This is a genomic window from Micromonospora sp. LOL_021 (genome assembly GCF_048060215.1).
Taxonomy (GTDB): Bacteria; Actinomycetota; Actinomycetes; order Mycobacteriales; family Micromonosporaceae; genus Micromonospora_E.
This window is the reverse complement of sequence record NZ_JBHMIN010000007.1, coordinates 1-161786: the sequence shown is the minus strand read 5'-3', so window position 1 is coordinate 161786 and position 161786 is coordinate 1. Positions and strand designations below refer to the sequence as shown.

139 protein-coding genes, 3 tRNA genes and 6 pseudogenes are annotated in these 161786 nt (G+C 70.7%); 79 read left to right on the top strand and 69 right to left on the bottom strand.

The features are described from left to right. Nucleotides 1-96 precede the first annotated feature (96 nt). From ACFHWT_RS07950 to ACFHWT_RS07925, 6 genes are all read left to right on the top strand, one after another. On the top strand, nucleotides 97-294 hold the full coding sequence (locus ACFHWT_RS07950) for a hypothetical protein (RefSeq protein WP_416593919.1): 198 nt from the start codon (nucleotides 97-99) through the stop codon (nucleotides 292-294). Nucleotides 295-334: 40 nt separating this feature from the next. Next, nucleotides 335-1180 (top strand): hypothetical protein, encoded by an 846-nt coding sequence (locus ACFHWT_RS07945; protein WP_416593918.1) that lies wholly within the window; start codon nucleotides 335-337, stop codon nucleotides 1178-1180. After that, complete coding sequence (locus tag ACFHWT_RS07940) at nucleotides 1177-1473, top strand: hypothetical protein (protein WP_416593917.1); 297 nt, start codon at nucleotides 1177-1179, stop codon at nucleotides 1471-1473. The genes ACFHWT_RS07945 and ACFHWT_RS07940 overlap by 4 nt, the downstream gene beginning before the upstream one ends. Before the next feature lie 358 nt (nucleotides 1474-1831). Next, the gene (locus ACFHWT_RS07935; RefSeq protein ID WP_416593916.1) at nucleotides 1832-2788 is read left to right on the top strand and encodes an endonuclease domain-containing protein; all 957 of its coding nucleotides are present in this window, start codon (nucleotides 1832-1834) and stop codon (nucleotides 2786-2788) included. Nucleotides 2789-2999: 211 nt separating this feature from the next. Then, on the top strand, nucleotides 3000-5552 hold the full coding sequence (locus tag ACFHWT_RS07930; RefSeq protein ID WP_416593915.1) for a GmrSD restriction endonuclease domain-containing protein: 2553 nt from the start codon (nucleotides 3000-3002) through the stop codon (nucleotides 5550-5552). A gap of 106 nt (nucleotides 5553-5658) precedes the next feature. Then, nucleotides 5659-7824, top strand: a complete 2166-nt coding sequence (locus ACFHWT_RS07925) for a UvrD-helicase domain-containing protein (protein WP_416593914.1) — start codon at nucleotides 5659-5661, stop codon at nucleotides 7822-7824. A 20-nt stretch (nucleotides 7825-7844) separates the two neighbouring features. On the opposite strand, the gene ACFHWT_RS07920 is transcribed toward ACFHWT_RS07925, so the two are convergent. After that, nucleotides 7845-8933, bottom strand: a complete 1089-nt coding sequence (locus ACFHWT_RS07920) for a Gfo/Idh/MocA family protein (protein WP_416593913.1) — start codon at nucleotides 8931-8933, stop codon at nucleotides 7845-7847. A 13-nt stretch (nucleotides 8934-8946) separates the two neighbouring features. Next, nucleotides 8947-10242, bottom strand: a complete 1296-nt coding sequence (locus tag ACFHWT_RS07915) for a Gfo/Idh/MocA family protein (protein ID WP_416593912.1) — start codon at nucleotides 10240-10242, stop codon at nucleotides 8947-8949. Between the two features lie 129 nt (nucleotides 10243-10371). Between ACFHWT_RS07915 and ACFHWT_RS07910 the strand changes: the two genes are divergently transcribed. After that, complete coding sequence (locus ACFHWT_RS07910) at nucleotides 10372-11175, top strand: DddA-like double-stranded DNA deaminase toxin (protein ID WP_416593911.1); 804 nt, start codon at nucleotides 10372-10374, stop codon at nucleotides 11173-11175. Then, on the top strand, nucleotides 11172-11606 hold the full coding sequence (locus ACFHWT_RS07905; protein ID WP_123600277.1) for an Imm1 family immunity protein: 435 nt from the start codon (nucleotides 11172-11174) through the stop codon (nucleotides 11604-11606). Before ACFHWT_RS07910 ends, ACFHWT_RS07905 begins: the two co-directional genes overlap by 4 nt. Before the next feature lie 63 nt (nucleotides 11607-11669). On the opposite strand, the gene ACFHWT_RS07900 is transcribed toward ACFHWT_RS07905, so the two are convergent. Continuing rightward, nucleotides 11670-13007 carry a PHB depolymerase family esterase gene (locus ACFHWT_RS07900; protein ID WP_416593910.1) on the bottom strand — a complete coding sequence of 446 codons (1338 nt, stop codon included), beginning with the start codon at nucleotides 13005-13007 and terminating at the stop codon, nucleotides 11670-11672. 183 nt (nucleotides 13008-13190) lie between these two features. Here ACFHWT_RS07900 and ACFHWT_RS07895 point away from each other — a divergent pair, with 183 nt between their 5' ends. From ACFHWT_RS07895 to ACFHWT_RS07865, 7 genes and pseudogenes are all read left to right on the top strand, one after another. Continuing rightward, nucleotides 13191-14309 carry a LacI family DNA-binding transcriptional regulator gene (locus tag ACFHWT_RS07895; RefSeq protein ID WP_416593909.1) on the top strand — a complete coding sequence of 373 codons (1119 nt, stop codon included), beginning with the start codon at nucleotides 13191-13193 and terminating at the stop codon, nucleotides 14307-14309. A gap of 78 nt (nucleotides 14310-14387) precedes the next feature. After that, nucleotides 14388-16258: pseudogene (locus ACFHWT_RS07890) on the top strand (prolyl oligopeptidase family serine peptidase); the annotation flags it as partial. A gap of 15 nt (nucleotides 16259-16273) precedes the next feature. Further along, nucleotides 16274-16432, top strand: a complete 159-nt coding sequence (locus ACFHWT_RS07885; RefSeq protein ID WP_199757461.1) for a hypothetical protein — start codon at nucleotides 16274-16276, stop codon at nucleotides 16430-16432. A 99-nt stretch (nucleotides 16433-16531) separates the two neighbouring features. Beyond that, nucleotides 16532-18469, top strand: a complete 1938-nt coding sequence (locus ACFHWT_RS07880) for a RiPP maturation radical SAM C-methyltransferase (protein ID WP_416593908.1) — start codon at nucleotides 16532-16534, stop codon at nucleotides 18467-18469. After that, nucleotides 18450-19181, top strand: a complete 732-nt coding sequence (locus tag ACFHWT_RS07875) for a DUF5825 family protein (RefSeq protein WP_416593907.1) — start codon at nucleotides 18450-18452, stop codon at nucleotides 19179-19181. The genes ACFHWT_RS07880 and ACFHWT_RS07875 overlap by 20 nt, the downstream gene beginning before the upstream one ends. 43 nt (nucleotides 19182-19224) lie before the next feature. Next, nucleotides 19225-20427, top strand: coding sequence for a cytochrome P450 family protein (locus tag ACFHWT_RS07870; RefSeq protein ID WP_416593906.1), 1203 nt, complete (start codon nucleotides 19225-19227; stop codon nucleotides 20425-20427). 16 nt (nucleotides 20428-20443) lie between these two features. Beyond that, complete coding sequence (locus ACFHWT_RS07865; protein ID WP_416593930.1) at nucleotides 20444-21766, top strand: MFS transporter; 1323 nt, start codon at nucleotides 20444-20446, stop codon at nucleotides 21764-21766. A 13-nt stretch (nucleotides 21767-21779) separates the two neighbouring features. Here ACFHWT_RS07865 and ACFHWT_RS07860 read toward each other — a convergent pair whose 3' ends face one another. From ACFHWT_RS07860 to ACFHWT_RS07850, 3 genes are all read right to left on the bottom strand, one after another. Then, entirely contained in the window at nucleotides 21780-23519 is a 1740-nt protein-coding gene (locus tag ACFHWT_RS07860; RefSeq protein ID WP_416593905.1) for a hypothetical protein, read from the bottom strand. Between the two features lie 308 nt (nucleotides 23520-23827). Beyond that, complete coding sequence (locus ACFHWT_RS07855; protein WP_416593904.1) at nucleotides 23828-24277, bottom strand: carboxypeptidase-like regulatory domain-containing protein; 450 nt, start codon at nucleotides 24275-24277, stop codon at nucleotides 23828-23830. A 149-nt stretch (nucleotides 24278-24426) separates the two neighbouring features. Continuing rightward, a complete protein-coding gene (locus ACFHWT_RS07850) occupies nucleotides 24427-25404 on the bottom strand; it encodes a trypsin-like serine peptidase (protein WP_416593903.1) in 978 nt (325 codons plus the stop codon). A 248-nt stretch (nucleotides 25405-25652) separates the two neighbouring features. On the opposite strand from ACFHWT_RS07850, the gene ACFHWT_RS07845 reads away from it, so the two are divergent. Next, nucleotides 25653-26030: a hypothetical protein gene (locus tag ACFHWT_RS07845; RefSeq protein ID WP_416593902.1), complete on the top strand. Its 378-nt coding sequence runs from the start codon at nucleotides 25653-25655 to the stop codon at nucleotides 26028-26030. Beyond that, nucleotides 26030-29644, top strand: coding sequence for a caspase, EACC1-associated type (locus ACFHWT_RS07840; RefSeq protein ID WP_416593901.1), 3615 nt, complete (start codon nucleotides 26030-26032; stop codon nucleotides 29642-29644). Before ACFHWT_RS07845 ends, ACFHWT_RS07840 begins: the two co-directional genes overlap by 1 nt. A gap of 131 nt (nucleotides 29645-29775) precedes the next feature. Here ACFHWT_RS07840 and ACFHWT_RS07835 read toward each other — a convergent pair whose 3' ends face one another. Further along, nucleotides 29776-30435: a replication-relaxation family protein gene (locus tag ACFHWT_RS07835; RefSeq protein WP_416593900.1), complete on the bottom strand. Its 660-nt coding sequence runs from the start codon at nucleotides 30433-30435 to the stop codon at nucleotides 29776-29778. On the opposite strand from ACFHWT_RS07835, the pseudogene ACFHWT_RS07830 reads away from it, so the two are divergent. Next, a pseudogene (locus ACFHWT_RS07830) lies at nucleotides 30335-30754 on the top strand (HAD family hydrolase); the annotation flags it as partial. The gene ACFHWT_RS07835 and the pseudogene ACFHWT_RS07830 overlap by 101 nt on opposite strands. Here ACFHWT_RS07830 and ACFHWT_RS07825 read toward each other — a convergent pair. Next, nucleotides 30755-31159 carry a hypothetical protein gene (locus tag ACFHWT_RS07825; RefSeq protein ID WP_416593899.1) on the bottom strand — a complete coding sequence of 135 codons (405 nt, stop codon included), beginning with the start codon at nucleotides 31157-31159 and terminating at the stop codon, nucleotides 30755-30757. It abuts the pseudogene before it with no gap. Between the two features lie 73 nt (nucleotides 31160-31232). On the opposite strand from ACFHWT_RS07825, the gene valS reads away from it, so the two are divergent. Next, on the top strand, nucleotides 31233-33788 hold the full coding sequence (gene valS / locus ACFHWT_RS07820) for a valine--tRNA ligase (RefSeq protein WP_416593898.1): 2556 nt from the start codon (nucleotides 31233-31235) through the stop codon (nucleotides 33786-33788). A gap of 36 nt (nucleotides 33789-33824) precedes the next feature. On the opposite strand, the gene ACFHWT_RS07815 is transcribed toward valS, so the two are convergent. From ACFHWT_RS07815 to ACFHWT_RS07800, 4 genes are all read right to left on the bottom strand, one after another. Next, a complete protein-coding gene (locus ACFHWT_RS07815; RefSeq protein WP_416593897.1) occupies nucleotides 33825-34832 on the bottom strand; it encodes a glycosyltransferase family 4 protein in 1008 nt (335 codons plus the stop codon). A gap of 11 nt (nucleotides 34833-34843) precedes the next feature. After that, nucleotides 34844-35749 carry a glycosyltransferase family 2 protein gene (locus ACFHWT_RS07810; RefSeq protein WP_416593929.1) on the bottom strand — a complete coding sequence of 302 codons (906 nt, stop codon included), beginning with the start codon at nucleotides 35747-35749 and terminating at the stop codon, nucleotides 34844-34846. Next, entirely contained in the window at nucleotides 35746-36681 is a 936-nt protein-coding gene (locus tag ACFHWT_RS07805; protein WP_416593896.1) for a phosphotransferase family protein, read from the bottom strand. The genes ACFHWT_RS07810 and ACFHWT_RS07805 overlap by 4 nt, the downstream gene beginning before the upstream one ends. 282 nt (nucleotides 36682-36963) lie before the next feature. Further along, nucleotides 36964-37851, bottom strand: a complete 888-nt coding sequence (locus ACFHWT_RS07800) for a replication-relaxation family protein (RefSeq protein WP_416593895.1) — start codon at nucleotides 37849-37851, stop codon at nucleotides 36964-36966. Nucleotides 37852-39045: 1194 nt separating this feature from the next. Between ACFHWT_RS07800 and ACFHWT_RS07795 the strand changes: the two genes are divergently transcribed. Continuing rightward, complete coding sequence (locus ACFHWT_RS07795; RefSeq protein ID WP_416593894.1) at nucleotides 39046-40422, top strand: helix-turn-helix domain-containing protein; 1377 nt, start codon at nucleotides 39046-39048, stop codon at nucleotides 40420-40422. Here the strand turns inward: ACFHWT_RS07795 and ACFHWT_RS07790 are convergent. Both ACFHWT_RS07790 and ACFHWT_RS07785 read right to left on the bottom strand, forming a co-directional pair. Continuing rightward, complete coding sequence (locus tag ACFHWT_RS07790) at nucleotides 40419-40982, bottom strand: NUDIX hydrolase (protein ID WP_416593893.1); 564 nt, start codon at nucleotides 40980-40982, stop codon at nucleotides 40419-40421. The two genes, ACFHWT_RS07795 and ACFHWT_RS07790, sit on opposite strands and share 4 nt — an antisense overlap. Before the next feature lie 382 nt (nucleotides 40983-41364). Continuing rightward, on the bottom strand, nucleotides 41365-41505 hold the full coding sequence (locus ACFHWT_RS07785; protein ID WP_416593892.1) for a hypothetical protein: 141 nt from the start codon (nucleotides 41503-41505) through the stop codon (nucleotides 41365-41367). A 288-nt stretch (nucleotides 41506-41793) separates the two neighbouring features. Between ACFHWT_RS07785 and amcA the strand changes: the two genes are divergently transcribed. The 10 genes from amcA to ACFHWT_RS07735 all read left to right on the top strand — a co-directional run bounded on the left by amcA (nucleotide 41794) and on the right by ACFHWT_RS07735 (nucleotide 52291). After that, on the top strand, nucleotides 41794-41979 hold the full coding sequence (gene amcA / locus ACFHWT_RS07780; protein WP_416593891.1) for a multiple cyclophane-containing RiPP AmcA: 186 nt from the start codon (nucleotides 41794-41796) through the stop codon (nucleotides 41977-41979). Nucleotides 41980-42899: 920 nt separating this feature from the next. After that, nucleotides 42900-43643, top strand: a complete 744-nt coding sequence (locus tag ACFHWT_RS07775) for a hypothetical protein (RefSeq protein WP_416593890.1) — start codon at nucleotides 42900-42902, stop codon at nucleotides 43641-43643. A gap of 83 nt (nucleotides 43644-43726) precedes the next feature. Continuing rightward, nucleotides 43727-44488 carry a hypothetical protein gene (locus tag ACFHWT_RS07770; protein ID WP_416593889.1) on the top strand — a complete coding sequence of 254 codons (762 nt, stop codon included), beginning with the start codon at nucleotides 43727-43729 and terminating at the stop codon, nucleotides 44486-44488. Further along, on the top strand, nucleotides 44485-45186 hold the full coding sequence (locus ACFHWT_RS07765; RefSeq protein WP_416593888.1) for an HAD family hydrolase: 702 nt from the start codon (nucleotides 44485-44487) through the stop codon (nucleotides 45184-45186). Before ACFHWT_RS07770 ends, ACFHWT_RS07765 begins: the two co-directional genes overlap by 4 nt. Further along, a complete protein-coding gene (locus ACFHWT_RS07760) occupies nucleotides 45183-46073 on the top strand; it encodes a hypothetical protein (RefSeq protein WP_416593887.1) in 891 nt (296 codons plus the stop codon). The genes ACFHWT_RS07765 and ACFHWT_RS07760 overlap by 4 nt, the downstream gene beginning before the upstream one ends. Further along, the gene (locus ACFHWT_RS07755) at nucleotides 46070-46876 is read left to right on the top strand and encodes a sugar phosphate isomerase/epimerase family protein (RefSeq protein WP_416593886.1); all 807 of its coding nucleotides are present in this window, start codon (nucleotides 46070-46072) and stop codon (nucleotides 46874-46876) included. The genes ACFHWT_RS07760 and ACFHWT_RS07755 overlap by 4 nt, the downstream gene beginning before the upstream one ends. A gap of 98 nt (nucleotides 46877-46974) precedes the next feature. Beyond that, the gene (locus tag ACFHWT_RS07750; RefSeq protein WP_416593885.1) at nucleotides 46975-48036 is read left to right on the top strand and encodes a glycosyltransferase; all 1062 of its coding nucleotides are present in this window, start codon (nucleotides 46975-46977) and stop codon (nucleotides 48034-48036) included. Beyond that, nucleotides 48033-49085, top strand: coding sequence for a phosphotransferase enzyme family protein (locus ACFHWT_RS07745; RefSeq protein ID WP_416593884.1), 1053 nt, complete (start codon nucleotides 48033-48035; stop codon nucleotides 49083-49085). The genes ACFHWT_RS07750 and ACFHWT_RS07745 overlap by 4 nt, the downstream gene beginning before the upstream one ends. A 28-nt stretch (nucleotides 49086-49113) precedes the next feature. Continuing rightward, a complete protein-coding gene (locus ACFHWT_RS07740; RefSeq protein ID WP_416593883.1) occupies nucleotides 49114-51810 on the top strand; it encodes an NAD(P)-dependent oxidoreductase in 2697 nt (898 codons plus the stop codon). A 46-nt stretch (nucleotides 51811-51856) separates the two neighbouring features. Beyond that, a complete protein-coding gene (locus ACFHWT_RS07735; RefSeq protein ID WP_416593882.1) occupies nucleotides 51857-52291 on the top strand; it encodes a hypothetical protein in 435 nt (144 codons plus the stop codon). A 167-nt stretch (nucleotides 52292-52458) separates the two neighbouring features. On the opposite strand, the gene ACFHWT_RS07730 is transcribed toward ACFHWT_RS07735, so the two are convergent. Further along, nucleotides 52459-52534: transfer RNA gene (locus ACFHWT_RS07730), tRNA-Lys, on the bottom strand. A 186-nt stretch (nucleotides 52535-52720) separates the two neighbouring features. On the opposite strand from ACFHWT_RS07730, the gene ACFHWT_RS07725 reads away from it, so the two are divergent. Both ACFHWT_RS07725 and ACFHWT_RS07720 read left to right on the top strand, forming a co-directional pair. After that, on the top strand, nucleotides 52721-54001 hold the full coding sequence (locus tag ACFHWT_RS07725) for an Ig-like domain-containing protein (RefSeq protein WP_416593881.1): 1281 nt from the start codon (nucleotides 52721-52723) through the stop codon (nucleotides 53999-54001). A 223-nt stretch (nucleotides 54002-54224) separates the two neighbouring features. Further along, on the top strand, nucleotides 54225-55541 hold the full coding sequence (locus ACFHWT_RS07720) for an Ig-like domain-containing protein (protein WP_416593880.1): 1317 nt from the start codon (nucleotides 54225-54227) through the stop codon (nucleotides 55539-55541). Nucleotides 55542-55614: 73 nt separating this feature from the next. On the opposite strand, the gene ACFHWT_RS07715 is transcribed toward ACFHWT_RS07720, so the two are convergent. Together ACFHWT_RS07715 and orn are read right to left on the bottom strand one after the other, a co-directional pair. Continuing rightward, nucleotides 55615-55690: transfer RNA gene (locus ACFHWT_RS07715), tRNA-His, on the bottom strand. Nucleotides 55691-55819: 129 nt separating this feature from the next. After that, a complete protein-coding gene (gene orn / locus ACFHWT_RS07710; RefSeq protein ID WP_416593879.1) occupies nucleotides 55820-56410 on the bottom strand; it encodes an oligoribonuclease in 591 nt (196 codons plus the stop codon). Between the two features lie 72 nt (nucleotides 56411-56482). On the opposite strand from orn, the gene ACFHWT_RS07705 reads away from it, so the two are divergent. Beyond that, nucleotides 56483-57778 carry a glycosyltransferase 87 family protein gene (locus tag ACFHWT_RS07705; RefSeq protein ID WP_416593878.1) on the top strand — a complete coding sequence of 432 codons (1296 nt, stop codon included), beginning with the start codon at nucleotides 56483-56485 and terminating at the stop codon, nucleotides 57776-57778. Here ACFHWT_RS07705 and ACFHWT_RS07700 read toward each other — a convergent pair. Both ACFHWT_RS07700 and ACFHWT_RS07695 read right to left on the bottom strand, forming a co-directional pair. Beyond that, nucleotides 57732-58556 carry a YcnI family protein gene (locus tag ACFHWT_RS07700; protein ID WP_416593877.1) on the bottom strand — a complete coding sequence of 275 codons (825 nt, stop codon included), beginning with the start codon at nucleotides 58554-58556 and terminating at the stop codon, nucleotides 57732-57734. The genes ACFHWT_RS07705 and ACFHWT_RS07700 overlap by 47 nt on opposite strands. A gap of 13 nt (nucleotides 58557-58569) precedes the next feature. Next, nucleotides 58570-60234 (bottom strand): copper resistance CopC/CopD family protein, encoded by a 1665-nt coding sequence (locus ACFHWT_RS07695; RefSeq protein ID WP_416593928.1) that lies wholly within the window; start codon nucleotides 60232-60234, stop codon nucleotides 58570-58572. A gap of 171 nt (nucleotides 60235-60405) precedes the next feature. On the opposite strand from ACFHWT_RS07695, the gene ACFHWT_RS07690 reads away from it, so the two are divergent. Genes ACFHWT_RS07690 through ACFHWT_RS07680 form a run of 3 tightly spaced genes read left to right on the top strand, consistent with a single transcriptional unit; the run spans nucleotide 60406 to nucleotide 62814 of the window. Beyond that, on the top strand, nucleotides 60406-60870 hold the full coding sequence (locus ACFHWT_RS07690) for a MauE/DoxX family redox-associated membrane protein (RefSeq protein ID WP_416593876.1): 465 nt from the start codon (nucleotides 60406-60408) through the stop codon (nucleotides 60868-60870). A gap of 32 nt (nucleotides 60871-60902) precedes the next feature. Further along, nucleotides 60903-61613: a DsbA family protein gene (locus ACFHWT_RS07685; protein ID WP_416593875.1), complete on the top strand. Its 711-nt coding sequence runs from the start codon at nucleotides 60903-60905 to the stop codon at nucleotides 61611-61613. A 28-nt stretch (nucleotides 61614-61641) separates the two neighbouring features. Continuing rightward, nucleotides 61642-62814, top strand: coding sequence for a hypothetical protein (locus tag ACFHWT_RS07680; protein ID WP_416593874.1), 1173 nt, complete (start codon nucleotides 61642-61644; stop codon nucleotides 62812-62814). On the opposite strand, the pseudogene ACFHWT_RS07675 reads toward ACFHWT_RS07680, so the two are convergent. The 4 genes and pseudogenes from ACFHWT_RS07675 to ACFHWT_RS07660 form a co-directional block, all read right to left on the bottom strand. Then, nucleotides 62794-63570, bottom strand: a pseudogene (locus ACFHWT_RS07675) (energy-coupling factor ABC transporter ATP-binding protein); the annotation flags it as partial. The gene ACFHWT_RS07680 and the pseudogene ACFHWT_RS07675 sit on opposite strands and share 21 nt — an antisense overlap. Further along, the gene (gene cbiQ, locus ACFHWT_RS07670; protein ID WP_416593873.1) at nucleotides 63567-64337 is read right to left on the bottom strand and encodes a cobalt ECF transporter T component CbiQ; all 771 of its coding nucleotides are present in this window, start codon (nucleotides 64335-64337) and stop codon (nucleotides 63567-63569) included. The pseudogene ACFHWT_RS07675 and the gene cbiQ, both read right to left, overlap by 4 nt. Before the next feature lie 14 nt (nucleotides 64338-64351). Continuing rightward, a complete protein-coding gene (locus tag ACFHWT_RS07665; RefSeq protein WP_416593872.1) occupies nucleotides 64352-64717 on the bottom strand; it encodes a PDGLE domain-containing protein in 366 nt (121 codons plus the stop codon). Further along, nucleotides 64714-65454, bottom strand: coding sequence for an energy-coupling factor ABC transporter permease (locus ACFHWT_RS07660; protein WP_416593871.1), 741 nt, complete (start codon nucleotides 65452-65454; stop codon nucleotides 64714-64716). The genes ACFHWT_RS07665 and ACFHWT_RS07660 overlap by 4 nt, the downstream gene beginning before the upstream one ends. 136 nt (nucleotides 65455-65590) lie before the next feature. Here ACFHWT_RS07660 and bcp point away from each other — a divergent pair, with 136 nt between their 5' ends. The 3 genes from bcp to ACFHWT_RS07645 all read left to right on the top strand — a co-directional run bounded on the left by bcp (nucleotide 65591) and on the right by ACFHWT_RS07645 (nucleotide 66539). Beyond that, a complete protein-coding gene (gene bcp, locus ACFHWT_RS07655) occupies nucleotides 65591-66082 on the top strand; it encodes a thioredoxin-dependent thiol peroxidase (protein ID WP_416593870.1) in 492 nt (163 codons plus the stop codon). Nucleotides 66083-66157: 75 nt separating this feature from the next. After that, nucleotides 66158-66231, top strand: a tRNA-Leu gene (locus ACFHWT_RS07650). Nucleotides 66232-66278: 47 nt separating this feature from the next. Further along, on the top strand, nucleotides 66279-66539 hold the full coding sequence (locus ACFHWT_RS07645; protein WP_416593869.1) for a hypothetical protein: 261 nt from the start codon (nucleotides 66279-66281) through the stop codon (nucleotides 66537-66539). A gap of 9 nt (nucleotides 66540-66548) precedes the next feature. Here the strand turns inward: ACFHWT_RS07645 and ACFHWT_RS07640 are convergent, their stop codons facing one another. Both ACFHWT_RS07640 and ACFHWT_RS07635 read right to left on the bottom strand, forming a co-directional pair. Next, nucleotides 66549-67607, bottom strand: coding sequence for an expansin EXLX1 family cellulose-binding protein (locus tag ACFHWT_RS07640; protein ID WP_416593868.1), 1059 nt, complete (start codon nucleotides 67605-67607; stop codon nucleotides 66549-66551). A 54-nt stretch (nucleotides 67608-67661) separates the two neighbouring features. Beyond that, a complete protein-coding gene (locus ACFHWT_RS07635) occupies nucleotides 67662-68531 on the bottom strand; it encodes an MOSC domain-containing protein (protein ID WP_416593867.1) in 870 nt (289 codons plus the stop codon). A gap of 131 nt (nucleotides 68532-68662) precedes the next feature. On the opposite strand from ACFHWT_RS07635, the gene ACFHWT_RS07630 reads away from it, so the two are divergent. From ACFHWT_RS07630 to hutH, 6 genes are read left to right on the top strand one after another with little or no spacing between them, the layout of a single operon-like run. Then, complete coding sequence (locus ACFHWT_RS07630) at nucleotides 68663-69586, top strand: MurR/RpiR family transcriptional regulator (protein WP_416593866.1); 924 nt, start codon at nucleotides 68663-68665, stop codon at nucleotides 69584-69586. A gap of 21 nt (nucleotides 69587-69607) precedes the next feature. Beyond that, on the top strand, nucleotides 69608-71320 hold the full coding sequence (locus ACFHWT_RS07625; protein ID WP_416593865.1) for a urocanate hydratase: 1713 nt from the start codon (nucleotides 69608-69610) through the stop codon (nucleotides 71318-71320). Then, nucleotides 71317-72591: an allantoate amidohydrolase gene (locus tag ACFHWT_RS07620; RefSeq protein WP_416593864.1), complete on the top strand. Its 1275-nt coding sequence runs from the start codon at nucleotides 71317-71319 to the stop codon at nucleotides 72589-72591. Before ACFHWT_RS07625 ends, ACFHWT_RS07620 begins: the two co-directional genes overlap by 4 nt. 26 nt (nucleotides 72592-72617) lie before the next feature. Beyond that, a complete protein-coding gene (locus ACFHWT_RS07615) occupies nucleotides 72618-73970 on the top strand; it encodes a formimidoylglutamate deiminase (protein ID WP_416593863.1) in 1353 nt (450 codons plus the stop codon). After that, nucleotides 73967-75148 carry an imidazolonepropionase gene (hutI, locus tag ACFHWT_RS07610; protein ID WP_416593862.1) on the top strand — a complete coding sequence of 394 codons (1182 nt, stop codon included), beginning with the start codon at nucleotides 73967-73969 and terminating at the stop codon, nucleotides 75146-75148. Before ACFHWT_RS07615 ends, hutI begins: the two co-directional genes overlap by 4 nt. Then, complete coding sequence (hutH, locus tag ACFHWT_RS07605) at nucleotides 75136-76677, top strand: histidine ammonia-lyase (protein ID WP_416593861.1); 1542 nt, start codon at nucleotides 75136-75138, stop codon at nucleotides 76675-76677. The genes hutI and hutH overlap by 13 nt, the downstream gene beginning before the upstream one ends. A 45-nt stretch (nucleotides 76678-76722) precedes the next feature. Here the strand turns inward: hutH and ACFHWT_RS07600 are convergent. The 23 genes and pseudogenes from ACFHWT_RS07600 to ACFHWT_RS07490 form a co-directional block, all read right to left on the bottom strand. Continuing rightward, nucleotides 76723-76983, bottom strand: a pseudogene (locus ACFHWT_RS07600) (arginine--tRNA ligase); the annotation flags it as partial. Nucleotides 76984-77112: 129 nt separating this feature from the next. Next, nucleotides 77113-78461: pseudogene (gene gltX, locus ACFHWT_RS07595) on the bottom strand (glutamate--tRNA ligase). Between the two features lie 165 nt (nucleotides 78462-78626). Then, nucleotides 78627-79553 (bottom strand): glycosyltransferase family 2 protein, encoded by a 927-nt coding sequence (locus ACFHWT_RS07590; protein ID WP_416593860.1) that lies wholly within the window; start codon nucleotides 79551-79553, stop codon nucleotides 78627-78629. Next, a complete protein-coding gene (locus ACFHWT_RS07585) occupies nucleotides 79547-80158 on the bottom strand; it encodes a glycosyltransferase (protein ID WP_416593927.1) in 612 nt (203 codons plus the stop codon). The genes ACFHWT_RS07590 and ACFHWT_RS07585 overlap by 7 nt, the downstream gene beginning before the upstream one ends. 88 nt (nucleotides 80159-80246) lie before the next feature. Then, nucleotides 80247-80717: a UDP-N-acetylglucosamine--LPS N-acetylglucosamine transferase gene (locus tag ACFHWT_RS07580; RefSeq protein ID WP_416593859.1), complete on the bottom strand. Its 471-nt coding sequence runs from the start codon at nucleotides 80715-80717 to the stop codon at nucleotides 80247-80249. 377 nt (nucleotides 80718-81094) lie between these two features. Then, nucleotides 81095-82429 (bottom strand): hypothetical protein, encoded by a 1335-nt coding sequence (locus ACFHWT_RS07575; protein ID WP_416593858.1) that lies wholly within the window; start codon nucleotides 82427-82429, stop codon nucleotides 81095-81097. After that, complete coding sequence (locus ACFHWT_RS07570; RefSeq protein ID WP_416593857.1) at nucleotides 82426-83328, bottom strand: sulfotransferase domain-containing protein; 903 nt, start codon at nucleotides 83326-83328, stop codon at nucleotides 82426-82428. The genes ACFHWT_RS07575 and ACFHWT_RS07570 overlap by 4 nt, the downstream gene beginning before the upstream one ends. Nucleotides 83329-83335: 7 nt before the next feature. Continuing rightward, nucleotides 83336-84835, bottom strand: a complete 1500-nt coding sequence (locus ACFHWT_RS07565; RefSeq protein ID WP_416593855.1) for a lipopolysaccharide biosynthesis protein — start codon at nucleotides 84833-84835, stop codon at nucleotides 83336-83338. Continuing rightward, a complete protein-coding gene (locus ACFHWT_RS07560) occupies nucleotides 84832-86076 on the bottom strand; it encodes an O-antigen ligase family protein (RefSeq protein ID WP_416593926.1) in 1245 nt (414 codons plus the stop codon). Before ACFHWT_RS07560 ends, ACFHWT_RS07565 begins: the two co-directional genes overlap by 4 nt. A gap of 46 nt (nucleotides 86077-86122) precedes the next feature. Then, nucleotides 86123-87874: a lipopolysaccharide biosynthesis protein gene (locus tag ACFHWT_RS07555; RefSeq protein WP_416593854.1), complete on the bottom strand. Its 1752-nt coding sequence runs from the start codon at nucleotides 87872-87874 to the stop codon at nucleotides 86123-86125. Beyond that, on the bottom strand, nucleotides 87867-88415 hold the full coding sequence (locus ACFHWT_RS07550) for an acyltransferase (protein WP_416593853.1): 549 nt from the start codon (nucleotides 88413-88415) through the stop codon (nucleotides 87867-87869). The genes ACFHWT_RS07555 and ACFHWT_RS07550 overlap by 8 nt, the downstream gene beginning before the upstream one ends. Nucleotides 88416-88529: 114 nt before the next feature. After that, nucleotides 88530-90467, bottom strand: coding sequence for a hypothetical protein (locus tag ACFHWT_RS07545; protein ID WP_416593925.1), 1938 nt, complete (start codon nucleotides 90465-90467; stop codon nucleotides 88530-88532). Nucleotides 90468-90648: 181 nt separating this feature from the next. Continuing rightward, the gene (locus ACFHWT_RS07540) at nucleotides 90649-92388 is read right to left on the bottom strand and encodes a glycoside hydrolase family 26 protein (RefSeq protein ID WP_416593852.1); all 1740 of its coding nucleotides are present in this window, start codon (nucleotides 92386-92388) and stop codon (nucleotides 90649-90651) included. A 122-nt stretch (nucleotides 92389-92510) separates the two neighbouring features. Continuing rightward, nucleotides 92511-93140, bottom strand: a complete 630-nt coding sequence (gene rdgB / locus ACFHWT_RS07535) for an RdgB/HAM1 family non-canonical purine NTP pyrophosphatase (protein WP_416593851.1) — start codon at nucleotides 93138-93140, stop codon at nucleotides 92511-92513. Next, nucleotides 93137-93865, bottom strand: coding sequence for a ribonuclease PH (gene rph, locus ACFHWT_RS07530; RefSeq protein WP_416593850.1), 729 nt, complete (start codon nucleotides 93863-93865; stop codon nucleotides 93137-93139). Before rph ends, rdgB begins: the two co-directional genes overlap by 4 nt. A gap of 109 nt (nucleotides 93866-93974) precedes the next feature. After that, entirely contained in the window at nucleotides 93975-95120 is a 1146-nt protein-coding gene (locus ACFHWT_RS07525; protein WP_416593849.1) for a glycosyltransferase family 4 protein, read from the bottom strand. A 98-nt stretch (nucleotides 95121-95218) separates the two neighbouring features. Beyond that, on the bottom strand, nucleotides 95219-95965 hold the full coding sequence (locus ACFHWT_RS07520) for an MBL fold metallo-hydrolase (protein ID WP_416593848.1): 747 nt from the start codon (nucleotides 95963-95965) through the stop codon (nucleotides 95219-95221). 262 nt (nucleotides 95966-96227) lie between these two features. Beyond that, entirely contained in the window at nucleotides 96228-97193 is a 966-nt protein-coding gene (locus ACFHWT_RS07515) for a PLP-dependent cysteine synthase family protein (protein WP_416593847.1), read from the bottom strand. Nucleotides 97194-97203: 10 nt separating this feature from the next. Next, nucleotides 97204-97521, bottom strand: coding sequence for a MoaD/ThiS family protein (locus tag ACFHWT_RS07510; protein ID WP_416593846.1), 318 nt, complete (start codon nucleotides 97519-97521; stop codon nucleotides 97204-97206). 60 nt (nucleotides 97522-97581) lie between these two features. After that, the gene (locus ACFHWT_RS07505; RefSeq protein ID WP_278167444.1) at nucleotides 97582-98073 is read right to left on the bottom strand and encodes a M67 family metallopeptidase; all 492 of its coding nucleotides are present in this window, start codon (nucleotides 98071-98073) and stop codon (nucleotides 97582-97584) included. Between the two features lie 90 nt (nucleotides 98074-98163). After that, nucleotides 98164-98673 carry a DUF2017 domain-containing protein gene (locus tag ACFHWT_RS07500; protein ID WP_416593845.1) on the bottom strand — a complete coding sequence of 170 codons (510 nt, stop codon included), beginning with the start codon at nucleotides 98671-98673 and terminating at the stop codon, nucleotides 98164-98166. Next, a complete protein-coding gene (gene clpS / locus ACFHWT_RS07495; protein ID WP_278167442.1) occupies nucleotides 98670-98960 on the bottom strand; it encodes an ATP-dependent Clp protease adapter ClpS in 291 nt (96 codons plus the stop codon). The genes ACFHWT_RS07500 and clpS overlap by 4 nt, the downstream gene beginning before the upstream one ends. A 49-nt stretch (nucleotides 98961-99009) precedes the next feature. Beyond that, entirely contained in the window at nucleotides 99010-100446 is a 1437-nt protein-coding gene (locus tag ACFHWT_RS07490) for a hypothetical protein (protein ID WP_416593844.1), read from the bottom strand. Nucleotides 100447-100718: 272 nt separating this feature from the next. Here ACFHWT_RS07490 and ACFHWT_RS07485 point away from each other — a divergent pair, with 272 nt between their 5' ends. The 4 genes from ACFHWT_RS07485 (at nucleotide 100719) to ACFHWT_RS07470 (ending at nucleotide 106660) form a co-directional block, all read left to right on the top strand. Further along, entirely contained in the window at nucleotides 100719-103394 is a 2676-nt protein-coding gene (locus tag ACFHWT_RS07485; RefSeq protein ID WP_416593843.1) for a LuxR C-terminal-related transcriptional regulator, read from the top strand. Further along, a complete protein-coding gene (locus ACFHWT_RS07480) occupies nucleotides 103391-104680 on the top strand; it encodes a nicotinate phosphoribosyltransferase (protein ID WP_416593842.1) in 1290 nt (429 codons plus the stop codon). Before ACFHWT_RS07485 ends, ACFHWT_RS07480 begins: the two co-directional genes overlap by 4 nt. A gap of 78 nt (nucleotides 104681-104758) precedes the next feature. Further along, nucleotides 104759-105343 (top strand): nicotinamidase, encoded by a 585-nt coding sequence (locus tag ACFHWT_RS07475; protein ID WP_416593841.1) that lies wholly within the window; start codon nucleotides 104759-104761, stop codon nucleotides 105341-105343. 120 nt (nucleotides 105344-105463) lie between these two features. Continuing rightward, nucleotides 105464-106660 carry an MFS transporter gene (locus ACFHWT_RS07470; protein WP_416593840.1) on the top strand — a complete coding sequence of 399 codons (1197 nt, stop codon included), beginning with the start codon at nucleotides 105464-105466 and terminating at the stop codon, nucleotides 106658-106660. Nucleotides 106661-106753: 93 nt separating this feature from the next. On the opposite strand, the gene ctaD is transcribed toward ACFHWT_RS07470, so the two are convergent. The 4 genes from ctaD to eda all read right to left on the bottom strand — a co-directional run bounded on the left by ctaD (nucleotide 106754) and on the right by eda (nucleotide 111876). Next, a complete protein-coding gene (ctaD, locus tag ACFHWT_RS07465) occupies nucleotides 106754-108514 on the bottom strand; it encodes a cytochrome c oxidase subunit I (protein ID WP_416593839.1) in 1761 nt (586 codons plus the stop codon). Between the two features lie 151 nt (nucleotides 108515-108665). Continuing rightward, nucleotides 108666-109781, bottom strand: coding sequence for an FAD-dependent monooxygenase (locus ACFHWT_RS07460; protein WP_416593838.1), 1116 nt, complete (start codon nucleotides 109779-109781; stop codon nucleotides 108666-108668). A 177-nt stretch (nucleotides 109782-109958) separates the two neighbouring features. Beyond that, complete coding sequence (locus ACFHWT_RS07455) at nucleotides 109959-111086, bottom strand: sugar kinase (RefSeq protein ID WP_416593837.1); 1128 nt, start codon at nucleotides 111084-111086, stop codon at nucleotides 109959-109961. A 91-nt stretch (nucleotides 111087-111177) separates the two neighbouring features. Then, complete coding sequence (eda, locus tag ACFHWT_RS07450; protein WP_416593836.1) at nucleotides 111178-111876, bottom strand: bifunctional 4-hydroxy-2-oxoglutarate aldolase/2-dehydro-3-deoxy-phosphogluconate aldolase; 699 nt, start codon at nucleotides 111874-111876, stop codon at nucleotides 111178-111180. 64 nt (nucleotides 111877-111940) lie between these two features. Here eda and ACFHWT_RS07445 point away from each other — a divergent pair, with 64 nt between their 5' ends. Together ACFHWT_RS07445 and ACFHWT_RS07440 are read left to right on the top strand one after the other, a co-directional pair. Continuing rightward, complete coding sequence (locus tag ACFHWT_RS07445; protein ID WP_416593835.1) at nucleotides 111941-112714, top strand: IclR family transcriptional regulator; 774 nt, start codon at nucleotides 111941-111943, stop codon at nucleotides 112712-112714. A 93-nt stretch (nucleotides 112715-112807) separates the two neighbouring features. Further along, complete coding sequence (locus tag ACFHWT_RS07440; protein WP_416593834.1) at nucleotides 112808-113932, top strand: GH12 family glycosyl hydrolase domain-containing protein; 1125 nt, start codon at nucleotides 112808-112810, stop codon at nucleotides 113930-113932. 79 nt (nucleotides 113933-114011) lie between these two features. Here ACFHWT_RS07440 and ACFHWT_RS07435 read toward each other — a convergent pair whose 3' ends face one another. After that, on the bottom strand, nucleotides 114012-114746 hold the full coding sequence (locus tag ACFHWT_RS07435; protein ID WP_416593924.1) for an aldo/keto reductase: 735 nt from the start codon (nucleotides 114744-114746) through the stop codon (nucleotides 114012-114014). A gap of 249 nt (nucleotides 114747-114995) precedes the next feature. Between ACFHWT_RS07435 and ACFHWT_RS07430 the strand changes: the two genes are divergently transcribed. The 7 genes from ACFHWT_RS07430 (at nucleotide 114996) to ACFHWT_RS07400 (ending at nucleotide 122695) form a co-directional block, all read left to right on the top strand. Continuing rightward, nucleotides 114996-116402 (top strand): MGH1-like glycoside hydrolase domain-containing protein, encoded by a 1407-nt coding sequence (locus ACFHWT_RS07430; RefSeq protein ID WP_416593833.1) that lies wholly within the window; start codon nucleotides 114996-114998, stop codon nucleotides 116400-116402. A gap of 446 nt (nucleotides 116403-116848) precedes the next feature. Further along, the gene (locus tag ACFHWT_RS07425; protein WP_416593832.1) at nucleotides 116849-118027 is read left to right on the top strand and encodes a hypothetical protein; all 1179 of its coding nucleotides are present in this window, start codon (nucleotides 116849-116851) and stop codon (nucleotides 118025-118027) included. 34 nt (nucleotides 118028-118061) lie between these two features. Then, the gene (locus ACFHWT_RS07420) at nucleotides 118062-120647 is read left to right on the top strand and encodes a nitrate- and nitrite sensing domain-containing protein (protein WP_416593831.1); all 2586 of its coding nucleotides are present in this window, start codon (nucleotides 118062-118064) and stop codon (nucleotides 120645-120647) included. Further along, a complete protein-coding gene (locus ACFHWT_RS07415) occupies nucleotides 120644-121126 on the top strand; it encodes a roadblock/LC7 domain-containing protein (protein WP_282234176.1) in 483 nt (160 codons plus the stop codon). The genes ACFHWT_RS07420 and ACFHWT_RS07415 overlap by 4 nt, the downstream gene beginning before the upstream one ends. Then, the gene (locus ACFHWT_RS07410) at nucleotides 121123-121638 is read left to right on the top strand and encodes a DUF742 domain-containing protein (protein ID WP_416593830.1); all 516 of its coding nucleotides are present in this window, start codon (nucleotides 121123-121125) and stop codon (nucleotides 121636-121638) included. The genes ACFHWT_RS07415 and ACFHWT_RS07410 overlap by 4 nt, the downstream gene beginning before the upstream one ends. Further along, a complete protein-coding gene (locus ACFHWT_RS07405; RefSeq protein WP_416593829.1) occupies nucleotides 121616-122251 on the top strand; it encodes a GTP-binding protein in 636 nt (211 codons plus the stop codon). Before ACFHWT_RS07410 ends, ACFHWT_RS07405 begins: the two co-directional genes overlap by 23 nt. A gap of 21 nt (nucleotides 122252-122272) precedes the next feature. Further along, entirely contained in the window at nucleotides 122273-122695 is a 423-nt protein-coding gene (locus ACFHWT_RS07400) for a hypothetical protein (RefSeq protein WP_416593828.1), read from the top strand. A 66-nt stretch (nucleotides 122696-122761) separates the two neighbouring features. Here the strand turns inward: ACFHWT_RS07400 and ACFHWT_RS07395 are convergent, their stop codons facing one another. Further along, nucleotides 122762-123154 carry a cupin domain-containing protein gene (locus ACFHWT_RS07395; protein ID WP_416593827.1) on the bottom strand — a complete coding sequence of 131 codons (393 nt, stop codon included), beginning with the start codon at nucleotides 123152-123154 and terminating at the stop codon, nucleotides 122762-122764. A 116-nt stretch (nucleotides 123155-123270) separates the two neighbouring features. Next, complete coding sequence (locus tag ACFHWT_RS07390) at nucleotides 123271-123861, bottom strand: TMEM165/GDT1 family protein (RefSeq protein ID WP_416593923.1); 591 nt, start codon at nucleotides 123859-123861, stop codon at nucleotides 123271-123273. 381 nt (nucleotides 123862-124242) lie between these two features. Here ACFHWT_RS07390 and ACFHWT_RS07385 point away from each other — a divergent pair, with 381 nt between their 5' ends. Both ACFHWT_RS07385 and ACFHWT_RS07380 read left to right on the top strand, forming a co-directional pair. Then, nucleotides 124243-126321, top strand: a complete 2079-nt coding sequence (locus ACFHWT_RS07385; protein WP_416593826.1) for an Hsp70 family protein — start codon at nucleotides 124243-124245, stop codon at nucleotides 126319-126321. Then, the gene (locus ACFHWT_RS07380; protein ID WP_416593825.1) at nucleotides 126314-127660 is read left to right on the top strand and encodes an Hsp70 family protein; all 1347 of its coding nucleotides are present in this window, start codon (nucleotides 126314-126316) and stop codon (nucleotides 127658-127660) included. The genes ACFHWT_RS07385 and ACFHWT_RS07380 overlap by 8 nt, the downstream gene beginning before the upstream one ends. Before the next feature lie 60 nt (nucleotides 127661-127720). Here the strand turns inward: ACFHWT_RS07380 and erm are convergent, their stop codons facing one another. From erm to ACFHWT_RS07360, 4 genes are all read right to left on the bottom strand, one after another. Next, on the bottom strand, nucleotides 127721-128590 hold the full coding sequence (erm, locus tag ACFHWT_RS07375) for an ErmE/ErmH/ErmO/ErmR family 23S rRNA (adenine(2058)-N(6))-methyltransferase (protein ID WP_416593824.1): 870 nt from the start codon (nucleotides 128588-128590) through the stop codon (nucleotides 127721-127723). 196 nt (nucleotides 128591-128786) lie between these two features. Further along, nucleotides 128787-128915 (bottom strand): hypothetical protein, encoded by a 129-nt coding sequence (locus ACFHWT_RS07370; RefSeq protein WP_416593823.1) that lies wholly within the window; start codon nucleotides 128913-128915, stop codon nucleotides 128787-128789. A 28-nt stretch (nucleotides 128916-128943) separates the two neighbouring features. Further along, nucleotides 128944-129864, bottom strand: a complete 921-nt coding sequence (locus ACFHWT_RS07365; RefSeq protein ID WP_416593822.1) for a Gfo/Idh/MocA family protein — start codon at nucleotides 129862-129864, stop codon at nucleotides 128944-128946. Nucleotides 129865-129892: 28 nt separating this feature from the next. Continuing rightward, the gene (locus tag ACFHWT_RS07360; RefSeq protein ID WP_416593821.1) at nucleotides 129893-130576 is read right to left on the bottom strand and encodes a hypothetical protein; all 684 of its coding nucleotides are present in this window, start codon (nucleotides 130574-130576) and stop codon (nucleotides 129893-129895) included. 200 nt (nucleotides 130577-130776) lie between these two features. On the opposite strand from ACFHWT_RS07360, the gene ACFHWT_RS07355 reads away from it, so the two are divergent. The 8 genes from ACFHWT_RS07355 (at nucleotide 130777) to ACFHWT_RS07320 (ending at nucleotide 142081) form a co-directional block, all read left to right on the top strand. Beyond that, on the top strand, nucleotides 130777-131145 hold the full coding sequence (locus tag ACFHWT_RS07355) for a hypothetical protein (RefSeq protein ID WP_416593820.1): 369 nt from the start codon (nucleotides 130777-130779) through the stop codon (nucleotides 131143-131145). Continuing rightward, the gene (locus tag ACFHWT_RS07350; protein ID WP_416593819.1) at nucleotides 131138-131602 is read left to right on the top strand and encodes a hypothetical protein; all 465 of its coding nucleotides are present in this window, start codon (nucleotides 131138-131140) and stop codon (nucleotides 131600-131602) included. The genes ACFHWT_RS07355 and ACFHWT_RS07350 overlap by 8 nt, the downstream gene beginning before the upstream one ends. A gap of 218 nt (nucleotides 131603-131820) precedes the next feature. Further along, nucleotides 131821-132843: a LacI family DNA-binding transcriptional regulator gene (locus ACFHWT_RS07345; protein ID WP_416593818.1), complete on the top strand. Its 1023-nt coding sequence runs from the start codon at nucleotides 131821-131823 to the stop codon at nucleotides 132841-132843. A gap of 79 nt (nucleotides 132844-132922) precedes the next feature. After that, nucleotides 132923-133591 (top strand): DedA family protein, encoded by a 669-nt coding sequence (locus ACFHWT_RS07340; RefSeq protein ID WP_416593817.1) that lies wholly within the window; start codon nucleotides 132923-132925, stop codon nucleotides 133589-133591. 591 nt (nucleotides 133592-134182) lie between these two features. Further along, the gene (locus ACFHWT_RS07335; RefSeq protein ID WP_416593816.1) at nucleotides 134183-135550 is read left to right on the top strand and encodes a lipase/acyltransferase domain-containing protein; all 1368 of its coding nucleotides are present in this window, start codon (nucleotides 134183-134185) and stop codon (nucleotides 135548-135550) included. Then, on the top strand, nucleotides 135547-137529 hold the full coding sequence (locus ACFHWT_RS07330) for an AAA family ATPase (RefSeq protein ID WP_416593815.1): 1983 nt from the start codon (nucleotides 135547-135549) through the stop codon (nucleotides 137527-137529). The genes ACFHWT_RS07335 and ACFHWT_RS07330 overlap by 4 nt, the downstream gene beginning before the upstream one ends. After that, nucleotides 137526-139859, top strand: a complete 2334-nt coding sequence (locus tag ACFHWT_RS07325) for a WD40 repeat domain-containing protein (protein WP_416593814.1) — start codon at nucleotides 137526-137528, stop codon at nucleotides 139857-139859. The genes ACFHWT_RS07330 and ACFHWT_RS07325 overlap by 4 nt, the downstream gene beginning before the upstream one ends. A gap of 248 nt (nucleotides 139860-140107) precedes the next feature. After that, nucleotides 140108-142081, top strand: coding sequence for a heavy metal translocating P-type ATPase (locus tag ACFHWT_RS07320; RefSeq protein ID WP_416593922.1), 1974 nt, complete (start codon nucleotides 140108-140110; stop codon nucleotides 142079-142081). 21 nt (nucleotides 142082-142102) lie between these two features. On the opposite strand, the gene ACFHWT_RS07315 is transcribed toward ACFHWT_RS07320, so the two are convergent. The 3 genes from ACFHWT_RS07315 to ACFHWT_RS07305 form a co-directional block, all read right to left on the bottom strand. After that, the gene (locus ACFHWT_RS07315) at nucleotides 142103-143482 is read right to left on the bottom strand and encodes a chitinase (RefSeq protein WP_416593813.1); all 1380 of its coding nucleotides are present in this window, start codon (nucleotides 143480-143482) and stop codon (nucleotides 142103-142105) included. A gap of 117 nt (nucleotides 143483-143599) precedes the next feature. Beyond that, complete coding sequence (locus ACFHWT_RS07310; protein WP_416593812.1) at nucleotides 143600-144097, bottom strand: DinB family protein; 498 nt, start codon at nucleotides 144095-144097, stop codon at nucleotides 143600-143602. A 79-nt stretch (nucleotides 144098-144176) separates the two neighbouring features. Further along, complete coding sequence (locus tag ACFHWT_RS07305; RefSeq protein WP_416593811.1) at nucleotides 144177-144788, bottom strand: TetR/AcrR family transcriptional regulator; 612 nt, start codon at nucleotides 144786-144788, stop codon at nucleotides 144177-144179. A gap of 89 nt (nucleotides 144789-144877) precedes the next feature. Between ACFHWT_RS07305 and ACFHWT_RS07300 the strand changes: the two genes are divergently transcribed. Then, nucleotides 144878-146008, top strand: a complete 1131-nt coding sequence (locus ACFHWT_RS07300; protein ID WP_416593810.1) for an aldo/keto reductase — start codon at nucleotides 144878-144880, stop codon at nucleotides 146006-146008. Here ACFHWT_RS07300 and ACFHWT_RS07295 read toward each other — a convergent pair. Then, nucleotides 145983-147401, bottom strand: a complete 1419-nt coding sequence (locus ACFHWT_RS07295) for a carbohydrate-binding protein (protein ID WP_416593809.1) — start codon at nucleotides 147399-147401, stop codon at nucleotides 145983-145985. The two genes, ACFHWT_RS07300 and ACFHWT_RS07295, sit on opposite strands and share 26 nt — an antisense overlap. Before the next feature lie 432 nt (nucleotides 147402-147833). Here ACFHWT_RS07295 and ACFHWT_RS07290 point away from each other — a divergent pair, with 432 nt between their 5' ends. The 4 genes from ACFHWT_RS07290 to ACFHWT_RS07275 all read left to right on the top strand — a co-directional run bounded on the left by ACFHWT_RS07290 (nucleotide 147834) and on the right by ACFHWT_RS07275 (nucleotide 152020). After that, entirely contained in the window at nucleotides 147834-148622 is a 789-nt protein-coding gene (locus tag ACFHWT_RS07290; RefSeq protein ID WP_416593808.1) for a hypothetical protein, read from the top strand. A gap of 69 nt (nucleotides 148623-148691) precedes the next feature. Next, nucleotides 148692-149915 carry a carboxylate-amine ligase gene (locus ACFHWT_RS07285; protein ID WP_416593807.1) on the top strand — a complete coding sequence of 408 codons (1224 nt, stop codon included), beginning with the start codon at nucleotides 148692-148694 and terminating at the stop codon, nucleotides 149913-149915. A gap of 16 nt (nucleotides 149916-149931) precedes the next feature. Then, nucleotides 149932-151311, top strand: coding sequence for an FAD-dependent oxidoreductase (locus tag ACFHWT_RS07280; protein WP_416593806.1), 1380 nt, complete (start codon nucleotides 149932-149934; stop codon nucleotides 151309-151311). A 64-nt stretch (nucleotides 151312-151375) separates the two neighbouring features. Continuing rightward, entirely contained in the window at nucleotides 151376-152020 is a 645-nt protein-coding gene (locus tag ACFHWT_RS07275) for a DUF1707 SHOCT-like domain-containing protein (protein WP_416593805.1), read from the top strand. A gap of 10 nt (nucleotides 152021-152030) precedes the next feature. Here ACFHWT_RS07275 and ACFHWT_RS07270 read toward each other — a convergent pair whose 3' ends face one another. Further along, nucleotides 152031-152900 carry an Fpg/Nei family DNA glycosylase gene (locus ACFHWT_RS07270; protein ID WP_416593804.1) on the bottom strand — a complete coding sequence of 290 codons (870 nt, stop codon included), beginning with the start codon at nucleotides 152898-152900 and terminating at the stop codon, nucleotides 152031-152033. Nucleotides 152901-153010: 110 nt separating this feature from the next. Between ACFHWT_RS07270 and ACFHWT_RS07265 the strand changes: the two genes are divergently transcribed. Continuing rightward, complete coding sequence (locus ACFHWT_RS07265; protein ID WP_416593803.1) at nucleotides 153011-153775, top strand: MBL fold metallo-hydrolase; 765 nt, start codon at nucleotides 153011-153013, stop codon at nucleotides 153773-153775. On the opposite strand, the gene ACFHWT_RS07260 is transcribed toward ACFHWT_RS07265, so the two are convergent. Continuing rightward, the gene (locus tag ACFHWT_RS07260; protein ID WP_416593802.1) at nucleotides 153737-154252 is read right to left on the bottom strand and encodes a MarR family winged helix-turn-helix transcriptional regulator; all 516 of its coding nucleotides are present in this window, start codon (nucleotides 154250-154252) and stop codon (nucleotides 153737-153739) included. The genes ACFHWT_RS07265 and ACFHWT_RS07260 overlap by 39 nt on opposite strands. A 169-nt stretch (nucleotides 154253-154421) precedes the next feature. Here ACFHWT_RS07260 and ACFHWT_RS07255 point away from each other — a divergent pair, with 169 nt between their 5' ends. The 3 genes from ACFHWT_RS07255 to rocD all read left to right on the top strand — a co-directional run bounded on the left by ACFHWT_RS07255 (nucleotide 154422) and on the right by rocD (nucleotide 157386). Continuing rightward, nucleotides 154422-155045 (top strand): hypothetical protein, encoded by a 624-nt coding sequence (locus tag ACFHWT_RS07255; protein WP_416593801.1) that lies wholly within the window; start codon nucleotides 154422-154424, stop codon nucleotides 155043-155045. Nucleotides 155046-155362: 317 nt separating this feature from the next. Beyond that, complete coding sequence (gene ddaH / locus ACFHWT_RS07250; RefSeq protein WP_416593921.1) at nucleotides 155363-156172, top strand: dimethylargininase; 810 nt, start codon at nucleotides 155363-155365, stop codon at nucleotides 156170-156172. Continuing rightward, nucleotides 156169-157386 (top strand): ornithine--oxo-acid transaminase, encoded by a 1218-nt coding sequence (gene rocD / locus ACFHWT_RS07245; protein WP_416593800.1) that lies wholly within the window; start codon nucleotides 156169-156171, stop codon nucleotides 157384-157386. Before ddaH ends, rocD begins: the two co-directional genes overlap by 4 nt. A gap of 75 nt (nucleotides 157387-157461) precedes the next feature. Here rocD and ACFHWT_RS07240 read toward each other — a convergent pair whose 3' ends face one another. Continuing rightward, nucleotides 157462-158100, bottom strand: coding sequence for a hypothetical protein (locus ACFHWT_RS07240; protein ID WP_416593799.1), 639 nt, complete (start codon nucleotides 158098-158100; stop codon nucleotides 157462-157464). Between the two features lie 40 nt (nucleotides 158101-158140). Beyond that, entirely contained in the window at nucleotides 158141-158812 is a 672-nt protein-coding gene (locus ACFHWT_RS07235; RefSeq protein ID WP_416593798.1) for an HNH endonuclease family protein, read from the bottom strand. Nucleotides 158813-159047: 235 nt separating this feature from the next. On the opposite strand from ACFHWT_RS07235, the gene ACFHWT_RS07230 reads away from it, so the two are divergent. Further along, nucleotides 159048-159875 carry a DUF72 domain-containing protein gene (locus ACFHWT_RS07230; protein WP_416593797.1) on the top strand — a complete coding sequence of 276 codons (828 nt, stop codon included), beginning with the start codon at nucleotides 159048-159050 and terminating at the stop codon, nucleotides 159873-159875. 70 nt (nucleotides 159876-159945) lie between these two features. Here ACFHWT_RS07230 and ACFHWT_RS07225 read toward each other — a convergent pair whose 3' ends face one another. Beyond that, a complete protein-coding gene (locus tag ACFHWT_RS07225) occupies nucleotides 159946-160836 on the bottom strand; it encodes an aminoglycoside phosphotransferase family protein (RefSeq protein ID WP_416593920.1) in 891 nt (296 codons plus the stop codon). A gap of 112 nt (nucleotides 160837-160948) precedes the next feature. Between ACFHWT_RS07225 and ACFHWT_RS07220 the strand changes: the two genes are divergently transcribed. Beyond that, nucleotides 160949-161437 carry an SRPBCC family protein gene (locus ACFHWT_RS07220; RefSeq protein WP_416593796.1) on the top strand — a complete coding sequence of 163 codons (489 nt, stop codon included), beginning with the start codon at nucleotides 160949-160951 and terminating at the stop codon, nucleotides 161435-161437. 110 nt (nucleotides 161438-161547) lie between these two features. Here the strand turns inward: ACFHWT_RS07220 and ACFHWT_RS07215 are convergent. Continuing rightward, nucleotides 161548-161786, bottom strand: a pseudogene (locus ACFHWT_RS07215) (hypothetical protein); the annotation flags it as partial.

The window sequence follows — 161786 nt, the reverse complement described above, 5'->3', positions numbered from 1 at the left end:
GTCGGTCTACCTCGCCACCAACATGGTCGAGGCGATGACCGACCTGCCGGCCGGGCACGGCTGCGACCTCTACTGGCGTTTTCTCGGCTGGCTGTGATGTCGATGTCGATCCTGCGCCCCGGTGACGAGCCGATGCACTACGACGACGGCTCCCACCGCTGGATCCCGCCCGACCCGGACCACGACCAGGCGGCCTGGGACGACCGGGTACGCGAACACCAGAGTGAGCACCGCAGCCGCCCGGACCCGCCCCCGCCCCGCTACCGTCTCATCCGGAGAACCGCCGCCGGGTGAGCCCGCCCGGCCGTACGCCAGCGGCAGGAAGGTGGTCGACGTGGCCCAGGCTGCGACCCTGCATCGGGTGGCCGCCGCACGCGCCCGGACCTCCACTGGAGCATGGCCGGCGGCGGCGGCCGCTGTCGGCACCCTGGCCGCGGTGCTGGTGCTGGCCCGCCAGGCCCGCCCCGTCGTCGAGGCCGCCGCCTGGTCGTGGCGCTTCGCCGAGCAGGCCCCGACCACCATCATCGGCCCGATCGGCACCGCCCGGCTGGCCGGCTGGGCGCTGCTGGTCGCGGCACTGGTCGCTGCCTGGCACGCGGCAGCGGCGCTCGGGGCAGGTGCCGCCCTGCTCGCCGAGCTGGTGGTGTTGGTCACCGGGGTACGCGACCACGCCGCGCCCGGTTGGCACCTGCTGCTCGCCGTGGTCGTCGCCGTACCGCTGTGCGGGTCGCTGCTGCCGGCGACCGGTGGTGGCCGCGAGCAACGACCGCTTCCGGGTCGGTTCTGGGCCGCTGCGGCCTCGATGGGGCTGTGTGCGGCGCTCAGCGCCGCCGGCACGCCACTGGTGGCGGAAGAGTCCGGAGGCTTCGTGTTCATCAGCAACATTCCGGTGGCGCGCATCGGGTTCGGCGCTCTGGCGTTGATCGCGTTGTTCAGCCTCGTCGCGGTGTCTGCGCTGCCGGCAGCCGTACGCGGCCGGGCGGTGGTGCTGCTCGCGACCGTGGCGGCGTTGCTGGCGACGATGCAGCTCGGCTATGACGAGGCGTTCATGTCGATGCTCGACTATCCGGTCCTGCGCAGCCAGCCGGCCACGGCGATGGCGCTGGCCGCCGTGGCAGCGACCGTCGTGCTGGGGCTCGGCGCGCTCGCGGTGCGTGCACGGGAAGGAGCGAGCAGGTGACACCGACACCCATTAGCGATGCTCGGCGGGATCTCGCGGAGATGCCGCCCTGGGCGAAATCTCTCCCGGACTCCGAGGTCGACCAGCTGATCGCGGAATTGGGCGCCCTGGCTCGGGACGGAAGAACGCTGGCAGCGCTCGATTCGGTGACTGAGCTGCTCGCGCAGTGGCGGCATACGGCGGAGATATACCGCGACCCGGCGCTGCTGGAGATCATCAGCAGGGAGCCGGAGGGCGACTTCGGCGCGGTCGAGCGTCCGCAGAGCACCCCAGATCACCAGCGTCATCGTTGATCATCATCTGTAGTTTCGTGCGACGGGGCCGCGTGGAACTACAGTTCTTCTGTAGTTCCACGCGAGGGTCACCGCTCTGCGCCTGTCCAGGGCCCCCACCCTTGACGTCGTGCTGGCCGCCGTGGCGGCAGCCGTCTCGCAGCACAGCCCACGGGGGTTCCGCAGCTCGACGTTCTCGTCACGATGTGAGGCTGAGATACCTGATCTCTGCCGGGTAAGGTATCTCGGCCTCACATCGTGTCCAGGCACAGCTCGCCGCCGGAGCAGGCGGGCAGGCAGAGCAGGCGGAGCAGTCGGATCGGTGACGTAACCCGTCGCCAGGACAGCGAAGCGCGAGCGCTGACGGCACAGTGGTCCGATGCCCCGTGTCGCACGGATTCCTCGCGAGCTGCGCCTGAGGCCGTTCTCCGGCAGCGGCGCCGTGGCCGCCGGCCTGCTCAGCAAGCGCAGTCTGACCGGTCCCGCCTGGCGCCGGCTCTTTCCGGACGTGTACGTCCAGGCGGCGGCGTTCGACGACGGGGACCACTGGATGTGGTGCGAGGCGGCGGCAGTGAAGATGCCTGCGGGCGGCGCGGTCAGCGGGCTGAGCGCGGCATGCCTGTGGGGTGTTGACCTTCTCCCCCGCCGCAGCCCGGTGCACGTCACCCTGCCCCGCTCGGCGAGGCCCAACCCCCACCCGCGGTTGGCCGTCGTCCACCGGTCGCTCGGCCCCGAGGACGTGACACGGCTGTTCGGCGGGATACCGTTGACCACCGAGGTCCGTACGGCGTTCGACCTGGCCAGATCGCTGCCGCGCGCCGACGCACTGGCCGCCGTTGACGCGCTCCTGCACGGCCGGGTGCTGCGCCGCGAAACGCTGGCCCGCTACGTCGACTCCCACGCCGGCCTGCCCGGTGTACGGCGGGTACGGGAACTCCTGCCCCTCGTCGAGGCGCTGAGCGAGTCACCGATGGAGTCGCGGCTGCGCCTGCTGCTGCACGACGCTGGCCTGCCCCGCCTCACTCCGCAGTACGAGATCCGCCACCCTGCCTCTGATGTGACGCCGGACGCCAGGTCTGGGGCAGCGCCGAGTGGTATGTCGCGGCGAGGACATCTCCTGGCCCGGGTCGACCTGGCCTATCCGCAGTGGCGGATCGCCATCGAGTACGAAGGTGATCACCACCGGGAACGGACGACGTTCCGCCGCGATGTCGGTCGCTTGAACGCGCTGCGGGCAGCCGGTTGGCTGGTGCTGCGGTTCACGGCAGACGACGTACTCCGACAAAAGGACCAACTGGTCCGAACTGTCCAACAGGCCATTGCCGAGCGGGCCTGACCGCAGCTGCTCTCTACCCACGATGTGAGGCTGGGATACCTAACCCGAGCCAGGTTAGGTATCCCAGCCTCACATGGTGACACCGACTCGACCGTCTCCGGCGGGCCGAACGAACACCCGACAACTCGTCCGGCTGGCCGTTGTCCATTGACGCGCACTCTGGTTGCATTGCCCGGGTTCGAGGAGTGTGCACACCAGACAGGAGTCGCCGATGGTCGCGGCGCAGGAGACGACGCTGCAGAAATTGCTCGAAGGCACCAAGCAGTACCAGGTGCCGTTGTACCAGCGGACGTACTCGTGGTCCGAGCAGCAGTGCAGGCGGCTCTGGGAGGACATCAAGAAGCTCGCCGACGACCGCCGCGTCGACCCGGCCGCCACCCACTTCATCGGATCGGTGGTGCTGGCACCCAGCCCGGAGATCGGCCCGGTCGGGGTGCAGGAGTTCCTGGTCGTCGACGGGCAGCAGCGCCTCACCACCCTGTCGATCCTGCTCTGCGCCATCCGCGATCACCGGGCGAAGACCGAAGATCCCAAGCACCGGGGGCGCATCGAGCAGCTGTACCTGATCAACCAGTTCGAGTCCGATCCGCACCGATTGAAGCTCGTACCCACTCAAAGCGACCGGGACGCCTACCTGGCCTGTGTGGAGTCGACTCCGCAGGTCGGGGGCAGCGACCACGTCGGCTCGGCGTACGACTTCTTCGCCAGCCGACTGCGGGAGTACGACGATGTCGAGGACCCGTTCGACATCGCACGGATCGAGAACGCCGTCATCACCGGATTGGCGCTGGTCGCGGTCACCGCGCAGCCCGGCGACAACGTCTACCGGATCTTCGAGTCGCTGAACAACACCGGTCTGCGGTTGACCCAGGCCGACCTGCTGCGCAACTACCTGTTCATGCGGCTACCCACCCGGGGCGAAACCGTCTACAAGTCGCTGTGGTTCCCGCTACAGGACGCTCTCGACCACGACGACCGTGACCGGAAGAACCTTGAACTGCTCTTCTGGCTCGATCTGGTGCAGCGCGACGGCCGTTCCAAGCAGACCGACATCTACGCCGCCCACCAGAAGCGGCTCAACGCGATGCGCGGCGAAGCGGAGATCGAAGCGGAGGTACGCCGGTTCAGTCACCTCGGCGCGCTGCTGAAGATCATCCTGCACCCGGAGAGCGAGCCCGACCCCGAGGTCCGGCGTCGGCTGACCCGGCTGCACGCCTGGGGCGCGACCACTGTCTACCCGCTGTTGCTGCACCTGCTGGACCGCCGTGCGCAGGGCACCGCCACCGCCGGGCAGGTCATCGCCGCCATGCGGTACGTGGAGAGCTTCTTCGTCCGCCGCCTGGTGATCGGTCGGGCCACCGCCAACGTCAACCGGATCCTGATGTCGATCGTCACCGAGATGGACGCGAAGCTCCCGGTCGACGAGGCGGTCCGGGCGTACTTGTCGACTGGCCGCAAGCACTACGCGACCGACGCACAGGTTCGCTCGTTGACCAGGACGATCCCCTTCTATCTCAACGGACGCGCGCATCAGCGCAACCTGGTGCTGCAGTGGTTGGAGGAGGCGCACCGCAGCAAGGAGCCGGTGGCCGCCGACTCGCTTACCATCGAGCATGTGCTGCCGCAGACGCCGACCGCGCAGTGGCGGCAGATGCTCAACGACGACCTCGGGCCCGACGAGAACTTCACCGACGTGCATGAGTCGCTGGTGCACACGATTGGCAACCTGACCCTGACCGGATACAACTCCGAGCTGGGCACCAAACCGTTCGACGCGAAGAAGGCCGCGTTGGCGAAGAGCCCGATCGTGCTCAACCGGGACATCGCCCAGCAGGACCGGTGGGGGCGGCCGGAGATCCAAGCCCGCAGCGAGGCGCTTGCCGAGCAGATCATCTCGCTCTGGCCGGGCCCGGTCGAGGCCCCCCGCGACAACGACTCCGACGTGCCGTGGGACGTGATGAACCGGGCACTGGCCGAGCTGCCCGCCGGCTCGTGGACCACATACGGCGACGTCGCCGCGCTGATCGGCAGCCACCCGGTGCCGGTCGGGGCACGGCTGGCGAACCATCCGGCACCGAACGCACACCGGGTGCTGCAGACCGGCGGCACTGTCTCGCCGGGCTTCCGTTGGCCCGATCCGGCCCGTACCGACGATCCGCTCGACCTGTTGCGGGCCGAGGGGGTCGAGTTCGACGGCAGTGGGCGTGCCGTCCCGGAGCAGCGGATCCCGCTGGACGAGCTGGCCCAGCTCGCCGGGCTCAGCACCGATGATCTGCCGCGCCCCCGGTCACCGCGATCCAGCGCGGCGCACGCCGAACGCTTCAGCACCCAGCTGGCCCAGTTGCAGGACCCGCCGGTGGCCGCCGCTGTGCAGGCCGTCCTCGACAGCTGGACGGCGCTCGGTGGCAGTCTGCTCTACGGCACCGGGGACGAAACGTCGTGCTTCCTCATCGCCCGCGGCAAGGATCACCGGCTCGGCAACATCTGGCCGGCGACGATTTACCCGAGTGGCAAGTTCGAGATCGTCTTCCAGCATTTCAAGAACCGGGTGCCGTTCGACGATGTGGCGTTGCGTGAGGAGTTCCGACAACGGCTCAACAAGGTCCCCGGGGTGAACATCGCGGCGGCCCGGATCGGGCTGCGGCCCGGTCTGCGGCTGTCGGTGCTCGCCGACCCGGCGGCCCGTGAGCTGCTGATCGAACAGCTCGACTGGTTCTACCAGCAGGCGCAACCGACGACCGAGGACGACGCCGACGAAGGGTGATCAGTTGGCCGGACCGCCAACTGGTGGGCAGTGCCGTCGAGTGGATCGGCGGTACTGTGCCACCCGCCGTCACCGACCGTACCGCTGCTGTTGAGAGGTTTTGCCCGTGCCGCAACTCGCCCTCGCCGCCAGCTTCTGGGAAAGCTACGACGTGCTGGAAAAGCCGATCAAAGCCGGAGTACGCAAGGCGATGGCAAAGTTCCAGCAGCTCAGCATCGCCGAGCTGCACGCCGACAAGGGCCTGCACCTGGAGTCGGTGCACAACTCGCGGGACGCGCGGATGCGCACCATCCGGATCACCGACTTCTGGCGCGGGGTGGTGCTGGCGCCCGACGACGGCAGCGACACGTTCCTGCTGACCAACGTGGTGCCGCACGACGCCGCGTACGACTGGGCGGCGAAGCGGCTCTACACGGTCAACACGGCGACCCGAGGTCTGGAGGTCCGCAACGTTGTCGCGATCGAGCAGCTCACGCCGGCGCTGGAGCAGGCGGCGGCAGCCGCGCCGACGCTGCTGTTCGCGGCACACTCGGACAAGACGCTGCGGCAGCTCGGCATCGACGACCAGGTACTACGGGCGGCTCGCACGATCGTCGACAAGGCACAGTTGGAGGCGTTCGGCACGCTGCTGCCGGAAGACCAGTTCGAGGTGTTGCAGTACCTCGCTGAAGGGTTCACCCCGGACGACGTCTACCGCGACATCGTCGCCGAGCGCCGCCCAGCCGACGCCGACAGCCGACCGACCGACAGCCTGGAGCTGGCGATCGCCAACACCCGCAGCCGGATCACCCTGGTCAGCGGGCCGGCGGAGCTCGCCGACATTTTGGAGAAACCGTTCGCCGCCTGGCGGATCTTCCTGCACCCGTCGCAGCGGCGAGTCGCCTACCGGCCTTCGTACAGCGGTCCGGTGCAGGTGACCGGCGGGCCCGGCACCGGCAAGACAGTGGTGGCGCTGCACCGGGTGAAGCATCTGCTGACCCGCTCCCCCGGCCGCCGGGTGCTGCTCACCACGTACACGACGGCGTTGGCGGCGGCGCTGCGGGAGCAGTTGGCGCAGTTGATCGGCGACGACGAGGCGGCGCTGTCCCGGGTGGAGGTGACCACGGTCAACGCCTACGCGGTACGGGTGATGCGGGAGCTGACCGGCCGGGTGCCGTCGCTGATCGGCGACGTGCCGGAGCGGCAAATCTGGCGGCGGGTCGTCGACCGGCTCGAGCTCCCGTGGACCGAGCAGTTCCTGGCCCAGGAGTTCCGGCACGTCATCCTCGGCCAGCAGGTCGACGACCTGGCCGGCTACCTGCGGGTGACCCGGCGCGGCCGTGGTTCGATGCTCGGACCGCGCCAGCGGGAGCAGGTCTGGCAGGCGGTGGAGGCGCTGCGCGCCGAGTTGACCGAAGCTGGTGCCACCACCCATCTGCAGTTGTGCGCCGACGCGGCGCGGCTGCTCGCCGATGGCGACACCGGCGCCGGGGCCGGCACCGCCGACAACGCGTCTCTCCGGTTCGACCATGTGGTGGTCGACGAGGCGCAGGATCTGCACCCGGCGCAGTGGCGGGTGCTGCGGGCGGCGGTGCCGCCCGGCCCGGATGACATCTTCCTCACCGGGGATCCGCATCAACGGATCTACGACGCGAAGGTGTCGCTGGCCGCGCTCGGGATCCGTACCGCCGGGCGCAGTTTCCGGTTGCGGATCAACTACCGCAGTACGGCGGAGATCCTCACCTGGTCGACCGGGCTGCTCGACGGCACCGGCGTCGAGGGTCTCGACGGGGACGGCCGGGACAACCTGACCGGCTACCGGTCGCTGCTGCGGGGTCGGCGGCCGACGGTGGCCGGGTTTCCGGACGAGCCGGCCGAGGTGGCGGCGCTGGTGCAGCGGGTCCGCGAGTGGCTGGACCGGGGTGTACGGCCGGCGGAGATCGCCGTCTGTGCCCGGTTCAAGGCCAGGCTGGATCCGGTGCAGGCGGCGTTGGCCGAGGCTGGTGTCCCGACCGTACTGGTCAAGGACCAACCGTCGGCGGACGTCGACGGGGTCCGGCTGGCCACCATGCACGCGATGAAGGGTCTGGAGTTCCGCTGTGTCGCGGTGCTCGGGGTGACCGCGTCGGCGGTGCCGTACGCCCGCAACGTGACCCCGGCGGAGGTGGACCGGATCCAGCACGACAGCGACGTCCTGCGGGAACGCTGCGTACTGTTCGTCGCCTGCACCCGCGCCCGCGAGGCCCTGCAGGTGTCCTGGACCGGCCAGCCCAGCCTGTACCTTCCGGGTTAGCCCGAGCCGGTTGGCGCCCGTCAGCGGTCCGCGACGTGGCGGATCACCCTGGCCTGCAGCTGGGCACGGATGCTGAGCTCCGCCGCCTTGAACGCGTGCTGCTGGGTCATGGCGTTCTCGGTCCGGTGCAGGCAGTCGAGGATCAGCTGGCCGAAGTACGGATAGCCGACCTGACCGGCGGCGACCAGATGGTGCTCGCCCGTGCCGTCGACGAGGAAGACGTGCCCGGGGCCGGCGTCGGTCGCCACGTTGACGTACTTGCGCAGCTCGATGTAGCCGTCGGTGCCGAGAATGAAGGTCCGCCCGTCACCCCAGGTGCTCAACCCGTCAGGAGTGAACCAGTCCACCCGGCAGTAGCCGGTCGCGGTGCTGTTCAGCACCAGGCTCAACTCACCGAAGTCGTCGAGCTCCGGGTACTGCGGGTGGTTGAAGTTGCCGACGGTGGAATGGCTGATCTCGGCGTCGGTCGAGCCGGTGAAGTACAGCATCTGTTCGACGTTGTGGCTGCCGATGTCGCAGAGGATGCCGCCGTACTTCTCTTTGATGAAGAACCAGTCCGGGCGGCCGGCGGCGGACAGGCGGTGCGGCCCCAGCCCCATGACCTGCACCACCCGACCGATGGCACCCCGCTTGACGAGCTGACCCGCCAGCACCGCCGCCTCGACGTGGATCCGCTCCGAGTAGTAGACCGCGTACTTGCGTCCGGTCCGCGCGGTCGCCTCGCGCGCCTCGGCCAGCTGTTCCAGGGTGGTGAGCGGGGCCTTGTCGGTGAAGTAGTCCTTGCCGGCCGCGATGACCCGCAGGCCGAGGGCGCACCGTTGCGAGGTGACGGCGGCACCAGCCACCAGGTGGACCGTGTCGTCGTCGAGGATCTCCGCTTCGTCACGCGCGACCCGCGCCTGCGGAAACCGCTGACGGTACGCGTCGACCTTGGCCGGGTCGGGGTCGTACACCCATTTGAGGGTGGCACCGGCACCGAGCAGGCCGGTGCTCATGCCGTAGATGTGTCCGTGGTTGAGACCGATCGCGGCGAAGACGAACTCCCCCGGTGCCACCACCGGGGCCGGTACGGGATCCGGAGCGTACGTCGCCCCGCTGACGGTCGTCACGTGTCGGTCTCCTTCAGTTGTCGTGGTCGGCCGTGCCGCCGACGGTGATGGCACCGGGCAGGTCCCGCACCGCGGCGGTCTTCTCGAAGAACCGCGGCGCACGCCTTACCAGGGTGCCGCGGTGATAGTAAGGATCGTCCGGGGACAGCGGGAGGGCCACCGGCCGGCGTTCGGTCCCCGACTCGTAGATCGCGGTGACCAGTTCGACCGCGTTACGTCCGTCGGTGCCGCTCACCGCAGGAGCCACCCCTTCGCGAACCGCGTGCAGGACGTCGCCGATCTGGCCGGTGTGCCCGACGTGGGCCAGCGGGCGTTGCGCCTGCGCGAGAGCATTGAGGTCGGCGAGCAGGTCCGGGTTGCCCCCCGGGGTGGGGAACCCGTTCGGTGCACTGGTCTCGGCCACCGCCCGCCAGGGCTGGGAAACCCGGGCGTAGGCGCCCTGGACGACGATCTCCTGCTCTTCGCCGTGGTGCACCACCGAGCTGGTGAGCTGGGCCAGCGCCCGGTCGTACTGCAGGATCGCGACGGACAGGTCCTCGACCTCGGCGTTGTCGTGCTGCGAGTTGACCAGCATCGCGGTGACCGCCGACGGACGGCCGATCAACCACATGGTCAGGTCGATGTGGTGGATGGCGTGGTTGAGGGTGCAGCCACCGCCCTCGGACGCCCAGGTCCCCCGCCACCACAGGTCGTAGTACGGCCGCCCCCGCCACCACGACGAGTTGACCTGCACGTGTGACACCGGCCCGATCAGACCGGAGTCCAGCACCGCCTTCAAGGTGGCCATGTCGTCGCGGAAGCGGTACTGCGCGACGACCGACAGCAGCTTGCCCGACTCGGTGGCGGCCGAGATCATCGCGTCGCACTCCTGCAACGACGGAGCCATCGGCTTCTCCACCAGGACGTTGACGCCCGCGCGCAGGGCCGCGATCGTGAGGTCGGCGTGCGTCGACGGCGGCGTCGCGATGCTGACCAGGTCCAACTCCTCGGCGGTGAGCAGGGCCGCAGCATCGTCGTAGACGCGGGCATCGGTGAGATCGAAGGCCGTCCTGCACTCCCGCGCCTTCGTCAGGGTCACGTCGCAGACGGCGGTGATCCGGCAGTCCTCCCCGAACTCCTGGTAACCGGCGATGTGCGTACCGGCGATGCCGCCCGCACCGATGATTCCCACCTTGAGCATGCCGTCCTCCATCTCGTACGGGTCACGCGAGCCACCGATCGGGCGTCCCGTCGGTGCCGCGTACCACCGCGGTGGCTGCTCCTGCGGGTCTCCGGAACCCATCACCCAGTCGAAAACGATCAACGGCATTGACTGACATGAAGATCATACACAATAGAAGAACCGGCCTTGACCGTCGACCGGGTCGATCCCTAGTCTCGATAGCAGACGGGGACATCACTGTGATCACCTTGAGCCGTACGGCTTGGAGAAGATCCCATGAGTCTCGCAGCGGTCCGTGCCCGGCTCCAAGACGTCCTTAAGGATCTTGCCGCCGAGACTCAGCGGTTGGCGGTCATTCGCCGCGATCTTGAATTCTCTCGATCCCAGCTGGAAACGATCACCCGCAACAGCCGACATCAAGCCGTAGCCGACACGATCATGACCATCACGACTTCGATTCGACGAATCGGCGAAGCCGAAAAGCTTTCTCATGCCAGCGCCTTGGGAGTCGTCGCCTACGGGCGAATCCTCGGATTCGATCTGGCCGCCGGGGTTGCCCGCCCGACCAGCAAGGACGGCCATCATGGTGCGTCAAACGACAGCACGTCGGAAGGACGCGGCGAGACAGCCGGAACCAAGGCTCCCCAGTGGCTCCAGGACGCGAGCCGGCAACTCCCACGTCGCGGCAGGAAGGGTCCGACTCATGGCCTACTCTACGATGCGAGTGGTAAGCAGATGATTTCACCGCCGTTGACACAGGGAGGAGGAGCCCTCCGTAGCGGCGGGGTGCCAGACGCTCGGGCAGGAATCCGGGCAGACTGGCACGCATTGGCGCAAGTCACTCGTGAACACGTCGAAGCACACGCTGCCGCCGTCCTCCGTAAACCTGGCAGCCCCACCGAGGCGACGCTGGTAGTAAACAAGCCGAGTTGCGTAACCCGGGGCGAATACGTCGGATGTGACGAGGTTCTGCCCGGACTGATACCCGAAGGGAAGCGACTGGCCGTGTACCTGTGGGACGGCGACAGCGCCACCTTGCAGCGTGTCTACACCGGCACGGGGAAAGGTATCCGGCAATGAGCTACGTGGTGTCGTGGGACGGGCCGTCCGTGGAGGAGCCCGATCGCGGGCGCGAAGTCGAGGTGTCGACCGTCGAAGAGCTCGACATGGTCCTCGACCAGGTGCACCGGCAGGCCGCCGAGGACGGCGTCGCGTACGCGGTGCAGATCCACCGTCCCACCCGGCATGGCGCGATCATGATCGGCGTCGGGCATCCTGACCGGTCCTTCGTCGACTGGCTGGACCGCAGTCAACCGCACGGCACCGGCAACCGGTACGCCGTCGACCCTGACGTCGAACCTGCGGACGCCCCGGTTGCCTTCGACGTCTACGGCGACTGGGCCGAGCTGCCGCCCATACGTACCAGGATCGCCACGGCACAGGCCCGCGAAGCAGCCCGCCACTATCTACGCACCGGGGAGCAGCCACCCTTGCACTGGCTGGGTGGCTGAACGACGCACGGTACGGGTGGTGGGGCGTCCGCCCGGTCGGACGCCCCACCACCGTGGCGCACGTCAGGCGACGGCGCAGGGGGTGCCGTTCAGGGTGAACGAGCTGGGCCTACCACTGTTGCCGGAGTGGGTGGCCTGGAAGCCGATGCTCTGCGAGCCGTCCGGCGGGATGGTGGCGTTGTAGGACATGTTGCGGGCGGTGACCGCGCTGCTGGTCGGCGAGTACGTCGCGTTCCAGCCGGAGATGATGGACTGCCCGGCCGGCAGGGTGAACGCCAGGGACCAGCCGTTGATCGCACTGCTGCCGGTGTTGGCGATGGTCACCGAGGCGACCAGCCCGTTGTTCCACGCGTTCACCCCGTAGGTGACCCGGCACGCCTCGGACGGCGGCGGCGTGGTCGGCGGAGCCGTGGTCGGTGGGGCGGTCGTCGGCGGAGCCGTGGTCGGTGGGGCGGTCGTCGGCGGAGCCGTGGTCGGCGGCGCGGTGCCGTCGAGGCCGAAGAAGCGGATCACCTGGGCGGCGTCGACCGGCAGGTTGTGCCCGACACCCTGCATGCTGATCGCCTCGACCGGGGCCATCGGGCCGGAGCTGCCGTACCGGGTGCGGGTGTAGTTGCCCTGCGGGCTGTCGGTGTAGGTCGGGGTCTGGCTCAGCCCGTGCACGTTGGTCCACTGTTTGATCTGCTCGGCGAAGTTCGGGTAGCGCAGCGTGTCGTCGTTGGTGCCGTGCCAGATCTGCATCCGGGGCCACGGTCCGGAGTAGCCCGGCAGGCTGTTGCGGACCGCGTCGCCCCACTGCTGGGGGGTACGGACGATCTGCCCGCCGGAGCACTGGCTGTTCCACTCGGAGCCGCCGGTGGTGGCGAAGCAGGTGAACGGCACCCCGGCGAAGGACGCACCGGCGGCGAAGACGTCCGGGTAGACGCCGAGCATCACGTTGGTCATCATCGCGCCGGACGAGACACCGGTGGCGAAGATCCGGTCCGGGTCGGTGTTGTAGCGCTGCTCCACGTAGCTGATCATCGACCGAATGCCGACCGGGTCGCTGCCGCCGCCCCGGGTCAACGCCTGTGGGGAGTAGACGTCGAAGCACTGGCTGCTGCGGGTGACCGACGGGTAGATGACGATGTAGCCGTACCGGTCGGCCAGGGACGCGTACTGGGTGCCGGAGTAGAACGCCGGTCCGGTGCCGGTGCAGTAGTGCATCGCGACCAGGATCGCCGGACGGGGCGCGACCCGATCCGGCACGTACAGGTACATGCGCAGGTTGCTGGGGTTGGTGCCGAAGTTGGTGACCTCGGTCAGGGTGGCCGCCGAGGCGGGTGCCGCGAAGGTCAGTGCGGCGGCTGCGGCGGTGACGGTTGCGGCGGTGGCGGCCAGCATCTTGGCCATGAGTCTCATGTGGTTCCTCCGGAACGCACGCAGAATGGGGTCTACGCGGGGCTGCCCAGGCTCCCGCTTTGCTCCGGCTCGAAACAGTTACTAGTATCGATAGAAACGGTTCGAGATTCAAGGTCGACGCCGAACCGGCATCGAGACATCTACATAGAAGCGCTTTGACACTCCGTAGCATGAGCCGGGCCGATGCCCCAGATCAAGCGAAAGGTTGGCGAATCGGTCGTGGACCACGCCCCCACCCACCCGGACCACCCACCGGCGACCGGCAGGCCGCCCGAAGGTCAGCGACGCGGACGCCGCCGTGGCGATCTCTCCGTCGCGACGATCGCCGAACTGGCCGGCGTCTCGAAACCCACCGTCTCAAAGGTACTCAACGGACGGTCCGGAGTGGCCCTGGAGACCCGCCGCCGCATCGAAGCACTGGTCCGCGAGCACGGCTACCAGCGGCCCGGCTCGGCCTCCCCGACCGCCGGCATCGAGGTCGTCTTCTATCAACTCGAGAGCCACCTGGCGATCGAGATCCTGCGCGGGGTGGAGCTGGTCGCCCGGACCAACGAGCTCGCCGTCGGGTTCACCGAGGTGCAGGGCCGCACCGAACCAGGGCGATCCTGGGCCGAGCAGCTGTTGGCCCGTCGGCCGGTCGGGGTGATCGCCGTCTACTCCGCGTTCACCCCGGAGCAGCACGCCCAACTCGCCGCCAGTGCCATCCCTCTGGTCGCCCTGGATCCGGTCGGCGAACCAGCCCACCCGACCCCGTCGGTCGGTGCCACCAACTGGAACGGTGGCATCACCGCAACCCGTCATCTGCTGGACCTCGGGCACCGCCGGATCGCCGTGATCAGCGGCCCGCTCGACATGCTCGGTGCCCGCGCGCGGCTGGAAGGATGCCGGGCGGCGATGGCGGCCATCGGCGTACGGCTCGACGACGACCTGGTCCGCAGCGGACGGTTTTTCTTCGAAGACGGCGAGGCATACGGTCGTGAGCTGCTCGACCGGCCCGACCGCCCGACGGCGGTGATCTGCGGCAACGACCTGCAGGCCCTCGGCGTCTACAGCGCCGCCTGGCGGCTCGGCCTGCGCATCCCGGACGACTTGAGCGTGGTCGGCTTCGACGACATCGACAATTCCCGCTGGTGTTGTCCGCCGCTGACCACCGTACGCCAGCCACTGACCGAGATGGCGTCGACCGCCGCCGGAATGGTGCTCGCCCTGGCCAGCGGCGGCGTGTTGCCGCAACACCGGGTGGAGATCGGCACCACTCTGATCGTCCGGGGCAGCACCGCACCCACGCCGGCGACCGGGTGATTCCGCCGACAGTCGAACATCTACTTTACCAATAGAAGCGGATCAATTACTCTCAGTGTGGCACGCGACCCGATCGGGGTGGTTGTGAACACGCCACACGTACCTGCCTTCGCCGCTCGCCAGCCGACCAGGGCCGTCGAGTTGCACGACGACGGTGGCCTGACCCAGGTCCTGGCCTGGGACACCGACACGGATCGACGTCAGGTCCGCACCGCCGCACCGAACGGGGTGTCCGCCTGCGACATCGAACCGGACGGCCGGCACTTCTGGTGGTTCGACGCGGACCGGACCGGCGTCGGTGTCTGGCGCCGCCAGCCGGTCGATCCCGGCCAGACGGCAGCCGGCCAGACGGCAACCGACCAGGGGGCGGCAGACCGGGAAACGGCTGGTCCGCCGCCGCTGGCGCTCACCGGGCTACCGCCCGGCCGGCAGCACGGCATCGCCTTCGACGCCACCGGCCGCCGCGCCGCCGTCTGCGTCGGCACCGGCCGGCAGACCCGCTGCTACGTAGGAGAACCGGGCGGACCGGGCCACCTGGCGGCAATCAGCGCCGGCTACACCACTCTGGTCGACCTGACCGCCGACGGACACACCCTCGCGCTCGCCGCCCGCGCCGACACCGCGACGGCGGTCAGCGTCGTACGGCTCACCGACGGACGGACCGACACCGTCGCCGGCAGCAGCCAGCAGCGGATCTGGGCACTGGAGTTCCGCCCCGGCGACCGACCCGAGCCTGAACTGCTGATCGTCATCGAGACACCGGACCGGTACCAGATCGGCATTTGGCGGCGCGGCCGCGGCATCGAACTGTCCCGCGGCCTGTCCTACGACTCGGAGGTCACCGCCCACTGGTACGGCGACGACGGGCGGATCCTCGTCCAGCACGACCGGGCCGGGCGCAGCCGGCTGCTGCTGGCCGACCCCGAAACCGGTGAGCAGACCACCGTCGCCACCCCACCCGGCACCGTCCTCGACCTCACCGCCGCCCCGGACGGCACCATCCACTACGTATGGACCAGCGACTCGGTGCCACCCCGCCGACTGGTCGTCCACCCCGGTACGGCCGCTCCGCCCCCGGCCCGCCGGCCCCGACCCGCCGCCAACCCCGCCGCCGACCCCGGACGCACCGAACTGTGGACCGACCAGCCGTACGGGCGGATCCACAGCTTCCTGGCCACCCCACCCGGCACCGGACCGTGGCCGACCCTGTTTCTGGTGCACGGCGGGCCGTACCTGCACGACCGGGACGCCTACGACCCCCGGGTGGAGCTGCTGGTACGCACCGGTTACGCGGTGGCGCGCACCAACTACCGGGGATCGACCGGGTACGGGCCACGGTGGCGACGGGACTTCGACCATCGGGTCGGGCTGGCGCAGCTGGAGGACCTGGCCGCCGTACGCCGGAAACTGATCGACCTCGGCGTGGCCGAACCGGACCGGATCGGGCTGTGCGGCTACTCGTGGGGGGGCTACCTCGTGCTGCTCGCGATGGGCGTCGCGCCGGTCGACTGGGCGGTCGGTCTCGCAGTCTGCCCGATCGCCGACTACCCGGCGGCTCACCGGGGCGCCACGGCGGCGCTGCGCGACGTCGACGACGAACTGTTCGGCGGCGGGCCCGACGACGTACCGCAGCGGTACCACGCCGCAGACCCCACGACCTACCTGGACCGGGTTCGCGGACCGCTGTTCATCGCCGCCGCCACCGACGACGAACGCTGCCCGCCGGGCCAGATCCGCCGCTACGTCGCCGCACTGCGGCACCGGCGCGTGCCACACCGGCTGCACTGGATGCCCGGCGGCCATCACGGCGACGCCGCCGGGCAGACCCGAACCTTCGACGAACTGCTCCGGTACGCCGACACGGTGTTCACGCCGACACCGTGCGGCGACCGGACCGAAGCCGGACGACCGAAGTGGACGGTCGCCCGTTCCTGACAGCCAGCCAGGGGAGGGAGGTGAATGGTATGAAGCGACGCAGCGTACGTCACGACCCGATCACCACCAGCGAGCGGGAGCGCGGGGCGGTCATCGTCAAGATGCTCCTCGACATGGACCGGGCAGTCCCGGCCAGGCGGCACGACGTGACCGAGGCGGCGGCCGACAAGGCACCCGCCAGCGAGTGACAGGTCCGTGCTGACCGCACGATCGACGGCGTCGTTCCGGAGCGCGAAAGCGCCTGCCGCTCCGGAACGACGCCCACCACCGTCGGAGAGGGGCCGGAAGTGAAAGTCGTCCTGCTGCACATGCCGTGGGGTTCGATCGACGTGCCGTCGCTGGCGCTGGGCATCCTACGCGCGACAGCCAGCCGGGCCGGTCACGACGTGCAGGTCCGCTACGCCAACATCGACTTCGTCGACTGGGTGACCGGGGTCACCGACTTCACCCTCGCCGACTACCGCTACTTCTCCGAGTCTTCCTACTTCCTCGGCGCCGGGGACTGGGTCTTCTCCGGGCTGCTCGACGACGAGGACCGGCCGTTCGACCCGTACGCCCGGCTGCTCACCGAAGGCGGCTCGACCGACGCCGAGATCGCACTGACCCGGGCGATGCACCGCCTAGTGCCCGGCTTCATCCGCGAACTCGCCGCCGAACTGGCCGCCGCCGCCCCGGACGTCGTCGGATTCACCACCACGTTCCAGCAGAACGCCGCCAGCCTCGCCGTCGCCCGCCTGGTCAAGCAGGCACGGCCCGGCACCCGGATCGTGTTCGGCGGGGCCAACTGCGACGGTCCGCAGGGAGCGGCGCTGCACCGCAACTTCCGCTACGTCGACTTCGTGGTACGCGGCGAAGGCGAGGTCGCCTTCCCGCGACTGCTCGCCGCCCTCAACGCCGTCACCGACACTGTGACCGGCGCCGCCGACGGGTCCGGCCGGGTCGGCTCATCGGGACTCGCCGACATCTCCGGGCTGTGCTGGCGCGACGCCGACGGCGTCGCCCGGGCCAACCCGATGTCGTCGCGACCGCTGCCGCCCGGCGACATCGTCGCGCCCGACTACACCGGCTACCTGGACCGGCTGGACGCCTCGGCGGCAGCCGACTGGGTGGCGCCCAGGCTGGTCGTCGAAGGCTCCCGCGGCTGCTGGTGGGGCGAGAAACACCACTGCACGTTCTGCGGACTCAACGGTTCGTTCATGCAGTTCCGTAGCAAGAGCCCGACCCGCTTCCTCGACGAGGTCCTCGACCTCGCCCGACGCCACCAGCTGCTCGACTTCATCGTGGTCGACAACATCCTCGACATGGCCTACTTCGACTCGGTGCTGCAGCGCCTGGCCGAATCGGAGTACGACGTCCGCCTACACTTCGAGGTCAAGGCCAACCTGCGCCGACGGCACTTCCAGCAGCTCAACGACTCCGGCGCGGTGCAGGTCCAGCCAGGCGTGGAGAACCTCAGCAGCCACGTGCTGCGGCTGATGGACAAAGGGGTGACCGGCTGCCAGAACGTGCGGGCGCTGCGCGACGCGCAGAGCGCCGGTGTGACGGCCAGCTGGAACTACCTGTACGGGTTCCCCGGCGAGACAGCGCAGGACTACACCGGCGTGATCGACCAACTGCCGGCACTGCACCACCTGGAGCCGCCGATGGGGGCCGCCCGGATCGCCATCGAACGGTTCAGCCCCTACTTCGACCGCCCCGAGCTGGGATTCACCACCCTGCGACCGGCACCGCAGTACGCCGAAATCTACCGGCTGCCCGAGGCGGAGCTTGCCGACCTCGCGTACATCTTCACGTCTGTGCCGCAGGGCATCGACCGGACCCGGGCCGACAAGCTCGACGCGGCCCTCGCCACCTGGCAGGCGCGGTACCCGGTCAGCCGACTGACCTACCAGGAACTGCCGGACCGGATCGTGCTGGTCAGCCAACGCGCGGCCTACGACTGGACGGTGCTGGAGCTGACCACGGCACCGGAGATCGCCCTGTTCCGGCTGCTCGATCAGCCGCGTACCGCCGCCACCCTCGCCGCCAAGGTGCCCGGCGGGGCGGCGGTGGTCGTACCGCTACTGGACCGCTGGTCGGCGCTGGGCATCCTGTTCCACGACGACGGCTACCAGGTGCATCTCGCGGTCGAGTCCGACAACCAGGTGCTGGCCCGGACGGACCACCGCCGGACCACCGCCGCTCGGCACAGTGAGGAGGAACCGCATGCCGTCGTCGTCGGCTGACGTCACCGCGCAGACCAGCCCGAGCAGCCCGCCCGGGTCAACCGGCCCGACCGACTGGACCGGCCCGGCCGACTGGACCGGATGTGCGATCGAGATCGACCTGTCCCGCGACTACCTGCCCGACGCCGCCCAGGTCACCGGGATGTCGTTCGGCACCCGGCGGATCACCGGCGCGTGGCGGCCGCTGGTGGCGGAGCTGCGCCGGGCCGGCGTACGGCATGCCCGGCTGCCCGTCCCGGTCGACCTGTGCCCGGACGCCGGGGCCGCGTCCGGCCGCGCCCTGGTGCTGCTCCGGGAACTCACCGCCCACGCCGTCGCGGTCGACTGGGTGGCCCGCTGCCACGACGGCTGCGCTGGTCAGGGCCTGTTCGACCATCTGTACCCGCCGGACCGGGTCGACGGCGCCGCCGACGACCCGGCGGTACGTGGTTGGCGGGACGCGTTCTTCCTCGGCAAGTGTGTGTTCCGGCGCGGGCCCGGGTTCGTCGAGGTCCGGGACCGGCGAGCCGGTGCGCTGGAGCTGTTCACCATCGACCAGCCGGAACATCTGGTCGCCATCGGGCAGCTGCTCGAAGGGGTACCGGCCGGACAGGTGCCCGCGCCGGTGCGCCGTGACCTGGCCGACGCCCGGCTGATCGCCACCCAGGCCGGGCGGTTGTGGTGGCTGCCGACCCCGGCGTACCGCTGGCCGTTCCCGGCGCTGGCCGTATGAGGACCGACGTTTCCCGTCATCGACCGTCTCCGCGAGGAGGGACATGGACACCGTGACCGGTACGGCGACGCAGCCCGAGGTGCCGTACATCGCCGACCCGTACCCGACCTTGGCCCGGATCCGGTCCAACGGTCCGGTGTCGATCCTGCACAGCGACGATGGGCTGCCGATGTGGGTGATCGCCCGGTACCGGGACGTGCGGGCGGCGCTGGCCGATCCACGGTTCGGGCAGGACGCCCGCCGCGCCCAGGCGCTCGCCGACAACCGGGTCGCCGGGGTGACCCTCGGCGGCGACGTCGTGCACATGCTCAACAGCGACCCGCCGGAGCACACCCGGCTGCGGCGACTCATCCATGCGGCGTTCACCGCCCGGCGGGTGGCCGCCATGCGGCCGATGGTGGACCGGATCACCACGTCGCTGCTCGACGACATCGCCGGACGCCGGACGGTGGACCTGGTGAAGGACTTCGCCTTCCCGCTGCCGATGCTGATCATCTGTGAGCTGCTCGGCTTCCCGGCCGAGGACCGCGCCGCGTACCGCGCCTGGTCGACGGCGATCCTCACGCACAGCGACGACCCTACGGACTTCGCCACCGCGCTCGGTGAGATGACCGACTACATCACCGGGCAGCTGCGGCACCGACGGGCCCATCCCGGCGACGACATCCTGACCGGCCTGCTGGCCGCCCGCGAGGCCGGCGAACTCACCGACGACGAGATCGTCGGAATGGTGTTCCTGCTGCTGATCGGCGGCCACGAGACAACCGTCAACCTGCTCGGCACCGCCACGCTCGCCCTGCTGCGCCACCCCGACCAGCTCCGGTGGCTGCTGGCGAACCGACCGGCGCTGCCGGCCGCGATCGACGAGTTCCTGCGCTACGAATCGCCGGTCAGCATGGCGACGCTGCGGTTCACCACCGAGCAGGTCGACATCGACGGGGTACGGATTCCCGCCGGTGAGCTCGTGCTCGTCTCGCTCGGCGGCGCCAACCGGGATCCGGACCGGTTCCCCGACCCCGACCGGCTGATCCTGGACCGGGGCGACCCCGGACACCTGGCGTTCGGCCACGGTCTGCACCGCTGCCTAGGCGCGTTCCTCGGCAAGCTCGAAGGCGAGCTGGCGCTCGGCGCCCTGCTGGACCGGCATCCCGGGCTGACACTCGCCGCCGACGAACACGAACTGCCGTGGCGGAACACGATCATGCTCCGAGGGCTGGAATCGCTGCCGGTGGCCCTCGGTGACTGACTCCGTGACTGAGTCCGTGACCGACTCGGCGCCTGATTCGACGACTGAGACTGCGGCGGCCGGGACAGCGGCCCGGCGGTTCCGACCGCGACTCAGCTTCGCGCCGCTGCGCTCGCGCGGCTACCGCCTGCTGTTCGCCGCCGAACTGGTGTCCGTGTTCGGCGACGCCTTCCACGCCGTCGCTCTGCCGTTCCTCGTCTACCAGCTCGGCGGTGGCGGGCGTGAGCTGGGCCTGCTGGTCGCCGGGTACGGGGTGTGCCGGCTGGCGACGACACCGCTGGGTGGGATTCTGTCCGACCGGATCGGACCGTGGCGGGTGATGCTGATCTCCGATCTGAGCCGGGTCGTCTTCACCGCCGGCATCGTCGCGGCCGCCGTCGCCGACGATCCGTCCGTACCGGTGATCGCGGTGCTGGTCGCCGGAACCGGCCTGGGCGCGGGCCTGTTCCAGCCGGCTGCCTACGCGATCACCCCACGGCTGCTGCCGGCCGATCAGCTGCAGGCCGGCAACGGGCTGCACAGCACCGCGAGTTTCACCGCCGGGATGATCGGCCCCGGGGTGGCCGGGCTCGTCGTGGCGGCGCTCTCCCCGGCGGTGGCGTTCGGCGTGGACGCGGCGACGTTCGCCGTCTCGGCGGTCTGCCTGGCGATGATCGGCGGCGTCGCGCGGGGCACGGCGCCACCGCCGCCGGTCGACGGCGACCCGCAACCGGGCAGCGTGGGACCGGACGGCGGCGCACCGCCGTCGGACGCACCGCCGGTCGGGTTCTGGCGGCTGCTACGCGAATCGGCGCTGCTGCGTACCGTGCTGCTGGTGACCGCCGCCGCCAACCTGACCGTCGGCGGCATGGTCCGGATCGGGCTGCCGTCGCTCAGCAACGGCGAGCTGGCGGCCGGCGCGGGCGGGCTGGGTGGTCTGCTGGCCGCGTTCACCGCCGGCTCGCTGGTCGGTGGGCTGTTCTCCGCCGGCCTGGCCGGGCTGCCCCGACGCGGCGCGACGGCGATGCTCGCCGGCATGGTGCTGGGCCTGGCGATCGCCGCCGTGCCGTTCGCCGGCTACCTCGGCGCCGTGGTGGCCCTGGTGGTGGCCGGTCTGGCCAGCACCGTCACGAACGTACTGGTGATCACCACCATGCAGCAGAGCACCGCGCCGCACCTGCTGGGCCGGGTGATGAGCGCGATCGTCTTCGCGGCACTGAGCCTGTTCCCGCTGTCCACGGTGACCGCCGGCCTGGTGGTCGACCGGTACGGCAGCACGGCGGTCTTCCTGGCCTCCGGGGCGACCCTGCTGGCCGCGTTCGTCTTCGGCCTGTCCCGCCGCGAGCTGCGGCAGCGGTGACCCGGTCACCAGTTCACCAGTTCACCCGCCGGATCAGTGCCCAGTCGTGGTCATCGTTTCCTCTACAGACAGTCACTTCGATGTGTTCGTCCAATCCACCGGTCCCGGTGCCAAGCACGTCGAGGCAGAGGTTCGAGGCGGTGTTGATCAGCCGATAGAACTGGGTGTCGCCGTACTCCACCGTGGGCTGCAGTCGCCAGTACTGGTTCTCGTCGTCGAAGCAGCCGGTCTCGTACACCCTGGTTCCCGCCGGGACCGAGCCGAGGCCGGGCAGGTCCAGGCAGTACTGGGAGGTGATGCTACGAATCCAGTACAGCTGGTTGCCGGCGGAGTCGACCCGGCGTGGGACGAAGGCATACTCCTGGTTGTCCTGGCTGTGCACGTAGCAGAGGTTCTGCAGGACCGGTCCGTCGCGTGGCCCGGCGGCGATCCCCGGAATGTCCAGGCACATCTCGGTGGCCAGGTTGTAGACGAAGAACGGGCCGTACGCACGGTCGGTCCCGTCGGCATCCGTGGCCTTGACCGGCGGCTGGTCGGAGGCGCTCGGCGCCGGGGCGCTCGGCTTGGTCGCCTGCGTCGTCGGCGCCGGCTGCGCGGGCGCTGCCGGCGGGGCGGTCGGGGCGCCGGTGGTTGCCCCGGCCTTGGGTTTGGGCGTGGTGGTCGGGCTCGCCGACGGGGAGGCGGCGGCAGGCGGGGCCAACCTTGGATCCTTTGCGTACTCGGCCTCGAAGCGGCCCACCTGCTCGGCGAGGGCCAGGATCCCGTCGCCGCCCGGCACCTCGGCCAGCGTACGGACCGTCGGGTCGCCGCGGAGGAACGCCGCCAGTGCCAGCGGATAGTCGTCCGGTCCGGTTCCGGGTATGGCCTCCAGGAGCGCGCACATGGCCTGGCCGAGAGCTGGAACAGCCGAGGCCGGGTTCCACGGCGACGCCGTTGACGACGGCCGGGCGTAGGTCACCCATGTCTGGGGGAGGAACTGCGCGATGCCCTGCTCGCCCAACGGGCCGAGCCGCTGTGGATCGAACGCGGAGGTCGCCATGATCTGCGCGGCGACCCGAGCCGGGGGCAGCTGTGGGCAGACCGCACCAGCAGCCTGGATCAGTTCGAGATACGCATCCGGCACCGGCGACGGCGCGGCGTCGGTGGCGGCCCGCACGACGGCTGGTACGAATGTCTCGGGCGCTGCGTCACCACTGCCACCGAACTCCGGCTGCAACGTGTACCAGATGGTGTACCGCTCCACGGTGTCGATGTACTCCTGGGCGCCGGCCGGGACGTCACCAGCATCGACGACCGGCTCCATGCCGACCCAGTGCGCCGCCAACGCCAGCTGCCACCGGTCGCCGTCGATCTGCAGCACCCTAAGCTGGCCGACCAGCTGACACATATGGTGGGCGAGGGCGGTGACGCTGGCTTCCCGGTCAGCCGGCAGCGCTTCCTCCCACGGTGCCCATTTCTGCCACACGGTCGGCACCAACCCGGCGACGCCCTGCCCGCCGACCGAGCGCACCGCCTCGACCGGCAACCCCGAGAACCGGGACGCGACCATCACCTGACCGGCCAGTCGCGCCGGGGTCAAGGTGGGACACGACTTGGCGGCCTCGGTCAGCAGCCGAAGATCCGCGTCGGACACCCTGGTGCCGGGCAGCGGCTCACCGGCGTCGGCCGGGCTGGGTGCCACCGAGGCGGTCAGGGCAACCATCGTGACCAGGCCCATGACCGCTCCGGTGAGGATCCGGAACTGACTCCTCATCGAGACTCTCATCGCTTCGCCTCGTTCGGCACCGATCTCACACCTTTCAGCCAGCACCGGACAGAGGCACCGTCCGAGCCCGGCGCAAGGGCACAGAGTGCTCATGGTGGATCGTTTGATGATACGTGCGGGCGAGCGCGGGCAGGGATGATCGAGGTGAATCCCTAGTGATCAGCTGGCCAGCACCGTCACGAACGTACCGGTGATCACCACCCGCGCCGGACCGGCTGACCTATGGTGTCATCGATCACAGCACCGCTCGCCGGGTGGACGGGCGGGCACCCCGGCACGGCGCCACCGCACTCCGCTCAGCCGAGGGTCATCGGCACCCGGCTGGTTTCGTCCGCCACCACCGTCACCCGCTGGGCTGCGGCGACGTCCTCGCCCGGAACCCGTACGGTGAACTCGTACTCCCCCGGTGGCAGGTCGGTCCAGGCGTACTCGCCGCGCGCGTCGGTCATCCGGGCGATGTCCTCGGACAGTTCCGCGGGCATCGGCCAGCCGACCGTACGGACCTCCACCGGGATCACTGGTAACGGTTCACCCGCCGGGTTCCGTACCTCGATGATCGCCGTACCGCGACCAGCTACCGTACCCGGCGATGCCGAGGGCCCCTCAGGCGATCGCTGGTCGGAGACGGGGGTGTCCGGGCCGGTTGGCACCGACGGTCCGGGCGAACTCGATGATTCAGTCGCGCAGCCCGCCACCAGCAAGCTGACGATCAGCACCGGCAGAAGCGCACGTCGTACTGGCTTCATGGCCAGTCCTCGTTTCATGGCCAGTCCTCGAATCACGTCATTGTTCGATCACACAGAGTATCAGAACTCTGGGTGAGGTGCGGCTCGTCGCGCCGACCCCCGCCCGGCGACCGGGTTGTGCGGTCACCGGACGGGCTGTCGACTTCGTACTACAGGTCCCGCCAGTAGATGAAGTTGTTGAACGCGGACTCGGTGATCCGCGGTCCGCTGTTGTGGTTGTTGTTCGGCGCACCGCTGCCATGTAGGCCGTGCGCGTGCACCGCCACGGCGCAGGGACCGCAGTCGGTCACGGAATACGTGTAGACGGGTCCACCACTGTTACCGCCGACCGTGTCGTGGTGGTAGAACAGCTCGGTGGACTGGGTCACCCGGATCTGGTCGGAGCTGGCCCACTGGGTGCCGAAGGACTTGTCCCCGCTGTAGCCCCGGTTGTAGGTCGACGTGCCATTCTGACTGGCGGAGGTCCACATGAACCCGAAGGTTCCGGTGCTGTTGCCGACCGTACAGTTGAGCTTCATCGCACCGTAGTCGTAGCCGTTGATGAAGCTGTTCACCCATCCCGCAACCGAGTGCAGGCTGGCTACGCTGCACGAGCCGTACGGCGTGGAGCCGCCGTCGCGTCCCGGCCAGACGGTGAACTCGTTGCGCGGGTACCACGCGGTGCCGTTACGGGGATAGACGCAGTGCCCGGCGGTGATCAGCGTGTCGGCACCGATCATCCAACCGGTGCAGTGTCCCCGGGTGACCCCACCGGAGGTACGGGTGATCTGGACCGTGGAGCTCGCCGGCCACCAGTCCGCCGGGGTCGTCTGGTAGCGGTTGTCCGTACCGATGATGCTGCTGATGCCGATCTCGCCCGGCTCGGTCTTGCCTTCGACCTCAGCGGCGGGCGCTCGGTCCGTCCCGTCAGCGCCGCGCCGCGCCGCCGGACGGGTGGCCCGGACCATCGTCTCGTCGATCCGCTCGGCGAGGACCGCCGGGTTGATGGTTTCGCCCGTGTCGGAGACCGGGGTGACCATGTCGACGGTGCTGGTGGGTGTGGCCGCGGCGGGTGTCGCCGCGGCAGCCAGCGCCAACGCCGCCGTCGCGACGAGGACACCGAGCGTCCGGCGCGCCTTGCTCTCCATGGAACCTCCCGATGATGAGGTGGGTGTCCGGTTGCCTCTACTCGGACGTATTCCCATAGGTGAATCTTCATCGTCTCCTCCTCGCTGGCGAGGCATCTGTCCTTGAACCAACAGTTATTCGACTAAGGTCGATGAGATCATCGACGGCAGGCATCGACCGGTTGTCGGTACGATCGGATAGCCGACAGACGCGCCCGGCCGCATCGGCGACTCCGTAGCCTTCTCGTCGCGAAACAGGAGGAGGCTGCGTGTCGCAGGTACGTGTCGAGGTCGCTTTCACACCGCTGACCGGCGATGACGATTTCGTTCTCGACCAGCTCACCGAGGAGCTGGCAGGCGATCTTCGTGAGGTCGGGGAGGTACGGCGCGTCCCGCTCGCCCCCGATCCGGCGAGCAAAGGCATCGCGGAGCTGGCCCTGGCAGCCGTCACCGTACTGACCAGCGTCGACCCCTCATACGTACAGTCGCTGGTCGATGTGATCGTGGCGTTCCTGCAACGCCACACCGGCCGCCGCATCCAGCTACGCGTCGGCGACGTCGAGTTGACAATCGATCAGCCCACGCGGGGAGAGACCGCCGAACTGATCGAGACGGTACGGACCGCGATCGAAGCGGGCCACCGCTGATGGGCCGGCACGCGCTGCTGCTCGGCACAGCCAGCTACCACGCCGATCGGCGACTCCGGGCGCTGCCCTCGGTACGCCAGGACGTCACCCAGCTCAAGACGCTACTCGACGGCAGCGGCGGCTTCGACACCGTCGACGCCAAACTGGACCTGCCGGTCGCACACCTACGCCAGGTCGTTGAGGAGTTCTACGGCCGGTGCGGCAGAGACGACCTGGCCCTGCTGTACTACTCCGGGCACGGCGTGCTGCACGAGGACCGGGAGTCGCTGTTTCTCACCGCCACGGATTCCCACGCCGGACAGCTGCACGCCACCGCCTTCGATGTCGACGGCACCCTGCGGCATCTGCTGAACAGCACCAAGGCCAGTCAGAAGGTCGTCCTGCTGGACTGTTGCTTCTCCGGAGCCTTCACCGCACGGCACCGGTTCCGGGGCGGCGTACGGGAGGAACCTCGCCGGGGCAAGCGCGAACGAGGCACCTTCGTCCTGACCTCCAGCACGCACATGAAGGCGTCGAAGGCGCAGGGGCCCGATCGTCCGTCGGTGTTCACCGAGGTGCTGCTCGAGGGGTTGCGCGGTGCGGCCGACGGGTCCGCCGACGGCTGGGTCACCACCAACGACCTCGCCCGTTACGCGATGACCGAGATGACCCGACGTCGGCAGCACTCGCCGGTCGAATCGAGCGAGGGGGTGACCGAACCCATCCGGCTGGTCACCGCGCCGGACTCGGCGGCCGCCCGGGCGCGACCTGACGCCGGCCCGACCAGCCCCGCCGACGACGCCCCGTTCGACGCCGACCAGTGGCGCCGCCTGATCACCTACTACGTCAACTGCATGGAGCGCTCGGCCGCCCTGCGGTCCTTCATCGACCCGCAGGCGGTCAGCACGTACGCTCCGGCACCGTCCGGTGCCGAGGCGGTGTTCACGGCGGCCTCCCCGGTCCGGCTGACCGGCCGGGCCGCCGCGCTGGCCACCCGGGCCCGCGCCGACGGCAAGGAGTTGCAGTACGGCTATCCGGTCGTCGCGGTCCGCCCCGCCAGGCAGCAGCCGGTACGGTTGACGCCGCTGCTGATCTGCGACGTCACGGTGGGCACCGACGATGTCGTGCACGCCTCCTTCCCGCCACGACCCGGCCCGGCGCTGCTCGACCTGCTGCAATTGTCCGACGTGGAGTCCGATGAACTGCTGCAACGAGTCGGGCAGGTCTTCGTACCCGGTGACCCGGCGGCCCTCACCGCCACCGTCGACCTGCTGATCAAGACGTTCGGTATGACTCCGGTGGCGGACCTCGACCCGACTGCGCTGGTCGGCCCACCGCGTCCCGGGCCACTCGACCGGGTGCAGAACGCCGCGCTGCTCTACTCCGTTGACGCCACGGCCTCGCCGCAGCAGCAACTCGTCGTCGACCTGCAAAGCATGATCAAGAATCCACGGCTCATCGACCGGACGGCGTTGGCAACCCTCGCGGCAGGCCCGGGTGAGGAGGCTCCGGCACCGATCGCGACAGTCGCGCTGGCTCCGGCCAACGAGGCGCAGGAGGAAATCATCCGGGCCGCGATGTCGCAGCCGTTGACCGTCGCGCAGGGTCCACCGGGGACGGGTAAGAGCCAACTGGTCACCGCGCTGCTCGCCACCGCCACCGCCGCCGGCCAGAGCGTGCTGATCGGCTCCACCAGCAACCAGGCGGTGGACGCGGTGTTCGGCCGGGTCGGCGAACTGGTCGGTCCCGGGCTGGTGCTGCGCACCGGGAACAAGGAGCATCGGCTGCAGGAGCCGAAGCACATCGCCGACCTGATCGCCGCGTACCCGCCGGCCGAAAGCCACCAGGCGCCCGACGATCGGACACCGCTGTACGAACTCCGCCTGATCGCCGACGAAATCAACGGCCTGCGGCAGAGCCTGGACGATCAGCGGCTGCTCGAACGCGACCTGGCCGACCTCGCGGCCGAGCGCCGACCGGGACCGCGCCACGAACACCGGGCCGGTCGCGATGCCGCAGCGGCCGGGCTGCCGGACGACGACGCGGCGCTCGCGCGGCTGTACCGGCTCACTGACCGTGCCCTGACCAGCCGGTGGCTCGGCTGGTGGTACCGCTGGCGGCTGCGTCGGCACGGCGCCGGCGACCAGGATGCCATCCGGACCCTCGGTGAACGCGCCGTCATCGAGCTGCGGTGGCGGGATTGCCGGCGACAGGCCGACGCGCTGCCCGCTGCCGAGACGTCCTGGCAGCGGTTGACCGAACTCATCGGCGTCGAGCGGCCTCGGCGCAGTATCGAACTACTGCGCGCCCAGATCGCCCAACGGGTGACGTCCGGGGCGCGGCTGTTGCAGAACCGGGCCGACGAGATGACTAAGGCCAAGCCGGACAGCTGGGCCTACTTCCCGGAGCTGCTCCGGGTGCTGCCGGGCTGGGCCGTCACGGCGCTGTCCGTGCGATGGTTGCGGCGGGAACCGGCGATGTACGACCTCGTCGTGATCGACGAGGCCGCGCAGTGCACCGTGCCGGCCATCCTGCCCATGCTGTACCGCGCCAAACGGGCACTGATCATCGGTGACCCCCGGCAGCTGGCACCCGTCGTCGAGCTTACCGACGCCGACGATCTCGCCGAGCAGGTCAAGGCCGGGCTCGGCACCGGATGGTTGAACACCCGACGGCTGCGCTACGCAAGCCATTCGGCGTACGACGCGTTCGCCGCAGCGGCTGGCACGGCCTATCTGCTCGACGAGCACTACCGCTGCCACCCGGACATCGTCGACGCCCCCAACCGGGAGGTGTACCAGGGCCGGCTCACCGTGCTGACCGATCCGGCCCGGCTGACCGCGCCCGCCGAACCGGCCATACGGTGGCGCGACGTGCCAGGTACGTACAACTACGGACCGACCGGATCCGGACGCAACGACGTCGAGATCGCGGCGGTGGTGACCGAGGTGGCCGAACTTCGCGCGGCCTTCCCGGAGGCATCCATCGGAGTGGTCACACCGCTCGCCGCGCAGCAGCGCGGCCTGAAGTCCGCGCTGCAGGCCGCCGGCCTGTCCGAGAACCTGCTCTGCGCGACCATCCACAGGTTCCAGGGCAGCGAACGCGACATCATGGTCGTCTCACCGGTCGGTGCCCACGGCATCGGTGAGCGCACCCGGGACTGGCTCGCCCACCAGACGAACCTGTGGAACGTCGCCATCACCCGGGCCCGATCCCAGCTCGTCGTCGTCGGCGACCGGTCGTGGTGGTCGGGCCAACGGGGCCTGCTCACCGCCGTGGCCCTCGGCCACAGGTCGACCACAGCGCTGCCGGACGCCGTCCCAGGGCCCGCCGATCAGCTGCACCGTGCCCTACGCGAGGCCGGAGTCGCCGTACAACGGGACGTCGCCGTGGCCGGGCAGACCGCCGATCTCGTCATCCGCCAGGCCGGTCGGGAAATCGCCGTGTACGTCGACGACCCGGCCGGCGATCCGTCCGGCCGCGCCCTGCGCAAGGTCCTTGCCCGCCTCGACGTCGCCGCCCACCACGGCACCGTCCGCCGGGTGCCCGCATGGCGTTGCCTGGCCGAACCGGAGCAGGCGGCTACCGAGCTGTCCGAGCAGCTCCGTCACCTGGATGGTCGACCGAGCAGTTGAACGCAGGTCCGCCCACTCCAGTTCGTACGTTGATCCGGCCGTCGAGGGAACCGTCGTTGTCGTCACATCGGCGCCGAGACAACCGTGTGGGTTCCCTCGGCGCCGCCGAGCCCTGGTCTCGTCTGGCCATGTCATAGCTCACCGCCCCGACGCCGTGATCGTCGCCCACCAGCCGACGACAAGGTGAGAACCACTTCGAGGGCTGCCCCGGTGGCGTCCACCGGGGCGGCTACGGTCCCGTCGAAGGGCAACCGGTCCGGCCACACCCGGCCCAGCCTGCCGAACAACTCCTCGTAGCCGGACAGCTTGCGGGTCAGCACCGACAACTGCTCACCGCCAGTGTCGAACTCCACGAAGAACGGCACACCGACACCCCGCACCGTCCACAGGCCGTACCCGTCCGGGCGGACCCGAGGCTGAAAGGCGCGCACCAGACCCGGATCCTCCGGCCGGGTGAACGCCCCCGAGCGTTGGCACGCCGCCTCCGACAACCACCGCCCCAGACGGGCCTCAGGGTGGGTGCGGGCGTAGCCGGCGAGGTCGGTGAAGAATCCGTTCACGCCGAGCCGGTGCTCCAGGGTGCGGCTCGATGTCCACCGGCGCCGCTCCACCCGGGCATGATCCCGACGCGGTGGCCGCTCATCACGGCCAGCGGCCACGACCTCCGCGCCGAGCTGGTCGATGACGTAGGAGGACCTGTACCCGGATGCCCGGCCGTGCCTGGCGGCGCTGCGCGAGTCAGGGCTGCAGGTCGGCCTGGCCGGTAACCAGACGGCGCGGGCGGAGACCATTTTGCGGGTCCTCGACCTGCCGGTGGATGTCATCGGCACCTCGGACGGCTGGGGCGTGGAAAAACCGTCTGCCGCGTTCTTCGACCGGGTGGTCGCCGAGGCAGGTTGCCAGGCTGACCAGGTGCTCTATGTCGGGGATCGGTTGGACAACGACATCCGGCCCGCGCAGCAGGCGGGGATCGCGACCGCCCTGATCCGTCGCGGCCCGTGGGGGCACATCCTCGACGACCAGACGGTCATCGACCGTTGCCTGTTCCAGCTCGACTCGCTGGCAGAGCTGCCCGACCTCGTCCGCAAGCACAACGAGTCAGCTCGCTGACTATCCCGAGAGCGCGGCCCGGCCGGCGGTGAGAGCGGCGACGCGTTCGTCGAGCAGTGCGCCGTGTCGGCTGTCGCCGAGCGTCGGACGGACGGATCGGACCCGGTCGAGGCCGGTGCCATACCAGTCGGTGTGTAGGGCGTCGACGGCCTGGTTGAGGTAGTCGGCGGCGCGGTCGCCGTCACCGCCATGCGCGGTCGCGAGGTCGGCGAGGACAACGCTGCGCTGCTTGGCGCTGGTGCCGGGGAGCGTGGCGAGCGCCTGGTTGAGCTGGACGGCGGCTTCGCTGTGGTCGCCGCTGGCGAGGGTTGTGTACCCGGCGAGGTAGCAACCCGGGTGGCGAGAGATCCTCGCTCGGCGCGCGGTGACACAGAGGGCAAAGAGGTATGAACAGCAACTATTCACCCTGCGCGGTTACGGTCGGAGCAAGGTAACTCCTTTGCCAGGCGTGCGACAGCCACCGGTAGCATGAACAGCTATGACTGACACCTCTGCGGGCTCCGCCGTGCCGTCGGCACCGTCCTTGAACGGGTTGGAAGACAAGTGGGCGCGTCGCTGGGAGGAGCAGGGCGTATACCGGTTTGACCGGTCCGCCGACCGGGACGGGGTGTATTCCATCGACACGCCGCCGCCCACGGTGAGTGGGTCGCTACACGTCGGTCACGTTTTCTCGTATACGCACACCGACGTCATCGCCCGGTATCAGAGGATGCGGGGCAAGGCCGTGTTCTACCCGATGGGTTGGGACGACAACGGCCTGCCCACCGAGCGCCGGGTCCAGAACTTCTTCGGGGTGCGCTGCGACCCGTCCCTGCCGTACGACCCGGATTTCGCTCCTCCAGAGCAGCCGGGCAAGTCGGAGATTCAGGTGTCTCGGCGCAACTTCATCGAGTTGTGCGAGCGGTTGACGGTCGCCGATGAGCAGGTGTTCGAGTTGCTGTGGCGGCGGCTGGGGCTGTCGGTCGACTGGCAGATGACCTACCAGACCATCGACGCCGACTCACGACGGGTGTCGCAGCGGGCGTTTCTGAGGAACGTCAAGCGCGGTGAGGCGTACCTATCCGAGGCGCCGACGCTTTGGGACGTCACGTACCGGACCGCGGTCGCGCAGGCGGAGCTGGAGGATCGGGAGCGGCCCGGCGCGCACCATCAGGTGGCATTCCACCGGCCGGACGGCAGCCCGGTCTACATCATGACCACCCGCCCGGAGTTGCTGCCGGCGTGCGTGGCGCTGGTGGCGCATCCGGATGACGAGCGGTACCGCGACCTGGTCGGCACGACCGTCCGTTCGCCGCTGTTCGGGGTCGAGGTTCCAGTCACCGCACACCGGCTCGCGGCTCCCGACAAGGGCACCGGCATCGCCATGATCTGCACATTCGGCGACCTGACCGACGTCCTGTGGTGGCGCGAGCTGCAGTTGGCCACCCGGCCGATCATCGGCCGGGACGGTCGCATACTGGCGGACCCGCCGCCCGGCCTGAACGACCCGCAGGGACGCGCTGCCTACGCCCAACTGGTTGGGGCCACCATGCACACTGCTCGGGAACGGGTGGTGGAGCTGCTGCGCGCGTCCGGGGACTTGACCGGCGAGCCGGAGAAGATCACGCATCCGGTGAAGTTCTACGAGCGCGGAGACAAGCCGCTGGAAATCGTCACCACCCGACAGTGGTACCTGCGCAACGGAGGCCGCGACACCGACCTGCGCGAAAAGCTGTTGGGACGGGGCCGGGAGCTGGCCTGGCAGCCGGAGTACATGCGAGCCCGCTACGAGAGCTGGGTCGGTGGTCTGACTGGGGACTGGCTGGTCAGCCGGCAGCGGTTCTTCGGGGTGCCGATTCCGCTGTGGTACCCCCTCGACGAGCAGGGTGAGCCGGTCTATGACAAGCCGATCCTGCCCGATGAGGCGGCCCTGCCGGTGGACCCGAGCGTAGACACCCCGCCGGGCTACCAAGCTGAGCAGCGGGGAACGCCTGGAGGGTTCGTCGGGGACCCGGACGTCATGGACACCTGGGCGACGTCCTCGCTGACCCCGCAGATCGCCGGCAAGTGGGGCACCGACGATGACCTGTTCCAGCGGGTGTTCCCGATGGATCTGCGTCCTCAGGCGCACGAGATCATCCGGACCTGGCTGTTCTCCAGCGTCGTGCGGTCGCATCTGGAGCATGGCAGCCTGCCGTGGTCGCACGCGGCGATCTCCGGCTGGGTCCTGGACCCGGACCGCAAGAAGATGTCGAAGTCCAAGGGCAACGTCGTCACTCCGTTGGCGCTGCTGGAGGAGTACGGATCCGACGCGGCGCGCTACTGGGCGGTCAATGGCCGGCCGGGTACGGACACCGCATTTGATACCGGGCAGATGAAGGTCGGCCGCCGGCTGGCGATGAAGATTCTCAACGCCAGCCGGTTCGTGCTCGGCCTGGGTTCTCCGGCCGAATCCGCCACGGTGACCGAGGCCTTGGACCGGGCGATGCTCGCGGAGCTGGCCAGCGTGGTGGATGAAGCCACTGCCGCGTTGGACAGCTACGACTACGCCCGAGCATTGGAGCGCACTGAGCAGTTCTTTTGGCGGTTCTGCGACGACTACCTTGAGCTGGCCAAGAGCCGGGGGTACGGCGAACGTGGCTCCGAGCCAGCCGAGTCTGCCCGCGCTGCGCTGACCATCGCCCTGGCCACGCTGCTGCGGCTGTTCGCGCCGTTCCTGCCCTTCGTCGCCGAGGAAGTGTGGTCGTGGTGGCGCACCGGCACTGTCCACCAGGCTGCCTGGCCGAAGGGCGACGAGCTGCGCGCGGCTGTCGGTGGTGCCGACTCCACCGCGCTGACTGTTGCCAGTCAGGTCATCGCCGCGATCCGAAAGGCCAAGTCGGAAGCGAAGCTGTCAATGCGGGCGGACGTGTCCAGGGTCCTGGTCCGCGCCGAGCCAGAGATGCTGGTCGCGCTCGGCAGCGTCTCAGACGATCTGTGTGCCGCAGGTCGGGTCGCCTGGCTGGACACCGAGGAAGCTGGCGAACCAGGGCTGAGCACCCTCGTGACGGTGTAGCAAGAGGGCGTTTCGACGATCAGGTGAGGGGGTCGCTCAGCTGAAAAGCTGGACGATCCCGCGCACCGTCGCTTCGATGGGATAGGTTGCCGCGTGCGCCAGGCTGCGCGATCGCGCCTGCGTAAGCAGGGCGGGGTCTCCGGCGAGTTCGGTTATGGCATCCGCGATGTCAGTTTCGGTTGGCGGCACCAGACAAGCGTGCGGGTGGACTTCCGGGTAGCACAGGGTGCTGGGGCAGACGCATGCTGCCCCAGCGGCGGCGTGCTCAAGCATGGCCACTCCGAAACTCTCCTCCGCAGAGCAGCTGTAGGAAATGTCCACCTGCGACAGCAGCTTCCAGTACGATCGTGCCGAGTCGAGGTGTTCCACGAAGCGAACTTTGTCGCCGCACTGCGCTTGCAACGAACGAGCTAGCGTCAGGACCTCTTCCCGGAACTCGCGTGGACTGTGCTGGTCATCGAGCCAGGTCCCCGCCCGGCCGATCGTGACGCGAATGCTCGGATCTCGTTTCAACACTTCCGCCGCGATCCGCAGGGCCTTGTCCGGGTTCTTCTGGCTGCGCCACATATGTGCCCACAAGACATGGACTCCTGTTTCTTCGCGGCGATTATCCCTGGCTGCTCGGATGCCATGGATATCCACGCCAAGCGGCAGGATCGACACCTCGCTGTCGACGCCGGCCTGTCGCAGGTTGCCTGCCGCGTACTCGCTGTTCACTGCGAGTATTCGACAGATCAGGAGAGTGTCGTGCAGTACTGGCGTGATCATGTGCCGGTAGGTCTGATGCTGCCAGTCCCAACCGATGAGCTGATCGGGAAACAGTACCCAAGCGACAACGTCAGCGCCCCGATCAAATGCCGTCATCGGTGTGACGGCTGACCCCATGACGGAGGGAGAAAGAAGTATCCGGCTGTCCGCAGGTGGCCTGGACATCTGGCGGGGAGAGCTGAGCCAGTTGCCGCTCACCCCACCGAATGAGTCCGCAAGCAATTCCAGCCCACGTTCCCCAAGAAGGCCGTCCCACATATTCGCAAGAAAAATCATCGAAACGCCCCCTACCGACGCGTCCGCGCAATACCGAGGATCATCCCAATACGGAACAGCGCAGCCACAATCAAGAACGCAAGACAGTACGCGATGTTCGCTGCAGTTACCTGGAGACGCCGGACGACCCCCGCGCCAGGGGTTATCTGCCGCGACAACGCGATCCACCGCCGAAGCAGGTGAGTCGCCTGGCCAAGCTCGAGCTGATCCCACGCTGCGGCACCGAGTTGGCCACGGAGCCGACCCATTCCGATTCCGTGGCGGACCTTTCTGCCAATGAAGGACCGGTAGGTGGAAGGGTAGAGTACCGCAACTGCCGTTTCGACCAACTGCGGGAATGCCCCGGACAGGCGGAGCCGGCAAGCGAGTTCGATATCGTCGACCCGATTTCCCGCCGACAGGTCGAGACTAACGCTATCAAAGACAGTCCGAGTGATTCCGAGATTTGGGAACGACACGAACTTGACCGTACCGTCGGCGGCACGCGCAGCAGTTCGGTAGTGATCAATGAGCTCGTCGCATCTCTCAAAGAACCCTTCGCTTCTGCTCTGAATCAAACCAGTCACAATTCCATGCTCCTCGACGCCGAGTGCCATCCGAGCTGCCCAATCGGGCGGGACCACAACGTCGTCGTCGGTGAAGAGAAGAGTGTCGTAGGCAGCGTTGTCGACGCCGAGGCGTCGGGCGAAGGACGACCCGCGACGGCGTCCGGTCCAGATGACCGTGACCGGATGGACTTTCGCCGCCGACATCCACTCAGCGGGTACTGTTCCAGGCGGGCTGTCTCGGACGAGCACGATTTCAGCGGGTCCCGGAAGTTGTGATAGAGAAACGCCGAGCGCCTGGATGCTGTCGGTGATGGTTTCTGGATCCCGGATTGAGGCGACGACTACCGACACTCCCTTCGGCGGGATCATGGCGCCCACTCCAAAAGTGTCCGCATCGAATTGGCCAGATCGTCGCCATCAGGTCGTACCTTTCGACCGTTCTGCACTGACGGGTTCACCGGAAGGTAGCTGAGCGTTTCGAGGCAGCGCAGAATACCTGCGGTGACGGCCGCGAGTCTCAGGTCTCGGCTGAGCTGGTCTAGGTGAAGCCGCAGCCCTTGGCGCAGATTTGGATCAATGATTCCTTCGGCGAGCAGGCCACCGTAGTTCAGGACGGGGTGGCCGCCGATCGGCAGCTCCCAGTCGATGATTGACGCGCCTCGGGGACCAATGATGATGTTGCCAGGCTTGAGATCAGGGTGCACCAGGTTCGGTCTGTCGGTGCTGACCAGGTGCATGTTCTGGACCGCAAGTTCGACGGCCGCTGCCAGCAATGAAGGATCGGCGAGCCGCTCTCGACCGATTACGGCGGCGTACTCATCAACCTGGTGATGATTTTGGCTACCAGATCCGTCCATCTCCCCATTGGCGGCGTGCAGGTGTCCGTAGGACAGCACCGGTAGCGCCGAGATATGGCGGATCGTGGTATCCATAAGGGGCGTAATGGCTGCAGCGATTGTCGATGCGTCCAGGCGCCGAGCCGCCGCACCCAGATCTTCGCCGGGTAACAGTTGGTATATGAAAAACGGGGTGCCGAAGACCGGGCAGGCGAGGCCCCAGGACTCCGGCCTTGGAGTAGGAGCACCTATCCGGGCAAGCCGAATCAGTGTCTCCAGCTCACATGAAAAGCGATCGAGGTCTCGCTGGAGATAGATCCGGAGCACCAGATCGGGGCTTCCCTTGGATGCGACACGGACAGACATGTTGGCGCTGCCGCCAGGCATTACCCTGATCAACTTTTCCTCACCCAAGTGGGCGGCGGTAGCCGCCCTAATTTTGGCACTTATGCTCTCGGCGGTCATTCAGTTACCGATCCCCGGGAGCGGAACCGCGGTGCTTGGCGAGCTGCCGGACGAGTCGATCGGTGAGATGAGGGGCCGCTACTTCAACTTCCGAGGGTCGCAAGGAACGCTGGCTCTACAAGGTGAAGGTCGGACCGCAGAAAGCGGCGGCGAGTGCGGTGCTCTCCAAGATGGAGTGAAGTAGGCCGCACTTTGCACCGCTGACAGACCGGTGACAGAACCGCCCCGCTGCGGCGCCGTACGCGGACCGTGTCGGGGCGGCGGTGGGCGATCTGTCAACGGTCACGCCGCCTCCCCGGCCAGGTCACGGTCGTCGACGACCCACGCCGCCAGGTCGGCGAGCGTCTGTCGTTGTCCGTCGTCGCCGGCCACGGCCCACACCGCCCCGGCGGGGCTCAGGCCCGCCGTGGTGGCGTGGTCACGGGCTCCGGTGGCGACCGGCACCAGCGGCGGCGTCTCGGCCAGCAGCAGGCGCAGGTTGCGTTCCCGGGCGGCGGAGTGCAGCCAGAACAGCACCGGCCACACCCGGCCCAGCCTGCCGAACAACTCCTCGTAGCCGGCCAGCTTGCGGGTCAGCACCGACAACTGCTCACCACCAGTGTCGAACTCGACGAAGAACGGCACCCTGGCATCTCGCACCGTCCACAGGCCGTACCCGTCCGGGCGGACCCGAGGCTGAAAGGCGCGCACCAGACCCGGATCCTCCGGCCGGGTGAACGCCCCCGAGCGTTGGCACGCCGCCTCCGACAACCACCGCCCCAGACGGGCCTCAGGGTGGGTGCGGGCGTAGCCGGCGAGGTCGGTGAAGAATCCGTTCACGCCGAGCCGGTGCTCCAGGGTGCGGCTCGATGTCCACCGGCGCCGCTCCACCCGGGCATGATCCCGACGCGGTGGCCGCTCATCACGGCCAGCGGCCACGACCTCCGCCCCGAGCTGGTCGATGACGTAGTGATACGGATACGAGCCGCCGTCGGCGCGCTGCGGCCGGAACCGCCCCACCAGCCGCAACCGGTACAACGTCAGCAACCGGCGCTGACAGAAATCCAGCGACGGGAACAGGGCGTACGCGATCTGGAACGAGGTCAGCACCCCGTGGTCGTAGAGCCAGCCCAGCAACACCCGATCCCGGGCAGTCAACTGCGACTGCACCCGCAGAACCGGATCATCCATCCACCATCACCTCCTCTCCGATACGCACACGAGCCCCCCCAGGGGGAGAGACCCGAGACCAGCACAGGTCTGTCGCAGGACAACCAGCCCTCGCCGGCAGACCGCCCGACCTGCGGTGTAAGACGGAACCAGGGGTCCGTCCGGGGGACCGGTCCAAGACCGACCCCAACCCGGACGGCAAACCCGACCCCCGAACGGGGGTCAAGCCGGAAACTGTCACCGCCACCAGCCACGGCAGCGGCCGAAAACATGGGGAACAACAACAGAAACTCCTTGTCGAAGACGACACCGACACCAGCGGAGCCGGCACCGGATGGATGAAAGCCGCAGCCCGCGCCCACCAGGCGGCAGGCGACGCCCGACAGGCAGCGGTAGCAGCGCAACGCCCCCAAGCCGAGGGCAAGGCAGCACAAACACCACTGTGGACATGTCAAGGAACGAGCCGTCCCCAAACAGGGACAACCATGCGGCAACGCAGACGTGCAGGAAGACATGCGCGACGAGTAGCCGAACCGACACGCCGCCGGTTTTGGCAGGGACGGGTCGAGCACAGTTCAGAGACAGGGCAACGCCGACGCGGTCAGCCACCAACGTCGCTGGCTACCCACCGGCTCACCCAGCCGGGAGAAGATCCTTCATGACGGTCCCCCTGTCACTCATGACCATCGACGGCCTACCCCACACCCGGCTCACAACGATCGACGACGCCCCGCGAAGGAGCGCCACCAGACCAGCCGATCGAACCCGGCAGGCAGACCACCGAACGGTCGCACGCATCCCAGTACGCCCCACCAGCAGCACCCTGTCAACCACCATCGCCAGCCCTAGATCACGACCCCTCTGGACTCAGCGGGACTCCCCCGGACCAGGCGACCCGAGCCGCCCTCAGCCAGGACGAAGATGCCGCCCAAGAAGGCGAAAAGATCTTGGCACGCACGACTTCTGGTCTCACGTTGTGAGACGTCGGTTCGTCAGCGACGTTCACCCGGCCCACACCGACGCCGGGCCACCTCGGTCAGCTCCTATAGCAACATCCGCACCGAGCGAGATCGCCGTGAGTCCAGATTGCCCACTGTGATAGCTGGTGGGTCTCGTGGTCCTACGATTGCGATCCAAGGAGTACTGTCAAGCCACGTGTTTGCTTCGGCAGGACCAATCGGCCAATCGTGACCTCATTTCCGAGGAGAGCGTGCCATGCCGCGACAGCTCGTTGTCGTCGATCCGGCCTTCGGGCCGCGCTTGAGGTCGCTACGCGAGGAGCGAGGCCTGTCACTCCGCCGGCTCGGGCATCTGGTCCACTGCTCGCACGGATACCTCTGGGATCTCGAGGCCGGCGGCAAGCGGCCCAGCGCGTCCGTGGTGGCGCTGCTCGACACGGCGCTCGGTGCCAACGGCGAGTTGTCCGCCCTGGTGAGCGAAGTGTCGGCTGACAGCGGCGAACTGGTCGCGGGTCCCGCTGAGCCGGGCCCCGACGCGGCGGTGGGATTAGACTTCCCGCAGGACTGGCGACACGGCGCGGAGGTCGCGGCAGAGCTGTGGCGGGGAGATATGCAACGGCGAGATCTCCTGGTGGGTGCGGGATTCAACGCGGCGGCGTTCCTGACGCCGGCGCTCCGCTGGCTGACCGCTCGACTCGAAGAGGAGCCTGTCGGCCACGGTGAGAGCCTCGTTGGTGAGCCTCACGTCGAGACGATTCGGCATATCTCCGGCGTCTACCGGTCGCTCGACAACCGCTATGGCGGCGGCCACGTCCGTGACGGGTTGGTCCGGTTCCTTGATACCGAGGTGGCTCCGCTCTTGCGTGGTCGGTACGACGCCCGTACCGGTATCGCGCTGTACTCGGCGGCGGCCGAGGCCACCCAGCTCGCGGGCTGGGCCTCGTACGATGCTGGGCTGAACGGCTTGGCGCAGCGGTACATGGTCCAGGCGCTACGGCTCGCCACAGCCGCAGGCGATCGCCCGCTGGGCGCGGAGATCCTGGCGGCGATGAGTCACCAGGCGGCCTACTTGGGGGCGTCGGCGGAGGCGGTCGACTTGGCGCGTGCCGCAGGTCGCACGGCGGCCGAGTCCGGGATGGCCGCGATCCAGGCGGAATCTGCGGTGCTGGAGGCGCAGGGCCACGCCGTGGGCGGCGACGAGGCGGCGTGTACCGCAGCGCTCGACCGCGCTGAACGCGCCTTCGACCGCGCGGAGAACACGAGCAACCCACAGTGGATCGGCTACTTCGACGAAGCGTATCTCTCGGCCAAGTTCGGCCACTGCTTCGCCGCGCTCGGCCAAGGCAAGCTCGCGGCCCGGTTCGCGGTGCGGTCGTTGGAGATGGACGGCAGCGCCTATGCCCGCGGCAAGCAGTTCAACCTGGCATTGTTGGCGCTTGCCCACGTGCAGTCCGGTGAGCCGGAGCAAGCCGGCGCGGTGGGGGTGCAGGCAGCACAAGCCGCTGAGAGTCTGAGCTCCGAACGGGCGCGCGCCTACCTCGCCACTCTCGCGGACCGCCTCACGCCGTACGCCGGGCTGCCGACGGTGCAGGAGTTCTCCGCGCGCGTACGGCCGCTACTCCAAGCTGCCTAAATTCGCCCTGTCGCTTTGGCCAGCAGCACGGCGAGCAGACCGGCGACAGACCCCGCACCGACGATCTCCCCGGCGTGGATCCGTTGCTCTACCTCGGCCAGCGGAATCCAGCCGATTCGCGCGGTCTCGTTGATGTCAGGCACGGTGCCCGTGGGGTCGGCCCCTCGGGACAGGTAGATGATGTTCTGCTGATCGATGGTGCCGACCATGGGCTGGAAGCCCAGCAGCGGCTCCATGGTCCTGGGCCGCCAGCCGGTCTCCTCCTCGACTTCCCGCGCCGCGCAAACGACTGGGTCCTCGTCGTGGTCAAGGTAGCCACCCGGCAGCTCCCAGACCCACCGGTCGATGATGAACCGGTGCCGCCACATCATCAGCACCCGGTCGGCCTCGTCCAAGACGATCACCATCGCGGCGGACGGCACCCTGAGTACGTACTGCTCGAACCGGACGCCGTCGGGTAGCTCGACATCGGCGACGCTCAGCACGGCACGCCTCGTGTCGTCGATGACCCGCTCGTCGTGGATGGTCCACTCACTTGCCCGCCGAGCACCGGTACTCATGTGCCGCACCCTATCGCCGCTTCGCTGGCCCCCGCGCGTCGTGGCTGCCCGGTGTCGGCTGACACCGGCTGACGGAGAACCACTTCAGCTGATCTATCGGCGCGACCAACCTGGTCATCGAGGGATACGAACGGCGAGCCGTTGAGTCCCGGTGACGGCGACGGCAGGCGACGTCGATGGAAGCGACGCGCACGACGTGCCCGCCACACCACCCATTGAACAAATGACCTTGGAGGAACCGTGGCGACGTATCTCGGCGGCGGGCAGTTGGAGGAGGCGCAGGCCGTCCTGACGCAGCACGTGGTGTCGTGCGCCGATGGGAAGTGCCTGGCTTGCGGAACGTTCGGACCGTGCGCGGCGAACGAACGGGCGGCGCAGGTGTTCAGCCTGTCTGCACACCTGCCTCGGCGTACGTCTGGAGCGTCTCGTCCTGAGCTGTCCGGTGCCCGCACGGCTGGCTCGACGCGCTCGTGGTGGACCAGATGAACATCCGGTGCTCACCGACCCGATTCGTCAACGGCATGAGGTTCATGGTGGACACATCGACCAGACCCGAGAACGCGTCACCTCGGCAGGACCGGATTGCCGCCACGGCGGTCGGTTTCGGTTCCGTGAGGTTGATTCCTCATCCGCGTACCGCCACTGGGGCTGCGCGGGTGGGTGACTGGCGGGGTGCTCCCAGCCGCCCCCTCGCGGTGGCGGACCCGCCGGCATCGCGGCGGGTCCGCCACTTCGGCGGCCAACGCCGGCGACCCGGCGGCGGGTTTGCCCGACTCAGGCGCGGCGCGCACAGGTCGGGGGCAGGACCGCGATGACGATCTACCTCTCCCGTAACGCCGCAAGGACGGCAGTTGTCGCCGGCACCGTCAGGTCGGGCGACGGCGGCTCGCCGATCGCGGGAGATGGCCCCGCCGCGCCCAGCCCCGATCCTCCGCTGTTCACCCACGTCTGGCAGCGGCTGTTCGAACAGACCGTGCGGAAGGAACGACGCCGATGACGTCCCGCGTTCTGGTCACCGGAGCAGCCGGCTTCATCAGCTCGCACCTGGTTGACGCGCCGCCGGTCAGCGAAGTCAGGGGCGTCCGCCTGCATCAGCGGAGGCTCGGTGCACTGTGATGCATCGACCGATCTCGACCCTGCGCGGCACTCTGACTCACTCCACGGCCGTGGAGCTGTACCAGCGCCACCACGCCACCACAGCCAGAACGTGCTCGACCTGTGGCAGAACTGCGCCATGCCCGGTACGGGCATCCGCCGCGTCTGTCATCGTGGCAGCCGGGGACGACCCTGATCGGTATCCCGGCTCGCCACCGCCTTCTGCTGGCCGCGAGCCGGACGCGGGACAGCTGCCGCCGGATCGCACGGGTTGGGCAGTCGCTGGGCGCAGCCGGGCGCTCAATCCCGAGGATCTGCTCTATGACCGCGATCATCGAGGTCGTTGAGATTTGGGCATATGGCGCAATTGTCTAGTAAGGAGGATTGTGGTGACGCTGATGTCCAGTGCGGCTGGGCTGCCCAAGCGGTCATCGGGAGCACCAAGGGACCTGGTTCTTGCAGGGCATTGCCTACGGTTCACCACCGACGCGCAGGGCCTGACGGATGAGGCACTGGCGGTGTTGGCCCCGCCATGTTCAATGGCGGAGCCGTCGGCTACGAAACCTGGTTGGTCGGTCCACATCCGCGCTTGCCTCGGTCAGCGCTGGTCGCCGCCGTGGCCATCCGGTCCTTTCATGGGCTGACATCGGCCGGCGGCTGGAGCTCGTCGATGTAGCGGGCGGCCGTCTTGTCCTCGCCGGTCAGTATCGGCAGGGCTCCGCTGAGACTCTCATTGAGGTAGACGCCCAGTCCCAACGAACACGGTTGCTGCTGCCCTCCGGGGACGAACCGAGCCGGCGGTGGCCGGACTGGGTTGGCCGGATGTTCTTCGGAACGCGCTTACTCGCGGATGGTTGGTACCTGATGCACGCTGCGGCCGTAAGCGTCGACACGGACGTCGGTCCTCAGGCGGTGGTCTTTCTTGCCGGCTCACATGGCGGCAAGTCGACGCTGGCGCACCGGGCGTCTGTCGAGTTGTCCGCCAAGTTCATGTCCGACGACCTTGTACTCCTCCGCCCCAGTTCCGGCGGCGTGATCGCGGTCGGCTGGCCAACCCGAGTCAGTATCCCGTTGGAACTTTTGAACACCATGACACACGAGAGGCCCACCACTGCGACTGCGCTCAACACCTTCGGGAGTAGCTCTCGACGGCACCGGTTGGTGCTCAGCCCACCCGAGTACGCTTCCATGTTTGACATCCAGCGGACCGGACCCACGATGGTGGGGGCGGTCGTCGTGGTCAGTCCAACCAGTGCCACCTCCCCGGGGCGGCACGGGCTGGTCGATGGGAATATCGGCGTAGACCGGCTCGGGTCAGCGCTGACGGTCGCGGCTCAGATTCCCGCTCAACGGTTGATGATGCTCGACCTTCTCGGTGTCGCTGGGCCGCCAGCGCAGCTGCTCCGGTCAACGGAAATCGGGCAGGCCGACTTGCTCGCTGCGCTCCGCAGCGCCGAGGTTGCGGTAGTCGGACTACGCGTACCGGACATGGCGCGGTTGCCGTCGCTGCCAGTATGGGGTGCTCTCGCCGCCCACCTCCCCTGGATCATGGGGAGCGCGTCGTGACCGTCCGTTGGGCTGTTCACAGCGGTAGCAACCGGTTGGTGGTAGCAGGACCACCCCACCTGGGCCGGTGGTGGCACACGCTCTTGGCGCAGATCCCCACTGCGCGCAGCGAGCCAATCGAAGTGGATAGCGAGAACACGTCGCTCACCCTTGCTGACGCGACCACCCAGGCCGACGCCCGGCGCACCATCAACGCCAGGTTCCATGCCGAGCACCTCTACGACGACACGCTGAGCGTGCACGGTGTCGCCGTGGCGAAGGCGGGCCACGCGATGCTGCTGATCGGCGACTACGGCGCCGGAAAGAGTCTCACTGGGCTGGCCATGATCACGTCGATGGGCTGGTCTCCCCTCGCGGGGGACACCTGCCTCGTGAGGCTGAATGGCCAGGGCAGCTTCGACGTGGTCGGCGGCACCCGCGCCTATGTGTTGCGACGATCTGCGATTGAGCGGTGGTTCCCCACCTTTGTTCTCGGCCAGCCGGATGACGAGCGGGTAGATCTCGCCGCGAGCCTTCCCAGTGACGCCAGCAATGCGGTCGCGGATCTTGCGGGCATCGTGATGGTGGCGGTGGATGGCAACAGCTTCGGGTCACCACCGGCTCCTTGTGGGGAACAGGTGGCCGCGAACGCGCTGTACCGGGCAAGCGGGCACCTGCTGAGCAAGATCCTGGACGACGCGGCGGCGGACCCGTTGTCGCTTCTGGAGGGCCCCGAGTTAGCCCGCCGTCGACTGCGGCTGGTGCGTCGGCTGGCATCCACCATTCGTTGTTGGTGGGTGCGGGGCAGCCCAGGCGACATCGCGGCGGTGGTTGATGCCATGCAGCGTGAGGAGGATCGGCGGTGAATACGTTAGCTGTGGCAGCGGTGGCGCTAGATTTCGGCGGCACGCTCGCAACTCCAGGGGCGTCACCGTGCGGCCGCGACGTCGTGGCCGTGTTGGAGTCGCGGTTTGGCTGGCCGAGTCCCGCTGGGCTTGACGTCGCGGTCGACGAAGTGCGTGCCGAGGCGAAGGCGGCATACCGGCAAGGTGTCCAGACACCGTGGGAGACGATTCTCGCGGATGCCTGGCAGCGCGTGAGCGCTCAGCCGCCAGACCTGGACGCGGTGGTTGACGCGCTGTGGGAGTCGGTGCCCGACGCTGTCGTCGATCCGCGTGCCGCCGCTGCGGTCCGGACGCTTCGCCGCAGCCAGCGGGAGCTGGTCCTGGCTTGCAACACTCAGCGCCCGATCGCCCACCGGCGACGGACGCTTGCGGTCGCCGGCTTGGTGGAGCATTTCGATGCCCTTGTGCTGTCCAGCGACATCGGGTTCACCAAGCCCGATCCCCGCTTCTACGCTGCGGTGGTCGACGCTGCCGGAGGTGTGCCGGGGGCAGTGCTGTTCGTCGGCGACACTCTCGACAAGGACGTCGTCGGCCCGCGTGCCGCCGGGATGCGGGCTGCCCTGGTGTGCGCCGGGGAACCGCCGCCTGGCCTGCCCGAGGACATCCCGGTCATCGCGCACGTGGCCGAGCTTCCAAACCTGCTGGAGCGATGGCCATGATCGATCCGGAAGGTATAGGTGCTCGGATCATCTTCCGGCGGGGTACCGCCATTGTCGTGCCGCGCGTGCCCGCGAGGCAGGGTTGGCTCGCGGCTCGGTACAGCGTGGTCAGCCCTGGGACTGAGCTGCGGCATCTTCTCGCCACAGCTGATGAAGACGATCATGCTGCCGGGTACATGACAGTCGCCGATTCGCTGGATGGTGGGCAGCTACTGACACCCGTGCCTCACGGTGCTGACGCCCAGCCTGACGACCACCGCGCACTGCCGATCCCGCCGGGGACCAGACCCGAGCACGTCGCAGTTGCCCGGTTCCAGCTGATAGCGGCTCTTGGCCTGCGCCGCTGGATGTCGGACGACCGCGTCTCGGAGCCGGTTGTAGTCATCGGCGGCGGACCGGTCGCCCTCGGCTGTGTGCTGGAACTCAAGCGCCGAGGTGTGGCGCAGGTGGTGGCAGTTACCCGGCATCCGCGACCGGCTGCGGCGGTCATACCGGACGTGACCATGCTGACCGAGCCGCCCGGGGTAGCGACGCAGACTTTTGTCATCGACTGCACCGGGCGTCCGACGCGAGCGCTGGCCATGGTCACCCCGGGCGGGCTCCTTGGCTTGCTGGGCACGCCGGGAGACGCGGCGGACCTGTCTTCCGCTGCCGTGCACCGGCAAGGCGTCGCTGTGGTGGGCATGCATGAACTTGCCGGTCACTCGGACCAGGCGAGGCGGTCGGCATTCGAGACCGTGCTGGGTTGGGTGGGCGACACGGTCGACATCGACGCAGTGCCGCGCTGGTTCGCCCGGGTTCCGGGCGAGCGGGCCGGTCCGTTCTACGCCGCTCTGGCCGGCAATCGGCGCTGTACTGCACCGTTCGTGATCCTGGAGTGGTCGTGACCAGTTCGACGCCGACGGCCGTCGGCCTCTACAGCATCGGAATCGGTGGCGTCGATCCGGAAGCCCTACTCGCGCTCGCGGTGGAGCACGAGGTTCCGTTCTTGCACCTGCGCGGCGGCCCGCGCGGATTCGATCTGGCCAGGCGTGACACCGCCACGCTCGATCGGTGGGCTCGCTGCTCCCAGGTCAGCGTGCCGATCACCGTTGTCACCGCAGATCTCGATCTGATCGATTTCGCTCGGCCGGGCACTCCTACTTACTGGCGGGCCAGCGCCGAACTCAACCGGCTGGGCCACGCCGCGTCCGTACTGCGAGCCCACGCGGTTCGCCTGCTCGCCAGGCATCACCTCGACCAGCGGCAGTGGGCCGACCTGACGGTGCCAGACCTCGCCGCCCGCCACGGGCTGACGACGCTCATCGAGCTACATGAGCCGGCATGGTTCACAGATCATTCAGTCGATGCGCTGGTTACGCACCTCGAACGAGCCCCATGGCTCGCGTTGCTGATGGACACGGCTCAGGTCCAACAGGCGTGGCGGCGTTCCGAGGATCCCGACAATCTCGCCGCTCAGGTGTCCGTCCTCGCACCGCGCACCCGCGTCATTCACATCAGCGACAGTGACGATCATGTGCCCGGTGCCGGCTACGAAATCGTGGCAAAGACGTTCGGGCACCTGGAGAACGACAGCCCGGTCGAGATCGCCTTCGAATGGACCGGCGCCGACCGCAGCCCGCAGGTCTGCCTGGACCGCTACCGCCGCGCCGTTGCCTGGTGGCACTCCCGCTCAGAGGCAAACCTATGACGTCCGCACCGACCGCGATGCCTCGCCGATGGGTCATTGCCACGGATTACCCACGCTGGCCGAGCCCGTACTTTGCTCACCTCCACCGTTACGCCCCGATGACGCTTCCGTTGGCCTTCCGTCCGGACCTCGCCAGCGTCAACGCGATGCAGCCGCCCGGCGTACTCAACCTGCACCGGCTCAAACGGCTCTACCAAGATCCGACCCAGGGGGCACGTACACCACAGGCTGCCGAAAGGTTGTTGGCGACCCTGGCCGGTCTGCGGCAGGCCGGCTGGCGCGTGGTCTGGACGGTCCACAACCTGAAACCGATCGACGGCGACGCGGCGACCGACACCGATGACACCGTGACCCGGGGTGTCCTCGACCTCGCCGACGTCGTCCTGTGCCACACGCACGCAGATGCCACCGCGCTGCGAGCCCGCACGGGCGCGGACGTGCGGGTGGTCGGCTGGGCCGGGCTGGACGACCCCGAGCGAGCGCCGAGCGGCGCGGTCTCCGAGCTGGTGAAGCACATGCGTGACCAGTCCCTGACGTTCCTGCTACTGGGCCACATCACCCGGTACAAGGACGTACCCGCCACCGCTGCGGCCTTCCTCGCTCACACCACCCGCGCGAGCCTGGTAATCGCCGGCGCCAGCCGCGACCCAGCGATCTCGGCCGACATCAATCGCGTCGTCGCCGACGCCGAAGGCCGAGCCATCTGGTATCCACACCGCGTGCCACCTGAGCAGGCCGGCCACCTCTACGCTGCCGCAGACGCCGCTGTCTGCCCGTACCGCAGCGATGACGGCTACGACTTCTTCTCGGAGGTTCTGCACCCCAGCTCGGTCACCACCGCCATCTGCTATCACCTGCCGGTAATCGCGCCCGATCTACCCGCCGTCGAGGAAATCACCCGAGACCGTCCCCGATGGCTGACACCCGCCGAAGGCGACCTCGGACCCGCGATGGCCGCAGCGGAAGCCGCTCTGATGACACCACGACGTGCCGTCGAGCGGAAGGCACCCAGGCCGCCGAGCAGCTCAGCCGGCCGGTGGAAACGCACCGGCCAGATCTACGAAGCGCTCGCCAAAGAACTGCTACCGGGTCAACCCTCCGCACCAGCCGCGTCCGGTTGCCCACCATACGAAGACGCGACGGGAGAGTCCCTCCGATGACCGAACTCACCAGCGAACCCGCACGCACGATCGCCGACCTTCTCCTGCGCCGCTACGGACTCGCACCGGCCCGTCTGGTCCGCCTACCCATCGGGCAGGGAACAACCAACTACCGGGCGACGTGCGTAGGCCGAGACGTCTTCGTCAAGAACTATCCACCCGGCACGGACCTGGCCGGCGAAGCCGCCGCTATCGAGCTGTCGGCACTCGCCGAGCGCCACGGCACGCCGGTCGCCGGGCTGCTCCGTAACCACGCCGGAGACCCGATCGACGCCAGTTCCCTGTACGCGGTATCCGTGTGGGAGTGGATGCCCGGGGCCGTCGTCACCACGGACCTGACAGCGGGTCAGGCGCTCGCCGCTGGCACGACCCTTGGTCGTATCCACGCCGCCTTCGCCACCCTGCCCGCCAGCGCGGGACCATCGCCGCAAGCACAGAACTGGCTTGCCGTCGACCTCGTCGGTCTGGCAGCAACCGTCGACCGTCTCATCGACATCGCCGAGGCTCGCATCGCGGCCGGTCCTGCGGACCCCTTCGATACCCAAGCCGCCCGCACGCTCGCCGAGCGACGAGATTCCATCGCCGACATTCCCCGGCTCATGAAGGACCTGCCCAAGCTCACCACCCAGATCCTGCACGGCGACTACAGCCCAGTGAACCTGATCTTCGATGGCGACCGGCTTTCCGCCGTGATCGATTTCCGGCCGCCGGACCCGTTCTTCGTCTCCTACGAGGTGGGCCGGGTGGCGTTCTACCCCAACACGGTCGCCACGACGGCAGATTGGCTCACCATCGCGCGAACGCTGATCGAAGGCTACGTGCGAACCAACCCCACGGTGACCGACGACGACATCCGGTCCTGTGCCCGGGTCGCGCTGCTGCAACTGCTCACCAGCCTGTACGGAGTCAAGCAGCACTACCTCAAGCCTGGCCTGTTCCAGGACGCCCTCGACGAATTCTGGCTCCTACGCCACCGCGCAGCGAGCGTCCTGCTCGACCACCAGGCCGACACCGACGCTCTCCTCCACGACATCATCGCGGACCGCTGACACCAACCACCTCCTCACAGTGAGGAACATGATGACCACCCAGAACCCCCCACTCGACCGGAACTGGCACGTCCTACATGGCCCGGTGACCCCGGAGGAGTTGCGCGCAGCGCTGGGACAGATCGCCTCCGTGCACGGGCTCCTCGTCACCCACCCACAGCCCGACACGGCAGTCCTCCTGCGGGAGGACCAATCAGTGAATGTCGCCGTCCGCTGGCGCGACCATCTCCCACAGGCCCCGGACAGCCAGGCCCACAACCTGGAGTCTGAAACACACCTTGAAGTCCTGCTCGACTCCAGCGCCGACGACGCAACGAGAACCGCACTGGTCAACGATCTGACGCTGCGGCTGCGCCGCCACAGCGACAGCGAACTGGGTCGCCTCCGCACCTACCTGCCGCTCATCGACCAGTACGCCACCGCCGACCTCGGCCTCGACGGCTGGGCTCTGATCTTCCGCGACCACTATGTCGAAAACACGCTCGGATTTCTGCTCGGCATCCACCGCGCCGGAATCCCAGCACACCGGATCTATGCCCTAGCTAAGGGCGACCGTACTCTCCGCCGCGACCGAGTTCACGCCACGCTGCTTGCCCACGGCATCGCCAGCGGTGTCCTCGACAACACCGCGATCAACGCGCCCGCCAGCCACGAAATCGAGCTGGCAGCCGCGCGGGCCACCGTCGACGCCTTCATCGACGAGGCCCACGGCGCAGGATGTCGGGTGCTCGTCATCGACGACGGCGGGCTCATCGCACAGGGGTACGGCGGCGGAGATGCGCCCCGTCGTGTCGACGCCGCCATCGAGCTGACGGTGTCTGGAATCAAACGCATCGACGCCGCCGGGCCACTGGCGATCCCGGTGCTCAACCTCGCCCACTCCGAGCTGAAGAAGCGCCTCGGATACCACGAGATCGCCGAATCCTGCGCCCGCCGCCTACGGTCTCTTCTGGCCGCCCACAAGCTCAGCGGACGTCGGGTGCTCGTCGTCGGCTTCGGTGAGCTTGGTTCGCGCCTCGCGGGCAACCTGCGCGCTCAGGGCGCCCAGGTCCACATCGTCGACACCGATCCGCTCTCCCTCATCACCGCCGCCGAATCCGGCTACACCACCCACCGCCGTGTCAGCGACGCGCTGACAGCCGCATCCCCATTCCTCGTCGTCGGTACCGCCGGAAACGACGCCATCACCGCCACCGACCTGACCCTCATGCCGGACGACGTGTTTCTCGCACCGTTTGCCACCAAGGATTTCAGCCTGCTCGCCACGCCCCGATACGCGGGACAGGCGACCAATGTCCCCGGCCTCGGTCGCAGATACCGCCTCGACAACGGACGCCACGCCACCGTGCTCGGCGACGGTCGCTCACTCAACCTGTACGAAGCCGACGCCATTCCCAACCAGGGCTACGACGCCTATCGGGCCGGTACCTTGATCGCCGCCGGGTGGATGTGCCGAAACGCAGACCAGCTGACGCCCGGCGTGCACGTCGAGGTCGTCAACGATGTCGTACGGGCCGCTGGGCTCTACGAGGCGTACTACGACACGTATCTCACGACGCCGCCAGCCGACACTCCGGCCGCGACCGCGCTCTCCGGCACCGCACCCAACGTCGGCGGGCTGCGGGCCTGCATCGTCGGCTACGGCGTCGCCGGGCGCCTGCACGCGGAGATCCTCGCCGATGCGGGTGCATCGCTGACCATCCTCGACCCCAAGCACCAGCACCTCCCCAAAGACTTCCGCAAATTCACCACCGGCGTCGATGATCTGCCCGATGCCGTCGTATCGGCCGTGGCCCTGTGGTCGGTGTGCTGCCCTACCGCCGATCACCTTCCGGTCCTCCGATCGATCCTGGCCCGCGATCCGCAGGCACGGGTACTGCTGGAGAAGCCCGCCTGCCAGGGCCACGAGATCGCCGAACTGACCGCGTTGCTGGCCAGCCACCGCAATTCCCGGCTGGTCCTCGTCGACCAGTACCGGCACAGCCGGGCCCTCGACGCGCTATGGAAAACCGTCGGCGAGATCGAGCCCGACGCGACGATCCACCACATCGGCGTCACGTTCAGCAAGGACCGCACCGTCGACATCTCACGCGGACGCTTCGTCGACCGTTCCTATGGAGTGCTCGGCTACGAGTGGCTGCACATGCTCACCGCGCTACGGCAGTTCCTGCCCGCCGAGGTCTGGACAACGTACCTCGCAGATGACCCACAACGCTCCGAGCTGACCGCCACCTACGACCCACGCATGTTCGTCTCCGCACTCACCGAACGAACAACCATCGCTGTCAACGACCACCACGTCACCCTCGAACTCGCCTCGACCATCACCGGCTCAACTGTCATCCTCGGCAGCACCCCTCGAACAGGCTCCGTCGGTCGGAGCCAGTGGAGCCGAGGCCGCCGGCCGTCAGACGACAGGCACCGCCACATCACGGTGCACGCCGGGCAAACCAGATTCGTGGCGCACCTCGACCCCGTCACAGCCCCAGACGGCTGGCAGCTCGATCGCAACCAGCACCGCATCACCGCACACCGAGGCGATCGCCTCCTGCACGACGTCGTCATCGACGATTCGCCCCTGCACACCGCAGTCCGCGACGCGGTGTCCCAGCTTCTCAGCGACAGCCCTCTTCCGCCGCCAGACTTGTCACCGCTACGGCGAATCGCCGCTCTCGCTCAGCTCCTCCGCACCCAGCAGCCCGACCTCGCGCTGACCGCGAGCTAGCCTGGGTGGGTTCACCGCCCACGACGCCTCGATCCAGGTCGGATCGGTGATCCGGCTGTTCAACTGGTTGACGGATCGCGTCGCCTCGACCGCAGAAGCGTGCTTTGCCAAGCGTGCGATAGTCGTCGGCGTGACGTTCCCGCTCGAGGCGCTGTCCGACGCGGTGCTGGCGCGGACCGGGGCCTGGTCGAGTCTGACCATGTCGTGGCACACGCGGCCGATCGAGCCGAACCACGGCAAGCCGATCGTGATCAGCGAGCTCGAGTCCGCCTCGTGGCTCGCCGAGATCGCAATCTGGAGCACCGGCGAAGCCGAGGTGGCGACGGTCCGCCTGGCTGACGACAGGATCGTCAACAAGCACTACGACATGCACGGCCTCGGCGATCTCGAGCAACTGCTCGACGAGGTCGTCGCCCTTTTCACCGAAGACCGCATCCCCGACGCCGCAAACGTCGCCCACCAGCCGACGACACCAGGCTGAGAGTCACCCCGAGGGCTGCGCCGGTGGCGTCCACCAGGGGCGGCCCCGGTCCCACCATCGGTCGACCGGTCCAACGGCTCCCGAGCGCCCGACGAGCACCCGGGCAGCGGTACGGCGTACGACAAAGGCCCCGGCCGGGCGGAAACCGCCGGTCGGGGCTTGGTGTCTGGTACGCCGCGTAGGACTCGAACCTACAACCCGCGGATTAAGAGTCCGCTGCTCTGCCAGTTGAGCTAGCGGCGCTCGCTGACAACGCGGGCAACCGTAGCATGTCCGGCCGTCCAGCTTCCAACCAGTTGCCGGCAACGAGCCGTCTGTCCGGCGGACCTGCCCATGTGCGCGGATCTGGCACCCTTCCGGATCAGGCACGAAGGGCATGGCGGGTGATGCACGATGTCGGCAGGGACGGAACAAGGAACGGGGACTGGCATGCACAAGGTCAGGAGGGGTTGGTCGGTCGCGGTGACACTGGCAGTCATCGCACCGGCGGCACTGGCGGGGTGTGGATCGGACAAGACACCACGATTCGTCAGCGGCCAGGAGGCCACGGCGAGTCCGACACCCCCGCCGGAGCCGTTCGAGTTCGCCATCGCGCCGAAGGCGGATGCGAAGAACCTGCCGATCAGTACGGAGATCGGCACCACGGTCAGCGGCGGGGAGGTCACCTCGGTGACCCTCGTCGAGGACGGTGGCGGCGAGGTCAGCGGCAGTATGCGGGAGGACGGCACCTCCTGGGTGCCGGACAAACCACTCAAGAATCAGAAGAAGTACACGGCGACTGTCGTCGCGACCAGCAGCACCGGGGAGGAGGAGACGAAGACCACGTCGTTCACCACGATGGGCAGATCCGGGTCGCAGACCGGCACCGGCCTCTACCTGTTCGACGGACGGACGTACGGGGTGGCGATGCCGGTGGTGGTCGAGTTCTTCCCCGGCATCCCGGAGCAGGAGCGGGCCAGCGTACAGAAGCGGATGTTCGTCAAGACCGACCCGCCACAGCCGGGCACCTGGTACTGGGTGTCCAACGGCACCCAGGCGTTCTACCGGGCGCCGGATTTCTGGCAGGCCGGCACGACGTTGACCACCCGGATCGCGCTGGACGGTCACCCGACCGGTGACGGCCGGTACGGGGACATGGACCGAGGTGCCACCGCGAAGATCGGCGAGAAGGTGACCGTGGAGGTCGACAACGCCACCAAGCAGCTGTCGATGTTCAAGAACGACAAGCTGGTCAAGCAGATGCCGGTCAGTCTCGGCAAGCCGAGTACGCCGTCGTCGAGCGGCACCATGGTGGTGATGGACAAGCAGGAACAGACCGTTTTCGACACTTTCGCCGAGTTGGGCCCGGAGGAGGGCTACCGGACGGACATCTCGTTCGCCCAGCGGATCACCTGGGGTGGCGAGTTCATCCACGCCGCCCCGTGGTCGGTCGGCGATCAGGGGGTACGCAACGTGTCACACGGTTGCGTCAACCTGTCGATGGCCAACGCCGAATGGCTGTTCAACCAGACCAAGGTCGGTGACCCGATCACGGTCAAGGGCACCGAGCGGGAGCTGGCGGACGGCAACGGCTGGACGGCCTGGAACCTCACCTGGGACGAGTTCGTCAAAGGTAGTGCGTTGCCGGTCCCGGCCGATCTGCAGCCGGCAGGGGCTGGTTCACCGGCACCGACAGCACCGACTCCGGTACCGACAGCAACGTCCGGGTGACGGCCGTTGTGATTCTGGTCGGCGTCAGACCGGCACAGTATGACATCTGAATAACTGCCAACTACGGACGAATGAGACACGGCTGACCGAACGGATTGGATGATCCGGGATATATCGGTCAGCCGTGTCGATGTTGCGTACGTTGAGGCGCGAACCCGGGAGTTGCCCCACCGCGTCTTTGCTGGACGATGGGATCCGGGGACCAAGCTTTCGTGAGGGGATCATGCGAGTCAGCCGCTTTCAGGTAAAGCCGCGCGCCGGGCGGGCGCGACCGCCCGTACCGCGGGTTGTCACGGCCGTCGCGCTCGCCGCCGCGCTCGCCCTCACCGGCGCATGCACTCGCGCCGGTGACGCTCCCACCTGGCAGGGCGGCACGGAGGCCGAGCCGAGCCCACAGGCCCAGGCGACGATCACCGAGCCGGCCGCCGACGCCACCGACGTGCCCGCGTCGACGGCGATCACGTTCACCACCACCGACGCGGCGCAGACCAAGGTGGAGTTGACCGACGCCGACGGCAACCCCGTCCCGGGCGAGGTCGACGCGGACGGCACTGTCTTCCTGCCGAACGGGCAGTTGGAGTACGACGCCGCGTACACGGCGACGGTGACGGTGACCGGCGACGACGGCGAGACCACCACGGCCAGCCACAACTTCCGGACGATGGCCCAACCGGGCAACCAGGTACGGGTGTCCAGCTTCCTGGGCGACGGCAACGTGGTCGGTGTCGCGATGCCGCTGATCCTGCGGTTCAGCCGGGACATCCCGCAGGACTACCGCGACGACGTGCAGCGACGGTTGAGCGTCGAGACCGAGCCCGCCCAGGAGGGCATCTGGTACTGGGTGAGCCCCACCGAGGTCCAGTTCCGGCCACGCGAGTTCTGGCAGGCCGGCACCCAACTGTTCTACAAGGCGCAGACCGGCGGCCTGCCGATGGGCGACGGCTGGTACGGCCGCAACGACCTGACCGTGGACGCCGAGGTCGGCGCGGCGCTGGTGATTACGGTGGACAACGCCAGCAAGACGATGGTGGTCACCAAGGACGGCGAGACGATCAAGGAGATTCCGATCAGTCTCGGTAAGCCGAAGACGCCCTCCTCCAGCGGCACCATGATCGTGATGGAGAAGCTGAAGGAGACCGTCTTCGACACGTACGAGGAGCTGGGCCCGGAGGAGGGCTACCGGACGGACATCGAGTACGCCCAGCGGCTGACCTGGGGTGGCGAGTTCATCCACGCCGCCCCGTGGTCGGTTGCCGACCAGGGGGTACGCAACGTGTCGCACGGCTGCATCAACATGTCGATGGACAACGCCAAGTGGCTGTTCAACCAGACCAGGGTCGGTGACCCGGTCACGGTCAAGGGCACCGAGGTCCAGCTCGCCAACGGCAACGGTTGGACCGTCTGGAACCTCAGCTGGGACGAGCTCGTCGACGGCAGCGCTCTGCCGTACGAGCCGGAGTCGACGGAGTCGGCAACGACGGAGTCGACGCCGGGCGGTGCAGCCGGCGGGTCCGGGACCAGCTCGGATCCGCAGGCCTGACCCGTCCCCGCCCGGCACGGGCACCGAACGAAAAGCGCCCGGCCAGGATCTGATCCTGGCCGGGCGCTTCGTATGGGGTGACTGAAGGGACTTGAACCCTCGACACCCGGGACCACAACCCGGTGCTCTACCTGCTGAGCTACAGCCACCAAGAACCACACCCGGCAGACTGCCGCGTGGGGTGCCGACCAATGATAGCCCTACCGGCGGGCATCACGTCGACCGGGTTCCGCCGGGTCCGCCCGGCCGCCGCCCAGCAGCCGGGCGTTCGACAGCGGTCAGAGGCCGGCGGCGATCGCCTTGGCCGCGTCGACGTCCGGGCCGGGCAACGGCACGAAGATCGACCGCCGGTAGTACTCCAGCTCCCGGATACTCTCCCGGATGTCCGCCAGGGCCCGGTGCGACAGCCCTTTGGCCGGCTGCCCGAAATAGACCCGGGGGTACCACCGGCGGCACAACTCCTTGATCGACGAGACGTCGATCATGCGGTAGTGCAGGTAGGAGTCGAGTCGCGGCATGTCGCGGGCGATGAACCCCCGGTCGGTGGCGATCGAGTTGCCGCACAGCGGCGCGGTCTTCGGCTCCCGCACGAAGCTGGTCACGTACTCAAGCACCCGGTCCTCCGCCTCGGCGAGGGTGACCGTCGAGCGCCGTACCTCCTCGGTCAGCCCGGACTTGGCGTGCATCTCCCGCACCACGTCCGGCATCCCGGCCAGCGTCTCCTCGTCGGCGTGGATCACCAGGTCGACACCGTCACCGAGCACGTTGAGGTCCGAGTCGGTGACCAACGCGGCCACCTCTATCAACGCGTCCCCGCCGAGGTCGAGCCCGGTCATCTCACAGTCGATCCAGACAAGAAGATCCGCCACGCGGACAGCCTACGCGGCACCGTCCAGCAGCCGGCCAGGTCACCGGCGGCGGCCCCCGCTAGGCTCGCGGGCGTGCCCGCCGACACCCTCCCGGACGGCCCCGCGCCGCGCCCCGTCGACGACAGGTCCCGCACGCCGCGCCGGGTCGCGGTCGTCGTCGCGCTCGGCGCCGCCGTGGTCGCCGCCCTGATCTGGTACGGCAACCGGCACGACTTCTACGACCTGAAGATCTACCTCAGCGCGATGCGCTGGTGGGCCGACGGCAACCCGCTGTACGACTACGTTCAACCCGACATCGTGCAGGGCCAGCTCTACTTCACCTATCCCCCGTTCACCGCGCTGCTGCTGCGCCCGTTCGCGGCGGTGGGCGCCGGGACCGCCGCCGCCGCCGTGTTCACCGTCGGCACGCTGCTGGCGGTGGTGGTCACCACGGTCTGGCTGGTCACGCCGATCGCCCGCCGGCGCGGCCTGCCGCGCTGGTGGCTGGCCGGTCTGGTGGTACCGCTGGTGGTGCTGATCGAGCCGACCCGGGAGACGATCTTCCTCGGGCAGATCAACATGCTGCTGGTCGTGCTGATCCTGGCCGACCTGCTGTTCGCCGTACCGAGGCGGTCCCGCTGGGCCGGCGTCGGCATCGGCCTGGCGACGGCGATCAAGCTGTTCCCGGGGATCTTCATCGTCTACCTGCTGGTCACCCGCCGGTGGCGGGCGGCGTTGGTGTCCTGCCTGGCGGCGGCGGCCGCCACCGGGCTCGCCGCAGCGGTCGCCCCGGCCGAGTCGTGGCGGTTCTGGTTCACCGAGCTGTGGAGCACCGAACGGGTGGGGCGTAGCGACTACACCGGCAACCAGTCGCTGCAAGGGCTGCTCGCCCGGCTGGCCGCTCCGGCCGAGCCGGACCGGCTGGTCTGGCTGGTGCTGGTGGCCGTCGCCGCCGGCTACGGGCTGTGGCGCGCGGCCCGGGCGGTACGGGCCGGTGACGAGCTGGCCGGGCTGACCCTGACCGGCCTGGTGGCCGCGCTGATCGCACCGATCACCTGGCCGCACCACGTCTACTGGTTCGTGCCGGCGCTGATCGTGCTCCTCGACGCGGCGCTACCGGACCGACCGCCGTTCGGTGTCGCACCGGACCCGGCGGCGGCCCGGAGCGGAGTCCGGGCCGCCGGGCCGGCGGCATTGGTGGCGTTGGCGGCGGTCATCTTCGCGGCGCTGGTCGTCGGCGTGGTGTCACTGATCGACTGGGGGCACGCGAAGGTGCCGACCGACGATCCGGCCACCTTCGTGCTGCGCAACCTGTACGTGCTGGCGGCCGCGCTGCTGCTGGTCAGTCTGCCGATCCGTCGCCGCCCGACGTCGACTCCGGGCGGGTAGCGGCCGCCGGGGCAGGCGTCGGGCGGCGGGTCCGGGCGAACGCCAGCCCGCCGAGTGCCAGCCCGCCGAGGCCGGCGAGCAGCCCGGCGATCCCCACCCCGAGCGCGGCGCCGTTGCCGCCGTTGTCGCTGCCGGCCGTCGACGTATCGGCCGTCGATGTGTCGGCCGTCGGCGCCTCGTTGTCGACGGGTTCCTGGCCTCCGCCGGCGACGGGGCTGTCCTCCTGCGCCGAGGTCAGCGTGAGCACGCTGGCCGGGGTGGCCGGCTCCTCCTCGCCGGGAACCGGCACCTCGATCCAGCGCACCACGGTGCCGTCGGAGTAGGTCTGCAGCGACTTGAAGACCAACTGTTCGGCGTCGGGCAGCGGGCCGAGGGAGACCGGGAACTCCACGAACTCACCCGGCTGCACCCCGGTCTGCGGGCTGTCGGCGGTCCACACGATCCGGGACACCGCCTCGGTGACCTGGGCGCCGTGCACCTCCAGCGGCGGATCCACCGGCGCCACCTGCACGTCGGCGGTCCAGCCCGGCACCCGGGCCAGCGTCACCGAGGCGACCGGTGCGTCCTCCGGCATCACCACCTCCACCTCGACGGTGCTGTGTTCGTCGCTCTCGTTCGGCACCCGGAACGCCAGCCGGGCGTAGTCGCCGACGGTGGCCTGCGACGGGTTGACCGTGATGTGCGCGGCCGCTGGGGCGGCCAGGCCGAGGACGCCGACGAGGACGGCCGCACCGGCGAGCGCCGCGGCGCGGGCCGGTGTGCGTCGGTGACGGAGCATGAAGTAGCCCTTTCTAGTTGATTTCCACCGTGGTGGAGACGGTCGCCTGATCGATGTCGGAGATCCGGACGGTAATCCGCAGCTCCCAGTCTCCCGCAGCTGGCAGGCTGATCTCTCCGGTGGCGTGGTTGTCGGTCAACGGCAGCAGCGGGATCTCGATCGGCTCGACCCCGCTGGCCGGCAACGCCGCCGTGGCCTGCCACTCGATCACCGGCTGCGGCCGGTTGTCAGCGGTGTAGGCGTACAGGTGGACCGAGTTGTTGCCCCGCCGGGCCGGGTCCACCTCGACCTGCAGGGAGTAGATGTCACTGGTCAGCGTGGTGGAGAAGTAGCCGCTGTCGGCCCGCAGGTCCTCGCCGATGGCGGTCCGGGCCGGGGTGGTCTGCACCAGCACCGCGGTGACCGCCAGCACCACGGCGGTGACGGCCAGTTCGGCGACGATCGCCTGCCGCATCCGGCCGGGACGTCCGGCGGCGCTGCGGTTGCGCACCAACTGCCGCGAGTACGCCGCCACCGCGAGGACCAGCCCGAAAAGGCCGATCTTGGCCAGCAGCAACCGGCCGTACGTGGTGCCGAACAGCGCATCGAGGGTGCCCACCTCGATCAGCGCCTGCACCGTACCGGCCAGCAGCAGGGCGCAGACCGCCAGCGCGGCCCAGCGCGACCAGATCGGCAGGATCGCGGCGAGTTCCCGCTCCTCGGCCTGCCGGAGCAGGAATACCGCGAGCATCGCCAGCCCGCCGAGCCAGACCGCCATCGAGCTGAGGTGCACGGCGTCGATGACGACAGAGACGGCCGGCACCGGCGAGGCGCTCGGGTGACCGGCCAGCGGCCAGGTGAACACCCCGATGACGGCCAGGCCGCCGAGCAGGATCTGGTCGCTGCGGCCCTCCGAGCCGGCCAGGAACGGCCGCAGCAGCACCGCCGCCGCGGCCAGCACCCCGAGCCGGACCAGCAGCGCGGCGCCGATCCCGCTGCCGAGAACGTCGCGCAGCGCCGCGCCGTCGGCGTCGCCGATCCCGCCGCCGGTGACGTACGGGGCCTGCAGCCAGATGGTCGCCAGGGTGGACGCCGCGACGAGTCCCAGCCCGGTCCAGATCACCTGGCCTGGCCCGCGGCGGGCCAGCCGGCGGGGCCAGAGCATGCTCAGCACCAGCACCGGGCCGACGATCAGCAGCAGTCCGACGTACCCGACGAACTTGGCCGCTTGGAGCAGCCCGCTGACCAACGCATCGGTGTCGGCGCCGCCGTCGTCGGTGGGCACCGCCGACGGCGCGCCGACCGAGTAGGTGAAGCCGCCGCTGACCGGGTGTCCGTCGGCGGAGATCACCCGGTAGCTGACCAGGTACGTGCCGCGCGACGTCTGCTGTTCGACGCCGACGGTGACCACCGCGCCGTCGAAGACCGGCTCGCCCTGGTCGACCCGCTGCCCGTCCGGGGCGATCACCCGTACCCGGTCGGGGACCTGCCGCACCGACTCGGAGAAGGTCAGCACCACCTCGGCTGGGGCGTTCGGCAGCACCGAGTCGGTCACCGGGCTGGTACTGACCAGGACGGCGTGCGCGCTGGCCGGCGCGGCGGCGGGTAGCAGGACCACGGGCAGCGCCGCCAGCAGCAGGCCGGCGATGGCCGCGAAGCGCGACGTCCATCTATTCGTTGCGGCAGTCATGGGCAATATGCTCGCCGGTCCACCTGGGTCCGCGCGACCCGGCTCCCCCTCATTTGTGGTTGGTCGGCTGGTCGGGGGCCGAAGTTCCCCGATGCCCGATGTGACGTACGACATCGGATTTTCCGGTTTGATGTCACGCTGCCGTGGAACTCGGCACCGGGTGCGCAGCGACTAACAGACATGAGGGTACGACCCTGGATCGGCGCCGCCGTCCGCCTCGCGCTGGCCGCCGTGTGGTTGTTCGCCGGCGGGTCCAAGGTCACCGACCTGGCCGGGTCCGGCCGGGCGGTCAACGCCTACCAGGTCTTCCCGTACGACCTGGCCATGGTGATCGGCGCCGCGCTGCCCTTCGTCGAGCTGGCGCTCGGTGTGCTGCTGCTGATCGGGCTGGCCACCCGGCTCTGCGCGGTCGTCTCGGCCGGCCTGCTGGTCGTCTTCATCGCCGGCATCACCTCCGCGTGGGTGCGTGGGCTGCGGATCGACTGCGGCTGCTTCGGCGTCGGCGGCGAACTGGCTGCCGGGCAGACCCCCGCCTACGGCCCGGAGATCGCTCGCGACCTGGCGTTCCTCGCGCTCGCCGGGTTTCTGGCGTGGTGGCCGCGCACCGCGCTGTCGACGGATTCTTGGGTAAGCAACAGCAGATAGTCGGATTTCAGGTAGATCGGCGGGTGACGGCGATGAGCCGGCGAGTGGAGCAGAAGAAGGCGGCCCGGGTGGTCCGCGAACAGCTGGCCCGGGAGCGGCGGCGCCAGCGCGCTCTCTGGACGTCGGTGGCGGCCGTGGTGGCGCTGGTCCTCGCCGGCATGATCGGCTGGGCCGTCTACCAGACCCAGCGCGGCGGCGAGTACACCGCGCCGCCCGGTGCGGTCGCCGACGACTCCGGCATCCCGATCGGCGACGGCCCGGTCACCGTCGACCTCTACGCCGACTTCCTCTGCCCCGCCTGCCGGCAGTTCGAACAGCAGGTCGGCCCGACCCTGGACCAACTCGTCGAGGATGGCAGGATCACCCTGGTGTACCACCCCGTCGCGATCCTCGACCGGCTCAGCGACGACGCGTACTCGACGCGGGCGTCGGCGGCGTCCGGCTGCGCGGCGGCCGGCGGCAGGTTCGAGGAGTACGCGGCCGCGCTCTACGAGCAGCAGCCGGCCGAGGGCGGCCCCGGACTCAGCGAGGAGCAGTTGATCGCCATCGGCGGTGAGGTCGGGCTGGACACCGGCAGCTTCGGCCAGTGCGTCCGGGACGACACCTACGCCGGCTGGCCGGCCCACGTCACCGAGCAGGCCGGCCGGGCCGGGGTCAGCGGCACCCCGACCGTGCTGGTCGACGGCGCGACCGTCGCGTCGAGCGCCCAGGCCATCACCGCCGCCGTGGACGCGGCCGGCTGACGTGTGGTTCACCCGGCGGCCGGCTGACATGCGGTTCACCCGACGGCCGGCGCAGGCGCGGGCCACCCGGCTGGCCGGCCGGCTGGCGGCGTTCGTCGGCACGGCGGCGGTGCTGCTCACCGGCGCCGCGACGCCGGCCGCCGCGCACGGCGCGGACGCCCCTGCGGCCACCGACTACCAGGTGACGGTGACCGGCACCGTGCCGGCCGTCGACGGGCTCACCGTCCGGGTCGTCGAGGCCGGTGCCCGGCTCGAGCTGACCAACCACAGCGGCCGACCGATCGAGGTGCTCGGCTACGCCGGGGAGCCGTACCTGGAAATCCGACCGGACGGGGTCTACCAGAACCGGCGCTCCCCCACCGCGTACCAGAACGAAACCCTGGCCGGCGACACCCCGGTGCCCGCCGCCGCCGACCCGGCCGCGCCGCCGGACTGGCGGCGGATCGCCGCCCGGCCGGTGGTCCGCTGGCACGACCAGCGGACCTACTGGCTGGACGCCGCACCGCCGGACGCGGTGCGGGCCGCACCCGACCAGGTGCACCGGGTACGCGACTGGGTGGTGCCGCTACGCGACGGCGTCACCCCGGTCGAGCTGCGCGGCACCCTGGACTGGATCCCGCCGCCCGACCCGCTGCGCTGGTGGGGCGGCACGCTGCTCGGCGCCGTACTGATGCTGGTCGCTCTGCTGGCCACCGCCCGGCGCGGTCCGCGGACCGCGCAGCTGGTCTCCGCCGGTGGGCTCGCCGCAGGCGGAGCGACCGCCGTCGGCTACGCGATCGCCCGCGCGGTCGAATCCGGCACCGGTGGGCCGCTCGGCCTGCTCAGCGTGCTGCTCGACGGGCCGGTCTGGGCGCTGTTGACCGGGCTGGCCGCGTTGGCTGCCGCCGGGTACGCGGCACGCCGCCGGCCCGGTGCCGAGCTGGCCCTCGCCCTGACCGGCACCTGCCTGGCGATCTTCGCCGGGGCGGCCAACGCCGCCGTGTTCACCCGGGCGATCGCCCCGGTGCCCGGACCAGCCTGGTGGCCGCGGATCGTGGTCGCCGCCGTTCTGGCCAGCGGGGCCGCCGTGGCGCTCGGCGCGGTGCTACGCCTGCGTGCGGAGCCCGTCACCGGCCCGGACGGTGTCGGTCGGGCCGGCGGAGACGGACCGGGTGGTGGTGAGCTGGCGCGCGGCGAGCAGCGGGTCGAAGCCGAACGGTAGCTCCAGCCGGTGCCGGGCCAGCAGTTCCGCGTCGGCGAGCAACTCTGTGGTCGGACCGTCCGCCACCACCCGGCCAGCGTCCAGGATCACCGACCGGTCGCACAGCTCCAACGCGTACGGCAGGTCATGGGTGACCATCAGGATCGTCACCGGCAGCCGGTGCAGGACCTCGGCCAGCTCACGACGGGCCGCCGGGTCGAGGTTCGACGACGGCTCGTCCAACACCAGGATCTCCGGACGCATCGACAGCACCGTCGCGACCGCCACCCGCCGCCGCTGACCGAAGGACAGGTGCTGCGGGGACCGGTCCCGGTGCTGCGCCATCCCGACGGCGTCGAGCGCCTCGTCGACCCGCGCCGCCAGCTCGGCACCGCGCAGCCCCAGGTTCGCCGGGCCGAACGCCACGTCCTCGGCGACGGTCGGCAGGAACAGCTGGTCGTCCGGATCCTGAAAGACGATGCCGACCCGGCGACGTACCTCGGCGAGCGTCGCCCGCCGCTGATCCACCAGCAGCCCGCCGACCTCGACCTGACCGGACCCGCCCCGCAGTACGCCGTTGAGGTGCAGCACCAGCGTGGTCTTGCCGGCACCGTTGGGCCCCAGCAACGCGATCCGGGCCCCGGCCGGCACGGTCAAGTCCACCCCGTGCAGCGCCGGATGCCCGTCCGGGTAGCTGAACCGCAGGTCGCGCACCCGCAGCGACGGCGGCACCGGACCGACAGGCTGCGTCGAACCGGCGTCGACCGGATCGCTCACCGCGACAACACCGCCACGGCGGCGATGGTAGCCGCCGTCACCGGCACCGACGCGGCCAGCATCCACTGGCCGGCTGTGGCGCCGCCGGTCGCCTGCCAGGCCGCTGGCATCCGACCGGTGTACCCGCGGGAAATCATCGCCAGGTACACCCGCTCGCCGCGCTCGAACGCCCGTAGGAACAACGCGCCGACGCCGGCTGCGAAACCGCGTACCTGCCAGAGGAAGCGCGGATCGTCGCCCCGGGAGATCCGGGCGATCCGCATCCGCCGGGCCTCATCGACCAGCACGTCGACGTAGCGCAGCATGAACGTGGCGATCTGGGTGACGATCGACGGGCAGCGCAACCGGTCCAGCCCGACCAGCAGCTCGCGGCTGGTGGTGGTGGCCGCCAGCAGCAGTGACGCGAGCACCCCGAGGGTGGCCTTGGCCAAGATGTTCCAGCCGCCGTAGAGGCCCTCCACCGACAGACCGAGCCCGCCGATGACGACCTGCTCGCCGCCGGCCAGCCACGGCAACGCGACCGCGAACGCCACGAACGGGACCTCGATCAGCGACCGGCGGGCCAGCCAGCCGGCCGGGACCCGGGCCAGTGCGGCCACCACCGCCACCAGTACGGCGTACCCGCCGAAGGCCCACAGCTGCTCGCGCGGGGTGGCCACCACCACCAGGGTGAAGGCCACCATCGCCGCGATCTTGGTCTCCGGGGCGAGCCGGTGCACCGGGCTGTCCCGTTCCAGGTGCAGCAGCTGCGAGTGCCCGGCGGCCACGATGATTCCCGCCCCTACCGCTCGCTGGCCAAGGCACCGGCGGGCGCCTCCGGCCGGCGGCTGCGGGTCAGCCAGAACAGCCCACCGGCGACGGCGAAGGTGAGCAGCACCCCGACGACACCGGCGACCGCCGTACCGAGGAAGGCGTTGTCCACGGCGGTCAGGCCGTAGTCGGCGAATGGGCTGTCGGCCAGCTCATGGTCCTGCGCGCCGGAGCCCATGCAGGCCCCACCGACGATCTCCTCGCCGTCGACCTCGCAGCCCTGGGTCGACGCCGAGTCCAGCCCGTCGGGCGAGCCGGAGGCGAAGTTGCTGACCACGCCGGCCAGCAGCAGCGAGACGAACAGGCCGGCCAGGATGAAGCCGGTGTTGCGCTTCATGCGACACCTCCGGTGGACGCGGGCTGGGTGGTGGGAGCGGCCGGCGTGCTCGGCCCGGTCGGACGGCGCAGACCGCGCAGGGCGTACACCAGGTCCGGGCGGGTCCGGGCGACGGTCAGCACGGTGACCGCGGCGATCAACCCCTCACCGACGCCGATCAGGACGTGCGTGCCGGTCATCAGGGCGAGCACCTGACCGAGGCCGAACTCCTGCAACTGGGTGGTGCCGCCGATGGCGTACTGCAGAACGAAGCTCAACGCGGCGGCGACCACACTGACCACCGACGCGACGAACGCGGTGACCGCCAGCCCGGTCGGGGTGCGCGGCAGCACCCGCAGCAGGACGAAGATCAGCCCGTACGCGGCGGCGGTGCCGACCAGCGCCATGTTGGTGACGTTCGGGCCGATGGCGGTGACTCCGCCGTCGGCGAACAGCAACGCCTGCACGATCAGCACGATCGACACGCAGAGCGCACCGACCCACGGGCCGACCAGTAGCGCGGCCAGCGCGCCGCCGAGCAGGTGGCCGCTGACCCCGGGCAGCACCGGGAAGTTGAGCATCTGGACGGCGAAGATGAACGCGGCGACCAGGCCGGCCATCGGGGCGAGCCGGTCGTCGAGGTCCCGCCGGCCGCGGACCACGCAGTACCCGAAGGCCACGGCGGCGAGGATGGCGTAGCTGATCGCTACGGGGCCGTTGAGCACCCCGTTCTGGATGTGGAGTGCATAGGGGTCCACCTGGTTCCTCCCGGCTGGGCAGTCCGTTGGTCGCGTGGCCAGCGTATTTCGCCATCACTGCTCTTGCATAGAGGATGCAACTAGCCATGGTTGGCGGGTCCGACCCGGTCGGTAGCGGTGGGAGTAGGCTCCGGCCATGACCTCAGCTGCCGCCGACGGGCCGGTCCGCCTCACGCCGGGCGATTCCGCCCCGGAATTCACCCTGCCGACCGACAGTGGCGACCAGTTGTCCCTCAAGGAGCTACGCGGGCGCAACGTGGTGCTGTACGCGTACCCGTCGGCGATGACCCCGGGCTGCACGAAGCAGGCGTGTGATTTCCGCGACTCGCTCGCCGGACTGCAGGCCGCCGGCTACGAAGTGGTCGGCATCTCTCCCGACAAACCGGAGAAACTCGCCAAGTTCCGCGAGCGCGACGGTCTCACCTTCCCGCTGGTGTCCGACCCGGACAAGGCCGTGCTCACCGCGTACGGCGCCTACGGTGAGAAGCAGCTGTACGGCAGGACGGTAACCGGGGTGATCCGGTCGACCTTCGTGATCGACGCCGAGGGGCGGATCACCAAAGCGCTGTACAACGTCAAGGCCACCGGCCATGTCGCCAAGCTCCGCCGCGACCTCGGCCTCGACTGAGGCGACAGCCCGCCTCCGACCCCGGCCGACCGGGATTCGGCTAACCTGTCCTCGGCACGTAACCTAGGAGCGCTCGGGGCCGTAGCCCAATTGGCAGAGGCATGCGACTTAGGATCGCACCAGTGTGGGTTCAAGTCCCGCCGGCCCTACCCAACGCCTGTCACCCAGGCCCACCCGGAGTTGACACACCGCAACGATGCCCCCACTCTCCGTACGGCTGGGTTTCGTCCTTGATCCGCCGCTCGACGACGCGCTGCGCGAGCGGATCATCGCGGTCCGGGCGGACGCGACCAACGTCGGCGGCGCGGTCGGGTTCGTCGCCCCGGTGACCGTCGCCGACGTGCGCCCGACCGCCGAGGCGCCGTTCGCCGGGGTCGCCGCCGGCGACGACCGGGACGAGATCATCATGTGGCGGGAGCTGATCGGCCCACCGACAAGCTGGTCAGCGGCAGACTGACGGGGTCGGTCAGCCGCAGGCTGGCGGTGGGTCGGCAGGAGCCGCGACCGGCACCGTCGACGGGCTGGCGGCCGCGCCGGGACCCGCTGCACCGGCGGTTGGCGACGGACCCGGCGAGGCCGACCCGGTGGGCGTTGGACCTGGCGACGGTGGTTCGGCGGTCGACGTGGTCTGCGCCGCCGTGGACCGGTCACCGGACCGGTCGGCACCGGAGCCGCCGGCGGCCGAGGACGACCCGGACGACCGGGAGCCGGAGCCGGAGCCGGAACCCGATCCGCCGCCGTACAGCCGCACGTCGGTCTGCTGGGTCCGCGCCGGGGCCAACTGGACTCCCGGCACGGTCGCCCGGTTGCCGTACACGTCAGTGACCCGCAGGGAGTACGGGCCGGGGCCGAGCCCGTCGTCGGCGAGCCAGTAGTTGTAGTCGTGCCGGACAAGTCCGCGCCACCCCGATCCGGTTCGGGCCTCGACCGTTGCGAGCGGGTTGCCGTGGTCGGTGACCCGCACGGCGAACCACCACTGCGACGCACCCTCCTTGACCCGCACCGCGAGCGGCCCGGTCGGCGGGTCGACCACTGCCCGGTAGCTGACGTCGACGATGCCCCGCACCGGGTCGGCGATCCGGGCGAACGCTTCCCGGGAAAGGTCGAGGTGGCCGGCGGCGCACTCCGGGCACTGGTCCATGACGACGACGCGGACGGTACCGCGGGGACCGGTGACGTCGAGGTACCCACCGCACGCGGCGGCGTCGGCGTACTCGGCCGGGCCGAGCGCGACGTACATCCGGTCGGCCGGAGCACTGTCGAACGAGCAGTTGCCGCCCTGCCCCTGCGCGTCGTAGAAGGTGGCCTTGCCCTGGTGGGTACCGCCGCCGACGGGCGGTGCCGCGCACGCCGGGCTGGCTCCGACCTGGGCGGCCAGCAGCAGGCCGAGCAGGCCGGCCCCGGCCGCCGCCGCACCGCCGGCCAGCCAGCGGGTCCGGCCACTACGGGTCGAGCCAGCGGACCGGGCCGGCCGGTCGGCCCGGGAAGGCCGGCGGGCATGGGAGGCGGGTCCGTCGTCGGTCACGTCCAGTGATGCTGCCGTACTGCGACGTACCCGGGCAACGGTCCTAAGTGAGACCTAAGAGTCGGGACCAGCCGCAACCACCACGTTGTCGCCGACGGTGATCCGTCCGGTGCCGTCCGGAATGATGTTCATCCCGAACAGGACACCCTTCGGGCCGCGGTGGTGTCGGGCGAGGATCCGCAGCGGCTGCTGGCCGCGTTCACCAGTGTCCTGGTCGGTGGTGGTCACGACGCAGCGGGTGCAGGTCTTGGCCACCCGGAAGGTGACGTCGCCGATCCGGATCCGACGCCCCAGCCACCCGTCCTCGGCCCAAACCGGCGCTCCACTGATCACCACGTTGGGGCGGAACCGGTGCATCGGCAACGGCGCGGCCGGGTCGCCCGACCCGACGAGCCAGTCGTTGACCGCGTCGAGGGAGGCGGCGTTGGTCAGCAGCACCGGGTAGCCGTCGGCGAAGCTGACCACGTCGCCGGGGCGGCCGTGGTCGGGGTCGACCGCCCGTACCGTCGGGTCGGCCAGCCAGGCCAGTCTGGCCGGTCGGCCGATGACCGCACTGATCCAGGCGTGTGCGGTGGTCTCGGCCAGCCGGGCCGGCACCGGGGCCTTGGCCCGGAAGACGCGGACCTGCACCGGCGGGCCGGCGACCGGTGCGGGGACATCCAGTGTGGGCGCGACCGGCAGGGGGACGTCCGGCGTCGGCCGGCCGGCGGTGTGCAGGGTGAGTCCACCGGCGACGACCCGCGGGTGGATACGGACCAGGGCCGGAGCCTCCCGCTGGGTGATGCCGACCCCGTCCGGGTCGATGATCATCCAGCGTCGGTCCCCGGCCAGGCCCCAGGGTTCGACCCAGGCCTCGTCGTGGTCGAGCCGGCGACACCCCTTGACCGGATACGTGTGCAGGGCGGCGACCCGTACGCCGGTCACGACGGCGGCCGGGTGCGGTCCGGGTTGCGATGCGGCGAGAGGCGTTCCACGCGCTGGTTCTACCACAGCCACCGCCGGTGCCGTCGCGGCCACCGTTGCCGACTGAATGAAATAATGCATACAGTGTCATGGTGAATGACAGCGAGGTCGTCCCGGCCGCTTCGGCCGAACGGGTGCTCGACCTGTTCACCGGTGTCCGCCTCACCCCCACCCAACGACGGATCGCGCACAGCCTGGTGCAGCACGCCGGCTCCGCCGCGTTCCTGTCCGCCGCCGAGGTCGCCGAGCTGGCCCGGGTCAGCCAGCCGTCGGTCACCCGGTTCGCGATGGCGCTCGGCTACGACGGCTACCCGGCGCTGCGCCGCCGGCTACGCGAGTTCGCCGTCAACCCGGCTGGCACCGGCCAGTCCGGCGCAGCGGCAGGCCTGCCGGCACCGCGCGGCGAGTCCCGGCGCGGCGGGCGGCGGGCCTACGCCGCCGACAACGAGATGCAGCGCGCGGTCCGCGCCGAGGCCCGGCATCTGAGCATGCTCGCCGACCAGCTCGGTGATCGGGACCGGCTCACCGCCGCCGGCACCCTGCTGGCCGGCAGCACCCCGCTGCCGGTACTGGGGCTGCGGGCCGCCGCGCCGCTGGCCAACTACTTCGGGTTCTTCGCCGCCAAGGTCCGCCCCGACGTACGGGTGCTGGACAGCGGCGGCAGCCTGCTGCCGGAGCGCCTGGAGCAGACCCGGGAGGCCGGCGCGACCGCGCTGCTGGCCATCGTGCTGCCCCGCTACCCCCGGGAGGCCGTCGACGCGCTGGTCGAGGCGCGCGCCGTCGGCCTGGCGGTGGTGCTGATCACCGACTCCCTGTTGAGCCCGGCCGCCGAACACGCCGACCTGGTGCTGACCGCCCCGGTCGGCGACCAACTGGTGTTCGACCTGCACGCCGCGCCGATGGCGTTGGCGATGGTGCTGCTGCAGGCGATCTGCGACGCGGCACCGGGCGAGGCGCAGCGCCGGCTGGAGCAGTTCGAGCGCTCCGCCGCCCAGCGCAACGTCTTCATCGGCTGACCACCCGGAAGGGACCGCGACATGGCTGAGCTGATCCGGGCGGCGCGCGGCGCCACCCGTACCGCCAAGGGGTGGCCGCAGGAGGCCGCGCTGCGGATGCTGATGAACAACCTCGACCCGGACGTCGCCGAACGCCCCGACGACCTGGTGGTCTACGGCGGCACCGGCCGGGCGGCCCGGGACTGGCCGTCCTACCACGCCCTGGTCCGTACGTTGACTGAGCTGGCCGACGACGAGACGCTGCTGGTCCAGTCCGGCCGGCCGGTCGGGGTGCTGCGCACCCACGAGTGGGCACCCCGGGTGCTGCTGGCCAACTCGAACCTGGTCGGCGACTGGGCGACCTGGCCGGAGTTCCGCCGGCTGGAGCAGCTCGGGCTGACCATGTACGGGCAGATGACCGCCGGCTCGTGGATCTACATCGGCACCCAGGGCATCCTGCAGGGCACCTACGAGACGTTCGCGGCGGTCGCCGCGAAGTTGGCGGCGGGCACCACGACCACGCCGGTCGACCCCACCGCGCCGCCGTCCTGGATCGACCGGGTCGGCACCGCGTCGCTGGCCGGCACACTGACCCTGACCGCCGGCTGCGGCGGGATGGGCGGCGCGCAGCCGCTCGCCGTCACCATGAACGGCGGGGTGTGCCTGATCGTCGACGTCGACCCGCAACGACTCGCCCGCCGGGTCGCCACCGGCTACCTGGACACCGTCGCCGGCTCACTGACCGAGGCGGTCGCGGCGACGCAGGCGGCTCGGCGGGACCGACGGCCGCTGTCGGTCGGCGTGGTCGGCAACGCGGCGACCGTCTTGCCGCAGCTGCTCGCCGACGGGGTCGAGATCGACATCGTCACCGACCAGACCAGCGCGCACGACCCGTTGAGCTACCTGCCGGAAGGGGTCGAGCTGGCCGACGCGGCGGCGTACGCCGGCCGGGCACCGCAGGAGTACACCCAGCGGGCCCGGGAGTCGATGGCCCGGCACGTCGCCGCGATGGTCGGCTTCGCCGACGCCGGCGCGGAGGTGTTCGACTACGGCAACTCGATCCGCGACGAGGCCCGGCTCGGCGGCTACGACCGGGCGTTCGACTTCCCCGGTTTCGTGCCGGCGTACATCCGGCCGTTGTTCTGCGCCGGCAAAGGCCCGTTCCGGTGGGCGGCGCTGTCCGGCGACCCGGCCGACATCGCCGCCACCGACCGGGCGATCCTCGACCTGTTCGGCGACGACGAAGCGCTGGCCCGCTGGATCCGGCTGGCCGGCGAACGGGTCGCCTTCCAAGGGCTGCCGGCCCGGATCTGCTGGCTCGGGTACGGCGAACGGGAACTCGCCGGGGTGCGGTTCAACGAGATGGTCGCCAGCGGTGAACTGGCCGCCCCGGTGGTGATCGGCCGGGACCATCTGGACTGCGGTTCGGTGGCGTCGCCGTACCGGGAGACCGAGGCGATGGCCGACGGATCCGACGCCATCGCCGACTGGCCGCTGCTCAACGCCCTGGTCAACACGGCCAGCGGCGCGTCGTGGGTGAGCATCCACCACGGCGGCGGGGTCGGCATCGGCCGGTCGATCCACGCCGGTCAGGTCTGTGTCGCCGACGGGTCGGCGCTGGCCGGGCAGAAGATCGAACGGGTGCTGCGCAACGACCCGGCGACCGGGGTGCTGCGCCACGTCGACGCCGGCTACCAGCTGGCCGGTCAGGTCGCCGCCGCCCACGACCTGCCGGTTCCGATGGGCCGCCAATGACCGGCCCGGCACCAGTGACCACCGCTGATCCGCTGGTCGAACGGTTCCGGGCGATGTGGGCGCAGCTCGCCGGCATCGGCCGCGACCCAGACACCGGCGGCTACCTGCGCTACGCCTGGTCGAGGGCGGAGCTGACCTGCCGGGGATGGTTCACCACCGAAGCCCGCCGACGCGGGCTGGCGGTGCAGGCCGACGGCAACGGCAACCTGTGGGCCGACTGGATACCGTCCGGTGTGGATCCGGCTGCCCCGGCGGTCGTCACCGGCAGCCACTTCGACTCGGTGCCGCACGGCGGAGGCTACGACGGACCGCTGGGCATCGTGTCGGCGCTGCTCGCCCTCGACGAACTGCGGGACCGGGGGTTCACCCCGGCCCGGCCGGTGACCGTCGCCGCGTTCGTCGAGGAGGAAGGGGGGCGGTTCGGCCTGGCCTGCCTCGGGTCGCGGCTGCTCACCGGCGGCGTGTCGGCGCAGTACGCACTGGGGCTGACCGACTCCGACGGGGTGACGGTGGCCGAGGCGATGCGGGCGGCCGGCGCCGACCCGACGGCGGCCGGGCCGGACCCGGACCGGCTGGCCCGGATCGGGGTCTACGTCGAGTTGCACGTCGAGCAGGGCCGAGCATTGGTCGACCTCGGTGCCCCGGTCGGCGTGGCCAGCATGATCTGGCCGCACGGCCGGTGGCGGCTGGAGTTCACCGGGTCCGGCGACCATGCCGGCACCACCCGGATGGTCGACCGCCGGGATCCGATGCTGACCTGCGCGCACACCGTACTCGCCGCCGACGCGCAGGCCCGCCGGCTGGGCGCGCACGCCACCATCGGCCGGGTCGCGGTGCGACCCAACGCCACCAACGCGATCCCGGCCCAGGTGCACGCCTGGCTGGACGCGCGGGCCGCCGACGACACCGCGCTGGCCGCGCTGGTCGACGCGGTCGGGGCCGACGCGGCGGCCCGGGCGCGGGCGGACGGGACGTCGGTGGCGGTGGTCCGCGAGTCGGACAGCCCGCCGGTCGCCTTCGACCCGGACCTGACCGACCGGATCGCCACGGCGGTCGAGGCGACGCTGCGCGGCCCGGTGCCAGTGCCGGTGCTGCCGACCGCCGCCGGGCACGACGCCGGTGTCCTGGCCGGACACGTGCCGACGGCGATGATCTTCGTACGCAATCCGACCGGGGTGTCGCACGCCCCGAACGAGCACGCCACCGACGACGACTGCGCCGCCGGGGTGCGGGCCCTCGCCGCCGCGCTGGCCGACCTGGCCGGCGAATGAGGCGGCCGGCAGACCGGGCGGCCCGGATGCAGGTGCCGGCAGCCGGGGCGGCCCGGACGAGGTGGTACGCCGAACACGCCTGGCTGGGCGGGCCGGCCCCGGCGGCCGGGGTGCTGATCGAGGCCGAGGCGGGCCGGTTCACCGCGGTCACCGCCGGGGTCGCGCCGCCGCCGGGCGTACCGAGGCTCGCCGGGGTGACCCTGCCCGGCCTGGCCGACACCCACTCGCACGCCTTCCACCGGGCACTACGTGGGCGGACCCACGACGACCGGGGCAGCTTCTGGACCTGGCGGGACCGGATGTACGCGGTCGCCGGACGCCTCGACCCGGACAGCTACCTGGCGCTGGCCCGCGCGGTGTACGCCGAGGCGGCGCTCGCCGGGGTGACCTGCGTCGGCGAGTTCCACTACCTGCACCACGATCCGCAGGGCCGGCGGTACGCCGAGCCGAACGTGATGTCCGACGCGCTCGCGCAGGCCGCCGCCGACGCCGGGGTGCGGCTCACCCTGCTGGACACCTGCTACCTGACCGCCGGGGTGGACGGGGCACCGCTGACCGGGGTGCAGCGCCGGTTCGGCGACACCGACGCGGCAGCCTGGGCGCAGCGGGCGCAGGCGTGGTCACCGACCGGTGACCACGTCCGGGTGGGCGCGGCGGTCCACTCGGTACGGGCGGTACCGGCCGCCGAGCTGCCGGTCGTCGCCGGGGCGGCGGCGCAGCGAGGTGCGCCGCTGCACGTACACCTGTCGGAGCAGCCGGCGGAGAACGCGGCCTGTCTGGCCCGGTACGGCCGGACCCCGACGGCGCTGCTGGCCGACGCCGGGGTGCTCGGCCCGGACACCACCGCGGTGCACGCCACCCACCTGACCGATGCCGACGTGACGCTGCTGGCCGGCGCGCGGGCCGGGGTCTGCCTCTGCCCGACCACGGAGCGGGACCTGGCCGACGGGATCGGCCCGGCCGGTCCGCTGTCGGCCGCCGGGGTCGCGCTCAGCGTGGGCAGTGACAGCCACGCGGTGGTCAACCTGTTCGAGGAGGCGTGGGCGGTGGAGACACACGAGCGGCTGCGCACCGGCCGGCGGGGACACTTCTCCCCCGGTGAGCTGATCTCGATGGCCACCGGAGCCGGGCACGCCGCGCTGGGCTGGGCCGACGCCGGCCGGATCGCGGTCGGTGCCCGCGCCGACCTGGTCACCGTCCGACGCGACAGCGTGCGGACCGCCGGGGCCGACCCGGCCGGTCTGGTGTTCGCGGCGACCGCCGCCGACGTCACCGACGTGGTGGTCGACGGCCGGCCGGTGGTGGCCGACGGCCGGCATCTGCACGTCGACGTACCGGCCGAACTGGCCGCCGCGATCCGGGCGGTGACGACCGGATGACGACGGGCACGTTGCTGGTGACCGGTATCGGGGAGCTGGTCACCAACGATCCGACGCACGACGGCGGCCCGCTGGGGCTGCTGACCGACGCGGCAGTGCTGGTCGACGGCGGCCGGATCGCCTGGGTGGGGCACGCGGCGCACGCGCCGGCCGCCGACCGGCGAATCGACGCGGACGGCCGGGCCGGACTGCCCGGTTTCGTGGACAGTCACGCGCATCTGGTCTTCGCCGGGGACCGGGCGGGCGAGTTCGCCGCCCGGATGGCCGGGGTCCGCTACGACGGCGGCGGCATCCGGACCACGGTGGCGGCGACCCGCGCCGCCAGCAACGACGAGCTGCGCGGCACCGTCGGGCGGCTGCGCCGCGAGGCGCTGCGGCAGGGCAGCACCACGATCGAGATCAAGAGTGGGTACGGACTCAGCGTCACCGACGAGGCCCGGTCGGTGCGGGTGGCGGCGGAGTTCACCGACGAGACGACGTTCCTCGGCGCCCATGTGGTGCCGGCCGAGTACGCCGACCATCCGGACGCCTACGTGGACCTGGTCACCGGCCCGATGCTGGCGGCCGCCGCACCGTACGCCCGCTGGGTGGACGTGTTCTGCGAACGCGGCGCGTTCGACGCCGACCAGGCCCGCGCGGTGCTCGCCGCCGGGGCCGCGGCCGGCCTGGGGTTACGGGTGCACGCCAACCAGTTGGGGCCCGGCCCTGGGGTATCGGTGGCGGTGGAGCTGGGGGCCGCCAGCGCCGACCACTGCAGCCATCTGTCCGACGCGGACGTCGCCGCGCTGGCCGGTTCGGCCACGGTGGCGACGCTGCTGCCGGGCGCGGAGTTCTCCACCCGGTCGGCGTACCCGGATGCCCGCCGGCTGCTCGACGCCGGCGCCACGGTGGCGTTGGCCACCGACTGCAACCCGGGCTCGTCGTACACCACGTCGATGCCGTTCTGTGTGGCACTGGCGGTCCGGGAGATGGGGATGACCCCGGCGGAGGCGGTCTGGGCGGCGACCGTCGGCGGTGCCCGGGCGCTGCGCCGCGCCGACGTCGGCGTGCTGCGCCCGGGTGCCCGCGCCGACCTGCTGCTGCTCGACGCACCGTCCCATCTGCACCTGGCCTACCGGCCGGGTGTGCCGCTGATCCATCAGGTCCTGCGTGACGGAGTTCCGACATGTCCACTGTGACGATCGAACCGGACGGGATGACCGCCGCCCAGGTGCGGGCGGTGGCCCGGGACGGGGCACGGGTCGAGCTGAGCCCCGGTGCGGTCGCGGCGATGACCCGCAGCCGCGACATCGTCGAGTCGATCGAACGCGACGGCCGCCCGGTGTACGGCGTCTCCACCGGGTTCGGCGCGCTGGCCAGCAGTTTCGTCGCACCGGACCGGCGTTCGGAGCTGCAGCACGCGCTGATCCGTTCGCACGCGGCCGGGATCGGCGCGCCGATGCCCGACGAGGTTGTCCGGGCCATGCTGGTGCTACGGGTGCGGTCGCTGGCGCTGGGCCGTTCCGGGGTACGTCCGCTGCTCGCGCAGGCGCTGCTGGACCTGCTCAACCATCGGATCACTCCGTGGGTGCCGGAGCACGGGTCGCTCGGCGCTTCCGGTGACCTGGCGCCGTTGGCGCACTGCGCGCTGGTGCTGATGGGTGAGGGCTGGGTGCGGGACCCGGACACCGGAGACCGGGTCGACGGCGCGGTGGCGTTGCGTCGGGCCGGGCTGGCCCCGGTTGAGCTGGCCGCCAAGGAAGGGCTGGCCCTGATCAACGGCACCGACGGGATGCTCGGCATGCTGCTGCTGGCGGTCGAGGACGCCGGGCACCTGTTCACCATGGCGGACGTCACCGCCGCGCTGGCGATCGAGGCGATGCTCGGCTCGGACCGGCCGTTCCAGGCCGACCTGCACACCATCCGGCCGCATCCCGGTCAGGGCGTGTCGGCCGGCAACATCCACCGGCTGCTGCAGGACTCGGCGGTGATGGACTCGCACCGCGACGATCTGCTGCACGCGGTGCAGGACGCGTACTCGATGCGCTGCGCGCCGCAGGTGGCCGGGGCGGCCCGGGACACGCTGGCGTTCGCCGGCACCGTCGCCGGCCGGGAGTTACGGTCGGTGGTGGACAATCCGGTGGTGCTGCCGGACGGACGGGTCGACTCGACCGGCAACTTCCACGGCGCGCCGCTCGGCTTCGCCGCCGACTTCCTGGCCATCGCGGCCGCCGAGGTCGGGTCGATCAGCGAACGCCGGGTGGACCGGCTGCTGGACGTCAACCGGTCCCGGGGCCTGCCGGCGTTCCTGTCCCCGGACGCCGGGGTCAACTCCGGGCTGATGATCGCCCAGTACACCGCAGCCGGCGTCGTCGCGGAGAACCGCCGGCTGGCCGCACCGGCCTCGGTGGACTCGGTGCCGACCTCCGGGATGCAGGAGGACCACGTGTCGATGGGCTGGGCGGCGACCCGCAAGCTGCGTACCGTGCTGGACAACCTGACCAGCCTGCTCGCGGTGGAGCTGCTGGCGGCGGTACGCGGTCTGCAGCTGCGGGCCCCGCTACGGCCCTCGCCCGCCGGGCAGGTGGCGGTGAAGCTGGTCGGCGGCATCGCCGGTCAGCCGGGGCCGGACATCTTCCTGGCCCCGGCGTTGGAGGCGACGCGCGCGGTGGTGGCCGGCACCGAACTGCGGGCGGAGATCGAGGCCCGGATCGGCCCGCTGCGCTGACCCGATGCGTGTCGCCGTCACACCGTGCCGGCCCGCTATCTGCTAGGCCGACAACGTGGGTGCCAGGTTGATAAACCCTGGTCCGGAGACCTCGACGGCGCTGCAGAGGTCCGCCAACTCCGCCCGGCCGACCACGTCGGAGGCGATGTCCCGTGGTGGGCGGCCGAGCCGACGTGCCAGGGGCAGGGCGGCGTCGGACTGGAAGTCGGCGTGCTGCGACCGCCGTACGACTGGATCGACCGGCCCGCCGGCCACCGCCGCAAACGCCTGCGCCAGCCGGTCGGCCAACAGTTTCTCAAGACTCATCAGGTACGCCAATCATGCTCCGAACCGCCTACACTCGGGAGACAGATCATCCGGGAAAGACTCGGGGAGCGGATCGATCGACGACCAAAGGGACCGGCGGGATCGATCCGCCGGTCACAGAAGAAGGGTTCAGCTCAGGCGGTCGAGTGCGGCTCGCAGGCGAGCCAAGGTTCGCTCACGTCCGAGGATCTCGATCGACTCGAACAACGGCAGCCCGACGGTGCGGCCGGTCACCGCGACCCGGACCGGTGCCTGCGCCTTGCCCAGCTTGAGTCCCCGCTCAGCCCCGATAGTTTCCAGCGTAGACTTGAGTACCTCGGCCCGCCACTCGCACGTCCCGTACGCCTCGACCACAGCCGCCAGCAGCGCCGGGGCATCGACCTTCATCGCCTTCGCCCACGCGGCCTCGTCGGCGACCGGCTCATCCAGGAACAGGAAGTCGACCATCGGCACGATCTCCGACAGCAGCGCGATCCGGGTCTGCGCCAACTCGGCGACAGCGGCGAACGCGGTGGCGTCGTACGCCTCCGGCCGCCACGGCACGGTATCGCCGCGCAACCACGGCTGGCACGCCTCGATGAACGCCTCCACCGACAACGCCCGGATGTAGTCCCCGTTGAAAGCGCGGAGCTTCTTCACGTCGAAGAACGCCGGCGACGGGTTGACGTCGGACAGCCGGAACTCCGCCACGATGTCATCCCACGGCAAGATCTCCCGATCACCCGACGGCGCCCAGCCGAGCAACATCAGATAGTTACGCATCGCCTCGGCCATGTAGCCCTCGGCACGGAAGTCCTCCAGAGCCACCCGGTCCCGGCGCTTGGACAGCTTCTGCCGCTTCTCGTTGACCAGGATCGGCGCATGCACCCACACCGGAGGCTCAGCACCCAACGCCTCCCACAGCAGCTGCTGCTTCGGCGCGTTCGGCAGGTGCTCCTCAGCCCGGATCACATGGGTGACGCCCATGACCATGTCGTCGACCACGTTCGCCAGCAGGAACACCGGCGACCCGTCGCCCCGGGCGATCACGAAGTCCTCGATCAGCGCGTTGTCGAAGGTCGGCTTGCCGCGCACCAGGTCGACGATCACGGTCGAGCCTTCGTCCGGCGTACGGAACCGCAACGCGCGACCTTCACCAGCAGGCAGACCACGGTCCCCGCAGAAGCCGTCGTAACCCTTGTGCTCGCTGCCCGTCCGGGCAATCACCTGATCCCGGGCGCAGTCGCAGTAGTACGCGCGCCCAGCGGCGAGCAGCCGGTCGATGGCCTCACGGTGGTGCTCGGCATAGTCGGACTGGAACAGCGGGCCCTCGTACTCACTCGGACCGATGCCGAGCCACTCCATCGCGTGCCCTGGACCCACTCCGGACGGTTCCGCGCCGCGTCCGTGTCCTCGATCCGCAGCACCATCGTCCCGCCTGACTGTCGGGCCAACACCCAGTTGAACAGGACAGACCGGGCATTGCCGACGTGGAACATGCCCGTCGGGGAAGGCGCGAAGCGCACACGGAGATCGGAACTGGCCACGGATAGCAGGCTACCGAACTACCTCCGCATACCTTCACCGATATCCGCTCGGAGCGCCGGGAGCCACAGCAATGCCCTGCTCGATTCAGCGGGCCGCCGCGCGCCCAAGCCGTCGCGTCAGATTCCCCGGCCGCGCTTGTGCAGGGTGCGGAGCACCAGGTCCGGCCGTACCGCCCGGCTGGCGACGGCGAGGGCGAGGTAGGCGCGCGGCTCGCGCGGGTTGCGGGCCAGGGTGTGCCGGGCCCAGCGGATCGCCCCGCGGCGGTGCCCGGCAGCGGCCTCGGCGAAGGCGATCTGCCCGGCGACCCGGGCTTCGCCGGCCGGCTCGGTGGCGAACTCCGGGTAGCGGTCCAGCAGCCACTGCAGGGCGGTGGCGATGGTGTCCCAGCGCTGTGCGAAGTAGGACCGCTTGTGCCAGCGGACCAGCACGTACGGCGTACGCAGGTTGCGCAGCGGGGCGCTGCGGGCGGCCCGGAGCAGGAACTCGTAGTCCTCCGCGTAACTACCCGGAATCTCCTCGTCGACCAGCCCGAAGCCGTCGACCAGCGCCGCGCGCCGGATCAGGAACGTCGACGGGTGCAGCTCGGTCATCCGGTCGCGCAGCAGCGCGGCGAGCGACACGCTGTCGAGGTCGAGCACCCGGTCGTTGACGGTGCCGTCGTAGCTGACCTGGATGCCGCAGCTGACGAACTCGGCGTCCGGGTGGGCGAGCAGCTCGTCGACCTGGGCGGTGAGCTTGCCGGGCAGCCATTGGTCGTCGTCGTCACAGAACGCGACCAGCTCGCCGGTCGCGGCGAGGATGCCGCTGTTGCGGGCACCGGCCAGGCCGGCGGTCCGACCGTTGCAGATCACTCGGACCGGCCGGTGTGGATCGTCGCTGGCCAACGCGGTGTCCGGGGTGGACTGATCGTAGACCACGACCACCTCGACGGGTGCCGGGTAGTCCTGCTCGCGGATCGCGGCGATGGCCTCGCGTAGCAGCTCGGGCCGGTCCCGGGTGGGGACCACGACGCTGATCGTCGGGGTCCGGTCGGCGGTCACCACGACCGCCGGCTGAGCACCCGGCGCGGGTTCGCCGACGCAAGCAGCCCTTCGATGATCTCGCCGACCCGGGCGACGGCCGCGAGTCGTGCCGTGTCGGTGCCGGCGTCGGCGGTGATGCCGAAGCTCGCTGGCGCGCGCAGCCCGGCCTCCAGCGCCTCGAACAGCGCCGTACGTGACTGGCAGAGCCGGATCAGCCCGGCGTCGGCCAGCCGGCGGGCGAACAGCATCTGATGGTCGTCGACGTGCTCGTCCAAAGTGGGGTCCCGGGGTACGACGATCGGCAGGTGGCGGTGCCGACGTGCTTCGAGGATGGTCGCCGGGCCGCCGTGGCACACCACCAGGGTGGCCCGCTGCATGGCCTGCTGCAGCGCGTCGTGGTCGAGGAAGTCGACCGCCCCGGCCAGCTCCGGCGCCCGGCTGTGCCCGTACTGCACGATCAGGTCGGCTCGGTCGGCGGCGGCGGCGTGCCAGTCCTCCAGCCAGCCAATCAGCCGGTCGAACCGGTGCCGGTCGGTCCCGACCGCGACCAGGATGGTGCCGGTACGCGGCCCACCGCGCTGCCGGGGGATCCGTGCGGCGACGCTGGTCGGCCCGGTGTTCGACAACGCGGATTCCACCACGATCAACTCCTTGACCTGGCCACTTCTACTCTTGTTACGTTGACATGTCATCGTCGTTGATAAATGCGCACAGTTATAGCAGGTTGCCGACGACGGTCGCCTCCGGGTACTGGCGTCGCTGCTCCTCCCACTGCACGAGCATCGCCGACAGGAACGGGCGACACAGCCGCGCGGTGAGCGTCGCCGTGTCGATGCGGTCGTAGACCTCGATGTAGATCGCCGGCACCCCGCGCAACCAGGCAAGAAACACGAAGGGAAAGGCCACTCCGGCACCGGTGGTGATCACGGCGGCGACCCGCCGCTGCCGGAAGATCCGCACCGCGAGCCGGGCGTTGCGGACGAGGTTCCGCAGGTTCCGGGTCGTCGGGTGGTGCGCCCACACGACATCCTCGCCGCGCAGCAGCGAGGTGGCGTCCGGCGTGTCGAAGGTTACCCAGCACCGCGTTCGGTTGACGTACCACGGCTCGAGCGCGAGCAACTGCGCGAGGTGACCACCGCTCGAGCCGACGAGCAGGAGGGTGGGCGCACTGTCAACATCAGGCACGTTGTTGGCCACAGATGCCCCCAGAGTTCACTAGCCGGCCAACCACTGTTTGGTTTAACAATATATGCGACCACGGCCGGAAAGAAAATTGGCGGAGGTCGCTTGACACCTTCCCGTCGAACCACTTGACCTGCGACAACATCCCCGACCACCACACTTCACAACTACTCACCGAAACCGTCCGACAACTGAGCATTTCAACAAACAGTTACTATCCGTGCCCACGAATGTGAGATATTTTCTATCCGTTCGGTAGGATTAGTAGGTGAGCAGAGTCGGGCACCACCGCCGGCACGCTGGCAATCGCCTGATCGACGATCTTGCCGTCGGGCAAACGACAAGTAGATCTCGATATATGAGACGAGCCAGGGCGACTGTCAGTCGGCGCCACGCTGCTCGATCACGTCCAGCAGCGCCGGGTGCAGCGCCGGATTCCAGCCGGCGCCACCGGCCGCCAGCCGCCAGGTCCGCAGCCACATCTCAATCAGGTAACTCTGGACGATCAGCCGCCGCCGCTCGGCGTCCACACCCAACACCGCGGCCAGCCGGTGCAGCTGGGCGTCCACAGCAGCCGCCGCGCTCGCCGCCGGAGCCCCGTCGAGTACCAGTTTGCGCTGGAAGGCATCGTGTGCCAGGTCGAAGCCGACCGGTACCTCGGGGCCACTGTGCTCCCAGTCCCAGGCGACCAGCCGTCCGCCGTACCGGCCGAGATTCCACGGCACCCAGTCGCCGTGCCAGTGACCGAACTCGACCCGCACCTGCTCGAACCGGTCGGCCAGCCGTTCCACCGCCGCTACCAACCGGCGTCCGGCCAGCGGGTCGGCGGCGCCAGCGACAGGCCCGCCGGCCGCCGTCCCGTTGGGTCGACCGGCCGCCGCCGTACCGTCGGGGTCGCCCGCGGCCGCGGCGGCGCATCGCCGCAGCCGGTCCAGGAAGGCCGAGCCGGCCAGCGGCCTCGGCGCGGTCGGCGCACCGCCCCGTCGAGCGACCGCCAGCACCGCGGCGACCTGCGGCGGCTCGCCCACCCCGAGCCCCCGCACGTCGGCGGGCAGCGGCTCGACGACGGTGACCGCCTGACCGGACCACTCGCCTGCGGCCAACAGCCTCGGCACCGCCGGATGCTCACCCAACCCCGCAGCCGGCGCCACCGCCGCCAGCGCGTCCGCCTCGGCACGGACCAGCTCCCGGGTGGCGTCGTTCCAACCGATCTTGGCGTAACCGCGCGGCCGGCCGGCCGCGTCGAACAACTGCACCGTCGGCTTGTGGTTCGGGTCCGGCGGACGGACCCCGATCGCCGCGTACCAGCGCGCCCCGCCGGAATGCGCCGCCAGATGGTCGACCAGCGTCAGCTGCTCGGCCGGCTCCGGCCCGGCCGACACGGTCAGCACCGCCGGCCGGGTCACCTGCAGCACCCCGGTCCGGGCCGCCAGACCGAGCAATGCCCGGGGCAGTCGCACCCGCAGCGGGCGCAGCGCGTTGTACGCCCAGACCGAGGCGGCGGTCACCCGCCGCGGCCCCAACGGCAACAGGAACCGGGCCCGGGCCGGCGACGGGACCACCGCGTACCGGGCCAGCAGCCGGTCGGCCGGATCCAGCGCCGGCTGCGACGCCCCGGCCGGCAGCAGCGTCAGCCGCACCCGTTCGTCCGGGAAGACCGCCCGGGTCACCCAGCCGAGACCGTCTTCGCGGCGACGCGGATCGGTGCCGGTCACCGCGGCGCCCCGGCCCAGTCCAGCCGCAACCCCAGCCGCTGCGCCAGCGCCTCGTTGTGCGGCTGGTAGTAGGCGGTCAGCTCGGCACGCAGCGCCTCGTCCATCGGCGCCGACCGGCGGTCGTTGTACACCTTGAACGTCGGCAGCTCATGCCCGGGCAGGCCGAGGAAGTCGAGCGTACGCAGATAGGCCGACCGGGTGTCGCGGTAGAACTCCTCGCTGGTCAGGAAGAGGAACTGGGCGCGGTCGAACCGGTCCAGCCAGGGCTCGAGATGCTCCAGGTAGCGCCCACGCGCCCGGTAGGTGTACCAGTCGTACGGCTCGGAGAAGTAGTTCGGATCGGCGATCAGCCGGTCGCGCTCACCGGCGGTCCGCTCCGGCTCGCTCGCCAACGCCTGCGGGAAGTCCAGCGGCTCCTTGCCCTCGGTCCGCCGCTCCTTCCAGTGCGAGTACGCCCGCTCGACCGGATCGCGCAGCAGCACGATCAGCCGTACCTGGGGCAGCAGTTGCTGGACCCGCTCGGCGGCCGTCGGGTGGAACATGTACAGCGGAGCGGCCTCGCCGGCGCGGACCGGGCCGCCGTACCGGGCGGTCAGCGCGGCGCGCTGACGCTCGGTGGGAAAGTGCGACCGGTACCACGCCTCCCCCCGCGACCAGTGTTCCTCGAAGTAATGGGTGGCCTTGGTGTTCCAGGCCGGGAACAGCCGCGGCACCAGCGGATGCTGGATCAGGTAGTTCCACAGCGACGTGGTACCGCCGCGCTTCGTGCCGATGATCAGGAAGTCCGGCAGCGGGCGACGGTGACTGGTACGTACCCCGTAGTGCACCATCGACTCGCGTACCCGGTCGGTCACCTGGGTCGGTACCGCCTGCTTGATGCGGTCCCTGATGGACGTCAAGGCCTGCTCACCCACCTCTCTGTCTGACGCTGCGCCACACTCGGCGCCGCACACCCGGCAGCGCCGACATTACGATCACGACCGCGCCGACCAGGGCCAACGCGGTAAAGAGGCCAGCCACGTCCCGGCCGCCCGCGACGACCGCGGCGACGCTGACCGCCCCGACGCCGGCCAGCGTCGCCGCCGCCGCCACCGACACCGACCGGTCCACCAGTGGCTGCCCGACCACCAGCCGGGCGGCGGTCGCCGCGATCAGGTTCTCCAGCACGATCCCGGTGGCCCAGGCAACCGCCACCCCGAGCACCCCGTGCCGGGGCACCAGCCAGAACGCCAACGACACCGTCGCCGTCAGATTCACCAGCGTGGCTACCAGGTGCAGGCCGCTGTGCCCGCTCATCAGCAGCAACGTCTGCACGTTGCCGACCGCGATGTTCACCAGCATCGCGACGGCCAGCACCGTCATCGCCGTGGTGCCAGCGGCGAACTCCGGCCCGAAGATACTCAGAAAACCCGGCGCGAAGATCGCCAGCAGCAGATAGACCGGCCAGGAGAGCACGATCGCCCAGCTGGTGGTCTGCCGGTGCACCGCCGCCGCCTCGGCCGGCCGGTCCGCGCCGAGCAGCCGGGACAGCTGCGGCGCGACCGCGACCCGCAGCCCCTGCAGGGCGAGCTGCCCGGCCAGGATGTACCGACCGACCGCGCCGAAGATGCCCGCCTCGGCCTGCCCGGCCAGCGCGACAGCCAGCAGCACCCCGATCCACATGCTGCCCGCGTCGATCGCGGCCGAGCCGGCCCTCGGCAGCGCGAACCGCCAGAAGCCACGCCAGTCCGCCGACCCGGCCCGCAGTCGGGCGCCGCGCCCCAGACCGAGCGGGCCGGCGACCAGACCGGCGCAGACCAGCAGAGCGGCCAGCGCCGGCACCAGCCAGCCGGCCAACCCGAGCAGCACCGCGCCGCTGGCCAGCGCGGCAAGACCGACCAGCACCGGCCGGCCGATCGGCAGCAGGAAGAACTGCACCGCCACGTATCCGCCGATCGGTCGGACCCCGCGGACGGCCGCGAGCATCAGACCGGTGGCGACCAGCACCGGCAACCCGACCGCGCAGAGCTGAACCAGGCGTACGGTCTCCGTACTCGCCCGGTCGAACAGGCCGTCCGCGAGTTGCGGGGCGACCAGCAGCCCGACGACGGCCACCACGATGGCGAACACCAGCGGCGGCAGCAACGCCACCGGCAGCATCCGGGCGGCGTCCCCGGTGGCGCCGGTACGGCGCCGGGGCAACGCCCAGAGCAGCCCCGTCTCGGCCCCCAGGGTGCAGACCGCAGTGGCCACGGTGAGCAGTCCGACCGCGGCGAAGAACGCACCCGCGCCGGTTGGCCCGTAGCCGCGGGTGATGACCACCGCCAAGACGAAGCCGAACAGCCCGCTGACCGCCGCGCCGGCCAAGCCGATGGCGCCGCTGCGGGCGCTGCGCCGGGTCTCCCGCTGATCGGTGGCGGCGGTCACCGTACGGCCCCGGCCAGCCGTTGCGGGACTGGACGCTGACTGAGCGGGCGGCCGGGGCGTTCCCGGTCGACGAGCACCAACGCCACCCCGGCGACGTAGAAGATCGCTGTCAGGTTCTGGTTGACCAGGCCGTAGAAGGGCAGCTGGACCAGGCCGATCAGCGGCACGACGGAGAGCCACTGCGCGGCCGCCGTACTGGCCGGCCAGCAGCGGAGCCCGACGATCACGAACCAGCCGATGAAGCAGACCAGCGCCGGAACACCGTGACTGAACAGCACGGCCCACAGCTGGCCCTGGGTGCCGATCGGCGCGTCGGCGGTGACCGTGTCGACCTGCACCGGTGCGCCGAATCCGAGCACCGGCGACCGCTGGACCCAGCGCAGCACCTCCAGGTAGAGCGACAGCCGGTCGGTGTTGGTGTCGCTGACACTCACCCGGCGCTCGATCAGCTCGCCGATCGGAATGAACAGGGTGACCAGCCCGCCGACGGCCAGCATCCCGAGCATGGACGCCAGCGCCTTGACGTTGCCCCGGGCCGCGGCCCGCAGGCCGAGCACGGCCAGCCCGACGCCGAGGCTGAGGAACATACCCCGGTTGAGGGTCAGGAACGCCGGCGGCAGCGACAACGGCAGCGCGACCAGCAGGACCGTCCGGGCCGGGCCCCGGGCACCGAGCAGCAGGCAGGCCACCACCGCCGGCAGGGTGATGGCGAACGTGCTGCCGTACGTGTTGGTGTAGGCGAACGGCGCCGCCGGCCGGAAGATCGGATTGGCCGAGCGGGCGCTGTACTCGGTCGCCTGGGCGTGCACCATGTCCCGGATGAACGGGTTGCCGGACAACCCACCCGGTAGTACCAGTTCGAACGGGGTGACCATGCCGAACCGGGGCATCAGCAGACCGAGCCAGCCGAGCAGCACAAGGGCGACGAAGAAGGCACACAGCGGGCCGAGCACCACGGTCAATGCGTCCCGCTCCCGCGCCATCGTGTACACGTAGCAGCAGACGACGATCGCGGTGACGTAGAACAACAACCGGAAGGTGAAGGTGAGCAGCGCGCCAACGTCGGCCAGCTGGGTGGCGCTGACCACCACGAGGGCCAGGAAGGCCAGCCAGAGCCCGGCACCGGCGGGCAACGGGATCCGTCCCCGGACGAACATGACGATCAGCAGCAGCGCGCCGAACACCGGCCAGCCGAAGTAGAACAGCCCGCTGAGCCACCAGACCGGCACCAGGCCGAACATCAGCCAGAGCGGCCAGATCGGCAACGCCGGGGGGTGCCGGGCCAGCTCAACCACGGCCGCTGCCGGTGAGCACGAAGCCGAGCGGCTCGGCCCCGGCGGCGCGCAGCCGGTCGGTCAACCGGCGCAGGTCGGCCAGCCGGGTACGGTCCCGCTCGACCACGACGATCGCGGTGCCGGTCCGCGCCTCCCGCACGCCACGCTCGTCCGACTCGGCCGGTGGGGCGTTGAACAGCACGATCTCCCCGTCGCGCGGTGCCTGCGCGTACAGGCCGATGCGGACCATGCCGGCCCCGACGGTGAGCGCGTCCGCCGGCAGCGTACGGACCGGGATGGTGGCGACCACCGGGCCGTCGTCGCCGGCCGGGCGATCGCCGGCCGCCGACCGGCCGCCGCCCGACGGCCGGGACTGCCCGGTGCCCGGGGTCGGCCGAGGCGACGGCCGTCGGGTGGGAGCGGCCGAATCGTCCACCGTGTCGGTTACCCGGGGCAGGATCACCGTGCGGTCCTGATCGACGTTGGGCAGGGAGAAGATCAGGGTGCTCTCCGGGTCGCCGCTGTCGCCGGGGCGCTGCTCCACACCGCCTGGCTGGGTCGTTGCCTTACCACCGTCCGGTTGGGTCGGTGCCGCGCCGCCTGGCTGGGTCGGTGCCGTACCGTCCGGCTGCGCCGGGACGAACGGCCCGGACGGCACTCGGCGCCGGTCGGCGAGCAGCGCGTCGCGCAGCGCGGTCACCCGGTGGCTGTCGTCGCCGATGTATACGTCCCGCCCGTCGGCGGCCAGCGCGACGGCGAGACTCGCGGTCATCGGGGTGGTGTCCTCCCGGTTGCGCGACGAGATCACCACCACCGGGGTACGGACCGCCTGGCGGAGCTGTTCGGCGATGGCCATGCCGACGTACCGGACGTCGGCGTCGACGGTACGTGCGTCGACCCGCAGTCCACGGCGACGTACGGTGCCCAGCAGCGGCAGCCCGGCGACCTCGCTGGCCTCCGCCTCGCTGCGGATCCGCCGGTCCACCGACTCCCGCAGGTAGGTCAGCAGCACCCCGATTACCGCGCCGACCAGCAGGCCGGCCAACGGGTAGAGGATCCCGGGCGGACCGTCGGTGGACAGTTGCTGCTGGGCGCTCTGGGTGATCCAGCCGGGCGTGACGTCGATCGCGGCGATCTCGGTACGGGCCGCGTTGAGCTCGGCCAGCTGGTTGCTCAGCGAGCCGAACTCGGCCAACGCCGCGTCGGCCGCCGGGGCGCTGTTCGCGTCGGCGATCCGGCTCTGCGCCGCGTCCTGCTGCTCGGCCACCTTGACGATGCTCTCGTCGTAGGAGGCCAGCATGTCGGTGCGCTGCCGCTCGTACATCTCCTGGCGCACCTGCAGATAGGTGGTGGCCGCGAGGTTCACGGTGTCGACGGCGGCGTCGACCGTGCCGGTCGAGTAGGTGAACCGCAGGATCTGGCCACCGGTGGGGACCTCGATCTGCAGCGCCCGGCGGACCTCGACGACGTCGGTCGACCGGGCCTCGGCGATCCGGGAGAGCACCTCGGTGCTGGCCGCGATGCCACTCTCGACGTTCATGTTGACCGAACGGTCGGCGCCGGCCCCGGGATAGGTGAAGGCGTCGGTGACCACCGGCCGGACCGCGACGACCGCGGTGGCCGAGGCGGCAGGTGGGGCCACCACCAGGTAGCCGATCGCCAACAGCAGGCCGGTCGCGGCGCCCGCGACGACCGTCAGCCACCGCAGCCGTGGGATCCGCAGCAGGTCGGTGAGGGTCACGGTCCGGGCTGGCTGGTCACTCATCGAACTTCTTCACAATCTGCTGCGGGTTGCCGATCACGACGACCCGATCGGGTACGTCGACGCGGACCACCGTGCCGGCACCGACGACGCTGTCGCGGCCGATCCGGACGCCCTTCATCACCAGGACGTGCGCCCCGATCCAGACGTTGTCACCGACGACGATCGGCGCCCGGGTCGCCGTGCCGGGCGGTGCATGCCGCAGCTGCGGCGGGAGATTGTGGAAATCGTTGTCCATCAGCTCGCAGTCGGACAGCAGACACCGGTCACCGACCTCGACAGTGGTCCAACTGCCGATCCAGGTGGCGTTGAGCAGGCAGTCGGCACCGACTGTGACCTCACCCGTGCCGGCGAAGCGGACCAGCTTGTTGAGCCGGGTCCGGTCGCCGATCGTCACCCGCACCCCTCGGCGGAGCCGGACCCGGCCCCGGATCTCCACGCCTCGGCCGAGCTTCAGGCGGGGATACCGCAGCTGGTAGTAGGTCCGCTTGACGGCGAACACCACCCGCAGCAGTGCGCCGTGCCGACGTGTGCTCGACCCCACCGGTCCGCCTCCCCTGTGCAACGATGCCTCACCCTACAAAATGGCCGGTGAGCCGGCAGCAGGGATGCTGCCGCCGGCCCTCATCCGGTCACTGCGGGGCGCTACGCCGCCCGGTCACTCGGCCGCGAAGAACATCGACCGGTTGGTCCAGTCGAGCGCCGGGTCGGGCTCGGCCAGCACGGTCACCGCGGTGCCGGCCACCGCGACGTCGGCGGTCGGGTCGAACGGCACCGACCGCAGCCGCCCGTCGGACGAGCCGAACACGATGCTGCCGGCCACCCAGGCCATACCACGGACCGAGCTCCAGGTGACACCGTCGGTCGGTACGGTGAACTCGGTGGCGCCGAGGTAGTTACCGTCGAGTTCGAAGTACCGGTAGAACAGCTGATCGTTGCCGCTGCCGGAGCGGGTGTAGTAGAGCCGGCCGTCCAGGTAGAACGCGGCGTTCAGCGACAACGCGTCGAACCAGGAGTTGTAGCCCGAACTCTCCCACGGCCCGCCGACGCTGCTTCCGTTGAACATCGAGATGTCCAGCCGGCTGCCGGTGTCGGTGCCGGCGACCGGGCGGGCCCAGTAGATCCGGTTGTGCACCCGCCACACCGCGCCGGCGTCGACCAGGTTCGGCTGGTTGGTGACAGTCGCCGTGCCGAACGTTGCCCCGTCGAACGGCACCTTGGTCAGGTCGCCGTTGGCTGCCGCCAGGTAGAGGTAGCCGGTGCTGCCGGTCGGCGGGTTGCGCGGCACGATGGTCCGCCCACCCGCATCGGGAAACATGCCGAGCCGGCCGTGGTACTCGTTACCCATGCCGTCGGAGTTGTGGCCGAAGTAGAGGCCGTCCGAGCCGAACCAGAGCACCGGCACCGCCGAACCCCAGCTGCTCGCGCCGGGCGGCAGCGCCGATCCGCCGCTGCGCCGCGGGTTCCAGTTGACCGGCATCCCGGTCGCCACGGTCACCGCGCCGATGCCGAGCCGGTCGACCGCGCCGTCGCCGGCGTTGTCACTGCGGTTAGGGTTGTTCAGCCAGCGGAAGTGTCCGCCGGTGTAGGCGATGCCGTCGCGCACCACCACCGAGGTGATGGTGTCGTTGCCGGTGAAGTTGAGCCAGGTGGCGTCGAGGTCGCTGCCCCGGTCGGTGGTCTCGTAGCGGGCCAGCGCGTCGCAGTACGCGGTCGGCCAGCCCGACCCCCCGTTGGTGCCGACGACGAAGTAGCTGCTGTCGTCGCCGAAGCTGATGTCCTGCACGTAGTGGGTGAAGGTCCGCCAGGAGCAGTTCGGGGCGAACCGGTGGTTGCTGTCCCAGTCGACCAGGGCCGGGGTCCCGGTCAGGTCGACCATCGCGATCTGCTCCCGGGTCAGGCCTTCGACCTCACGGAAGTTGCCGCCGAAAACCAGCGTGTCGCCGTCGGGTGCGACGTCGAGCGTCCACACGTACGGTGGCACGTCGTGCCGGCCCACCGCGATGTCGACGTCGAAGGTCGGATCGATCGCGCCGGTCTCCACGTCCAGCCGGGCGAGCCCGGCGTGCTGGGTGCCGTTGACCCAGTTGAACGCGCCGCCGATGTAGAGCCAGTCGCCGCTGACCTCCATGTCGCGGACCACTCCGCCGTCGGAGCGGCCCTCCCACGACGGCACCGTGGCACCGGTCGCCGGATCGAGGGCGACCAGGTTGCGGCGGGGCTCGCCGTTGACGTTGCGGAAGACCCCGCCGACGATCAGCTCACCGGCCGGGGTGACCTCGATGGTGTTCACCGCACCGTCCAGGTCGGGCTGGAAACCGGCGACCAGCGCGCCGGTGGACCGCTGGTACCCGAACAGGTACGGCCGGGCCTCCCAGGTCGCCGAACTGGTCGGCCGGACCTCGGTGAAGGTGCCACCGACGAAGACCACGCCACCGATCTCGGCGAACGCCCGGGCTTCTCCGTTGCGGGCATGTGGAGTGTGGTCCGCCGGGTTGGTCGAGACCAGAGTGGCCGGAGCCGGGGTGGGGACGACGGCGGCGCCCGCGGCCGTCGCGTCGATGATCAGTGTCAGCACTGCAGCCGTCGCGACCAGGGACAATACCCACGGACGACGGCCGCTGGACAGACGCCAGCCAGGCTGGGATTGGTTCACGCTTCCCTCCAGATGGGAAATTGTCTCAGACAGCGTGCGCCAACCCCAGCCGGGTCAGACATCCACCGATCGGACGGCGACCGATCGGGTTTCTTCCAGATCTGCTGATCGTCCTACCAGGTCAACTCCGGCCGGGCAGCGGCTGCCGGAAGTAGGGATCCTTGCCGGCTTTGGTGAACCCGGCCAGCGCCGACGGGTTGTGGTTCATCGTCATGTTGCAGGTGGCCGACGTGGTCGTCGATCCGGCGGAGTTGAAGTAGACCACCGCCTTGATCTTCGGATGCGCCTTGATCGCGGCCGGGAACTGCTCGAACCACCGCTGCTTCGCCGCCGGGTCGTCCGGATGAAAGTTGCTGCCGAACTCGGCCAGCATCCGGGGTTTGCCCGCACCGATGCGGTGCTCGTCCAGCCACCGGTAGAAGCCACCGACCGTGGTGTGCGGGTCCTTCCAGGTCTTGCCACCGTTGCAGGCGTAGAAGTTGTACGGATCGTAGCCAACCCAGTCCACATAGGCATCGCCGGGATAGAGACCGGCGTACCGGTCGTAATGGCCCGACCAGCCCATCATCACCCACACCCAGACCGCGTTGTCCGCGCCAGCCTTCGCGAAGCGCTGGTGCACGTGCCGCCAGGCCCGCACGAAGTCGGCATCGCTGCCCTTGGCCGGCTCGTCCTCCGGCTCGTGGTCGAAGCCCATGAACACCGGCACCCCGGTCGCCTTGATCCGGCCGGCCACGTCGTCGATCACCGAGTCGTACCGGCCGCTGTAGACGTCCCGCCAGCTCAACGTGGTGCCGGAGGAGAAAATCCGGGACTCCCAGGCGAAGAACATCAACCGACCGCCGCGCATCTGCTCCTGCTCGAACTTGTCAGGGAACGCCCCGTTGCTGCCGGCATTCGAGAAGTCGTGATAGCGGTGTACGATGTCGAACTTGCGCCCGACCTGCGCCTCGACCTCGGCGACCGCGCCGCCGTGGTTCCAGCCCTTCGCGGCGCTGGTCGGCGAGTACATCCCCCACCAGGCACCGCAGGCGGGCACCAGCAGGTCCGACACCGAGCCGCAGCCGGCGCCGGGGGCCGGCGGACTGGCCGACGCGCTGGGCGCCACGGTCGGCGAAGCGGACGCCGACGCGGACGCCGACGCGGACGCCGACGGGGCCGCGGTGGTCGGCACCGGCGCGCTCGGCGGCGCGGACGGAGTGGGCGCCGCAGCCGGTGGCGGAGTGCCGGGCGCGTCGTCCGCCGCCGGTTCGTAGCTGATCACCAGCCGGGGCCGGATCGACTGGTCGCGGTATTCGACCGACGGCCAGTAGACGCGCTTGTTCAGCCCGGTCTGGCGCAGCGCGAACGTGTAGGTGCCGTTGCCGGCGACCTGCGCGGACACGTCCCACTCGTTGTAGCCCTTGCGGACCGTCGGCAGCGTCGCGAGTGCCCGGTCGACGGTACGGGCGACCCCGTCCGCCCCGGCCAGCGACGGCCGCGGCTGGCGGGCGTCCACTGCGGTCCGGTACGCGGTGACCTGCGCGTCCAATTCCTGCCAGGAGTACAGCTGCAGGCGGACCCGCAGGTTGCGGACGGTCTTCGGCAGTTGGTCGACGGTGAACTCGACGATCGCATCCCGGGCCCCCCGCGGGTTGCGCTCGCAGAGCGCGGGACAGGTGGCCAGGGTGGTCTTCGCCCCGTTGTCACCGTCCTGCGGCACGTCGGTGGCGGTGGTGTCGGCGCTGGCCGACACGGTGACCTCGTCGTCGGCGAGCAACGGCAGGGCGGTGACCACCATGCCGGCCAGCAACGTGGCGCTGACGCCGCCGACGATGAGCCGGCGACGGCCGGAACCGGTACGCGCGATGGCGTCGCTCAATCTGTGTCTACTCAAGAAAACAACCCCCCTGTGGCACGAGCTTGCCGCGCGAGCCTAACGGGGGTGAGCTCAGATGTACGCCGAGTAACCAGAGATCTAAGCACTAATTAAATTTACCGGCGTCATCCGAGGGTCTTCGCGACGACCTTCGCCATCAACCGGAATGCCTTGCCACGGTGGCTGATCGCGTCCTTCTCGGCCGGGCTGAGCTCGGCGTTGGTCCGTTCCTGGCCGTCACCGAGGAAGATCGGGTCGTAACCGAAGCCGCCGTCGCCGCGACCGGCGCGCAACAGCCGGCCGGACTGGCGTCCTTCGACCAGGTGTTCCTTGCCGCCGGGCAGCACCAGAGCCGCCGCACAGACGAACGACGCCGCCCGGTGCTCGTCCGGAACGTCGGAGAGCTGAGCCAGCACCAGATGCAGGTTGGCGAGGTCGTCACCGTGCCGGCCGGACCACCGGGCACTGAACACTCCGGGCATCCCACCCAGGGCGTCAACGGCCAACCCGGAGTCGTCGGCGACCGTCGGCAACCCGGTGTATCGACAGCCTTCCCTGGCTTTGAGCAGCGCGTTCTCCCCGAAGGTGAGACCGGACTCGGGCACCTCCGGGTAGGGCTCCAGGTCGGCCAGCCCGACCAGTTCGACCCGGTGGGCACCGAGCGAAGTGTCCAGGATCCGCTGCAGCTCGGCCAGCTTCTTGCCGTTGCGGGTGGCGAGCAGCAGCCGGGCACGCCCGGCCGGCGCCGCGCTCACCGGTCCAGCACCTTACGCTGTGCGGCGGTCAGCTCGGCGCAGCCGGCGACCGCCAGGTCGAGCATGGCGTCTAGCTGGTCCCGGCCGAACACCGCCGCCTCGCCGGTCCCCTGTACCTCGACGAAGTCCCCGTCGCCGGTGCAGACCACGTTCATGTCCACGTCGGCCGCGACGTCCTCCAGATAACACAGGTCCAGCCGCGGTTCGCCGTCGATCACGCCGACGCTGACCGCCGCGATCGAGCGCCGCATCACCCGGTCCGGCTTGCCGCTGAGCGCCTTGCGGTCGGCCAGCCAGCTGACCGCGTCGGTCAGCGCGACGTAGCCGCCGGTGATCGCGGCGGTCCGGGTGCCGCCGTCGGCCTGCAGCACGTCGCAGTCCAGCACGATCGAGTTCTCCCCGAGCGCCTTCAGATCGACAGCGGCACGCAGGCTGCGCCCGATCAGCCGGGAGATCTCGTGGGTCCGGCCGCCCAGCCGGCCCTTGACGCTCTCCCGGTCCGACCGGGTGGTGGTCGCCCGCGGCAGCATGGCGTACTCGGCCGTCACCCAGCCCAGTCCGGAACCCTTCCGCCAGCGGGGCACCCCCTCGGTGACGCTCGCGGTGCAGAGCACCTTGGTCTGCCCGAACTCGACCAGCACCGACCCTTCCGGGTGCATGCTCCAGTTGCGGGTCAGGGTCACCGGTCGTAGCTGAGCGTGGGTGCGTCCGTCGGGTCGTGCCATGCGCAGAGCCTATGTGCCGCGCCGCTGCGGGCCCCGTCCGGGTCACACCGCACCGGTCCGGATGCTGATGGTCCGCTGGATGTGCCGGATGCTGATGCTCCGCCGGATGTCAGGCGGCGACCGGCAGACGGGCCACGACGCCGGGTGCGTCCAGCACGGCGCGGTAGTGCTCGATCAACTCGTCGCCGATCGCCGCCCAGGTGCGGCCGGCGACCGCGGCCCGCGCGGCCCGGCCGTACCGGGCCCGGCGGGCCGGATCGGCGACCAGCCCGGCGACCGCCTCGGCGAGCGCCGTCGGATCATCGGGCGGCACCAGCAGCCCGGTCACCCCGGACACCACCAGGTCCATCGGGCCACCGGCGGCCGGCGCCACCACCGGTACGCCACTGGCCTGCGCCTCCTGCACGGTCTGGCCGAAGGTCTCGTGCGGCCCGGTGTGGGTGAACACGTCGAAGCTGGCGTACAGCCGGGCCAGGTCACGGCCGTGCCGGGCACCGAGGAAGCGGACCGCCGGCAGGGCGCGTTCCAACTCCTTGCGGGCCGGTCCGTCACCTACCACCACGACCCGTACGCCCGGCAGCCGACTGGTTTCGGCGAGCAGGTCCACCCGCTTCTCGGCGGCGAGCCGGCCGACGTAGCCGACCAGCGTCTCACCACCGGGAGCCAGCTCGCGGCGGGTCTGTTCGCAGCGGTGGGCCGGGGCGAACCGGACCGGGTCGATGCCGCGGCCCCAGATGCGTACCCGGTCGATGCCGTTGGCGGTCAGGTCGGCGGCCGCGGCGGTCGAGGGCGCCAGGGTGCGGTCCGCAGCGTTGTGGATCTCGCGCAGCCAGCGCCAGACCGTCGCCACGCTCCACCCCAGGTGGTACGCGCGGGCGTAGGCGGCCACGTCGGTCTGGTAGACCGCCAGGGTGGGTAGCCGCAACCGGCGGGCCACCGTCAGACCACGCGCGCCGAGCACGAACGGGCTGGCCAGATGTACGACGTCCGGGGCGTGGTCGGCCAGCACCTCGGTGAGCCGGCGGCTCGGCAGGCCAAGCCGGAAGCTGCGGTAGAGCGGCACCGGCAGGCTCGGCACCCGGACCACCGGGTACGGGTGGGCACCGGCCTCCGCCCGCCCGGCGGCGGCCGGCGCTGGCGCGACCACCAACGGCTCGTGGCCGCGGGCGACCAGGTGTTCGGCGACCCGCACCACGGAGTGCGCCACCCCGTTGAGGTCCGGCGGGAAGGACTCGGTGACGATCGCGACGCGCATGGGTGTCACGGTCGCGCCTGTGCGGGTGGCCAAGGCTACGCCGCGTTGACCAGCGGGCGAACTCTGCGGCAAGAGACCGGATGCCCGGTGTCGACCGGTCAGACCTCGTATCGGGCGCCGGCCCGGACGATCTCGACCGGGCCGTCGAAGCTCGACGCCGCCGCCTCGAACGTCGACGCCTCGCTGCCCCAGGCGGTGACCAGGTGGGTCAGCAGCAGCCGGCCGACCCCCGCCTTGGTCGCGGCCTCCCCGGCTTCCCGGCCGGTCAGGTGCAGGTCCGGCGGGTTGTCCACCCCGTCGAGGTAGCTGGCCTCGCAGAGGAAGACGTGCGCGTCCTGGGCCAGCCGCAGCAGCGCCTCACAGGGTGCCGTGTCCGACGAGTAGGTCAGCACCCGGTCGCCGTGCTCCACGCGTACCCCGTAGGTTTCCACCGGGTGGTTGACCCGGTCGACGGTGACCTGCAGCGGGCCGATCGGGAAGCTGCCGGGCTGCAGGCCGTAGAAGGTGTAGACGTCGTCGACCGGCTCGCCGCTGATGTTGTATGCGGTGGCGATCCGGTCGGGCGCGCCGGCCGGGGCGTAGACCGGCAGCGGCGGGTACGGACCGTCTGGGGCGTAGCGCCGCACCACCACGTAGGTGCATGCGTCGAGCATGTGGTCGCAGTGCAGGTGGGTGAGCAGGATCGCGTCGACCGTGTGCAGGCCGGCGTACCGCTGCAGGGCGGACAGCGAACCCGAGCCGAAGTCGACGAGCAGGCGGAACCCGTCCGCCTCGATCAGGTAGGCCGAACAGGCGGCCTCGGGCCCGGGGAAACTCCCGGCGCAGCCGAGTACGGTCAGACGCATCAACTGTTCCCACGGTCGCGGTGAGACACCGGCGATGCGCCGTTCATGCCATCGAAGATCTCCACCAGCGGCTCTGCCACGCTCGGCAGCCTACGCCGCAGCCAGCGGCGGAATGAAAGATCCGCTGCAACTTGTCGTCAACGTGACACCGAAGCGCGAACAACTGGAGCGACTTCGACAACCCGCACCAGGATCGCCCATAGCACAACCAATCATTTGCACCGGAACACCGCGGTGCGCAGACTGCGCCGACCGGTGCGGCTCAGGCCCAGAGCTGGCCTTCCAGCGCTTCCTCGGCGTCGGACAGCGTGCCGCCGTACGCACCGGTGGAGAGGTACTTCCAGCCGCCGTCGGCGACCAGGAACGCCACGTCGGCGCGGCGGCCGGCCTTGACCGCCTCGTGCGCGACGGCGAGCGCGGCGTGCAGTACGGCGCCGGTCGAGAAGCCGACGAAGAGCCCCTCTACCTCCACCAGCTGCCGGGTCCGCAGCACCGCGTCGCGGGTACCCACCGAGAACCGCCGGGTCAGCACGTTCGCGTCGTACAGCTCCGGCACGTAGCCTTCGTCGATGTTGCGTAACCCGTACACCAGCTCGCCGTAGCGGGGCTCGGCGGCGACCACCTCGATGCCGTCGACCTTCTCCCGCAGGTAGCGCCCGGTGCCCATCAGGGTGCCGGTGGTGCCGAGCCCGGCGACGAAGTGGGTGACCGTGGGCAGGTCGCGCAGCAGCTCCGGACCGGTGGTCTCGTAGTGGGCCTGGGCGTTGCCGCTGTTGCCGTACTGGTAGAGCATCACCCAGTCGGGGTGCTCGGCGGCGATCTGCTTGGCGGTGGCCACCGCCTGGTTGGAGCCGCCGGCGGCCGGCGAGAAGATGATCTCGGCGCCGTACATCCGGAGCAGTTGGACCCGTTCGGCGGAGACGTTCTCCGGCATCACGCAGACCAGCCGGTAGCCGCGCAGCTTCGCCACCATGGCGAGCGAGATGCCGGTGTTGCCGCTGGTGGGTTCGAGGATGGTGTCGCCGGGCCGGAGCCGCCCGGCCCGTTCGGCGGCGCGGACCATGAACATGGCCGCCCGGTCCTTGACACTGCCGGTCGGGTTGCGGTCCTCCAGCTTGGCCCACAGCCGTACCGGTGGTGCCCCGTCGGGCACCACCGGGGAGAGCCGGGGCAGGCCGACCAGCGGGGTGCCGCCACACGCGTCGAGCAGGCTGTCGTAGCGCGTCATGGCGGGCCGCTCAGCCGCTGACGGTGCTGGTGGTGGCCGAGGCGACGTCGTCCGCGCCGCCGGCCACCGCGGGCAGGATCGTCACGGTGTCCCCGTCGGCGACCTTGGCCTCGAGCGCGCCGAGGAACCGGACGTCCTCGTCGTTGACGTAAATGTTGACGAAGCGGTGCAGGTTGCCCTCGTCGGTGACCAGCCGGCCACGCAGGCCGGAGTGCTTGGCGTCGAGGTCGTCCAGCAGGGCGGCGAGGGTGTCCCCGTTGCCTTCGACGACCTTGGCGCCGCCGGTGTAGCTACGCAGGATGGTGGGGACGCGAACTTCGATAGACATTGACGTGCTCCTATTGCAACGGTAGGTCGGACCAGACTGCGGTGCGGTACGGCGCCAGGGTCAGCGGCCGGACGAACACTCGTAGTCGACCGTGGTCGGGGTTTGCCCGAACAGGTACGACTGCACCGCGTGCGGGTCGACACCGGCGTCAATGAGATTGACCGGCTCCTCGGTCACCACCTCGTCCACGATGCGGAACGACCGGATCTCGGTGACCTCCGGGTCACGGGTGGAGACCAGTAGGTAGTGGGCCTCGGGCCAGCCGGCGATCGCCGCGTCGGTGCGGGACGGGTACGCCTCGGTCGCGGTGTGCGAGTGGTAGATCACCACCGGCTCCTCGTCCCGGTCGTCCATCTCCCGCCACAGATGCAACTGCTCCATCGAGTCGAACTCGTAGAACGTCATCGAGCGGGCCGCGTTCTGCATGGGGATGTGCCGGGTCGGCGTGTCCGAGCCAGCCGGTCCGGCGACGACGCCGCACGCCTCGTCGGGGTGGTCCCGGCGGGCATGGGCGACGATCGCGTCGATGATCGACCGGTCGATGCTCAGCACGACCCCAGCCTACCGCCTTCTCCGCTTCTCCGGCCCGGCCGGCCCGTGGCGGTCGTCACGCTGGCCGACGCCTGTCGACGCCAGCCGACGTCAGTCGAGCAACGCGCCGAGCAGGGACTCCTGCAGATAGCCCAGATAGGCGTAGACCGACAGCTGGAACAGCCGGCTCGACGACGGATCGTCCTGCTCGGCCGCCGCCAGCTCGGCACCTAGATCGGTGTCGGCCCGCACCTGCAACCGGACGCCCATCGCCAGCCGGGCGTCGTTGATCGCGCGCAGCCACGCCTCAGCCGCCTCGCTGTCCAGGCGGACCTCCGCGCCGGTGTCGTCGGCGTCGGCCGGCAACGCGGCGAGCACCGCTCCCGCCTGGTCGATCTTTGCCGTCTTGAGGTCGCTCTCGGTGTACCGCCGCAGCTCCGCCGAGCTCGCTGGATCGTCCCGGTAGGTGTCCGGAAACAGCCGGTCGACCACAGGATCGTCCCGTTCGAACCCGTCGGTGAGCAGACCCACCACCTCACCGGCGACCTTGCGCAACACCCGTACCTCGTCCGGGGAGAAGACGGCGACGACGCGCCCGTTGCGGCGCCGGAACATGCTCATGCCCGGTCGACCGTCGCCCAGAGCCCGTAGGCGTGCAGCCGGGACGCGTCGAGCTCCATCCGCTCGCGGGCCCCGCTGGACACCACCGCCCGGCCCTTGTTGTGCACGTCGAGCATCAACTCCTCCGCCTTGGCCTGGCTGTACCCGAACAACTTCTGAAAGACCCAGGTCACGTACGTCATCAGGTTGACCGGATCGTCCCAGACGATGGTCACCCACAGTCGTTCGTCACCTGGCATCTCGACCGTGTCCGGCGTCTCGACCGGAGCAACCTGGGGAGCCGCCATTCCCCCATCGTGCCACCGGTGGGGCCGGGGCGGACAACGCCCACCACGGTCAGCCCGGCGCGTCGCCGCTGTCGATCGCATCAGCCAACAGGTTGGCCAGGCCACGCCGTACTGCGGCGAACCGCAACGCGATCTCCTGGGACAGCGCGATCTCCACCGCCCGCAGCGCCTGCTGAATCCAGGACCGGGCCTGGTCCGGCGCCATCCCGGACGGTCCACCGCGCGGGTGCCAGCAGTCGGCGGCGAGCGCGACGCCGATCGGCGGCACGGTGCACCGGGACCGCTGCACCGGGTACGCGGCGAAGACATCCACCACCACGGGGGACGGCCCCGCGACGGGCGACGGCCCGGTGGCGGAGGACGGCACCGGCTCGCACTGGCCGGCGGCGGTCGTCAGGAGTCCTTCCGCGACTGCCGTGGGTGGATCCCCGAGCAGCCGGCCGCGGAGCTGCTCACGCAGCAGCGGTCCGAGCCGCTGTGCCGGGTCGGACCCGAACACCTGATCGACGGCCTCGTCCACCGCGTCGTCCACGCCCACGGCACAGGCCGCACTGGCGTGCAACGACAGGGTCAGGAACTCGCGGTCCAGGAAGCCGGGTATCCCGGCCGGTCCACCGCCGAACAGCAGCTCGCGGACGGCAGCCAGGTGCAGGTTGGCCAACTCGATCGCCAATGTGTGCCGCACCCGCTGGCCGATCCGTCGCACCACCCGGTCCAGCTGCTCGGACCAGTCGGCTGCCGGCCCGCCGGGCGGCAGTGTCGGCTGCTCGTCGAACGCCTGCTGATCGGCCAGACCGGTGCCGGCCCGGTGCAGCGCCTCCCGGGCGGCCCAGTCGGTCACCTCCCGGCGAAGAAACACCGCATCGCCGGTTGCCGCATCGACCGAGTGCCAGGGTGCCTGTTCCAGCTCCGGAACAGCGGCGAGCAGCTCCGCCCGCTGGAACGACTCGCCCGCGCTCTGTATGCCGGCCGCGGTGATAGCGACGAATACCGCGACACCGGCACCCAGCGCCCGGCGCAGCAGTTCGTGTTCGATCTGCCCGGGCGGCGGCCCGGCACCAACCACGAAGACCAGCGCGCCGCCGCGTACCGCCGCGTCGAGCAGCACCGTCGCGCCGGCCGACCGGAGCGTCTCCACGTCGGGCGAATCGACCAGGCTGAGCCGGCGCAGCGAGGCATCCGGCCGGATCACCTCGACCCGGCGCGGTGGACGGGGCAGGGCCAGGCCGGCACCGGACCGCGCCGACCGCGCCGGGACGATCCACGGCTGCGACCAGCCGGGCAGAAATGCCGCGATCCGCTCGACCGTACCGTGCCGGATGACCAGGAAACTCTCGGGCGGACGCAGGTCGGGCAGCGGTGCACCGTCGAGAAACGCGGTCAGCACGGCCCGGCGGCTGTTGGCGGCGGCTCCGACCACGACGGCCGCGACCGGTTCGTCGGCCGGTGGGGGCGGCGGCACCGGGGCGGCCATCGGCAGGTCCACAGCCAGATCACCTGGGCGGCGCGGCTGCCTGCGCTGCCGGGGAACGCGGGCGGCGGCGCGGGTGGCCGGGCGATTCGACGGTACTGTCACGGACTCCACAAGACGAGCTCCTTCGGGCGTCATCGCCACGAAATACCAGCACACCGACGCTACGTGCACAATCACTTACACAGCGACGACTATCACTACTCAACTGATCGAACACTTCATACTCAACTGCGATGCGTGACTGGCCCTTCCCCCTTGGCAACCGTTCTATATGCTCCCCTGCCATGGGCCTGTGGAGCTTCGTAGGACGGTCCGAAGAGCTCGACCGGCTGTTCGCCGCCGCCACCGACGGCGGTCGCGGCCTGATCCTCAGCGGCTCCGCCGGGATCGGCAAGAGCCGGCTGTTGCGTGAAGTCGTAGGTAGACTGCCGACCGAGACCTACGCGGTCTGGTTCGCCTCGGGCAGCGTCAGCGCCGCTGGCCTGCCGTTCGCCGGCCTAGCCCAGGTGCTCCCGGCGGACCAGCCACCCGGGTTGTCCCCCTCGGCGCTGCTGCGGTGGGCCGTCGAGTCGCTGCGGCAACGGGCTGCGGGCCGACCGATCGTGCTCGCCATCGACGACGCGCATCTGCTCGACCCCTCCTCGGCGGCGGTGACGAACCTGATCGCCCGCTCCGGTCAGGCCACTGTGCTGGGTACGCTGCTCAGCGGCGAGCCGGTGCCGCTGCCGATCCGGGCACTGTGGGCCGACGATCTGGTGGTACACGACGAGCTGGCGCCACTGGACGTCGTCGACAGCACTGGCCTGCTGATGGAACTGCTCGGTGGGCCGCTGGACCCGGCCTCGGCCGAACGGCTGTGGCGGCTGTCCGAGGGAAACCCGCTGCTGCTGCGGGAACTCGTCATCGCCGCCCAGTCCGGGCAGGAGCTGACCCAGACGTACGGGGTGTGGCGGTGGACCGGCCGGCTGGAGCTGGCACCGAGCCTGACCGACCTGATCGACACCCGGATCGGCCAGCTCAGCCCGTCGGTCCGCGGCGTCGTCGAGCTGGTGGCGTTCGGCCAGCCCATCGGGCTGCGACTGCTGCTGCGGACCAGCCGGCACTCCGACGTGGAGGCCGCCGAGGAACGAGGGCTGATCCGGGTCGACATCGACGACCGCCGGCAGGACGTGCACATGGCCCATCCGCTGTACGGCGAGGTGGTACGCCGCCGGTGCCCGGTCACCCGGGCGCAGCGGCTGCAGGCGCAGCTCGCCTCACTCGTGGACGGAGTCGGGGCACGGCGCCGGGAGGATCTGCTGCGGGTCGCCGTCTGGCGGCTCGAGTCGAACACCGCCGACGACCCGGCGATGCTGCTCAACGCGGCCGGCCGGGCGTTCGCCGGGTACGACGTTCCACTGGCCGACCGGCTGGCCGGCCGAGCGTTCGACGCCGGCGGCGGGTTCGACGCCGCCGAGCTGTGGGCGACCATCCTGATGTTCCGCGACGAGCCGGAGCGGGCTCTGACCACCATCGAGGCGGTCCGCGACGAGGTCACCACCGACGAACGACGCAGCCGCTGGTTGATGGTGCTGGGACTGGTCGCCTACTGGGGGCTCGGCAACGAGTCGACGCTGGAGGACCTGGCGGCCGGTGCCCGCGAGCTGACCGACCCGGCCGAGCGGGTCCGGGTCGACTCATTCGAGGCGATCATGCGGCTGCACCGGCTGGAGTGTGACGCCGCGCTGCGGCTGGCACACGCCGTACTCGACCGGCCGGCGGCCAGTCACGCCGCCCACGGGCTGGCCCAGTGCACCATCGCCCACCTGCAGGCCGCGCAGGGTGACCTGACCGGCAGCGGCCGGGCCATCGCCCGGGTCGAGGCCGACGCCCCGCACTGGCGTACCGAACTTCCCTACCTGCAGTTGGCGCTGGAACTCGCCCGCGGCACCCGGCTGGTGCTCGCCGGCGACCTGTCCGGGATCGAGGCGATCGTCGCCGAGGAGTTCGCCGACCTGGCCGACGCCGGTGACTTCCGGCTCGGGTCCGGTTACCTGTCGGTGATCCGGGCGCAGGCCGCCCGGCTGCGCGGCCGGCTCGACGACGCGCTGCGACACAGCCTGCAGGCGTGCGCCACGCTGGCCACCGGCCGGGTGTACGCCGGGCTGGCCCACGCCGAACGCGCACACGCCGCAGCCCTGCGCGGCGAGGCCGCCCAGGCCGCCGCGGCGATGGCCGACTCAGACCGGGCGCAGACCCCCGGCATGGCCATCCTGTACCCGTGGCGGGAGCAGGCGCGCTGCTGGGTGACGGTCGCCGAGGGGGACGTCACCGGCGCGGTCGGCATGCTGCGGGAGCTGGCGGCCCGGCTGCGTACCGACGGTTTCGCCGGCCACGAGGTGATGGTGCTGCACGACCTGGTCCGGCTGGACCGGGCCGACCTGGCGGTGGACCGGCTGACCGAGCTCGCCAAGGTGGTCGAGGGCCCCCTGCCGCCGCTGGTCCTGCGCCAGGCGCAGGGCGCCGCCAACGGACCGTACGGTGCCCTGCTGCGCGCCGCCAGCGGCTTCGCCGGCCTCGGGCTGCACCTGTTCGCCGCCGAGTCCGCCGCGATGGCGGTACGGCGGCAGCGGCTGGCCCGGTCGCCGGTCACCGGACAGACCAACGTGCTGCTCGGCCGGTCGCTCGGCCAGTGCGTCGACGTGCGTACCCCGGCGTTGCTGGCCGGCCGGCCCAACCTGACGGACCGGGAGCAACAGGTGGCGAGACTGGCGGCAGCCGGCGTGGCCAGCCGGGAGATCGCGCAGCGGTTGTTCCTGTCGCCCCGCACCGTGGAGAACCATCTGCAACGGGCGTACGGCAAGCTCGGCGTGACCGGGCGTGTCGAGCTGGCCGAGGCGGTGCGCGCCCTGCCCGAGGAGCCGGGGCCACCGGGCCAGGCCGGACCGCACCGGCCGGGCGGCCGTACAGTAGCCAGGTGACCAGCTCCAGCCCCGCTCTGCTGACCGACCACTACGAGCTGACCATGCTCGCCGCCGCGTTGGCCGACGGCAGCGCGCACCGGCACTGCGTGTTCGAGGTCTTCGCCCGGCGGCTGCCGACCGGTCGTCGGTACGGTGTGGTGGCCGGCACCGGTCGGCTGGTCGACCTGATCCGGGACTTCCGCTTCGACGCGGAGACCGTCCGCCACCTGCGGGACCGCGCGGTGGTCGACGCCGACACCGCACAGTGGCTGACCGACTACCGGTTCACCGGGGACGTCGACGGGTACGCCGAGGGAGAGTTGTACTTCCCGAACTCGCCGATCCTCACCGTCTCCGGCACGTTCGCCGAGTGCGTCCTGCTGGAAACCCTGGTGCTGTCGGTGCTGAACCACGACTGCGCGATCGCGGCGGCGGCGGCGCGGGCGGTGACCGCGGCTCGCGGCCGCCCGGTGATCGAGATGGGCTCCCGGCGCACCCACGAGGAGGCCGCGGTGGCGGCTGCCCGGGCCGCGTACCTGACCGGTTTCGCGGCCACGTCCAACCTGGCGGCGGGTGCCCGGTACGGCATCCCGACGGCGGGCACCTCGGCGCACGCGTTCACCCTGCTGCACGACGACGAACGGGCCGCGTTCGCGTCCCAGGTGGCCACGCTCGGGCGGGACACCACGCTGCTGGTCGACACCTACAGCATCAGCCAGGGCATCCGTAACGCGATCGAGGTCGCCGGGCCGGACCTACGGGCGATCCGGATCGACTCCGGTGACCTGTCGGTCCTGGCACAACAGTCCCGGGAACTGCTGGACTCGCTCGGTGCCACCGAGACCAAGATCATCGTTTCCGGTGATCTCGACGAGTACGCGATCGCCTCGCTCGCCGCCGAGCCGGTCGACATGTACGGCGCCGGCACCGCCGTGGTGACCGGTTCCGGCGCGCCGACCGCCCGGCTGGTCTACAAGCTGGTCGAGGTCGACGGTCGGCCGGTGGTCAAGCGCTCCGAGAACAAGGCCACCGTCGGGGGCCGGAAGGTAGCGGTACGCCGGCACAAGCCGACCGGCACCGCTACCGAGGAGATCGTCGTCTCGCAGGGGGTGCCGGACCGGGTCAACGGCGACCGGGTGCTGCAACGGTCCTTTGTCGCCGCCGGCGAGGCGCTGGCCCGGCCGCCGCTCGACGAGTCCCGGGAGCACCTGCGCCGCTGCCTGATCTCGATACCGTGGGAAGGGCTGAAACTGTCCGCCGGAGATCCGGCCATCCCGGTGACCGTCGTGCCCGCCGGCCAGTGACCGCCTGGCCGTGACCGGCGCGACCGGGAGCGGCCGGTGACCGCCCGTTCAGAAGTCAGAAGCAGGAGGACGACGACCATGCACCGGGCACTGATCATCGTTGACGTACAGAACGACTTTTGTGAAGGCGGCTCACTCGCTGTGGGCGGCGGCACCGACGTGGCGGCGGCGATCTCCCGGACCGTTGCCGAGGCGCCGCAGCGGCGGTGGCGGCACGTGGTGGCGACCAAGGACTACCACGTCGACCCCGGCGGGCACTTCGGTGACCCGCCGGACTTCGTCGACACCTGGCCGGCGCACTGTGTGGTGGGCACCGGCGGGGACGGGTTCCATCCCGGGCTGGCCACCGATCGGATCGAGGCGGTCTTCCGTAAGGGTCAGTACGCGGCGGCCTACTCGGGCTTCGAGGGTCACACCGACGACGGCACCGGCCTGGCCGACTGGCTGCGGGAACGCGGGATCACCGGGGTCGACGTGGTCGGCATCGCCACCGACCACTGCGTACGGGCGACCGCGCTGGACGCCGCCCGGGCCGGCTTCGACACCACCGTGCTGCTCGACCTGACCGCCGGGGTGGCCCGGGACACCACCGAGGTGGCGGTGGACGCGATGCGGGCCGCCGGGGTCACATTGACCGGCTCCCCGGTGCTGCGTCCGGCCTGACCAGCCGCCGGTCTGACCCGCCGGCCGTGGTCGGACCGGATGTCGGGCTTGCGGTGCGGATATCGGCTGGCCGGCGTCGTACCCGGCGGGCATGATGCCTGCCGGAGGTAACACCGCCCGATGAACCTGACTCCTTACCGGGAGGCGCTCGCGCTGCCCGGGGTGACCCGGCTACTCGCCCTGTCGGTGCTGGCCCGGATGCCGAACACCGCCGCCGGGGTGGCGCTGACCCTGTACGTCGTGCTGGACCTGGGCCGGGGGTACGCCGCAGCTGGTCTGGCCGGTACCGCGTTGACCGTCGGGGCCGCGACTGGCGCGCCCGTGCTGGGCCGGCTGGTCGACCGGCGCGGGTTACGTCCGGTGCTGGCTGTCTCGATCGCCGCCCAGGGCGTCTTCTGGGCCGTGGCGCAGGCGCTGCCGTACCCCGCGTTGCTGGTCGCCGCGGTCGTCGCCGGTCTGCTCAGCCTGCCGGTGTTCTCGGTGATCCGGCAGTCGCTGGCCGCGCTGGTGCCGGCGGAGCAGCGCCGTCCGGCGTACGCCCTGGACTCGATGTCGGTCGAGCTGTCGTTCATGGTCGGCCCGGCGCTGGCGGTGCTGCTCGCCACCTCGGTCTCCCCCCGGATCGCGGTGGTCGCGGTCGGCGCCGGCCTGGTCGCCGCCGGGCTGGCGCTGTTCGTCGTCGACCCGCCGATCCGCGCCCGGCACGAGGAGCCGGAGCGGGCTGGCGTCCGGATCGCCCGGCGGTACTGGCTGACCCCGCAGCTGCTCGGGGTGCTCGCGGTCGGCGCAGCGTCGACGCTGGTGCTCGGCGGCACCGACGTGGCGTTGATCGCCGCGCTGCGGGACAGCGACCAGTTGGTTTGGACCAGCGTCGTACTCGCCGGCTGGGGGGCGTATTCACTGGTCGGCGGGTTCGCCTACGGTGCCACCCGGCGTGCGGTGCCGCCGGTCGGGTTGATGGTGATACTGGCGGTCGCCACCATTCCGGTCGGCCTCGGGGCCGGGCACTGGTGGACGCTGGGGCTGGCCCTGGCCCCGGCCGGGCTGCTCTGCGCGCCGACGATCGCCGCCACGTCCGACGCGGTCGCCCGGCTGGCCCCGGCGGCGGTACGCGGCGAGGCGATGGGTCTGCACGGTTCGGCGTTGACCGTGGGCATGGCCGTCGGGGCACCGTTGACCGGTGCGGTGATCGACGCCAGTACGCCGACGTGGGGTTTCGTGGCGATCGGCGCGGCGGGGCTGCTGCTGGCGCTGCCGATGGTCGTCATGCAGTCGCGCCGCCGGCCGGCACCGGACCGGGTGCCGGCCCTGCGGTGACGAGGCTCCCGCACACACGACGCGACCCCGGGCGATGCGATGTCGTCCGGGGTCGCGTCGTAGGCCGATCGTGGGTCAGCGCCGGCTGGCGGGTCAGCGCCGGTCGACGTTGCTGGCGGTGTCCTCCTGGTACGTGGCACCGCCGTCAGACTCGCTGGTCAGCGGCTTGGCACCGCCCTCCGGCGGGCCGGCAACCGAGTGGTGGCCGGCGGCCAGCTCCGGGAACTTCAGGTCGAACGCCGGCCGCTCGGAGCGGATCCGGGGCATCCGGTCGAAGTTACGCAGCGGCGGCGGGCAGCTCGTCGCCCACTCCAGCGAGTTCCCGTGGCCCCACGGGTCGTCGACCTCGACCAGCGGTCCGGCCTTGTACGACTTCCACACGTTGTACAGGAACGGCAGGGTGGAGATGCCGGTGACGAACGAGCCGACCGTGGAGATCATGTTCAGCGTGGTCCAGCCGTCGATCGCCTGGTAGTCGGCGTACCGGCGGGGGAAGCCCTCGGCACCGAGCCAGTGCTGCACCAGGAAGGTGGTGTGGAAGCCGACGAAGGTCAGCCAGAAGTGCACCCGGCCCAGCCGCTCGTCGAGCATCCGTCCGGTGAACTTCGGAAACCAGAAGTAGATGCCGCCGAACACCGCGAACACGATCGTGCCGAACAGCACGTAGTGGAAGTGGGCGACGACGAAGTACGAGTCCGAGACATGGAAGTCGATCGGCGGGCTGGCCAGCAGCACACCCGACAGACCGCCGAAGAGGAAGGTGACCAGGAAGCCGATCGACCAGAGCATCGGCGTCTCGAAGCTGATCTGCCCCCGCCACATGGTGCCGATCCAGTTGAAGAACTTCATGCCGGTCGGCACGGCGATCAGGAAGCTCAGGAAGCTGAAGAAGGGCAGCAGCACCGCGCCGGTGGCGAACATGTGGTGTGCCCAGACGCTCATCGACAGCGCGGCGATCGCGATCGTGGCGGCCACCAGGCCCTTGTAGCCGAAGATCGGCTTGCGGGAGAAGACCGGGATGATCTCGCTGATGATGCCGAAGAACGGCAGCGCGACGATGTACACCTCGGGGTGGCCGAAGAACCAGAACAGGTGCTGCCACAGCAGCGGCCCACCGGTCTCCGGTGCGTACACGTGGGCACCGAGCATCCGGTCGGCGGCGAGCGCGAACAGCGCGGCGGCCAACAGCGGGAAGACCATGATCACCAGGAGGCTGGTGACCAGGATGTTCCAGGTGAAGATCGGCATCCGGAACATGGTCATGCCCGGCGCACGCAGGGTCAGGATCGTGGTGATCATGTTGACCGCGCCGAGGATGGTGCCCAGACCGGAGATCGCCAGGCCGACGATCCACATGTTGGCGCCGACGCCCGGGGAGTGCTCGACGCTGCTCAGCGGGGTGTACGCGAACCAGCCGAAGTCGGCGGCGCCGCCCGGGGTGAGGAAGCCGCCCATCGCCAAGGTGCCGCCGAACAGGTACAGCCAGTAGGCGAAACTGTTCAGCCGGGGAAAGGAAACATCCGGCGCGCCGATCTGGATCGGCGTAACGTAGTTGGCGAAGGCGAACACGATCGGCGTCGCGAAGAACAGCAGCATGATCGTGCCGTGCATGGTGAACAGCTGGTTGTACTGCTCCGGGGAGAGGAACTGCATCCCCGGCTGGGCCAGCTCCGCACGCATGATCAGGGCCATCAGGCCACCGATCATGAAGAACGCGAAGGCGGTGATCATGTACATGATCCCGATCTGCTTCGCGTCGGTCGTGCGCAGCAGCCGCGCCATGGCCGAGCCGCGGACCGGCCTGCGGACCGGGAAGGGCCGGCTGGCGATCGGCTTCGGTGCGACGGTGGTCACGAATGGCCTCCGGTTCTCGTCAATCCCACGGCGCCCGGGTTGATGATCCGCTGGCCGTGCCTCGCAGGCAGGATAGTCCCCGTTCACCGCCGGTCCGCACGCCGGGTGCCCGGACGGCGGCGGGCCGCCGGGCAGTTCACACCGGGTCGAGTCACACCGGGTCGACGAGCAACCGGTAGTGCTCCTGGAAGATGGTGCCGCCCTTGGCGCGCAGCATCGGGTCACGCAGGACCGGGGCGACGTCGCGGGTCCGGTCCCGGTCCCGGGTCCGGTCCAGGACCCACTGGGTACGCGGCCGACGTCGGCTCTCGTACCTGGCGAGGGCTCCGGCGACCGACGTGGCGGCGCCCAACTCCTCGGCCAGGACCAGCGCGTCCTCGAACGCCATCGCCGCCCCCTGGGACAGGGTCGGTGCGGTGGCGTGGGCGGCGTCCCCGACGAGCACCACGTTGCCCCGGGACCAGCCGCTCAGCTCGACCTCGTCGGTGACGGCCACCTGTACCTTCTCCACCGCGTCGAGGACCGCTGGCACCGGCCCGCCGTAGTCGCCGAGGAGCTGGTGAAGCCGGACCAACGGGTCGGCGGGCGGGGCGGAGCCGGCCGGCAGCGGCTCGTCGGCGTAGAGGTAGACCCGGCCGTAGCCCATCGGGGCGAGCGCGATGCCGGACCGTTGCCCGAGCAGTGCCGTCCACTCGGTGATCTCCGGACCGCCGCTGACCACGCTGCGGTAGGCGATCTGGCCGACCGGGTGCGGCGCGCCGCCGATCTCGGCCAGTCGACGGACCGCCGACCGGCGCCCGTCCGCTCCGACGACCAGGTCGTACTCGGCGTAGGAGCCGTCGCCGAAGGCGACCTTGGTGGTCTCGTCGCCGACCTCCACGTCGCACACCTCGGTGTGGTACCGCACCTCCCCGCCGGCACCGGTGAGCAGCACCTGGTGCAGGTCCGCGCGGGGCAACGCCCGACACTGCCCGACCCCCTGCCACAGCTGTTCCAGATCGACCGAGCACAGCTCGGCGCCGGTGGCGTCGAGGAATCGCTGCCGCCGGACCACCGCGCCGAGCGGGCGTAACGGATTGTCCAGACCAAGCTCACGCAGCGCGCGGATGGCATTGCCGGGCAGGAAGATCCCGGCGCCGGCGACGACGGTCGGGGCCAGCTTCTCCACCAGCTCGGGCCGGATGCCGGCCAGCCGCAGCGCCCGGGCGGCGGCCAGCCCGGCGACGCTGGCACCGACGATGAGCACGCGCACGGGTGGTTGAGCCATGGTCCGCGCCGCCTCCGGGGGAATAGACACTCATTGAAGCCAAGAGACTACTGCCGGCAACGCTGCCCGCGGTAGGCCCATCCCGCCCTGTTCGCTCCGCGCGAATGCCACCAGCCACGGCACCGGGCAACATCCACCGGTGGAAATCTTAACGGCTCACCGGTGCCGGCGGGACCCTCAGCGCTGCACCCTCGCCCCACCGCCGCCAGCGAGCGCGGCCACCTCCTTGAGGCTGGCCGTCGAGGTGTCCCCGGGGGTGGTCATCGCCAGCGCTCCATGCGCGGCACCGTACTCCACCGCGACCGCCAGGTCGCCCAGCTCCAACAGGCCGTAGACCAGGCCGGACGCGAAGCTGTCACCACCGCCGACCCGGTCCAGGATCTCCAGGCCCGGCCGGTGGGTGGCGGACACGAACCCGGTCGGTGCCGACCAGGCGACCGCACCCCAGTCGTTCACCGTCGCGGACCGCACCGTACGCAGCGTCGTCGCCACCACCTTGAAGTTCGGGTACGCCCCGGTCACCTCAGTGATCATCCGCTGGAAGTTGGCGACCTCCAGTTCGGTGAGGCTCTCGTCGGTGTCCGGCACGGCGAACCCGAGACTCGCGGTGAAGTCCTCCTCGTTGCCGATCATGACGTCGACGTAGCCGGCCAGCCGCCGGTTGACCTCCTGCGCCCGGGACTGTCCACCGACCGCCTGCCACAGGCTGGGCCGGTAGTTCAGGTCGTAGGAGATGATCGTGCCGTGCCGGCGGGCCGCCGCCATCGCCGCCTCGATCGTGTCCGGCGTGGTCTTCGACAGGGCCGCGTAGATGCCGCCGGTGTGCAGCCAACGCACGCCGAGCGTGCCGAACAGGTGGTCCCAGTCGACGTCCTCGGGCCGCAGCTGGCTGGCCGCGCTGTTTGCCCGGTCGGAGGTGCCGATCGCGCCGCGCACCCCGAAGCCGCGCTCGGTGAAGTTGAGCCCGTTGCGGACGCTGCGGCCGATCCCGTCGTACGGCAGCCAACGCACGTACGCGGTGTCGACGCCGCCCTGCAGCACCAGATCCTCCAGCAGGCGACCGACCTCGTTGTCGGCGAACGCGGTGACGACCGCGCTACGCAGGCCGAAGCAGCGGCGCAGCCCCCGCGCGACGTTGTATTCGCCGCCGCCCTCCCACGCCCGGAAGCTGCGGGCGGTGCGCACCCGTCCCTCCCCCGGGTCCAGCCGCAACATGACCTCGCCGAGCGAGACCAGATCGTAGCGGCAGTCGGCGGCCGGCCGGGGATGCAGCGGGGCGCGGTCGTCGGGGTGCTGTTCGGCCATCTCACGACTCCTCAGTCAAACGGTCGGACCGGTCCTGATCGCGGTCGAACCGGTCCTTGTCAAGGTCGGTTTCCACGTCGGGTCGGACCGGTCAGTCGGCGGCGCGGGCAGCGGCGACCGCGGCCGCGGTCAGCCGGGTCACCTCGGCCCAGTCGCCGACGTCGAGCAGGCGGGGGGCGACCATCCAGGTGCCGCCGACGGCGAGGACCGCCGGGTGGGCCAGGTAGTCCGCGACGTTGGCGGGGCTCACCCCGCCGGTCGGGATGAACCGCACCGACCGGAACGGCGCGGCGAGCGCGGACACCATGCCCACGCCGCCGAGCTGTTCGGCCGGGAAGAACTTGACCGTGTCCAGCCCGGCGTCGAGGGCCATCTGGATCTCGGTGGCGCTGGACACCCCGGGGAAGACCGGCAGGTCGAGCTCCTGGCAGCGGCGGACGACGGCGGGTCCGAAGCCAGGGCTGACCACGAACCGGGCGCCGGCTTCGACCGCCCGGTCGACCTGTTCGACGGTGAGCACGGTGCCGGCGCCGACCAGCATGCCGGGGTGCCCGGCCATCGCCGCGATGGCGTCCGCCGCCGCTGGGGTGCGGAAGGTCACTTCGGCGGTACGCAGCCCGCCGACGAGCAGCGCCTCGGCCAGTGGCGCGGCACCGGCCGGATCGGCCAGGACGACCACCGGAAGGATCCGCCCCGCACCGATCACCGAGACGACGTCGCCGCCGTCGTGCGCGCCCCGGTCAACCTCGCGGCCAGCCGACCCACGTTCAGCATCATGAACACCAGTCACGTATGTGACCATACCCGGTGGCGCATCGCTGTCAACAAGCACCGGGCTGGCTAGAGTGACCGCCATGGCGGCTCAGGAGGGTTTCCAGCCGGTGAAGTCCGCCGGCCGGACGTTGGAGGTACTGGAGGCACTGGCCGCCACCACCGACCGCCGGTCCCTCGGCGAACTGGCGCGGGTCCTGCAGATCCCGAAAAGCAGCCTGCACGGAATCCTGCGCACGATGATGCATCGCGGCTGGGTCGAGACCGATCCCACCGGCACCCGGTTCGGCCTGGGCGTACGGGCGCTGCAGGTGGGCGCGGCGTACCTGGCCGCCGACAACGCCGTCAGCCTGCTCGACGGCGTGCTCGACGCGCTGGCCGGGCAGTTCGGTGAGACCGTCCATCTCGGCCGACTGGACGGCCCGCACGTGGTCTACCTGGCCAAGCGCGAGTCGGTGCACCCGCTGCGGCTGTACAGCGCGATCGGCCGACACCTGCCGGCGCACGCCACCGCGCTGGGCAAGGCGCTGCTCGCCGAACATCCGGACGACACCGTCGACCAGTTGCTGAGCTGGCCGTTGCGCCGGATGACCCGGCACACCATCACCGACCCGGCCGCCCTGCGCGCCGCGCTGGGCGAGGTCCGCGCCCAGGGCTGGGCCGTCGACCGGGAGGAGAACACCGAGGGGATCGTCTGCCTGGCGATGGCGATGCCACTGCGCCGGCCGGCCGCCGACGCGATCAGCCTGTCCGTTCCGGCGACCCGGATCGACGCCGCCGCCGAGGCTCGGATGGTCGAGGCACTGCGGGCCGCCGCCGACCAGGTGGCCGCCGCCCGCAGGCTGATCTCCCACTGACTCTTTTCACGCCCGTCGATATGATCTACCGTGATGGGAGCGCTCCCGCGACGTTGGTTCCTACCCACCGTCTCCACGGTCTAAGGAGAACCAATGAGACGTCCGATCCGCGCCGCCGCCGCAGCCATCCTGCTGCTCACCGGCGGCCTCGTCACCGTGGTCGCCGCCACACCGGCCCAGGCCGACACACTGATCTGTGAGCAGTACGGCAGCACCACCATTCAGGGTCGCTACGTGGTGCAGAACAACCGCTGGGGCACCACCGCCGAACAGTGCATCAACGTGACCGACAACGGCTTCTCGGTGACCTCGCAGCAGGGCAGCTCGCCGACCAACGGCGCACCGGTGTCGTACCCGTCGATCTTCTACGGCTGCCACTACACCAACTGCTCCCCCGGCACCAACCTGCCGGTCCAGGTGAGCCGGATCAGCAGCGCACCGACCAGCATCAACTACCAGTACGTCGGCAACGGGACGTACAACGCCTCGTACGACATCTGGCTCGACCCGACCCCGCGCACCAACGGTGTCAGCCAGATGGAGATCATGATCTGGTTCCACCGGCAGGGCTCCATCCAGCCGATCGGCTCACCGGTCGGCAACGCCACCGTCGCCGGCCGCAGCTGGCAGGTCTGGACCGGCAGCAACGGGTCCAACAATGTGGTGTCCTACCTGGCCCCGTCGTCGATCACCAGTTGGAGCTTCAACGTGCTCGACTTCATCGCCGACGTCCGGGCCCGGGGACAGATCACCAACTCCTGGTATCTGACCAGCGTCCAGGCCGGCTTCGAGCCGTGGAACGGCGGCGTCGGCCTCGGAGTGAACTCCTTCTCCGGCTCGGTCTCCACCGGCGGCGCGCCGCCGACCACCGCGCCCCCGACCAGTCAGCCGCCTGGTGGTGGCGGGTGCCGGGTCAGCTACACGGCGAACACCTGGAACACCGGCTATACCGCCGACGTACGCGTCACCAACACCGGTGGCGGCACCATCAACGGCTGGACGTTGGCCTACCAGCTGCCGGCCGGGCAGACGGTCGGCAACTCGTGGAACGCCACCGTCACGCAGAGCGGATCTTCGGTGACCGCCCGCAATGTTGGCTGGAACGGCACGCTGGCCCCCGGGGCGACCGCCTCGTTCGGTTACCAGGCCAGCTACAGCGGTAGCTACTCCTCGCCGAGCAGCTTCACCCTCAACGGCACCACCTGCACCACCGGCTGATCCACGGACACCGGGGCCGGCCACGGTGGGGGTGAACCTCCACCGGGGTCGGGTCCGCAGCACTCAGGGCCCTTTGGCCTCAGTCGCGCAGGGCGTCGACTGCGGCCATCTCCTCGGCGGAGAGGGTGAAGCCGAAGACGTCGGCGTTGCTGCGGATCCGTTCCGGGGTAACCGACTTGGGAATCACCACGATGCCGTGCTGGATGTGCCAGCGCAGCACCACCTGGGCGGGGCTCACCCGGTGGGCGGCGGCGACCCGCACCAGCACCGGGTCGTCGAGGTCGGTGTTCTTGAACGGGCTGTATCCCTCCAGCACCACCCCGCGATCACGGTGCTCGGCCACCGTACGCGGATCGTGCATCGCCGGCGCCCACGGCACCTGATTGACCGCCGGCACCACCCCGGTCCGCTCGATCAGTTCGTCGATCTGGTCGAGGCCGTAGTTGGAGACACCGATCGCCCGAACCGCACCGGTGTCCCGGTGGGCGACGAACTCGCGCCAGGTCGGCACGCCCGCACCACCGCCCGGTGGCCAGTGGACCAGCCACAGGTCGACGTACTCGGTGCCCAGCGCGGCCAGGCTCGCGGCCAGTGTCTCCGCCTCCCGCCCGACCCGCTCAGGCGGCAGCTTGGTGGTGACGAAGATCTCGTCCCGGGCGATTCCGCTGTCCTTGATCGCCCGGCCGACCTCGGCCTCGTTGCCGTACATCGTGGCGGTGTCGACGTGCCGGTAGCCAGCGTCCAACGCCGCTCGGACCGCCCGGTACCCGGCGTCGCCCGACGCCTGCCAGGTGCCGAACCCCAGCAGCGGCATCCCGGACCCGGACGGCAGAGTTGCCACGGCTTGCTCACCATGCGTTGCCATCCTCCCCGCCTACCCCCTTCGACCTGCCCGTATTCCTTGTCCGGATGACTCATCGTCCGGTAGCCGACAGACCCTACCGCCGTCTACGACAAGGGCACATGCTGTTCACCGCGCGTACATTCGTCGTTACCACCCCACCGCTGGTGGTGGTTCCCGCCTGGGCCGACGGCCCGGCCGGAGATTGACCAGGACGGAAGAATGAGCAGTATCAGCACCGCCCACGCGGCCATGGCAAGGATCCCGGTCGCGGACCGGCCGTCGGCCGGACAACTCACCGAACGCACGCCCGCCGACCTGTGGCACATGGCCCGAGCCGTACTCGATGCCAACTGGTCGCGCAACCACACCGTGCCGTCGCGCACCCTCTACCCGCACCAGTGGAGCTGGGACGCGGCGTTCATCGCGATCGGCCTGGCCCGGATCGACCCCGACCGGGCCTGGCACGATCTGCGCAGCCTGTTCCTGGCGCAGTGGCCGGACGGACGGGTCCCGCACATCGTCTTCGACCCCGACGTCGCCGAACGCGACTACTTCCCCGGACCGGGATTCTGGCAGGTGCCGCTGCGCCGGCCCGGGCACCCGGACGGCACCGGCATCGTCCAGCCACCCGCCCACGCCCTCGCGGTCTGGGAGATCTACCAACGGGCACCGGGACCACAGGCGGAAACTGAGCTTCGCTGGTTCTACCCACGGCTGGTCGCCGCCCAGGACTATCTGTCGAACTGTCGCGACGCCACCGGGGACGGGTTGGCCAGCATCGTGCACCCCTGGGAGTCCGGCCTGGACAACAGCCCGGCCTGGGATGCGGCGCTGGCCGCCGTACCGGCCGACCTCGGCGTGCTCGTCGGGCGGCAGCGGCACGACAACCGGGTGGCCGCGGCGGCCCACCGGCCGACCGACGAGGACTACGCCCGGTTCGTCGCGCTGGCGCTGGCGTACCGCGACGGCGGCTACCGGGACGACGAGCTCGCCGCGCGCCACGATTTCGTGGTCGAGTGTCCGACCTTCAACGCGTTGCTGGCCGCCGCCGAACACGCGCTCGCCCGGATCGCCGCCGTGATCGGCGCCGACCCGGCGGTCCACCTGGACCGAGCCGCGCGGATCACCCGGGCGGTAGACGACCAACTGTGGAACCCGCAGACCGGCATGTACCACGCCCGGGATGTCCGGACCGGACGGCTCAGTCCGGCACGCTGCGTGAGCGGACTGGTCCCGCTGATCCTGCCCGGCCTACCGCCAGATCGAGTCGCAGCGTTGGTGGCGACGGCCGAGTCGCACCGGTTCGGGCTGTCTGCGTCGATGCCAGTGGCCAGCTACGACCGCTCCGCCGCCGACTTCGACCCGGTGCGCTACTGGCGCGGACCGGTGTGGATCAACATCAACTGGCTGCTCCGCCGGGGACTTCGGGAGCATGGCCATCTGGATCAGGCCGAGACGCTGCGTGACGCGATGCTGGAACTGGTCCGCCGGTCCGGCTACTACGAGTATTTCCACCCGGAGACCGGCGCCGGGGTCGGCTCAGCGGCTTTCAGCTGGACTGCGGCGCTGGTGCTCGATCTGCTTGGCGAAGGGACGGTTCCGCCGGCCAGCGGTCCGGTCGATTAGCCCTTACCCGGTAGTAGGGTAAGCCGTGTCGACCAGCGCCGATCCGACAGTCTGCCCGATACCAATACCCATTCGGCTGACCACCCGCAGATACCGATGATTCTGCCATAAGCCCCAAACCAGACAGAAAACGGTTGCTGAACGACGAAATTCTCACTGCTCGTAGCTGTCTTCGCACATTGCGGTCGAGTCGGCCGTACGGTGCGCGACTGACGGCCTCACGGATGGTTCCGGCCCGCCGGCAGGGCATCTATCTTCCCTGCCGGCGGGCCGCACGAACGACGCGATCCTGCGCACTCGACGCTGTCCGCTGTAATTCGCTGCTACCGCCAGGGGGGTGGGCGATGCAACCTGCACACAAAGCCGTACGGCGACCCGCACAGGACGCCGTACGCCGGAAGCGACGGCTCGACGGGGCACTGCTCCGATCAGCCATCACCGTATTGATGCTCGTACCCGTCTGCGTGCTGTTCACGCAGCTGTGGCGCGGCACCTCGGCGGACATCGCCTTCGCCGAACGCGAACGCGAGGGCGTGGCGTATCTCGGCGCGCTGAACGAGTTGACCGTGGCCCTGGTCGACGCACAGTCGGCGGCCGTCGCCGGCCAGCCGGTCAACGACGAGGCGCTGCTTCGGGCCCTCGACGCGGTCACCGAGGTCGACCAGCGGATCGGCGCGTCACTACGGGCCCAGCAACGGTGGGCGACGCTGCGCTCCGCCGTGGAATCCCTGTCGGACCGGCAGTTCAGCCGGCCGGCCGAAGCCTTCGACGCGTACCGCCAGGCCACCGACCTGCTGCTGGCCCAGTACGACCGGATCCGGGAGAGCTCGAACCTGACGCGCGACCCGGAAGGCGACGCCTACCACCTGCAGGACGGTGCGGCCGAGGAGTTGCCGGAGGCGATCGTCGCCACCGGACGCTTCGCGGATCTCGCCGTGCTGCTGCCGACCCGGCCGGCGCAGGACCAACCACTGGCGTTGGTCGAGCTGATCAGCGCGGCCGGCGACGTGCTCTCTCCCGCCGGCGACCTGGCCGACAATGTCCAGGCCGCGGTGGAGAGCACCGACAGCCGGACGATGAGCAGCAACCTGCTCACCCAGGTCGACCGGTTCCGGCGCAGCATGGACACCATTGCCGCCGCCGCTGCCGCGCTGAAACCCGCAGATGTCGTCTCGGGGGACGGGTCCGCCGCACCGGGCGGCGGGGCAGCGCTGCCCGACCTGCAACCGCTCATCGAGCTCCGCGGCGATGCCCAGGTTGCCGCGGCCGAACTCACCGGCACCATGCTGGCCGAGCTGGACAATCTGATCACCGACCGGATCAGCACCCTGCAACGCGGCCAGTGGGTCTCGGTCGGCGCCCTGGTGGTGGCCTTCGCCCTGGCCGTAGCCCCGATGGTCATCGCCTACCTCGGCCAGCCCGCGTCGACCGCCGGCCAGCCCGGCACCGGTGCGGCCGGCCACGCCGGGACCGGCCACCCGCCGGGACCGGCCGAGCCCCGGCCGGACGCGGCGGACCAGCCGGCTCGCTGGCCGGAACTCGACCCGACTGCGCACGGCGGCGCGCCCGCCGACACCGCCGACCCGGGCACCGGACGATGGGGGCCGACCGTTGCTGCTCGATAGGCTCCGGATCCGGGGAAAACTGGCCCTGCTGGTCATGATCCCGCTGATCGCGGTCGCTGCCCTGACGGTGCCGATCGTGATCGACCGCGCCGCGCTGGCCGGCCGAGCCGCCGACACGGTCCGTACCGTGCAGACCGGTGGCCAGATCGGCTCGCTCGCCCAGGATCTGCAGCAGGAACGTCTGCTGGCGATCGGCTACCTGCTGGACAGCGTGGATCGGTCCCGACTGGTGTTGCAGGAGGCAACCGTCACCGACCGGGTGGCCGACATCCGGGCGGAGCTGGGGGGCCACCTCGGCACCGAACTGACCGCAGCGGTCGACACTGTCGACGACCTCGCCGAGGTCCGGTCCGCAGTACGCGACCGCACGGCAACCAGCGACCAGGTGATGGCCGCGTACGGCGATCTCATCGAGCGGTTGATCGACGGGTTGAAGCTGGTTGACTCGGCCGACGTCGCCACCCCGGAGGGACGCCAGATCGTAGCGTTGGACGCCGCGCTGCGGCTGGATGCCGCGATCAGCGCCGGAGCGACTCACATGCTGCTGGTGGTCGGATCCCGCGATCCGCAGTCCGCCAGCCGGTACGCGATGAGCCTGGTCGCCGCACAGGAGAACGCCGCTCGGTTCAGCCGATTCGCCACCGCCGACCAGGTGGCCCTCTACAGCCTGGTCGAGGAGGCACTCGATCAGCGGCTCGGCAGCGGGTTCACCGCCACCTCCCAGGCCGGCGCGCAGGACGGCTTTCCAGTCGACCCGACCCAGGCGTTGGCCGGCCTGTCCGTAACCACGCTGTTCCCGGCCCTGGAGTCGCTGATCGCCCTCGGCCGGTTCGTCGAACGCAAAATCGTTATCGACGTCACGGTCGACGTGACCCGGCGGCAGGAACAGATCCTCTTCATCGCGTACGGCGTGGTGGCCGGTGCGCTGCTGGTCCTGCTGGCGGTCGTCGCGTTGAGTCTGTACGTGGCCCGGTCGGTCGCCCAGCCGCTGGCCAGGCTTACCTCCTCGGCCGACCGTGTCGCCCGGATCGCCGAGGCGGAGCTGGTCCGGGTGGCCGATGACGAGTCGGAACGCCCCGACCCGGTGCGCCTCGACCCGGTCGAGGTTTCCGCCACCGACGAGATCGGCGACCTGGCCCGCGCCTTCGAACGGGTGCAGCAGACCGCCGCCCGGCTCGTCGAACGACAGGTGTCGAGCCGACGCAACGTGGCGCAGATGTTCGGCCACGTCGGACGGCGGACCCAGAACCTGGTGGGCCGCCAGTTGTCGATCATCGACCGGCTGGAGCGGGAGGAGACCGACCCGCGCCGGCTGCAGCATCTGTACCGGCTCGACCACGTCTCCAGCCGGCTGCGGCGCAACGCTGGCAGCCTGGTGGTGCTCTCCGGCGCGACCGGCACCGAGGAGCACATGGCCCCACTGCCGATCTCCGACGTCATCCGACTCGCTCTCGGCGAGATCGAGGACTACACCCGGGTCGACGTACAGGCACCGGCCGGGTACGCCCTTCAGCCGTCGGTCATCGCCGACATGGTGCTGCTGCTGGCCGAGCTGATGGAGAACGGTACCGTCTTCTCGCCACCGCACACCCGGGTGACCGTGACCGCCGGACCGCTCGATGACGGCCTGCGGGTCAGCGTCATCGACCGTGGGCTCGGGCTGTCTCCGGCACGACTGGCCGAGGAGAATGCCCGACTGACCCGACGGGAACGGCTCGACCTGGTACCGACCGAGGTCCTCGGCCTGTTCGTGGTCGGCCGACTCGCCCGCCGGCATGCGATGGAGATCGAACTGACCGCCACGCCGGGCGGTGGGGTCACGGTCACGGTCGACTTGGGGTCCGATCTGATCGTGCCGGCCACCGGCGCCCCTGGACCGGCCATGGCCACCGGTTCCACCAGCCAGTCGCCAGCGGTCGCGCCCACCGTCGCGCCGATACCCGGTACGGTCCCGGCCGAGGCGGTGTTGATCGGCACCGCACCGGGCGGACCGCCCGGGGACAGTCCAGCGGCCGCGACGCCGGCAACCGCCAGTGAGCGCCGACCGGAACGGACCGTCGCGCGGGCCAGCGTCCGCACCGGCGCACCGGACGGCTCCGGCGCCGGCTTCGACTCGTCAGCGGTGCAGCGGGCCACCCGGTCACTCGGCACCGGAACCCCGTGGAACGCGTTCGGCACGACGGTCGAACCGGCCGGGGCACCGGAGCAGCCGGCGGCGGCGCCCGCCGCCGAGCCGGTGGGACGTGGACCGCTGCGGCAGCGCGTTCCCGGCGCCCAGCATCCGGTCGGCGGCGGACCGGCGGCGCTCAGCGACACACCCGCCGACCCGATCGCCGCACGAGCGCTGCTGGAGGAATTCGAGGCCGGGGTACGGCGGGCACAGCAAGCGGTGGCGCAGGACCCGGCGGTCGTCAGGTCGGACCGCCTCACTCAGCGGGTGCCCGGGGCGAGCCTGCCCGACCCGCCCCCGGTTAGCACATCCGCCGGCAACAGCCAGTCCTGGCCACCGGACCCGCAGCGGGCCAAGGAGTCCCTGGACGAGTTTGAAACGGGCGTTCAGCGCGCGCTCACCGAGATCACCACCACCTTTCAGCACGGCAGCAAAGGAACCGACGGATGAACAGTCCCTACACGCCGGACACTGCGGAACGCCCGACGACCCCGGCCGGCAACGGCAATGGCTCGCTGAGCGCCGAAGCGCAGACCTTCAACTGGTTGCTGGACTCGTTCACCTCCAGCACAGCCGGTGTCCGCGAAGCCATCGCGGTCTCCTCTGACGGACTGCTGATGGCCATGTCCGGGATTCAGGACCGGGCCAACGCCGAGCGGCTGGCGGCGGTGGTGTCCGGCATGACCAGCCTGGCCGGTGGCGCGGCGAACTGGTACTCACTCGGCACGCTGAACCGGGTGGTGGTCGACATGGCCGACGGCTACCTGCTGGTCAGCTCGATCAGCTCCGGATCGGTGCTGGGGGTGATCGCCGACCGCTCGGCCAGCCTTGGCACCGTCGCCTACGAGATGACCCTGTTCGCCGGGCGCGCCGGCGGCCCGCTCACTCCCCGGCTGATCGCCGAGTTGAAGAACTCCGTCCAGTCGTGACCCGACCGCCGTACGGGGCGGACGAGCCGGTCGATCCGCAGCCGCGGATCCGCCCCTACCTGCGTACCCCGCCGTCGGGTGACACCCCGGCGGCGGGTGGGGGTTCGCCCGGCGTCGGCGGGTCCGACGGCGGCGGGCCGGACCGGTCGGACGGCGACGCCGCGCCGACGACGCTGCGGCCGTTCGTGCTGACCGCCGGTCGGGTTACCGGGGCGGACCCGGACATCAACCTCGAGACGCAGGTGACCGCCCGGGTACCGGACCTGTTCGACCCCGGCCCCTCGGGAGCCAGCCTGGCCCCTGAACTGCGGGCGATCATCGCGCTCGCCGCCGACCCGATCTCCGTCGCGGAACTGTCCGCCCGGCTGGGGCTGCACCTGGGGGTGACCCGGGTACTCGTCGGCGACCTCCGCGCCTCCGCCCATCTCGACGTCCACGTACCCGACGTCGACGCCCCTGCCGATGCCGACACCATCCTGCGAGTGATCCGTGGACTACGTGCCATCTCCTGACCGTCCGACCGCCGGACCGCCCCCGACAGCCCGGCACCGGGCTGCACCCCGGACCGCTCCGATCCCGGTCAAGATCGTCGTGGCGGGTGGCTTCGGGGTCGGCAAGACCACCACCGTCGGGGCCATCTCCGAGATCGCCCCGCTCACCACTGAGGCGGAGATGACCACCGTCTCCGTCGGGGTCGATGACCCCGGCCCGGAGTCCGGCAAGACCACCACGACCGTCGCGATGGACTTCGGCTGTGTCACGATCGACCGGAGTCTGAAGCTGTACCTGTTCGGCACCCCGGGTCAGACCCGCTTCGGGTTCATGTGGGACGACCTGGCCCGGGGGGCGTTGGGCGCACTGGTCGTGGTGGACAGCTCACGCCTGGACGACTGCTACCCCGCCGTTGACTACTTCGAGCGGGCCGGACTGCCGTTCGTGGTGGGAGTAAATACCTTCCACGGCCGCCTTGGTCATAGCATTGACGAGGTCAGGTGGGCGTTGGCGACCGGCCCGGCCGTTCCGGTCGTCGCGTACGACGCCCGCGACCGGCTGTCGGTCCGAGACGCCCTGCTGGTGGTCCTGGACCGGGCGCTGGACCGAGCGGTACGGAGTCAGCCATCCTGAGGCGGTAGCAGAGGAGGACAGATGCGTGGTGACCTGGACGACGCGCTCGCCCGGCTCGCCCGACGCGACCAGCTGCAGAAGCGGGTCAGCCAGGGCAACGACCGGACGGCGTCGGCGGCGCACGAGATCGCTGCGGCGGTCCGGCAGGTGGTGGAGCGCCACCCTGGGTTGACCGCCACGGTCCACCTCACCCACGGCGGTCAGGCCGTGCAGCTCACCGTCGGCAACCGGGACGGCCGGGTGCAGGTGACGGTCGACGGCGGTACGCCTGCGGCCGGGCCGAACCCGCCGTCCGGCGACCCGGCGGCGCCCGGGGTGCCGACCGCCGGGCGGCCACCGGAGTGGCCGCCACGCGGACAGCCCGCCCAGGACGGTCCAGCGGCCCGCCTGGCGGAGCTGATCCGACGCGATCCGTCACTGCTCAACGGGGCGACGGAGGGCTGAACCGGCCCCGCCGGCGGGTGGCCGAGGTCCCAGCGGAGGCCGCCGTCACGACGACGGGGGCCGCCGTCACGACGTGGGCGGCTCGTCCTGGCCGGACTCCTCCGCCGCGTCCGCCTCCTCCTTGGTGTGGTGCACCGCACCGTCGGCGTGCTCCGGCGGGCCGTAGACGGTGTAGAGCACCAGTGGATTGGGGCCGGTGTTGACGAAGTTGTGTTTGGTGCCGGCCGGCACGGCGACCAGGTCACCGGCGGCGACGGCCCGCCGCTCGCCGGCCACCAGCGCTTCACCGACACCGCTGACGAAGGTGAGGATCTGGTCGATGTCCTCGTGGACCTCCTCGCCGATCTCGCCGTCCGGCGGAATGGTCATGATCACGAGCTGGGAATGCTCACCGGTCCAGAGCACCCGGCGGAAATCGGTGCTCTGCTCAGCGACGGTGGCGATCGTGAAGTGCTCCATACCACTCAAGGTACCCAGGACCGCCCGTCGGTACGCGTGTTGCCGCGCTCCGGGCCGACGCCGACTCCGACTGGCGCCGGGGCAGCCCGGAGCGCCGGGTCAGCCGGGGCGCCGGGTCAGCCGGCCAGTTCGACGACCGCCTCGACCAGCAGCCAGCAGCCGAACGCGAAGAACAGCGCGGCCGCCCCGTACGCGATCACCCGCTCGGGAAGCCGCCTGCCGAGCAGCCGGCCCACCACGATGGCCAGCGCGTCGGCCGCGACCATGCCGAGCGTGGAGCCGAGCCAGGTGCCGAACCAGCCGTGCCGGGTGGCCAACGTGATCGTCGCCAGCATCGTCTTGTCCCCCAGCTCGGCCAGGAAGAAGGCGGTGAACACGGCGATCACCGCCGTCCTGGTGGTCCGCTGCGCCCGGCGGGACTCCTCATCGGTCAGGGTGTCGCCGCGCAGCGTCCAGAAGCCGAACCCGATGAACGCCAGCGCGGCGGCCAACGCGATCCAGCCGGTGGGCAGGGCCACGCCGAGGCCGTACCCGAGGGCGACCGACACCAGGTGCACGACGGCGGTGGCTGCGGTAATGCCGACCAGCACCGGCCAGGTCCTGAATCGGGTGGCGAAGGTCAACGCCATCAGCTGTGACTTGTCGCCCAGCTCGGCGACGAAGATCACGCCGAAGCTGATCGCGGTCGCGGCAAGGAAGCCGTCCATGGTGCCTCTCATCCGGTCCGGGCCGGATCGTGGCACGCGGACCTCGACCCGGCTGCTGCAGCCTGGGTCGAAGGTCTCGCCCACCCGACGTACCGCCGGGTCGCCGCGGCCGGGTGCGCAGCACCAGTGTGTCGACCGCGATGTCGGGAGCTACTCCCCTTCGCAGTCGCCGAGTCTAGCGGTTCCAGCAGCGACGATCGCGGTTGGTGACCGAACACACGGGGGCGGCTCCACCAACGCGACCAGTTTCCGTTACGTTCACCCCTGTCCGTGGCGTACCGCGCACATCGCCCAGGGTGGACGTGACGGCGGCACTCACGGACACTGTCCCGGAACTTTCAGGACGATCAATCGCCGAACTGCTGTGGTGAGGGCGGGACCATGACCGAGCCGATCCTGGTGGTCGATGTCGGCACCTCGGGCACCCGGGTGGCGCTGGTCGTCGCCGACCAGACGACCCTGGTCAAGGAGCCGGCCAGCGGAGCGACCAGCTGGCCGTCGTCGGTGTGCCTGGCGGACGAGGGGTTCCTGGTGGGCACCCCGTCCGAGGTACGGAAACGGGCCATGCCGCGGCGGTACATCGACGGGCCACGCCGGGCCGTCGACGCGCAGGCCGCCATGTGGCTGGAGCACCGTGAGGTCACCGGCGCCGAGGCGCTCACCGCGTACCTCACCGTGATCGCCAACGAGACCCGACAGTTGTACGGCGGCCAGGTCGACCGGCTGACCCTGTCCGTGCCGGCGGACTACCTGCCCGGCGACCCTCGGCGGGACACGATGCTCGCCGTCGGTGCGGCCGCCGGGTTCCGCGACGTGGAGCTGATCGACAGCGCGGTGGCAGCGGCGCTGGACCCGACGACCGGCGACAACCTGCCGGCCGGCGCGCTGGTGCTGGTCTGCGACCTCGGCGCGACCTGGACCGTCGCGCTGGTGCAGGTGTACGGCAGCCACACCGTCCAGCTCGCTCAGCAGACCTGCCCGGCCGGGCAGGAGCTCGACGCGCTGCTCATCAACGACCTGCGCACCGAGGGGCGGGCCTGGCTGGAGCCGATGCTCGCCGCCCCCGGTGACGCCGGGCTGCGCGCCTATCACGAGGCGATCGACTTCGCCCGCCGGCTCAAGCACCAGCTGGTCGACGCTGACGAGGTGGTTGATCACCTCACCCCGCTCACCCCGCCGTACCGGCTGACCCGGGTCTGGCTGGACGCGTTCGCCGAACCGGCGCTGCGTTGGCTGGTGGACGGCGCCGCGAGTGTGCTGGGCGCGGTCGGTGCCGCACCGGCTGACCTGGCGGCGGTGGTCGTCGCCGGCGGCAACGCCTACCTGCCGGCGGTGCACACGACGCTGCGGTCCGGCCTCGGCATCATCGACGCCGGGTCGCCGGGGCCGCTGCGCTGCGGCCCGGACCCGGAGCTGGCGGTGCTGCGCGGCGCGGCCCGGTTCGCGGCCGGCGCCAGCGGTCGCACCGTCCCCGCCGAGCCGCAGCGGTGGCGCACCGAGCCGACCTCGTGGGAGATTCCGGGCGGTCGGGCCCGGCTGCTGCGCTGGTGCGTGCCGCCGGGTGAGCCCTACCCGGCCGGGGCGGTGCTCGCCCACATCCGTACCCCCGACGAGCGGGTCTTCGAGCTCACCGCCGCCCAGCACGGCCGGCAGTTGGGCCAGCAGGCGTACCCGGGGGACCTGGTCGGTCCGGTCCTGGTGGTGGCCACCGCGAAGGACGCGGTGGCCCTGCAGCGCCAGCCGCCGCCCCGGCGGCGGCACCTGGAGTCCACCGGGAGCTGGCTGCTCACCCCGGACCGCGAGCATCTGGTGGAGTGCGATCCGGCGGCCCGGCTGGTCCGGCTCCGGGCGATCGCCGACGACGCGGTACGCGCCGAGTTCCGCCCGGAGCACACCGCCGGCGCGCAGCCGACCGGCCGGGTGTTCGTCGACCCGGATGGCCGGTTGGCGGTGGTGGCCTGGGCCTCGGACGGGTTCATCTCGGTGTGGGACATCGAGACCGGCAAGCTCAGCGCCCGGTTCCGCGACCCGGGCGAGCCGCACCGGGTGCTGATCGACGAAACCGGGTGGCGAGCGGCGGCCGAGGGCCGGGCGAAGGCGGTAGGCCGGTACCGGCGCACCGTGACGACCCTGTGGGACCTGCGTACCGGCAGCCAGATCGACCGGATCATCGACGACCGATGGCAGCAGCGGATGCCGGAGTTCGCCGAGCACAGCCGGCGGGAAGGGTTCGGCACGGCTGCGGTCAGCGCCGACGGGCAGCTGCGGGCGGCGGTCGCCGACGCGCTCGACGGCATCGCGGCGGTGGTCCTGCAGGACACGTCGACCGGGCAGGAGCTGTTCCGGGTGCTGGGTGGCACCGGGCAGCGGGTCCGGGTCGGATTCAGCGCCGACAGCCGGCACCTGCTGGCCAACTGGGAGTCCAACGAGCGGAGCCTGATCGATGTCTGGGATGTCTGACCAGCCCGTCCTGGTGGTCGACTTCGGCACCTCCTCCTCCGCCGCGATGGTGGTCACCGGTGAGACCGGCGAGCTGGTGCCAGACCCGGTCACCGGGGCGCCGACCTGGCCGTCGGCCGTGCACTGGGACGGCCAGAGCATGATCGTCGGCGCGTTGGCGGAGCGGCGGAAACGCTCCGAGCCGACCGCCTACGCCGCCGAGTTCAAACGCGGCATGGCCGCCGACGTGCCGATGACGCTCGGCGACCGCCGGTTCCGGCCGATCGAGCAGGTCGCGGCGGTGCTGACCGCGCTGCGGGCGGAGGCCGAGCGGCGGTACGGCGCCCCGGTGCACCGGACGGTAGTGACGGTTCCGGCGTCGTACGGCCCGGACGACCCGCGCCGCGCGCAGATGATCGCCGCGGCCGAAGCCGCCGGTCTCGGCCCGGTCGAGCTGCTGCCGGAGCCGGTCGCGGCCGCGTTCGCCCCGGTCGCCGGCCCACCGCCGGCCCCCGGCGAGCTGGTGCTGGTCTACGACCTGGGCGGGGGCACCTTCGACACCGCACTGGTGCGCATCGACGAACGCTGGCACGAGGTGCTCGGACACGCGGCGATCGACGACTGCGGCGGCCGGGACATCGACGCACTGCTGGCCGGGCGAATCCACGCCGACGGGCAGCAGTGGCTGGCGCCACTACTGGCCAGTGCCGCCGCCAGCCAGTCCGCCCCGGCCACGCTGCGGCTCGGCATGGCGGTCACCGACTTCGCGAACCGGATCAAGCACCAGCTCAGTGACACCCCGGCGGTGGAGGACTTCCTGCTGCCGGACACCCCGGCGTACCGGCTGACCCGCGCGGACCTGGCGCAACTGGTGGCCCCGCTGCTGGACCGCACGATCGCCTGCTGCCGGCAGATGCTGGCCGCCGTCGGGGTGCCACCGGCCAGCATCGGATCGGTACTGCTGGTCGGCGGCGGGGCCCGGATGCCGGCCGTGGCGCAGGCGGTGCACGATGCCTTCCAGCGCCCGCTGCGTCAGGTGGAGCAGCCAGAGCTGGCGACCGTGCACGGTGCCGCCCGGTGGCTGCCGCGCAGCGGCCCGCGGACCATCCGCGCGTCGACGGAGACCACCGGAATGGTTCCGCTGTCATTCGGCATCCCGGGCGGGTCCGCGCGGCTGCATCGCTGGCTGGTGGTGCCGGGCCAGCCGTATCCGGCGGGCACACCGCTGGCCCGGGTCCGGCTGCCCGGTGGCGCGCTGTGGGATCTGGTGGCCGCGACGCCTGGCACACTCGACCGGCTGCTGGTGCCGCCCAGCGCCGAGGTCGCCAGCCACCAGTGGCTGGCGCTGGCCACCGGCTGAGCCGGTGAATCGCCAGCGCCAGCGGCCGCGGCACCGGGCGGCGGGCCAAAGGGCGGTGGGTCAGCGGGCGGTGATCAGCCGGAACAGAGTCAGCCACTGCTCCGGCCAGATCTCGCCGGCCAGGGCGTCGGCCGGTATCCGGGTGGCCCGCAGCGCCGCGTCGACGCGCGGGGCGGGAAAGCGCCGCCGCAGCGACGCCGCCACCGAGCCGCCGACGCCGCTGAACCCGAGCTCGACCAGCCCCTGGTACGCCGCGATCGCGGCCGGTGGCACCAGCGGCACCGGTCGGCGGGTCAGCCGCAGGATCGCGCCGTCCACCCGGGGCACCGGCCGGAACGCGGTGCGCGGCAGCCGACCGGCCAGCCGCCAGTCGATCTCCGGCCAGGTGCGGACGGTGAGCAGGCTCCATCGGCCGTAGTCACCGGTGCGTTTGCGGGCGTACTCCAGTTGGGTCACCAGGGTGGCGGCGCGCAGCCGGGGCGCGTGCAGGCACCACCGCACGATCGGGGCGGTAGCGGCGTACGGGATGTTGCCGACCACCGCGAACGGCTCGGCCGGCGGTTCGGCAGCCAGGAAATCGCCGGGCACCGGCGTCACGTTCGGCAGATTGGCGCACCGGCGGGCCAGGCGCGCGGTGAGGTCCGGATCGACCTCGTACGCCAGGAGACGGCCGTCGACCCGGGCGAGTGCCCGGGCGAGCACCCGGGTCAGCTGCCCGGTGCCGGCACCGACCTCGATGGTCAGTTCACCGGGTGCGGGCCGTACGGCCCGGACCACCCGGTCGATGGCCGACCGGTCGTGCAGGAAGGTCTGCGAGTAGACCCGACGGGTACGGTCTCCGCCGGTGGCGACACCGCCCCGGGCCGGGTCGAAGTTCCTGGTCGGGTCGAAGTTGCCCGTAGGGTTAGGTTTGCGGTGGTGGCGAGGCACGGCCAGGTCCAGTCTGCCGGCCGGCAGGGGCCGGCTCGGCGGTTCACGGACCGGCCGCCGGGCCGGCGGCCGGTCCAGAAAGGGCAGGACTCGGACCGCCCTGGCCGGGGCGGGGTGCTTCGCGCGCGACTGGTACCCGTCGGTGGACCGACGGGTGGATCGGGATCAGCAGCGCTGGTGGCCGGTGAAGTGCCGGTCAGCTGCCGGGCGCGAACTGGCCGCCGGCCAGGACGGGACGCCGGGCACGCGGGCGGGCAGTCAGCAACTGGCACCACCCGGCCGGCGTACCGCCGGTCAGGATCAGCGCCTGGATGGTGGTCGACACGCCTGGCAGGTTAGCCGACAGGCATCGCTCATGCGACCGGTTTTCCAGCCGGGACGTCGACGGTGCGCTGCTCGACCCGGGCGGTGTCGGCGGCGGCCAGGACGGCCACCACCTGCCGGCCGAACCGTACGTCGCAGGGGTGTCCCGGTGCCCCGGCGGTGACCTGCCCGAGCAGCGCGTCGATGGCCGCGTGGAACGCCTGCCCGGTGGTCACGTCCCGGTGCGGCACGGGCACGATCCCGGGCTCGCCGAAGAACGTGACGTCGAAGGTCTTCGCCGCCACCGGGCCGTCCAGGTTGAGCGACAGCGAGCTGGTGGCCCCGCCGGCATGCCGCAGCAGCAGATGCACCCCGCCGGCCGGGCCGGGCATCGCGGCGACCCGGGAGACCGGGCCAAGCACCGGCAGCACCACCGACAGCACATGCGGGCCGATGTCCCACAGTGCGCCGTGGGTGCGCCGCCAGGGCGAGGCACCGTACGGGTTGCCGGGCTCGGAGATGGCTGCGAACAGCGCTCCCCGGGCACCGTGCCAGGCACCATCGGCCGGCCGGGCCAGAAAGTCCATCATGGCCGGGTTGAACCGGCTGGTGAAGAAGACCACCGAGGCGACGTCCCGCCGGTCGACCGATGCGACGACCCGGTCGGCGTCCGGCAGGGTCAGCGCCAGCGGCTTGTCCAGCAGCAGATGCCGGGCGGCGTCGGCGGCGCGGACCGCGATCCCGGCCTGAACGTCGGGCGGCAGGGCGACGGCGACCGCGTCGACGTCGGCGAGCAGCGCATCCACGTCCTGGTACGGCGCGACGCCGTACCGCTGCGCCAGCGCCGTGGCCTTCGCCCGGTCCCGTCCCCAGACCCCGACCAGCTCCGCGCCGGGATGCGCGGCGAGCCCGGCCGCGTGGGTCTCGGCCGCCCAGTGCCCGGTGCCGAACAGACCGAACCGCAATGCCATCGCCGCGTTTCCCTTCGTAGGCCGGAGTTCAGTGTGACCGCTCGGCCCGGTCCGCGACGTAGCGGGCCTCCTCGGCGTCGACGGCGGCGGCCGCCGCCTCCTCGGCCAGGGCGGCGGCGCTCAGCTCGGCGATGTAGGCCGCTTCCACGGCCCGACGCGCGGCGGCGGCGACCACGTCGTACTCCCGGCGGGCCGCCTGGTCGCGGACGCGGTGCCGGTCGACGGCGCGGTCGGCCCGGTCGGCCGCCGTCGGGTCCGGCGGCGCGCCACCGGCCCGCCGCCACACCGTACGCAGTTGCTGCACCGAGATGTCGCCCCGGCGATACGCGGTGAGCGCGGCCCGGGTGACGTCGCGCCCGTGCTCGGCGGGCAGTGGCGCCCCGGTGACGACGGCCGCCGGCCGGTCCTCCTGGTCGGCGAGCAACGCCTGCTGATAGGCCCGGCCGGCGGTTTCCTGCCGCTGCCAGGCGTCGTCGCGGGCCAGCTCGGCGGCGGCTGCCCGGTCGCGCAGCTGGTCGGCGGTGGCCCGGGCGGTGTCGGCCGCGGCGGCGATGGCCAGCGCCTCGGCGGCGAGTTCGTCGGCTTCGGCCCGCAGCGCCCGCCGGTCGGCCGGGTGCTCCGCCGTGCGGGCGGCCAGCGCGGCCAGCGCGAGCAGGGCGAGCAGGACGAGACAGCTGGCGAGCAGGAGGCCCCAGATGCCGACGCCAACCACCACGCCCTCCCCAGGGTGGATCGGACCGTCCCGGACTGACTATAGACTCCGGCTGATACCGAGAGCCACCGTCCGGACACTGCGGATCGGGTCGCCCGGTAACGCCTTGCGAGCCCTGTCGGGACGCACCTCGACGGGTCGCTGTAGCTGGTGAGTAGGGTGTTCGGCGTGACTGTGGCAGCTGAGACGGTGGTGCGGCGGTGAACGGGCCGATCGCCGCCGTGGTCATCGTCGGCGCGCTGGCCGTCGCCGGCTGGGCGCTGCTCTGCGCGGCGTTGGACCGGCCGCCGGGCCTGATCCAGTACGGCGGGCTGGCGGTGGTCGAGGTCGCCCTGCTCGCGTTGACCGTGGCCGCCGTGGTGGAGCTGGTCGGCGGGGAGCGTCCCGGTGAACCACCGGTCTTCGCCGGCTACCTGATCACCACGCTCAGCCTGCCGCCGATGGCGGGGGTGCTGGGCAGGATGGAGCCGACCCGGTGGGGTTCGTTGACCGTCGGCGTCTTCGCCCTGGTGATCCCGGTGCTGGTGGTCCGGCTGCAGCAGACCTGGACGGCGGTCGGCGGTGGCTGACCCGACTTCGACGGACGGCCGCCCGGCGCGCGCCGGCCGGCCGGCGCGGACCCGCAGCGGGCCGGGCCGGGTGCTGATCGGTGTGTACATCCTGTTCGCGATCGCCGCCTCGTCCCGGGCCGGTGTGCAGATCGCCACCCGGTTCAGCGAGGCGCCGGTGGCGTACCTGCTGTCCGCCTTCGCCGCGGTGGTATATCTGGTGGCGGCCGCCGGGCTGATCATCGACGGCCCGGTCGGCCGGCGGATCGCGTACGGCTGCTGCACGGTGGAGCTGGTCGGCGTACTCGGCATCGGCGCGGTGAGCCTCGCGGTGCCGGCGGCGTTTCCGGACGAGACGGTCTGGTCGGGCTTCGGCAGCGGGTACGGCTACATCCCGCTGGTGCTGCCGGTCATCGGGTTGCTGTGGCTGCGCCGCAGCCGAGCCTCGGCCGATCCGGCCACCGACCCGACGGCGTAGTTCGGACGCCGGCCGGCGTCCGTTGTAGAACCGTCGCGGGTGTCGGTATCCGGACAGTGGACGGTCACCGCGTCGCAGCTCAGCCCCGGAGGGCATCCGTTACGCCCTAAATGCCCGATCTGGTGGGCCATCGCGCTCCGTACCCGGTCTGTAATTATCGTCCCGGGTTCCGTGACCGGCACCCTCGGGTCGGGAGCAAGTGAAGAGGGCGATGAACGATGGCGACCATCTACGACGTTGCACGGAAAGCGGAGGTCTCCCCAGCGACCGTCTCCCGGGTCGTCAACGGCCACACCAACGTGGATCCCGCGCTGGCGGACCGGGTCCGGCGGGCGATGCGCGAGCTGGACTACCGGCCCAACGCGGTGGCCCGCAACCTGCGCCGCAGCCGGACCACGTTGTGGGCGGTGGTGATCAGCGACATCGGCAACCCGTTCTTCACCGCCCTGGTCCGCGGCGTCGAGGACCTCGCCCAGCAGGCCGGCTACTCGGTCGTGCTGTGCAACACCGACGAGGATCCGGCCAAGGAGAGCCGCTATCTGAACGCGGTTCTCGCCGAACAGGTCGCCGGGGTGATCATCGCCCCGTCCGGGCCGACCGCCGACCTGGGGCAGCTCACCGCCGCCCGGGTGCCGGTGGTGGTGGTCGACCGGCAACTGCACGGCAGCCGGATCGACACCGTGCTGGTGGACAACGAGCACGGCGCCCGGTTGGCCACCGCGCACCTGCTCGACTCCGGCTACCGGCGGATCGCCTGCATCACCGGTCGACGTGGCGTCTGGACCGCCTGCCGACGGCTGGGCGGCTACCAGCGGGCGCTGGCCGATGCTGGGCAGCCGTACCAGGAGGAGTTGGTCCGCCACGCCGACTTCCGTTCCGACGGTGGCTACCGGGCGATGACGGAACTGCTGCGGCTACGGCCGCGACCGGACGCGTTGTTCGCGGCCAACAACCTGATGACCGTCGGTGCGGTGGAGTGCCTGGTCGACCAGGGCATCCCGGTGCCGGCGGAGATGGGTGTGGTCGGTTTCGACGACCTGCCGTGGGCGCATCTGGTACGGCCCGCGTTGACCACCGTCACCCAGCCGACGTACCAGTTGGGCGAGACGGCTGCCCAGTTGCTCATCGAACGGATCGCCGACCCCGACCGGGCCGCGACCACTGTCACCCTGCCCACCAAGCTGCAGGTCCGGGAGAGTTCGGTACGTCGCCAGCCGCCGTCGGTCGTTGACCCCGGGTGAGGCGTAGCCGGTCGTTGAGCAGGTGTAGCGCCGCCGGCCGCCGGGTACCAGATGGGCTTACCGCGACGCAGGGAGCGCCATGGCCGTCACCGTCGACACCCCGCCGGACCAGGTCGGCGGGCTGACCGGCTGGGTCGCCGACGTCATCGCCCGGCTGGGTGAGATCGGGGTCGGCCTGCTGGTGGCGCTGGAGAGCGTCGTCCCACCGATCCCCAGCGAGGTGGTGCTGGCGATGGCCGGCTACCTGGCCAGTCAGGACCGGGTGAATCTGGTCGGGGTCTGGGTCGGGGCGACGCTTGGCTCACTGGCCGGCGCGTTGCTCCTCTACTGGCTGGGCGCGGCGATCGGCGAGGCACGGCTGCGACGCTGGTTGGACAAGGTGCCGCTGGTCGATCTGGAGGACCTCGACAAGGCCGACCGGTGGTTCGACCGGTACGGGCGGTGGGCGGTGCTGTTCGGCCGGATGGTGCCGATCGTGCGGAGCCTGGTCTCGGTGCCGGCTGGTGCCAACCGGATGCCGTTGACCCAGTTCAGCGCCTTCACCACGCTGGGCAGCGGGGTGTGGAACGCGCTGTTCGTCGGCGCCGGGTTCGCGCTCGGCTCCCAGTGGCAGCAGGTCGAGCGGTACAGCCGCTGGTTCGACCTGGCGGTCTTCGTACTCCTCGGCGGGCTGGTCCTCTACTGGGTGGTCGGCCAGGTTCGGCGCCGCCGCCGTCGGGCGGCGGCAGGCCACCGACCGTCGCCCTGATCACCTCGGCGTCCACCGTTCCTGCCCGTACGGGCAACTACTCACCGCCGGCACACGGCCAGGTGGGGGCGAGCAGCCTGCGTCGGATGGCCACCGGCATCGAGGGAACCCAAATTGTTGCCTCCGGGCCGCTTTGACGACAATGACGGTTCCATCGACTGTGCGGATCAGCTTCCGAGCAGCTGCGCTGATCGGCGCGGCCATCGGGTTACCGGGCTGGCGGTGGCGTTGTTGCGCTGAGAGGACGACGGACCGAGAATGACGCCCGGCACGACCGGAGCCCCGATCCCCGCCTCGGGTCAGCACCGGAGCAGGGCTCCGGAGCGGCGCACGGCCCCCTCAGACGGGCTGAAGAACCTGCTGAGTGCTTGCCGGACTGCCCCCCACCCCGGTCACGAACGCCGACCACGCTGCCGGCCCGAACGCCAGTAACCCGCCACTACCCACAGGGGACGAAAATCCGTCTCGGACAGCCGGATTCCCGACAGTGGATAGCTGAGCAAGGTCGCAATGCGATTCTATACTCTAGACAATTGCGTCGAGAGGAGCCGCATGCCCGACCAGGGTAGACCCCTCGTATGCCGGGACGCGGTGGTGGTCGTGCCGGGCATCATGGGCAGCCAGCTGTGGGACACCCAGGACGAACGGCTGGTTTGGGGCTCAGCTGGCGCTGTCGTGCGCAGTTGGCTTGGCGGCGGACCGCTGAAGGCGATGCACCTGGCGCCGGGTCAGTGGGAGGACCGTAGGCCCCGCATCATCCCCAAGGGGCTCATCACCGGCCCGGTCTGGCTGCCCGAGCTTCGCGGCCTGGAGCCCTATACCGGTTTGGTCCGGGAACTAGCCCGGGTAGTGGCCGCTCCCGAGGCGTTGCGCACTTTTCCCTACGACTGGCGTCTCCCGCTGCGGCACAATGCCGCGCTCCTCGGCGAAGCCGTCCAAGAGCACCTTGACCAATGGCGGCGGCACACGGCCGCCGCGCCCGACGCTCGGGTTGTTCTCGTGGCGCACTCGATGGGCGGACTCCTCGCGCGCTACTTCACCGAGATCCTCGGCGGCTCCGCGGTCGTACGGCGCACGTTTACCATCGGCACGCCTTTCTACGGTGCGGTGAAAGCAGCGGTGATGCTCAACCAGGGACGCGGCACACCAATGCCGTTGCCCCACCTCCGGGTACGGGCGCTCGCCGCGACCCTGCCAGCCGTGCACGACTTGCTGCCCACCTATCGCTGCTTGATCACTCCGACCGGTATCCGGCGGCTTACCGAGCACGACATTGTCGCCTTGGGCGGCGACCCGTACCTGGCACGACTGAGCCGGGACACCCACCGCGACCTGGAAGGTGCCGGCACGCACGGACTGCACACAGTCGTGGGTCTCGGACAGCTGACCGCACAGTCGATGACCTTCGACCACGATCAAGTGACGGCGCTTCCGACGCTGCCAGAGGACGGCGGAGATCCCGGGTTGGCGCCAGACCGGGACGGCGATGAAACCGTGTACAGCGAGTCAGCAGCGGGTCAGGTCGACCCCCTGCACTACGTCTGCCAGACGCATGGCGGCCTCGCCAGCACGCCCGAGGTGGCCTTTCAGATCGTCGAACGGCTCGTCGGCCGCCGCAACAAGCCTCCCCTCGGCGAAGCTCCGGCACCGCTCGGTCTCGATCTGCCAGACGCCGTCAGGGTTGGCGATCCGTTCACCGTCCGGGTCCTGGGCAGCGCCGACCCGCGGGGCACCCGGCTGCAGGTCGAGGTGGCCGACACCGACCAGCGGGTGGCGGTCCCCGACCTCAGCGCAGATCGGGCGGCCTCCGCCGACCAGCCTGCGATCACTGGCCGAATTGTCCTGCGCCGGGCTGGGCTCTACCGCGTAAGCGTCACCCGGGGGGCTCCCAGCCCAGTCAGCCAGCTAATCATGGCTCTGCCCAGCGACGTTCTCGCTCCGGGACAGGCCAACGCGTGACCGGAGCCTTCGAGGTCTTCCCGATCGTGGTCGACCGGTACGCCTACCTCAACGACCTGCCCGGCGCGCACGATGCTGCCAGCGAGGTCTGTGACCTGCTGGCTGGGTTCGGCGGGGTCGCCCGGCCGTGGCCGCAGGAGGTCTTGCCCGGCCACGACGCGGTGCTGAATCGGCTCGCAGAGTGGTCCAATCCGGACGCACCGCGCAGCTCGACGCTGCTCTGGTTCGGCCACGGCGAATCCGACGGAGGCAACGCCTGGCTAGCCGTTCATGGTAGTCATGAGCTGTTCGCCGGCACCGGCACCGCGATCAATCCGGCCACGTTCGCCGAGCACCTCGCCCGCGAGTGGCAGGTCCGCAGGCAGGACCCAGACGCCTGGGCGATCGTGGTCGTCGAAGCCTGCGGCGCGGCCACCTTCGTCCGCCGCCTCGCTCACCAGTTGTACGGCCCCGACCACGTCCGCACTCCGGACCGACTCGCGCTCATCGGTGTGGGTGCCGATGACGGCCAGACATTTCTTGGTGACTTCGCAGACGGACTACGCCGGGTGGTGAGTTCATACACCGCGATGGACCATCGCGTCGAAGTATCGGAGTTGTTTCAAAGTCTCAGGACGGCACTGCCCGGCCAGGCGGTCGATTTCAATCTCACCGGCGCCATGGCACTGATTCGGGCTGAACCTCCGGCGGTACTCGTGGGCACCACCATGGACGAGTATCCAGAGCTACGGCGGGCGCTTCGCGCTCTGCCGGCCGACCAACGGGACCACTTCGTGCCCCGAGCCCAGGGCGGCGAGCGCGGCGAGATTCCCTGGTACTTCACCGGCCGGATTGCCGAACAGCGGCGGATCGCCGGATGGCTGCGCGATACCGGCACGGGCAGTCTGCTGATCCTCACCGGCCGGCCCGGCTCCGGCAAATCGGCGCTGCTCGGTCAAGTACTCGTGCAGTCCGATCGCCACCTGCGCCAGCTACTTGTGGATGCAGGAATCGCCACCGAGCTTCCCGCCGATCTGCGACCCCCGGACGGTGCCTTCGACGCCGTCATACATCTCACCGGGCTGACCGTCGCCGACATCGTCGCCCGGCTACGCACCGCTCTGGACCCGGACGTTTCCTCCGACAGCCCGCCGGCAACGCATCCGCTTGCCGACACGGCCGCCGCCGTCGCAGACCTGCTGGACCGGATCGCCGACCGGCCGTTCACCCTGTTGCTCGATGCCCTCGACGAGGCGGTCGAACCGATCACCGTCGCCGAGTCGCTGATCCGTCGGCTCGCACGGGTGCCCCGCTGCCGGATCGTGGTCGGCACCCGCACCGGCACCACCGCCGACCCCGATCACCCCCGCGACGAGAATCGAGACTTACTCGACGCGCTCATCGACGGGCCACGGAGCATCGTGCTGCCGGTGTCACGTGACCCCGATGCCATCGAACGCTACGTCGGCACCCGGCTCACGGCGCTCGCAGCAGCCGGCAAGGGCAGCGGTCGATTCACTGAACGCGCTGTTGCAAAGGTGGCCAGCCTGATCCGTGGGCAGGGGCGCGAATTTCTCTTCGCTCAACTGGCCATCCATGAGATCGCTGCCCGGCCGACGCTACTCGACCCGGACCACGCCGCCGGACTGGAAAGCTTGCTGGCCGGCGACCACCGGGACCTGTTCCGGCACGCGGTTCAACGGCTACGCGACCAGGCCACCGCGAACGAACCGCTGCTGCACGCGCTGGCCCTGGCACGCGGGCGCGGCCTACCCCGCGCGGGCCGGATCTGGGAGGCCGCCGCCAAGGCGCTCGCACCAGCAGCCACCACGATCGACGACCGTGAGATCAACCGTGTCCTGGCCGACGCCGCCCCCTACATCAGGCTCGACACCGATCGTGGGCAGAGCGTATATCGGCTGGCCCACCGCACCTTCCAAGAGCATTTCCTGACCGTCACACCGCCCCCGCGGGAAGCAACCAACAGCGGACGGCGATGACCGACAACCCGACTGCCGCCCGCCGCGAGGTAGCTCAGGCGCTCATCGATGTCGCCGCCAACGCCGTCCCCGGGCCGCTCAACCCCTATCTGGAAGAGCACCTGGCTGCACACGTCGCCACCGGCCGTGTCTGGGACAAACTGGCAGACCACCCGCAGGTGCTGGACCGCCTCGATCCGGCTGCCGTCGCTGCGGCCGTGCTACGCACTACGTTCGGCCGCGCTCGCCTTCCTGCCCAGGTGGCCGGCGTGGCCGGCGAGGCTCACACCCTCGCCCATCTACCGATCGCGGATCGCGGCATCGTCCGGGAGATGGCCGCGCTGCGTTTCGATGGCGGGGTAGCCCGGCCCGGAGTGGCTGGCGAAGGGGCTTGGCAGTTGCGCTGGGCCGAGATGGAGCACCAACAGTTGCACTTCGTACTCAACGGGCACCGCGGGGCGGTCACCGGGGTCGCCGCCGTCATCCTGCCCGGTCGGGAGGCACCCACGCTGGTCAGTGCCGCACATGATGGCACCATCCGGTTCTGGGATCCGCTTACCGCGCAGCAGATCGGTGATCCGTTGCATGGGCACGACAGCGCCATCGTCGCCTTGGACGCCTCAACTGCGGAGGACGGCACTCCGCTGCTCGTCACCGCGTCGATCGATGGCACGGCTCGCAGGTGGAACCCGGCCGCCCGGCAGCAGATCGGCGCCGATCTCACCTTTGAACGACCGATGCTGCTGCGTCCCATCCACCTGTTCAATTTGTCCGGCCGTCCACCCCTACTAGCGATCATCGAGAGCCGCACGGTACGGCTGCACGACGTGCGGACCGGACAGCCGCTCGGACGGTGGGACACCGGACACGGGGCGGGCATCACAGCCATGGCCGCGACCGCCGAACGGGGACGGGACATCCTGTTGGCCACGGCCAGTATCGACAAGACGGTGCGGATCTGGCGGTGGTCGGGTATCGGCCAGCCACGTCCGGTACGACGGCGGGCTCGTCCCGTCCGGCTGCACCACCCCAGTTGGGTCAGTTCCGCAGTGTTCGCACCCGGCATAGGCCAAGATGTCCTCCTGTTGACCACCACCGGATGGACGATTCAACGATGGAGCCCTTCGGATTGGACTCGTGCCGGCGAAACCCGCGCAGGATACGTGGGTGACCTAAGCCTCACCGCCCTTCCCGCACCCGACGGCACCACGGTTGTCGTCGGCCACGGCGGCCTCGGGGCTCAGGTTTACAGCCCCGGCGGGTACTCGCCGACTGGCCCCCTGCTTGGCGAACGCGATGTTGAGGCCGTCTGCTCGGTACCACTGGATCGGGGCACTCGGACCCTGCTGGCCACCGCTGGCGCGGACCACACCGTACGGCTGTGGAACCTCTCGCCGCCGTCGGCCGCCAGGTCCGACCGGGACCCTTACAGCAACCCGCGTATCTCATCGACGAGCGTGTTCCCGCTGGCCGATGGGCGAACCGGGATGGCTGTCGCGCACTCGGCGGAATCAGTACGGATCGTCGACTTAGACAACGGGGAACTCGCCGCGCCCTACCTCAAGACGCGGGCTGATCGTCTCGCCGCCGTCCCGACCCCGCGACGCGGACGGTCGCTGCTTGCCGCCGACGGCATCCGCGGGAACGACCACTTCGTGACGGTCTGGGATCCGCAGACCGGGGATCCGGTCAGCACTCTGACCCCGACGGTTCCGTCCACCCCGACCGCTATGGTGGGACTGGCCGCACCAGACGGGACCGGTGTCCTCATCACCTCGTGCAGCGGCGATGGCGGAATCCTCCGCCAGTGGGACGCCGAGAGCGGCACACCTCGCAGCACTCCCCTCGCCGGCCACGACGGCGGATACTGCCACGATCTCGCCATCCTCAACATGCCCGGAACGCCCGTACTGATCAGCGCCGGTCACGACCATACCGCCCGTCTCTGGGCCCCGTTGGACGGCGTTGCCGGACCGGTGCTCAGCGGCCACGCCAACGTCGTCACCTCGGTGATCGGACTCAACCTGCCAGACGGCCGGGCCCTAGTCGCCACCGCTAGTTCGGACGGCACGGTGCGACTCTGGGATCCGTTGAACGGCGCTCAGGTCGGCGAGCCACTCGAGACCTGGTGTCGCAGTCCACGCGTCGCCGAGATACGCACAGCTGACGCTGCCGAGAGCTACCTGGTCGTGGCCGGTGACAGCCTGCTGGAGCTCTGGGCACCGGAACCCGCCACCCCGCTGAACCGAATCCCTTGTTTCGTTGCCAACTCAGTCTTCACCATCCGCACGGACGGTCCTCGGATTGTCATCGCCGGGCTGAGAGGGCTGGCTGTGCTCGAACTTTGCTGAATCCTGACCTAGGTTCCGCTCGAGCCGAGTCTGGCACCTTCGACCACCTGCCGACCATGCTGACTAGCCGAGCCGCCGGTAGCAGACGCCCATGAAATCTGGCGCACGAGATGGCACGGCCAGACCACGGGGTTCGCAAAAAGTCTTGCTGACATACCCCCAAGGGGTATCGTGGCGACGTGGAAACGGATGGAACCCGACACGGCGGGCACGGCGGGCACGACAAGCACGCGGGGCACGATCCGGAGATGTTCCGCCGCAAGTTCTGGCTGAGTCTCGCGCTGACCGTGCCGGTCGTGGTCACCAGTCACATGGTGATGGACTGGTTCGGCTACTCGCTGGACTTTCCCGGTGTGTCCCTGGTCGGCCCGGTGCTCGGCTCGGTGGTGTTCTTCTATGGCGGCTGGCCGTTCCTGGTCGGCGGAGTACGCGAGGTCCGCGACCGCGCGCCCGGCATGATGCTGCTGATCTCGATGGCCATCACCGTCGCCTACCTGGCCTCGCTGGCAACCAGCTTCGGCGCCTTCGACCTGGACTTCTGGTGGGAGTTGGCGGCGCTGGTGACCATCATGCTGCTCGGCCACTGGCAGGAGATGAAGGCGATCGGCCAGGCGCAGGGCGCGCTGTCCGCGTTGGCCGCGCTGCTGCCCGACGAGGCGGAACGGGTCGCCGACGACGGGCAGGTCCAGCAGATCACGGTGGCCGACCTGCGAGCCGGCGATCTGGTCCTGGTGCGCTCCGGTGCCCGGGTGCCCGCCGACGGGCGGATCACCGACGGCGAGGCCGAGCTGGACGAGTCGATGATCACCGGAGAGTCCCGGCCGGTGCACCGACGCGTCGGTGACCCGGTGGTGGCCGGCACCGTCGCGACCGACTCGGCGATCCGGGTGCGGGTCGAGGCCGTCGGCGAGGACACCGCCCTGGCCGGCATCCAACGCCTCGTCGCACAGGCCCAGGCCTCGAGCGGCCGGGCCCAGATGCTCGCCGACCGGTTTGCCGCCCTGCTGTTCTACGTCGCGATGGCCGCCGCCGTGCTGACCTTCGGCGCCTGGTGGGCGTTCGGCAGCCTCGACGACTCCGTGGTACGGACGGTCACCGTACTGGTGATCGCCTGCCCGCACGCCCTGGGCCTGGCGATCCCCCTGGTGATCGCGTTGTCGACGGCCGTGGCGGCCAAGGCCGGGATCCTGGTCAAGAACCGGCTGGCCCTGGAACGGATGCGGACCGTGGACGCGGTGCTGTTCGACAAGACCGGCACCCTGACCCGGGGCGCGCACACCGTCACCGGGGTCGCGGCGGCACCCGGGCACACCGAGGACGACGTACTGCGGCTGGCCGCAGCGGTGGAAACCGACAGCGAGCACCCACTGGCCCGGGCCATCGTGGCCGCCGCCACCGGACGCGGTCCGACGAGCGCCGCAACGGACTTCCGGTCGTTGACCGGCCGGGGCGTGCAGGCAAACGTGGATGGCACCTACTATGCCGTCGGCGGCCCGGCGCTGCTGGGCGAACTCGACGCCCGGGTCCCGCCGGAGTTGACCGCCACGACCGAGGCTTGGTCGGAGCGTGGTGCCGCCGTACTGCATCTGCTGCGGCTCGACGGCGGCCGCGCCGAGGTGCTCGGCGCGATCGGGTTGGCCGACGAGGTCCGGCCCGAGGCCCGGCAGGCGATCGCCGAGCTGCGCCGACAGGGCATCGACAAGATCATGATGATCACCGGTGACGCCCGGCCGGTCGCCGAGGCGGTCGCCGACGATCTCGGCTTCCGGTCCGGCGTGGACGAGGTCTTCGCCGAGGTGCTGCCCGCCGACAAGGACAAGACGGTCGCGGATCTGCAGGCCCGAGGGCTGACCGTGGCGATGGTCGGCGACGGCGTCAACGACGCCCCGGCGCTGGCCCGTGCCGACGTCGGCATCGCGATCGGGGCCGGCACCGACGTCGCGATCGAGTCCGCCGGAGTCGTCCTCGCCTCGTCCGACCCGCGCGGAGTCACCGGAGTGATCCGGCTGTCGAAGGCCTCCTACCGCAAGATGCTGCAGAACCTGGGCTGGGCCGCCGGCTACAACATCGTCGCGATCCCGCTCGCCGCCGGTGTGCTGGCCTGGGCCGGGCTGACGTTGAGCCCGGCGGTCGGCGCGATCCTGATGTCCGCGTCCACCATCGTGGTTGCCCTCAACGCGCAACTGCTCCGCCGGGTTCAGCTCGCCCCGGACGAACGGTAGCGGGGGTGGCCGGGCCGCCGGTCAGGGCAGGCTCGCCAGATGCGGCTTGACGGTACGGGCGAACCCGTTGCCGTTGGTCACGTCCCAGTTGATCGACCAGGTCATCGCGCCCCGAATGCCGGGGTAGGTGCGCGGCGGCCGGAAACTGCCGCAGTTGGTGCCCCGGGCCAGGCAGTCGAGGGCCTGGTTGACCATCGTCGGGGCGACGATGCCCCCGCCGGCCGCTCCCGGGCCGGCGGGCAGGCCGAGGGCCACCTGGTCGGGGCGCAGGCCCGCTTCCAGTTGCAGGCAGGCCAGCGCGGTCATGAAGTTGACCGTGCCCTGGCTGTAGGCGAACGCCTGGTCGCAGCCGAGCATCGACCCGGAGTTGTAGAACTGGGTGTGCACCACGGTCAGGATGTCTCGGATGTCCAGCGCCAGTTTGAAGTACGACACCGACGGTGACTGCATGTCGATGGTCTGCGGTGCCATCGTGATGATCAGCCCTGGCCCGGTCCGGCTGCGCAGCGTCCGCATCGCCTGCGCCATGTAGGTCGGGTTGAGCCCGTTCTCCAGGTCGATGTCGACACCGTCGAAGCCGTAGTCCTGGATCAGCCGGTGCAGGCTGTCGGCGAGCGCCGTGGCGGACGCGGGATCGTTGACAGCGACCCGGCCGGTCTCCCCGCCGATCGAGATGATCACCTTCTTGCCGCGCTGGTGCAGGGTGGCGACGTCGACCTTGAACTGTGCGTCGGTGTAGCCGCCGAGCGCGGCCGACAGACCCGGGTCGATGCCGAAGCTGACCGCGCCGGGGGTGCTGGTGGCCTCGGCGAAGGCGACCGCGATCAGGTCGTACTCGGCCGGCACGTCGCGTAGCCGCAGCTCGACGGCCGGGTTGTCGAAGTTGTGCCAGTAGCCGGTGAGAAAGTGCTCCGGCAACCCGTCGTCGGTCGGCGGCGCCGTGGTGGGGGGTGGGGTCGTCGGCGGCGGCGCGGTGGTGGGCGGAGCGGTGGTCGGCGGCGGCTGCTGGCCGCCGCAGGGTGCACCGTTGAGGGTGCAGTTGGTCGGGCTGCCCGGCCCGCTGCCGAGGAATCCGAACGAGACCGACGCGCCCGGCGCGAGGTGACCGTTCCAGTTGCGGTTGGTGAAGGTGAACCGCTGCCCGGAGACGGTGAGCAGGGCGTCCCAGTAGGTGCCGACCGTGGTGCCGGCCGGCAGGTCGAAGGCGACGGTCCAGGCGGTGACGGCGGTGGCGCCGCCGTTGGCGACGGTGACCTTGCCTTCCCAGCCGCTGCCCCAGTCGGAGGTTTTCACGAAGGTCGCGGTAGGACCGGCGGCCAGGGCCGGGCCGGCCGCCCAGATCACCCCTGCGGCGGCGAGGACCGCAGCCAGCACCGGGGCGACTATCCGTACGGGTTTCATCGACATCCCTCCCTCGAAGCACCAGTGCGGCAATTATTAAGACTCTTAACAGTTTTGTAAACACCTCGGCAGGGGCAGAGGCCGGTAGGCGGAGGCCGAGGGGCAGTGGGGCGCGTACTACTCGTTGACGAGCTGCTCGCGGAGGATGTCTGCGTGCCCGCAGTGCTGGGCGAGCTCGCGCAGCACGTGCAGGTACACCCAGCGCAGCGGAAGCGGACCCCGCCGGTTGCCGTGCAGGATGTCGTCCAGCTCCAGGGACGACGTCGCCCGGCGGGACGCTTCGCAGGCTTCGCGGTGCGCGCGTTGGACACTGGCGATCGTGTCGTCGGTCGCGAGGATGAACGACTCGTCTGCCGACGCGGGCAGCCCGAGCTCCGTACGCGGCCGGCACGTCACGGCCTCGTCGAACCAGACCTTCTCGACGAAGGTCGCATGCTTCACCAGACCCAGCAGTGTGGTCCGGGAGGCCACCAACGATCGGCGGGCCTGCTCCTCGGTCAGCCCGTCCAGGCAGCGGTTGAGCGCGGCGCGGTGCTCGTCGAGGAATGCCTCGAATTGAGCGCGCAGCGGCTGGGTGACGACCTGGTCGGCGAAGGTCGGCGGATAGATTGGCATGCCCGAAGCATCCCATCCGACCAGGGTGGCGGCACCCGCGGACGAACGTTCGGCGGCAGTTCGGCGGCAGGCTCGGTCGTCAGTTGACACCACTGGCGGGTGCGTAGACGCCGGCGCGGGCGGCTGCCGCTGCCGCCTCGGCGGCCCGGTCCGCCGTGGCCTCGTCGACCGGGTCTCCGCTGACGAGCAGGCGGTAGTACAGCGGCGCCGAGACGGCGCGGATGACCTCGGCGGCGTCCGTGCCCTGAGGCAGTTCCGCCCGCCGTACGGCCTGCTCCACGCAGGGTGCCCACTCGGCGATGCGGACGGCGTAGAAGCGGTGCAGCGCCTCGGCGGCGCGGGGGTCGCAGGTCGCGGCGACGATGACCGCCCGGAAGAGCGCACCCTGACGCGGATCGACCAGGGTGCGCTGCACCAGCCGGGCGTTGGCCCGCAGGTCCCCGATCAGCGATCCGGTGTCGGTCCGCGGCAGCGACTGCTCCGCCATGTCGGTCAGCAGGTCGGCGACGAGGCCGGCGACCGTTCCCCAGCGGCGGTAGACCGTTGTCTTGCCCACCTCGGCGCGGCGAGCCACGTCGGCGAGGTCGAGACGGTCGAAGCCGTGCTCGACGAGCGCGTCACCGGCAGCCCGGAGCACGGCGGCGCGGACCCGGGCGGTCCGTCCACCGGGTCGGATCGCACCGACGGCCATAACGGGTCTCCAGTTTCCTTAGCGGCGATTGACTGCTAATCTAGCGCACGCTAACGGAACTTCAGTTCCCTTAACGGAGGTCGCCCACCGTGGAGTACCGACGACTCGGAACATCCGGGCTCACCGTGCCCGCCCTCAGCTTCGGAGCCGGCACCTTCGGCGGCTCCGGACCGCTCTTCGGTGCCTGGGGTAACACGGACGCCCGCGAGGCACGACGCCTCGTGGACATCTGCCTCGACGCCGGGGTGACCATGTTCGACACCGCGGACGTGTACTCCGACGGCGCGTCGGAACAGGTGCTGGGGCAAGCGATCAAGGGCCGACGCGACGCCGTGCTGATCTCGACCAAGAGTGGCCTGCCGACCGGCGACGGACCGAACGACGCGGGAACCTCACACGCGCGGCTCATCCGGTCGGTCGACGCGGCGCTGCGCCGGCTCGGCACCGACCACATCGATCTGTTCCAGCTGCACGCCTTCGACGCCGCGACACCCGTCGACGAGGTCGTCGCGACCCTCGACGACCTGGTACGCGACGGAAAGATCCGCTACCTCGGCGTCTCCAACTTCGCCGGCTGGCAGCTGATGAAGTCCCTCGCCGCGGCCGACCGGGACCACCGCCGCCGGTACGTGGCACACCAGGTCTACTACTCACTCGTCGGCCGGGACTACGAGTGGGAGCTCCTGCCTCTGGGCCTCGACCAGGGCGTCGGAGCCGTCGTGTGGAGCCCACTCGGCTGGGGACGGCTCACCGGCCGGATCCGCCGCGACACACCACCACCGCCCACGAGCCGGCTGCACGCGACCGCCGCCTACGGTCCGCCAGTCGACGACGAGCACCTGTTCCGGGTCGTGGACGTGCTCGAGGAACTGTCCCGCGAGACCGGTCGGGCGGTGCCGCAGATCGCGGTCAACTGGCTGCTGCAACGACCCACCGTGGCCACCGTCATCATCGGCGCCCGCAACGAGGAGCAACTCCGGCAGAACATCGGCGCTGTCGGCTGGTCGCTCACCGCCGAACAGACGGCCCGACTCGACCACGCCAGCGGCCGTACCGCGCCCTACCCGTACTTCCCCTACCAGCGGCAGGAAGGCTTCGCCAGGCTGAACCCTTCGCCGCTCGCGCGCATCACCGACCAGGGGAGCCCGGCTCGCCCCACCGAAGCGGGTCGACCGGCCGGGCTCCCCGTCGGGGTCAGCGACGGAAGTGGAACCAGTTGACGTTGACGAAGTCGTTCGGCTGGCCGCTGCTGAAGGTCAGGTAGACCGTCCGCCGGCCGGTCACCCCGGAGACGTTGCCGGGCACCGTACGCCAGGTCTGCCAGCCGCCGGTGTCACCGACGGCGAAGCTGCCGATCGGCGCGGCGGTCGGGCTGCCGATGCGGACCTGGACCAGGCCGCTGACCCCGGCACCGGCACCGGAGGCGACCCGGGCGACGAAGTCACGCGGCGGTGTCGAGCCGAAGTCGACGTTGTCGTAGCGGGCCCAGTCGCCGTTGGCCAGCCAGCCGATGTTCTGCCCGCCCTCGCTGCACGCCTCGGTCCCGACCCCGTTGTGGGCGTTGAACGACTCGGCCTGGATCGCGGCGTACGCGTTCACCCCACCGCCGGGCGGCGGGGTGGTCGGCGGCGGTGGCGTGGTCGGCGGCGGGTTCGACCCGCCGCGGGTGTAGACCGCGACGTAGTCGACCAGCATCGGTACGCCGGAGACGGTGTTCGCGGTCGGCGTGGTGGAGCCGGCGACGCCGTTCGGGAAGGCACCGCCCATCGCCACGTTGAGCAGGATGAAGTAGCCGGCGTGGGTGGTCATGTTGGACCAGTGCGGCTCGGGGATCTGCCCCTGGGTGACGGTGTGGTAGTGCTGCCCGTCGACGTACCAGCGCAGTTGCTGCGGGCTGGCGCTGGCGTCCCACTCGAACCGGTAGGTGTGGAACGCCGACTGGCAGGAGGCGCCGGGGCAGGCCCGGGAGCCGCCGATGCCGTTGAACTCGTCGCACGGTCCGCCCGGGGCGACGCCGCAGTGCAGCACGCCCCAGACGTTGTTGAGTCCGTTGACGTTCTCCATCACGTCGAACTCGCCGATTGCCGGCCAGTTCTGGTAGTTGCCCCGGTACGGCGAGCCGAGTGCCCAGAACGCCGGCCAGTAGCCGGAGGCGGCCGCCCCGGTCACGTTCGGCACCTGGATCCGGCCTTCGATCGCCATCACGCCACCGGACGGCGGCTTGAAGTTGCTGCGTACCGTCTCGATCCGGGCCGAGGTCCAGTTGCCGGCGCCGTCGCGGATCGGGGTGATCCGCAGGTTGCCGTTGCCGTCGTGCCGGACGTTGGCGGTGCTGTTGGTGTAGGTCTGGATCTCGCCGGTGCCCCACTGCGGCGGGCCGCCGGGGTAGCTGGTGCCGGTGTCGATGATCCAGTTGGCCGACGAGGGCAGGGTGTTGGCCGCGCCGGTGAAGTCGTCGCTCCAGACCAGGTCCCAGCCGCTGGGGGTGGGCGGGATCGCGGCGTTGGCGTGTGCGGTGACCGAGGTGACGACGGCGGTCGCGGTCAGCGCCGCCGCGGCGGCGACGATCCGGGTACGGATGCGCCGACGAGGGCGTCGCGGGGGTGAGCTCATCACTGGCCTCTCTGCTGGGGGTGTAGGCCCGGTCGCGGCCTGCTGGTGGGGTGGCCGGTCGCCGATTCTGGAATCCGGGTCAGGGCAGGTGCCGCCGACCGGCTGAGAGCGTTCTCTCCGGTGCGATTGCCGATCTTCGGTCTTGGAGCGTCAGGACTGATGGGGACGGTCGCGGATCGCTCGACTCACCCTGAGAGAGCGCTCTCAGGAGTTGTACGTCTCCAGACCGGACTTGTCAACCGATGTCGATGTCGCAACCGGCGTGGAGACTGGCTCTGAGCCCATCCGGCCGCCCCGGCGGGGGCGGCAACCGGATCACCGGCACCCTTGGAGACACCCGTCCGGCCAGGCCGGGCAGCTCGTAAAGTCAGGTAAATCCCTGCATAGCAGTGGATAAGGAGACAGGGTGCGCGTCTCGCATGGAGGAGTCCGGTGAACGGCTGGTTCGAGCAGACCATCGTCTCGACCGGCCGACTGCCGCTGTTCTGTTTCTTCGTCGGCGTCGTCCTCGGCTTCGCGTTCATCCGCTTCTCGGTCCGGATGATCCGGGCCCAGGTGCGCTGGTGGCCCGGCAACGTCACCCGGGGCGACCTGCACATCCATCACGTCGTCTTCGGGGTGGTATTCATGCTGGTCGCTGGGGTCGCCGGGCTGGCGATCCCGGTGGAGACGACCGTCTGGCGAGCGGTGGCGGCCGCGCTGTTCGGCGTCGGCGCCGCGCTGGTGCTCGACGAGTTCGCCCTGCTGCTGCATCTGAGCGACGTCTACTGGTCGGAGCGCGGCCGCACCTCGATCGACGCGGTATTCGTCGCGATCGCCGTCTCCGGGCTGCTGCTGCTCGGCCTGCGACCGCTGGGGGCCAACGAGTTCCTCACCGGCGAGACCGACCCGGCACAGTTCGCCGGTGCCGCGCTCATCGTGATCAACCTGGTGCTGGCGGCGATCACTCTGCTCAAGGGCAAGATCTGGACCGGGCTGCTGGGTTTGTTCCTCCCCGTCCTGCTGATCGTCGGCGCGCTGCGGCTAGCCCGGCCACACGCGCCCTGGGCACGCTGGTTCTACCGGGGCGATAGCCGTTGGGCCGAGTGGCGGCGAGCCAGGTCCGCCGACCGCGAGCGCCGCTACCGGCAACCGATCATCCTGGCCAAGATCCGGGTCCAGGAGTTGATCGCCGGTCGGCACGACCTGCCGCTGCCCCGGCCACCCCGCCGCGAACCCTGAGCCGACCGGCGCGTCCGGCGGCACCGCAAAGCCGTACCGCCGGGTCGCCCGAAGGCGCAGGATGGCCCGATGACCAGCAGTACCGTCGCCGCCGAGCCGGCCCGGCACCGGCCCGACGCACTGACCGTCGGCGTGGAGGAGGAGTTCCTGCTCGTCGACCGCCGGTCCGGTGCCGCCGCACCGGCCGTCGCGGCGGTGCTCGCCGAGATCCCGCCGGAGCTGCGCGGGCAGGTGCAGCGGGAGTTCCAGACCAGCCAGATCGAGATCGGCAGTCCACCGGGCCTGGACCTACGGGCGCTGCGGCGTACCCTCGGGACGCTGCGCGCCGGGGTCGCCGACGCCGCCGAGCGGGCCGGTGTCCGGCTGATCGCCGTCGGCACCGCACCGGTCGCCGGGCCACAGCCCGACGTGGTCGACGACCCACGCTTCCACCGGATCGTCGAACGGTACGGAATGCTGCTGCCCGGCCCGGGCACCAACGGGCTGCACGTACACGTCGCGGTACCGGACCAGCAGGTCGGCGTACAGGTGCTCAACCACCTCCGCCCATGGCTGCCGGTGCTGCAGGCGGCGACGACCAACTCGCCGTTCTTCCACGGCGTCGACACCGGGTACGCCAGTTGGCGGTCGGTGATGTGGCAGCGTTGGCCGGCGGTCGCCCCGGCCCCCCGGCTACGCTCGTACGAGCACTACCGGTCACTGGTCGACGACCTGACCACCGCCGGTCTCATCCTGGACGAAGGGATGCTCCACTGGTACGCCCGGCTGTCGGCGCACTACCCCACCGTCGAGGTCCGCATCGGCGACGTCTGCCCGAGCCTGGACGACACGATCCTGCTCGCCGCGCTGGTCCGCGGTCTGGTCGGCACCGCGCTCACCGCGGTGGAACAAAACCGGCCACCGGTCGACGTGGAGCATCATGTGCTGGTAGCCGCCCACTGGCGGGCCGCGCACGACGGGCTGGAGGGGCAGGCCGTGGACCTGACCGCCGGAGCACCGGCGTTGCGTCCCGGCTGGCATCTGCTGCGCCGACTGGTCGACACCGTCCGTCCCGAGCTCGACCGGCACGGCGACGTCGCGCTGGTGAACTCGCTGCTGGGCCGGCTGCGGGCACGGGGCACCGGGGCGGCCCGGCAGCGGGCCGTGCACGCCGGCACCGGCGACCTGGGTGCCGTGGTGGATTACCTTGCCGCGCAGACCCGCAGCCGGTCGATCATCCCGGCGCCGCCGCACGTGACCGCTCCCCCCACCGGACCGGCCACCGGACCGCTGACCTGGGCCGACCGGACCTGACTGGAGAAGATCTGAGATGGCGCGACGGATGGTGGTGATCGGTGGTGACGCGGCCGGCATGTCGGCCGCATCCCAGGCCCGGCAGCTGCGTGGCCCCGACGAGCTGAGCATCGTCGCGTTCGAGCGGGGCCGGTTCACCTCGTACTCGGCCTGCGGAATCCCGTACTGGATCTCCGGCCTGGTCGACGACCCGCAGGAGCTGATCGTCCGCGACCCGGAGACGTTCCGTCGCGACCACCACATCGACGTCCGCATCCGGCACGAGGTCACCCGGATCGACCTGGCCGCGCGGGAGGTGGTGGCCACGTCGTTCGGCGACGGCGGGCGGGAGGTCCGCGAACCGTTCGACACCCTGGTGTACGCCACCGGAGCGGCGCCGGCGCAGCCGCCGTGGGCGGGCAACGCCGCCTCCGGCGTGTTCGGGGTGCAGACCCTCGACGACGGTGCGGCGCTACGGGACTGGCTCGACCAGGAACCGGTGCCGCGCCGAGCGGTGGTGGTCGGCGGCGGGTACATCGGGGTGGAGATGGCCGAGGCGTTGATCCGGCGCGGGCTGGCGGTCACTCTGGTGGAACGCAGCCCGCAACCGATGTCCACCGTCGACCCGGACATGGGGGCGCTGGTCCGCTCGGCACTGGTCGGGCTCGGCATCGACGTACGTACCGGCGTGTCGGTCACCGGCCTGCACGAACGCGACGGGCGGGTCTGCGAGGTGCTCACCGACGACGGCGCGGTGCCGGCCGACGTCGTGGTGCTGGGTCTGGGCGTACGGCCCAACACCGGGCTCGCCGAGCAGGCCGGCCTGCCGATCGGTGTCACCGGCGGCGTCCGTACCGATCTGCAGATGCGGGTGGTCGGGGTGCCCGACGTGTGGGCGGCCGGCGACTGCGTCGAGACTTTCCACCGGGTCAGCGGCCAGCCGGTGCACATCCCGCTGGGTACCCACGCCAACAAACAGGGCCGGGTGGCCGGGATCAACATCGGCGGCAGCTACGCCACCTTCCCCGGGGTGATCGGCACCGCGATCACCAAGGTCTGTGACCTGGAGGTGGCCCGCACCGGACTGCTCGAACGCGAGGCGGCGAAAGCCGGGTACGCCTACGTCACCGCCACCGTCGAGTCCAACAACCGGGCCGGCTACTTCCCCGGTGCCGCCCCGATGACCATCAAGCTGATCGCCGAGCGGCACACCGGGCAGCTGCTGGGCGGGCAGATCGTCGGCACGTCGGAGGCGGCGAAGCGGATCGACGTGCTGTCCGTCGCGGTGTGGAACCGGATGTCGGTGGCCGAGATGACCGCTCTCGACCTGGGCTACGCCCCGCCGTACTCGCCGGTCTGGGATCCGGTGCTGGTCGCCGCCCGGCGGGCCAACGACGCCGTCGCCGAGACCCCGTGAGCGGGCGCCCGCCCGGACCGGGCGGGTGGCGGTTGCCGTTGGGCGTGGCAGTTAGGCTTGGCGGGTGGACCCGGCGACCCACCCCAGCGGCGATCACCTGCGCGTCTCGGACGCCGAGCGGGAGCAGGTGGTGGAGCTGCTCGGCCAGGCGACCGCGGAAGGCCGGCTGACCCTCGACGAGTACGCCGACCGGGCCACCGAGGCGCATCAGGCCAAGACCCGGGGTGAGCTGGCCCGGCTCACCGCCGACCTGCCGACGGACCCGTCGGGTGGGCTGCCGGCCGCTGCCGGGCATGGTGCGCTGGCGGCGCGCGGTTCGGCGTACCCGGCGGTGCCGGGCGGCGGCGCGACGCTGCCCGCCCCGGTGGAGCGGATGGTGGCGATCTTCGGCGACGAGGTGCGCAAGGGGCACTGGCTGGTGCCGGACCGGGTGGAGGCGCGGGCGGTCTTCGGCGACTGCAAGATCGAGTTGCAGGACGCCCAGATCCAGCATCAGGTGACCACGATCGAGGCGACGTCGATCTTCGGCTCGGTCACCGTGTACGTGCCGGAGGGGGTCGACGTCCGGATGACCGGCACGGCGGTGTTCGGTGACAAGAAGTCGAAGCTGACCGCTCCGCCCCGACCCGGTGCCCCGGTCATCCAGGTGGTCTGCAACGTGATCTTCGGCTCGGTCGTGGTGCGGCCGCCGAAGCGCAAGTGGTGGTGACGGCGGCGGGTCAGCCCGGTTGGCAGGTGGGGCACCAGTAGGTGTTGCGGGCGGCCAGCGCTCCGGCGGCCACGGTGGCGCCGCAGCACAGACACGGTTGGCCGGCTCGCCGGTAGACGTACACCTCGCCACCGTGCCGGTCGTTGCGCGGTGCCCGGCCCATCGCCTCCGGCAGGTGCTCGTCGCGGACGGTGTCGATCCGGCCCCGACGCACCCCGATCCGCATCAGGGTGACCAGGTCGGCCCAGATCCGCTGCCACTGGTCGGCGGTCAGCCGCCGACCGGGCGTGGTCGGCGCGATCCCGGCCCGGAACAGCACCTCGGTGGCGTAGACCAGGCCGACCCCGGCGACGATCGTCTGGTCGAGCAGCAACGCGCCGAGCGGTCTGGCGCTGCGCCGGATCCGGCCGCCGGCAGTGTCCGGGTCGGCGTCGTCGCGCAGCGGATCGGCACCGAGCCGGTCGCGCAGCGCGTCGGCCTCCGCCTCGGTGAGCAGCTCGCAGGCGGCCGGTCCGCGCAGGTCCAGCCAGTGCCGTCGGTCCGTTGCACCGGCTGTCGCGGTCGGCCCGCCGGCTGCCACGGCTGGCCCGCCGACCAGCCGCAGCCGGATCTGCCCGACCGGTGCGGGCGGCTGTCCCGGCCCGTCGGCGACGGTGCCGTAGAGGCCCAGGTGCACGTGCAGGATGCCGCCTGCCGGGCCGCCCCGGTAGTGGTGCAGCAGATGTTTGCCGTACGCCTCGGTGGCGGCCAGGGTGGCGCCGGTGAGCCGGGCGGCGCCAGCGGTGAACCGACCCTGCGGGCTGGTCGCGACGACCTGCGCTCCGCCGAGTACGGCGTGGTGGTGGGCGGCCAGCCGGTGGATGGTGTGGCCTTCGGGCATGGCAGCAGAGCCTATCGGCCACCGTCGGCTTGACCATGATCGGACCCAACTGATTGTATGGTGATCAACTGTTGACGCGCCAACAATTGTGGCCGATCTTCGGAGGTTCCGTGCCCACCACCACCGTGCTGCCAATCCCGGTCACCGGCAAGCGGAGCGTGAACGCCTATCTCCTGCTCGGCCGCCGACCGGTGGTCGTCGACGCCGGGATGCCCGGCAGCGCCGGAAAGATCCAGGCCGGTCTGATCCGGCACGGGGTTGACCCCTCCGAGGTGGCGCTGATCGTGCTCACCCACGGGCACACCGACCACTTCGGCTCTGCCGCCCGACTGCACCAGCTGACCGGGGCACCGGTCGCCGGTCACGTCGCCGACCTGGCCCAGTACCGGGCCGGCGCGAGCCGGCGCCCGTATCTGCCGACCGGGCCGACCGGGCGGCTGATCATGCGCTCCGGGGTGCTCGACCGACCGGTCCGGCCGGTCGAGCCAGACCTGCTGATCGACGGCGAACTCCGGCTCGACGACTACGGCGTGGCCGGCCGGATCGTGCCCACCCCGGGCCACACCGCCGGTTCGGTGTCGGTGCTGACCGACGACGGCGACCTGGTCGCCGGGGACCTGGTCGCCGGCTCGATGCTGGGCCTGCTCGGCAGCCGGCCGGCCAACCCGCCGTTCCACGACGACCCGGTCGGCAACCTCGCCAGTCTGCGGCGGATGCTGGCCCTCGGCCCGGCGACGCTGCACGTCGGGCACGGCGGCCCGCTCGACCCGCGCCGGGTCGCCCGCTGGGCGACGAAGGAGGAGAAGCGGCTGGGCCGGTTGGCCGCGAGCGGCCGGCTAACCCGTCGTCGGGCCGGCGTCGGCACCGATCAGTAGCTTGCCGATCAGGCCGACCAACTGGTCCCGCTCGGCGGCGGTGAGCCGCTCGAAGAACCGGGCCTCGAGGGTCGCCGCGTCGGCCGAGATCGTCGCGAGGGCCGTCCGGCCGGCCGGGCTGATGGTGACGATGTACGCCCGCCGGTTGGTCGGATTGCGCTGCCGGGTGACCAGACCGGCGCGTTCCAACGCGTCGACCGTGCCGACCATCGTGGTCCGGTCGGTCCGTAGCCCGTCGCTGAGCTCCTGCTGGGAACGGGGACCGGTGGCGTCGAGCATGCCCAGCACCAGGAACTGGGTCAGGTTACGGCCGGTACGCGCGGCGGCCGCCTCACCGATGCGGGTCGCCGCGGCCCCGGCGCGGCAGAGACCGACGATGTGCCGTTGCCACAGCAGCTGACGGAAGTAGTCCGTGAGCTCCGGCGGATCGTCGGGACCGCGCGTCCTGTGCTCCGCTTCCGGTCCTGCTGGCCTCACCGTCACCGCTACACCCGCCCATGATCGGAACCTGACCGTCCGAGGGTATCGCCACCCGCTTGACCGTGACTGGTGTGGCGGACCGGACATCCGGGTACTGCAAGCCGACAATCGCCGGAGACCCTGCCCAGCCGCGGTGCGGCCCGGCGTACCGATAAGGAGGTCTGTGATGGTCAGGATTACCTCGCTGTCCCGGCGCACGGAGCCGACGAGGCCGGCGGACGACCCGCCCCCGACCGGCGGTACCACCGCGACCGCGACCGGCACGGCCGACACCGCAGAGGCTGACACCACGCGAGCCGACACCACGCGAGCCGACACCACGCGAGCCGACACGGCAACAGCCGACAGGCGCGCCGGGGTCACCGACCCGGCCACCCGGCCGACACCGCCGGGACCGCGCCCCGAGCCGCCCACCCGGGAGGGCGGCGACCCCCGGCCGGCTCCCCCGCCGGCACCGGCCGGCCCTCGGCCCCGGGCCAGCCTGCTGGCCACGGTCAGCCTGATCACCGGAGTCACCGGCGCGCTGTTCGTGCTCTCCGGGCCGCTGGCGCCGTACGGCATCGCGATCGGGGTGATCGCCCTCGCCACCGGCCTCGGCGGGATCTCGGCGACGGCCCGTCGGCACATCGCCGGCCGGACCGAGGCGCTGATGGGCAGCGTCCTCGCCCTCGGGACGATGATCGTCGGCAGCCTGGCGCTGACCGGCGCGCTGAGCTGGTTGACCACCGAGACCGACATGGTGCAGCAGGTACGGCAGTGGCTTGATTCACAGTTTGCCGGAATCTTCTGACGGGCAATCGTGACGTTGGGACGGTGGTTCACCGCCCCGCAGGGCCCAGTCAGCGGTGGTGCACCGTACGAGGGCCGACCGGACCGGTGGTTCACCGGGCACCGCATCTTCGGGGGGCGACGACGTGGTCGCCCCCCGAAAGCATGTCTACGCAACAAAGCACATGTTCTACTCGGTAATGACGCAACGATTCGCCGTCAGAAGCAACTCCTGGCAATGGTTTCTGCGTGTCCCAGCCCTTAGCGTTGGAGAACAAGCGTCAGCCCACGGCCACCGCCGGGGCGCGCCTTCGACCCACAGGAGCCAGCCGCATGACGATGCACGCCACCCGCCGGCAGTACCTGATGTGCCGGCCGACGTACTTCGCCGTGGAATACGCGATCAACCCGTGGATGGACCCGGCCCGCCCCGTTGACCGGGAGCTGGCGATCGCGCAATGGGACCAGCTGCGCCGGACGTACCTGGAACTGGGCCACACGGTCGACGACATCGAGCCGCTGCCCGGCCTGCCCGACATGGTCTTCGCCGCCAACGGCGCCACCGTCATCGACGGCCGGGCCCTGGCCGTGCAGTTCCGTGAGCCGCAGCGGGCCGACGAGGCCCCTGCCTACCGCGACTGGCTGGAGCAGGCCGGCTTCCCGGTGCACGAGGCCAAGCACGTCAACGAAGGCGAAGGCGACTTCCTGGTGGTCGGCGACTACCTGCTGGCCGGCACCGGGTTCCGCACCTCGCACGCCGCGCACGCCCACGCCCAGGAGGTGTTCGGCCGTCCGGTGGTCACTCTGCAACTGGTCGACCCGTGCTTCTACCACCTGGACACCGCGCTCGCGGTGATCGACGAGCAGACCATCGCGTACCTGCCGGAGGCGTTCTCCGCCGGCAGCCAGGCGGTGCTGCGCCGGCTGTTCCCGGACGCTGTCACGGCCAGCCTGGCCGACGCCGCCGCGTTCGGCCTCAACGCCGTCAGCGACGGCCGGCACGTGGTGCTGCCGGTGCAGGCCGACGGGCTGGCGACGGCGCTGCGTGAACGCGGCTACCACCCGATCGGGGTCGACCTGTCCGAGCTGCGCAAGGCCGGCGGCGGCCCGAAGTGCTGCACCCTGGAGCTGAGGGGGTCAAGCCGATGATCGTCGACGGGATACTGCGCACGCCGGGGGCGGTACGCGACGCCGAACGCTGGACCGCGCACAACTACCACCCGCTGCCGGTGGTGTTCAGCGAGGCCGCCGGTGCCTGGGTCACCGACGTGGACGGGCGGCGCTACCTGGACTGTCTGGCCGGCTACTCGGCGCTCAACTTCGGCCACCGGCATCCGACCCTGACCGCCGCCGCGCACGCCCAGCTGGACCGGCTCACCCTGACCAGCCGGGCGTTCACCCACGACCGGTTCGCCGACTTCTGCCGCGAGCTGGCCGAGCTGTGCGGCAAGGACATGGTGCTGCCGATGAACACCGGCGCCGAGGCGGTGGAGACCGCGATCAAGGTCGCCCGCAAGTGGGGCTACCAGGTCAAGGGCGTACCGGACGGGCAGGCGACGATCGTCGTCGCCGACGGCAACTTCCACGGCCGGACCACGACGATCGTCAGCTTCTCCACCGACGCCGAGGCCCGCGCCGACTTCGGGCCGTACACCCCGGGGTTCACCATCGTGCCGTACGGCGACCTCGCCGCGCTGGCCGACGCGATCGACGAGACCTGCGTCGCGGTGCTGCTGGAGCCGATCCAGGGCGAGCAGGGCGTGGTGGTGCCGCCGGACGGCTACCTGACCGGGGTACGCGACCTGTGCACCAGCAACGACGTACTGTTCCTCGCCGACGAGATCCAGTCCGGGCTGGGCCGCACCGGGGCGACGTTCGCCTGCGATCACGAGGGTGTGGTGCCGGACATGTACATCCTCGGCAAGGCGCTCGGCGGCGGGATCGTGCCGGTGTCGGCGGTGGTCGCCGACCGGTCGGTGCTCGGCGTGCTGCGTCCCGGCGAGCACGGCTCGACGTTCGGCGGCAACGCCCTCGCCTGCGCGGTCGCCACCGAGGTGGTCCGGCTGCTGGCCACCGGCGAGTACCAGCGGCGCTCGGCCCAGCTGGGCACCCGGCTGCAGGCCGGGCTCGACACGCTGCGCGACGATGGACGGCTGCTCGCCGTCCGTGGCCGCGGGCTGTGGGCCGGGCTGGACCTGGACCCGCGCCGGACGACCGGTCGGCAGGCCTGCGAGCGGCTCGCCGAACGGGGCGTACTGGTCAAGGACACCCACGGTGCGACGATCCGGCTCGCCCCGCCGCTGGTCGTCGAAGAGTCCGACGTGGACTTCGCCATCGAACAGCTTTCCCACGTGCTGCGCTGAGCACACCGGCCGGCCGGGGGGCGATGCGCCGCCCGGCCGGGGGCCGGTCGTCCAGGGGCACGGTCAGGGTCGGGGTCAGTGGAACACGATGGCCCGGCCGCAGGCGATGCTGGCCCGGCACGCCTCGTGCAGGGTGAGCCACGCCTGCGTCTCGGCGGAGAAGTCGGTGCCGTCGGGCACCGCGAACAGCCGGGCCGCCTCCGTGTCCGGCAGTTCTCCGGCCGGGTCCAACCGGACGCCGATCGCCGGGGCGCAGCGCCGCAGCTCGGCGAGCAGACCCTGACTCGACCCGACGATGCCGCCGCCGGCCACCCCGGCCTCGGCCGGCAGGAACACCGGGTCGCCGAAATCGGCCGGCACGTAGTAGCCGGCGGTGTCGGAGTGGCACAGCAGGTGCGACTCCAGCATGGACGCCTGATCGTCGATCAGCTCCCGGTCCGCGGTCAGCCCGCTCGCGTCGGTGACCGGGGTGACCGGCCGGTCCAGATCCACCAGAGCCAGCACCCGGCGCAGTTGGTGCAGCCAACTGGTCGGCAGGCTACGCAGGTGCGGCCGGGTCGACGGCACCGTCGCCGGGTACTGCTCCTGCCAGGTAACGCCCTCAGCGGCCAGCGCGGCGCTCAACTGGTCGAGGGCGGCGCGACTGCGCGCCGCCCCCTCGTCATCGATGCCGGACAGCTCCGTGGTGATCCCGACCGTGACCGCAAGACTCATGCGAGGCAGGGTAACCGGGCTGCCCGACAGGTCGGTCAGGTCAACAGGTGGCCAGCATGCCGGACAGGGCGGACTTCTCCGCGCTGTCCACCGTCATGTCGTAGTACCACTTCACCTGAATCCAGGCCCGGGCATAGGTGCAGCGGAACGCGGCGCGCGGCGGCTGCCAGTCGGCCGGGTCCTTGTCACCCTTGGCCTGGTTGACGTTGTCGGTGACCGCCCACAGCTCCGGCCCACCGAGGTCGTTGGCGTACGTCTGGCGCCGGGCGGTGGACCAGGCCCAGGCACCGGAACGCCACGCCTCGGCGAGCGGCACCATGTGGTCGATGTCCACGTCCGACGCCTGCGTCCAGGTGGCCCCGTCGAACGGGCTGTACCAGGATCCTGAGGTCGGGTAGCAACTGCTGTTGACCACGACGTTGCTGCCGTCACGCTTGAGCACCTGCTCGCGGGTGTTGCAGCTGCCGGTGATGGTGATCCAGTGCGGGAACAGCGAACGGTTGTAGCTGGACTGGTGCGACTCGGCGGCCACGGTCAGCGAGTTCAGCCGGCTGAGCGCCTTGCTGTAGGACGGGATGTTGGGCGGGGTGGCCTGGGCGGGGACAGCGGTCAGCGTGAGGGCGACGACGATGGCGACCATCGCCGCCACGGTGGCGCTAAGGGCACGGCGGACACCGATGGCGGGTCGGGCACTGACGGTACGGCGGGCCATTGGGGCTCCTGGCGTCGCTGCCCACCGCGGCCGGGTCGGGTGCTCCGGCCTGGGGATACGGCGGGCAGGTCGACAACGGGAATCTAAGCCCCTCAATCACATTGATCAAGACAGGTCGATGAATACGGCGTTAAGTCCAGCGCTCCAACCGGGTGGCTCTATCGTTGTCGCCGTGCCGAGCACCGACACCGCTTCCCCGTCGCCAAGCAGACCCCGGCTACACGTTGGCTGTGCGATGTGGACGCACAAGTCCTGGCAGGGACGGCTGATCGCGCACCCGCTACCGCCGGCCGAACGACTGCGCCACTACGCCGCCTGGTGCACCGCCGTCGAAGGCAACACCACCTTCTACGCCACCCCGACCCGGGAGACCGTCGCCACCTGGGCGGCGCAGACCGACCCCGACTTCCGCTTCGTGCTCAAACTGCCGAAGACCGTCACCCACGAGCACCGGCTCACCGGCGCCGACGAGCCGCTGAACGCCTTCCTCGACGCGATCGCGCCGCTCGGACCGCGTACCCATGCGATCTGGGCCCAACTGCCGGGGTCGTTCGGCCCCGACGACGTGCCCGCCCTGGCCCGCTTCCTGCGCCGACTCCCCCACGATCACCGGTACGCCGTCGAAGTCCGCCACCCGGCGTTCTTCACCGAGCCGGCCGCGACCCGGCTACTCGAAGAGGTACTGACGGACGTGGACGCCGAGTGGGTGCCGTTCGACACCACGACGTTCTTCGCCGCCGGGCCGACCAGCGACGCCGAACGCGACGCCTGGGCCAAGAAGCCCCGCGCCCCGCTGCGCACCCGGGCGTTGACCGATCGACCAATCGTGCGCTACCTCGGCCGCGACGACGTCGAGCAGACCGTCGCCGGCTGGCAGCGCTGGGTCGAGGCATCGGTGGCCTGGCTGCGGCAGGGCCGTTCGCCGACGGTGTTCATCCACACTCCGGACAACGCCGACGCGCCGGCTCTGGCCCGCCGCTTCCACGACGAGGTACGGGCCGCGCTGCCGCAGCTCGACCCGCTGCCCGAGCCGATCCCGGCTCAGCCACTGACCCTGTTCTGACCGGCACGGGCCGGACTGCCGCCAGCACCTTGCCCTGACCGGGCTGCCGGCCGCCACGGTCGGACCCGACTCACGCCTCGTCGGCCAGAATCCGGGCCAGGGTCCGGCGACCCATCCGGCTCATCGCCGGGAAGCTGTCCACGTAGTACCAGACCGCGCCCATCGACTGCTCGAACGCCCACGCCTTGCCGCGCTGCCAGTCCAGCTCGGCGCAGATCAGTCGCTCACGCAGCACCGAGCGTGGCCGGTCGTCGAGCAGATGCCAGGCGGCCACCAGTTCCAGCGCCGGATCGGCGGGCCGCAGACCACCTACGTCCAGCACCCCGGCCAGCCGGCCGGCGCGGACCAGGACGTTGCCGGGGATCAGGTCGCCGTGCACCATCGCGTCCGGTGTCTCGCGCGGCAGCTCCCGCAACCGTCCCCACAACCGGCGCAGCGCCGGCACGTCCAGCAGATGTTCGCTGCGGTCGAAGCAGGTCCGCATCCAGGCGTCATGCCGGCGCAGGTCACCGCCCCGGCCGCCGCCACTGAACGGCCGACCGCCGGTGCCGATCGACTGGACCCCGGCGATGAACTCGGCGAGATCGGCGGCGAGTCCGACGGATCCGGCCGGGTCGTCGTCGGTCGCGACCGTGCCGGGCAGCCAGGTCTGCACCGACCAGGGCAGCGGGTAGCCGGCACCGGGTTCGCCGATCGCCACCGGCTCGGGGGTGGCGAAGCGCGTGCGACCCAGCAGTACGCGGGCAGCCGCCGCCTCGTCGGCCAGGTGCCGCCGTACCGTGTCGGGGTCGTCGGGGCGCAGCGGGAACCGGGCGGCCAGCCGGTCCCCGATCCGGAAGATCGCATTCACCGTGCCCTGCCCGGCCGCTGCTCGCACCGGCAGGTCCCGCCACTGTGGGAACTGCTCGTCGACGAGCGCGCGGACGGTCGTCACCGGCACAGCCAACTGGTCGTCGTGCATCCTCACCGCTGCAGCGTGCCGGTTGTGGACGCGGTGGTGCCACCGGGTTTCCCTGAACGCCGGCAACGGCACCGCGACCCGACCTGGCCCGCCGGTGGCGGATGATGGGCCGATGCCTGTGGTCGAAGCAGTGGTCACCGTCCCTGTACCGCCGGATCTCGCCTTCGCGGTGTCCCAGACCACCACGCCGGTCCGGTACCGCTGGGACCCGTTCATCCGGGCACAGCACTTCGTCGACGGTGCCACCCGCCCCGGCAAGGGCGTCCGCACCTTCACCCGGTCCCGGCACGGCCTGACGATGATCAGCGAGTACGTCTCGTACGCTCCGCCGACCAATGTCGGCATGAAGATGGTCCATGGTCCGTGGTTCTTCGAGATGTTCGCCGGCGGCTGGCGGTTCGCCCCCGCGTCCGAGCCCGGTCACACGGTGGCGACCTGGCGGTACAGCTTCCGCTGCCGGCCGGCACCGCTGCGCCCGATCGCCGACCGGTTCGGGGTGTGGCTGCTGCGCCGCGACATCCGCCGCCGTATCGCCGGCTACGCGGCCGGTTGCACCGACCCGGAGGTCGTCGCCGCCGCCGGCCGGTTACTGTCCGGCTGACCCCGGTGGGTTCTCAGCGTCTCGAAACCCGACGCAGAGCGAGGGCCGGGCCCCGGGTACGGGGTCCGGCCCTCACGCTGAGCTTGTGGTGTCTCGGGTGGTGCGGTGGGTCAGCTGTTCCAGTGCTGGGCGACGAGTTCGGCGGCCTGGGTCTCCCACTGGGCGTAGTGGTCCGGGTACGCCGACACCTGCACCGCCTGGGCGGCCTCGGTCAGCGGCATGTCCTGCCAGCCGTCGACGGCCTTGAGCCCGTTCAGGAACGCGGTGGTGGAGTACTCGACGTCGGTAATCTGCTCGACGGTGCCCCAGCCGGAGGACGGGCGCTGCTGGAACAGGCCCTGCGAGTCGT

Excerpts from the sequence above, each read along its gene's own strand:
- ACFHWT_RS07950 (WP_416593919.1), top strand. The coding sequence starts at position 97 with ATGTCGATGTCGATCCTGCGCCCCGGTGACGAGCCGATGCACTACGAC.
- ACFHWT_RS07935 (WP_416593916.1), top strand. The coding sequence starts at position 1,832 with ATGCCCCGTGTCGCACGGATTCCTCGCGAGCTGCGCCTGAGGCCGTTC.
- ACFHWT_RS07930 (WP_416593915.1), top strand. The coding sequence starts at position 3,000 with ATGGTCGCGGCGCAGGAGACGACGCTGCAGAAATTGCTCGAAGGCACC.
- ACFHWT_RS07915 (WP_416593912.1), bottom strand. The coding sequence starts at position 10,242 with ATGCCGTTGATCGTTTTCGACTGGGTGATGGGTTCCGGAGACCCGCAG.
- ACFHWT_RS07910 (WP_416593911.1), top strand. The coding sequence starts at position 10,372 with ATGAGTCTCGCAGCGGTCCGTGCCCGGCTCCAAGACGTCCTTAAGGAT.
- ACFHWT_RS07905 (WP_123600277.1), top strand. The coding sequence starts at position 11,172 with ATGAGCTACGTGGTGTCGTGGGACGGGCCGTCCGTGGAGGAGCCCGAT.
- ACFHWT_RS07900 (WP_416593910.1), bottom strand. The coding sequence starts at position 13,007 with ATGAGACTCATGGCCAAGATGCTGGCCGCCACCGCCGCAACCGTCACC.
- ACFHWT_RS07895 (WP_416593909.1), top strand. The coding sequence starts at position 13,191 with ATGCCCCAGATCAAGCGAAAGGTTGGCGAATCGGTCGTGGACCACGCC.
- ACFHWT_RS07885 (WP_199757461.1), top strand. The coding sequence starts at position 16,274 with ATGAAGCGACGCAGCGTACGTCACGACCCGATCACCACCAGCGAGCGG.
- ACFHWT_RS07875 (WP_416593907.1), top strand. The coding sequence starts at position 18,450 with ATGCCGTCGTCGTCGGCTGACGTCACCGCGCAGACCAGCCCGAGCAGC.
- ACFHWT_RS07870 (WP_416593906.1), top strand. The coding sequence starts at position 19,225 with ATGGACACCGTGACCGGTACGGCGACGCAGCCCGAGGTGCCGTACATC.
- ACFHWT_RS07860 (WP_416593905.1), bottom strand. The coding sequence starts at position 23,519 with ATGAGGAGTCAGTTCCGGATCCTCACCGGAGCGGTCATGGGCCTGGTC.
- ACFHWT_RS07855 (WP_416593904.1), bottom strand. The coding sequence starts at position 24,277 with ATGAAGCCAGTACGACGTGCGCTTCTGCCGGTGCTGATCGTCAGCTTG.
- ACFHWT_RS07850 (WP_416593903.1), bottom strand. The coding sequence starts at position 25,404 with ATGGAGAGCAAGGCGCGCCGGACGCTCGGTGTCCTCGTCGCGACGGCG.
- ACFHWT_RS07840 (WP_416593901.1), top strand. The coding sequence starts at position 26,030 with ATGGGCCGGCACGCGCTGCTGCTCGGCACAGCCAGCTACCACGCCGAT.
- ACFHWT_RS07835 (WP_416593900.1), bottom strand. The coding sequence starts at position 30,435 with ATGGTCTCCGCCCGCGCCGTCTGGTTACCGGCCAGGCCGACCTGCAGC.
- valS (WP_416593898.1), top strand. The coding sequence starts at position 31,233 with ATGACTGACACCTCTGCGGGCTCCGCCGTGCCGTCGGCACCGTCCTTG.
- ACFHWT_RS07815 (WP_416593897.1), bottom strand. The coding sequence starts at position 34,832 with ATGATTTTTCTTGCGAATATGTGGGACGGCCTTCTTGGGGAACGTGGG.
- ACFHWT_RS07810 (WP_416593929.1), bottom strand. The coding sequence starts at position 35,749 with ATGATCCCGCCGAAGGGAGTGTCGGTAGTCGTCGCCTCAATCCGGGAT.
- ACFHWT_RS07805 (WP_416593896.1), bottom strand. The coding sequence starts at position 36,681 with ATGACCGCCGAGAGCATAAGTGCCAAAATTAGGGCGGCTACCGCCGCC.
- ACFHWT_RS07800 (WP_416593895.1), bottom strand. The coding sequence starts at position 37,851 with ATGGATGATCCGGTTCTGCGGGTGCAGTCGCAGTTGACTGCCCGGGAT.
- ACFHWT_RS07795 (WP_416593894.1), top strand. The coding sequence starts at position 39,046 with ATGCCGCGACAGCTCGTTGTCGTCGATCCGGCCTTCGGGCCGCGCTTG.
- ACFHWT_RS07790 (WP_416593893.1), bottom strand. The coding sequence starts at position 40,982 with ATGAGTACCGGTGCTCGGCGGGCAAGTGAGTGGACCATCCACGACGAG.
- ACFHWT_RS07785 (WP_416593892.1), bottom strand. The coding sequence starts at position 41,505 with ATGCCGTTGACGAATCGGGTCGGTGAGCACCGGATGTTCATCTGGTCC.
- amcA (WP_416593891.1), top strand. The coding sequence starts at position 41,794 with ATGACGATCTACCTCTCCCGTAACGCCGCAAGGACGGCAGTTGTCGCC.
- ACFHWT_RS07775 (WP_416593890.1), top strand. The coding sequence starts at position 42,900 with ATGTTCTTCGGAACGCGCTTACTCGCGGATGGTTGGTACCTGATGCAC.
- ACFHWT_RS07760 (WP_416593887.1), top strand. The coding sequence starts at position 45,183 with ATGATCGATCCGGAAGGTATAGGTGCTCGGATCATCTTCCGGCGGGGT.
- ACFHWT_RS07750 (WP_416593885.1), top strand. The coding sequence starts at position 46,975 with ATGACGCTTCCGTTGGCCTTCCGTCCGGACCTCGCCAGCGTCAACGCG.
- ACFHWT_RS07745 (WP_416593884.1), top strand. The coding sequence starts at position 48,033 with ATGACCGAACTCACCAGCGAACCCGCACGCACGATCGCCGACCTTCTC.
- ACFHWT_RS07740 (WP_416593883.1), top strand. The coding sequence starts at position 49,114 with ATGATGACCACCCAGAACCCCCCACTCGACCGGAACTGGCACGTCCTA.
- ACFHWT_RS07725 (WP_416593881.1), top strand. The coding sequence starts at position 52,721 with ATGCACAAGGTCAGGAGGGGTTGGTCGGTCGCGGTGACACTGGCAGTC.
- ACFHWT_RS07720 (WP_416593880.1), top strand. The coding sequence starts at position 54,225 with ATGCGAGTCAGCCGCTTTCAGGTAAAGCCGCGCGCCGGGCGGGCGCGA.
- ACFHWT_RS07700 (WP_416593877.1), bottom strand. The coding sequence starts at position 58,556 with ATGCTCCGTCACCGACGCACACCGGCCCGCGCCGCGGCGCTCGCCGGT.
- ACFHWT_RS07690 (WP_416593876.1), top strand. The coding sequence starts at position 60,406 with ATGAGGGTACGACCCTGGATCGGCGCCGCCGTCCGCCTCGCGCTGGCC.
- ACFHWT_RS07685 (WP_416593875.1), top strand. The coding sequence starts at position 60,903 with ATGAGCCGGCGAGTGGAGCAGAAGAAGGCGGCCCGGGTGGTCCGCGAA.
- ACFHWT_RS07680 (WP_416593874.1), top strand. The coding sequence starts at position 61,642 with ATGCGGTTCACCCGACGGCCGGCGCAGGCGCGGGCCACCCGGCTGGCC.
- ACFHWT_RS07665 (WP_416593872.1), bottom strand. The coding sequence starts at position 64,717 with ATGAAGCGCAACACCGGCTTCATCCTGGCCGGCCTGTTCGTCTCGCTG.
- bcp (WP_416593870.1), top strand. The coding sequence starts at position 65,591 with ATGACCTCAGCTGCCGCCGACGGGCCGGTCCGCCTCACGCCGGGCGAT.
- ACFHWT_RS07645 (WP_416593869.1), top strand. The coding sequence starts at position 66,279 with ATGCCCCCACTCTCCGTACGGCTGGGTTTCGTCCTTGATCCGCCGCTC.
- ACFHWT_RS07625 (WP_416593865.1), top strand. The coding sequence starts at position 69,608 with ATGGCTGAGCTGATCCGGGCGGCGCGCGGCGCCACCCGTACCGCCAAG.
- ACFHWT_RS07620 (WP_416593864.1), top strand. The coding sequence starts at position 71,317 with ATGACCGGCCCGGCACCAGTGACCACCGCTGATCCGCTGGTCGAACGG.
- ACFHWT_RS07615 (WP_416593863.1), top strand. The coding sequence starts at position 72,618 with ATGCAGGTGCCGGCAGCCGGGGCGGCCCGGACGAGGTGGTACGCCGAA.
- hutI (WP_416593862.1), top strand. The coding sequence starts at position 73,967 with ATGACGACGGGCACGTTGCTGGTGACCGGTATCGGGGAGCTGGTCACC.
- hutH (WP_416593861.1), top strand. The coding sequence starts at position 75,136 with ATGTCCACTGTGACGATCGAACCGGACGGGATGACCGCCGCCCAGGTG.
- ACFHWT_RS07560 (WP_416593926.1), bottom strand. The coding sequence starts at position 86,076 with ATGTTCGGCCTGGTGCCGGTCTGGTGGCTCAGCGGGCTGTTCTACTTC.
- ACFHWT_RS07555 (WP_416593854.1), bottom strand. The coding sequence starts at position 87,874 with ATGAGTGACCAGCCAGCCCGGACCGTGACCCTCACCGACCTGCTGCGG.
- rph (WP_416593850.1), bottom strand. The coding sequence starts at position 93,865 with ATGGCACGACCCGACGGACGCACCCACGCTCAGCTACGACCGGTGACC.
- ACFHWT_RS07525 (WP_416593849.1), bottom strand. The coding sequence starts at position 95,120 with ATGCGCGTCGCGATCGTCACCGAGTCCTTCCCGCCGGACCTCAACGGG.
- ACFHWT_RS07520 (WP_416593848.1), bottom strand. The coding sequence starts at position 95,965 with ATGCGTCTGACCGTACTCGGCTGCGCCGGGAGTTTCCCCGGGCCCGAG.
- ACFHWT_RS07515 (WP_416593847.1), bottom strand. The coding sequence starts at position 97,193 with ATGACGCGCTACGACAGCCTGCTCGACGCGTGTGGCGGCACCCCGCTG.
- ACFHWT_RS07510 (WP_416593846.1), bottom strand. The coding sequence starts at position 97,521 with ATGTCTATCGAAGTTCGCGTCCCCACCATCCTGCGTAGCTACACCGGC.
- ACFHWT_RS07500 (WP_416593845.1), bottom strand. The coding sequence starts at position 98,673 with ATGAGCATGTTCCGGCGCCGCAACGGGCGCGTCGTCGCCGTCTTCTCC.
- clpS (WP_278167442.1), bottom strand. The coding sequence starts at position 98,960 with ATGGCGGCTCCCCAGGTTGCTCCGGTCGAGACGCCGGACACGGTCGAG.
- ACFHWT_RS07485 (WP_416593843.1), top strand. The coding sequence starts at position 100,719 with ATGGGCCTGTGGAGCTTCGTAGGACGGTCCGAAGAGCTCGACCGGCTG.
- ACFHWT_RS07475 (WP_416593841.1), top strand. The coding sequence starts at position 104,759 with ATGCACCGGGCACTGATCATCGTTGACGTACAGAACGACTTTTGTGAA.
- ACFHWT_RS07470 (WP_416593840.1), top strand. The coding sequence starts at position 105,464 with ATGAACCTGACTCCTTACCGGGAGGCGCTCGCGCTGCCCGGGGTGACC.
- ACFHWT_RS07460 (WP_416593838.1), bottom strand. The coding sequence starts at position 109,781 with ATGGCTCAACCACCCGTGCGCGTGCTCATCGTCGGTGCCAGCGTCGCC.
- ACFHWT_RS07455 (WP_416593837.1), bottom strand. The coding sequence starts at position 111,086 with ATGGCCGAACAGCACCCCGACGACCGCGCCCCGCTGCATCCCCGGCCG.
- ACFHWT_RS07445 (WP_416593835.1), top strand. The coding sequence starts at position 111,941 with ATGGCGGCTCAGGAGGGTTTCCAGCCGGTGAAGTCCGCCGGCCGGACG.
- ACFHWT_RS07440 (WP_416593834.1), top strand. The coding sequence starts at position 112,808 with ATGAGACGTCCGATCCGCGCCGCCGCCGCAGCCATCCTGCTGCTCACC.
- ACFHWT_RS07435 (WP_416593924.1), bottom strand. The coding sequence starts at position 114,746 with ATGCCGCTGCTGGGGTTCGGCACCTGGCAGGCGTCGGGCGACGCCGGG.
- ACFHWT_RS07430 (WP_416593833.1), top strand. The coding sequence starts at position 114,996 with ATGAGCAGTATCAGCACCGCCCACGCGGCCATGGCAAGGATCCCGGTC.
- ACFHWT_RS07425 (WP_416593832.1), top strand. The coding sequence starts at position 116,849 with ATGCTCGTACCCGTCTGCGTGCTGTTCACGCAGCTGTGGCGCGGCACC.
- ACFHWT_RS07420 (WP_416593831.1), top strand. The coding sequence starts at position 118,062 with ATGATCCCGCTGATCGCGGTCGCTGCCCTGACGGTGCCGATCGTGATC.
- ACFHWT_RS07415 (WP_282234176.1), top strand. The coding sequence starts at position 120,644 with ATGAACAGTCCCTACACGCCGGACACTGCGGAACGCCCGACGACCCCG.
- ACFHWT_RS07400 (WP_416593828.1), top strand. The coding sequence starts at position 122,273 with ATGCGTGGTGACCTGGACGACGCGCTCGCCCGGCTCGCCCGACGCGAC.
- ACFHWT_RS07395 (WP_416593827.1), bottom strand. The coding sequence starts at position 123,154 with ATGGAGCACTTCACGATCGCCACCGTCGCTGAGCAGAGCACCGATTTC.
- ACFHWT_RS07390 (WP_416593923.1), bottom strand. The coding sequence starts at position 123,861 with ATGGACGGCTTCCTTGCCGCGACCGCGATCAGCTTCGGCGTGATCTTC.
- ACFHWT_RS07385 (WP_416593826.1), top strand. The coding sequence starts at position 124,243 with ATGACCGAGCCGATCCTGGTGGTCGATGTCGGCACCTCGGGCACCCGG.
- ACFHWT_RS07380 (WP_416593825.1), top strand. The coding sequence starts at position 126,314 with ATGTCTGACCAGCCCGTCCTGGTGGTCGACTTCGGCACCTCCTCCTCC.
- ACFHWT_RS07365 (WP_416593822.1), bottom strand. The coding sequence starts at position 129,864 with ATGGCATTGCGGTTCGGTCTGTTCGGCACCGGGCACTGGGCGGCCGAG.
- ACFHWT_RS07345 (WP_416593818.1), top strand. The coding sequence starts at position 131,821 with ATGGCGACCATCTACGACGTTGCACGGAAAGCGGAGGTCTCCCCAGCG.
- ACFHWT_RS07340 (WP_416593817.1), top strand. The coding sequence starts at position 132,923 with ATGGCCGTCACCGTCGACACCCCGCCGGACCAGGTCGGCGGGCTGACC.
- ACFHWT_RS07325 (WP_416593814.1), top strand. The coding sequence starts at position 137,526 with ATGACCGACAACCCGACTGCCGCCCGCCGCGAGGTAGCTCAGGCGCTC.
- ACFHWT_RS07320 (WP_416593922.1), top strand. The coding sequence starts at position 140,108 with ATGTTCCGCCGCAAGTTCTGGCTGAGTCTCGCGCTGACCGTGCCGGTC.
- ACFHWT_RS07315 (WP_416593813.1), bottom strand. The coding sequence starts at position 143,482 with ATGAAACCCGTACGGATAGTCGCCCCGGTGCTGGCTGCGGTCCTCGCC.
- ACFHWT_RS07310 (WP_416593812.1), bottom strand. The coding sequence starts at position 144,097 with ATGCCAATCTATCCGCCGACCTTCGCCGACCAGGTCGTCACCCAGCCG.
- ACFHWT_RS07305 (WP_416593811.1), bottom strand. The coding sequence starts at position 144,788 with ATGGCCGTCGGTGCGATCCGACCCGGTGGACGGACCGCCCGGGTCCGC.
- ACFHWT_RS07295 (WP_416593809.1), bottom strand. The coding sequence starts at position 147,401 with ATGAGCTCACCCCCGCGACGCCCTCGTCGGCGCATCCGTACCCGGATC.
- ACFHWT_RS07285 (WP_416593807.1), top strand. The coding sequence starts at position 148,692 with ATGACCAGCAGTACCGTCGCCGCCGAGCCGGCCCGGCACCGGCCCGAC.
- ACFHWT_RS07280 (WP_416593806.1), top strand. The coding sequence starts at position 149,932 with ATGGCGCGACGGATGGTGGTGATCGGTGGTGACGCGGCCGGCATGTCG.
- ACFHWT_RS07270 (WP_416593804.1), bottom strand. The coding sequence starts at position 152,900 with ATGCCCGAAGGCCACACCATCCACCGGCTGGCCGCCCACCACCACGCC.
- ACFHWT_RS07255 (WP_416593801.1), top strand. The coding sequence starts at position 154,422 with ATGGTCAGGATTACCTCGCTGTCCCGGCGCACGGAGCCGACGAGGCCG.
- ddaH (WP_416593921.1), top strand. The coding sequence starts at position 155,363 with ATGCACGCCACCCGCCGGCAGTACCTGATGTGCCGGCCGACGTACTTC.
- rocD (WP_416593800.1), top strand. The coding sequence starts at position 156,169 with ATGATCGTCGACGGGATACTGCGCACGCCGGGGGCGGTACGCGACGCC.
- ACFHWT_RS07240 (WP_416593799.1), bottom strand. The coding sequence starts at position 158,100 with ATGAGTCTTGCGGTCACGGTCGGGATCACCACGGAGCTGTCCGGCATC.
- ACFHWT_RS07235 (WP_416593798.1), bottom strand. The coding sequence starts at position 158,812 with ATGGCCCGCCGTACCGTCAGTGCCCGACCCGCCATCGGTGTCCGCCGT.
- ACFHWT_RS07230 (WP_416593797.1), top strand. The coding sequence starts at position 159,048 with ATGTGGACGCACAAGTCCTGGCAGGGACGGCTGATCGCGCACCCGCTA.
- ACFHWT_RS07225 (WP_416593920.1), bottom strand. The coding sequence starts at position 160,836 with ATGCACGACGACCAGTTGGCTGTGCCGGTGACGACCGTCCGCGCGCTC.
- ACFHWT_RS07220 (WP_416593796.1), top strand. The coding sequence starts at position 160,949 with ATGCCTGTGGTCGAAGCAGTGGTCACCGTCCCTGTACCGCCGGATCTC.